This window comes from Rhizobium sp. G187 (genome assembly GCF_051549525.1).
Lineage (GTDB): Bacteria > Pseudomonadota > Alphaproteobacteria > Rhizobiales > Rhizobiaceae > Allorhizobium.
In genome coordinates this window covers 1-228238 of the sequence record NZ_JBPUGM010000001.1, presented here as the reverse complement: position 1 = coordinate 228238, position 228238 = coordinate 1, and the positions used below count along the sequence as shown (strand labels likewise).

Genomic DNA, 228238 nt, shown 5'->3' with positions numbered 1-228238 from the left:
CTGATCCATCTCTTCGCCATCGGGGCGATGGCAGACGATCGACTTGAAGCCAAGCGCCTTGACCGCGTCCACGTCTTCGACCGTGATCTGGCCGCTGACCGAATATTCCTCGTTGATCTGCCTGATGTTCATCGGCGCACCTCGTAAATTCCGTGGGCGAAACATCTACGACGGGCATGGAAAGGCGTCAATGACGCCGCAGTGCTTCCAGCGCCCCTTACACGAAGGAAAATGCCAGACCATAGTGACGGCCGGCGCCGGGCTCGAGCTGATAGAATTCGCCAGCAGCATCCAGGTCTTCGCGGTCGGCCAGCCGATGCGACACCGGCTCGATGCCAAGCACATGGGCGGGGGCCGTCTGGTTGCGCCAGATCTGGAGGTGCGGGAGCGTGTCAGTGCGAAACCGGACCTTCAGCGTCTTGGCCCCAATGGCCGCAATCGGCCCGAGCCGCAGTTCGGCCCAGCCGCCATGCCCCGCTGGCACGCAGAACAGGCCACGCTCACCCTCGCCAAACGCCCAGGGCAAGCCGCCGCCCTCGATCATCGCACCTTCGATCCGCGTTCCCGCGTCGAAATGCCGTGCACCAAGGTTCATGTGGTACATGTGGAAGACCGGGAACGCCGTGTCTCCGGTATTCACGATCTCGTCGGAGAGCTGCACTTCGCCGCTTTCGCCCTTGATCCGCCACTGACGTCGCAATTCGGCCCGTTCACCCCCGGCAAGACGAAGCGGGATCAGCGCACTGGCTGTGATATCCTCGCCCTCTGCCACAAATGTCAGTGCCTCTGCGGCATGCCCCGATGCCGACCCATGCAACGGATAAAGACCACCACCAGTCATGGCGGCCGGGTGACGGATATGGTCGGGTCCGCAGGTGAAGAGAAAGCCTTCCAGCGAATGGTCGATCCGCGGGTCACCATCGTCGGGGATGGCGCGGCCAGGAGCAAGATCCACGCCCTCAACGATGCAGGCGCCGATGTCGAACACGGACGACGGATCGAGCGCCAGTCTGGGACCCTTAGACCCCTGGAAGTAGATCATGCGAAAGCGCTCCGGCGGACACTGATACCTTGTCGAGATGACCGGTTTCGATGAGATCCTCGAATCCCCTCAACCCGCTGTCGAGCGAGGACAGATACGCAATGTTGACGTTGCGCTCAAGCCAACGCTGGAAGAGCTGCGCTTGCCCTTCCAGGCGACCGAACCGGGCAGCCCCCGCTTCCGTCAGAGACAACAATTCAAAACGCCGATCGGTTCGATCCCGCTTACGCGTGAGGTAGCGCTTGTCTTCCAGCACCCGCACAGCCCGACTGATCTTTGTCTTGGATAGACCGCATCTGAGTGCGATCGCCTTCGCCGTGCCCGGAGACGATTGCCCCAGACACCACAGCACCTGCCATTCCGACCAGGACAATTCGTCTTCCGGCCCACATAAACTCAGGAAGGCCCGGTCGAGCACCTCCGCGAGATGCATGACACGATAAGGCCAGAACGCCTCCAACCGCATAGTCTCCTCCATGCGCCCTCCCTCAGCTTTTCCGGGCCCGTACGCCTCCCCAGACGTAGCCCTTCACTTTACGGTTTTAACCACAAGTTCACCATGAATTCATCTTTTCCATATTAGTGTCAAATTTCTAGCGTTTGTCGCGCGCACAGACGAGGAATCCGAATCGTGATCTCTATCAGGAAACTGGGCTTGATCCTGGCGGCAACGCCCGCAGCCCTTACCATTGCCCCGGCCGTAGATGCGCAATCATTCTATGATCGCCGGCAATCGCAGCAGACAGTCCTGGTCTCGCCGGAAGGCGACATTCTCGACTACATCCCGGAATCCGGCGAGGTTGCGATCAGTCGCGACCGTATGGGCCGCACCGTGCTCGTTGATCGTTACGGCAATCTGGTCGCAACAGAAATTCCAGCCGAGAGCTACTATCCGCCCCGTGATCGCGGTCGCAATCGGGACCTGCCCGGCGTTTACGATCCTTATCAGGACGATGCACCAGCGCAGCGGGGCTTTGGCGACGAGGTAACAACCGCCTCGATCCCTGATATCGAGCCCGTTGAACCAGGCAACGACGAGTTGCCTCAGGACATGCCTTATGGCGGGCCAGATTTGCCCCCGCCGGATGACATGGCACCGGCCAAGGTCGTGACGCCGGACATTCCGGTCAAGACGAACCTGTCGCGCCTCGAAATCACCGCTCTTCAGGTCTTTCTCGATCGTGAGGGCGTATCGCCGGGTGTCATTGACGGCAAGATGGGCCAGAACGTCAACAAGGCCATCGTCGCCTGGCAGCAGATCACCGGCGAGACACTCGACCCTAATAATGCCGAGGACATTCTTGAGCGCCTGCGCATGACCGGCGGCATGGCCTTGAAGAGTTACACCATCACGGCGGGCGATGCGGCTGGCCCCTATGTTGCTTCGATCCCGGAAGACTACGCCCACAAGGCGCAACTGCCGGCCATGGCCTACACCTCGACCGCCGAAATGCTCGCCGAGCGTTTCCACATGGATGAAGACTATCTGCGCGAACTCAATCCAGGCGTTGACTTCACCATACCCGGCACCATCATCAAGGTGACTGATCCGGGCGAGGTCAAGACCGGGAGCGTTGCCCGCATCGTGGCAGACAAGGGCCTGAAACAGGTGCTCGCCTATAGCGAAGATGGCAGCCTGCTCGCCGCCTATCCGGCAAGTATCGGCTCTGCCGATACGCCGTCGCCTTCCGGCACGGTGACAATTGAACGTATCGCCCTCAATCCGGGATACACCTACAATCCGAAGGTCAATTTCCAGCAGGGCAACAACACCAAGATCCTGCAGATCCCGCCTGGCCCCAACGGCCCGGTCGGCACGGTATGGCTTGCGCTGTCGAAGCCGACCTACGGCATTCACGGCACACCGGAGCCATCGAAAATCGGTCGAACCCAGAGCCACGGCTGCATCCGCCTGACCAACTGGGACGCAACAGAACTGGCCAAGATGGTGAAGGCAGGTGTCACGGTCGAATTCATCGACTGATTGACCTAGCCTGCATCATCATTCGATGAGAAACAATCAAGCCGCGGCAACCACCGCGGCTTCTTCTGTTTTGAGCGCATGAAAAAGCCGCCAGCAATGCCGGCGGCCTTGTTTATCTCATTGAAGATCCTGGCATTATATCAGGCGGCGCTGCGGACCAGCCGGAACAGCCGGCGCGGCTCGGATGACCGCACGATCCGAACCGGGAGCAGTCGCATGACTTCGGAGGCGAAGACCCTGGCGTTTTCCTGGGCCTTGTCGAGATTGCTGACCTTCGCTGCATCCATCGAATACAGCGTGCCACCACAGTCGAAGATCTCGCGGAAGGCACTGCGCTCGGCAATCGGCGTATCGATAACGTTCACACCGCGTGCGGCCAGAAGACCCTTGATAGCGAGAAGTGCACGGGTCGTGACCATGGAGGTGACGCGTGTGAGCACGACCGAATGCGGAATGACGAGATTGCCCGCGTCTTCCATGAGCTTGATCAGATCCAGGATCTGAGCGCCACCCCGGGCGTCCATGGCACAGCCCTGTACGGGGATCATGACGTGATCGGACAGGCCGATACCTGTTGTGACCATGGCATCGCGGGCACCGGCGAGATCCATGATGATATAGTCGTGATTGCGCGAGAGCTCGCGAATATGGCCCTGCACCGACGCCACCGAAACCTCGGAGACGACTTCGATATTGCGCTGCGGGCCGGAGATATCGTGCCACTGGGTGATCCAGCGCTGCGGATCGGCGTCGAGGATAGCGACGCGATAGCCCTGGTGTGCCAGTTCGGTGGCGAGGAGAAGAGCGGCAGTGGTCTTGCCGGCTCCGCCTTTGGCGTTTGCGAATGAAATGACTGGCATGCTGTGTCCCTGGATGTCGGATCCGAGCGGCTCATCGCTCTCAAGCAGTCACACATATCCGACTGCATATGTTCATCATTGCTAAACATGGTTAACAAATCGAAAACACGAGCCCAGCCATCCCTCCCTAATTTTTGGGAGGCACATCAAAAAAAGCCAGAGATTTCAGAGCGAAGAGGGTCGAACTTCACCAGCAAGAGCAGCAGACAGTCATCGGGGAAAAGTTAATTTCCATGATAAAAGCGGGCAAATGCACCTGCATCTGCCCGCTTTTGTGGTGCGAAAGGGAATCAGAAGCAGTCGGCGAAAAGCTGCTTCGTATTCTCGAGCGTCATGGCCACCGGGTTACCGCCAGCGCTCGGATCCTCGATCGCCATTGCCGACAGCTCATCGATCCGATCATTGGCGATACCCATGGCCGTGAGGTTCTCCGGCACATGCAACTCGGCGCGAAGCGCCAGTACATAATCGTAGAACCCGTCGAACCCACCCGCGATACCCAGATAGGCCGCAGCCCGCTCGATGCGGTCTTCAATGACGTGACGGTTGAACTTCAGTACCGGCGGCATGACGACGGCATTGGTCATGCCGTGATGGGTGTTGTAGACGGCTCCGATCGGGTGCGACAGTGCATGGATCGCGCCAAGCCCCTTCTGGAACGCGACAGCACCCATGGCAGCCGCAGACATCATGTTGGTCCGCGCTTCGAGGTCGGTCCCGTCCTTATAGGCGCGGGGCAGAAATTCCTTGACCAGTCGCATGCCTTCGAGCGCGATGCCCTGGCTCATTGGGTGATAGAAGGGCGAGGAGTAGGCTTCGAGGCAGTGCGCAAACGCGTCCATGCCGGTGCCTGCCGTGATCATCTTCGGCATGCCGACAGTCAGTTCCGGATCGCAGATCACGACGCCGGGCAGGAACTTCGGATGGAAGATGATTTTCTTCACATGGGTTTCGGAATTGGTGATGACCGAGGCGCGACCGACTTCCGAACCGGTACCAGCTGTTGTCGGAACGGCGACGATCGGCGCAATGCCATCGGAATTGGCGCGGGTCCACCAGTCGCCGATATCCTCGAAGTCCCAGACCGGCCGCGTCTGGCCAGCCATGAAGGCTACGCATTTGCCAAGATCGAGGCCCGAGCCGCCGCCAAAGGCGACGACGCCGTCATGGCCGCCATCCTTGTAAGCCTTGATGCCGGCTTCAAGGTTCTTCTCGTTCGGGTTCGGATCGACATCCGCGAAGATCGCGCGGCCAAGGCCCGCCTCTTCCAGAACGTCAAGCGCCGTCTGGGTGATCCCCATCGGCGCAAGGCCCCTGTCTGTGATCAGCAGAGGCTTCTTCATGCCGAGCGACTTGCAGGCCTCCGCCAGTTCCCTGATGCGGCCACGTCCCATCTTGATGGCGGTGGGGTAGCTCCAGTTCGCGACGATGTTCATTTCGTAACTTTCTTCAGATGGTAGGATTTCGGACGGGTGAGGTTCTGGAAGCCGAGCACGGAGAGCGAGCCGCCCTTGCCGGTTTCCTTGACGCCGGTCCAGCAAAGCGCCGGGTCGAGATAGTCAGCGCGGTTCATGAAGACCGTGCCGGTCTCGATGTCGCGGCCAATCCGGGCAGCGCGCTCGGGATCCTGGGTCCAGAGCGACGCGGTTAGACCATAGGGGCTGTCATTCATCAGCTCGAGTGCTTCCGCATCGCTCTTCACCTTCATGATGCCGACGGCCGGACCAAAGGTCTCGTCTTTCATGAAGGCCATGGAATGGTCGACGTTGGTGAGCACCTGCGGCATGATATAGGCGCCACCGTCATCGGCGGGGAAAAGCTTCGGATCGACCAGCGCCTTTGCCCCCTTCGAAACGGCATCGGCGATCTGCTCGCGCACCACCTTGGCGAAACGCTTGTTGGCCATTGGCCCCAGTGTCGTTTCCGGGTCGAGCGGATTGCCGAGCTTGTAATTCGACACCCAGGCGACAGACTTCTCGACGAAGGCGTCGTAGAGGCTCTCATGCACATAGATGCGCTCGATGCCGCAGCAGCACTGGCCAGAATTGTAGGTGGCGCCATCCATCAGCGTATCGACGGCAGCATCGAGGTCGGCGTCTTCCATGACATAACCAGGGTCCTTGCCGCCGAGCTCAAGTCCAAGGCCGGCAAAGGTGCCGGCAGCGGCCCGCTCGATCGAGCGACCACCTTCGACCGAACCGGTGAAGTTGATGAAGTTGAAATTGCCGGCCGCGATGAGCGCGGACGTCGTGGCATGATCGAGGAAGAGGTTGATGAAGACATCATCAGGAACGCCCGCCTCGACGAAGGCGCGCACCATGCGCTCACCGACGAGCAGGGTCTGGGTCGCATGCTTGATAACGACCGTATTGCCAGCCATGAGCGCCGGTGCGATCGTGTTGATCGCGGTCATATAGGGGTAGTTCCACGGCGCGATGACGAAGACGACGCCATGCGGCTCCCGCTCGATTCGACGCTCGAAGCTTGCACTGTTTTCCACGACCAGCGGCGCAAGCGCATCGGCAGCAATGGCTGCAACATAGTTGGAGCGCTCGTTGAAGCCCTTGTACTCGCCGCCATAACGCACCGGCCGCCCCATCATATGCGCCAGTTCCGGCACCACCTCGTCCGACATCTCATTGAGGCGGGCAACGCCCTTCAGCACGAGCTGCACACGGTCTTCAAGCGGCCGACGGGCCCAGGCCTTCTGCGCCTTGCGGGCACGCGCAACGGCCTCGGTCGCGGCCTCCAGCGACATGGCCGGCCGCTCGGCGTAGACCGATCCATCGATCGGCGAAATGCATTGGATCATCGTCATGATCGTCTTCCTGTGTTCTAGAACGAGATGACAGGGGCCGAAGCCGCCGTCCATGTTTCCACCCTTACGCCGAGGACTGTTGCGGCTCAATGCCGTCTTTGGTCACGCCCGTTCAAAGCCGCGCGCCACCTCCCAGTCCGTGATCCGGCGGTCGTATTCCTCCTGCTCCCATTCGGCAGCCCGGACATAATGATCGATGACATCGTCACCAAAGGCCGAGCGCAGCATGGCCGAACCATTGAGGGTTTCGGCTGCGGCACGAAGCGTCCGCGGAATTTCGCGCGCCTCCTTGGCACCATAGGCGTCGCCGGTGAAAGCGGGTTCGAGTTCCATCTTCTTCTCGATCCCATCAATGCCGGCCGCCAGCAGTGCCGCCATGGCGAGATACGGATTGAGGTCCGATCCACCGACGCGGCACTCGACGCGGATCCCCTTTGTTGCATCTCCGCAAAGCCGGTAACCGGCCGTGCGATTGTCCTTGGACCAGATTGCCTTGGTCGGTGCGAAGGTTCCCGCCATGAAGCGCTTATAGGAGTTGATATAGGGCGCCAGGAAATAGGTGATTTCCGAGGCGTGGTTGAGAAGCCCCGCCATGTAATGCTTCATCACCTCCGACATTCCATACTGACCCTTCTCGTCGAAGAACAGCGGCGTTTTGCCATCGGCAGACCAGAGCGACTGGTGGATATGCGACGAGGAGCCTGCGGCATTATAATGCCACTTGGCAAGGAAGGTGATCGCCTTGCCCTTCGACCAGGCAATCTCCTTGCAGCCATTCTTGATGATCACATGTCGATCGGCCATGGTCAGGGCGTCGGCATAACGAACATTGATTTCTTCCTGGCCGGCAGACGCCTCACCCTTGGAATTCTCGACCGGAATACCGGCACCCTGCAGCCCCTTGCGGATCGCCCGCATGACGTCTTCTTCCTTGGTGGTCTGGAAGATGTGGTAGTCCTCGTTGTAGCCCGAGACCAATTTCAGGTCGCGATAGCCGGAAAGACGCGCCTCGTCATAGGTCTGGTCGAAGAGGAAGAATTCGAGTTCGGTCGCCATGAAGGCCTTCATGCCCATGGCTTCAAGTCGGGCGACCTGCTTCTTCAGGATCGCGCGCGGTGAATGCGGCACTTCAGCATGAGTGGCATGGTCGAGCATGTCGCAGAGAACGAGTGCCGTGCCTTCAAGCCAGGGAATGCGGCGAAGCGTCGAAAGATCCGGCTTCATGGTGTAATCGCCGTAGCCCTTTTCCCAGCTCGTCGCCTTGTAGCCGGAGACGGTTTCCATCTCCATGTCGGTCGCCAGCAGATAGTTGCAGCTATGGGTTTCCTTGAAGGCGCTTTCAACGAAGAACTCCGCCTGGAAGCGTTTGCCCATCAAGCGGCCCTGCATGTCCACCTGGCACGCCAGCACCGTGTCGATGCGCCCTTCGGCGACGTCTTTCTTCAGCTCTTCGAATGTATAGGTGGTGGTCATCTGTGTGGTCCCATAGGTAGCCGACAATGCAACATCAGGCGGTAAAGCTGAGGATGTTCGGCAGGCGCGGACCGATAGATGTCCGCGCCTGCCGCAGGATTTTAGATTTCGCCCACAGCTCTTTCAGCAGCGAGGATCTCTGCCTTGCGCTTCTCGATCATGTCGCCGATTGGCGGGCCCTGGAAGCGCTTGGCCTCGAAAGCAAACCAGATAATGACGGCCAGAACGATGAAGCCGACGGTCACGGCGAGAACCTTGTCATTCGGTGGCTGGATGGCGATGTAGATGATGATCAGCATGCCGATGGTCGCGAGGACACCGATGACCTTGAACAGTCCAGCGCCGAGGTCCCACGGTCCTGCTGCCGGCCATTTCGATGTTCCAAAGGCGAAAATACCAAGGGCGATCGGTGACAGGAAGGACAGGAAGAGGAAGATCAAGGTCGCATTGACGACGGTGACATAGAGGCTGGCTTCACCGACCGAGATGAACAAGGCCCCCCAGACAAACAGCACTTCCAGGATGCCGGCGGTCCAGATCGCGGTTACGGGGGTCCGATACTTCGGGCTGACGGAAGACAAAGCCTTCGAGCCAACCGGAAGTCCCTTGTCGCGGGAGAAGGCGAAAATCATCCGCGATGCGGAGGTTACCGTTGCAAGACCGCAGATGAACTGCGCGACGAAGATGGCGACATACAAGATGGTCACCAGCCAGGCCGGCATGATCGTGTTGACCGTGTAGAAGAACACGTTCCAGCCTTGCCTTGCACCCTCGGCCATATCCGGGATGGCAATGACGAAGGAGCTGAGCATGATCCAGCCTGCAAGGGAAGACCACAGGACGGACATGACAATCGAGCGGGGCACCGAATGGGCCGCTTTCTTCGTTTCTTCCGACGTATGAGCCGAGGCATCATAACCGGTGATCGTGTAGATCGGCAGCAGCAGCCCGAGGCCGAAAATGTACCACATGCTGTCGGACTGAGGCCAAACATTGCCGCCGATTTCACCCGAATTGTTGGTGAAGGTCCACAGGCGGCTGATTTCCCAGGTCGGCGCGAAATAGAGGCAGGCCACTGTCAACACGGCAGCCGTCACGAGGATCAGCGAACCGGAAAAGTCCGTGAGCTTTGCTGTCAGGCTGATGCCGAAGTGATTGATCAGAACCTGGATCAAAGTGAAGCCGGCGACGAGCAAGACCTGGGTCGCAGGCGAGACCAGACCGTCCTCGCCCAACAGACCCAGCTGGGCACCGAACGTGCCACCCAGGAAAAGAGCGGTTCCGATGTTGATTGCGCCGAGAACGGTGATGAGGCCAAGCAGGTTGAGCCAGGCCGTCAGCCAGCCCGTGAAGCGGTTTCCGAGGATTGACGACCAGTGATAGAGCCCGCCCGCCGTGGGATAGGCTGATGCGATCTGAGCCATGCCGAGCGCGAAAAACCCAGAGATGATGCAGCCGACGGGCCAGCCGATACCGATCGCGGCGCCGCCGACACCGGAGGTCGCCTGAGCCAGCGAATTGATGCCGCCGGACAGAATGCAAATAATGGAGAAAGAAATCGCAAAATTCGAAAATGAACTCATGCTGCGTTCGAGTTCCTGGGCATAACCCATGGAATGCAGCACGTGCATATCCTGTTTTTTGTCTGAATCAGAGTAATCTGACATGGCATCCCCCAATGTGAAGATCGGCCGCGGGATTGCGGCGATCATGTACCTGGCCCGCCGCTTGTTTTGGCGGTTAGTGGCAGCAAAGCTGCTCCCCGTGAGGTCGTTCTGTTATTTTCCTTCGACGACACGGACCGCAGTTGCGATCAGCCCGGCGAGGTAGTCGGCCATGACCTCTTGGTCGACGGAATTGGCAATCAGGTCGTTGCGCACCTCGATCATCACGTTGGCATGACCGGCGGGCAAGGCATGCAGGCGAAGCGTATGGGTAACCCCGTCCTCCGGCCCATAGGGCGCGTTGCGTTCGACGCGATACGGCCCGGAGATAGCGGCCGACAGCATTGCGTCTGCAAGCCGGCTGTCCGTATCGTGCAGGATACCGATCTCCACATCGCGCTTTTTGCCGAAATAGATCGGCGTGAAACTGTGCACGGTCACGACAACCGGCCGGCGTCCCTCCTGGACATAAGCGGCAAGAAGCGCGCTGACGCGATCGTGAAACGGCACATAGATCGCAGCAGTTCGGGCATAGCGCTCGGCCGGCGCAAGATCGCGATTGCCGGGTATCTCGAAGATTTCGCTGCTTTCCGGCATGGCGGCCGGCGATTCCGGCGGCCGGTTGCAGTCATAGAGCAGGCGCGAGAAACGCTGATGGACCAGTGCTGCTTCAAGCCGCGTCGACAATAGACGGGCAAGTTCAAGCGCACCGGGATCCCAGGCGATGTGGCTGACCAGCACCTCCCCTGACAGCCCCAGCTGTCCCGCCGAGATCGGCAGGCGGTGAGATGCATGTTCGCAGACCAGCACGACCGTGCCGGCCGCGCGTTCGTTCTCGACAGCCACGGCTTCACCGTCGGCTGGCGCCAGAATTCCTGACCTCAGCAGCATGCTGTTCCCCCGGGCCTGATGGCCTCTGTATTTAACGAAGAGAATTCTTCACGGAGCCCGCAGTGTCAATCCGCTTCTGAAAATTTCTCTTCAAAAGCCAGTTGACAGCCAGCAAGGGCGGGGGCTTAATCTTTGTCATAAAGCTGGCAAAGACCGGCTTAGGGGAGACAATCAGTCCTTGCTCAATGCGTCCAAGACAGTGTCGGACGTGATCCATGCTCATTTCGATGGGCTGACGCGTGCTGAACGGCAGCTGGCGGAAAGCCTGCTGGACAACTATCCTGTGTCCGGGCTCGGCAGCATCACGACTGTCGCCGAGAATGCCCGCGTATCGACACCGACCGTCGCCCGCATGGTTCAGAAGCTGGGCTACAAGGGCTATCCAGAATTCCAGGCGCATCTGCACCAGGAACTTGAAGCCACCATATCGAACCCGATCGCGAAACACGACCGCTGGGCGGCGGACGCGCCCAACCGGCACATTCTCAACCGCTTCGCCGAAGCCGTGATGAACAACCTGAGGAGTTCACTGGGCGAACTGAAGACAGCAAGCTTCGATGATGCAGCAAGCCTGCTGGGCGACCGCAACCGAGACATATATTTCGTCGGTGGCCGCATCACCGGGGCGCTTGCCGAGTACTTCTTCACCCATATGCAGGTCATCCGGCCCAAGACCACACTAATGTCCTCGAATGCGAGCGCCTGGCCGCAATACGTGCTGAACATGCACGAAGGCGACGTGCTGGTGATCTTTGACATCCGTCGCTACGAGGCCGACCTGACGACATTGGCGAAGGTAGCGAAGGCGAGCGGCGTTGAGATCATCCTGTTCACCGATCAGTGGACGTCACCGGTCGCACAGCACGCGCGTACGAGTTTCAAGCTGCACATCGAAGCACCGTCTGCATGGGACTCCTCCGTCGTGACACTTTTCGTCGTCGAAGCGCTGATTGAGGCCGTCCAGAGCTCGTCCTGGGACCAGACGCGCGAGCGCATCAACACGCTGGAGGATTTGTTCGAGCAGGCACGCCTGTTTCGAAAACCTCGATGAGCGAAGAGGGCTCGATACAGAAATTTGAGACGGGGGCCAGCCCCGTCTCAGGCAAAGGGCGGAAATTTGGGTGGGAGTTCCGTCACATAACCATAACATATCACCCCTAATTGATCGCCATCGCTGCCAACCTCAGAGGAGAACCACAGTGACCACCAAGTTCCGCAAAATGCTGTCGCTGACGACCGCACTCGTCATGACGACTTCGGCCGTCGCCTATGCTGAACCAAGCGCAGAGCTCATCGAAGCCGCCAAGAAGGAAGGCATGCTGACGACGATCGCCCTGCCCCACGACTGGTGTGGCTATGGCGCGGTAATCGACAGCTTCAAGAAGAAGTACCCGGAAATCACCGTCAACGAACTGAACCCGGACGCCGGTTCGGCTGACGAAGTCGAAGCCATCAAGGCCAACAAGGACAACAAGGGCCCGCAGGCGCCTGACGTTGTCGACGTCGGTCTCGCCTTCGGCCCGCAGATGAAGGCCGAAGGTCTTCTGCAGCCTTACAAGGTCTCGACCTGGGACGAGATCCCTGAAAACGTCAAGGACGCCGAAGGCTACTGGTATGGCGACTACTACGGCGTCATGTCGCTTCTGGTGAACAAGGACCTCGTGGCCAACACTCCGAAGGATTGGTCGGACCTTCTGAAGCCGGAATATGCCGGTCAGGTCGCTCTCGCCGGTGATCCGCGCGCCTCCAACCAGGCTATCCTCGCGGTTCTCGCAGCCGGCATGGCCGGAGGCGCAAAGGCTGGCAAGGAAGCTGGCGAAGCTGGCCTGAAGTACTTCGGCGAAATGAACAAGGCCGGCAACTTCGTGCCTGTCATCGGCAAGTCCGGCACCCTCGCCCAAGGCGCAACCCCAATCGTCGTGATGTGGGACTACAATGCCCTCTCGGCCAAGAACACGCTGGCCGGCAACCCGCCGGTTGAAGTCGTCGTTCCAGCTTCGGGCGTTCTCGCAGGCGTCTACGTTCAGGGCATCTCGGCTTACGCGCCGCATCCGAACGCAGCCAAGCTGTGGATGGAGCACCTGTACTCCGACGAAGGTCAGCTCGGCTGGCTCAAGGGCTATTGCCACCCGGCACGCTTCAACGCCATGGTAAAGGCCGGCAAGGTTCCGCAGGATCTGCTCGACGCTCTGCCGCCGGCAGATTCCTACGAAAAAGCTTACTTCCCGACGTTGGAAGAAGTCGACGCTAACAAGGCCGCGGTCACCGCCGGCTGGGATAGCGTCGTCGGCGCCAACGTTCAGTAAGGACCGAACTTGAGGAGCCGCCCCGAGCCTTGCAGGGTCGGGGCGGCGCCTTTTATTCAAGAAGAACCGTGGAAAACACGGAGGAAGAGGGGCAGACAGAATGGCAATAGACAATGCCGGTACGGGACCGCTTGCCCGTCCTCGAACGCGGCTTCCGCTTCACTGGCTCGGCGTCCTGCCGTTTGCCATCTTCATTCTTCTGTTTCTCATCATGCCGACGATGAAGATCGTCATTGGCGCCTTCCAGCGCCCGGACGGCAGCTTTACCTTTGCCAATGTCCTAGGTCTGTTCACGCCCTCGATCATGGCTGCCTACTGGATCTCCATTAAAATCAGCCTGGCATCCGCACTGCTCGGCTGCCTGATCGGCTTCTCCGTGGCCGCCGCCGTCGTGCTGGGTGGGCTGCCGCAGTGGATCCGCAGCCCGCTTCTCACCTTCTCCGGTGTCGCTTCGAACTTCGCCGGCGTACCGCTTGCCTTCGCCTTCCTCGCCACGCTCGGTCCCGTCGGTCTGCTGACCGTTTTTCTGAAAACGCAGCTTGGCATCGACCTGCGCCTGCTCGGCTTCAATCTCCTGTCCTTCTGGGGTCTGACCGTTACCTACCTCTTCTTCCAGATCCCGCTGATGGTGCTCATCATTACGCCGGCCCTCGACGGCCTGAAGCGCGAATGGCGCGAAGCGGCCTCGATCCTCGGCGCAACGAATTTCCAGTATTGGCGCATGGTCGCCTTCCCGATCCTGCTGCCGTCGATCCTTGGAACGATCGCGCTGCTCTTCGCGAACGCCTTCGGCGCCGTGGCAACCGCAATTGCGCTCACCGGCTCTTCGCTCAACATTGTGCCGATCCTGCTTTTTGCCCAGATCCGCGGCGACGTGCTGGGCGATCCGCATCTCGGTTATGCGCTCGCCTTCGGCATGATTACCGTGACCGGCGTGGCCAACGGGCTCTATATCTGGCTGCGCGCACGCAGCGAAAGGTGGATGAAATGAAGCGCTTGTGGGCCTGGGCCGCGCTGACTGTCGGCCTCCTCTATTTCATCCTACCGCTGATTGGTATGACCAACTTCTCCCTGAAGATGCGCCGTGGCGAGTATTCCTTCGATGCCTATGGCAAGGTCCTCGCCGATCCGCGTTTTCAGGAGACCTTCAGCTATTCGGTAAGCATGGCACTGATGACAATCGTCTTCGGCGTGCTGCTGATCGTACCAACCGCCTATTGGGTTCGGCTGAAGATGCCCGGTCTTCGCCCCTATATCGAATTCGTCACGCTGCTGCCGCTGGTCATTCCGGCAATCGTCATCGTTTTCGGCTACATCAGGCTCTACAACACATCGAGCTGGCTGCCGCTGACGGGCTCGTCCACCGGTACAAATATCCTGCTGATGTTCGGCTATGCCACACTTGGCCTGCCCTACATGTACCGCGCCGTCGACACGGGCCTGCGCACCATCGACGTCACCACCTTGACCGAAGCCGCCCAGAGCCTCGGCGCCGGTTGGGCGACGATCATCGGGCGCATTATTCTTCCCAATGTTTCGGTGGCCGTGATGTCCGGCGCCTTCGTGACCTTCGCCATCGTCATGGGCGAGTTCACCATGGCCGCCCTTTTGAACAAGCCGGCCTTCGGGCCTTACATGCAGCTGCTCGGCGCCAACCGCGCCTATGAGCCGGCGGCCCTTGCCGTGATCGCCTTCGGCATTACCTGGGGTTGCCTCGGCCTGATGCAGCTCGTCTCCCGCCTCCAGAAAACGGCCCCTCGCCAGGCCTGAGGATTTCCTTTCATGACCTTTCTGACACTGAACAGCCTCAAGAAATCCTTCGGCGCCACCCAGGTGGTGCACGACTTCAACATGGCGATCGACAAGGGCGAATTCGTCTCGTTTCTCGGTCCGTCGGGCTGCGGCAAGACCACGGTGCTGCGCATGGTGGCGGGCTTTGAGACACCGTCTGCCGGCACCATCGTCGTCGACGGCAAGGACCAGACGAACCTAAAGCCCAACCAGCGCAATATCGGCATGGTCTTCCAGGCCTATGCGCTGTTTCCCAACATGAACGTCTTCGACAATGTCGGCTTTGGCCTGAAGATCGCGGGCATGCCGAAGGCCGACATCGAGAGCCGCGTCAGGGAAATGCTGGCGCTCATTCATCTGGAACATCTGGCTGAACGCTATCCCTACCAGCTGTCCGGCGGCCAGCAGCAGCGCGTGGCGCTTGCCCGCGCGCTCGCTCCGAAGCCGCAAGTGCTGCTGCTCGACGAGCCGCTCTCGGCACTCGATGCCAAGATCCGCGTCTCGCTGCGTGAGGAAATCCGCCAGATCCAGCAGAAGCTCGGCATCACCACCGTCTTCGTCACCCACGACCAGGAAGAGGCGCTGTCGATCTCCGACCGCATCGTCGTCATGAATGCCGGCAAGGCCGATCAGATCGGCACGCCCTTCGAGATCTACAACCGCCCGACGACCCGCTTCGTCGCCTCCTTCGTCGGCACGCTGAATGTCATCGAGGCCGTGGTTGCCGACCAAAGCGCCGGTCTCGTCAAGATCGGCGAGCAGACGCTCACGATAAAGGACGCCATTGCCGCCGCCAATGGCACGGCGATCCAGCTTGCCATGCGCCCGGAAGCAGGCTCGCTTTCCGATACCGCCAACGCCACCTTTGCCGGCACCGTGACCTCCAGCCAGTTTCTCGGCTCGGTCATCCGCACGCGGGTGGCAGTCGATGGCAAGACCATCTCGTTCGACACCTTCAACGATCCCGGCACGCCGCCACCCGTGGTCGGCACCACGGTCGGCGTGAAGATCGATCCATCGGCTTTGATCGTACTCGCGGAATAATCACCGGCAAAGCCACTTTCGTTCGGGAAACGAGGTTCCGATGCGCGCTGTCTATTACGAAAGATTCGGTGTTCTGCCGGAGATCCGCACCCTGCCCGATCCGACCCCGACGCCATCAGGTGTCGTCGTCGCGGTCAAGGCCACTGGTCTCTGCCGCAGCGACTGGCATGGCTGGATGGGCCATGACCCCGATATCCGCCTGCCGCATGTGCCGGGCCATGAACTCGCCGGTACCATTGCCGCCGTCGGTCGTGACGTCAGGCGCTTCCGTGTCGGCGACCGCGTCACAGTGCCCTTCGTCTCCGGCTGCGGCCACTGCACGGAATGCCGCTCCGGCAACCAGCAGGTCTGCGAAGAACAGTTTCAACCCGGCTTCACCCATTGGGGTTCGTTTGCCGACTATGTCGCAATCGAATATGCCGACCAGAACCTCGTCCTACTGCCAGAAGAGATTTCCTATGACACGGCCGCCAGCCTCGGTTGCCGCTTCGCAACCTCCTTCCGCGCCGTTGTCGATCAGGGCCGTCTGAAAGGCGGCGAGTGGCTGGCCGTGCATGGCTGCGGCGGAGTCGGCCTGTCGGCCATCATGATCGGGGCTGGTCTCGGCGCCAATGTGATCGCCATCGATATTGCCGAGGACAAGCTCGCTCTGGCCAAAGCCCTTGGCGCAACAGCCGCCATCAACAGCCGCAATGTTTCAGATATTGCCGAAGCCGTGCGGGACCTGACCGGCGGTGGAGCGCATGTCTCCGTCGATGCGCTGGGTCATCCGCAGACCTGCTGCAATTCAATCTCCAATCTTCGCCGTCGCGGCCGGCATGTGCAGGTCGGGCTGATGCTCGCAGACCACGCAATGCCGCAGATTCCGATGGCGCGGGTGATCGCCCATGAACTCGAGATCTATGGCAGCCACGGCATGCAGTCCTGGCGCTACGACGCCATGCTGGAGATGATCCGTTCGGGCAGACTTGCACCGGAGAAGCTGATCGGCCGCCACATCGGCCTCAACGACGTCCCTCAGGCGCTCGCCAATATGGATCGGTTCGCCGAGAGCGGTATCACCATCATCGATCCGGCGGCTTGAACACCCGCAACCGCAAAGAAAAGCAGACCATGGCGCCTCGCATCAGCATTATCGAAAGCCTTTCCGACCCGGGAAAGGAAGGCCGCGCCAATGAGGATCGCCTCGGCTACAACGAGACCTCAGCCTTCATCTTCGACGGCGCAACCGGTCTCGGCGATCGTCAGTTTATGGAAGGCTACGGCTCCGACGCCGCCTGGATCGCCGAATTCGCCGCAACACGGCTCGCCGAGCGGCTCGACCGAGACGCCGAGCCGAAGGCCGTTCTGCGACAGATCTCGGAGGAAGCCCGCGACGCCTTCCTCGCGGTCGCCGGCGACCAGCCGCGCTATGCCTGGCCGCTCAGCAGCTTAACGGCGCTGCAGGCCACGCAAACCGGCTTCCGCTACTTCGGCCTTGGCGACAGCTGCATGTATATCCTGCATGACGACGGACGCGCCGACTTCATCATCCCGATCCCCGGCGCCTATGAATGGGAACAGCACCAGGCGGCGCAACACATCGCGCGCGTGGGCGGCATCGGCGCGGCCAACATCGCAACCAGTGATCCCACAACCCTCGAAGATCTGCGCCGTGGCCGCGCCCGTCAGAACACGCCCGACGGCACCACCTGGACCTTCGGCGTGGTGCCCGAAGCTGCCGATCACCTCGCCATGGTCGACGTGCCCCTCCATGGCGGGGGCGCAACCGCCATCCTTTGCTCGGATGGGCTGGCCGATCTTGTGGCTCTTTACAAGCGCTACGATGCAGCCACGCTCGTCCAACGCGCCGCGACGGCTGGGCTGAAGTCGCTGGTGTCAGAACTCCGCCACATGGAGCGCGAAGTCGATCCGGACGGGCTGAAATACCCGCGGTACAAGCAGAGTGACGACACCACTGCCATCCTGCTGAGGCTGGAGGCGTGAAGACAATTAGGAATCTACCTCAATAACTTATCGCCGAATTTGGAATCGATTTGTGAGCGCGTTCGCGCAGTGGATGAGGCCAGCATTCAGCTCTCGGCGCCGGTTGCCACCCTAACGACAGCCCCTCATCCGCCTACAGGCACCTTCTCCCCACGAGCGGGGAGAAGGCCAGTACGGACAGCGTTTTGCCCCCTTCTCCCCGTTCACGGGGAGAAGGTCCCGCCAGGGGGTAAGGGGCGTTTGTCCCGCCAGCGAGCTACTCCGCCGCCACCGCCTTCGGCACATAATTCAACACCGGCCCCAGCCAGCGCTCGACCTCGCGGACATCCATGCCCTTGCGCCCCGCATAGTCCTCGACCTGATCGCGCTCAACCTTGGCCACACCGAAATAGTAGCTGTCGGGATGGCCGATATAGAGACCTGACACAGACGAGCCCGGCCACATGGCATAGCTCTCTGTCAGCGTCACACCGGTCGCCGCCGTTGCATCCAGCAGCGAGAACAGCGTCACCTTTTCCGTATGGTCGGGCTGGGCCGGATAGCCCGGCGCGGGCCGGATGCCTCCATAGGTCTCCGAGATCAACTCCTCGGGCGTGAAGGCCTCGTCCGGCGCATAGCCCCAGAATTCGCGGCGCACCCGCTCATGCATGCACTCGGCAAAGGCTTCAGCGAAACGGTCGGCCAGCGCCTTAACCAGGATCGAGGAATAATCGTCATTCGCCCGCTCGAAACGCTCTGCGATCGCCACTTCCTCGATGCCGGCGGTCACCACGAAGCCGCCGACATAGTCAGGAAGGCCGCTCTCCAGAGGTGCGACGAAATCGCTGAGCGCCACATTGGCCCGCCCCTCGCGTTTGGCGATCTGCTGACGCAGCGTGAAGAAGGTTGCGAGTTCTTCTTGGCGCGCTTCGTCCGTGAACAGCCGGATATCGTCGCCGACAGCATTGGCCGGCCAAAAGCCGATCACGGCACGCGGCCGAAACCAGTTCTCCGCGATGATCTTCTCGAGCATGGCCTGGGCATCGGCATATAGCTGACGGGCCGCCTCGCCCTGCTTCTCGTCTTCCAAAATAGCCGGGAAACGCCCCTTCAGCTCCCAGGTCTGGAAGAAGGGCGTCCAGTCGATATAGCGGGCAAGCTCGGCCAGATCATATTCCTCGAACACCTTCGTGCCGGTGAAAGCGGGCTTGGTCGGCTTGTAAGCACTCCAGTCGAGCTTGACAGCATTCTCCCGGGCCGATGCCAGCGGCTGGCGCTGCTTTTCGGCCTCCGCCCGCGCATGGGCCTCGGCGACCTTGGCATATTCGGCGCGGATACCGTCGACATAGGTCTCGTTGCCATCCTCAGCGAGCAGTGACGAGACGACGCCAACGGCGCGGCTGGCATCGGTGACATAGACTGCCTGCCCCGCTTTGTATTGCGGATGGATTTTGACGGCCGTGTGCACCCGGCTCGTCGTCGCGCCGCCGATCAAAAGCGGAACGGTGAACCCCTGCCGCTGCATCTCGGATGCCACATGCACCATCTCGTCCAGCGACGGCGTGATCAGCCCGGACAGGCCGATGACATCGACATTCTCCGCCTTCGCCACTTCGAGGATCTTGGTGGCCGGCACCATGACGCCGAGATCGATGATTTCATAATTGTTGCAGGCGAGAACCACGCCGACGATGTTTTTGCCGATGTCGTGCACGTCACCCTTGACGGTCGCCATCAGCACCTTGCCAGCCGCCTGGCGCTCGCCGGTCCCTCCGTTCAACCGCTTTTCCTCTTCCATGAAGGGCAGAAGCACGGCCACCGCTTGCTTCATCACACGCGCCGATTTGACCACCTGCGGCAGGAACATTTTTCCCGCGCCGAAGAGGTCACCAACGACATTCATGCCGGCCATCAGCGGTCCTTCGATGACATGCAGTGGACGCTCGGCCTGTTGACGCGCCTCTTCCGTATCAACATCGATGAATTCGGTGATCCCATTGACCAGCGCATGCTCCAGCCGCTTTTCGACGGGCCATTCGCGCCAGCTCATATCCTGTGTCCGTGTCTTGGCCTCACCCGTGCCGCGATAACGCTCGGCAATCTCAAGCAAGCGTTCCGTTCCGTCCTTGCGGCGGTTCAGCACAACGTCCTCGCAGGCCTCGCGCAGATCCGGATCGATGCTCTCATAGACCGCGAGCTGTCCCGCATTGACGATGCCCATATCCATGCCCGCCTGAATGGCATGGTAGAGGAAGACCGCATGCATGGCCTCGCGCACCGGCTCATTGCCGCGGAAGGAGAAGGAGAGGTTCGAGACACCGCCGGAGACATGCACCAGCGGCATTTCCTGCCTGATCGTCCGCGTCGCCTCGATGAAATCGACGCCGTAATTGTCGTGCTCCTCGATCCCGGTCGCGACCGCAAAGATGTTGGGATCGAAGATGATGTCTTCGGGCGCAAAACCCGCCTCTTCCGTCAGGATGCGATAGGCGCGGCGGCAGATCTCGACCTTGCGCTCATAGGTATCCGCCTGCCCCTTCTCATCGAAGGCCATGACGACGACGGCGGCACCGTAATTGCGGATGAGCTTGCCCTGAGCGACGAAATTCTCCTCGCCTTCCTTCAGCGAGATCGAGTTCACCACCGCCTTGCCCTGCACGCATTTGAGGCCAGCCTCGATGATCGGGAACTTCGACGAGTCGATCATGACCGGCACCTTGGCGATGTCAGGCTCGGCGGCAATCAGGTTCAGGAATTCGACCATGGCCTTTTCGGAATCGATCAGGCCCTCGTCCATGTTGATGTCGATGATCTGCGCACCGTTCTCCACCTGGTCGCGGGCAACGGCCAGTGCTGCCGTATAGTCGCCCGCCGTGATCAGCTTGCGGAACTTTGCCGAGCCCGTGACATTGGTTCGCTCTCCGACATTGACGAAGGGAATATCCTTGGTCAGTTCAAAAGGCTCGAGCCCCGACAGCGACATGAATGGCCGATGCTCGACAGGAGCGCGCGGCGCCCTGCCCTTAACCGCCTCGGCAATGGCGGCAATATGCGCAGGCGTCGAGCCACAGCAGCCGCCGACCACATTGACGATGCCTTCCTCAGCAAAGCCAGAAACCAGCGACGCCATCTCTTCCGGGCTCTGGTCATAACGGCCGAATTCGTTCGGCAGGCCGGCATTCGGATAGGCCGAGATGAAGGTATCGGCGACTGCAGACAATTCCTGCAGATGCGGTCGCATGGCGTCTGCCCCGAGCGCGCAGTTCAGGCCCACAGCAAAGGGCTTGGCATGGCGAACGGAGTTCCAGAAGGCCGTCGGCGTCTGGCCCGACAGCGTGCGGCCGGAGAGGTCGGTTATGGTCCCCGAGATCATCACCGGCAGGCGGATACCCTTGGCGAGAAAACGCTCCTCGCAGGCAAAGATCGCCGCCTTGGCGTTCAGCGTATCGAAGATCGTCTCGATCAGGATGAGGTCGGCACCGCCATCGATCAGCCCGTCGATCTGCTCGCCATAGGCGGCGCGCAGATCATCAAAGGACACGGCGCGATAACCGGGATTATTGACGTCAGGCGAGATGGAGGCGGTCCGGTTCGTCGGTCCAATGGCACCGGCGACGAAACGGCGCTTGCCATCCTCGCGCTCGGCCCGCCAGGCTGCCCGGCGCACGAGTTCCGCGCCGTGACGATTCAGGTCATAGACCGCCCCTTCCATCTCGTAATCGGCCTGGGCAATGCGGGTCGAGGAGAAGGTATTGGTTTCGAGGATATCGGCACCCGCCATCGCATAGCGGAAATGGATATCCTCAATAGCGTTGGGTTGGGTCAGGATCAGAAGGTCGTTATTGCCCTGCTGATGGCAGGCACAGCCGAGGAAGCGTTCACCGCGAAAATCCTCTTCGGTGAGGCCGAGCCCCTGGATTTCCGTGCCCATAGCGCCGTCGAGGATCAGGATGCGTTCGCGTGCCGCCTGCTGGAGTGCTTTGAGGATTTCCGCTCCATCCCGGTTTGCGCCTTCACGGCCGAACATTTGATCGAGCATATGCGAACTCCTTTGCTTCATCAGCGACAGGCTCCAGTCACATAAAGATATCTTTATGTCAACATGCGATCCGTGTGTGAATGTCCATAGCCAAGCGGTAGATGCGGGCCTGCGGTTCCGCTATACAACCGGCGAGGATATCATTTGGGAGGAATACATGTCGGAAAGTCAGGTATCTGGCACGCAGGACGCGCCGTGGAGCGCGCGCCCCTATCACCGCCGCTGGCTGCTGGCCCAGGCCGACGGCCTGTTCGATTTCTTCCAAGGTCCCGCCCTCAACCCGAAGGGCGGCTTCTACGACCTGTCGCGCGACGGCAAGCCGCTCAGCCTCGACAATCCCGCCTGCGGCATTCATGCCAGCGCCCGCATGGTGCATTGTTATGCCATCGGCCACCTGCTCGGTCGCCCCGGCTCTGGCGATATCGTCGATCACGGCATGCGCTATCTCTGGGAACGCCACCGCGATGAAAAGAACGGCGGTTATTTCTGGCAGGCAAACGACACCGGCGCTGCCGACGACACGAAACAAGGTTATGGCCACGCCTTCGTCCTGCTGGCAGCCTCCTCGGCCAAATGCGCCGGCCATCCGCTGGCAGACGCCATGCTCGCCGACATCACGCAGGTGATCGAAGAGAAGTTCTGGGAAGAAAGCCACGGCGCGATCGCCGAGGAATTCTCTGCCGACTGGCAGCCGGTCCCAGGCTATCGCGGCCAGAATTCCAACATGCACCTGACCGAAAGCCTGATGGCCGCTTTCGAGGCCACCGGCGAGCGGCATTATCTGACCAAGGCCGAGCGGATCGCCGACCTGATCATCAACCGCCGCGCCCGCGAGGAAGCCTTCCGCGTCGCCGAGCACTTCGATGAAAACTGGGTGGTCGACCGGAATTATTACCATCCGAACGAGATGTTCCGCCCGGCCGGCACCACGCCCGGCCACTGGCTGGAATGGGCCCGCCTCATCCTGCAGCTCTGGGTGCTCGGGGATAAGCAACACGACTGGATGCCGGAAGCCGCGCGTGGCCTCTTCTCTCAGTCCATGGCGCTCGGCTGGGACAAGGACAGAGGCGGCTTCTTCTATACGCTCGATTGGGCAAACGCACCGGACAAGCGCTCGAAACTCTGGTGGCCGCTCTGCGAAGGCGCAGCAGCTGCCCACTTCCTCAACCAGCATCAGGAAAAAAGCCACTTCCACGAGGAAAGCTACCGCAAGATCTGGAACTATATCGCGAACAACACTCTCGACCGGGAACACGGCGGCTGGTTCGAGGAACTGACCGAAGACGGCAAGCCGTCCAACAGCCTCTTCCCCGGCAAGGGCGACATCTACCACGCCCTCCAGGCCTGCCTCATCCCGCTCTTCCCGGCAAATGGCAGCCTGACAAAGATGATCGCGGAGCACCCGCTCGACGTCTGAGATCTGAGCCTTGAAACGAAAGAAGGGTCGGCGTATCAGCGCCGACCCTTCTTTATCTGGCAAACAATAGGAGCCTACTGCTCGATCGAATAGGTCATGTTGACGGTCACCGTATACCGGTTTTCGCCAGACGCGATCGGAACCGCATCGGCGGCGGCCATTTTTGCCATCGGCGCGGCCATCATTTCCGGCATCGGCCGGGCAAAGGCCTCGGAGATCTCGATCACGCGACCAAGCTTCACGCCGGCAGCGTCAGTCAGCGTCTTCGCCTTGGCGGCCGCCTTGGCGACGGCCTGCTTGCGAGCCTCCTCGACCGCGGCATCGCTGTCGTCATTGGTGAAGGTGATATTGCCGCCCTGATTGACGCCGAGTTTCACGGCACGGTCGATGAGACCACCCAGTGCGCCGAGATCCCGCACCCGCACCGTCAGACCGTTCGATACACTGTAGCCGACGATTTCAGGCGCCACATAACCGCCGCTGCCATCGGTCGGCTGCTGGCGATACTGCGGCTGGATCGAGAAATCCGTAGTCTGCATGTCCTTGTCGTCAATGCCCTGCGTCTTGAGATCGGCCAGCACCTCGGCCATGGCCTTGCTGTTGGCGGCCAGCGCCTCGGCAGCGGTCGGCGCATCCCGGACGACGCTCAGTGAAATCAACGCCATATCTGGCGCGATCGACGCCTCGCCCTCGCCGGAAACCATGATCGTTGCCTCGCGGCGCTGCATGTCTTCAGCCTGTGCCGGCAAGGATAGCGGACCGAGCAGCACCACGCTTGAAAACAGGCCGGCAAGGATCAAAGCGCGTGGATAGTGGATCATGATTGGATTTTCCTTTTCCCTCATGTGCCGGATCCTTCAATGGTAACCTCGGCACGATACCCTTCCACACCCTAGATGACCTCAGATTGTGAAGCCAATACGGCAGAGACTTGTCGCCCCCCCGGAATTGCGTTAGACGCTGTGCCACGGTGCGGGGCCAACCATTGCCCGCCCGACGGCGACGAGCCGCGCTGGGCCTGTAGCTCAATGGTTAGAGCCGGCGGCTCATAACCGCTTGGTTGGGGGTTCGAGTCCCTCCGGGCCCACCATTTTGTTTTAAAAACAGACACTTATCCCATTTTTATGTGACACCAGATTCCGAATCCTGGGACAGGATCCGAAAGATCGGGCACAGATCCGGCAGCACTCGAAGGCACCCCCCTGCCATCACCAACAGGGAATCTCCCCGGTAAATCTCTTGGCAGCACAATTGCCGCTCGACTCCGCTGCAAAACTCCTATAGCTCTCTGATTAATCGTTTAATCAAACTCCCCGGCTCCCATGAACCCGCCGCGCACCGGATCGAAGCTCAGCCATATCGCCGCCCTGCTCGGCGTGTCGTCGGCGACCGTTTCGAATGCGCTTTCGGGCAAGGGGCGCGTCTCGGCCGAGCTTGCCGAGAAGATCAGGGCAACGGCAGCCGAGATTGGCTACACGCCGAGCCTTGCTGGGCGCGCGCTGCGGACCGGGCGCACAGGCGTGCTCGGCCTCGTCCTTCCGGACATTGCCAATCCCCTCTTCCCGCAGATCGCACAGGCGATCGAATACTCCGCCAGCAAGGCGGGCTATGGCGTGCTGATCGCCGATTCCCGTGGCGATGTCGCGATGCAGACCGATGCCATCAACCGGCTGATCGAACGAGATGTCGATGGCATTATCATCGTCCCGAGGCGCGGCACGCGCATCGCCGATGTCGGATGCCCCGTCGCCGTCATCGACAGCCCCTCGACACCGGGCAATACGGTCTCTGCCGACCATTGGCAGGGAGGCCAGATCGTTGCGGAGCATCTTGCAGCGCTCGGACACCGCAAGGTTTTGCTGATCGGCAACAATCCCGCCTCGAACGTGCAGAACGATCGCATCGGGGGCATGAAGTCCCGGCTGCCGAAAGGCGCTCACGCAGAGGTTTTGTGGATCGAAACCCATGAGCAGGTGCATGGCAAAGGCAGTCTTCTCGGTCTCCGGCAAAAGCGTGACGAGGGGTTTACCGCCTTTGTCGCCGTCTCCGATCTTCATGCCTTGCGGGCTCTGACGGAACTCCACCGTGCAGGCATTTCGGTGCCGGAAGACGTCAGCGTCACCGGCTTCGACGATCTCGTCTGGTCGTCCGTCGTAACCCCGAGCCTGACGACCGTGCGGATGAATATAGCGGAAATTGCCGAGATCGCCATCTCCGCCCTGGTCAGCGTGATCGACTCGACCGCAACCGGCGAGACACAAGACATCAGGGACCGGGTTGCCGAAAGCGACCGCAAGAGCGTGCCCATGCAATTGGTGGTCCGGCAGACCTCAGGTCCGGCGCCATCGACACCCCCGACAAGAAGAAACCCGCCAGCAGGAGAACACACGTGAACAAGATTTTGCTTTCATCCGTCGCCGCACTGACGCTGACCGCGAGTGCTGCCCAAGCACAGGACCGGACGCTCACCATTTCCGTCTATGCCTTGGCGCAGGACGCCTTCAAGGAAATCGTCTACGATCCGTTTGAAGCCAAATGCGGCTGCAAGCTGGTGGTCGAAACCGGCAACAGCGTCGAGCGTCTGGCCAAGATCGAAGCCAACAAGGCAAGCCCGGTTGTCGATATGGCGGTTGTGTCGATGGCGGACGCCTTGTCGGCCGCGCGCAGCGGCTTGATCGAGAAGGTCGACACCACCAAGCTTACCAATTTCGACAAGCTCTACGACATCGCCAAGGATCCGAATGGCGACGGCATGAGCGTCGGCTACACCTTCTATGCGACCTCCATCGTCTACCGTACCGACAAGATGAAGATCGAATCCTGGGCAGACCTGCTGAAGCCGGAAAATGTCGGCCATGTCGCTTTCCCGAACATCACCACCAATCAGGGCCCGCCGTCGCTCTACATGCTCGGCCAGGCGCTCGGCAAGGACACGCCTGACCTGAAGGCGGCCATCGAGGAGGTCGGCAAGAACAAGAACGAGATCGTCACCTTCTACGTCAAGTCTTCGCAGCTCGTGCAGCTGATGCAGCAGGAAGAAATCTGGGCCGCACCGATCGGCCGCTTCTCCTGGGCCCCCTTCACCAAGCTTGACCTGCCGCTCGGCTGGGCAACCCCGAAGGAAGGCCAGACCGGCGGCATGAATGTCATGGTCCTGACCAAGGGCTCGAAAAACCAGGATCTGGCACTTGAGTTCATGGATTTCTGGCTCTCCACCGAAACGCAGACCAAGCTCGCCGAAAAGCTGGTCGACAGCCCGGCCAACAAGGAGGTCAAGGTCTCCGACGAGATTGCCGGCAACCTGACCTATGGTGAGGATATCGCCGCCAATCTGAAGCTGATCCCCTCTGCCGTTGCCCTCGACCAGCGCGACGGCTGGCTCTCCGAGTGGAATGCCAAGGTCGGCCAGTAACCGATCCACAAACACGTGCATTGCCGGCCGGTCTCCTGGGCCCCTCCCCATCAGGAAACCGGCCGGAACACCTTTTTGACGAATGCCTCCCAAGGCGAAGGAATGCGGCTTGCGGACCACAAGTCCCGGCCGCATTCCGACACTTTCTGTCCAACCGCTGGAGACTGCAGACATGTTCCAGAACCGCGCCGAAGCCTTGGCACTCGCCTTGCCGGCCGCCCTGTTTGCCGGCCTTGTCTTCCTGGTGCCGGTCGTCCTGCTGCTGTCGGAAGGTTTCCGCTCCGCTGACAGCTGGAGCCTCTCGGCCTACACGCAATTCTTCTCGGAACCGCTGAACCGGACCGTCTTCCTGCGCACCCTGAAGCTCGGCGCGATTGTCACCGCTGTGGCAGCCGTGATCGGCTATGCCACGGCCTTTGCAATCATCAGCCTGCCGCCCGGCGCGAAGGGTCGGATGGTCGGGCTTGTCGTTTTGCCGCTGATGATCTCGCCGGTCGCGCGCACCTATGCCTGGATTGTTATTCTTGGTCGCACCGGCATTATCAACCAGGCACTGATGGCGGTCGGTCTGACGGACGAACCCATCCGCATCCTGTTCAGCGAGACGGCCGTCTTCATCGGCCTGCTGCAACTGTTCCTGCCGCTGATGGTGATCTCCCTGATCAGCGCGCTCGAAAACCTGCCGAAGGACGTGATTCCCGCCGCCCGGGTTCTGGGTGCCAACTGGTTCGAAGTCTTCTGGAAAGTGGTGCTTCCCTTGACCCGCGAAGGCCTCGTCGTCGGCGGAACGCTGGTCTTCACCGGCTCGATGACCGCCTATATCACGCCCGCCATTCTCGGCGGCTCCAAGGTGCTGATGCTGGAGACCCTGCTCTACCAGCAAGTGACGGTCGCCAACAACTTCGTCTCGGCCAGCGTCATTGCCTTCATCCTGATCGTCATGAGTTTTGCGGCCAACATCCTCCTGAAGCGACTTGCAACAGCAAGGAACAAGCGATGACCTCCAGACTGTTTGCCCCGCTAACGCTGCTTCTGGTTCTGATCTTCCTGATCGGCCCCTTCCTGATCATCGTCGCCGCCTCCTTTTCCGCCGGCGATACGCTTGCCTTCCCGCCACAAGGCTTTTCGCTGAAGTGGATCTACAAGATCTTCACGGTGGAGAGTTTTCGCGAAAGCTTCGTGATGTCGATGTTCCTCGCGATTGGCGGCACATTTACAGCTCTGCTTCTTGGCATCCCAGCCTCTTATGCCATGTCGCGCTACAAGCTGCCCTTCTCCGAGACCGTCCGTACCGTGGTTTCGGCACCGATCATCGTACCGGGCATCATCGTTGGCCTCGCGCTCTTGCGCTATTTCGTCATGCCGGTTGGCCTCTCGATCACGCTTGCGCTCTTCCTCGCCCACACGGCTCTTGTCCTGCCCTATGCGGTGCGCGTCGTCTCGGCCAGCCTCAACAATTTGCGCGCAGATATCGAGGAAGCGGCAGTTCTTCTCGGATCGTCTCGCCTCGGCGCCTTCTTCCGCGTCGTGCTGCCAAATATTCGCGGCGGCATCCTCTCCGCCTTCATCCTCGGCTTCGTCACCAGCTTCAACCAGGTTCCGGTTTCGCTCTTCCTGTCCGGTCCCGGTGTGCGCACCTTGCCGATCGACATGCTCGGCTACATGGAAATCGTCTTCGATCCATCGATCGCCGCCCTGTCATCGTTGCTGGCATTTTTGTCCATTGGCATTGTTTTCCTTGCCGAACGTTTCCTGGGGTTCTCCCGCTATGTCTGACACCGCATTCCTTAAACTCGACAAGCTCTCCCTCGCCTATGGCAAGACGATCGCCGTCAAGGATCTCGATCTCGACATCCGCAAGGGCGAACTTCTGGCGCTGCTCGGCCCTTCCGGTTGCGGCAAGACCACAACCATGCGCTCGATCGCAGGCCTCATGACGCCGGTTGGCGGCCAGATCAGACTCGATGGCGCCGACATTACCCATGTCGCCGCCAACAAGCGCGCCGTCGGCCTCGTCTTCCAGTCCTATGCGCTTTTCCCGCATCTGACCGTGTTCGAGAACGTCGCCTTCGGCCTGCGGCTCAAGGGCATGTCGGGCACCGAACTTGAAGCCAAGGTCACGGCCGGGCTGAAGTCCGTGGGCCTTTCGGCCTTTGCGGACCGCAAGACACCGGAACTATCCGGTGGCCAGCAGCAGCGCGTCGCCCTTGCCCGCTCCATGGTGATGGAGCCCAAGGTCCTGCTGCTCGACGAACCACTCTCCAATCTCGACGCGCGGCTGCGCCTCGAAATGCGCACGGAACTGCAGCGGGTGCAGAAGGAAAGCGGCGTGACGATGATCTTCGTCACCCATGACCAGGTCGAGGCGCTGGCGCTGGCTGACAGGATCGTCGTCATGAAAAATGGCGCGATCGAGCAAATCGGCACACCGGAAGACATCTACAATCGTCCGGTATCGAGCTTCGTCGCCGATTTCGTTGGCTTCGAGAACGTCTTTGCCGTCCGCGACGGGAAACTCGTGACCAGTGAGGGAGAAGTCGCACTGGCAGGCGCATTGCCTGAAGTGGCAGGTCTCGCCTGGAGGCCACGCACGGTCACCCTCGGAACGGGGCCGCTGCAGGGCAAGGTGCGCGGCGTATCCTTCGCCGGCGGCACCCGCGAATATGTGCTGGATTCGAGCCTCGGCACGATCAAGGCGGAGGTCGACGCAGCAGCGCCGGCTCATCCCCTCGGCACCGAAATCGTCTTCGACCTGCCGATCGCAGCAGCCGCAAAACTCGAACGGTTCGGCTGATCCATGGGCGTGTGGATCGACACCGACATGGGCTTTGATGACATTGCGGCCATTCTGGTCGCCATGCATGCCGGCCTTGAGATCGACGGCATCTCGCTCGTCTTCGGCAACACCAACCTCAAGCAGGTGCGGCGCAATGCTGCCGGCGCCGCGCAAGCATTCGGCTGGACTTGTCCCATGCATGCGGGCCGCAGCCGTCCGGTTCTCGGCACGCTTGAAACGGCAGAGGCTATTCTCGGCGAGACCGGCATCCCGACATCCGGAATGACGCTGCCGGCAGCCGATGACCGCGCATCCGGAGAGGCGTTTTCCGCGCTCTGCCTCTGGCTCGAGCAAACCCCGTCCCCACGCCGGATCCTGGCGCTTGGACCGCTGACCAATATCGCCGCACTTGCGCTCGCAAGACCCGATCTTGCTGCCCGCATTGACGATCTCACCTGGATGGGCGGTGGCCTGTCTCGTGGCAATCACACCGCATCGGCCGAGTTCAATGCACTGGCCGACCCGGAAGCCGTGGCAATCGTTCTTGCCCATGGCCTGCCCCTGCGCATGGTTGACCTCGATTTCTGCCGCAAGATCATGGCCGCGCCGTCGGACATCGCACCGATCCGCCTGGCAGGCGGGCGCAATGCCGCCCTCCTCGCCGACATGCTGGCGGGATATGTCGATATCGCGGTCAGCCGCGGCAGACCGAGCATGGCACTCTATGACCCCTCGGCCGCCGTCGCCTTCGTCCGACCCGACCTCGTCACGTTTCAGCTAGCACGCATCGACATGGAGCTTGCAGGCAGCCTGACGCGCGGCCGCACGGTGGTGGAAACCCGCGAGAGCCACGGCACATTCAATGCAGCTTTCGCCGCCGGTTGCGATGCGCCGGCGGTCCGCGCCGTTATCCTCGATGCCCTGGCATGGGAGGCCGGCAAATGACCATGCAACCGATGCCCGAACCCGAAGACCTGAACGATGATGATCTCCGCCGCCGTGCCGTTGCGGCAGCACGCGGCGATGCCCCCTTCGACCACCTGATCGTCAACGGAACGCTGGTCGATGTCGTGACCGGTGAATTGCGGGAGGCCGATATCGGCCTCGTCGGCCCCTTGATTGCCAGCGTCCACGCAAGCGGCACAAGGCAGGATGCCGAAACCATCATCGATGCAGCAGGTGGCTTTGTCTCCCCCGGCCTGATCGACACCCATATGCATGTCGAAAGCTCGATGGTGACGCCAGCTACCTATGCCAAAGCCGTGCTGCCAAGGGGCGTCACAACGATCGTCTGGGACCCGCATGAGTTCGGCAATGTTCACGGCGTCGATGGCGTCCGATTTGCCGCCGATGCCACGAGCACGCTGCCGCTTCGCGTGATACTGCTCGCGCCCTCCTGCGTGCCCTCCGCACCGGGATTGGAGCTGAATGGCGCAGACTTCGATGCGACTGTCATGGCGGAGCTCCTGTCCTGGCCAGAGATCGGCGGCGTGGCCGAGGTCATGAACATGCGCGGCGTGATCGAGCGCGACCCACGCATGAGCGCTATCGTCCAGGCAGGTTTGGCCTCAGGCAAATTGATCTGCGGCCATGCGCGGGGCCTGAAGGATGGGGATTTGGCCGCTTTCATGGCAGCGGGCATCAGCTCCGACCACGAACTCGTCTCGGGCGAAGACCTTCTCTCCAAACTGCGCGCCGGCCTGACGATCGAATTGCGCGGCTCGCATGATCACCTGCTGCCGGACTTCGTCGTGGAGCTCAACCGCCTCGGCCACCTGCCTCAGACGGTGACGCTCTGCACCGACGATGTCTTCCCGGACGATCTCGTCCATGGCGGCGGCCTGGATGATGTGGTCCGGCGGCTGGTCCGCTACGGGTTGAAGCCCGAATGGGCGCTGAGGGCCGCAACGCTGAATGCCGCCCAGCGGCTGGGCCGGGCCGATCTTGGCCTGATCGCAGCCGGCCGGCGGGCAGACATTGTCGTGTTCGATGACCTTGCGGATCTCCGGGCACGCATTGTCTTCGCCAACGGCGTGGCCGTGGCCGAAGGCGGGCGGATGCGTTGCAATATTGCGGCGGCCGACACATCAGCCCTTACCGGTTCCATGAAGATCGAGCCTCTGACGGCAGAAGACTTCCGCATCCCCTCCAGAGAGGAAACGGTGACGGTCGCAACCATCGACCAGCCTCGCTTTACCCGTTGGGGCGAAGCGGAAGCAGACGTCCGGGATGGCTTCGTCGTCCCGCCTGAGGGTGCGACGCTGATTGCGGTGGTACACAGACATGGACGCGCCGACAGCCGGCCCCGCGTCGGTTTCCTGCGCGGCTGGGGGAACTGGCGCGGCGCCTTCGCCACCACCGTTTCCCATGACAGCCACAACCTGACGGTTTTCGGCAGCGATCCGGCCGACATGGCGGCTGCAGCCAATGCCGTGATTGCAGCCGGTGGCGGCATGGCCGTCGCCTCCGTTGGCAAGGTCAACGCGCTTTTGCCGCTTCCGCTTTCGGGGCTGGTATCCGAAGCACCATTGTCCGAAGTGGCAAACGACTTCTCCCGCATCCGCGCCGTCATGGACGAGATAGTCGACTGGGAACCGCCGTATCTGGTCTTCAAGGCCTGTTTCGGTGCGACCCTCGCCTGCAATATCGGCCCCCATCAGACCGACCGCGGCATTGCCGATGTTGTGACCGGTATGCTGCTTGAGACACCGATCCTGAAAACACGGAGATCGGCATAAGGCGTTCGCCTCGCCGCGTCCGCCCTATCCTGCGGTGGTCGCGGCGGTAAGCTCCTGCTCCACCAGTGTTGTCCAGAAGGCAACGCCAGGGCCGATGGCTGCATCGTTGAAATCATAGGCCGTATTGTGATGCAGCGCGCCATCGACGGCTGGGCCATTACCGAGCCAGACATAACAACCCGGCGCTTCGCCGGCAAAGAAGGCGAAATCGTCTCCGGCTGTCGATGGCGCAAACCCGGTGCGCACCTTCTTGCCCAGAACGGTTTCGGCAGCCTTCAGTGCCCGCGCCGTCGCATCCGCATCATTGACCACGGGCGGAATGCGCCGCTCGAAACCATAATCGGCGGCAATGCCATACATGGCGGCGGCACCCGCCGCGAGCCGGCCGATTTCTGTCTCCAGCTGATCACGGACTTCAGGCGTGTAGGCCCTCGCCGTTCCACCAATCTCGACCGTATCAGGGATGACATTGAGCGCGAGCGGATTGCCCGCCTGCACCGAACAGGCACTGACCACGGCCGGCTGCAGGGGATCGACCACCCGGCCGACGATGGTCTGCAGCGAGGCCAGGAATGTCGCCGCCGCCGTGATCGGATCCTTGCCAAGGTGAGGCTTGGCGCCATGCGTGCCGGTGCCACGGAAGGTAACACGCCAGCTGTCGGAGGATGCCAATTGCGGCCCCATAACGACCGCCATTTCGTCCGGGTCGAGCCCCGGCATGTTGTGAAGACCAAAGACGGCATCGCAAGGAAAGCGCTCAAACAATCCCTCCTCGACCATGCGCCTCGCACCCCCACGCCCCTCCTCCGCCGGTTGGAAGATGAAGTGAACAGTTCCCGAGAACTGGCGGGTCTTTGCCAGATACCGTGCTGCCCCGAGAAGCAATGTTGTATGCCCGTCATGGCCGCAGGCATGCATCTTGCCATCCGTCTTCGACCGATAGGCGCGGCCCGGCTGTTCTGTCATGGGAAGCGCATCCATATCGGCCCGCAGTCCGATGCTCCGCGTTCCATTGCCCACCGTGAGCGTTCCAACGACACCCGTTCCGGCAAGACCGCGCGTCACCAGAATTCCAGCCTCTTCGAGCAAGTCGGCCACGATGCCGCTGGTCCGCTCCTCTTCGAACCCGAGTTCCGGATGGGCATGCAGATCGCGCCGCAAATCGGTGAGGAAGGCAAGGTCGGCGGCAAGAAGATCGGGCAGTCGCATCGGCGGCTAAATCCTTGAATAGGTCTCAGGCGGGGATAACAGGGATACCGATGCCGATCAAAGTGGACATGGTTTTCCTTTTGACGATTGTCGGTATAGGGCAAAATCAACGGCCATCCCATGCCCAAGCTTCACGACAAGCGCAACGACCGAGGAAGGAAGCCCCTTGCAGCCCCATGATTTCTGGCAGGACCTTCACCCTGCGGGCACTTTCGAGAATGCACCGCTCCACAAGGACTTCTATCCGGCCAGATTGTCCGACGGCCGCCAATTGCGACTGCCGATCCGCCCCCTGTCCGATGGTCGTCATGGGCTTGCATCCCTGATCATCAACCAGGCAAGCTTTGCCGTGCAGGAAGCGCTGGCCGGCGAACTGGCGCGAAAGCTCGAACCCTACAAGCCGCAGGTGATCGTCGGCCTGCCAACGCTCGGCCTGACGCTCGCCAGCGCCGTTGCCCGGTCCCTCGGCCATGCTCGCTATGTGCCTCTCGGGACTTCGAAGAAGTTCTGGTATCAGGCCGAACTCTCCGTGCCGATGTCTTCGATCACCACGCCGGATCAGGTGAAACGGCTTTATGTCGATCCCCGCATGCTGCCGGTTTTGGAGAACCGGCGCGTCGCCCTCATCGACGACGTCATATCCAGCGGAACCTCGATCCTTGCCGGACTGTCGCTGATGGCAACGATCGGCATCGAGCCGGTTGCGATCGGCGCCGCCATGCTGCAGTCGCGCCGCTGGGTCGATCCTCTGTCGCAAGCCGGCAGCCACCGGCCGGACCGGACACTGGGCGTTTTCGCCACACCGCTTCTTTCAAAGACAGATGAGGGATGGTCGGCCACGGAACTGTAGCCATGGCATTCTCGCCAGGGCGCCCCAGCCCATGCCGCATCAGTCCTGCGTGCGGACCCAACCTTCTGGCTCTATGCTGCGGACGCCAGAGACATGGGACGCCGCACCGGCAGCGGCCGGACCACCCTCGACGACCAGCGTTCTGATGGCGTCGAGCCGCGAGGCAATTGCGAAGCCTTTCGCCGACAGTTCGGCGCAGACCGCCTCGACACTGGCCGCGGGTTCGACAACGACGAGATAGCGGCGCGCTGCTGATAGGGGTTCGTCTGACATGGAAATCACTCCTTTCACGGCAAAAGCGTCGCCCCGAAGGACGACGCTTCCTGCCCGGGGGAAGAGGCATGCCGGACCGGAGAATCGGCATGCCACGGGGCTTACATCTTGCGGCTACGTCCACCGGCGCTGACCGCGACACCTTGGATCGGAAGGGGCGGCTTCGGCATGACGGGCCGCAGGATCGGCGGGATCTTGACCGGCGGGAATGGCCGCGGCAAGGGAATGGGCATCAGCTGCAATCGGCGATAAGGCGCCTGTGCAAGGCCGGCACCGACATGATTGGATGGCTGGTTCGGCAGCGCCAATGCCGTGGCCACCAGTCTCTGCCAGAGTGCGGCCCCCCGATAGGCGGAGTTGGATTGGGCATGGAGGGCTGCAATGCCCGCCACATGCGGCGTTGCCATGCTGGTGCCCGACTTGCTGCCATACTTGCCGTGAGACACCGGAACGGAGGAGAAGGTTCCGACGCCAGGCCCAACGATATCCACTTTCCCATGGGGCGGGAAGAAGGTGATGTTGGAGAAGCCGGCTTTCAGCAGGTTCTGATCGACGGCCCCGACCGCCATGATCGACGGGCAGTTCGCCGGGTGGCTGACCGGCAGGCTGCTATCGTTGCCGGCAGCCGCAATGATCAATGTGCCAGCCGCAAGGCCCGCCTGGGCAGCCGCCTCATAGGCCTGAGAGTAACCATCCACGGTGGTGCGGGCACCAAGCGACATGCTGACGACCTGGCAGTGATTGGCAATCGCCCAGTTGATGCCGCCAAGGATCCAGCCATCGGCACCGCTGCCGGCATTGCTCAGCACCTTGCCGGCGAAGATCTGCGCCTGATGCGCGACGCCGTAGCGCGGCTGATTGGCATCGCTCGGTTCCTTCGGCCCGCAGGCCGTGCCAATGCAATGCGTACCGTGGCTGTGAAAGTCCTGAACCGCTTCATTCGGCACGAATGACTGGCTGATGATGCCACGCCCGGCAAAATCGGGATGGCCAAGGTCCATGCCGGTATCGAGCACGGCAACCTTGATGCCGGCACCGGTCCAGCTCTGCCCAAGCGGAAAGCCAACGACCACACGGGTCTTCTGCAGACCCCAGGTGCTGCCATTGGCCAGCACGTCGATCTCTTCCTGGTTGGGATCCTCCGCCATGTCGCCATCGCCGAGATAGCTATTGGAGACCTGATTGACGGCATCCCGGAAGCCTCGCAGATAGTCGCCGAAATGCTCGTTCATCGCATAGACATAGCGCTCTGGCTCGATGGTCGGAGCATCTGCGTCATCGGCGGAAAATGCCTCCATCGAAGAGAGCCGTCCGACCTGATCATCATCCTTCGGCGTGACAACTGTAACACCGATCTCGTCGAAATAGATGCCGTCGCCTTCCGCAAGCGCTTCTGCCGTTACCGCCTGATCGGCGAAATCGCGCGAACTGGCGATCGAAAGACCCGCCGTCTTGTTGAGTGATTTGATCGTGTCCTTGCCCTGATGCGGGCGCCCGGTAACGAGAAGGCGTCCGGTGAATTCCGGGAGGCCTTCATTTGTGCCATTGATGCTCATGCTCTTTCTCCCTGTTCTCATCCGGGTTGGGGCGCTCGGAGGAGCCAAGCCCCCCTGTTCCGGACATCCGCGACAGGACCCTCATGGCCTGACGGAGGGAAACCTAGACAGGCAGCAACAGCGCCACATCACCAGATATGGTGAGGGCTTCTCAATTTCTTCCGCGTTGGATAACCTGCTCGCCGGGGCGGCAGGACAGAGGTGGCGCGGTGACGCAGGCGATCGAACTGAACGATCTGATCCTCGCGATCTACGACACGACGGTCGACCCATCCGGCTGGCCAAAAGCTCTCGACCGGATCGCGCGCTATATCGGCGCCAGAGGGGCGTTTGTCTTCGAGCTGCAAGGATTGGGCAAAGAGCGGCGTATCCATGCGCCCTTCTTCAGCAGCGTCTATAATCAGGATCTGGTGGATGGATACCTCGCCGCACACAATGCGCAGGAACTGATTGATCAGGACGTCTTTGCCCGTCTCTCGCGTCCCACCGACCAGATCCAACTGATTCCGGACGACGCCCTTGCCAATACGGAAGAAGAATTGCTTGCGAGGGCCAATGTCAGAACCATGCTCGAATACGGTATCCGCTACCGGGCGGGCGCACTTCTCAACAAGGATCAGGTCAACCAGGACCGGTTCGCCCTGCAGTTTTCGGCCAGCGCTGGGCCGCTGTCGAAGGCACATTTTGAGCGGGCCGCCCTCCTGATGCCGCACATCGCCAAGGCGCTCAACATCAGCCGCCCGACCAAGCAATTGGCAGACCAGTTCCGATCCGTGGCGGATTGCATCGATATGCTGGTGATCGGTGTGTGCATTCTCGATGCGACCGGAAGGATCGTGCATTCCAACCATGAATTCCGCCGCCAGCTCGAGAGCTATCCCGTGTTCCGCAAGGATCCGGCAGGTCGGCTGGTGATGAATGCGCCGGGCTCGAGCGGTGCACTTGCCGAGCTTCGCGGCGACCTCAGCAATCACGGTCGCTTCGGTGCCCGTCCGCGCAAGGAAGCGATCGTCTCCCTTGTCGATGACAAACCCCATACGCTCTGTGTCGAGGTCGCCCCGCTCACCAGCGCCAACGAGTTTGGCGAACCCAGCCTGAATGGTCACATCGTCTACAGCATGGATACCGGCAGTTTCTACGAGATCAACGGAGACCTGCTGGCCTCGATGTTCCAGCTCACCCAGGCCGAAGCCTCGGTGCTGGAAATGATGGCGGAAGGGCTCACCAATCTGCAGATCTCGGAACGGCGGGCGAAATCGGTCGAGACCGTCAATTCGCAGGTCAAGTCGATCCTCGTGAAGACAAGGTCCGCCAACCGCACCCAGCTGATCCGGCTTGCGACCAATATCAGCTCCAGTTTCATTCTGGAACGTCCTCACCAGAACGGGTGATGCGCCGTTTGCAATTTTCGGTCTACGGATCGCTGGAATGCAATCAAGGACATTGCTGCCACCTTGAAGCTTCACTAATGTAGGATCGTTGGCCCGCCGGGGAGGATTGCATGCGCATGATACGGCTGCCCTTTCATATCATCACCGCATCCGCTGCTCTCTGTCTCATGCTGACGACAGGCCTGGTGCCCCGCGCCGTGGCGGAAGATGGACCTCCAGGCCATCTTCCGGAAGGTATCCTTGCGCTCGACCAGGGTTGGAGCGACCAGCAGAAGAGCTGGTGGTACACGACAAGCCAGGGATCACGCCTTCTGCCGCTTGACTGGATGATGGCGCTGGAGACCGTGACCTCGACGGCCGAAGCGCCCGAACCCTTCATGTCCAAAGCCAATATGGAGCGACTGGGCTACCTGCCGAACCCGGTCTCCGTCGACAATCCGCTCGGCCTGCCAGTCGGCTTTGCGGTCGATCACGACAAGAGCCGCGCTGCCGACCTGATGTGCGACACCTTCCCGGCCACCTGCGATGCGATGACCATGCGCAAACCGTGGATCGGCATGAACTGTTCGGCTTGCCACACCAACGAGATCACCCATGAGGGCAAGCGCTTTCGCGTCGAGGGTGCAGCAACGCTGGCCGATTTCCAGGCTCTTGAGGAAACACTGCTCGCCGCCCTCAAGCTCACCATATCCGACCGGTCCCGCTTCGACCGTTTCGCCCGCGCCGTGTTGAAAAACGAGCTGACGGTTGAGAGCCGGGCAGCGCTTGAGATGCAGCTTTTGGAACAGATCGCCTGGCAGGAGAAGCTGGAAGACAAGAACCGCGCCTCTGTGCGCTATGGTCGCGGGCGCCTGGATGCGCAGGGACACATTCTCAACAAGGTCGCCCTTATCACGCGGCAGCCGGATCAACTGAACGCAATCCACGCGGATGCTCCGTCGAGCTATCCGTTCATCTGGAACACGTCGCAACAGGGCAAGATCCAGTGGAATGGGATCGCCAACAACATCCTGAAAATCAATATCTTCGGGCGAGAGACGGATGTCGGCGCGCTCGTGCGCAACACATCCGAAGTGGTTGGCGTCTTCGCCCATATCGAGACGGATCGCGGCAAGGCATGGCGGGGCTACAATTCCAGTGTCCGGCTCGACAAGATGATCGCGCTTGAACGCTTGCTTGCCGAGCTGAAATCGCCGCGCTGGCCGGAAGACATGTTGCCGCCGATCGACTGGGAAAAGGCGGCCCGCGGCCAGAAGCATTTCGACACCTTCAAATGCGCCTCATGCCATGAACCGCTCGCCTGGGACGATCTCGCCTCCCCGGCCAAGGAAAAGATGGATCCGATCGGAAAACAGCAGACGGATATCTTCCTCGCCTGCAACACTTTCCTGCATCAATCGAAGTCCGGCAATCAGGCGGGCCAAAAGACATTCGCCTTCACGGGCGAGCGGATTGGCGAGGTGGAATTCACCCGCAATCTCCTGGTCAACACTGTGGTCGGCGCCGTCGTCGGCAAGCTTGATGAACTGGCCGGCGGCGCCTTCAGCGACGTCTTTCCGACAGCACCCGCCGGCGATGCCGGTGCCGAGGCAAGCGGTGTCGACTATCTGCCGGGCGTAACCGACGAGATGAAGAAGGACCAAGCGCGCCAATGCCTGACCACCGAGCACGAACTTCTCGCCTACAAGGCACGTCCCCTGAACGGCATCTGGGCAACAGCGCCCTATCTGCATAACGGCTCGGTGCCGACCCTCTATGACCTGCTATTGCCAGCCAAGGTGCAGAATGTGTCGAGCGCGACTGTGCCGCCGGCCGATCCCGCAGGCCCGACCCGCCCGGAAGTGTTCTCCGTCGGCTCGCGTGAGTTCGATCCCGTCCGTGTCGGCTTCATTTCCAAGGTAGACGCCGGACAAGACGCCTTCATCTTCCGCGTGCGCGACGAGGCAAGCGGAGAGCCTATTCCTGGTAATTACAATTCCGGCCACGACTACGGGACAGGACGGCTCAGCGACGCAGAGCGGATGGAACTTGTGGAGTATCTGAAGACACTCTGACGGCGAGCCACGGCCTTGCCGGACCGAACGGGAGGACAGCATGATATATCGCATCGACCTCATGTCGGCCGCAGCCATCCTGGCCATCGTCGCGCCTTCCGGAAGCGTCCAGGCGGCGGAGCCGGCAGCCGATGTCTTCGTCGAATTCTCCGGTGGCGCGGTCGACCGCGACATGGCCGCAGTCGTCGAGGCCTTCGCAGGTGACAGCAAGATCCTGCCGACCCGGACCTACATGCCGGACCAGACGACCGGTCTCTGCACAATCTTGAACGGACAGCTCAATCTCACGCCAGAATTGTGCACCGAAGATATGATTGCCGCCATCCGCAACCTGAATGCGAAGAACGGTCTGGCGATCAATCCTGCTGCCATCAACCCGAAGCTCGGCGTCATATTGCCGGATGTGAAAACCAGCGTCACCACGATCGACCGCGTCTACAATCTCGGTCAGCAGCAAGAGGCGGATCGCCTTCAGCAATTGGAGAACAATCCAGGCTGGCGCAACACGATCGAGAAGAAGACGACCGACATACTGTCCAGTCAGAACAAAACTGACCAGAGCCTGCCGCAACTCGACCAGCTGACCTTCAAGCGGATCGCCTGGCAGTTTGAGATCGCCAATCCCGACAACCTTGCGGAAGCGGAGTATCTCTCCAATGAGCTCGGCGGCCGCAATCTGTCGATCGATGTCGAGCGCAGCGGCGGTTTCAAGAAGGCCGCTCATTCGCTGGCGAATATCAGTGCGCCTGCACACTTCAAGCGCTGGTGTATCGATCAGGACGCTTCCGCAGCCGAAGGCGATTTTGCCGACATGGCGGGCTTTCTCTACGAGACCAAGAATGCCGTCACCTGCGAAAGTGAAAACCTCGTCCGTCCCGAGATCGTCATCATGGATCAGGCGATTACCCGCCACCCTGATCTCGCCGGCGCCTTTGCGGCATCCGCATCGCCCTTACCGCCGCAGACGGATCGCCGTTGCGTGGCCAAACCCTTCAACCGCAGTGTCGACCATGGCACGCTTCTTTCCACCATCGTCGCGGCCAATGCCAATGGCTACGGTTTTCGTGGCATCGAACCCAACGCCATGATCACCTCCTTTGTCTGGGATCGAAAAGCCGTCACCAATATCGACCTCAAGCGTTTCATCGGACAGGTCAGGGCACCGACCGAACCCCAGGTCTTTCTGTTCGCCAGCGAGTTTGCCCCGTATTCCCCCCACCCCGGGCCGAATGCGAGCGAGTTCGAAATCAAGAATGCCAAACAGATCTGGCGCATGAACGAGAACAATTGGACGGATAGCCTGGCCAATGACGGCGTGCGGCTGAAAGGCGGGCTGGTGCAGGAAATCCTGCAAAGCCCGATGCTGCTTGTGGCCTCCGCGGGCCAGGCGGGCGACGGGGACGAGGGCCGGGAAATCACCTGGGAGACACCGATGGCGCCGCAAAATCTCGGCGACCATGACAATCTCCTCGTCGTCGGCGCCTGCACCGATTGCGACCGGCCGACCGCGGAACTCTGGGAGCGCTCCAATCGCAGCAATGAAGCGCGCCGTTTCGTCGCCGTCATGGCGCCCGGGGGCGGCGACATGCCGACCTACCTTTCCGACTTGCATGTCGGAGAAACGATCGGCGGCACCTCGGCGGCGGCAGCCTTTACGGCAGGCCTCGCAGCGAGAATGTCGAGTTGCTATCCCGGCAGCTATAGCGCACAGCCGGGACGGCTGAAGCAACGGATCGTGCTGGCCTCCCGCCCTGTCGCCGACCCCATCGCGATCGGCCATGTCGCCGGCGGCGTGGCCGATCCGCAAGTGTCGATGCTTGATCCTCGCCGCACATGGCTGAAGCTGAAGGATGTGCCCGTACGCCCGGTCGAATTCGTCAAATGGTGCAGCGAAAGACTGAAACTCGCCGACGACGAGAACGGCAGCCGCGATTCCCTCAATCTCCTGTCAACGCGCCGCCTGACCAATGCCGACGATATCGGCATTGTCCAGCAGAGCGTGGTACAAAGCACGAGCAGCCAGAACATCATCAGACACGCGGTCAAGCGCGAGCCACCCGGCAAAGCCGAATCCCCAGATGCGGTTCTCGCCAGCGTGCGCTATGACGCGGACGCTTCGGAATGCGCCGTCTCGATCAACCGAATGACTGACATTTTTCTCGCCGAAGATGTCAGGATCGCCGGGGATTGTGCCGATATTCCGCTTTGCGAGTGACCCTCATGAGGAAGACAGCTTTCGCGTCGGTAATCCTCGCGCTCACTCTAACCCCCGTTGCGGCACAGGAAGAGGCGCTGGTGACCGAATTCGGCATCGCCTTCAAGCCGCGCGATGCAACGCTCACCAAGACGCGGCAGCGTGTCGAGATCGACGGCACCGTGCCGGGGGACGCGCCCCGCTACTATCGGCTGCGGATCAGGGTCAACAATCCGGATCATCAGGAATGGGCCATCGCGGTGCGCTCACCCGTCGGTCAGATCCTGACCGCATTCGACCAGAGCCAGACAAATTGCGAAAGCGAGGCCGGCTGTTGGACCCGCAGACTAACCTCGAGACTACCGGTCGTGCAGTTCTCCACCGCCTCCGAGACGGTCCGGGCCGAAGTGATCGACGGGCTCTACATGCCCTCCCAGCCCGCCAAGACTTTCTACTCGCCAATGCAGGGCAGCCGCGATGAACTCGTGACAGCCCTTGGTTTCAATAGCCGGGAAGAAAAAGCGGCGATGCAGTCCTTGTCCGACAATCTTGGCATGTTCATCGGTTCCGGCCCAAGAGCCGATGGCACGCATGCCAACTGGTGTTGCAGCGGTGTCCGGCTGACAGCGGATCTGTTCATGACCAACTGGCATTGTGGTGCCGCCCCGCGCATGGTCGACGAAGCCTACTGGCAAACCGAGAGGTGCCATCAGGCGATTGTCGACTTGTCCTGGGATGGCGACGACGAGGGTCGGGAATATGCCTGCCGTGCTGTCGAGTTCGCTGACAAGGATCTGGACGTCGCCATCCTGAGGCTGTCGCCACTGGCCGATGGACCAACTCTCGTCCGTCCGCTCACGTCCCCGCGTTTGACGACAAGGGCCGTGACAGCCGGTGAGAAGGTACTGGTCCTGCACCATCCCGCCTGCGCTCCGAAATCTGTGACCCGTGAATGCTCTGTGTTGAAGCCCGGCATTGGCACATGGACGGCACCCCGCAACCAGGGAACGCCGTCCCCCAATCAGGCGACGGAATTCACCCACAACTGCACCACGGAAAACGGCAGCTCGGGTGGCCCGGTCTTTTCCGCAGAGGCTGAGCTTGTCGGCCTCCATCATCTTGGCGTCAGCCCGATGCGCCTGGAACCGGGCAACTTTGCCGTCGGTATGGATGCGATCCTCTCGGCCATCAAAACCGAAAAAGCGGATCTGTACCAGGAGATCGGCGCACCTGCTGACCCGTGACGGACCGGATGTGCAAAGACCAGGAAGGGGACGCGCTGAGGTCCATCAGCACCCATAGCCATCCCACCTAATGTTTGAGCGATGCGAAGTGCTGATAGAGGCCCTGGGTCGCCTGGCTTAGTGTTTCAAATGCCCCCACGATACTGTTGAACGTCTCGATCTGCCCCGCCTCCGTCGGCATTTCCGGATCCTCCTGGAGGTCCGCCTCAGACCAGCCTCCCATCGTCAGATGTCTGATCGTGCCGTTGTCGGCGGTATTGTAGGCGAAATCGAATCCTTCAAGCAGAACAGCTTCCACCGCGCGCGCAGCTGCCCAGTCGACATTGAGATAGACAATCCCGATCCCGCCGGCCGGCTTGGCAATCGGATTGCTGTACATCAGATGGATCGCCCCCTTTTGGCAGTGCTCCTGCATTCTCACCCGAAAATTGCGAGAGGTGTATCCAAGATAGACGGGAATGAACTTGTTGAGATCATTGGTCGTAGACATCCAGATGCTATAGACACCGCCCTGATTGTCCGGCAGGGCCTTGAGGCCCTGGACCACCTCATGCATGCTCCCCCCGAAGACCTGATTGACACCTCCTGCCTGCATCAGGCTGAAATAGATCGAAGAGCCATTTTCTTCTGCAATCACGACGAAAAGTCCTTTCTGAAAAACCCGGAGCTGGGAGTGTTGCGGATGTAAACGCGACGGGAACCGGACAATTCCGGCACCACCCCTCGACAGCTAGCAACGCGTCTTCGGCCGGTCTGTATCAGGTGATACGGAGTTCCAAGTTTTGAGAAAGCCGCAGCGTCGGGACAGGTCCTGCCCATAGGAAGCCTCCGCTCCATCACAGAAAAGCGGCCGTCGTTTCCGGCGACCGCTTGGCCTTTGCACACTCTGTTCGACGCCGAGCAACTCCGCGCGCCGTAGTGACAATCAGTAGCGGATGACAGGGCAACCGCGGACATTGGCGAACACCATCCGGTCGCGATCACCATGACGGATGCCGGCGATGACGACGCGGCGGGGCGTTACGTCGGCCACGAAGGCGCGGCGCATGCCGTTCCAGCGCGCCTTTTCCATGGCGTGATGCGGACGGCACTCGCCACGACGGTCAGGACGTCCCCAGCCGTGCCGGCGGTCATCACGACGGTCGTCGTGCCAGCCACCACCGCGGTAGCCGTCCCGGTAACCGTCGCGAATCTCGATACCGTAGCCGGGGCCGCCGATGGTCACACCCCAGCCGATGCTATCGGCCGATGCAGTGGAAGCGACGCCGCCAAAGGCCATCATGGATACCAGTGCTGCGAGGCCGAATTTGCGCAAGATGCCAGTCATTGTTGTCTCTCCTCGGATCGAGGCCGATCGGCCTCCGTTGATGTCCCGCACGTCTCGGCGATTGAGGAGAGATTAGTTCCGAGCGCCTGAACGCAGTCCGAATCCGGTATTCAGCCGGCATTCATGATGATGGCAGCGTCAGAAATGGAGGAGGATTTCGCGCCGATGCGGGTGATCACGGTGCTCGAACAGGTAAAGCCCTTGCCATGTGCCTAGAAGCAGGCGCCCGCCATGATGGGGGATGCTGAGGGACACCGGCAACAGAGCAGCCTTGATATGCGCCGGCATGTCATCAGGCCCCTCGTCCCGATGACGGATATAGTCCATCGTGGGATCGCTGCTCGGCGGCACGAGACGCCGGAAAAAGGCTTGCAGATCCTGCCGCACAGATGGATCGGCATTTTCCTGAATCAGCAGGGAGCAGGATGTATGCCGAACAAAAACCGTCATCACCCCCTCGCCCGAGCCATGCGCGCTCAACAAGGCCTGCGCCTCATCGGTAAACTCATAGAGGCCAGGTCCCCGCGTTTGGATGATGATCCGTTCAATGGTCATGATGCAGACTTTCGAAGATTGGGAGAAACTGTTCTTGACCCTAGGCGGGTCTCGGCTGCGCCTGTAGTCTTGTACTGAGCGAAGAAAGGAATGGCCATGTCACTGATCGAAACCATCGAAAAGCAGGAGGAGCGTCTGGTCTTTGATCGCTTCGACGAGGAGACCGCATTCGAGATCGGATGCGCCTTGGTCGAACGGGCACGCATGGACAAGGCGCCTGTCGTCATCGACATCCGCACCGCCGACCGCACGCTCTTCCATGTGGCTCTTCCCGGTGCTTCGCCCGACAACGATCACTGGGCCCGGCGCAAGAGTAATGTCACGCTCCGCTACCACAAGGCGTCCCTTCGGGTCGGCGAAACCAACCGGGTCAAGGGCCGAAGCCTGTCTGCGGAATTCGGCATTGATCCCCTCGAATTCGCCGATCACGGCGGAAGCTTCCCCGTCCGGGTTGCGGGCACAGGCGTTGTCGCCGCGATCACCGTCTCCGGGCTGAAATCCGAGGAGGACCATGCGATGATCGTGGATGCACTCGAGACCTATCTCGGCAAGGTTTGATCAGGGCAGTGACGCTGTAAACAGGCTGAGGCGGCTGAGCCGCTCCTCACCGCGTTCTAAAACGACGACGGCCGCAAGCGAATAGGTGCGGTCGCTTCCGGCGGGGGCATCGACTGTCCGATGGTCCCGCCCCTTCAGCGTGCATTCAATGCCCACCCGAAAACCGGCCTCGTCTGTCATAACGACAAAATCCTCCAGTGACATGTCGTGCCGCAGCACATAGGCCGACAGCGTATCGCGAAACGAAGCACTCCCGACCACGCGAATGCCATCAGGAAGATCAAGGATAGCTTCGTCGTCGAAGCCGGCCATCAAGCCATCGAAATTGCGCGCGTTCAGCGCATGCAAAACGGCAAGCGCCTGATCTTTCACCGACATCGTGTTCCTCCTCAGCTTTGAAGGTTAGATAGGCTTTCGCCGGCTGGCGACAAGACGATATCAGGACAGCGGGTGAAGCACTGACCTCGCGGCGGCCATGACTGATCGCGTCACGGGTTGCAGCAGGCGTTCAACCGAACGGCTGACATGCCAGTACAGCGGCACATCAAACGGCTTATCCGCCAATAACGGAACAAGGCGTCCGTCAGTGATTGCGGCCTTCGCCAGCACTTCCGGGTTCATCCCCCAGCCAAGCCCCGCAACCGCCGCCTCAACGAAGGCAGTGCTCGACGGCAGCCAATGCGACGGGCCGGACACGGGCGCGCCCGCCGCCATCTCAGCCCACTGACGCTGCAGCCGGTCCTTGGCATTGAAGGTCAACACCGGCGCCATGGCGAGCGTTGTAGCCGAGACCCCATCGTGACCGAACCAGCGCGCCTTGAAGGCCGGACTCGCGGTCGCCAGATAGCGCAGGGCTCCGAGCGGACGGCAGTCACAGCCTTGCACGGGATCTGGCGAACTGCTGATCGCTGCCCGCACCTCGCCCCGCTTCAGCCAGTCCGCGCTGTGGTCCTGGTCATCCACCACCAGGTCGAAGAGCATCTCCGGAATGGCGGCCATGGCCGGTATGAACCAAGTCGCCAGGCTATCGGCATTAACGGCGAGCCGAACCGTTGGCCAGGCGGACGTTCCTGAGGCCGGCGGCTCGATCAGACCAAGATCCCGGCGCACCTCCTGCTCCAGCAGGCGCATTTCCTCCGCATGTCGGAACATCCGTTGGCCAGCTTCCGTCGCCCGGCAGGGCTGCGCCCGAATGACAAGCGGCGCCCCCACCTGCTCTTCCAGCGCCCGCATTCGCTGGGAGACAGCAGACTGTGTCAGCCCGAGCTCCTGTGCTGCCCGTTCAAAACTGCCATTGCGCAGGACGGCCGACAATGCTGAGAGATGAGACGGGTCGAGCATTAGGATCTCTAATTCCGAATGATCAGAATTAATTTTCCTAATCAGTGCAGTGAGACTAGTCAAACTCCGTCAAACAGGAGGTTTCCATGCACGCAGCCCTGACATCGGGTTTTCTTCTCGGCTTGAGCCTGATTGTCGCCATCGGAGCGCAAAATGCATTCATCTTGCGGCAAGGCCTTCGCCGGGAGCACGTCTTTCCCCTCGTCCTGACCTGCGCGCTCTCGGACGCCATACTGATCGCGCTCGGCGTTGCGGGCTTTGCCACCGTCCTAGCGTCGATCACCTGGCTGGAACCCGTGATGCGGTATGGTGGCGCTGCTTTTCTCTTTGCCTATTCGCTGAGAAGCCTCTGGTCGGCCTGGAAAGGCGGCAACGCCTTGTCTCCGGATGGTGCCGCGCGCCCGTCACGCACGGCAGCTCTCACCACTTGCCTCGCACTGACCTGGCTCAATCCGCATGTCTATCTCGACACTGTTGTCTTGCTGGGCTCGATCTCGACACGGCATGCGGGACATGAAACAGCCTTTGCCCTGGGCGCCATGACCGCCTCTTTCCTGTTCTTCTTCAGTCTCGGCTATGGTGCGCGTCTGCTTGCCCCGCTCTTTGCCCGGCCGATCGCCTGGCGCTTGCTGGACCTTGTGATCGGGATCGTCATGGCCACAATCGGCTTCAGCCTGATCCGCTGAACAAGCCTAACGTGCGGGAAAGCCGCGGGCCTGCCATTCGGCACGCGGCACTGGTGCGCCAATCGAGAGTGAAAAATCGATGACCCGTGTGGCGTCGGCATCCACCTCGCATCGGACAGCGATGTTGAACCACTGACCATTGGTGTCTTGAAAACCCGTAAGCGGCGCGTCGGCGACTGTACCCTCGCCGATCCGTAGGCGCGGCAGGAGATAGGGTTCATAAGCGGGGCGGCCATGACGGAGCTGCTGACTGAGTTCGGTGCCACACAGCTGGTCGCCACGTTCCTGGCGAGACATCATGCCCATAGCGGTCATCGCCATCGCATCGTCGGAAATGGCTGTCGAAAACAGCCGTCGGACCTCGCGGGGCTTCAACGAGGCCTGCTTCACCTCTTCCGCAGACACGGAGATCGATTCGCCACTTGGAGAGAGCGTTTCGATCGGTGCATCCTGGGCACCATTGCCTGCGGCCTCTGCCTCCGGCAGCGCAAGTTCGGGCACAGCGTTGCCCGGCTCATCCTCGGCCTCAGCCTCTTCAGCGGACGCGTCCGGCTCGGCCGTCTCGTCGGTCACGGCCACGTCCCCATCCGGATCACCGTCCACTGCACCCTCATGGGATAGATCGCTACCGCGATCCTCCTCACCGAACTGTACGACTGGCCGCAACACGGGAATGGGCGCGGCAGCGCCTGCTGGAAGATCCGGTTCGGCCTCAGCGGGCGCCTGTGGCTCTTCGGCAGCCGGCTCTTCGGCAGGCGGTGCCTCCACGGGCTGCTCCGCAGCTGGCGGCACCGGCTCGGCTTGAGGCTCTTCAACCGGCGGAGGTTCGGGGGCGGCTTGGGGCGCAGGTGGTGGCTCTGCCTGTGCTTGCTCCTGCGGTTCCGCTTCCGGCTCGGGCGGTGACTCAGGCGGCGGTACAAGCTCGACCGATACGCTTTCGACAGGCTCCGATTGCGGCGGCGGCGGCGTTAGAAACACAAGCAATGGCGCCAGAAGCAGCAGATGCAGCAGGATGGACGCAACAAGGATCACGCCCCCTCGCGACTTTCCTGCCAAGGCCGCCAAAGGCGTCTCGCGTCTCGTCTTCAGTTCTGCCGCACCATTCTGCATGCAGCGCATGTAGGCCGGAATACGGGCAGGATCGAGGGCTTCCTCCAATCTTCCAGTAAAAAACGCTCGATTGCAGCCCTCGCGCAACGAATGCAACCGGAAGGGCTACGCAACGTACCCAAAAGGAAAGACCCGGCAGGATCACGCCCGCCGGGTCTTCAAAGCGTCATAGGCTTTCAGCCAGCCTTAGCTATCCAGGAACGAGCGCAGCTTGCGCGAGCGGCTCGGATGCTTCAACTTGCGCAGCGCCTTCGCCTCGATCTGACGGATACGTTCGCGGGTAACCGAGAACTGCTGACCGACTTCTTCGAGCGTGTGGTCGGTGTTCATGCCGATACCGAAGCGCATGCGCAGCACGCGCTCTTCACGCGGCGTCAGCGAGGCGAGAACACGCGTCGTCGTTTCGCGCAGGTTCGCCTGGATGGCGGCGTCGATCGGCAGAAGCGCATTCTTGTCTTCGATGAAGTCGCCGAGGTGGCTATCCTCTTCGTCGCCCACGGGGGTTTCGAGGGAGATCGGCTCCTTGGCAATCTTCAGGACCTTGCGGACCTTTTCGAGCGGCATGGCGAGCTTTTCGGCCAGTTCTTCCGGCGTCGGCTCGCGACCAATTTCGTGCAGCATCTGGCGCGACGTACGAACGATCTTGTTGATCGTTTCGATCATGTGCACCGGAATACGGATCGTGCGGGCCTGGTCGGCGATCGAACGGGTGATCGCCTGACGGATCCACCACGTCGCATAGGTCGAGAACTTGTAACCACGGCGATATTCGAACTTATCGACCGCCTTCATCAGGCCGATATTGCCTTCCTGAATGAGGTCGAGGAACTGCAGACCACGGTTCGTGTACTTCTTGGCGATGGAGATGACGAGACGCAGGTTCGCTTCGACCATTTCCTTCTTGGCGATACGCGCTTCGCGCTCACCCTTTTGCACCATCGAGACGATGCGACGGAATTCGGTGATCGAAATCCCGGTTTCAGTCGCGAGGTTCTGGATCTCGCCGCGGATATCGCGGATCGTCTGGCTTTCTTCGCGGGCGAAATCCTTCCAGCCACGGGCGGAAAGATTGGCGATCGACTTCATCCAGTTCGGATCGAGTTCGGTGCCGGAGTACTGCTCGAGGAAGCTGTCACGCTTGACGCCATAGCTTTCAGCGAGACGCAGCAGGCGGCCTTCGTTCTGCATCAGACGCTTGGAGATGTCGTAGAGCTGCTCGACAAGGCTGTCGATACGGTTCTGGTTCAGAGACAGCGACTTGACCGCCGTGATCAACTGATCCTTCAGCTCCTTGTAGCGACGCTCCTGGCCCGTCGACAGCGTGCCGGCACAGGCAAGACGTGCCTCTACCTGCTGGTCCTGCAGCTTGCGCAGCTTCTTGTAGGTATCGGCGATGACGTCGAGGGTTTCCATGACCTGCGGACGCAGTTCCGCTTCCATGGCCGCGAGCGACAGATTGCTCTCGTCCTCGTCCTCTTCCTCTTCTTCCGGCGGCATGCCGTCGCCGCCCATGGCGGTGATGTCGTCATCGTCGCCGGCAGCAGCCTGAGGACGGCGCTTTGCGCGTTCCTTTTCCTTCTCCTCGGCAGCCTTGCGGTCAGCCTCGATCTTTTCAGGAGACTGGAACTGCGGTGCAGCCTTGGCTTCCGGACCGGAATAGGTGGTTTCGAGATCGATGATCTCGCGCAGAAGCGTCGTGCCTTCGTTCAATTCGTCGCGCCAGATGATCAGCGCCTGGAAGGTCAGCGGGCTCTCACAGAGACCAGAGATCATCGTCTCACGGCCGGCCTCGATGCGCTTCGCAATGGCGATTTCGCCTTCGCGCGACAGAAGCTCGACGGAACCCATTTCGCGCAGATACATGCGCACCGGGTCGTCCGTTCGGTCGGTCGGTTCTTTTTTCTTGGCGGTGGCGACAGCCGTACCTGCGGCAGGCGCCAGTTCGCCGCCTTCGCTCTCGGTGTCGTCGTCGCTGTCGTCTTCCGCTGGCGCGGTCTCCTCGGCATCCTCGTCTTCAATGACGTTGATACCCATGTCGGACAGCATGGACATGGTATCTTCGATCTGCTCGGAGGTGACTTCCTCTGACGGCAGAACCGAATTCAGCTCATCCATAGTGACATAGCCGCGCTTCTTGGCGGCTTTGATCATCTTTTTGACTGCGTCATCGGAAAGATCGAGAAGCGGACCGTCCGTGGCACCGTCGCGTTCGCCTTCGGCTTCTTCGTTTTCTTTGACTTTCGATGCCATGTATCTTGTCGCTTTCCCTGACGTCTGCTCACGATCTATGCCGCCGGGCGAAGGGGAGGCGGACCACGCGCCCGGGCGGATAGCTGTCAGTGACCTAACGGAGTGTTGCTTAATTCCTGATTAACCAAGGACAATGCGGTCTCGTCTCCGAACGTTTGACTGTCCGCATAACCGGTCAACATACCAGAGATTTGCCCGAACCCAATTCGACATTGTGCGCTTGATCTGGTGATTCCCACAATTTTTGTTGGCGTCAAGCTTTTCCGCTTGAAAAGGCATGAAATCAACAAACAATGTTCGATTCGAGCGCCGTCTCTACGGCTCAAGCTCATGTAGGTGCACTGTGAGCACAGACAAGCCCTCTTTTACGATTCGCCGGCTTTTTGCCTCGGCATGCCAGCCGGCGCTCAATGACTTCCGGTCGCCGGGCCCCTCACCCGTCCCGACATGACACCAAATCCGTCGATGATCGCCTCCTGGTTTTCCATCCGAACCACTTCGAGCTGCACCTCGTGCAACGCGCTGATCAGCTGCTCGATCCGCTCTGCATCATCCGCCTCCGTCGCGTCAGCGACCTCGCGCTCCAGTTCCATGCGCTGCCGCTTGAGCGCGCGGGCGCGCTTGTAGAGAGCAAGCGCCTGGCCATATCCCTCGCGCGCATCCTCGGCGGCAGCAATTTCCGTCGCGATCCAAAGTCTTGCATTGCGGATCTGCTGATCGAGCGCCCTCAGGAGCTCCCCATGTCCGGCGGCATCGAGCTTCGCAATCAACTGCTCCCGACCAAGTGTGGCACCAAGTTCGCCAACGGCGGTCAAAAGTGCCGACCAGAGCTTCTGCAGGCCGGGATTGTCATAGTCGATCGCGGCGATCTCGTCATATTCCTGCTCCAGCAATTGCGGATGGTTGACGATGGTCAGCGCCAGCACACTTTCCCTAAGCGACGGATGCTCCTGTCGCCCTCTGACGAGACCAGAACGCGCGAGCCGGTCGGACACGGCACCGCGGCCAGCCGCGATCGGTCCTTGCGGCCGACCGCCGAAGCGGCCCTGCTGGCCGCCCCCGCCTCCCGAGCCCCCGGCCCTCGCCCCGCCCTGGTAACCGCCCCGTTCACCCCGTCCCGGCTGGGCACTCTGGAACAGCGCATAGAGCCTGTCGCGAATATCTTGCTGATAGTGCCTGCGCACATTTTCGTCGGCGATGACCTGCACAACCTGCTTCAGTCGCGCCTCGATCTCGGCCCGCTTTTCCGGCGTATCGATGGAGGCAGACGAAACCTCACGGATCCAGACCATCTCGGCAAGCGGCTTGGCCTCCATCATCACCCGGTCAAAGGGCGCACGCCCGTCATGCTTGACGAGATCGTCGGGATCCTTGCCATCCGGCAACATGGCAAACCGCAGCGATTGGCCAGGCTTGATATGCGGCAGGGCAAGCTCGACGGCCCGGAAGGCGGCCCGCTGCCCGGCACCATCACCATCGAAACACAGAACCGGCACCGGCGTGGTCTTCCACATCAACTGCAGCTGGTTTTCGGTCAACGCCGTGCCAAGCGGTGCAACCGCATTTTCGATGCCGGCCTGATAGAGTGCGATCACGTCCATATAGCCTTCGACCGCAATCAGCGTCTCGGCCCCACCCGCGCCCTGCAACGCCCGGCGCGCACGGGAAAAATTGTAAAGCACATTGCCCTTGTGGAAGAGCTCCGTCTCGTTGGAGTTCAGATACTTCGCCATCGCATCCGCCGCCATTGCGCGACCACCAAAGGCGATCACCTTGTCGCGCGACGACAGAATCGGAAACATGATACGGTCGCGAAAACGATCATAGGACACCGGGATATCAGGCCCATGCACAACGAGACCACAGGCCTCGATCTGCTCCTTCGGTATGCCCTTGCCCGCCAGATACTCCTTCAAAGCATTGCGGCTTTCCGGTGCGTAGCCGAGCCGGAACGTTTCAATCGTCCGCCCGGTCAGCCCGCGCTCGCGAAGATAAGCCCGCGCCCTGGCGCCACTGGCGGTCTGCAGCTGGTCCTGGAAAAACTGGGTCGCCATTTCCATGACGTCCTGCAGGGTGGTGCGCTCGCGCTCGCGTCGCTCCGCCTGAGGATCAGGCTGCGGCATCGAAATGCCCGCCATATCGGCCACCTGCTGCACCGCCTCGACGAAGCTCAGACCTTCAAGATCGGTGAGAAAGCGGAAATGATCGCCGGAGACGCCGCAGCCGAAGCAATGGTAACGCCCCTTGCGGTCCTCGCAGTGAAAACTCGGGCTTTTTTCGCCATGGAAGGGGCAACAGGCCCAATAATCCTGCCGCGACACATTCGTCTTCTTGCGATCCCAGGTGACACGTCGGCCAACCACGGCCGAAATCGGCACGCGGTCTCGAATTTCATCGAGGAAGTCATTGGAAAAGCGCATGGGTATCCTTGGAAATTTCTCATTCCATATAGGCGCGGACAGCGGGAGGCGCCACGGCTTTCGCAAACCATGCCCGCTATACACAGCGCCCATCTATATGCAGCCAAGTCGTCCCGAAACGAAAGACGCCGCCCGGAGGCGGCGTCGACAGTTCGCTCTCGCTGAGGGCCAGGCTTTACTTCAGGAGGTCCTTGACGACTCCAGAGGCCTTGCCGAAATCCATCTGCCCGGGATAGCGCTCCTTCAGGGCATTGATACACTTGCCCATGTCGCGCAGCCCCTGCGCACCGGTTTCGGAGATCACTGCCGCGCAAAGCTCGCGCACCTTCTCTTCCGACAATTGTTCCGGCATGAAGGACTTGATGATCTCGATTTCCTCGAGCTCTTGCGCGGCCAGTTCCGGACGCTCGTTCGCAGCATAAATCCGCGCCGACTCGTCACGCTGCTTGATCATCTTCATCAAGATCTGCATGATCTCGTCATCGCTGACTGCATCCTTGCCGCTGCCGCGATTGGCGATATCACGATCCTTGATCGCAGCCTGGATCAGTCGCACGGTCGATGTGCGGCGTGTGTCCTTAGCCTTCAGGGCCTCTTTCATCGAATTGGCGAGAATATCGCGCATCATCTTTTTCTCCGCAGAACGCCCGGCGCTCGCGCGCAATTTGGCGTTTCCTGGTCATTTTGAAGGGATGTCATAGCCAGACACATATCGCAGTGCAAACAAATTGCACAGAATGGTGAATTGGCAACGGACAAACATCACCGGCCTGTCATTCAAGAATTGACCTTCGAGGTCGATATGTCTATTGCTCGGCACCTGCACGAAAATTGTCATCAGGGCCGAGACGCGCGAACGCGCGCGCCTGGAACTGCAACTTAGATGGTCCTTCGACGCGGCTTTCACAAGAGGCCGGCGCAAGGGCGAACAAGGAACAACCATGACCGCGACAGCCCCCTGGACAACCCGCAAGCCGACCGCCCTCCTCGTCCTTGCCGATGGCACCGTGATCGAAGGCCATGGTATCGGCGCGACCGGCAAGGTCCAGGCGGAAGTCTGCTTCAACACAGCCCTGACCGGCTACGAAGAGATCCTGACGGACCCCTCCTATCTCGGCCAGATCGTCACCTTCACCTTCCCGCATATCGGCAATGTCGGCACCAATGAGGACGACATCGAAGATCTGACACCGGCGGCCCGCCACGGTGCGGTTGGCACGATCTTCAAGGCCGACATCACCGATCCGTCGAATTACCGCGCCACCGCGCATCTCGACGCCTGGCTGAAGGCGCGCGGCATCATCGGCCTTTCCGGCGTCGATACGCGGGCACTAACAGCCTGGATCCGCGAGAATGGCGCCCCAAACGCCGTCATCGCGCATGATCTGAACGGCGTTTTCGACATCGAAGCGCTGAAGGCCGAAGCAAAGGCCTGGAGCGGTCTCGAAGGCCTCGACCTCGCCAAGGTTGCCACGTCCGGCCAGTCTTCTGTCTGGAGCGAAAAGGACTGGAACTGGACCGACGGTCACACCACGCTTGGTGCAGCCGACGCCAAGTACCACGTGGTCTGCGTGGACTTTGGCGTGAAGCGTAACATTCTGCGCCTGTTTGCCGGTCTCGACTGCAAGGTCACGGTCGTTCCGGCTTCGACGTCAGCCGAAGACATCCTTGCCTTGAACCCGGACGGCGTCTTCCTGTCGAACGGCCCTGGCGACCCGGCAGCCACCGGCGAATACGCCGTGCCTGTAATCCAGAACCTCATCGCCAGTGAAAAGCCTGTCTTCGGCATTTGCCTCGGTCACCAGATGCTGGGCCTGGCACTCGGCGGCAAGACCGAGAAGATGCATCAGGGCCATCACGGCGCCAATCACCCGGTCAAGGACTTCACCACCGGCAAGGTTGAAATCGTCTCGATGAATCACGGCTTCGCAGTCGACTCGAAGTCACTGCCGGAAGACGTTGAAGAAACACACGTTTCCCTGTTTGATGGAACCAATTGCGGCCTCCGCCTCAAGGGCAAGCCGGTGTTCTCCGTGCAGCATCATCCGGAAGCATCGCCCGGGCCGCAGGACAGCCACTACCTCTTCCGTCGTTTCCTCAACCTGGTCCGCGAGACCAAGGGTGAACCGGCTCTCGCTGAACGCTGAGACCAGACAAAAGAACGAAATGATAGTACGGACCGGGTTACGCCCGGGCCGTTTTCATTTCATGGCGAATGCGCAGATAGAAGCGAAGACACAGCATGACGGCTGCACTGGCGAGGCCAACGACAAAGCCGACCCAGATGCCGATGCCGCCGACACCGAGCGGAAATGCAAGGACCCAGGCCAGGAGAAACCCGATCGGCCAATAGGACACGAGCGCCAGGATCATCGGCACCCGCGCATCCTTGAGCCCCCGCAGCAGACCGCTCGCGATCGCCTGCAGCCCGTCGACCAGCTGGAAGATACCCGCAATTCCGACCAGCGGCCCGGCAAAGGCCAGCACGGCTGCGGCATCGGGTGTGTTTTCATTGAGAAAGGCACCGGCCAACAGATGCGGGATCGCCATGAACAGCACCCCGCCAGCCGCCGACAGCACCGCCGCAATCGCGGTCACGGTGATCGCTGCGCGCACCAGTTCCGGATAGTTGCCACGTCCATGAGCAAGCCCGACGCGCACGGTCGCCGCCTGCGAAAGCCCGAGCGGGATCATGAAGGCAATCGAGGCGAGCTGCAGGGCGATGCCATGGGCAGCAAGCTCGATCGTGCCGATCCAGCCCATCAACAGCGAGGCGCCGGTAAACAGGCTGACCTCGGCCAACACGGTTATGCTGATCGGCAGACCAAGATGGATGACCTCGCGAAACGCCTGCCAGTCGGGCCGCCAAAAGCGCACGAACAGCTCGTAGCGACGCGTTTCCTCCCGCGTTTGCAGGTAGACAACCATGGCAAGGAAACTTACCCATTGCACGATGAGGGCGACGATCGCCGCACCCGTCATGCCAAGGGCCGGTAAACCGAAATGCCCGAGCACCAGAGCATAGGCGAGAATGGCATTGAGCACGAGAATGCCAAGCGTGACCCACAAGACAATCCGCGCCCGTCCAGTGGCACTGACAAGTGCACGCAAGACGGCAAAGAGAAGCGCCGGCAACAGCCCGAACTGGATGATGTGCACGTAACCAGCCGCGAGGCCCGCCACTTCCGGTTTCTGGCCGAGTGCAAGCAGAATGGTCTCCGCATTATAGAAGAGCGGCGCCATGAAGAGGGTGTAGAGGATCGACACCCACATGCCCATGCGGATCGACCGACGCACCGAAACCACATCGCCTCGACCATAGGCCTGCGCCACCATCGGGATGACGGCCATCGAAAAGCCCGAACCGAAGATGAAGATTGTAAAGAAGAACTGGCCCGCCAGTACCATGGCCGCCAGCGGCACGGCGCCCAGCTGGCCGACGATCACGACGTCTGTCGTGTGGATGCCGAGCTGGGCCAATTGCGCACCGATCAGCGGAATACCGAGCGATAGCGTCGCACGGATATGAAATATCCAGCTTCCGGGAGCAGATTGCGGATGGTCGGTTTTCGCGAGCGTGGTCATGACATGGGATCCGGACGAAAAAAGCCGCTTCCAGCAAAACTGGCAAGCGGCATCATGCGCAACGGATAGGAGAAGCCTGCCTTTTCGGCAAGCAATATTCGGAAACCTGCAATTTAATTTGCCAACACTTCAACAAATGTGATGACGCGTCCTGCATTTTCAAAATCACGCCATGGACGCGCAGTTCCGCTGAGAAAATGCGAGGGCTCCCCTTCCGCAACGGAAACTCTGTCGCCTAAAGTGTTAGAGACGACGCATAATTCACGGAGTGGCATGCATGCTCGACCTCATCCTGCGCGGAACCGTCATCGGTATCGGCGCCACGATTGCGATGGATCTTTGGGCGATCGTCCTTCAAACGTTTTTCGGTCAGGCCAGAGCAAACTGGGCACCGGTCGGCCGCTGGTTCTGGCATCTGGGCAAAGGCAAGGTCTTTCACGACAGCATCGGCAATGCAGAGCCCTATCGGCACGAACTGGCGCTCGGCTGGGCCAGCCACTATGCCGTCGGCATCCTCTACGGAATCATCCTTGCCCTGATTGCCGGGCCGGTTTGGCTGGCACAGCCAACCTTCATTCCAGCTTGGATTCTCGGCATCGTCACCGTCGGTGCCGGCTGGTTCCTGTTGCAGCCGGGGCTCGGGATCGGCTGGGCGGCATCGAAAACGCCAAGCCCCAACAAGGTCCGCGCGCTGAACCTCGTAGCCCATACCGTCTTTGCGCTCGGTCTTTGGGGCACCGCCCTGTTGATACGATGAGGCATCCGGCCACGGCCGGATACCCAATCAAGCCAGACCTGAGGACAGAGGCTCAGATCGCGCCCGAGAATGTGTCGCACGCCCCGACAGTCCCACTGTCGAAGCCGCGCTTGAACCATTTCATGCGTTGCGCCGATGTGCCGTGGTTGAAGGCATCAGGCACGACATAGCCTTGACTGCGCTTCTGCAAGGTATCGTCGCCGATCTGCTGGGCGGCATTCAGCGCCTCCTCGATATCACCGTCGGACAGGAGACCACGCTTATCCGCCGTCTTCGCCCAGATACCCGCATAGCAATCGGCCTGCAGTTCGACGCGCACCGACATCTGGTTGGCCTCACGCTCGCCAAGCGAACGGCGCTGGCGATTGAACTCGGGGAGGACCCCGGTGAGGTTCTGCACATGGTGCCCGACTTCATGCGCAATCACATAAGCCTGGGCGAAATCGCCGGCGGCATCGAACTTTTGTTCGAGTTCGCGAAAGAAAGCGGTATCGAGATAGACCTTGCTGTCGGCCGGGCAGTAGAAGGGGCCAGTGGCCGAAGATGCCTGGCCGCAAGGCGAAGTCGTGCCGCCGTCAAAGAAAACCAGGAACGGCTCGCGATAGGTCTCGCCCGAGGCTGAAAAGACCGCGTTCCACGTCGTTTCGGTTTCTGCAAGCACCGTGCGAACGAAAGCCGTCATCTCGTCATTCGAGGCGCCGGAGGGACGCTCGCCGATCTGCTGCTCGTATCCCGACCCAGAACCGCCGACATTGCCCTCACCCAACACCTGCAGCATGTCGATGCCCATGGCTTTCAGGATGAAGTAGATGACGACGAGAAAGATGATCGTGCCGAAGCTCAAGCCTCCGCCGCGTCGTCCACCCATCGGGATCTGAATGCCGGAACGTCCAAAGGGATTGCGGCCGAGCCCGCCGCCACCCGATTGCCCGCGTCGATCCTCGATATTGTCGGATTGCCGACGGCCCTTCCATTCCATGATAGTCCTCCCGGATTGATGCCGCCTTCAACGCGCGCTCGGATTAAACCGTTCCATCGCGGTACCATCAAGGCTTAGCTTGTGGAATAGCGATACTTGCCACCGCGTGCGAGTGCCCGCTGGTAGGCCGGACGTGCGCGGATACGGTTCATCCAGTCCCGCAACCGGGATGTGTCACGATCAGAACCAATTGCGGTCATGCCCGCCTCGACGGGAAAGCTCATGGCGATATCGGCGGCGGAAAAAGCCTCTCCGGCGAACCAGTCGCCCTTTCCAAGTTCGGCGATCCAAAAATCGAGGTGATCGGCGAGCTGCGGATCGAGCAGCTTTCGCGAAACACCGTCGCTGATCATTCGGGCTATCGGGCGAATGAAGAAAGGCACCTGCTTCGGTATCCGGCTGAAGATCAGCTTCATCACCAGGAGCGGCATGGCCGAACCTTCCGCGTAATGCATCCAGTAGCGATAGCGCAGCCGCTGGTCCGTGCCTGCAGCCGGCACCAGAGCCTCGCCACCATATGTCTCGATCAGATATTCCATGATCGCCCCACTTTCGGCGACCACCTTCCCGCCGTCTTGGATCACCGGCGATTTCCCAAGAGGATGGATAGCCTTCAGCCCCTCCGGCGCACGGTATTCGGAGGTTCGAGGGTAGACGGTGACCTGATACTCCACCCCGAGTTCCTCCAAGAGCCAGAGAATGCGGTGGGCACGGGAATTGTCGAGATAATGGACTGTGATCATCGGATCGCTCTTTTGTTGAGACTTGAACAAACTAGAGCGCCCGGCCCTCCCCGTCGACAGGTGCCGGCAAAAATTCGCCGACGCGGACACCTGCGGGTCAATCGGTGGCGGCGACCATCAGGCGCTTGGCAAGGCCCAGACCAAATGACACAGTCGCCGCTGATCCGGATCGCGCTTTGGCCGGATTGCGCTTTGGGAGGAGTGACGAATGAAGGCGATGCAACTCGATGCCGTCGGGCAATTGTTCACGCGCGAGGTGGAACGACCCGAGCCGGGCCCTGAGGACCTTCTGATCCGGGTCGAGGCCTGCGGCGTCTGCGGCACTGACCGGCACCTGTTCCATGGCGAATTCCCCTGCAAGCCACCGGTGACGCTCGGCCATGAATTCAGCGGCATCGTTGAAGCCATGGGCGGCAAGGTCACAGACTTTACGATCGGCGACCGGATCACTGGTGACCCCAACATTGCCTGCGGTCGCTGCGTGCACTGCGCAAATGGCCGGATCAATCTCTGCCGCAACTTGCAGGCCATCGGCATTCACCGCAATGGCGGCTTCGCCGATTATGTGATCGTGCCGCAAAAGCAGGCGTTTCTCTTGCCCGCAGATCTCGACCCTATGCATGGTGCCTTCTGCGAACCGCTCGCCTGCTGTCTGCACGGTGTCGACCTTGCGGAGATCAAGGCCGGTGGTTCGGTCGTCGTCCTCGGCGGCGGCGTCATCGGGCTGTTGACAGTTCAGCTCGCACGGCTTGCCGGCGCGACAAGCGTCATCCTGTCGACGCGGCAGGCCGTGCGCCGCACGCTCGCAGAGGAGCTCGGCGCGACGGCAACGGTCGATCCGTCAGAGGGAGACGTGATCAACAAAATCGCCGGCCCTCAGGGTCTCGTTCCCGGGGGCGTCGATGTCGTGCTCGAATGTGCAGGGGTCAGCGAAACCGTGGCTCAGTCGTTGAAAATTGTCAGGCCCGGCGGAACGGTTCTCGTGATGGGCGTGATGCCGCAGGGCGAGACCATGGAAATCGAACCTTTCGACCTGCTCTTTCGGGAAGTACGCCTCCTCACCTCTTTCCTCAATCCCTTCACCCACCGCCGTGCTGCAGACCTCATCGCCGCCGGCAAAATAGAGATCGACACGTTGATATCCCGAAGGGTGTCCCTGAACGAAGCCCCGAATTTTGTCGGCAATCCGCCGCAACCCGGTGAGGTCAAGGTGCTGGTCATCCCGGGCCTGTGAGCCTGCCAAATGCATCAGGCTCGATGCCAAAAAGCGACTACGGTCACGAACCCAAATATAAAGATAGACTTAACCATAACCAACTAAAGTTCGCGGCAATCCCGCCGGCGAAAGCGTGGCTGGGAACTGCAGAAACGGTAACTCAAGCCATTGAAATAAAACGCTAGGGAACAGCCATGCTCTTCAAGTCGGCCACCAGCCGGAATATCTTCTCCACGGTCGCGCTCGGTGTCGTCACAACGATCGGTGTCGCTGCAGCCATTATCGGCTCAAGTTACGGTGCCATTCGGAACGCCGGCATCGAGAAGATGCAGACAGCCGCAATCACGGCCGCGGCTGACGCTGAGAAAACCCTGACGCTTGCCCACCAGATGGTGGTCGGCATGGAAGCGTCCCTGAGTGCGCTCCGGGAACGGGGCCTGGTGGATCGGGATGCTGCAACCGCGAGCTTGCGCAAGAGCCTGGAACGTTTTCCCGGAGCCATTGGTGTTTCAACGGGATGGGAGCCGAACGCATTTGACGGACGAGACGCAGACTTCGCCGGCAAGCCCATGCACGATCAGACCGGGCGTTTCCTGCCCTATGTCTATCGATCTGCCGGCACCATCAAGAGCGACGTTCTCGTCGACTATGACAAGCCAGGTGCCGGAGACTATTACATTCTGCCGGTTACCACCGGCAAGGATGTCCTGCTTGAGCCTTATGTCTATCCGGTCGATGGCAAGGACGTGCTTATGACCACCATCTCGGTCCCAATGATCGAGAATGGCAAGACACTGGGCTATGTCGGCGCCGACATCGATCTCCGGGAAACCGCCGCAAAACTCGCAGCGCAGCGCCCTCTCGGCGACGGCTATGTGGCTTTGCTCTCCTCAGCCAATGCCTTTGTCAGCCATCCCGACGCCTCCGTCATGGGCAAGTCGCTCAAAGACAGCGGTTTCGACGTGACAGCCTGGCAAAGCCTAATCAATGCGCCCGGCACGGTCAGGACGTTGTCCGACCGCGACGGACAAGAACACTTGGCCATCGCCATCCCAATCAAACCCTTCGCCGGAGCGGTCTGGAACGTCGTCGTGTCGGTGCCGAGCGCCACCGTTCTGGGCGTGCTTTCGGAAACCGTCCGCACATCGACACTGATCATTGCCGCCGCGACAGTCATCCTGATCCTGGTGGGCTCGCTCCTCGCAAGCCGCTTCACCAGCCGCATCAACAGGGTCATCGGCCAAACCACCGAAATTGCTGCCGGCCGCCTAGACGTCGAACTCACCGACCGTGACCGCGCGGACGAACTGGGAGACCTGTCACGTTCGCTGCAGGTTCTGCTCGAAAACAATCGCCAGAAGGTCGAACTGGAAAAAGCGGCAGAGATCCGCTTCGAACAGGAGGAAATCGAACGCGTCGAACGGTCGAAGGGTCACAAGGCCCGCGAGGAAGAGATCCGCTTCGTCGTCGAGGAATTGCGCGCCGGGCTTGCCCGTCTCTCCGACGGCGATATGACCGTCCGACTTGAAAAGCCCTTCTCGCCATCACTCGACGAAATCCGCGGCAACTTCAACGAGTCGATCGAAAAACTGCGCGCAGCCATGCTGTCCTTCCGCGACAATGCAACGACGATCGAGAACGGCTCACGCGAAATCCGCTCGGCAGCCGACGATCTCGCCAGGCGCACCGAGCAGCAGGCCGCCTCCGTGGAAGAGACATCTGCCGCCCTGTCGCAGATCACGCGATCGGTCCGGGAATCGACCGAGCGTGCGGAGGCCGCAGGCGTTCAGGTGAGCCGCACCAAGGAAAGTGCAGAACGATCGGGCGACGTTGTGCGGTCGGCTATCGACGCCATGAGCGCCATCGAAAAATCCTCAGACTCGATCTCCAACATCATCGGCGTCATCGACGAAATCGCTTTTCAGACCAATCTCCTCGCGCTGAACGCCGGTGTCGAAGCAGCACGTGCAGGGGAAGCCGGCAAGGGTTTTGCCGTCGTCGCCCAGGAAGTGCGTGAACTTGCTCAGCGCTCGGCCAATGCCGCCAAGGAGATTAAAACCCTGATCACGGCCTCCAGCGATCAGGTGAAGCACGGCGTATCGCTGGTCGACCAGACCGGAGAGGCGCTGACAGCCATCGTCACTGAAGTCCAGTCGATCAACACCAACGTTCAGGCCATTGTCGAGGCTGCCCGCGAACAGTCGACTGGGCTTCACGAAATCAATGCCGCGGTCAACGTCATGGATCAGGGTACGCAGAAGAATGCGGCCATGGTCGAGGAAACCAATGCCGCCTCGCACACGCTGGTCACCGAAGTCCAATCGCTCTCGGCACGGCTCGCTCAGTTCAATCTTGGCCGACATATTGAGGCCGCGCGAGCTCCGACGCCGGGCGTGTCACACACTGCAGGCATCGAAGCCGGGCCCGCCACCGCCTACACCCCTGCCCCGAGCCGCCCAACCTCTGTTGCCGGCCCGGCCCGCGCCGTTGCCTCGCCCGCCCGCGCTCTTGCCAGCAAGATCGCCTCTGCCATGGGGGCAAAGCCAGCGCCAAGCGGCACGGAATGGGAAGAATTCTGATCGCGCTATCCAAAACGGGACATATGAGAAATGGCGGCCGCGAGCCGCCATTTTGCGATCATCACGCAAGATCAGACAGCGTCCAGCACCAGCAATTCTTCGAAATGGTTCATGTCATCAAAGGCGCAGAAGGCCGGCGCACGGAGTTCGATCACCGGGGCTGCAGCACGGATCTCTGCCGCCAACTGTTCAAGCACAGGCACCCACGTCGCCATTGCTGCGTCATCCAGCCGCTCGATGAGATAGGCAAAAGTGATATGGAACTTGTAGGTTGCGTGGTCGGGATGACGATACCCGAAGAGGTCGCCGAGACGGTCACGCCAGCGCCGCAACCTTTCTCGGTCCGACGCTGTCACGCCGTCAAGAACAAGGCCAACTGGCGTCGCATGCGTCACCTCCATCGCGAACGCCTCGCCCGGCGCAAAACCGGCCAGTCGATCCATGAAGATCGCCGTCATGTGATCGACTGGCGCATGCACTGAGACATCCTCCGGCCAGAACGGCAGCGCGCGACGACTTTCGATGATGCCCTGGAAAAGGGTCATATGCAGGCTCGACTCGGCAGTGAAGGCAAGCCTGTCCGCGCCCGGCATGCCCTTGTAGCGCTCACGGACCGCGCGGATCACACGCTCGCTCTCCGACCCCTCCACCAGATGGCAGACGATCGTATTGCCGCGCTCGATCAGAAAGCGGCCCTCCGCGTCGTGGCGCTTGCCAAGATGCGAGGGCGACTTAGGATTGTGCCTGCGCGAGGCAAAATGCAGATGGGGCGGCAGATCTTCGTTCATTCTAGTCTATCCTGTTGCGATCGCCCGTTTCGCTAGCCGCCCTCCACGAATTCTATATGACACGGAGCAGAACCACCCGGTCCGGTCATGCTCCCCAACTTTCCTGCCTGCGGTCGCAATTATGGGGTTGGTTTGCGGACGGACTTTCCCTATAAGCCGCTTCTAGCCTGAAAAGACCATCTCTCTGCGCCCGGCCGGTGACCTCCCTCACCCAGGCCGGCTTTTCGCGCAGGTCAAAGAACGGATAGAGCCATGCCAAAGCGCCAAGATATCAAGTCCATCCTCATCATCGGCGCTGGCCCGATCGTCATTGGCCAGGCATGTGAATTCGACTATTCCGGCACCCAGGCCGTCAAGGCGCTGAAGGAAGAGGGTTACCGGGTCATCCTGGTCAACTCAAATCCCGCTACCATCATGACAGACCCGGGCCTCGCCGACGCAACTTACGTCGAGCCGATCACGCCGGAAGTCGTCGCCAAGATCATTGCCAAGGAGCGACCGGACGCTCTGCTCCCCACCATGGGCGGCCAGACCGCACTCAACACCGCACTCTCGCTGAAGCGCATGGGCGTGCTGGATCGCTACAATGTCGAGATGATCGGCGCCAAGCCGGCTGCCATCGACATGGCAGAAGACCGCGCCCTATTCCGCGAAGCCATGACCCGCATCGGCCTTGAAACGCCGAAGTCGATGCTTGCCAATGCCACCGAGATCAAGGATGCCGACCGCAAGACCCATGAGGCGGCTCGCGCCGAACTCAAGGCAAAGCTTTCAGGCGCGGAGCTCGACAAGGCGCTGGACGAGCTGGAAAACCAGTGGAACCTCGGCGAGACCGACCGCAAGCAGCGCTATATGAGCCATGCCATGGCAATCGCCGCTCAGGCGCTTGACGTGGTCGGCCTGCCCGCCATCATCCGCCCGTCCTTCACCATGGGCGGCACCGGCGGCGGCATCGCCTACAACCGTTCGGAATTCTACGAGATCATCAATTCCGGTCTCGATGCCTCGCCGACCACTGAAGTTCTGATCGAAGAATCGGTCCTCGGCTGGAAGGAATATGAAATGGAGGTCGTCCGCGACAAGGCGGACAACTGCATCATCATCTGCTCGATCGAAAACATCGACCCGATGGGCGTCCATACGGGCGATTCGATCACCGTTGCGCCGGCACTGACGCTGACCGACAAGGAATACCAGATCATGCGCAACGCCTCGATCGCGGTTCTGCGCGAGATCGGCGTTGAGACCGGCGGCTCGAACGTGCAGTTCGCCGTCAACCCGGCCGATGGCCGTCTGGTCGTCATCGAAATGAACCCACGCGTATCGCGCTCTTCAGCACTGGCATCGAAGGCCACCGGCTTCCCGATCGCCAAGGTCGCCGCCAAGCTCGCCGTTGGTTATACGCTCGACGAACTCGACAACGACATCACCGGCGGCGCAACACCTGCTTCGTTCGAACCGTCCATCGACTACGTTGTCACCAAGATCCCGCGCTTCGCCTTTGAAAAGTTCCCCGGCGCCGGCACGACGCTCACGACCGCGATGAAGTCGGTTGGCGAAGTCATGGCGATCGGCCGCACCTTCGCGGAATCTCTGCAGAAAGCGCTCCGTGGTCTCGAAACCGGCCTGACCGGCCTCGACGAGATCGAGATCCCGGGCCTCGGTCAGGGCGACGACAAGAATGCCATCCGCGCCGCCATCGGCACACCGACGCCGGATCGCCTGCGCATGGTCGCCCAGGCGCTGCGTCTCGGCATGTCGCCGGAAGAAGTCCACGAAGGCTGCAAGATCGATCCGTGGTTCATCGCCCAGTTCAAGGCGATCACGGACATGGAAGCCCGCATCCGTGAACATGGCCTGCCCGCTGACGCCGAAAACCTGCGCACGCTGAAGGCCATGGGCTTCTCCGACGCCCGCCTCGCCTCGCTGTCCGGCAAGCGCCCGAAGGAAGTCGCCGAGCTCCGCAATGGCCTGAACGTGCGTCCGGTCTTCAAGCGCATCGACACCTGTGCGGCCGAATTCGCATCGCCGACCGCCTACATGTACTCGACCTACGAGACCCCCTTCGTTGGCGAACTCCGCTCAGAAGCCCAGGTCTCCGACCGCAAGAAGGTCGTCATCCTCGGCGGCGGTCCGAACCGGATCGGTCAGGGCATCGAGTTCGACTATTGCTGCTGCCATGCCGCCTTCGCCCTGAAGGATGCCGGCTTTGAAGCGATCATGATCAACTGCAACCCGGAAACCGTGTCGACCGACTACGACACCTCTGATCGCCTCTATTTCGAGCCGCTGACCGCCGAAGACGTGATCGAGATCCTGCGCGCCGAGCAGGAGAAGGGTGAAGTTGTCGGCGTCATCGTCCAGTTCGGCGGCCAGACACCGCTGAAGCTCGCCGAAGCCTTGGAAAAGAACGGCATCCCGATCCTCGGCACGGCACCCGACATGATCGACCTCGCCGAAGACCGGGACCGCTTCCAGAAGCTTCTGATGAAGCTCGACCTCAACCAGCCGAACAATGGCATTGCCTACTCGGTCGAGCAGGCACGCTTGGTCGCCACAGAAATCGGTTTCCCGCTGGTCGTGCGCCCGTCCTACGTGCTGGGCGGCCGTGCCATGCAGATCATCCACAATGAAAGCATGCTGCAGAGCTATTTGCTCGACACCGTGCCCGGCCTCGTTCCGGAAGACATCAAGCAGCGCTACCCGAACGACAAGACCGGCCAGATCAACACCCTGCTCGGCAAGAACCCGCTTCTCTTCGACAGCTACCTGACCAATGCCATTGAAGTCGACGTCGACGCGCTCTGCGACGGCGAAAATGTCTTCGTCTCCGGCATCATGGAGCATATCGAGGAAGCCGGCATCCATTCGGGTGATAGCGCCTGCTCGCTGCCCTCGCGTTCGCTTTCCAAGGAAACCCTTGACGAGTTGGAACGCCAGACGGCCGCCATGGCCAAGGCGCTCAATGTCGGCGGCCTGATGAACGTCCAGTACGCCATCAAGGACGACGTGATCTACGTGCTCGAAGTCAATCCGCGCGCCTCGCGCACCGTGCCCTTCGTCGCCAAAACCATCGGCGCGCCGATTGCCAAGATCGCCGCCCGCATCATGACTGGCGAAAAGCTTGATGGCGCAATTGCCGCCTATGGCGCAAAGCCCGATCCGCGCAACCTCAAGCACATCGCCGTCAAGGAAGCCGTCTTCCCGTTCGCCCGCTTCCCCGGCGTCGACACACTACTCGGACCGGAAATGCGCTCGACCGGCGAAGTCATGGGCCTCGACACGGATTTCGCGCTGGCCTTCGCCAAGAGCCAGCTCGGCGCATCCGTCGAGCTGCCGCGTGACGGAACGGTCTTTGTTTCGGTGCGTGACGAGGACAAGGAGCGCGTCCTTCCCTCGGTGCGCATCCTGACCGAGATCGGCTTCAAGGTTCTCGCCACCGGCGGCACTCAGCGTTTCCTCGCCGAAAACGGCATTGAAGCGGTGAAGATCAACAAGGTGCTCGAAGGCCGTCCGCATATCGAAGACGCCATCCGCAACCGTCAGGTCCAGCTGGTGATCAACACCACGGATGGCAACAAGGCGATCTCGGACTCCAAGTCGCTGCGTCGCGCCGCCCTGATGCAGAAGGTGCCATACTACACGACAATGGCGGGTGCGCTCGCGGCCGCCGAAGCGATCCGCGGTCTAAAGAAGGGCCAGCTCGAAGTTCGCCCACTGCAGAGCTACTTCTGATCCAAACCCCGGGGGCACTCGCCCCGGCATCGCACAGAAAGAAACGGGCATTTGCCCGTTTCCCGATTTCGGATCACAATGCTCGCCATGGCTGGCGATAAACCCGAACAGGTTTCAACGGCACCTGCCGTCGATCCTCGGCCGCAGGACAGGAACGTCTTTGGCTACGAGAGCGGCCCGGACGCGCCCATCCGGGCGACGTCCAGGGCAATAGAAGCGGCAGCCGCTGCACGCAGCGTCATTCTCGTCGAAGGCATCAGCGACCAGATTGCTCTGGAAGCAACAGCCATGCAGCTCGGCCTCGACCTTGCCTCTCAACGCGTGGTCGTCGTGCCCATCGGTGGCATTGGATCCGTCAGCCGTTACCTGTCCCATTTCCGCGCCAGCGAACGAAAGCCTGATATCAGCGGTCTGTTTGACGGCGCGGAAGCGCCAATTTTGCGCAAAGCCTTGCTGCCGCAGCGATCAGAAACTGCTGACCTTGAACAACTCGGATTCTTCCTGTGTGAGCGTGACCTCGAGGACGAACTCCTGCGCGCTGTCAGCAGAGAGACCGTTGAAGCAATTCTGGAAGACCAGGGGGACCAGCGGGCGTTTCAGACGCTCCAGCGTCAGGATGCATGGCGAGACCGTCCGTTTCACCAGCAACTGCGGCGCTTCCTTGGGGCTGGAGCCGGGCGAAAACTGCGCTACGCGCGGCACTTAGCCCTCGCGGTCCCAGCGGGAAAAACGCCGGCCCCGCTTTTGGGCGTTCTGTCGCGCGCTTTGACCGAAAACTAATGATTTCGCGGGTGCTCTTGACGTTCCGCTTGACGACCACTATTAAACCAACAAGTTAATTAACCGATCAGCTAATCATGAGCAACGATTCACTGTCCATCACACTCTCGGCCCTTGCCGATCCGACGCGCCGGGCGATCCTCGCACGTCTGTCCAGGGGTGAAGCCACGGTCAATCAGCTTGCAGAACCTTTCGACATGAGCCTGCCGGCGATCTCGAAGCATTTAAAGGTGCTTGAGCGTGCAAGGCTCATTTCGCGTGGGCGCACGGCCCAGTGGCGACCGTGCCGGCTGGAGCCAGAGCCATTAAAGGAGATAGACGGCTGGCTCGGTGACTATCGCACGCTTTGGGAACACCGCCTGGACAGGCTGGAGACCTATATCGCCTCACTCCAGTCAGACACGATCACAAAGGAGGAAAACGATGACTGACAAGATGGAAATCCTCAACGACCGCCTGTTTCCCGTCGATCCGCAAACCTTGTTCAATGCCTTCGCAGATCCGGCAAAACTCAAGCACTGGTGGGGGCCGCATGACTTCACCAACAGGATCGACGAATTCGATTTCCGTGAAGGCGGAAGCTGGCGCATCACCATGACCGCGTCCAACGGCACGGACTTCGACAACCACTCCACGTTTCAGGAAATCATCCCCCACAGCCGCATCGTCTTCCTGCATCACGAACCGATGCACATCTACACAATGGAAATGACCTTCGCGGAAGAGAGCGATGGGACGCGGCTACACTGGCGCATGCTGTTCGAACCGACGGAAGAAAACCGCGACCTGGCGACCTTCATCCGCGCAGCGAATGAACAGAACTTCGACCGTTTGGAAAGTGTGCTCAAACTGGCAGAAGGTGCGCTCTAAAATGACCCTCGGATACGATCCGGCCAACATCCTGCAAGTGGAACGCCTTGTCGGAGCGCCGATCGAGCTCGTCTTCCGGATGTTCAGTGATGCCCACCATCTCGACCAATGGTGGGGACCAGACGGCTTCCAGAATGAAACCCACGAGATGGAATTTTCCGTCGGCGGCCTCTGGCGCTATACGATGCATGGCCCGGACGGTAAGGACTGGCCAAACTGGATCCGCTACCAGGACATCACGCCCCCGACGCGCATCGCCTATCAGCATGGCGCCGAGATGGGCGAACCGGCGCATTTCGACGGCGTGATCACTCTGCAGGCTGAAGGGACCGGAACCCGCGTCACTCTCACGTTGATCTTCGCAACGCCTGAAGCACGTGATGCGACACTCAAATTTGGCGCTGTGGAAGGCGGGAAACAGACGCTTGCGCGCCTCGATACCTATGCAATGGCGCAGAAAAATGCCTGATGATGTCGCTTTCGGCGGCAAATCGGGCTCGGCCGCCGAGCACTTGACGCTTGCTAATTGGGCAAAAGCGGGGAAGTCTCCCTTTGGCTTTCAAAGGGAGGTGAAATGCCAGACCACAACCGCATGCCGGAGCGCGCCACGCGCCGCGAATGGATTGGTCTGCTGATCCTCTCCATCGCCTGCCTTATCTACTCCATGGATCTCTCTGTGCTGTTCCTCGCCATGCCGGCGATCGTTGCAGACCTCGATCCGACGGCCACCCAGCTTCTCTGGATCAACGACATCTACGGCTTCATGGTCGCCGGCTTTCTGGTCACCATGGGAACGCTGGGAGACCGGATCGGCCGTCGCAAGGTTCTCCTGATCGGCGCCTTCTTCTTTGCCGCCGCTTCAGGCTTTGCCGCCTTTGCCCAGACCGCCGACATGCTGATCCTTGCCCGCGCTTTGCTTGGCATTGCCGGCGCAACCATCGCGCCGTCAACGCTCTCGCTTGTCGTCAATCTTTTCCAGGACGAAACAGAGCGCAATCGCGCCATCAGCATATGGGGCACAGCCTTTGCGCTGGGCGGTCTCGTGGGCCCATTGATCGGCGGCCTCCTGCTGCATTATTTCCACTGGGGCTCGGTCTTCCTGATCAACATTCCGATCATGGCGCTACTGCTTCTGACAGCCCCTTTCCTGTTGCCCGAATATCGCGATGAGAGCGCCTCCCCCATAGATATTCTAAGCGTCGCGCTATCGCTGTTGACGGTTCTGCCGATCATCTACGGTTTTAAGAAAATGGCGGCTGACGGCTTCCAGCCTTTCCAACTCGCGCCCATTGCCTTCGGCCTGTTCCTCGGCACCCTCTTCCTGCGCCGGCAAAAGACGCTGACCCACCCGCTGATCGATCTCGGCCTGTTCCGCATCCCGGCCTTCACCGCATCCCTGCTGGTCAATCTCTCCGGCGTCTTTTTCATCTTCGGCATCTACCTGTTCCAGAACCTGTATCTGCAGCTTGTCATCGGCCTGACGCCACTCAAAGCCGCACTCTGGTCAGTGCCCTCATCGCTCGTCTTCACCGTCATGTCCTTTCAGGCTTACAGGGTCACCAATCATCTAGGACCTGTCCGCACTGTCCTGCTCGGCCTTATCGTCAACGCCTTCGGCGCCGCATGCATGGCGGTTGCGGCTTATCAGATGAGCCTTATCGGCGTGCTCATCTCCAGCGTAATGATTGGCATCGGCTTTGTGCCGGTGATCCTTACCACCACAGGCCTTATCGTCGGAACGGCGCCCCCGGAGCGCGCAGGCTCTGCCTCGGCGATCTCCGAGACCAGCGCCGAATTCGGCGGTGCGCTCGGTGTCGCTATTCTCGGCAGTCTTGGCACCCTCGTCTATCGCGTGGCCATGTCTGGCGCCGATCTCTCTGGCCTCGACAGCAAGTCTGCTCTCGCCGTGTCCACGTCTCTTGCCAGTGCCGTCGAACTGGCCGGCACACTCGACGGCAATCTGCCACCCTGGTTGATTGAAGCCAGGCAAGGCTACGCACTCGGCTTTGCGCTCTCCTGCGCCCTCGCAGCCATCACCTTGCTCGCGCTCGCTGCGATCGCCAGACGCGTTTATTCGCGCGCTCATATCGACGACACGGCCCTCCAGCCACATTGAAGCGGGCGAAGAATCAACTTCTCAGGAAACTTGCCTAAGCCGTTCTACCGAAACCATATCTTCGCGAAAACGCGCGATCTCGCGCTGCCTCTTCGCGTCGTCAGGCAGCCGCAACAGATAAGCCGGATGCACGCTGACGAAGAGCACGCGGCCACCCGCCATCGGCATGGGATATCCGCGCACGTCCTCGACGCTTCTGCGCTCCCCGGTGAGTGCGAAATAGGCACTGGCACCGAGCGCCACAACAATCCGCGGCCGCACCAGATCCAGTTCCTTGCTCAGCCACCAGCGACAATGCTCGATCTCGCCAACATCAGGTTTCTGATGGATGCGCCGCTTGCCACGCATCTCGTATTTGAAATGCTTGACCGCATTGGTGACGTAACTGCTGTCACGTTCGATACCGGCCAAGGCCAGCGCCTCGTCGAAGACAGTGCCCGCCGGCCCGACAAATGGCCGCCCTGCCAGATCCTCGCGATCTCCAGGCTGTTCGCCGACAAACATGACCTCGGCGCCAATCGGCCCCTCGCCGAAGACGGTCTGTGTTGCTTGGCCATGCAGCGGGCACAAGGTGCAGGCAGCGGCATCGCGCTTCAGCTTCAGCCACGGATCACCAGGACCATCGCGCTCCTCCTCGTCTTTCCCGCGCCAGGCAGCCTGTAGCCGTTCGTGGAATGCTTGCGGCTGGCTGGCCTCCCGCGCCGCCATCTCCGCCACCCGACGCTCGGCACCAGCGATGAGATCCGGGATTAGCGAGGCTTCCGGCATATTCTTCCAGTATTTCTTCGGCATCTCGGACTGCATCGCCCGTATCTTCAAACGCGCCGGATTGAAGATGTTGGCGAAATAGGTCCGCCACAGCTCATCTGTGTCGTCGTTCGCCTCCGGCCGGATGGCAGGTTCTACCGAGGTCTTCAATTCCTGGCCATTCCAGGCAGCCTTGCCCTTGGGCGTTGCAATCAGCCAGTCCATGTCGGTGAAACGTCGCTGGAAAAATCCGGCCGTCCGACAAACGATGAAGTGCTCCGGCTCGAACCAGGCGACGAACCGCCGACGACCGACCTGCACGCCTTCCACTTCACGAAATCGAACGAAGGCTTTCATCTTGTGGCTATCGCGCCGGACGTTTTTGATAAGCCGGACAAGATGCACGACATCCGGATCAGACGCATCCTGGAGCAGGTCGCGCTCCCGCTGCAGCCGCCAGAGAATGCGGTAGAGCAAGGAGAAGCGCTCCGGATCGGAATGACAGATCGCCGCACCCGCCGCATCGATAAATGCCTTGGGCACCGAGGAGGCAGTCGCAGCGACGTCCCCGGCCCGGCCGCCGGGCATAGCGCCGAAAAGATCGGCAATGTCGCCATCCGTGTGGAAACGAACATCCTGCGGATCGACATGCTCCGCCAGCAACTGCCGGGCAGCATCGCGCCACTCGCCAAGATCCCCCTTGCCTTCCAGTCCCACCGACCGCATTCAAGCCCTCACGACCGTCATTGCTACAACAACGACAGCTGTTCCGGCGCCGGCGCAAAGGCCGCCCTCAGATCCGACCGATCCAGGCTCTGATTGGGTGACCAGCCCTCCGCCACAATGAAGGATCGCACCTTTTTCAGCGAAACGCCGAGGCGTGTCAGATCCTCCAGCCGCACACGCCTGTGCCGACGCGCAGAGACGAGCCTGTTGACCGTCTTGGTGCCCAGACCCGGCACCCGCAGCAAGGTTTCCCGATCAGCCTTGTTGACATCGACGGGAAAGCGGTCGCGATTGGCGAGCGCCCAGGCGAGCTTTGGATCGAGGTCCAGATCGAGCATCCCGCCCTCCCCGATCGAGGCAATTTCGTCGACGGAGAAGCCATAGAAGCGGTAGAGCCAGTCTGCCTGATAGAGCCGGTGCTCCCGCATCAACGGCGGCTTGATCAGCGGCAGGTTGCGCGAACTGTCGGGGATCGGACTGAAAGCCGAATAGTAGACACGCTTCAGGCCGTAGCTGCTGTAAAGCCGGGCGCTCGATCCGATGATGGTCGCATCACTCGCGCCATCAGCGCCGACGATCATCTGGGTACTCTGGCCACCCGGCACAAACGTCTTGCGCCGCCCGGTCAAGGTCGGTTCGCGCGCCTCTTCGATCTTCAGCCTGAGATCGCCCATAGAGCGCCGAATGTTGACCGGCCGCTTTTCCGGTGCATAGCGCTCCAGTCCATGATCGGTCGGAAGCTCGATATTGATCGACAGGCGATCCGCATAAAGCCCCGCCTCCTCGACCAGATGGGCCGAGGCCTCGGGGATTGTCTTTAGGTGGATATAACCGCGGAAATCATGCTTTGTCCTCAGATCCCTGGCGACCTTGACCATTTCCGCCATGGTATCGTCCGAAGACCGGATGATACCGGAGGAGAGAAAGAGGCCCTCGATGTAATTGCGCCTGTAAAACTCGATCGTCAGCCAGACGACCTCGTCAGGCGTGAAGCGCGCCCGCTCCACATTGCTCGACGAGCGATTGATGCAGTAAGCGCAATCATAGATGCAGAAATTGGTCAGCAGGATCTTCAGGAGCGAAATGCACCGACCATCCGGCGCATAGGCATGGCAGATGCCCGACCCTTCGGTTGACCCCAAGCCTCCGGACGCAGCCGAATCGCGCCGCGTGGTTCCACTCGATGCACACGAAGCATCGTATTTGGCGGCATCCGACAGGATGGCCAAGCGTTCTTTCAGCGATTTCTTCATGACTTCGTTCTCTATATGTTCCGAGCACGGACGTCAAGTCGCGTATCGACCCGTGAAGACGTTGACCGCCCAGGCTGGTGAGCCGAAAAAGTTGTCGAGGCAAACAGCCAACGCGCGCCGCAGCGTGCAGACCCATCCCGCCGCTGAAACATCAGATTGAGAGGAAATGATTGTTAAACAAAGGCTTGAATGCTTTCTTGGCGCGCGTCACCTGGCACCGACTGCTCCACTCGAAAACTCTGGAAATATAAGAACGCATTCTGCTATAGTCTGTCCAACATGATTTGTGACAAGGTTCCGTAGCCATGCTTCGGAACCTGTTTTCTTTTGTGCTCGCGCAGGCGGCCATGAAGACGAAGGAAGAGGAAATGGTAGACAAGGTTCCGATGACGCAGAACGGCTTCGTCAAGCTCAGCGAAGAGCTGCGCTGGCGCCAGCAGGAGGAGCGTCCACGCATCATCGAGGCGATTGCGGAAGCGCGCGCCCATGGCGACCTTTCCGAAAATGCCGAATATCATGCGGCCAAGGAAGCACAGAGCCATAACGAGGGTCGCGTTGGCGAACTCGAAGACCTGATTGCCCGTGCGGAGGTCATCGACCTTGCCAAGATGTCAGGCTCCAAGATCAAGTTCGGCGCCACCGTCAAGCTGATCGACGAAGACACCGAAGAAGAGAAGACCTACCAGATCGTCGGCGACCAGGAAGCTGATGTGAAGGAAGGCAGGATCTCGATTTCCTCCCCGATCGCACGTGCGCTGATTGGCAAGGAAGTTGGCGACAATATCGAAGTCGTGGCGCCGGGCGGCTCCAAGGCCTACGAGATCCTTGCGGTGAAGTGGGGCTGAGAGGCCAATCCAGCTGATGCCCAAGACGAAGACCTACGTGGATCCCGCCGGGATCCACGTTATCGCCCCAAACTTCAAGCAACGTCTGTCCGGCGTCACATCGACGATTATCCAACTCGTTCCGGTGCAAAATCGTCTCGGCCAGAAAGTGGCCGTGCTCGGGCCTGGATTGCCGTCGCACCTGCCCCATCTGCGCTTTCGCGACCTCTGGAAACTCTGGCGGCGCCCCGAGGGAGCAGATCACCGCATATGGCATGCCCGCCGCAACATCGAAATGCTCCCCGGCATTCTGATGCGCGACCTCCTGCGCATGCCTTTGCGGCTCGTTTTCACCTCGGCCTCGCAGCGAAAACACAGTGGCTGGACGAAATTCCTGATCCGCCAGATGGACGCCGTAATCGCAACGAGCGCCAAGACCGCACAATATCTCGAAGTGCCCAACACCGTGGTCATGCACGGGATCGACTGCGACCGCTTTCGCCCCGCCGATGACAAGCCCGCCGCCAAACGCGCCTGCGGCCTGGATCCTGATCTGCGCTATGTCGGATGTTTCGGCCGGATACGCCATCAGAAGGGCACAGACCTCTTCGTCGACGCCATGATCGCCCTCCTCCCGAGCCATCCCGGCTGGTCGGCCATCATCGCCGGGCGCGCAACACCGCAACACATGGCGTTCGAAGAAGAACTCAAGGCCAAAGCCGCAGCAGCCGGCCTCGCCGATCGCATCCTCTTCGTCGGCGAACACACGAACATCGACGACTGGTACCGAACCCTCGACCTCTTCGTCGCCCCCCAACGCTGGGAAGGCTTCGGCCTGACACCTCTGGAAGCCATGGCAACGGGCGTACCCGTGGTGGCGACGGATGTGGGGGCGTTTGCGGAGTTGATCGAGACCGTGGGCGAAGCAACGGGATCAGTAGTCAACCCAAACCTGCAAACCATTTCCGCTGCAATCGATCTCCTCCTGAGCCAAGACGAAGTTCTGCACGCCCTGGGCACGAACGCCCATCGTAAATGCCGGGAAAAGAACTCCATAGAGAAGGAAGCGTCGAGTGTTTTTTCCGTATACGGGCAACTAGCCTAGCACAGCGACGCGACCGAGAGCAGACTGTGATTTGACATAGGCCTCTTCCATGGCCCAAGCATGCCTCTTCCAACCCGCAAAACCAAATCCTATCATGTGAACGGGCACGCGCACTTCGGTTCCCGCGTTCAAAACATCAAATAGAGCAAGAACGCCACTGCTGGGGAATAAATTTTTCGCCGAAACATCGATTCCGAGAGCCTTGCAGATATCTTCGTAATTCTGGGTAGAGACCGCCCTCAGGCTTTTCCCTGACGAAAGACAAATTTTGGCGCAGTCACCGGACCAGTCTGCGCGCCGTCCTTTCAAAAGCGATAGCCAGTTCGGCCGCTTTAGGTAGCGAGCGGCAACTTCCGGGTTATAGGGAAACACGATCTCACGCGCTTCTTGAAAAAAGCGGTTTCCTGCAAGTCGACCTGAGACGATTTCGCGTCCAATCTGCTTGGCGGTCGTCGCCAGGTACAAAACAGAGGTTTTATACCCGAACTCCTCATGCTCTCGCGGAGGAAGATTGAACCGGCAGACAATGTCAGCGGACTCTATCAAGGCTCGGGCATTGCCCGGCAGCTTTCCATTTCCGATCAAGAGAATTGAAGTCATTTTGCACCGCGGATGCAAATCCCCAGAAGGGCTAATTTATACAAGGGACGCATCAATTCGCGGTAAAGCCGTTCGAAGATCTTTTTCTTGCTACCGATGGTCGAGCCGCCCAGATTTGCGGAACGTTCGAAGACGCCGCAAGGATATATCGTCTCAACCTTGATTACAGATCTCGCGCGGAGCTGAATAAGCGTGTCCACGGGTCTATCAAACGTCTCACTCATCGCCAGCAGCCGCTCGGCCGCCGCTTTAGACACGTATTGCGCCTGCATTCCCAACCCTAAAAAATGTTCGGAGAAAAGCATTGGGCTCCCCTCTGGATCTTTTGAGAAAAAATACCCGCCAGGCGACTTGCAGGGCAATCGGACAAAGTCGCTGGAGATCTCACTTTGACGAATGATCGACAGAGCCTCCTCGAAAAGAGCGCTATCCAGGAAGACATCATCTTCGAGAACAATCGCTCCATGCTCATCATCTTCCGCAATTTTCTTCCAGACCATCCTATGGCTTAGGAAGCAAGCAATCTCCGCAGTACTTAACTTGAACGGATAGGGCGGAAAATGGAGAAGGCGCTTGTAGACAAGTGAGCAATCCGTCGAGGAAAGCTCTTTTGCATCGATTGCACTGACGACGACGACCTCGTCAGGAAACAACTTCACCAACGACTCGACGTTTTCACGGCGCGACGTGGCTCTATCCAGATGGATTATGTACGCTCTCACGGCACGCGCCTCAAAATGGAGCCGGCCATTTCCTCAGCCCCACGTCGAGACAAAAGCAAGAACGACTGAATCTTGGAATGCTCGTCAGTTGAAAAGCGATATCGCTCGGCAAATTCATGGCTAAACGTCTGGGGAACTTCCGAAAGTTTACGCCGGCCATCAAGACCCACATCTTCCAAAAGAGCCGATATTTTTGGAGAGTTGGATTCGACATACACAAACGGCGTTTTCGTCACCAGGCAAAGCGTAACTGTATGGTACCGACCGGTCACTATCAGCGATTGAGATGCTATCCATTCCACGAACTGTTCCGCATCCGAAAATCGAATATCCTTCCCGTGCCGGCGTTCCCGAGCATACGCCCGGATTGTTTTCGACAGCCGGACGGGTGAGAGAAGTTTTCGAATGCCCGGCCAATGCGCGCTCGTATCGACCATAGGACGGTAAACCAGCCCACCCCGCTGCGCCAATGATCGTAGTCTGCGGCTCACGCTGTCGTGAACGCTGTCCGTCACCCCCACCTGCAATCGCTCCTGCGTCGAAGCAGCCCCCTGCCTGTTGTAGGAAACGCTTGGATAGGAAATCGTCAGATCAGGAACAACGACGGCACTCAAGCCGTGGCGATGGGCCTCCGATGCACTGGCTTCATCGCGCACATAGATTCCATGGAAGCACTCCAGGCGTTTGTAAAAAGAAGCGCTGTTGCTATAGAGGCTGGCATTCACGAGAAATATGGGAACGTCGCATTTGCGAGCAAACTCGCCGAGTTCCGCGAGAATTGTGGGCTGAGACCGTCGATCAGAGTCATGCATGGTCCCCTCCCCGTTGACGAGAATGAGATCTATCGCATCTCTGTGGGGCATGCGGTCCGGATGCGCTCTCCAATCCTTGTTGAACGGCCAGCGGAAAACAACTACGGCACCCGCGTCTTCGAAAAGATTGATCAGGTTACGCATCACCAATGCGCAACCGTAATGCCCTGCATCGGGCTCAGTATCGTTGAAGATCGCAATTCTCAGCATTCAAGCCGTTCCTTGGCGCCCACGTCGCTCCAATACTCGTTGCGCAAACGAAGCAACTCAGCAACAGCATCTTCCACCTCGCACCATTCGCCAGCGAGGTTCTTGTACATCTGGTATTTTACATAAATTATATAGACCAGCTCATCAATTTGCCGTCTGGTGCGTCGCTGAGGAAACTGGCGATAATCGACTGAAGCACCCCAGCCTGCGTAGATCGGCTCGCCGAAAACATGTGTCTCCTTGCCCATCAAGAGAGCTTCAAAACCAAGCATGGATGAAAAGACATAGACCTTGTCCACAGCCGCCAGCACACTGAACGGATTCACTTTGTCCACGATCAGGCGCACCTGGTCGCGCTCGACGAGCTGTCCATAATATGACTTGTCAAGCCCGCCTCGCTTTCCGTTGAGCGTGTCGGGGTGAGCCTTGACGAGAATTTCCGCGCCCGGATTTTGATCGATCGCGGTTTTAAGCATGTGGTCAAATGAGCTAGCGCCGCCACCACTTTTGAGCACCGCCCAGTCTTGACGGGCTTGTTCAACCACTAGAACGCGAGGTCGCCCCGAAGAAGGGAGGGAGAACTGGGACGATTGATCGTTATATTTCGTCAGCTTGTTAGCAACGAGCAGAGACCTGATAGCAGAAGCACGCTCAAGTTCAGGTAGACTGAGGCTGAAACTCGGATCATTTAAGAGAAACTCGATACGTGATGGCGAGCGCGAATCGTAGTGAAAGCCAACATCGTCAAAAAAGAATGCCAAAGCGGTATCAAAGTCGGATCCTGAGTTGTCCATGAGCACGCTTCGTAGGAAGCCGGCTTCAACAAAAAACACATTTCTTAGTCTAGAATTCAAAATGCGGTGAGAATTCTTGAGAAAATCAGTGTACCCGAAGACTAACACGACATCGTCTTCACTCAGGTCAGAAGGTATATGGAAAGTGACGTTTCGCGACAATGAGTTTACGAAATGTCGCCGGCCGTACAGATTTTTTTGATCTGTCAGAACAATCAGCCGTCTATCACAATTAGGATGTGGAAACAGACGTTTGATATGAAGCCAATCGGCTTTTCGACGTTCTAGATTTTGACTGACAAAGCGGGCCTCAGATCGGCGCCCACGCCATAGACTGATCGCACCGGTGGCCTTACGGAACAAACTTACCATTTTTTTCCTCGGCTTGGCTGAATCGTCGCACGATCTACGGCAACGAACCTTACATAGCGCGCACTGCCCATCAAATCTCCACAAGCCCCATTTTCTTCACCTGGCGGATCGTCAGCATCGTCCGGACGGTGTCCACATGCTCATTCGCCGTCAGCACTTCGATCACGAAATCCTGGAAACGGGTCAGATTTTCGGCAACGCAGTGAAGCAGGAAATCGCTGTCGCCGTTGACCATCCAGGCCTGACGAACGATAGGCCAGCTGTCGGTTGCCGCGGCAAAGGCCTTCAGGTTGGCTTCAGACTGATGCTTCAGGCCGACCATACAGAAGGCGACGAGATCGTAGCCGAGCTTGGTTCCGTTGAGAACGGCGTGATAACTCTCGATCACACCCGCCTCTTCGAGCTTGCGCACGCGCCTGAGGCAGGGCGGCGCGGAAATGCCGACACGTTCCGACAATTCGACATTTGTCATGCGCCCGTCCTGCTGCAGTTCCTTGAGAATGCGCAGATCAATGGCGTCGAGTTCTATCTTGAGCACACGCGCTCCTTCCGAATGAGTGTGCGTTATCTACCTGAAACGCAGCAAGACGCAAGAATCCGTCGCACTCACGCACACTTATTGCGCATACACCCGCCAATGCCCTGTTGCTAATGCATTCGCGGCCTTGAATTGCCCGCATCTTCGATCCTAAATGGGCGGAACAAATACGCAGCAGGCTTGGGCGAGTGAGCTACACTCAGCATGGATAAAGGCCGCTGCAGGTTGAAAGGATTTCAGACATGACTGCCCGCCACACCAAGGTATTGATCATCGGTTCCGGCCCGGCCGGATACACCGCCGCGATCTATGCCGCTCGCGCGATGCTGAAGCCCGTGTTGATTGCCGGTATGGAACAGGGCGGCCAGTTGATGATCACCACCGATGTGGAGAACTATCCAGGCTTCGCCGATCCCATCCAGGGCCCGTGGCTGATGGAACAGATGCTCGGCCAGGCCAAGCATGTCGGCGCCGAGATCGTCAGCGATCTGGTAACCGAAGTCGACACCAGCCGCCGCCCCTTCACCGTCAACACAGATAGTGGCCAGGTCTGGACCGCAGATACCTTGATCATCTGCACGGGTGCCAAGGCCAAATGGCTCGGCATCGAGAGCGAGCAGCATTTCCAGGGCTTCGGCGTCTCAGCCTGCGCCACTTGTGATGGCTTCTTCTACCGCAACAAGGATGTCATCGTGGTTGGCGGCGGCAATTCCGCCGTCGAAGAGGCGCTCTATCTGTCGCATATCTGCAAGTCGGTCACGGTCGTACATCGACGCGACAGCTTCCGCTCGGAAAAGATCCTGCAGGAGCGCCTGTTCGCCAAGGAGAATATCCGCGTCCTGTGGAACACCACTGTTGACGAAATCACCGGCGCCCCGGCCAAGCCGCCCATGCCGCCCTCCGTCTCCGGCGTCAAGCTGAAAGACCAGTTGAGTGGCGCGGTCACAGAGATGCCGATCGACGGCGTGTTCGTGGCGATCGGCCATGCACCGGCTGTCGAGCTGTTCAAGGGCAAGCTGAAGCTCAAGGAGAACGGCTATCTCTGGACGGCACCGGACTCGACAGCCACGGACGTTGAGGGAATCTACGCCGCTGGCGACGTCACCGACGACGTGTTCCGGCAGGCAATCACCGCTGCCGGCATGGGCTGCATGGCAGCGCTTGAAGCCGAACGCTTCCTGACGGCAGCTGCAATTGACAGCACGCGACAGGCGGCGGAGTAAACATGATGAGAGGAGCCGGAATGCCGCTGGACTGGGACAAGCTGCGCATCTTCCACGCCGCAGCCGAAGCCGGCTCCTTCACCCATGCAGCCGACAAGCTGCATCTGTCGCAATCAGCAATCAGCCGTCAGGTCTCGTCACTGGAGCAGGATATCGGGGTCAAGCTGTTCCACCGCCATGCGCGTGGCCTGATCCTCACCGAACAGGGCGAGCTGCTGTATCGCACTGCCCACGACGTTCTTCTCAAGCTGCAGACCGTGAAGATGCAGCTGACCGAAACGACGGAAAAGCCTTCCGGCAAACTGCGTGTGACGACAACCGTCGGCCTCGGCCAGGGCTGGCTGACCGACAAGGTCCAGGAATTCCTCCAGCTCTATCCGGAAATGTCGATCCAGCTGATCCTCGACAACGAGGAACTGGACGTCAACATGCGTCACGCCGACTGCGCCATCCGCTTGCGCCAGCCGCAGCAGTCGGATCTGATCCAGCGCAAGCTGTTCACCGTGCATATGCACGTCTATGCCGCACCGTCCTACATCAACCGCTATGGCGAACCGCAGACGATTGAAGATCTCGACGACCACCGGATCATCACCTTCGGCGAGCCGGCACCGAACTACCTCCTCGATGTCAACTGGCTTGAAGTGGCCGGACGATCATCAGACAATCCGCGCCAGCCGCATCTTCAGATCAACAGCCTCACCTCGATCAAGCGCGCCTGCCTGCTGGGCATTGGCATCGCCATGCTTCCCGATTACATCGTGGGCCGCGACCCGGGCCTGTTGCAGCTGGTGACGAGCGCTGACGTGCCGTCCTTTGACACCTATTTCTGCTATCCAGATGAGATCAAGAACGCGGCAAAGCTCAAGGCATTTCGAGATTTCATCGTCGCCAAGGCGCGAAACTGGAATTTCTGACCCTATAACCCACTGATTTTCGTGGGTTACACACACAGTCCTGCAAGTGATGCATGCCTGACATGCATAAAAATGCATTGCCGACTGCACAAGAAAACACCATATCGCACACAGCTGATGCACATGGTGGCTTTTTCCTCCCAGTTCCACCGCAGCAGCTGTTCCCCTCTGGAGGTTTTTGACCTTCACAATTTAAAAGGGCCCTGGTTTTCCGGTGGCCCTCTTTTTTTTGCCTTATCGATGGAACAATGGCTTACCGCCATGCGTCTTTACGTCAACCGGGACCGCAAGATGCGGTCCTCATTGATGATCGAGCAAAGCCAATTCCTAAACAAGAAGACGGCATGGAGGAAACATGGTCCTGGAGGACGTGATGAAGGCCCTTGCGCATCCTGCGCGCATGGACATTCTGGTCTGGCTGAAGCAGCCGGACGAATATTTCGGTGTGTCTCAGGAAGATGCAACGGATGGCATCAGCGCCGGACAATTCGAACGCTCGGGCCTGTCGCAATCTGCCGTCTCCGCCCATCTGGCCACCTTGCAGCGCGCCGGCCTGATCCACTCGAAGCGCGTCGGCCAGAGGGTGTTGTATCGCCGGGATGAAAATACCATTTCCGCCTTCATCCAGGCCTTGAACCAGGTGCTGTAGAACCCCACATCGCGGCCTCCGATGTCCTCCCTCCCCATATCGGCCAATCCCGCGAGGTTTCATGTCTAAGCTATTCGAACCGACAACCATCGGCAGCATTTCCGTCGCCAATCACATCGCCATGGCGCCACTGACCCGCAATCGGTCGCCGGGTGCCATTCCGAACGATCTTAACGTCGAATACTATCGTCAGCGTGCAACTGCCGGTCTGATCGTGTCCGAAGGCACAGCCATCACCCATCAAGCCCAAGGTTATGCGGACGTACCTGGTCTTTATAAGCCCGAGGCGATCGAAGGCTGGAAGCGCGTCACCGACGCCGTACATGCCGCAGGCGGCAAGATCGTCACCCAACTCTGGCACGTTGGACGGATTTCCCACACGTCGCTGCAGCCTGATGGCGGCAAGCCGGTGGCACCGTCCGCGATTGCGGCTAAGTCGAAAACCTATGTGCTGAACGAAGACGGCACCGGCGCCTTCGTCGAAACTTCAGAACCACGCGCTCTTGATCTGGCCGAAATCCCGGCTTTGATCGAAGACTATCGCAAGGCCGCGCGCTCGGCGATCGAAGCCGGTTTCGACGGCGTCGAGATTCACGCCGCAAACGGCTACCTTCTCGAACAGTTCATGCGCTCGAACAGCAACCATCGTGACGATCAGTATGGCGGCCCCATCGAAAACCGCATTCGCCTGACGCTGGAAGTGGTCGCAGCCGTCACGGCCGAAATCGGAGCCGATAAAACCGGCATTCGCATCTCGCCGACAACACCGGCCAATGACGTATCCGATCCAGATCCGAAGGCGCTCTACACAGCATTGGTCGAAGGCCTCGCTGAATACAGCCTTGCCTTCATTCATGTGATCGAGGGCGCGACTGGCGGCCCGCGCGATGTTCTCCCCTTCGACTGGGCTGCTCTGAAGGCCGCCTATCGGGAAGCTGGCGGCAAGGCTGTCTGGATGGTGAACAATGGCTATGATCGACAGTCTGCAATCGACGCCGTCGAGAGCGGCTATGCCGATGTCGTGGCTTTCGGTCGGCCGTTCATCTCCAATCCGGATCTCGTTCGTCGACTGAAAGAAGATGCCAGCTGGAACGAACTGGACGGCGCAACGCTCTATGGCGGCGGCGCCGAAGGCTACACGACATATCCGACACTCGGCTGACATCGCAGCCATCGGTCAGATCCTGGGGCTCCCGATGCAGGTCGGGAGCCCTTTCTCTCTCTGCGGATTAAAAGGCATCACCCTTCCACACCCGCTCGAAAGGGCTGCCCTGTGGAAAATGCGGCGCTGGTTTGCGCCATGCACCCAAGACTGGCCAAAGTCGTAGAGACTGCGACATCGAGCGGCGTATGCGGCTCGCCGCCCAGAAAGTCTTTCAGCCGGCGACTATCGAGGCGGACGGTCTCGCGCCAAAGATAGCGCATTTCATGCAATTCCCTGAGCAGCGGCACAAAGGGGCGCAGCAAGCCGGCCAGCCGCCAGGGAAACGAAAAGATGGGAATGCTGGGCCGTCCAACCGCGCGCCCAATGGCCTTGGCCATCTGCAGCCCATCCACATCGAAGTGTCCATCCATATGAAAGCGCGCAAACATCGGCAGCTCGTCTGCCCGTTTGAGCAACTGCATGAAGGTCTCCGCCACGTCCGGCAAATAGGCCCAGGCATGGCCTGCATTCGCCCGGCCCGGATTGATGACGTACCGTACCGGTTTGCCTGGCTGTATCATTCCCTGCGCGAACCAGTTGTTGCCAGCACCGGGACCGAAGAAATCCCCTGCCCGAACCAGGAGCACCGGCGTCCCTTGCGATGCGGCCACTTCGAGGCGGCGCTCGAGCTCAACCCTGATCCGGCCTTTGACCGTCAGCGGCGCCTGAACACTATCCTCGGAAAGCTGCGGAAAAGCATCAGGCCCGTAGTTATAGACCGTCCCCGGCATCAAGATGCGAGCCCCGACTGCGGATGCAGCGGCAATCGTGTTGTCGAGCATGGGCAGAACCAATTCGCCCCAATTGCGATAGCCCGGAGGATTCACCGCATGCACGATGACGTACGCCGCGCTTGCTGCGCGCAAGACATCGGCCGCGACCATCGCGTCGCCCTTGACCCACTCAAAGGCTGGAAAACGCTCCGCCTGGGCATCTGGATTCCGGTGCATGGCGCGCACACGGTAGCCATTGTCGAGAAGTGCTTTTGCGAGCGCCCCACCAATACCACCTGTTGCACCGAGAACCAGCGCCAGAGGCCGAGAAACGCCATGGCTCATATCTGTCATCATCGTCATCTCCTGTTTCGATGAGCAGACAATCCCACGGGGACGAGGCAATCTAAATTGCCTTAATGCGGCGATCTGCTATACATTTTTGTATGAGGCAGAACGATATCAGCTGGGATCACTATCGGACCTTTCTCGCCGTACTGGAGACCGGCTCGCTTTCGGCTGCCGCCCGCAGTCTCGGCCTGACGCAACCCACAGCCGGGAGACATATCGAAGCGCTTGAAGACGCCTTTGGCGGCCGGCTCTTCCTGCGCGGGCCGCAAGGCCTGCTGCCGACAGAAAAGGCTGCATCCATGCGCGGGCATGCGCAAACCATGGCGGCGATGTCGGCATCGCTGGCCCGCATCGCGTCGGGCGACATGGAAAGCATTCGGGGAACCGTGCGCATCAGTGTCAGTGAAATCATGGCCGTCGAGGTCCTGCCGCCGATCCTCACCGACTTGCAGGAACTCCACCCCGATCTCCAGATTGAATTATCCGCCTCGGACAGCGTCGAGGATCTGCTGCAGCAGGAGGCGGATATCGCGATCCGAATGGTTCGCCCCAGCCAATCCGCCCTGATCAGCCGCCGTATCGGCCGCATACCGCTCGGCTTCCATGCCCATCGCCGCTACCTGGAAAAGCATGGTACTCCAGCACACATCACCGATCTGTCGGCACATCGGCTGATTGGTTTCGACCGGCAACTCGCCTATATCCGCGACATTCTGAAGTCTCGCCAGGACCTAGCTACCCTGCAATTTGCCTTCAGGACCGATAGCAACCTTGTCCAGCTCGCCGCCATCCGTGCAGGTCTGGGCATCGGCATGTGCCAGAACGCGATTGCCGCCCGTGAGCCCGATCTGTTCGAAGTCCTGCCCGGCAGCCTGGACTTGTCGCTGGAAACTTTCGTGGTGATGCATGAAAGCCTGCGCAGCACACCGCGCCACAAGGCAAGCTTCGACGCGCTGGTGAAGGGGCTGCACGACCATATGAGCGGCACGCCAAGGCATCGGGAGACGAAAAGCCATCGGGACAGGTAGGCCTGACACACACCACATGCCGGCCAGATAACCATATTCGAGACTGGGCTCACGTCAGGCTTGAGCCGGCGACCCGTTCTCATAATCGTCGATCATATCGACTTCGGGGCGATCACCACCATCACTGTACTCTTCGCGCCAGCGACCGTTCTCGTCCTGATAGCTGATCGTGACCGGCTCGTCGCCAACCTGCTGCTCTGCCATGACAATTCGAACGGCCTCAAGAGCCTGATCGTGAGTCGCAAAGGTCTCCGAATAGGCGCCATTAAGCCGATAGGCCCAACCGCCATCATGAGGAACGATCTCGTAAATGATCTTCACCATGCGCTTTCTCCTTGGCTTCGAGGATTATTCCATCAAATCAGCCTGGGCGCAAATGGAGCAGGGAGGCAAAGAGCCGCTCACCCGTATGAATGCCAATGGGCGCTGCATCCGAGATGGCGGCAGATTGTCGCGGACTGGAGCAACACAACCACCCTCCTTCACCGGCTGCACTGCAAGAATTGCGGGCAAGCCCTGCTTCATACCGCTGGAACTTTTGTGGAAACCTGCCGTTGACCGGGCACGGATTTCGCCCACGGCGGGTGGTCCGCCGCATTGTCAACACGATGCGGTTGAAGATCGCCACCACGGGTCACCGGGGGGCTAACTCGGGAGTCGGATGTGAGAAGATTGGACGTTATCGACGGCATGCGGGGCTACTTCCTCGTATTCATGCTGATCAACCATCTGGTTTTCGCCGGCGGTCTGTGGCTGGTGGAGATCAACCACAGAAACCTTGCATTCGTCGAAGATGCTCAGGGCTTTGTCTTCCTGTCCGGCCTGTTGACCGGGATGGTCTATGCCCGCAAGATGATCAAGGACGGCTACATCGTCGGCCGTGATCGCATCTGGTCGCGGGCCTTGGAGCTCTACAAATACGCGATGGGCATCATCCTGGTGGTGCTCATTCTGCAGATCGCCCTGCCCAGTGGCGCAGCCGCATGGCAGAATTGGCTTGGGCCCACCAGCCTGTTCGACGTTGCGACATTGGCGCCGGTTGCGACCTTCCTGGTGCAACCGACCTTCATGGACATCCTGCCGCAATACATCGTCTACATGCTCTTTGCGCCCATGGTGATATGGCTTTGCCTGCGCGGCCAGTGGCTTGGCGTGATGATCGGCTCACTCCTCATCTGGCTCTCAGCACAGCTTGGCCTGCAAAGGCTAATCACCTACCCCCTCAATGAATGGATTGCCGGCAATACGGGCCAGGAGGGGCTGCGCGTCAGCTTCAATCTGCTCGGCTGGCAGATCGTTTTCTTCGCCGGCATTATCGCGGGCACGCTGACATCGATGCAGAAGATCGAATGGCAGAAGGTCTTCGACCCGAACCGTGCAACGCTTGCTTGGACAGCACTCGCCATCACCCTGTTCTTCCTGCCGCTGCGCATTGCCACAGCCCATGGCCTGATGCCGGGCGTTGTCCTGGAGAAGTTCGGCCTGATGGAAGTGCGAGCAGATTTCGGGCCGGTCTATCTCATCAACTTCGCCGCCGTCGCCTATGGCCTCGCCTGGCTGCTGATTGCAGGCCCGCGCCACCAGAACGCAACGATCCAGAAGATCGCGGCCTTCCTGACCAGCCTGTTCACACTGAACTTCCTGCAGCTGTTGGGCCGCCATTCACTGCAGATCTATGTCTGGCACGTGCTGATCGTCTATGTCGTATACTATCTCGACGGCCGCACCCCCGAACTGTCCCAGGTCACAAAGACGGTGATCGCCCTGGCCGCGTTGGCACTGCTCACCCTGCCTGCCCTCTGGAGGGACCGCGAACGACTGTTCGGACAGTCCACCCTGCTTGGTCCCTGGCTGAAAGGCACGGCCTGACAGACTTGCAGACTGACAGCCACGCAAAAGCGACAAAGCGGCGCCTCGGTGCCGCTTTTCTTTGAGCCGTCGCCTCCGCCGATCACGCAGAATAAAGCAATCTTGAACGCGTCTGCCCGTGTTTCGTGGAACGGACGCCATACATCCCCCGTTGAACCTGTCGCCCCCTGGGCACACCGACAGACTCTGCAATTTCACGGGAGATCCTCATGAAGCCGCTACCCCTTATCCTCGCATCCACGATGCTGACAGCGGGGATTATCGCCGCACCGGCCTTTGCCCAGACCTCGGGCACGCCAGTCGAAACAGGGTCGGCCAATGCACCGGACCAGAAACCCGCCTTCGACAACCAGACCCGCGCGCCGCAGCCGGCCCAAATGCCCAAGATCAAGACAGAGGTCGTGGCAGACGCCCTGCCCCATCTCTGGGCCATGGAGTTCCTGCCGGATGGCCGCATGCTGGTGACGGCCAAGCAGGGCGACATGCATATCATTTCCAAGGATGGCAAGCCCGGCCCGGCCATTGAAGGTCTACCGGATGTCTATGCCGAAGGTCAGGGCGGCCTGCTCGACGTCGCGCTTGCACCGGACTATGGCACGTCAGGCAAGATCTTCTTCTCCTTTGCCGAACCGCGAGATGACGGCAACGGCACTTCTGTCGCATCAGCCCGGCTTGTCGTTGACGATGCGGGCGGCGGAAAGCTGGAAGATGTGGCCGTGATCTTCCGCCAGATGCCGACTTATGACGGCAACAAGCATTTCGGTTCACGTCTGGCCTTCGGTCCGGCAGGTGAATTGTATGTCACGGTCGGCGAGCGATCAGATGCCGAGCCCCGCGTCCAGGCACAGGACCTGGCAAGCGGCCTCGGCAAGATCTTCCGCATCAGCCAGACCGGTGAAGCCCTGCCCGACAATCCCTTCGCCGGCAGGGAAGGCGCCCAGCCGGAAATCTGGTCGCTCGGCCATCGCAACCTGCAATCGGCCACGGTCGACGAGAAGGGACGCCTCTGGACGGTGGAGCATGGCCCGCGCGGTGGTGACGAACTGAACCTGCCGCAAGCCGGCAAGAACTACGGCTGGCCCGAAGTCACCTATGGCGTTGAATACAGCGGCGACAAGGTCGGCGACGGCGTGACCCAGATGGCGAATACGGAACAGCCGGTCTACTACTGGGACCCGGTCATCGCACCTTCAGGCATGGCCTTCTATGACGGCGATGCCATCCCCGAGTGGAAGGGCGCATTTCTCGTCGGTGGACTGGTGAGCCAGGGCGTCGTTGTTCTCCACATGGAGAACGACCGGGTCAAGCATGAGGAGCGCGTCGACCTCAATGCCCGCATCCGCGACGTCAAGGTTGGCCCCGATGGCGCCGTCTATGCCGTAACCGAACAGCGCGGTGGCGGCAACTCGACCATTCTCAAACTGACGAAGTCCTGAGAGACGAACCCACCCAAACGAAAGGGCCCGCGATTGCGGGCCCTTTTGCTGTTTCAGACAAAGTGTCCAGACGCTTACTTCAGCGAGGCGCAGAAACGCTGGATACGGCTGCAAGCCTCCTCCAGCTTGGCATTCGAGGTGGCGTAGGAGACGCGGAAGTTCGGGCCGAGGCCAAAGGACGAGCCGTGAACGGTGGCGACCCCTTCGGTGGCCAGCAGCTCCATGACGAAGTCTTCATCATTGGCGATGACCTTGCCCGACGGTGCAGTCTTGCCGATGAGGGCGGCGCAGGACGGGTAAACGTAGAAAGCGCCTTCCGGCTTCGGGCATACGATGCCAGAGGCCTGGTTCAGCATCGAAACGACGAGGTCGCGGCGCTCTTCGAAGGCCTTCTTCGATTCCGTGATGAAGTCCTGCGGACCGTTCAACGCCTCGACGGCCGCCCACTGGGCAACCGAGCAGGCACCCGAGGTCTGCTGGCCCTGGATCATGTCCATGGCCTTGATCAACGGCAGCGGGCCGGCGGCATAACCGATACGCCAGCCGGTCATCGCATAGGCCTTGGACACGCCGTTCATCGTGAGCGTGCGGTCGTAGAGAGCCGGCTCGACCTGTGCCGGCGTGTAATAGACGAAATCGCCGAACACGAGGTGCTCATACATGTCGTCGGTCAGAACCCAAACATGCGGATGCTTCATCAGCACGTCCGTCAGCGCCTTCAGCTCGTCCTTGCTATAGGCGGCACCCGACGGGTTCGACGGCGAGTTGAACATGAACCACTTGGTCTTCGGCGTGATCGCCTTGTCCAGCTGCTCTGCAGTCAGCTTGAAATTGTTCTCGATCGTGGTTTCGACAAAAACCGGCGTGCCACCGCACAGCGCAATCATTTCCGGATAGGATACCCAGTACGGCGCCGGGATCACCACTTCATCGCCCGGATTGATCGTTGCCATGAAGGCGTTAAACAGAATCTGCTTGCCGCCGGTGCCGACGATGACCTGCTCCGGCTTGTAGTCGAGACCGTTCTCGCGCTTAAACTTGTCGGCAATCGCCTTGCGCAACTCCGGAATGCCGGCAACCGGCGTGTACTTCGTTTCGCCACGAGCGATGGCGGCGACAGCCGCATCCTTGATATTCTGCGGCGTGTCGAAGTCTGGCTCGCCAACGGAAAGCGAAATGACGTCTTTGCCCTGCGCTTTGAGTTCCCGGGCCATCTGCGTGACGGCGATGGTCGCGGAAGGCTTGATGCGGGAAAGGGCGTCGGCGAGGAAAGCCATTGTACGGGTCCTGAGCTGATTGAACATCGACCCCGGTCCCCGGGGCCTCAGGTCCAAGCTCTATGGCGAAAGCGGCCCGCCCTTTCAAGGAAAAAGGCGCCACCGCGACAGAAAACACCGTGAGCGCCTTAATCACCATCGTGGCGTCGACACCACAGCGAGTTGCAAAAATCCGTGACTTCGCGGTGCCGCCACAATTCCGACCCGCAATGCAGGCGAGATGACCGGATCGAAACCTCGTATAGAGTCATGCCCGCCATGAAGGATCTTGATCTCGAATTGCCCGCCACCCCCTCACGCCGCCCGTGGCGGCATGTGATCATGGCGACACTTCTGCTTGGCGCTGGCCTTGTCGCCTTCGAAGCAAGTGAAGCCGCTCAGGAGACCGTCATATTGCCGCCATCGCCGGCGGTCGTGGACAGCGAAGTCCTGCCACCCGTCGCCGGTGAGTTTACATCGAGCATTACGCCCAGTTCACCCCGCGTGATCGCCGGCGCCGCCCGCGCAGAAGACGCCTCGGCCATGAGCCTTGGGGAGCGCAAGGTGACAATCGCCCTCCTGCTGATTTGCTTTGGCGTGATGGCCATCGGCTCCGTCAGCCTGTGGCGGCGCGGCTTCAGGGATATGACGGAAACCAAGCGCCGTTAGGAGTATTCGCCCCGCCAGAAACAACAAGACCCTAAAATGGGCGCTTTGCGCTCTCGGCTGACCGGAAACGATGCGAATTCCGCCCTCCGCTCACACGAAAAATTTTTTAACGAAATCTGCCGTGCTTTCGCATTTTAGCAACGGTATTTGCATCGCTGGCGATATAAATTTTTACCAGCACGCCAACTGACAGTATATCGCGCCCCTTTACGCGCTATGGTCGTTGCTTTTCCGGCACCCTGCCCCTGCCGGACCGGTAAAACTTTCGCTTGCCAATTTCCTGCAAAGCAAGCAATCTTCCGCCGTTCGGGCAATTTTGCGAGCATGGGAAGACCTATAAATTGATGCGCGCCGAGGACGCTATAACAACCTCGGGCAGTATTTCGGGATCAACGTGATGTTGCGAACGAAAGGCTGCGGTAACAGGGCCCCTTTCCTCGAATGTCGACAAATGCCTGTCGCTAACCCGCTTGCGGGGAACATTGTAATGCTGCCCTTCCGAATGCGGGCAGAGAGAAAAGGACCTGACGCATGGCCGACACTGGCACTGTAAAATTCTTCAATACCGACAAGGGCTTCGGCTTTATCAAGCCGGACAATGGCGGCGCCGATATTTTCGTGCATATCTCCGCCGTACAGGCCTCGGGCCTTTCTGGCCTCACCGAAAACCAGAAGGTGAGCTACGACACCGAGCCTGACCGCCGTGGCAAGGGCCCCAAGGCCGTAAACCTCCAGGTTTCCGGTTGACCCCAATCGGACGTCTTTGAATTACGGCCCGGCATTCATGCCGGGTTTTTTCTTTTTGAAACAATTTCGCTCATTCAGCTTCCGTTCAGCCGGCCGCTCCTAATGTGGCAGCATAGCTTTTCGCACCGGATCTGGTGCAATCGTCTGAGGAACTGACGCCATGATGAAACTAGCAAAACACGCGCTGCTGGCGACCGTTGTCGCCATGGCTCCGATTGCCGCGGCCAGCCAGGCAGAAGCCGGCGACCGCTATCGCCGTCATCACAACAACGACGATGCGCTGGCGGCCGGCGTGATCGGTCTTGCAACAGGCGTTATCGTCGGCACGGCGCTTGCCAGCCCGCCGCAGCGCCGGGTCTATGTCGAAGAACAGCCGGTCTCCGTCTATGACGACTATTCGGAAGACTACTACGTCGACGACTACCCGCCGCCGCCCCCGCGCCAGCCCGCCTATCGCCCGCGTCCCGTACAGCAGTCCTATGGCATCGAACCCTGGACAGGCGCATGGCACGAATACTGCAGCTCGCGCTACCGCAGCTTCAACCCGCGCACCGGCACCTATGTCGGCTATGACGGCCGCTCGCATTTCTGCACCGCAGGCTGATCGACCACGCTCGGTTGGATCAATGCAAAGAACCCGCCGGCAGGCCACCGGCGGGTTCTTTTTTGTGTCAATGCCAGCCCTACAAGGCTAGGTGTTGCCCCGCTATTCGCGCGACAACACCGGACCTTTTCTCAAAGTCAGGGGCGATTCGCAGCAATCTCACCCTCCTCTGCTTCCCGTGCCAGATAGCGCTGATCAATTTCAGGAAGCGGCCCGCCTTCAATGGCCGCCTCGAAGGCTTGCAAACGCTTGTAAATCGACATCAGCTCGACAACGGTAGGCCATACAGTGATCAGGTACTGGAATGAACCAGACACCTGACCGAACGCGGTTGTGATCTGCTGATAGAGACCAAAAGTAATTTTCACCGCGACGATGGTCGGCACTAGCATAAACGTCAGAAACAGAGCATCCGCCTGCATGTAAAACGAACGAGCCAGATTGAAATAGAGGTAGTGAAAATATAGGCGGAAGTAATTCATCCGTACATTTTTGAACAACTCGGCGACAGTCAGTGGCTGCGCCCTGTCGGTGTAGTCTTCGCCGTATACGAGTTCCTTACGGTAAGCAGCTTCCACACGCTGGTTGCGGAACTCGAGCCCTGGTAGCTTGATGCCAACAACGGCGATGAGAACCGTGCCGAACACTGACCACAGCAACGCCAGCCAAACGAGGCTATGCGGAATTGCGCCAATAATAGGCAGATCCGTTACGTAGGATGAAAGGCCGACAAGGATGGGAAGAAAAGCGATCAGCGTCATTATGGCATCGATGAAACTAACGCCGAGGCCCTCAAAAGTAGACGCAAAGCGCATTGTGTCTTCCTGGACTCGCTGGGATGCCCCCTCGATGTGGCGAACCCGCTCCCATTGCGACATGTAGTATTCGTTCATCGCGGTACGCCAACGGAACACGTAATGGCTAACGAAGAAGCGGACTACCACAAAGATAACGACGTTAACGAAGACGATTGTGCAAAACAGCAGCATCAAATCGTAAAACTGCTGCGAATTGACGCCTGGCTTACCATCTAGCGCACGCTGCAGCAGATCGCCGAACGGGCGGCGCCAGTTGTTGATGGCAACCGAACCTTGCACCCCAAAATAGGTCGTGAAGACAATGAAGAACGTTCCCCAAATTGACCAGCGACGCCAAGGGTGATCTTTGGCATACACTTCCCAAAAGAGGCCGAAAGGCACCATCCAGACCGCGGCGAACAAATAGAACCAAACATAATCGCGGGTTACGAAGAATGCGACGCTGATCGGCGCCTGGAAATCCTCAGGCAGCGGCGGAAGCCCTATGGCCGTACCGAGTGCTTCGCCAACCGAGTACCAGACAGCGATTGCGAGCAACGTCCAGAGGGCCAAGGATAAAAAGAACAGCTTGGGCCGAGGGAAGAAGGAATGAAACACGGGTTAGCTTCCTGGCAATGAAATGACGAGGGGCAGATCTCGCCGGAAACTAGGGCAGAACTGTGAGGGCAGCAATGGCCCTATCGTTGCGTTAAGATAATGTAATGAATGCCGGCGTCGACGAGGCCATCTCGCTTGTTGGGTGTCAAAACTTCAGCGGTCCCCGTCTACGAACCAAGTTTTGGCCAAAGTAGAGACAGAGACGCGCGACGAACGCCAGATAAACCCTTGCTTGCCCTCCCCGCAAAAATCGCTAGTGGAGGGGCAAAGCTTTCGAAGGAGACCATCATGAGCGATCTCAGCCTGCAGCAGGCCATCGACAACATCTATGCCTCGATCAACAATGACAACGAGGAGATCGACACGCATATTGCAGCCCTGAAGGCGGCCATGGCAAAGGAAGGCGCCAAAGAAGCTGTCTTCGAGACCGCCAAGCTTGCCCAGCCGAACCGCCAGGGACGCAAGATGATGCAGTCCTATTTCAAGAAGAAGGGCATCGCCGTCAGCTTCACCGCCTAAGCGAATGCGAGAGGCGGCACGACAAGCCGATGCGACGAAAAGCTGGCGCGAGTGGTCGTCACTCCGCCAGCGTCAACACCACAGGACCATTCTTCGTCACCACGATCGTGTGCTCGAACTGAACGGTCGGCGCCTTAGGCTCGCTGTACAGCGTCCACGGATCATCGCCATCCTCCGCCCACATGCCGCCGAGCGACAGGAAGGGTTCAATGGTGAATACCAGCCCCTCCTCCATGATCCGCGTCTCGTCCGGATCCGGCCAAGTGGAGAGCTCCGTCGGCTCTTCATGCAGTGAACGGCCAACGCCATGGCTCGCCAGATTGGTGATCAGCGTATAGCGGTTCTTCTTGGCGAAGGCGCCGATCGCGTTGCCGATATCGGCCAGCGGCCGACCGGTCCTGACCTGATTGAGCCCCACCCATAAGGCCCGCTTGCCATCGCGCAACAGCCGATCGAGCTTCGGCTTGGCCGGCGGCACGATGAAGGACGAGCCGGTATCGCCGAAATAGCCGAGCTTCTCGCCCGACACGTCGATATTGACCAGATCGCCCGCCCGGATCACACGATCGCCGGGAATGCCATGCGCCACTTCCTCGTTGACCGAGATGCAGGTGGCGCCGGGAAACTGATAGCATAGCTCCGGCGCCGAGCGCGCACCGCTGTCTTCCAGCACCTTGCGGCCGATCTGGTCCAGTTCGCGCGTCGTGATCCCCGGCTCCAGTGCCCCCGCCATGGTTTTCACGGCAATTGCACAGATGCGCCCAATATCCTTCAGGTGCTCCAGGTCCTCTTCAGTCTCGACGATCATGCTGGTCCTTCGGCCTTACGGCTGCGTCTATCCTGAGCGCTGCTTACGCAGCCGCAGCCTTCTCCGTCAACGCCTTGCGCACCAGCGGCGCTACTTTTGTCCCGAAGAGCTCGATCCCGCGCATGATATCCTTGTGCGGCATCGGGCCGATGGCCATCTGCAACAGGAAGCGATCATTCTTGAAGATATCGTGCATTGCGACGATCTTCGCGGCCACCGTTTCCGGGTCTCCGACAAAGAGCGCGCCTTGCGGGCCACGCGACGCATCGAAATGCGCCCGGTTGGTCGGACCCCAGCCGCGTTCGCGACCGATACGGTTCATAACGACCGCCTGCGGTTCATAGAAAATGTCGGCGGCCGACTGGGTCGTGTCATGAATGAAGCCGTGCACGTTGATGCTGGTCTTGAGCGTCGTCGGATCGACACCGGCCTTGGCGGCACTCTGCCGATATAGGTCGAACATCGGCGCAAATCGATGCGGCTCACCGCCGATAATGGCCAGCGCCAACGGTAGGCCGAGATAGCCGGCGCGCGCGGCCGATTGCGGCGTGCCACCGATCGCGATCCACAGCGGCAGCGGATCCTGCAGCGGTCGGGGATAAACGCCCCTGCCCCGGATCGGCGCGCGGGTTTCGCCTTCCCAGCTGACGATCTCGTTGTCGCGAATCTCCATCAGAAGCTGCAGCTTTTCGGCAAACAGGAGATCGTATTGTTCGAGATCATAACCGAACAGCGGGAAACTCTCGATGAACGAGCCCCGTCCCGCCATCATCTCGACGCGCCCGTTGGACAGGAGATCCACCGTGGCAAATTGCTGAAACACCCGGACGGGATCATCGGAGGAGAGGACGGAGACGGCGCTCGTCAGCCGTATGTTTTTCGTCTGCACGGCAGCAGCGGCAAGAATGGTCGCGGGCGCAGACGCCATGTAGTCCGGCCGGTGATGTTCACCGAGGCCGAAGACATCGAGACCAACCTCATCCGCCAGCCGGATTTCGGCTAAAAGTTCATCAACCCGTCGCTTCGCTTCTGCACCCTTGTTGGCTGCATTGGGATCAACGTCCGCAAAGGTGTAAAGTCCAAGTTCCATGGGTCAGCCTCACTAAATCACTCTGCGACACATAGAAGTTCGCCCCTGCCGATGCAAACCCCAGCGGGGTGACGGACTGTTGCACAGAAGCGAACGGGCTTTACCAAAGCGTGCACTCAGCCCGAACCTCGCGAAGCGCAAGCCTTCGAAAAACGCGATTGCCAGTGCTCGTCGTTTGGGCATAACCTCGTCACAGTGTTGCGGCGCGAAAGGCCGCCGACAAGGGAGAAGAGCATGACAAGAACCGTCGTCGTCACCGGATCGACCAGCGGCATCGGGCTTGGGATCGCCAAAGCTTTCGCAGCTGAAGGCGCAAATCTGGTGATCAACGGTTTCGGTCCCGCAGACGAGATCGAAGCCACGCGTGGCGCGCTCGAAGCCCATGGCGGCAGGGCCATCTACCACGGCGCCGACATGACGAGGCCGGAAGAGATCGCCGACCTGATCGCGACCGCGGAACGAACATTTGGTAGCGTCGATGTGCTCGTCAACAATGCCGGCATCCAGCACGTCTCCCCGGTCGAGGACTTCCCGATCGAGAAATGGGACCAGATCATCGCGATCAACCTGACGAGCTCCTTCCACACCATCCGCGCTGCCATGCCTGGCATGAAAGCGAAGAAGACGGGCCGCATCATCAATGTGGCCTCGGCCCACGCGCTCGTCGCCTCGCCGTTCAAATCGGCCTATGTCGCCGCCAAGCATGGCATCCTCGGGCTAACCAAATCGGTCGCCTTGGAAGTGGCGGAATTCGGCGTTACCATCAACGCCATCTGCCCGGGCTATGTGCTGACGCCGCTCGTCGAAAAGCAGATCCCGGACACGGCCAAGGCGCGCGGCATTACCGAGGCCGAAGTAAAGTCCGACGTGATGCTGCGTCTGCAGGCCACCAAGGAATTCGTCGCAATCGAGGAGGTGGCCGCCGTTGCCCTTTTCCTCGCCAGCGATGCCGCCCGGCAGATCACCGGCACCCATATCTCTATCGATGGCGGCTGGACCGCGCAGTAATGCGGCCCTGACGCAGCGAAAGGCAGTTCATGAACCACATCCGCTTCATCCTGAACGGCGAGGACATTACTCTCTCGACGGTCGATCCAACCGAAACGCTGCTGGACTTCCTGCGGCTGAAACGACGCCTGACAGGCTCCAAGGAAGGCTGCGCCGAGGGCGATTGCGGCGCCTGCACCGTCCTGGTCGGTCGCGTGCTGCAGGGGCGGCTGGTCTATGAGACGGTCAATGCCTGCATCCGCTTCCTGGGCTCGCTGAACGCCACCCATGTGGTGACTGTCGAGCATCTGGCCGCAAGGGATGGCACGCTACATCCCGTCCAGCAGGCCATGGTCGACTGTCACGGCTCGCAATGCGGCTTCTGCACGCCAGGCTTCGTCATGTCGCTCTACGGCTTGTGGCTCTCCTCGGAAAACCCCAGCCGGGCTGAGATCGAGCGGGCACTTCAAGGCAATCTCTGTCGCTGCACGGGCTATGAACCGATCGTCAAAGCCGCCGAACAGGTCGGCCGCATCAGGCCCTCCGCCTTGTTCGACCCCTTGGAGCGCGAACGCGCGGAAATCATCGCACGTCTGGGAGAGCTTGCCCCTCGCGAGACCATCGCGATCTCTGGTCCCGATGGCCGCCGCCTCGTTGTGCCCGGCAGTGTCGAGGGTCTCGCCGAAGCTCTGGCCGCCCATCCCAAGGCGACCGTCGTTGCCGGTGCCACCGATGTCGGCCTCTGGGTGACCAAGCAGATGCGGATGCTCGACCCTGTGATTTTCATCAACCATCTGGAAGATCTGCAGAAAATCTCCGTCACGCCTGACGGCATCACAATCGGCGCGGGCGTCAGCTATTCCAGCGCCCTCACCGTGTTGCGCACTGAAATTCCCGCCTTCGGTCGACTTATCGAGCGTATCGGCGGCCAGCAGGTTCGCAACATGGGCACGATCGGCGGCAATATCGCCAACGGCTCGCCGATCGGCGACAGTCCGCCAGCGCTCATCGCGCTCTCGGCCACCGTGACCCTGCGGTCCGCATCGGGAACTCGCACCCTTCCGCTCGAAGATTTCTTCATCGACTATGGCAAGCAGGACCGGCAGCCGGGCGAATTCGTCGAAAGCATGCTTGTGCCCCGCCCGAAGACGTCGAGCCATGTGGCTGTCTACAAGATCTCCAAGCGCCGCGACGAGGACATTTCCGCACTCTGCGGCGCCTTCCATCTGGAAAGAGATGCTGGCGGCGTGGTCACCCACATCCGCATCGCCTTTGGCGGCATGGCAGCCACCCCAAAGCGGGCACGCTCGGTCGAGGCAGCTCTTTACGGCAAGCCCTTTAACCAGGCGACCGTGGAAGCCGCCCGCGACGCCTTCGACCTCGATTACAAGCCGCTCACCGACTGGCGCGCCACGGCGGAATACCGCCAATTGACGGCGAAGAACCTGCTCACCCGGTTCTTCCTTGAGGTTTCCGGCACGCCGCAGGAACTGCAGCGCTTCGCGACGGAGGAGGCGTGATCATGGACAAGGCGACCTACGAGACGACCAAATACATCAAGGGCCCCATGCACCAGTCGCTCAGGCATGACTCGGCGCATAAACATGTCGCCGGGACCGCCAACTACATCGACGACATGCCCGAACCCGCAGGCCTGTTGCACGGCGCACTCGGCATGGCAGATCGGGCCCATGCCGAGATCTTGTCGCTCGACCTCTCTGCCGTCAAAACCTATCCGGGCGTGGTCTACGTGCTCACCGCAGATGACATCACCGGCGTCAACGATGTCTCGTCTGGAGGCCGCCACGACGAGCCGCTGATTGCGACGGACAAAATCGAATTCCACGGCCAGACCATCTTCGCCGTCATTGCCGAAACCCGCGACGCGGCGCGCAAGGCCGCCCGTCTCGCCAAGGTTGAATATCGGGACCTGCCCTTCTGGACCGATATCGACGGCGCGCTGGAAAATGGTGCACCGCTCGTCACCCCTGGCATGACGCTGAAGCGCGGCACGCCGGAAACCGAACTCGACAAGGCGGCCCACCGCATCCAGAGCTCCATGCGCATTGGCGGCCAGGAGCATTTCTATCTCGAAAGCCACATCGCGCTCGCCATTCCCGGCGAGGACGATGATGTCACCGTCTGGTCCTCGACCCAGCATCCGTCGGAAGTGCAGCACATCGTCGGCCATGTGCTCGACATTCCCTCGAACGCCATCACCGTCAACACCCGGCGCATGGGCGGCGGCTTTGGCGGCAAGGAAACGCAGAGCAACCAGTTTGCAGCTTTGGCAGCGCTCGCCGCCAAGAAGCTGAAGCGCGCGGTGAAGTTCCGCCCCGACCGCGACGAGGATATGAGCGTCACCGGCAAACGCCACGATTTCAAGGTCGATTTCGACGTTGCCTATGATGATGACGGACGTATCCAAGCCATCGACGCCAACTTCGCCGCCCGCTGTGGCTATTCGTCCGATCTCTCAGGCCCGGTCACAGACCGCGCCCTCTTCCACGCCGATTCCAGCTATTTCTACCCGCATGTGAAGCTGACCTCGCAGCCGCTCAAGACCCACACCGTCTCCAACACCGCCTATCGCGGCTTCGGCGGACCACAAGGGATGCTGGGTGCTGAACGGGTGATTGAAGAGATCGCCTATACGCTGGGCAAGGATCCGCTCGAGGTCCGTAAGGTCAATTTCTACGGCGAGAAGGGCTCGGGCCGGGATCTCACCCCCTATCATCAGCAGGTCGAGGACAACATCATCGCACGCGTTGTCGAAGAGCTGGAAAGCTCCTGCGACTATCAGGCTAGACGCCAGGCGATCATCGACTTCAACCGGACGAGCCCTGTCATCAAGAAGGGCATTGCGCTGACCCCGGTGAAATTCGGCATCTCCTTCACAATGACCGCCTTCAACCAGGCAGGCGCGCTCGTCCATATCTATCAGGACGGTTCGATCCACCTGAACCATGGCGGCACCGAAATGGGCCAGGGCCTCTACACCAAGGTCGCCCAGGTCGTCGCCGACTGTTTCCAGGTCGATGTCGACACGGTGAAGATCACCGCGACCACGACCGGCAAAGTGCCCAACACCTCGGCCACCGCGGCTTCTTCCGGCTCGGACCTGAATGGCATGGCGGCCTTTGATGCCGCGCGCCAGATCAAGGAACGGCTGATCGCGTTTGCCTGTGAACGATATGCTGTTCCGACCTCCGAGGTCGAGTTCCTACCAAACCGGGTGCGCGTCGGCGAGCATATCTTCACCTTCGGCGACTTTGCCAAACAAGCCTATTTCGCCCGCGTCCAGCTCTCCGCCGCCGGTTTCTACAAGACGCCAAAGATCCATTGGGACCGCGCCGCCGGTCGCGGCACACCATTTTACTACTACGCCTATGGCGCAAGCTGCTCGGAAGTCTCGATCGACACGCTGACCGGCGAATATCTGATGGACCGCACCGACATCCTCCACGATGTCGGCAAATCGCTGAACCCGGCCATCGACATCGGCCAGATCGAGGGTGGTTTTGTTCAGGGCATGGGCTGGCTGACGACAGAAGAACTCTGGTGGGACAGCAAGGGACGCTTACGCACCCACGCCCCCTCCACCTACAAAATCCCGCTTGCCTCCGACCGGCCGAAGATCTTCAACACTCGCCTCGTGCCCTGGGCAGAAAACGCCGAGCCGACGATCGGTCGTTCCAAGGCCGTCGGCGAGCCGCCCTTCATGCTGGCGATCTCGGTGCTTGAAGCCCTGTCCATGGCCGTCGCATCGGTCGCGGACTACCGGATTTGCCCGAGACTCGATGCGCCGGCGACGCCGGAGCGGGTGCTGATGGCGGTGGAGAGGCTGAAGAAGGCTTGAAGGCCGTCAGCGCAAGGCGGTCCTCAGAAGATAGAGGAACGCCGCCAGGAGCATCACCGGCAGCACGAGCAGCTTGACCAGATAGGCAATGGCAATGCCGATGGAGGCATTGAACAGATCCGCCGAAATGGCGATGCCGTCATTGATGACACGGGCATTGGCCGCCACCGAGGCGGCCATGTCGGATGCAGCCTGCAAGGTGCCTGAAAAGGCCTGCCCGAGACGTCCAAAGGCCTGGTCTTCGTCGGGTGATCGCTCCTGCTTAATCGCCTCGACTTGGCTCTGTGCTTCCACCAGCCCCTGATCGCCTTGGACCTTTTCGAACACAGAGGTCGCATTGATCCAGGCCTCGTCGGTAATGGCGTCGCCGGCGTAAAAGGCAATCGTATAGGATGCCGGAAGCAGCACCGCGCCAAGGAGGCCGAGCACGGCAAAGGATCTTGCGAGACGCTCAATGACCAGCGGTACACGACGGGAAATCAGCGTCAGCCCAGCGCAGATGAGCGCGAAACCGGCAAGCCCCGCTGCCGCGACCTTGGCGACCGGCACGAGCACCAGCGACAGGATGCCGGAGACGATCGCAAGATAAAACAGGAGATCGACCATGCGCTCGATCGTGTTGATCACCGGCTGTAGCAACTGGCCGGGGCTCGCCGTGACAGAGGCGACGCCCACTCCACCCGTCACATCCGCATCCCGCGCCACACTCATCACCGAATTGGCGATCCTGAGCGTTCCATAGAGAGCACCGCTCCCAATCATCACATCATGGCTGAAGCGTGCGGCAATATCCGCCAGCGGATTGATGAAGAAGAGGGCCACGGCAAACGCCGCCACAGTCAACCAGATGATCGTGCCCTTGGTCCGGGTCATTGTCACTCCTGAGGTAAGCCGAGGCGGGAGCCGCGTTGCGGCTGGAAGGATCGGTGGCGTCACAAAACCATGGCGGACAAACCCACAGCGGCCCTGTCCTGTTCCATCTCGACAATGCTAGTATGCCTTCATCATGGCCAAGACAGATTTTTCCGCCTTCCTCGTCGCCCACCCCCACAGCATCCTCGTTGAAATCACCGAGGCCCGGGGGTCCACCCCACGCGATGCCGGCACGCTGATGCTGGTCTCCCGAGAGGCCATCTGGGGCACGATCGGCGGCGGGCACTTCGAGTTCATGGCTATCGACAATGCCCGGCAACTGCTCGACGGCCAAGGCGTGGCCGTAATGGACATCCCGCTTGGCCCCGAGATCGGCCAATGCTGTGGAGGCCGCACCACGCTGCGGTTTTCGACTGTCACCGCATCACTGGCAGCGGCACTCGAAGACAAGTTGTTGCGGGAAACGGAAGTCGAGCCTTCGGTCTTCATTTTCGGAGCCGGCCATGTGGGACTGGCCCTCGCCCATGCCCTTTCGCCGCTGCCGCTCTCCGTGACGGTTGTCGAGACCCGGGCCGAAGCCTTGGCAGACTTGCCGCCTGAGGTGTCAAGGCGTCACGTCGCCATGCCGGAAACCGTGATATCCGACATACCGAACGGCGGTGCTGCCGTCATTCTCACCCATGATCATGCATTGGATTTTTTGATCGCAAGAGAAGCGCTTGCCCGCACCGATCTCGCCTATGTCGGCATGATCGGCTCAAAAACCAAACGTGCCACCTTCGCTTCGTATCTTGAGCGCGAGCAGAGCAACCGAGCGGACCTGGAACGATTGATCCTGCCGATTGGCGGCAGCACGGTGAGAGACAAGCGCCCCTCGGTGATTGCCGCTATGGTAGCGGCGGAACTGCTGGGTGTCTTGCTCGGCCAGACAACCTCACTCCTGTGTGTCAACAGCTGAGGTCATCTCGTCAGAAAATCACGTAACCCTCTGACACCAAATCGGTTTCCTCAAAGAGGCCCTGGGCGAAGATAGTCGCCCAAACCACCGCGGCGATGCCGGGCATTGCCGAACCGTTCCGACCCTGACACCCGATGTTCAAGTCCAATATCCTTCAGGAGATCATCGGGCATATCATCGATATGGATCAAGGGTGGCGCTCGATGGGATCGGTAAACGCTGGTCCAAAGGAGCGACCAGAGCTGATACAATGGCACGGTTCTGCGGATCGCGGACATTCTGCCGGCCTCCAAGCGCGTTGATCTTTTTGGGTTTCTGATGCCCTGACCATGCCAGCGGTTGCAGCGGCGATCCAATTCAATTACGCTGCAGCTGCATAAAGAGAACTTATCCATGAAACTGTCGAAACAGTTGCCGCTCAATGCACTCCGTGTCTTCGAGGCCGTCGCGCGACTGCAAAGTTTCACGCTCGCCGGTGCGGAACTCGGCATGAGCCAGACGGCGGTCAGCTATCAGATCAAGCTTCTGGAAGGGCATGTCGGTGAGGCACTCTTCCTGCGCAAACCACGCCGGATTGCTTTGAGCGAGGCCGGTGATCGCCTGCTGCCGAAAGTCGTCGAGGGCTTCGAGCTCCTGCGCGAGGCGCTGGCCGATCTGCGCAATACGACAGAGGCCACCTTGATCATTCACTCCACCGCCACCTTTGCCTCACAATGGCTGGCGCGCCATCTTGGACTGTTTCAGCTGAGCAATCCCGGCATTGCAGTGCGACTGGAAACTTCCCAGCAAATGATCGACTTCAGCCGCATAGAGGCAGATCTCGCCATTCGTAACGGCAAGGGAAACTGGCCAGGCCTGCGCGCCCATTTCGTCATGCGAAACCATTTCACGCCCATGCTGAGCCCACAGCTGGCTGAAAGCGTCGGCGGCATCAACACCCCACTCGATCTCCTCAAGCTTCGCATCATCGACCCCTCCGACAGCTGGTGGCAGATCTGGTTCACGGCAGCGGGTCATCCCGATGTTGCGCTCGACGTCTATCCGCGCAGCAAGCTTGGCGCCCAGGCCTTTGAGGCTACCGCTGCGGTGGCGGGGCACGGCGTTGCCATTCTGCGTCCTGAATTCTACGCGGAAGACGTGGCAGCCGGTCGGCTGTTCCAGCCCTTCGACCTCACCTGCGAGGACGGCTCGCATTACTGGCTCGTCTATCCCGAGGCGAGGCGCAATGCCGGAAAAATTCGCGCCTTCCGCGACTTCCTGCGCGCGAACCTGCCCGACTTTGAATGAGATCCGTCATCTGGCACCAAAGAGAGAAAGCCGCTGGCGCGATCATCTGGAGGGGCAAGCTGTAATCGTGCGTAGCGTGCAAAACTTCCCGTGCAGCGTTTGCTGCACCGCGTCGTTCCCCCTTCCCTTCCTTCGGATTTTTTCGCAATGTCTTCGACAATGGGGAACATGAAAGACTTGGGAAATGTATGAATACGCGATCGCCTGGGAATGGCTGTCCTTCGCCGTCCGCTGGCTGCATGTGATCACGGCCATCGCCTGGATCGGCTCGTCCTTCTATTTCATCGCGCTCGATCTAGGCCTCGTGAAACGGCCCGGCCTGCCTGTCGGCGCCTATGGCGAGGAATGGCAGGTGCATGGGGGTGGCTTCTACCACATCCAGAAATACCTGGTCGCACCCGCCTCGATGCCGGAGCACCTGACCTGGTTCAAATGGGAAAGCTACGCCACCTGGCTCTCCGGCTTTGCCATGCTGGCCGTCGTCTATTATGGCGGCGCCGATCTCTTCCTCATCGACCGCAGTGTGCTGGAACTTGCCCCCTGGCAGGCGATCTGTCTGTCGCTCGCATCGCTTGCCGTCGGCTGGATCCTCTATGATCTGCTGTGCAAATCGCCGTTCGGCAAGAACACCTGGGGGCTGATGGCGCTCCTCTACATCGTGCTGATCGCAATGGCCTGGGGCTATACGCAGATCTTCACCGGCCGCGCCGCCTTCCTGCATCTTGGTGCGTTTACCGCGACCATCATGTCGGCCAACGTCTTCTTCATCATCATCCCGAATCAGAAGATCGTCGTCGCCGACCTGATCGCGGGGCGCACGCCGGATCCGAAATACGGCGTGATTGCCAAGCAGCGCTCGCTGCACAACAACTACCTGACACTCCCCGTCATCTTCTTCATGCTGTCGAACCATTATCCGCTGGCCTTTGCTACGGAGTTCAACTGGATCATCGCAGCCCTCGTCTTCCTGATGGGCGTCACCATCCGCCACTGGTTCAACACCACACATGCCAGGAAGGGCAAGCCGACCTGGACCTGGTTGGTCACCGTGCTGATCTTCATCGTCATCATGTGGCTCTCGACCGTACCCAAGGTGCTGACCGGCGAAGAACAGGCAAGTCTCTCGCCGCGGCAACAGACATTTGTCGAGAACGGCCATTTCGAAGCCGTGCGCGATGTCGTACAGGGCCGCTGTTCAATGTGCCACGCCGCCGAACCCGTCTGGGAAGGCATTGCGCGTGCACCGAAGAACGTGAAGTTTGAGACGGACGGCGAAATCGCCGCCCATGCCCATGAAATCTACATCCAGGCCGGCCGCAGCCATGCCATGCCGCCCGGAAACATCACCGAAATCTCGGACGAAGAGCGCAAACTGCTCGTCGCCTGGTACGAGACGACGGTCGAAGGCAAATAAGAATGACAGAGACCCTGATCCGCGGCCGCCTCCTCTCCTTCCGCCGGGCACCAGACCATGCCGGTGACCGCGAAAGCTATCTCTACGAGGAAGACGGCGCGCTGCTGGTCCGCGACGGCAAGATTGCAGCTGTCGGTACCTACGCGGATGTGAAGCCAAAGGCCGGAGCGGCCATTGCTGAAATCGACCACCGCCCGCACCTGATCCTGCCTGGCCTGATCGACTGCCACGTGCATTTCCCGCAGATGCAGGTGATCGCGTCTTATGCCGCCAATCTCCTGGAGTGGCTCAACACATACACCTTCCCCGAGGAATGCCGCTTCGTCGAAAGCGCGCATGCCGAGCGCATCGCCACGCAGTTCTTCGACGAATTTCTGCGCCAGGGCACGACCACGGCGGTTGCCTATTGTTCGGTGCACAAGGCCTCGGCCGACGCCTTCTTTGCCGAGAGCCTGAACCGCGGCACGCTTATGATCGGCGGCAAGGTGATGATGGACCGCAACGCGCCGCAGGGGCTGCTCGATACGCCGCAACTCGGCTACGACGAGACCCGCGCCGTCATCGAACAATGGCATGGCAAGGGCCGCAACCACGTCGCCATCACCCCCCGCTTTGCCATCACCTCGACGCCAGAACAGATGGCGATGACGCAGAAGCTGGCGGAGGAATTCCCCGATCTGCATATCCAGACGCATCTGTCGGAGAACAAGGACGAGATCGACTTCACCTGCGAACTCTATCCCGACGCCAAGGATTATACGGACATCTATGCCCGCTACGGCCTGCTGCGGAAAAAGGCGCTCTTCGGCCACGCGATCCATCTGTCGGACCGCGAGGCCGATGCCATGGCAGACAGCGGCGCTGTCGCCGTCCACTGCCCGACCTCGAACCTCTTCCTCGGTTCCGGCCTCTTTCCGCTGAAGGCGATCAAGCGCCGGGAAAAGCCTGTGACCGTCGCAGTCGCCACCGATATCGGCGGCGGCTCCAGCTATTCCATGTTCAAGACCATGGACGAGGCCTACAAGATCCAGCAATTGCTCGGCGAGCGCATGAACCCGCTCGAAAGCTTCTACCACATGACCCTCGGCAATGCCGTGGCCCTCGACCTCGCTGACCGCATCGGCACGCTGGACGAAGGCACCGATGCCGATATCGTCGTGCTGAACGCAGCCGCGACTCCGGCCATGCGCCTGAGGATGGAGACGGTAACCTCGCTCTCGGAAGAACTCTTCCTCTTGCAGACGCTCGGCGACGACCGCGCCGTAGTCGAAACCTATGTGGCAGGCAAGGCGTCCAAACCCGGGATCATGATGTGAGGATCAGATGAGCGAAAGCGGCTATTCCGGCACCCCTCTTCCGAAGAAGCTCGGATTGAAGCCGGACCTCGCCGCATTGTTCGTAAATCTGCCTGCAGACCTCGACCAGCTGACTGCCGATCTGCCTGCGGCACCGAAGGTCGCCAGCCTAGAACACGCAAATCGCTCCGGACTGGACTACCTTCATGTCTTCGAGACGCAACGCGCTCGTCTTGAGGACCAGGCCGAGCGCCTGAAGACCATGCTGAAACCATCAGGCATGATGTGGATCTCCTGGCCCAAGAAAGCCTCTAAGGTCCCGACCACGATCACAGAAGATGTGCTGCGAACGATTTTCCTGCCAACCGGTCTCGTTGACGTCAAAGTCTGCGCTGTGACTGACATCTGGTCTGGCCTCAAATTCATGATACGCAAGGATCTTCGTTGAATTGCACTCATCCCAAGGAGGATGAACCATGCTGGCCACCAATCTTGCGCTAGGCACCTTGATGATCTCGCTGACGGTGGTGATCCACACTTTCGGCCTCATGGGTGTGACCCATATGATGAGTTGGGTGACGGATCGCATTCGTCTGCATGGCCACCGCAGCCGCATGCTCGCGATGAACACCGTCGTCATCGGCGTCTTTGCCGTGCTGACAGCCGAAGTCTGGCTTTGGGCCGCCAGCTTCACGCTCATCGGCGTCGTCGACGATTTCGAGACGGCTCTCTATTTCTCCACCATCACCTTCTCCACCGTTGGCTATGGCGACGTCGTGCCCCACCCGGAATGGCGCATGCTGGCAGCCCTGGAAGGGGTCAACGGCTTCCTGCTGATCGGCTGGTCAACCGCCTATCTGATCGCCGCCGGCATGCGCGTCGGCCCCTTCAAATCCGGCGAGCACTTCTGAAACCCATAGACAGGTAAAATTTTCTTACCTCTAAGCCTCACGACCTGTTCACAGCCCACCGACTGGCATGATATGCCGGCTGACAGACATTGGCGGAGAGAGATAAAATGGGGCCGATCCTTGAAATTTCCGATCTGAAGAAGCTCGCACGCAAGCGCGTGCCAAAACTCTTCTTCGATTATGCCGATAGCGGCTCCTATACCGAGGGCACCTACCGCGCCAACGAAAGCGATTTTTCGAAAATCAAGCTGCGCCAGCGCGTGCTCGTGGATATGAGCGACCGCACGCTGGAAACCACGATGATCGGCGAGACGGTGAAGATGCCGGTGGCTCTGTCGCCAACCGGCCTCACCGGCATGCAGCATGCCGATGGCGAGATGCTCGCCGCCAGGGCCGCGGAAGAGTTTGGCGTTCCCTTCACGCTCTCGACGATGAGCATCTGCTCGATCGAGGACGTCGCCTCGGTCACAAAGCGGCCCTTCTGGTTCCAGCTTTACGTCATGCGCGACCGTGACTTCGTCGTGAACCTGATCGAGCGCGCCCGCGCCGCCAACTGCTCGGCGCTCGTCCTGACCGCTGACCTGCAGCTGCTTGGCCAGCGCCACAAGGACATCCGCAACAGCCTTGCCGCCCCGCCGAAGCTGACGCCCAAGCACCTCTACCAGATGGCGATACGCCCACGCTGGTGCTGGAACATGCTGCAGACCAACCGCCGCACCTTCCGCAACATCCACGGCCACGCCAAGAACGTCACCGACCTCTCCTCGCTGCATTCCTGGACGGCCGAGCAGTTCGACCCCAAGCTTTCCTGGGCCGATGTAGAATGGATCAAGAAACAGTGGGGCGGCAAGCTGATCATCAAGGGCATTCTTGATGTCGAGGACGCCAAGATGGCCGCCGAAACGGGCGCTGACGCGATCATCGTCTCCAACCATGGCGGCCGCCAGCTCGACGGTGCGCATTCCTCGATATCAATGCTGCCAAAAATCGTCGATGCCGTCGGCGACAAGATCGAAGTCCATCTCGATGGCGGCATCCGCTCCGGCCAGGATGTCTTGAAGGCGATCGCGCTCGGCGCCAAGGGCACCTATATCGGCCGCCCCTTCCTCTATGGCTTGGGCGCCATGGGCCAGAAGGGCGTTGCCAAGGCCTTGGAGATCATCGCCAAGGAAATGGACATCACCATGGCACTCTGCGGCAAGCGGCAAATGGCTGATGTCGACGGGAGCATCATAGCGGAAAACCCGTTCAAGGTTTGACCTTAAGATCGCCCCCAAGACAGGTCAGCTCCCCGACAGGGGCGCGGCACAAGGCTGCGCCCCCTCGCACACATCACCCAACGACTTCCATGAAGCGGATGCGATTATTGAACGGGTCCGTCACCTGCACCTCTAGCCGGTCGCCGGTCTTTTCCAGCCCAGGCCGCATGTATCGGTATTGCTTACCCGTCAGTTCGGCATGCAGGTCCCGGATCCCGGTCATGTAGACGCACATATTTCCACCCGGGGTCGCGTCGCCCGAATGTTCGGAGAGATGCAGCTTCAGCCCGGACCGCGAGACCTGCATGTAGACCGGAAAGTCCTCTCCGTACCGATGATCCCAGTCGATGGTGAAACCGAGGAAATCCAGGTAGAACTCCCGGGCCTTAGCGACATCGAAGATCCGCACGATCGGCACCGCCTGTTGCAGCACGATGCTCCCGGAAGCGGCGAGATCCTGCGCTTTGGTCTCCCCGCTTGCATCATCTATTCTGGCCGACAAGACATTCCAGTTGGCCAAGCCGAACTGTCGAGCGACGACCTCCAGCGCTTGAGTATGTGTCACCATCAGCCCGGCGCCAGCAAGCGCCTCGCGCATGGCTTTAGCCATGGCCTTTGCATCGCGATAATCGCGCATATCAGCTCCCCCGTCATGGCAAAGCAATCGTCGGCGTCCGCATTACCAACGCCTTCGCCACACGGTGAAACAGTCAGCAAAGGATGAGAGGTGTTCGCCATACCCTTCCAGGCGCGGACTGCAGGCCACCTCAAACCAGGAAACATCATGACAAAGATTGCAATTGCTGCAAGGAGAAATCGATCCGGTATCTAATCAGACATGGTAATCAGCCAACAGCAGTCACGCGACGAAACCCGAGGCCAGCGCGACCGCCCAATCCGGCCGGTTGCGCTCGGCGGCGAGCCGGCTCATCGCCATATGATCATAGGGCACGAGCCGGAAGGTGACGCCCCAAGCGCCCGACGCATCATCGAGGATGGCGTAGCTGGCATGCGGCGTGCCGGTTTCCAGCTTGTGAGGATAAGGCGCATCATCCCTATAACCAGGCCCGCCGACACTGCCGGGATTGACGATCAACCGGCCATCCGCAAGACGAACCATACGGGGGACATGCGTGTGCCCGCACAGGATCAGCGGACATGCAATGCCCGCGGCCCAGGCCTCGATCTCAGCACGGCCACGCATATGCACATGGCCTTGCGCCGATACGTCCTCAAGCCAATAGGTATTGTCGTCCTTCGGCGTTGCATGGCAGAGATAGGCAGTATCACGCCACACGGTTTCGAAGGGCATTGCGCGCAGCCAGTCGACATGGGCCTGCGATAGCTGCGAATAGGCATCGGCCTCCCATTCATGCATGTCGCCCGCCGCATGCTCGATCAGATAGCGATCATGGTTGCCACGCACTGTTGTGAGCCCGAGCGACAGCAGGATATCGGCGGTGCGACCAGCCTCAAGCGGGCCGGAAAGGCAGTCCCCCAGATTGACAATCTCGCTTGTCGCGATCCCGTGGGCAGCGATATCAGCGAGCACCGCGTCAAGCGCCAATGCATTGCCATGAATGTCCGCGATGGCGGCAAATCGCATCGCTCAGCTGCCCCTGTAGGTCGAGTAGCCATAGGGCGAGAGCAGCAGAGGCACATGATAATGTGCCGTGGTGTCGGATATGCCGAAACGGATCGGGATCACATCCAGGAAAGGCGGATCGGTCAGCGCCAGACCGGCCGCCTTCAGATAGTCTCCGGCATGAAACAGCAGCTCATATTGCCCTGGCTGAAACGCCTCGCCGCTCAGGATCGGGCCACCGTCGACACGCCCGTCATCATTGGTAAAGACGGTCGTGATCAGGTCTGCCTCCTCACCGTTCATCCGCAGCAACTGGATTCGCAAGCCTTGAGCAGGCTTGCCGAGTGCCGTGTCGAGCACATGGGTGGTGAGACCGGTCATATCTGGGGCTCCCGAATCAGGAAGGGGGTATCGAAAAAGAACTCTTCAAGATTGTTGCCGGGTCCATCGCGATCCACAACCAGGAAATCGCTGACCGCATCAATCGCCATCAAAGGGTGATGCCAGGTGTTGCGCCGATAATTGACGCCCTGATGCGGGGCTGCCAGAAACACCTGTGGCTGCCCCGGCTTGCCATCCTCATCGAGGGAGACGGCGAGGAGGAAAGGTCGCCCCGACAGCGGCGAAAAGCTCTGGCTGCCGAAGGGATGGCGCTCCATCATGGTGATTTCGTAAGGAAAGGCGCGCGGCTGACCGCGAAAGATATTGACGATCACCCGAGCGCCCTCGCCTGCAATCTCGGGCGAGAACAGCGCATGAAAGCGTTCGGTCGTGCCGCCATTGATCAGCCGCATGGTCGAAGGATCTGCCTCGATCACCTCGCCGAAGGGCGCGAAGGCGGAAGCCGTCAGGGGACGGATGGGGAGCTCGATGGGCAAAGGGGGTTATTCTCCCTCAGGATAGATATGAATTAGGGCGTCGATGATCCGAACCAAATCAAAGCGCTTCATAATTCGCAGTCTGGTATAGATAGTCCAGATTGATGTCGAAATATCCGTGCGCCATTCTGTTCCGCATGCCACGGATCGTCACCCAATTGATTTCCGGATGCTCAGCAACGAAGTCGGGCGAAAACGCTTCGAGTTGGACCACGCTCTCGCTTGCCATCAAAAGACTCATTCCGACGCCGCGTTGAACCAGAAGATTTGTCCGGAAGTCTTTCAGATCTATTGGACCCAACAGGTCGTGAGCATCAAGAGATGCGCTCCGGATCCGATCAAGAAGCGAGCGGATACGATGTTCGCGGTTCATATTGGCAGCGCTTCCGCGAGGATTCGCCCCCGATGCTTCTGCGGTATCTCGCTAGCCGTCACGAGATGCACAGGCACACCCTCTGCAAGATCTTCGAGGGCTGACTGCAGACCGCCGAGCGTCATCAGGGAAGAACCTGGCAGCGCATCCACCAGAATATCGAGATCGCTGTCTGACCGGTCTTCTCCACGGGCGACTGAACCGAAGACACGAGGATTAGCCGCGTTGTGACGAGCCGTCACCTCGCGGATCAAATATCTCTTTCGTTCCAGCACATCCGACGGTCGCATCACCGATCTCCTTGACGACAATATAAGTCAGAGCTCGCGCAAACAAAAGATGCTGAACTTTACTGAGGATACCCCCAAAACGAAAACAGCGCCGGTGTTTCCACCGGCGCTGCAATCGTTAGTCAGTCAGCCTGAAATCAGGCGGCGTTCTTCGCGTAGTCGGCCGTCGGAACTTCCGAGATCGTCTTCAGAACGATCGAAGCGATCTGGTAGGGGCAGCCCTGGCTGTTCGGGCGGCGATCTTCCAGGTAACCCTTATAGCCGTTGTTCACGAAGGAGTGCGGAACGCGGATCGATGCGCCACGGTCAGCAACGCCGTAGGAGAACTTGTTCCACGGAGCCGTCTCGTGCTTGCCGGTCAGGCGCAGATGGTTGTCCGGACCGTAAACGTCGATGTGCTCCTGCCAGTTCTTGGCAAAGGCCGCCATGAGGGCTTCGAAATATTCCTTGCCGCCCACTTCGCGCATGAAGGTGGTCGAGAAGTTGCAGTGCATGCCCGAACCGTTCCAGTCGGTATCGCCGAGCGGCTTGCAATGGAATTCGACGTCGATGCCATAGGTTTCGCAAAGACGCAGGAGCAGGTAGCGAGCGATCCAGATCTGGTCGGCAGCGCTCTTCGAGCCCTTGCCGAACACCTGGAATTCCCACTGGCCCTTGGCCACTTCGGCATTGATGCCTTCGTGGTTGATGCCGGCTTCGAGGCAAAGGTCGAGATGCTCTTCAACGATCTCACGGGCGATCGAGCCGACATTCTTGTAGCCAACGCCGGTGTAGTACGGACCCTGCGGAGCCGGGTAGCCCTGCTCCGGGAAGCCGAGCGGACGGCCATTTTCGTAGAAGAAGTATTCCTGCTCGAAACCGAACCAGGCGCCTTCGTCGTCGAGGATGGTGGCGCGGCTGTTCGACGGATGCGGCGTGACGCCATCGGGCATCATGACTTCGCACATGACGAGCGCACCGTTGGTGCGGGCCGGGTCGGGATAGATGGCGACCGGCTTCAGCACGCAATCCGACGAGTGGCCTTCGGCCTGCATCGTCGAGGAGCCGTCAAAGCCCCAGAGCGGCAGCTGTTCCAGGGTCGGGAAGCTGTCGAATTCCTTGATCTGCGTCTTGCCACGCAGGTTCGCTACCGGCTTGTAGCCATCGAGCCAGATATACTCGAGCTTAAACTTGGTCATGGTGCTCTCTCTTCAGTCTTACGCCAGTCATGGGCGCACAGAGGGTTGATTCTCCGGTCACACCGGGAGTCGCTGAGAGAAATGCAGGAAGCGTGCCAATTAACGCTCCCAAGGATCGGCATGACCATTTTGCCGCAGGCAAAGCAGCAAAAAACGAAAATAAAAGCGATTCCTTAAGTAGATTGGCTTCATATGGCAGGAACTGCATGACATGTCCGGCCGTTCTATCGGCGGAACATGCCGCCGATCAGGAATGATGATTTTAAATTCATCACTTTTTTCGCGGCATTAATGCCCAAAAAATAAGCATTCTGCACTTTCTGTGTGCAATCGCCAATTCTCGTGTTATAGTCGGGATATTGGCACCATCAGGTGTGAACGAGAGGTAGTAGCATGACAACGAACATGGTTCGGGAATCGGCGAAAATCTACGAATTCCCGGTACGCGATGCGGCAAGGATTAAGGCCATGCGCGAGCGCCAGACGGCAAAGCCTGTCATTTATGAGAGCGGCTCAGCGAGCTGGTATCATGAGGCCGCGATCCGCGAAGCCGAACGGACGCCGAAGCAGTAAGGCATCCAGCCGATAAAAAACCGCCCGCTCAGCGGACGGTTCAACATGCGACGAGCGGACTTCTGGTCCGCTCTTTTCGTTTTCAGAGAGATTGTCGCAAAACCGGGAACCAGTTTTGTGCCTTGAATTGCGTCAGTCCAAAGACATCAGGCCTTGGTCCCAAAGAGCCTGAGGCGCATCACGCCGCCATCGGGATGCACACCGATCCTGACATGCGTAACTGGCCCGATTTTCTGGACCTGGTCGCCTGCGTAAAAATGCTCCGCATCCATCTGCATCTTCTGACGCGTCAGGATTGGCTTCCACTGTTCCGATGCTGAAATCTCCGCGTCGCTGAAGGTGTCGCCGGCATCCGGCAGATAGGCGCCGAGCAGCTCGCAGGTATCGGGGTAGTTGCCTTTATAGAAATGGGTGTCGATCAGCACCCGGTTGATCACACCGGCATGGCCGAGCCGGATGATCGCCCAGTCATGCCCGGGCCCACGGCGGCGCTTGGTTTCCCAGCCGTCGCCCATATTGGTGCCGCGACCGGGCGAGAGAATCTTGTCGGGATGGCCGTAATGCGCATCCGACCACGCCAGAGACTTGGCTCCATGGAAGATGTAGGCGAGATCGATCTCTTCCGAGGCACCCACCTTCGACCAGTCGAAATGGGCAGCTCCATAGACGCGCAGACGCGCCACGCCGCCATCCGGATAGATATGCAGGCGCAGATGCGTCCAGACCTTTGACGTGTCGGAATTGGCGAAGAAGTGCTGCGCCGAAGCCCCCAGCGACGACTTGGTCACCAGTTCGGTCCAGACTGTCGCGTCGGTCGGATCACCCGCCTCGACGAAAGCGGCCTCGATCGAGCAGTGGGGTGGATAGTTGCCGGTAAAGAAGCGCGTATCGACATCGAAGCCGAAGATCCGGCCTGGCATGGCGAGCCGTATGATCGCGTAGTCATGGCCGGGCACGCGTTTGCGGCGGCTTTCCCAGCCATCCATGTATTTGCCGTTGTCGTCGTAGAGTTCCGGATCGAAGCTCGCCGGATCATCGTTCAACATGCGCGACACCGGCGCGAAGAACTCATCGGTCGAGAAGACACCTACGGCACCCAGGCGGGCCGAAGCAAGGTTGACGGCACCGGCAGCGAAATCCGGCAAAACGACGGTCGAGGTCTCAAGCATGTCAATGTGTCTCCGGAAGCAGGCTTTCGAGACGAAGCCTGGCGATTTTTTCCACCTGCTGGCAGGCGGTGTCAAATTCCTGGTCGCGGCCATTGGAAATGCGCTTTTCAAAAGCCGCGAGAATGTCGTCCTTGGTCAGCCCCTTGACCGCGATGATGAAGGGAAAACCGAATTTCTCGACATAGGTCGTGTTGAGTTCGGTGAAGCGGGCATGCTCACTGGCACTCAACCGGTCGAGACCGGCGCCAGCCTGTTCGCGCTTGCTGTCTTCGGTCAGCCCTCCAGCGATGGCGAGCTTGCCCGCCAGATCGGGATGCGCCCTCAGCACGCCCAACCGCTCATCTTGGCTCGCCGTGCGAAACATTGCGGCCATGGCATCATGGATATCGAGTGCCGTGAGCGGCTCCTCGATCATGCCGGCGTCGAAGGCACGCTCGGCGATGAAAGGCGAATGCTCAAAGACGCCGCCGAAACGCTGAACGAAATCCGCTCTGTCCATACCGTCTATCCATTGTCATGTGGGGCCGCAGGAGCGGCAAGGTGGGGTCTGTCCGCGAACCTCGCGAAGCAGCTGGAGACAAGAAGTAGCCGAGGCCCCGGCGCTTGTCGAGTTTCCGCATGAGACAGGCACCTTCAACATAAACGGCAAGTCGGCTCGCTTGCGGATGACCGGCGGCGACCTATCTAAGGCACGCAGTTCCCATTTCATTTCGAAAGGATACCCCATGCCGATTGCCAAAGGCTATGCCGCAACGGACGCCTCCAAGCCATTGGTTCCCTTCACCTTTGAGCGTCGCGAACCCAACGCCGATGACGTGGTGATCGACATCAAGTTCTCCGGCATCTGCCATTCGGACATTCACCAGGCCCGCAACGAATGGGGCAACTCCACCTTCCCCATGGTTCCCGGCCACGAGATCGCCGGCATCGTCACCGCTGTCGGCTCGAAGGTCTCAAAATATAAGGTCGGCGACCGGGTCGGCGTTGGCTGCTTCGTCAACTCATGCCTGCATTGCGAGCGTGACCTTTACCGGGAACAGTACATGCCCGATCTGGTCGGCACCTATAACTCTGTCGAAGTCGACGGCGTGACCCCGACCCAGGGCGGATATGCCGATTCAATCGTCGTGCAGGAAGACTACGTGCTGCGCATCCCGGACAACCTGCCGCTCGACAAGGCAGCACCGTTGCTCTGTGCCGGCATAACGCTCTACTCGCCGCTCAGCCACTGGAAGGCCGGCCCCGGCAAGAAGGTCGCCGTCATCGGCATGGGCGGTCTCGGCCACATGGGCGTCAAGATCGGTGCGGCCATGGGCGCCGACGTTACCGTGCTCAGCCAGAGCCTGTCGAAGAAGGAAGACGGCCTCGCCTTCGGCGCAAAGGAATATTACGCCACGTCGGATCCGGAGACGTTCAAGAAGCTTGCCAGCTCCTTCGACTTGATCCTCTGCACCGTCAGCGCCGAGATCGACTGGAACGCCTACCTGAACCTTCTCAAGGTCGACGGCACCATGGTCCTGCTCGGCGTGCCGGAAAACCCGGTTCCCGTGCATGCCTTCGCGCTCATCGCTGGCCGCCGCTCGCTCGCGGGCTCGATGATCGGATCGATCCAGGAAACGCAAGAGATGCTCGACTTCTGCGGCAAGCACGACATCACGCCGGAAATCGAAATCATCGACATCGCGCAAGTCAACGAAGCCTATGAGCGCGTCATCAAGAGTGATGTCCGCTACCGCTTTGTCATCGACATGGAGAGCCTCGACAAGGACTGAGGGCTGCTAGGAAGCCTTAGAAGAAAGGGCTCGGCATCACTGCCGGGCCATTTCTTCGTTGAGAAACCTGTCCTCAAAACGCAACGTCATCCTCGGCCTTGTGCCGAGGATCTACTGAGGTCGCATGCAATTGATCCGTAGCAGATGCTCGGGACAAGCCCGAGCATGACGCCCCCACAGCTTAAGCCCTTCATGCCAGGCCCTTCGCAGCCTCACACCTGCAACTGATACCCATTCCGCTCCGGAAACGGCCAATCTGCAAGCAGGGCCATATCCGGCCGATAAATCTCCACCTTCAACGGATAGCACTTCGCCACGTCGCTCGAATGGCTGGTGCTGCAATCGCCACCCGGGCAGGCCGAAAGCGCGCCCAAGAGATCGATCTCCGCAAACATCTCCAGGAAATCGCCCGGACGCACGGGGCTTGCCTTCATGAAATACTGCTGCGTATCGCGGGTAAAGCCGGTGCACATGAAGACATTCAACACGTCATGTACATGCGGTTCGACCGCCTTGATGTCCGAGCCGGTATGATGCGCCAGCGCCCTGCAGAGGTTGGAATGGCAGCAATGGTGGTAGTCGCCGCCGGAGAGCAGACGGTTGGTATAGGGATCGCAGCGGGTGCCGATCACGTCATGCACGCCCCCGCCAAATTCGTCGAAGCCATACCAGCCGAGCGTGTCATGGCTGATCGTCGCCATCGGGCGCAGCGACGGCAGGTTGCTCCAGAGACGATTGCCGGTCGTCACATGGGTCGCATGCAGCGCCCGCGTCTTGCCGGAAAAGAAGCGCTCGGAAAGGTCATTGGCATTCCAGAGGTTGAGGTCGCCGACCTGCGGCCCCTCGACGCTAACGATGCGGAAGAAATGCCCCTTCGGCACCTCAAACGTATTGCCCTCGCGCGGCGGCACGATCACTTCGCCGACCTTCTCCATGGTCGCCCGCGCCCGCTCCAGGATACTCATATCGGGTGCCTTCAGGGACTCCACCGGATAGCAGACAACGGGTTTCACCGCCCGGCGGTCGGCTGCATCGGCGGGAACGGGGATCGTGGAATTGAAGGGCGACATGGCATGCTCCGGTCTGGAGAGAAAAATGTATAAGTAGGAGGCCGCAAGGTGCCTGAACTGCCAGCACCTGACAACGCGGCTTCTTCTTGCCCGATGAGCAAGTCTTGCTTATGCATGACGATATGAAACTGCCACCCCCCTCCACGCTACGCGCCTTCGAGGCCGCCGCACGCCGCGAAAGTTTTCTGCAGGCCGGAAAGGAACTCGGCATGACTGCAGCGGCCATCAGTCAGCATGTGAAGGCGCTGGAGGACTGGCTGGAACTCACCCTCTTCGAGAGGCGAGCCCGCGGCGTGCGCTTAACGGCAGAGGGGCGCGAACTGGGCGCCGCATGCTCTGAAGGTCTCGGCCATATTTCCCGCGCGGTCGAGCGTTTGACGGCCCGCCGCAACGGACTGCGCGTCAGCCTCGCCTGCAAGCCCTCGGTGGTAAACCACTGGCTTGGCCCCCGGCTGCCCCGCTTTCGCGCCGCGCATCCCGAAATCCAGGTCTCGGTTGTCTATCCGCTCGGCGCATTGACGCCGGAAGAGGCTGGAACAGATCTCCTGATCCGCCATGGCACAAGGCCGCCTGGCCGCGCTGAAGCCATTCTCAGCGCCGCCACCCGGCCGACCTGCGCACCGGCCTATCTGGAGAAACACGGCCCGATCACCAGTGCAGCCGATCTTCAGAATCATCACCTGCTGCATGACGCGACTGAAGCCGCGTGGCAATCCTGGCTGGCCCGACACGACGTCGACGGCCAGACACCCGCAGGCCCGCTCTATGCTGATTTCAATCTGCTGGTCAGCTCGGTCCTCTCAGGCCTCGGCATCGGCCTGTGCCCGACAGCCCTGATTGCCGACCATCTGGCAGCCGGTTCGCTGACAGTCCTGTTCGAAGACGCCGCCGACGCGGACAAGGCCTACTGGCTCCTGTCAGGCGCGGATTTGCATGAGCCCGCAGCGATTTTGCGCAACTGGTTGCTGGTGGAAGCAGCCGAGCAAGGCCCCTGAGATAGCCTCACCATGCCGGCTTATGGTGCTTGTGCCAATGCTCGGCAATCTCGATGCGCTTGGGGATCCAGACCTTCTCGTGACCCGTCACGTAATCGATGAACCGCGCCAAGGCTGCCGCCCGACCTGGACGGCCAACAAGGCGGCAGTGGAGGCCGACGGACATCATCTTCGGGCTGCCGTTTTTGCCCTCCTCATAGAGCACGTCGAAGGCGTCCTTGAGATAGGTGAAGAACTGGTCGCCGGAGTTGAAGCCCTGCGGGGTCGCAAAGCGCATGTCATTGGTCTCGAGCGTATAGGGGATGATCAGGAAGGGCTTGCCGTCGAGATCCGGCACCCAGAACGGTAGGTCGTCGGAATAATTGTCGGACGAATACATGAAACCGCCCTCCTCCATCACGAGGCGCAGCGTGTTCATGGATGGCTTGCCTTGATACATGCCGAGCGGATGCGAGCCGGTCAGTTCCTTGTGCAGCCGGACCGCCTCGCGAATATGCTCGCGCTCGACGTCTTCGGGAAAATCCTTGTATTCGAGCCAGCGATAGCCGTGGCTGGCGATCTCCCAGTTCGCTTCCTTCATCGCGGCAACAGCTTCAGGGTTACGCGCCATGGCGAGCGTTACGCCATAGACGGTGACAGGCACCTGGCGCTCGGTAAACATCCGCCATAGTCGCCAGAAGCCGGCGCGCGAGCCATATTCGTAGATCGATTCCATGTTGAGGTTGCGCTGGCCGGGCCACGGCTGGGCGCCAACGATTTCCGACAGGAGATTTTCCGAGGCCGGATCGCCGTCGAGGATATTGCTCTCGCCGCCTTCTTCATAGTTGACCACGAACTGTACTGCGACGCGCGCATCTCCCGGCCACTTCGGATCAGGACTGTTGCGGCCGTAGCCGACGAGATCGCGGGGATAAGGAGCAGTCGTCATGGGTTCACCTCTCGTGTTTTGTCGAGAAGCTATTGGCGCAAAGGGAGGCTGTCGAGACGTAAAAAGCAGGTATTGCTGCAATGCAGAAAATCACGCGATACGCCGATTGGCGATCCGGCCGAACGGATGCAGCGAATGCACCTGGAAAGGCGCCCCCGGCTCGGCTTCAACGAAGAGCGCCAGATGATCGATCACGACCGGCTCCACCAGTGCCGGGTCAAAATGGATCTTCATTGCCTCCTCGATTCGCGCAAAGTCACGCCCAAGAAGCGGCCCGGTAAGGGTCATGTGAAAGCGGAACTCGTCCATCACATAGGGATGGCCCCAGCGATTGAGGTTGGAAAATTGTGGCGCAGACAGCCTGTCCGGATTGCGTCGCTCGATTTCCGCCTCACTCAGTGGTGCTCTAAAGCCGTCAAAGACCTGGACGATCGAGGCAGCAAGGTGGTCGACGGCCGGACAGGGCCGATCAAGGATCAATCCATAGACATCACCGATCCGACCGACACGCAGGCCCTGCAACAGAACAGGATCCATCCTGTCAGCAAACAGCATCAGGTCGTTCAGGAACGCCGCCTCGGTGGCGCCATGCGAAAGACGGAACGGCGCCTTGAACGTTGCATGGAAGCCGAATCGACGCGGCAGCGCCGTATGAAAGGCGATTTCATGCAGGCCGATGCCACGCAGGCTGGGGTGTTCGACGGGCAGGCCTGAAAAAACATTGCGGCCAAGCCAGCTTGCGGCAGCCAATGCCAGAGGGTTACCGGCAGAGGGCGTAAAACAGATCGCATAGCGCATGTCCAACCCTCCGCCTGGTTCGAGTCGGTCATTTTAGCAATGACCGTTACAACCCAGTGGTTAGGTGATTTACATGACAGCTTCACGAAGGAGACAACACCGTATTGCACGCTGCGTGACATCCGTCCGCATGTGCCCGGGATGCCAAAAGTTCAAGGCGCCGGCGACGTCGCTTTCGCGATGAGAGCGGCGGAAAGATGTCGCGATAACAGGAAGCTCTCTGGCAGGGCCATCACTTTGCCCTCCACCGCATCAAGCGCCGCATCCGCCAGAAGATGCGCAATCCCGAAGCTGACCTTGAAGCCACCGGTCAGCGCAATGATCGCAGGCGCGTCCGGATGCGGCCCCACCATTGGATCACTTTCAAGCGCCCGTGGCCTCAAGCCTGCCCAGCGTTCGACCAGTTCGGCCTGTTCGAGCACCGGAGCCAGCCGTCGGGCGGCAGCAACCAGGAGGTCGAGTTTGTCGTCAGTCCCGAAAGGGTCCTCAAAACTGTTCTCGCTGGTGCTCCCGATCGCGACATGTCCACCCTCGTGCGGAACGACATAGAGCCCATCGAGATAGAGCAACGGCAAATCACCGGGAAAGTCCGCCTTCAACAGCGCCGCCTGCCCCTTCACGGCCCGCCCCAGGGGCTGCTGCAATTCGGGTCCGACCGAGGTCAAAAGCGGAAATGACTGCCAACCCGCAGCAACCAGAAGATGTCCATATCCAACATGGCTGCCATCCGCCAACATGACCTGACCAGCCGTTCGGTCGATCGACTGCACAGGACTTCCCTGGAGGATGCGCACCCGATCGCTCTTTGCCAACCTTGCCGCGATAGCACTGGTCAAGCCACGCGGTGATACGCGACCCGCAAAGCTGTCATGAACCAGACCGGCTTCACTGACATGCAGGTCCGGCCAGCCCGGATGCGGCGTTTCATCCAGCACCTGCCAGTCAAAAGCCCTGCCCTGCTGTTGCCAATTGACCTTGGCTTCGGCCTGATGACGCTCGGCAATCGGCCGCAGATGCGGCTTCGGCAAGGGGATCAGCCGCCCGCAGCGGCGATAGCCCGTCGAAAGGCCGGTCTCGGCTTCAAGGGATGCAATCTCTCCCTCAAGCGACAGCAAGCCGTCGAATTGCAGTTGCTTCTTCTCGTTCCAGCGATCCGGCATGTGCGCCATCAGTGCGCCGAGCAATCCGCCACTCGCACCCTGCGCCAGACCGGCCCCGTCAATCAGGATCGTATCGATGCCCCGGCGCTCGGCCTTGAGTGCCGCCCAGAGCCCCATAATGCCGCCACCAATGATGACAAGGTCGGCGTGCGATTGACCGGAGAGCGCCAGCAATTTATCGGACATGCATGACCCATTCAGACATTACGCCCGAGGCGGGCCAAGACCAGACGCCCCTCACCTGGCAAGAGGGCGATATGCCCTATTCGACTGCCTTTGGCGATCACTTTTATTGCCGCACCGACGGCCGGCTGGAATGCGGCCACGTCTTCCTCGCCGGCAATGGCCTGCCCGAACGTTGGCGTGACAGTGCCGCCTTCAGGATCGGTGAACTCGGCTTCGGCACCGGCCTCAACGCTTGCGAAACATGGCGGCAGTGGAAGCGGGAGCGGTCCGCCGACGTCACCCTTCACTTTGTCTCCTTCGAACTCTATCCCATGCAGGCAGCCGACATCGATCGCGCGCTTTCGCGCTGGCCGGAGATCGACGAAGAACGCAAGTCTCTGGTTGCCCGCTGGCCGTCCGAGCCATCCGGCCAAGTCGACATTGATCTTGACGACCAAACACGGTTGACGGTGTTTTGCGGCGATGCGCTTGAACAGCTGCAGGCGTCGTCCTTGGTCTTTGACGCCTGGTATCTCGATGGTTTTGCCCCGTCGCGCAACAGCGCCATGTGGTCGCCGGAGCTGATGCAAAATGTCCATGACCACACGTGTCCGGGCGGCAGTTTTGCCACCTACGCCGCAGCCGGCTTCGTTCGCCGCAATCTGCAGGCCGCAGGCTTTGCCGTTGACCGTCGACCGGGTTTTGCCGGCAAGCGTGAAATGCTGAGCGGCGTAAGAGCGATCGTCTAAGTGGCCTAGGACTAGGCGCCGAGCCCCCCGGCAATTTGCCCCGGCTCAAGAGCATACCATTCGCCGATCTTGCGCATGAGCGTTTCCGGCGAAATCGGCTTCGACAGATAGTCGTCCATACCGGCCGCGATACAGGCCTCGCGATCACTGTCGAGGGCATGGGCAGTAACCCCAACGATCGGGACATGCTCGCCCAGGCCGTGCAGCATTTCTTCGCTGCGAATGGCGCGGCAGGCCTCATGTCCGTTGAGCACCGGCATCGATACATCCATCAGGATCAGATCCGGCTTGTGGGTTCGCCAAGCATCCACTGCGAGCTGCCCATTGCCGACGATGCGGTAGCGGATGCCGCTGCCGGCGAGGATCTGGTTGAACACGATCTGGTTCACCTCATTGTCCTCGGCAATCAGGATCCGAACATCCTCTGCCGGCATCTGCACCGACATTGCCTCGGCAGCGTTACCGACGGGACACTCAATCTGCGGCTGCAGTTCCAGAGGCGGAGCCACCAGAGGGCGCCCTGCACCCAGCCGTGTTGTGCGAATGACATCGATGATCGCACCCCTCAGAACATTCGCCCGCGCCGGTTTCATCAGATGCGCCTGGACCCTCAGGCTTTCAAACAGTTGCTCGCTGCCTGCCATATCCATGGAGGTCAGGAAAATCAGAGGCATGTCGTCGAAGCGGCGATCGTTGCGGATAATCCGCGCGACATCTGTGCCGTTCATTTCCGGCATGTGATAGTCTATGATGACAGCATCAACGGTGATCCCTGCACGATGGGCCTCATCCAGGATCTGCAGTCCCAGCCGCCCGCTTTCCACGGCATGGCCGTCGAAACCCCACATAGACAGCTGCTCGCCGAGGATCTGGCGGTTGACCGCATTGTCATCAATGACGAGAACCCGCGCATCCTTGACGTTGGCCGGCAGCTCCTTTTGCCGGCGCCGCTCCGCAACAACCTTGAGCGGCATTTCAACCGTGAACACAGAGCCCTTGCCGAGTTGCGAGCGCACATTCAGCTGGCCGCCGAAAAGCTTGATCAGCCCCGCGGTAATCGCCAGACCAAGCCCGGTGCCCTCGTGGCGACGGGTCGATGACGTGTCCACCTGCGAGAACTTTTCAAAGATCTGCGCCTGCATCTCCGGCGCAATGCCCACTCCCGTATCCGATATGCTGACGATCAACCTTGCCTTGCCATCACCCAGCGGTTCGCTCGACAGGTCGATGTGCACATGCCCCTTCTCGGTGAACTTGATCGCATTGCCGAGCAGGTTGGTGACGATCTGGCGGAAGCGACCGGGATCACCGAGGAATGTATGATCGACCGCCTGATCGCCGGAAATCACCAGTTCGATGTCCTTCTCGGCCGCAGCCGCAGATAGGAGCGTTGCGACATCCTCGATCGCCTCGACGGGATCAAAAGGCGAATTCCGCAGCTTCAGCTGACCGGCATCGATCTTGGAGAAGTCCAGGATGTCGTTGATGATTGTCAGAAGCGCATTGCCGGACTTCATGATGATATCGACAAAAGTCTTCTGGCGGCTGTCGAGCGTCGACTTGGACAAAAGCTCCGCCATGCCGAGCACACCATTCATCGGCGTACGGATTTCATGGCTCATATTGGCGAGGAAGTCGGACTTCGCCTTGTCGGCCGCTTCGCTCCGCGCCAGAAGCACTTCGAGTTCCGCCTCGCGCACCTTGAGTTCGGTGATATCCGTGAGCACGACGACACAGCTGCCCGATCCACCGAATGTGGCCTCCAGCTTCACCCATGTCTTGGCCCCGGCCATGAAGGTCGTGGAAACCCCGGTGGTTTCCTTCATGGCTGCCTGCCACTGGCTGAGGATTGCCTGACCCTCGGTGCCGAAATCACCCCTTTCGGCACAATAGCTGAAGATATCGCGCCAGCGCGAACCGATCGCTGCGAGATCCTCCGGGAGGTCGAGAATACGAATGAAGGCAGGATTGATCTCCGCGATCCTGCCTCTCTCGATCGCCACCAATCCCTGGGACGTCAGGCGCATCGTGTCCTGCATCAACTGACCAAGCCGCTCAAGCTGTTCCTGCGCCTCGTCGATCTCCTTCTCGCGCTTGCGCATCTCGGTCAGATCCGAATAGGTCATCAGGATCTTGCGATCGCGCAGCCGCGTTATGGTCGCCAGCACATGCTGTCCGTCATCATAGGACAGCTCGGTCGTCTGTGAGCCTTCAAGTGCATCGAACTGCGCAATCCGACGCCTGTATCCTTCTTCGAACTCAAGTCCCGGCCAGGTCTTGCCTTGGCTATGGTTGCGCTCACAATACGAACGGAAGCTGAGACCTGCCAGCGGCAAGTCCTCCGGCCAGTTCCAGATCTCACGGCATTTTTCGTTGGCGAATTCCACCATGTAGTCAGCGTTGAGGATCACCACGCCGACGGGCATGATGTGCAACATTGCGACGAGATCCTGATAAAGGGCTTCGGCTCTTGCTTGCGCCTCCCGAACTGCCTCCTGCCCGCGTTTTATCACCGAAACATCGGTGACGGAACCGACGAGAAAGTGCTTGTGCTGCGCGGTCGTGATCCGGTTGATCCGGGTAATGACTGAAATTTCCTCACCGTCACGAATGACGACATCACTCGGGCGCTCGATCACTTCGCCATGTTCGAGGCAGCGGATATTTTCTTCGGTCAGTTGCTGGCCACGCTCCGGCCACATCTCGGCTTCCGTCATGCCGTAGATGTCTTCCCGACGCTGTTGGTGCAGTTCTTCATAAGCGCCGTTGACGTATATCAGCCGCCGATCGATGTCGCGGATGAATACAGGAACCTGCATTTGCTCAAGAGCCGCACGATAGAGCAGCGTTTCTTCCTCGCGCTGAACCATATCGCTGACATCGGAATACGTGACGAGAATGCGCCCACCCTCAAGCTTGCGGCTACCCGCAGCCAGCGCTCGACCCGATGGCGTCTTCGCATCAATCAGCGGACCGTCGTCCAGACTGAGCAACTGCTCGACGCGGAAGGCGATGCGGCTACGCACCTCTTCGGCCGCCAAGTGAGGCTCCGATCGCCAGGTCACGCGCTCAAGGAACTCCGAATAGCTCATCCCGAGCAGTTCGACCTCCGGACCGAATTCGGCCATATCGACAAGCGCCGTGTTGACATACTCGATCAGCAGGTCCGGCCCCAGCAGCATGATGCCCACAGGCAACGACAGCAGCAGGGTCTGGAAGTAGTTCCGCATATTGTCGGCTTCACGCCGCGCAGCCGCCAGTTTCTCCTCACCCTGCCTCAGCGGGGAGAGATCGGTCATGGTTCCGATCAGATAGCGTGAGCCGTCACGCGTTTCGATCGCCCCCATCCGGCACAAGGTCGGCACGCGGCTACCATTGGGGCGCACGAAGATGTCCCGGACTTCTTCAGCCAGACCACCATCAAGGATGCGCCTGTTGTCATCGTGGTAGATCTGACCCGCAAGCGGGAACATTTCGAGTTCAGTCTTGCCGAGCAAGTCCTCCAGAGGGCATTCGGCGAGATCGGCATAGGCCTGATTGGCGAAGACGAGGCGATGTTCGTTGTCGCGGACAAAAGCGGCGACCGGCAAGCGATCAAGCACCGTGCGGAAGACTTCCATCTCTGCCGACCACGGCACGGAATACCCCCCAGACAGCTCGGCTGACTGTGGCGCATCCATGAAGCCGAAAAGATAGAGCTGATCGTCCTCGCCATAGAAGCGCTCGATGCGGAGCATGCGCACCGGTTCGTCGGGACGGGCGCGGTAGCCAAGCTGCTCATCTTCACCGAAGACCAGCACACGGCGTTCGGTATCGTCACGAAGACTGTCGAGACGCGTACCGAGCAGCTCCGTATCGCTCCGGCCGACGAAGCTCATCGGATCGAGGTCGAAGAGTGCGGCAAAGGCTTCGTTGACCACGACATAGCGCAGCTCGCTGTCCTTCACATAGGAAGGCAAGTCGAGAACGGCGATCTTCTCGCAGACCAAATTGAGCACGCGCTTCCCCGGTTTCAAAATGAGTAAACCTTGGCGTTGATCAATGACTGCGAATGGTAAACAGCCGGTAAGCGCGACCTGCAGATGTGTCGACAAAGAGCTGCACGGGTGAGCGCTCCTTGCGATGTTCCAGATGAGCCGGTTTTCCGTCGCAAACGGCAATGCCTTTTGCGCCCGGAAACTGCGAGACTTGATGTCGAGATTGACACAATGGATCGACCATGAGCGACATGACCAGCTCTTCATCGCCCGAAAATAACGCCGTGAACGGCATCACCGAGCGGCGACGCCGCACTGGAGGACGAGGCGGGGATCGCGCCCGCGCACCCGGATCGGCGAAGTACCGCAACCTCGTCAACCGGCTGGTCAAGACAGAGCTGCTTGATGCCGAGGCGCTCGACGACATCCATGAAGCGTCGCTCATCGTGCTCGAGGAAATCGGCATGGACATCATGCTGCCCGAGGCACGCGCCTTGATGAAGGCAGCCGGTGCTGACGTGACGGCGGGATCCGAGCGCGTCCGCTTCGATCGCGACCTGATCCTGGATCTGATCGCCTCCGCACCGAAGGAATTCACCCTGCATGCCCGCAATCCGGAACGCCACGTCCGGATCGGAGGCAACAATCTGGTCTTTGCCCAGATTGCGTCCGCTCCCTTCGTCGCGGATCGTGAAGGCGGGCGGCGGGCTGGCAACCAGGAAGATTTCCGCAAGCTGGTCAAGCTTGCCCAGTCCTACGATGTCATCCACACCACGGGTGGATACCCGGTTGAGCCTGTCGACATCCACGCCTCGGTGCGCCATCTCGACTGCCTATCCGACCTCGTAAAGCTGACCGACAAGCCGTTCCATTGCTATTCTCTCGGCAAGCAGCGCAATCTCGACGGCATCGAGATCGCCCGGATCGGTCGCGGCATCTCGATGGAGCAGATGGAGCGCGAGCCCTCGCTCTTCACCGTCATCAACTCCTCCTCGCCCCTGCGCCTTGATGGGCCGATGCTTCAGGGCATCATCGAAATGGCATCCCGCGGCCAGGTTGTCATCATGACACCCTTCACGCTTGCCGGCGCCATGGCCCCTGTGACGATCGCGGGCGCGCTCGTCCAGCAGAATGCCGAGGCGCTCTGCGGGATCGCCTTCACCCAAATGGTCAAGCGCGGCGCGCCGGTGATCTACGGCGGCTTCACCTCGAATGTCGACATGAAGAGCGGCGCACCGGCCTTCGGCACGCCCGAATACATGAAGGCGGTGATTGTCGGGGGACAGCTTGCCCGCCGCTACGGCATTCCCTACCGCACCTCCAACACCAACGCCGCCAACACGCTGGATGCGCAGGCAGCCTACGAATCCGCCTTCTCGCTCTGGGCGCTGACGCAAGGCGGCGGCAATTTCATCATGCACTCGGCCGGCTGGTCGGAAGGCGGCCTGACGGCATCCTTCGAAAAGTTCATCCTCGATGTCGACATGCTGCAGATGGTGGCGGAGTTCCTGACACCCCTTGATGTCAGCCCCGATGCGCTGGCGCTCGACGCTGTGCGCGACGTTGGACCGGGCGGCCATTTCTTCGGCACAGCCCATACGCTCGCCCGCTACGAGACGGCCTTCTATTCGCCGATCCTGTCCGACTGGCGCAACTTCGAAACCTGGACGGAAGCCGGCCGGCCCACAACATACGACCACGCCAACCGCGTCTTCAAGGAAAAGCTGGCAAGTTACGAACGCCCGCCAGTCGACCCAGCCGTCGAGGAAGAACTGGATGCCTTCGTCGCAAAGCGCAAGGAAGAGGGCGGGGTCGCGACGGATTTTTGATCACGCCAGACGTGGAAGGCAGGCCGGGCGCACCCCAAAACCAGTCCGCCCCGTCCGATGAGGGACGAGGCGGAACTCTTTCAGATCGACTGACAACGAGCGACTGTGTCAGGCAGAACGGCGCATAGGCGACGTGTAAGCGCCATGTGCCGGCGCTGCTGCCTTCCCTGCGACAATCTCAAACCGCTGGATCAACTGGCGAAGGCGGGCACTTTCGGTTGCAAGACCCGCACTTGCGGCGTTCGTCTCTTCGACCATCGCAGCATTCTGTTGCGTGAACTGATCCATCTGGTTGACCGCCGTGTTCACTTCAGCAAGCCCGGTCGCCTGCTCCTTGGCGGCGGTTGCGATGGCATTCATCTGAACATTGACGGTGGTGATGAAGTTCTCGATCGTCTTGAGCGCAACACCGGTATCGCTGACCAGTTTCACACCATTCGAGACCTCCTCGGTCGAAACGCGAATCAAATCCTTGATTTCACGGGCGGCCTGCGCCGATCGTTGGGCCAGTTCGCGGACTTCCTGGGCAACGACCGCAAAGCCCTTGCCGGCTTCCCCTGCCCGCGCAGCTTCGACACCGGCATTGAGCGCCAGCAAGTTGGTCTGGAAAGCGATTTCGTCGATCACGCCGATGATGTTGGAGATGGATTGCGACGACTGCTCGATGCGTCCCATTGCAGCCACCGCACTCGCGACCACGCCACCCGAGCTTTCGGCACTATGGGCCGCATCGGCTGCGGCTGCCCGGGCTTCCTCGACTCGATTGGAAGCATGACGCACATTGACCGTAATCTGATCAAGGGCTGCAGCGGTTTCCTCAAGTGAAGCGGCCTGCTGTTCGGTGCGGCGCGAAAGATCATCGGTGCTGCCGCTGATCTCGCGGCTGCCGTTATCGATGGAACCGGCGGCATGCGCGACTGCCGACAGCGTTTCAGACAACTGCACGACGGCATCGTTGAAATCTTCGCGCAGTTTCTCGAATTCCTGGGCAAAGGGAGCATTCAGGCGGACCGAAAGATTACCCTTCGCAAGTTGAGCCAGACCGCCAGCGAGTGTCGCAGTGGCCTGCGTCATCGCTTCTGCCCAGCTTTGGTCAAGCCTCGCACGCTCAGCCCTTTCAGCTTCCGTCAGGGATTGATGTTGCTTGGCCTCGTCCTCGACCTTGCGGGCGGCGATCGCGTTGGCGCGCAGGACCTCGACGGCAGCGGCCATCAAGCCGAGTTCATCACGGCGATCCATGGCCGGAATTTCGATCGCCGTATCACCTTCTGCCAGTCTGCGCATCGCACCGGTCATCCCGATCAGCGGAGATGCGAGACTGCGAGTGAGCAGCATACCCATTACAGCGGCGACGGCGGCAGCGGCCATTCCACCAAAGATCAATGTGTTCGTTCCCGTCTGGAACGCCGCATTCTGCAAGGCTGTTCGCTGGTCGGCCAACGTTTCATTGGCCTCATCGAGAGCGGTCAGCGCCTTGCGGATGTCACTCAGACGCGCGGTCGTGGCAATATTGCTGCGGGTTTCCTCGATCTTGGCCGGATCCTGCGCATTGGCAATGGTCGCGTCCATCTGTGCATAGAACTTGTCCATCGCCTGGCGCAGCGGCGGTAGGAAAGCATCCGCCTGAGGCTTGCCGAGCTGCTGTTCGAGCTCGGCGATCATCGGCGGCACAGCACTGGCATGCTTCGCCATGCGCTCGATAAACTCTTCATTGAGACTGGCAACATAGCCACGCATGGCGTTCTGATGCTCGACGAGCGTCGCAAGAATCTGTGTGGACAATTTGAGAACGGACTGTGTTTGCTCATTCGCAAGCGTTGCCTCCTGAATCCGTTGCATTGAGACGAAGGCAACAGAACAAAAAGCGATGACAACGGCCAGAACGAAGGCAAATGCAAAGGCCAGCTTGCGGGAAACTCTCAGATTCTTCATGGGCGTCTTTCAGAATTGACTGCAGTGCCCCTTCCTCGCTCCGGACCCCTTAAGATTTATGGAATTTAGAATAGAATTATAATAAAATATCTCGCGTTTTGACCATTTATCCTAACTGTTTCAGGTAGGCTTGGTACGTCTGATGGGGGGCCGGTTCAAAACGGTCAGACAGGATCTTCCAGTCTTCCACACGGTCGAGCCGGAAATCCCGAAATCCTTGCCGCATCTCGCACCATCCGGTCATCACCCAGATCGCACCGAAAGCCGAGAGGCTGAGCGGCCAAACGACGCGCTGGCTGCGGTCCCCTGGCAAAGAATGATAGGCGATCCAGACCTTGCGTTTCGCTGACAACGCCATGCGCATGTCACCGAGGCAATCGGGCGTTTCCGGCTGCGACGCGGAACGAAAGGCGTGGATGGGCGCGGATTTCAACCTCTCGGCATGCTCTTTCGGCAGCATTCCCAGCATTTTCTCCTGCGCCTCCCGGGCCGCCTGACCAAGGCGCGGATCGCCCAGCATCTCGACAGCTCGAAGCCCGAAGGCGAGCGCTTCCAACTGCTCGAAGGTGAAGGTCAGCGGCGGTGCATCAAAGGCCTCGCGCAGCATATAGCCGACACCGCGCTCCCCCTCGATCGGCGCACCGGAGCCGATCAGATGCTCCATGTCGCGATAGATGGTCCGTGGCGCGACCTCCATTCTCTCGGCAATCTCGGCGGCGGTCATCGCCCGGCCGGTGGCGCGCATCAACTGGATGATCCGGAAAAGGCGGTCGGCAGGACGCATCTGGCACCTCACTTCAGGCTCTGGCCAGAAGGTTGTCAGTTGCTTTCTGCTAGGTCAAGTCATCATCACTTGAGGAGCCCCATGATGCCATCCACCACGGTTCTCGAACTTGCCGTCTGCACTGTAACTGACCGACAAGCTGCCCAGAATGCCCGCAACGTCGCCATGCAGGCCATCAGCGCCTATCCCGGTTTCGTCAGTTGGCGTGCCCTAGACGCACTGGATCACGGCGACATGATCGCCGATCTCGTCGAATGGGCCGACAGGCAAAGCGCCGATGCGGCCGCAGCCAAGGTAAGGACAGATCCCGCCTTTGCCCCTTACATGGCCGCGATCCAGGGCGTATCCCTGATGCAGCATTTCCAGACGCAAGCCGAGACCGGACGCCCATGGCCGAACCGCTGAAACATCTGATTGGTCAAGAGACCGCCCGCGATACGGCCGATGCCGTGTCGCGGGTTTGGCCTGACTTTGACAAGGGCGCCTTCCTGGCCGATGTGCTGCCCCGGATCGAAGCCCGTGAACTGATGCAGCGCGGCCAACTGATCGCTGATGCGCTCGCGATCCATATGCCTCGAGATTTCCCGAAAGCGGCCGCAGTGTTCGCAGCCTGCCTTCCGCAGGAATCCCGAGACGGCTTGACCGGATGGGCACTGCTCTCCTTCAACCAGTTCATCTCGGCACAAGGGGTGGGGCATCTCGGGACGGCTCTCGACCTGCTGAAGGCGCTGACCCCGCATTTCACCGCAGAGTTTGGCATTCGCCGCCTCATTCATGAATGCCAGGACGAAGCGCTGGCCATCATCGGGCGATGGGTCGTCGACCCCAACCATCACGTTCGCCGACTGGCCAGCGAAGGGACCCGCCCTCGCCTGCCCTGGGCGATGCGCCTGCCTTCGCTGGTGCGCGATCCAACCCCGATACTGCCGATTCTAGAAGCGCTCATCGATGACGAGGAGGACTATGTCCGCCGCTCGGTGGCCAACAGCCTGAACGACATCGCCAAGGATCATCCGGATCTGGTCGCGGATTTCGTTGCGCGCCACGCGCCAGGTGCCTCGAAGAACCGGCTGTGGCTACTGAAACACGCGTCCCGCACCCTGGTGAAGAAGGGCCACGCAAAGGCGCTCGCCAATTTCGGCTATGCACCGCTCGCGGATGTAACGGTAACCCTCGTGCTTGCCAACGACCATATCGTTTTCCCCGGCGAACTGGGCTTCGAGGTCCGTCTGTCGAATGACAGCACAGAACCGCGTACGGTGCTCGTCGATTACGCCATCCACCACCAGAAAAAGGATGGCTCGCTGTCGCCGAAGGTCTTCAAGGGAAGGAGCCTCACGCTCGCCCCGACACAGACCGTCACACTCAGTATGCGCCACGCCTTCCGGCCGATCACCACACGTGTCTATCATGCAGGTGACCATCGCCTGGAAATCCTGCTCAACGGCCGATATGTCGCTCGCAAAGCCTTCGAACTCTACATGCCGGGCTGAGCCTTGCAGACATCAAAGAGGGCCGCGTCGAGCGGCCCTTGTTTCGATATGGAACCGACGCGAAGCTCAGTCGTCGCTCCAGCGCTGCAGCAGTTCGCCGGTTGCCGGATGATATTTTGCTTCGACACGAAGCCCGTCCTTGATGCCCTTAACTTCCCAGCAACCGTCATCTAGTTCGATCTTGCGCGGCTGTATGCCGTCAGCCGTTACCTTCTTTTCGATGTCTGCCAGCGACAGGCGGGTCTCCGTTGCCGTGAGGCGGCAACGGAGATCGTCGTCATCCGCATGCGCCAGACCGGCGCAACCAACAATGGCGAATACGGACGCTGCGATCAGTTTATTCATGGTCGTCTCCTGTGTTTACTTCAACTGGCTGGCGGGTGTTGCCCAAGCCATGTCCAGACGATAGAGGCTCCGACCTGAGCGATAACTGACGGCGAATGTCAGCGAAATTTCAGCTTGGAAAGGCTAGGATTGGACCATGATCCCGCGCGCGCCTCGAAATCGTCACCCCACCTGCCTCTCTGCCATCGTCACACTGACCGTGGCGCTTGCCTTAGCGGCAATGGCGTCCGCACGGGCCGGCGATGACCACCACGGTCACGATAAGCTGCGTTCGGCCGTGGAAAATGGTCAGATTCTTTCCCTCGCCGAAATTGTTAAGATCGCAGTGTCGCATACAGGTGGCCAGGTCATCGACACGGAACTGGACGAGGACGACGACAGGCTTATCTATGAACTGCGCGTCCTCACCCCGAGCGGCCGGGTTCTTGAGGTCGTGATTGACGCGGCAACGGGCCGAATTGTGGAGATTGACGACGACTGATGCGCATTTTGCTGATTGAAGACGATGCCCGTATTGCCCGAGATGTCACGACCCAGCTCGAACGCGCAGGCTATACCGTGCTGCGCGAAAGTGATGGGGAGGCGGGTCTTTTCGCTGGCATGGAAGAGGATTTCACGACAGTGATCCTCGACCTCGGTCTACCCGGCCTCGACGGGTTGTCGATCTTGCGACGCTGGCGATCGGAGGGACGAACCATGCCGGTTCTCATCCTGACGGCCCGCGGCACCTGGCAGGAAAAGGTCGAGGGCATCGATGCTGGTGCCGATGACTATCTGCCCAAGCCTTTCCAGATCCCCGAACTGCTGGCACGGCTCCGCGCCATCATCAGACGCAGCGCAGGGCACGCCAGCCCCATCTTGTCCTTCGGCGACATCACGCTCGACATCAGAACAAAGGCCGTGACTCAATCGGGCCTGTCGATAGACCTCACCCCCATGGAGTACCGCTTTATCAGCCATCTCGCCTTGAATGCCGATCGCCATGTCTCCCAGGCGGAACTGACGGAACAGCTCTATGCCCAGGATTTCGAGAGGGACAGCAATTCCATCGAGGTGCTGGTCGGGCGTATCCGGCGCAAGCTCGGCCGCGATGCCGTTATGACAAAGCGCGGCTATGGCTACCGGATCGGCGGCGCCGACTGATGCACTCGATCCGCGCGCGCTTCGCCCTCGTCTCCTTGATTGGCGTCGGCTTGCTGCTCCTGCTTGCAGGCTTCGTATTTGTCGATCTGTTCAGCCGCAGCCTGGAGCGACGCCTCGACGAGGTGCTCGACCGCTATGCCACCACGATCATCGGCGATCTCCGCATCACGCCCGGCGGAGCCTTCACCCTGAGCGATCGCCAGCCGGATTCCCGGTTCGAAGAGCCGCTAGGCGGGCTCTATTGGCAGATTGTCGATGATCGCGGCACGCAGTTGCGCTCTCAGTCTCTCTGGGACATTGCACTCAACCTGCCGGCGCAAGCCGGCGAACCGGGAGCCATTTTGCAATATCGGCTGGAAGGCCCGGGCGACACCACGCTGCTCGCTCACGAGCGCGTCGTAGTGATCGGGAAAGGAGCCGACACACGCCGTCTGCGTGTAGTGATCGCCATGGATACCGCAAGCCTCGTTGCCGCTAGCCGCGCCTTCATGTTCGATATCATTCCCTATATGGCGATCCTCGCGGCCGTGCTGGTCGGTCTGTCTGCGCTACAATCGACGGTCGGCCTTCACCCACTTGTCCGTCTCAATCAGGGCCTGGATCGCATCCGCAGGCGCGAAGCCGACCGTCTTGAGGGCGTTTACCCAACGGAACTTCAGGCAACGGCGGCCGCAGTCAATCGCCTGCTCGACGAACAGTCCCGCACGATCGAGAAGGCCCGCGCTCGCGCCGGCGACCTTGCCCATGGCCTGAAGACCCCGCTCACCGTCTTGTCCAACGATGCTCAGACACTAATAGACCGGGGCGACAACCAGCTCGGCCAGGAACTGGCCCATATCGCCGAGGTCATGCAGGCCCATGTGCATCGCGAGTTGACGCGCAGTCGCATCGCCATCAACCGCAGCGCCCGCAAGGAAGACGCCCTCCTCGCCTCAACAGTCGCTAATCTAGTCAGAACGCTGAAGCGTACCCCGAATGGCGAAGTTCTCGAATGGACTGTTGAGATCGCCGAGAATCTGACCGTGCCCGTTGACCCCATGGATCTTGGCGAGATGCTCGGCAATATCCTGGAAAATGCCAGCAAATGGGCGCGCAAAAGTGTGGATGTCCGGGCCACCGGGAGTGCTGATGGGGTGCAGTTGACGATTGCCGACGATGGTCCGGGCGTCGAGAAACAGCGACTGAGGGACCTGAGTGAACGCGGGTTGCGTCTTGACATGCGCATGCCGGGCCATGGACTCGGTCTTTCAATCGTTCAGGAAATTGCCGAGGTCTATGGTATCACGCTTCGTTTCCGCAATGGTGACGCAGGCGGCCTTGAAGTCGACATCGGCTTTTGAGGAGGTTATTGTGCAATGCACTTGACTTCTGCGCCAAACAAGCGCATCAGCACGTCAGCTTTCCCTTCCGGCCGCCGCGTGAGCGAGCCCAGCGACATCTGAGACGCGAAGAAGGTGAGGCGCGAAATGTTGAGGGTGGTACGTCTACCCGAGCGCCGGAAAGCTTTTTTCCAACTTACAAGTTCCCAAATCACGCGGGGTTCTTGACGCCAATGCCAGCCAGTTCGCAAATCTGCGATCTGGTCGAAAGGCTTTTGGCGCCCCGAAAGGTATGACTTTGACCACTTTCGATGATCTTGGCCTCTCCAAGAATATCGTCGCGACGCTGACGACGCTCGGCTTCACGACCCCCACTCCTATTCAGGAAAAGGGCATCCCCGTCGTCCTGAGCGGACGTGACCTCATCGGTCTCGCCCAGACCGGCACCGGCAAGACGGCCGCTTTCGGCCTCCCGATGATCGAGATGCTTCTCAAGGACGAGAAGCGCCCCGACAACCGCACCACCCGCGCTCTCATTCTCGCCCCGACCCGCGAGCTGGTGAACCAGATCGGCGAGAACCTGCGCAGCTACCTGCGTCGCCTGCCGCTGAAGATCAATCAGGTCGTCGGTGGCGCCTCCATCGGCAAGCAGCAGCTACAGCTCGAAAAGGGCACCGACATTCTCGTCGCCACGCCTGGCCGCCTGCTCGACCTGATCGCCCGCAATGCGATTTCGCTGCGCGCCGTGCGTTACCTCGTTCTCGACGAAGCCGACCAGATGCTGGACCTCGGCTTCATTCATGACCTGCGCAAGATCTCGAAGATGGTCCCGCCGAAGCGCCAGACCCTGCTCTTCTCGGCAACCATGCCGCCGTCGATCGCCGATCTCGCCGCAAGCTTCCTGACCGACCCGCTCAAGGTCGCCGTCTCCCCTCCGGGCAAGGCGGCCGACAAGGTCGAGCAACATGTGCATTTCGTCGCCGGCCAGAACGCCAAGACGGAAATGCTGAAGAAGATCCTCAACGACAACCCGGATGGCCGCTCCATCGTCTTCCTGCGCACCAAGCATGGCGCGGAAAAGCTGATGAAGCACCTCGACGCCACCGGTTATTCCGTCGCCTCGATCCACGGCAACAAGAGCCAGGGCCAGCGCGAGCGCGCCTTGAAGGGCTTCCGTGATGGCGAGATCAAGACGCTGATCGCCACCGACGTTGCCGCGCGCGGCATCGACATCCCGGCCGTCTCCCACGTCTTCAACTACGACCTGCCGGAAGTGCCGGACGCTTACGTCCACCGCATCGGCCGTACGGCCCGCGCCGGTCGCGAAGGCATTGCCATTGCGTTTTGCGGTCCCGACGAAGGTCGCCTGCTGCGGGACGTCGAAAAGCTGATGGGCATCGAGATCCCGGTCGCCTCTGGCGAACCGCCGGCAAACCTCGCACGCCCGGCGCGTCCGCAGCGTCGCGGTGGTGGCGGTGGTGCTGGCGGCAACAACCGCAACCATCAGGGTCAGGGCCAGGGTCGCGGCAAGTCCGAAGGCGGCGCCAAGGCTGATGGTCGTCCGGCCAAGACCGGTCACCGCAAGGGCGGCAATCGTCCGGCCGGTGGCGGCGGCCAGGGTCAGGGTCGTCCAGCAACCGGCGGCCAGGGTCGTCCCGCTCGCTCGGGCACCGCAGGCGGACGTCGCCGCGAGGCATAAGCCGACGCAGCAGCAAGTTAAAGAAATGGCGCGACCTCGGTCGCGCCATTTTTGCATCAACGGTTCAAATCGGACCTTACAGCCCCTGAATGAACGGATTGCTGCGCCGCTCGTCGCCGATCCGGCTACCGGGGCCGTGTCCGCAGATGAAGCCGACATCATCACCGAGTGGCAGGACCTTGTCGCGGATCGATGCCATCAACACCGCATGATCGCCGCCAGGCAGATCGGTTCGGCCAACAGAGCCGGCAAACAGCACGTCGCCCAGATGGGCAAACTTCTGAGCACGATTGAAGAAGATCACATGACCCGGCGCATGGCCCGGGCAATGATAGACCTCAAATTCGTGGCCGGCGAAGGAAAGCCGGTCGCCATCCTCAAGCCAGCGATCAGGTTCGACGCTGCGCATTCCATCGATCCCGTATGTGGCCGCCTGGGTCTCGATCCGCTGCAGCAGCGGCAGGTCGTCCCGATGCGGCCCGATGATATCGAGGCCGGTCTTTTCCTTCAGTTCAGCTGCTCCGCCGGCGTGATCCAGATGCCCGTGCGTCAGCCAGATTTCCTTGAGCGTGATCTGGTTTTCTTCGATAACCTTGAGGATCACATCCACATCGCCACCCGGATCGACGATCACACCCTCGCGGGTCTCGTCATCAAACAGGATCGTACAGTTCTGCTGAAAGGGGGTGACGGGGATGATTCCGGCTTGAACCTGGCCCATGGCAAGCGCTCTCCTTGTTCGCGACATCAGCGGCCCGCATAGCATGCCGCCGTCGCCACGCGAAGCGATCGTCAGCGCGAAAGACCATAGGCTTGCACAATCGGCGTCTCGGGGGCCACCGCGACCTGGGAAATCAGAAATGCGGCAACGGCGATCTTCGCGGTAAACACGAGGATAGCGACGTTGCGCAGACCCGATCCGCTCTGCGGCGCTTGGGCTTGGTTCAAAACCATCATGGCACGATACTTCCTGGTTTGTTGCGCCACCCGGCGGCGGCGATTGTCGGACGAGCTTGATTGTCTGCTCCGTGAAACGACGAGCGCGCCTGTAGGTTTCACAAGATTGGTCCGGTTTTGCGATACCCGCGATTTTGTTGGAAATTTGCCACAGTTGTGCATAGGTTGCGCCGCAAGGCCGGGTGGGACGACACCTGGCATAGGACAAAGATTCGCGACCTTGGCTGATGCCGGATCGCTGAGAAGAAGGACAAAAGCGTGGTTCGCCAGTCTGCGGCAAAGACTGCCAAGAAGACATTGCCGGAAATGCCGGTCGTTGACGACAAGGCTATCGATTTCGAGACCATCGAGAATCTGTTTTTTGCCTATCGCGACTTCGTCTCCGATCCGGACGCAATCCTGGCCAAGCTCGGTTACGGGCGGGCACACCATCGCGTCGTGCATTTTGTCGGTCGCCGGCCGGGCATGACGGTGGCCGATCTCCTCGCGATCCTGCAGATCACCAAGCAGAGCCTCGCCCGCGTGCTGAAGGAACTGATCGACAGCGGCTATATCCGCCAGATGGCGGGCCCCGCCGATCGACGCCAACGCCGCCTTTATCCGACCCTTGCCGGCCGCGAACTGGCGCTCGCCCTCTGCGAACCACAGTCACGCCGGATCGCAGCCGCCATGGACGGAATGACGGACGAGGAACGCTCCGCCGTTCGCCGTTTCCTCGCCGGCATGCAGGGCCAGACGGTGGAGCCTGCCATCGATACCGACGGAGTGGAATGACGTGAGCAGCAAACCTCTTGCCGACGATGCGGCCCATCTTCTTGTCGTCGACGACGACAAGCGTATCCGCGAACTCCTGCACCGTTTCCTCACTGAAAAGGGGTTTCGGGTCTCCGTCGCCGCTGATGCGGCGGAAGCGCGACGCAAGCTGGAGGGACTCGATTTCGACCTTCTGGTTCTCGACGTCATGATGCCGGGCGAAAACGGACTGCAACTGACCCAGAGCCTCTCCGAGGACAAGCGCGTTCCAGTCATCCTCCTCACGGCCCGCTCGGAGGCCGATTCCCGCATTGCAGGCCTCGAGGCCGGTGCCGACGACTATCTCGCCAAACCCTTCGATCCGCGTGAACTCGTGCTGCGCATCAACAATATCCTGAAGCGCAACAGCAATCCGGACCAGCCGAAGATCGACCAGGTGATGTTCGGCCCTTACACCTTCTCGTTCCTGCGCAAGGAATTGCGCAAGGGTGCAGAAGTGATCCGGCTGACCGATCGCGAACAGGAAATCATGTACTTGTTCGCCACACGCGCCGGTGAGACTATTCCCCGCCATGAACTGGTGGCGGAGGATACCGATGTCGGCGAACGCACAATCGACGTGCAGATCAACCGCCTTCGACGGAAAATCGAGGACGATCCCGCCAATCCGCTATGGCTGCAGACGGTGCGTGGCATCGGCTATCGCCTCAGTATGGACTGAGACGACAGGACGCCCCGGCTTTGAGCGCCGGGGAAACGGAGGCCCATGACGCTCTTCGACCAGATCCGCAGGGACCGGGAAAAAGGTCCAGCCACAGGCTTTGCCGTCGCCACCCGCTGGCTGCGCTACCGGCTTCCGACGGGACTCTTCGCGCGCTCGATCCTGATCATCATTCTGCCCATGCTAATCCTGCAGACGGTCGTTGCCTTCGTCTTCATGGAGCGACACTGGCAACTGGTCACAGAGCGTCTGTCGGCTGCCGTCACACGCGACATTTCCGCAGTCATCGAACTGCTCGATCGCTATCCGGGTGCTGAAGATTTTGACCAGATCGTCGATGTCGCCGCCAGCCGGTTGAACCTGATCGTCTCGCGCGAACCGGGCACAGAGCTTCCGCCCCCGCGGCCCCGGCCGTTCTTCTCGATTCTGGACCAGATCCTGTCAGACGAAATCGAGCGGCAGATCCGTCGCCCCTTCTGGATCGACACCGTCGGCGATTCACGCCTGGTCGAGATCCGCATCGTGCTCGGCGACAATACGCTGCGCATTCTCGCCCGACGCAGCGAGGCCTACGCCTCCAACACGCATATCTTCCTCGTCTGGATGGTCTCGACTGCGCTCGTGCTGATCGTCATCTCCATCCTCTTCCTGCGCGGCCAGATCCGACCGATCCTTGCACTCGCGGATGCGGCGGAAAGCTTCGGCAAGGGACAAAGGCCGCCGGGCGGATTTTCGCCCCGCGGCGCCGACGAGGTCCGTCGCGCCGGCCTTGCCTTCATCCTGATGCGCGAGCGCATCGAACGCCAGATTGAGCAGCGGACCGCGATGCTGGCCGGCGTCAGTCATGATCTGCGCACCATCCTGACCCGCTTTCGCCTGCAACTGGCTCTGACCGGCGATGGACCCGAACTGGACAGCCTGAACCAGGATGTCGACGACATGCAGAGCATGCTCGAGGGCTATCTCGAATTCGCCAAGGGCGAGATCGAAGAGGATGTCGGCTGCCTCGATCTGACCGTCCTGTTTTCAAAGCTCGACGACGATTTCGCCCTGCACGGCAAGACGCTGACATGGCGCATCGAAGGTGAAAGCACCGTTCAAGTGCGCCCGAATGCCTTTGCACGACTGGTGACCAATCTCGCCTCGAATGCACGCCGCTATGCAAACACACTGGAGATCGTCGCCCGGCAAACGCCGAAATGGCTGGTCGTCACATTCGACGATGACGGCCCGGGCATTCCTGCCGACTCGCGTGACGACGTGTTCAAGCCCTTCTTCCGGCTTGATGAGGCACGCAATCTGGATGCATCGGGCACCGGGCTTGGCCTCGCAATCGCGCGCGACATCGCGCGCAGCCATGGCGGCAACGTCGTGCTCGAGGACAGCCACCTTGGCGGCCTGCGAGCCGTCATCCGCGTGCCGTTGTAATCTGCGATTTTGGATGGGCGGTATAAGCCAAGAGGGCGACACGATCGCCCTGCCCGCTCACATCAGCTTTTGACCATTGGCGACAGGCCGTTCAACAGCGGTCAGCACGATTGCGCCGTTTTCGTCTTCGAAGCCGAGCGTGAGAACTTCCGAACGGAAGGGGCCAATCTGGCGCGGCGGAAAATTGACGACGCCAAGCACTTGCCGGCCGAGCAGCGTCTCCGGCGTGTAGTGCACGGTGATCTGCGCGGATGACTTCTTCACGCCGATGTCAGGGCCGAAATCGATCTTCAGCTTGAAGGCTGGCTTGCGCGCTTCCGGAAAGCTCTCGACCTCAATGATCGTGCCGACCCGGATATCGACCTTCTCGAAATCGGCAAAGGTGATGGTGGTTGTCTCCGGCGTATTCGTCACTGCGCCAGTTCCTCAGCCCTTTTGCGTGCCGCCTCGATGGCCACATCGAACAACGGCTGCATTCCGTTGGGCGCCATCAGCACGGAGAGCGCAGCCGCAGTCGTGCCGCCGGGCGATGTCACATTCTTGCGCAGCGTATCGGCAGGGTCGGGGGACTGGTGTAGCAGTTCACCAGCCCCCGCGACCGTTTCCCGCGCGAGACGCATGGCAAGGTCCGCCGGCAGGCCGGATTTCCGCCCTGCCTCTGCCATGCACTCGACGAGATAAAAAACATAGGCCGGACCGCTGCCTGAAAGCGCAGTCACGGCATTGATAGCATCTTCGCTGTCGACCCATTCGACGGGCCCGGAAACCTTGAGCAGACGATGAACCACATCGCGCTGCGCCCCGCTGACTGCGGCATTGGCGAATGCGCCGGTCACGCCGCGACCGATCATCGCTGGTGTATTCGGCATGGCGCGCACCATGGCCGCCTCGCCCAGATGGCTCTCCATCGAAGCTAATGTCTTGCCGGCCGCCACAGATACGACTGTCGTCTGCGGACCAACGAGGCTCTTCAGCCCGGGAAGAACGGCATCCATGACCTGGGGCTTCAGCGCAAGGAAGAGAATGTCAGCTTTGAGATTATCAGGCGCCGAAACCGAGTGGCGCGCGCCCGCATCGCGGATCTTCGCCATCATCGTCTCGGATGGACCGGGATCAACAATCGTTACGGAAGACCCCGGCACGCCACTCTTCAGCCAGCCGGACAGCATGGCGCCGCCCATATTGCCAGCGCCGACGAGAACGATCTGCCCGAAAGCGGATTGCGTCATGCTCAGGCTTCTCCAACCGTCTCGAACAGAACCGCGTCCATGGCGGACTTGGCGTCCATGCCGGACCAGACGACGAACTGAAAAGCCTGGTAATAGGCTTCACAAGCTTCGACGGCAGAGGAAAGAAGCACTTCGACTTGGCGATTGGTCGGCTCTGCGCCGCCGGCAAGCAGCAGCGACTGGCGGAAGATCACCACGTCCTCGTTCCGCCACAGGTCGAAATGCCCCATCAGCACCTGACCATTGACGAAGGACAGAAGGCGGATGACTTCATTGACGCGCGCCTCGGGAATCTTCAGGTCGAAGGCGGAGGCCAGATGCAGCGCTTCGAACTCCTCCATCCAGGAGAACGAGACCTGATAATCCGACCAACGGCCGGAGACGGTCATCGCGAGTTCGTCTTCGCCGGAACGCTCGAACGACCAATCATTGGTCGCAGCGACAAACTCGATCATATCGACCGGGTTCGACTGGCGTTCGACTTCCATTTCCATGAGGCTCATGCATCACCTTCTCGACCGGACGCGCCTACCCCTCCAGCAAAAGCCGGGAAACGCAGACACCAGAACCGGAAACAACATTGAAAATGATTCTTATGGACCCCAGGGTAGAAGACGCACCCTGTCCGAAACTTACGCAGGACCGTTTAGAATCATCATTTAAAATCAGTGTATAATCGCCGGACCGAAGCACCAGCCCCCTTATGCGGTTTTGCGGTTGTACCCTGTGGATGAACCTTCGGGAATCGCGTGTGATTTGCCCGATAAGCGACTCTGGCGATTGGCTTTTTAGGACCTATCCACACCCCCCAATTTTTTCCTGTATCAAACCCGCGACTTTCCTCTGCAAGGCACTGAAAACGCAAAAAGACCCGCAGCGACGAACTGCGGGCCTCCAATTTTGTCTCAAGTGATTTGCCGAGCGAGCGGCGACGCGCCTCTGGCTGTCAGCCGGCCTTACTGGCGAGCTCGGCTTCCAGCGCCTCGATCCTCTTCAGCAACTGGTCGTTTTCCTCGCGCGCCTTCAAGGCCATCTCGCGAACGACATCAAACTCTTCGCGCTTCACCACATCGAGACTGTTCAGCCAACGCTCGGCCTGGGCGTGAAATGCGGTCTCGACTTCACGGCGCACGCCTTGAGCGGCACCGGCGGCGTCCGTCATGAGCTTGGCAAAATCATCAAGGATACGGTTGGACCCTGTGGTCATGGGATGGCTCCTCTCAAAGCAAAAAGACGACGAAACACATTTCTACTGCTTGAGGTAGGACTAACGTCACTCCCATGCAAGGTTCCGCGGGTGATAATGGTCGTTGATGAGGCCGCACGCTCAAGCGATTCCGTCTTGACCGTCCCATATCGCAACGCCATTTTCGCCCAGCATCAACGAAAGTAACCCATTGTTGTCAGTTCTGGACCTTTTCGCCGCAGTGTCCTTTCCCGCGATCGATCCGATCGCATTCTCGATCGGGCCGCTTTCTGTGCACTGGTACGGTCTCGCCTATGTTGCTGGCATCCTTCTCGGTTGGCTCGTGGCCCGTGATCTCCTGAAGCGCCAGACACTCTGGCCGAACGGCACGCCGCCTGCGACCCTCCAGCAGATCGACGACTTCATCTTATGGTCTGCGATTGGCATCGTGGCCGGTGGACGGCTGGGTTATATCCTGTTCTACGATTTCGCCGCCGTTGCCGAAAATCCGATGCGCGCGCTTGAGGTTTGGAATGGCGGCATGTCCTTCCATGGCGGCTTCATCGGTGCGACGCTCGCCATGGTCTTCTTCGCCCGCAAACATGGCCTGCCGCTGTGGAGCCTGTTCGACATTGTTGCAAGCGTAGCTCCGCTTGGCATCTTTTTCGGCCGTATCGCCAATTTCATCAATGGCGAACTCTGGGGACGCCCCGCCGACCTGCCCTGGGCCATGGCCTTTCCGACCGGTGGTCCCTTCCCCCGGCATCCAAGCCAACTTTACGAAGCTGCACTCGAAGGCCTGCTGCTCTTTCTTCTGCTGCAGGCGCTTGGCCGGCTCGGCTCCCTGAAACACCCCGGCCGCATCACCGGCATATTCGTGACGGCCTACGCAGCCGCCCGGATTTTCGTCGAATTCTTCCGCGAACCGGATGCCCAGATCGGCTATCTCGTCGGCGGCTGGCTGACCATGGGCATGGTCTTGTCACTGCCAATGCTGCTGATTGGGATTGCAATCATCGCGCGATCGCTCCGCGTGGCCAATGCGACAGGGACGGAGGCATGACCATGCAGATCGAAACCCCGCTTGCCGAGAAGATCAAGTCGCTCATCGTCGCGAATGGACCGATCAGCATTTCCGATTTCTTCGCGCTCTGCCTCGCAGATCCAGAGCACGGCTACTACAAGACACGCCACCCTTTCGGCCGCGCCGGTGATTTTGTCACGGCACCGGAAATCAGCCAGCTGTTCGGCGAAATGCTGGGCGTCTTCATGATCGACACATGGCAGCGCCATGGTGAACCTCGGGACGTCCGCCTCGTCGAAATCGGCCCCGGCCGTGGCACGATGATGGCCGACATGCTGCGGGTCATAGCGCGCGCGGCACCTGGCCTTTACGAGACTGCAAACGTCCATCTCGTCGAGACGAGCGGCCTGCTGAAACTCACGCAACGGGAAAGCCTTGCCAGTCACGGTGACAAGATCACCTGGCACGACAGTTTCGACGAAGTACCGGAAGGCTTCACCCTGCTCGCCGCCAATGAACTGTTCGACGCAATCCCGATCCGCCAGTTTGTGAAGACACCGGCAGGCTTCGTCGAGCGCATGGTCGGCCTTGGCCAGGCGGGCGAACTCAGCTTCACCCTGGGAACGGCGATCCTCGATGCGTCGATGCTGCCGGAAGGCATAAGCCCGCCAGCGGACGGCGCAATCTTTGAAGTTGCGCCGGCCCGTCAATCGGTGATGCTGACCATTTGCGAACGTTTGCGCGCCTGCCATGGCACCGCGCTGATCATCGACTATGGCCACATGGTCACCAACTATGGCGATACGCTGCAGGCCGTGCGGGCCCATCAGTTCGACCCGCCGCTCGCCCATCCGGGGCTCGCCGATCTCACCAGCCATGTCGACTTCGAAAACCTCGCCCGCACAGCAGTGGCAGCCGGCATACACCTGAATGGCTGCATGCATCAGGGCGATTTTCTCGTTGGCCTGGGCATTGAGGAACGCGCCTCGGCACTTGGCCGCGGCAAGGACGAAGCGACCCAGCAAGGCATTATTGATGCGGTCACCCGGCTTGCGGCGGCCGGCAACGGCAATATGGGCGAGTTGTTCAAGGTCATGGCCGTCTCCTCGCCTGCTCTGCAACTTGCACCATTTCGGGTCAGGCATTGACAGGAGGGCGCGAGGTCGACACCATCGCGCCCGAACCGAATACGCATATTTCGAAATTTATCGAACGATTACAGGTTCTTCGACCGAATACTCACCACGGACGAAGAAGCCCTGATCGGTGGAGAACGGACCATGACGTCCCCCGAAAAACCCGGCCCGATCACCTCAAACAGCCTGTCCAATCTGAAGACCAGCGGCATTCGCCACGGCTTCTTCACCCGGCAGGGCGGCGTCTCGGAGGGCATCTATCGTGGCCTTAATGTCGGCGTCGGGTCGAATGACGAGCGCGAGCACGTCGTCGAAAACCGCCGCCGCGTCGCCGAATGGTTTCAACTTGGCCCGGATCGGCTCGCCACCGCCCACCAGGTGCACTCTCCCGATGCCGTCGTCGTCTCGGCCGATCATGACGGCACGCGACCAAAGGCAGACGCGCTGGTGACGGCGACACCCGGCATCATCCTCGGCGTTCTGACTGCAGACTGCGGCCCCATTCTCTTCGCAGACCCCGAAAACCGCGTCATCGGTGCGGCCCATGCCGGCTGGAAGGGCGCACTCGACGGCGTGCTTGAAAACACCATCGAAGCAATGATCGGGCTCGGCGCAAAGCGTGGCAGCATCCGAGCAACGCTCGGCCCATCCATATCTAGAGGCAACTACGAGGTCGGCCCGGAATTCGTCGAGCGTTTCGTCGCCCGCGACGCTGCCTACGAACAGTTTTTCACGCCATCCACGACGCCCGGTCATTCCATGTTCGATCTCCCCGCGCTGACCGTGATGCGCCTGACGAAGGCCGGCGTCGCGGCCGACTGTCTGGGACTGTGCACCTATGCGGATCCTGAGGCGTTCTATTCCTATCGCCGGACCACCCATGCCGGCGAACCCGATTATGGCCGGCAGATTTCGGCGATCGCGATGACGGAGAACTGATATGGCACTGCATTTCACCGAGGCCGAATTCGCGGAACGCCGGGCCCGCCTGACCGCGCGCATGGCAGAAGACAAGCTCGACGCCATGCTGCTCTTCGCCCAGGAGAGCATGTACTGGCTGACGGGTTACGACACATTCGGCTTCTGCTTCTTCCAGGTGCTGGTCGTGAAGGCCGACGGCAGCATGACGCTCCTCACCCGCTCGCCCGACCTGCGCCAGGCCAAGCAGACCTCGACCATCGACAATATCCTGGTCTGGGTTGACAGGATGAATGCCGATCCCACCGTCGATCTGCGCAATCTCCTCAATGATCTCGATCTTCTTGGCATGCGGGTCGGCATCGAATACGACACCCATGGCATGACCGGCCGCGTCGCGCGGCTTCTCGATAATCAGCTGAATAATTTCTGCGAAACCATCGACGCCTCCTATCTGGTCAGCGATTTGCGGATCATCAAAAGCGCTGCTGAAATTGCCAAAGTCCGGCAGGCGGCCGCACTCGCCGATGGCGCACTCGACGCCGCACGCCCGCTGATCGGTGCCGGCCGCAGCGAAGCGGATATCCTCGCCGCCATGCAGGCCGCCATCCTCGCCGGTGGCGGTGATTATGCGGCCAATAATTTTGTCATTGGTTCGGGCGAAGACGCGCTTCTCTGCCGTTACAAGTCGGGCCGTCGCACGCTCGCGGAAAACGATCAACTGACCCTCGAATGGGCCGGCGCCTCGGCCCACTATCACGCGCCGATGCTGCGAACACTCGTCATCGGCCAGCCGAGCTCGCGCCATCGCGAACTGTTCAACGCCGCCCTTGAGGGCATGAAGGCCATCGAACACGTCCTGCGCCCAGGCCACACATTCGGCGAGGTTTTCGACGTTCACGCCAAGGTAATGGACGACCGCGGCCTTACGCGGCAGCGTTTCAACAAGTGCGGCTATTCAGTCGGCGCCCGCTTTGCGCCATCCTGGATGGAGCATCAGATGTTCCTCGCCGGAAACACCCAGGAAATCCTGCCCGACATGACGCTGTTTGCCCATATGATCATCATGGACAGCGACCGGCAGACAGCCATGACCCTTGGCCAGACTTACCTGACCACCGACACGGCACCGGAGGCGCTTTCGCGACATCCGCTCGAGCTGATCCTTGCCTGACCGACCGGAACCCGCCAGTTCCGGGAGTTGACAGGCAATCTTGGGAGGCCGCATAACTCCCTGCATGAACTCAGGAAAGGATCACCCTCGGTGAGACAATCCGTATCCCCGGCGACGGGTTTGATCTTTCGCCCGACGTGGCGGTTGAACGCGACCCTCGCGCTCGCCATTTTGCTTGCGGGCTGCAATAGCACTGAGGTCATGACGCCACGCGCCGAAGTCGGCGATGGCAGCCAGACCGGCGCCTACACCCAATCGACCGGCCAGTATGCGGCAGCAGCACCGACCCAGCCCGTCCAGTCGGCGCCGCTCTCAAGTGGCGGCTACGAGCCCCCGATGCGCGGTCCCCAGAACACACTCGAAGCGCAGGCAGCGGCATTGGCGCAAGGCGGACAGAACCCTGCAGCCTCGCGTCCGCTCGACAACGCGGCCTATCAAGAATTTCCTGAAGCGCCGCAGTCGGATTCAAACGAGGTCAGCCAGCAGCAACAACAGCCACAACAGCCGGCGCGTGCACAGCAACAGCAGCAAGCCTCCCTGCCACCGTCCGGCGGCGCACAGGCCGCCGGCGGCACCATCCGCTTTCTCCCGATCATCGGCGCTCCGGTCCAGGCGGTCACGCCCTTGTCCCGCCAGCTCGGTGCCGAGGCCCGTGCCCGTGGCCTGACGATCAAAAGCGCCAATGATGCCAACAGCGAACATATTCTGAAGGGGTACTTCTCCGCCTTCTCCGACAGCGGCAAGGTCACCATTACCTATGTCTGGGACGTGCTTGACGCAGCAGGAGGACGCCTCCACCGCATTCAGGGGCAGGAAACCGTGCCTTCCGGGGCGAAGGATCCCTGGGCCGCCGTGCCCGCATCCGTTATGCAACAGATCGCAACCAAGAGCATGAATGAGTATATGCAATGGCGAAATGCCCAATCTGGGTAAGGCAAACAGGCCGGCTTGCGGCACGCTTGCGACACTTCTCGTTGATCCATTAACCGAAAATATGGGCGCGACGGTCCAAACCACTTGCATTCAGGGGGAACGTCGCTAAAAAGCGCCCATCTCAGCATGGTAACAGGCGGGCCAAGATGAAGGTTTTCGCAGGTAATTCGAACCGGCAACTTGCCGAAACGATCTGCTCCTATCTCAAAGTACCACTCGGCAAGGCCAGCGTCCGCCGCTTCGCAGACCAGGAAATCTTCGTCGAAATCCAGGAAAACGTCCGCGGCGAAGACGTCTTCGTGGTCCAGTCGACGTCGTTCCCGACGAACGACCATCTGATGGAATTGTTGATCATGATCGACGCCTTCCGTCGTTCCTCGGCACGCCGCATCACCGCCGTCCTGCCCTATTTCGGTTACGCGCGTCAGGATCGCAAACCTGGTCCACGCACGCCGATTTCGGCCAAGCTCGTCGCCAACCTGATCACCGAAGCTGGCGCCGACCGAGTTCTCACACTCGATCTGCATGCCGGACAAATCCAGGGCTTCTTCGACATACCGACCGACAATCTGTATGCGGTGCCGCTTCTCGCCCGGGACATCAAGGAACACTACGACACCAACAATGTCATGGTTGTGTCTCCGGACGTCGGCGGCGTGGTCCGTGCCCGATCTGTGGCCAAGCGTCTCGACTGTCTTCTGGCGATCGTTGACAAGCGCCGTGATCGGCCGGGTGAATCCGAGGTCATGAACGTGATTGGTGATGTGACGGGCAAGGACTGCATCCTGATCGACGACATTGTCGATTCCGGCGGCACCTTGTGCAACGCCGCAGAAGCGCTTCTGAAGAACGGCGCTACCAGCGTGACGGCCTACATCACCCACGGCGTACTGTCGGGCGGCGCCGTCACCCGCGTTGCCTCTTCGAAACTTCGCGAACTTGTGATCACAGACTCCATCCAGCCCACGACGGCTGTTCAGTCGGCTCACAACATTCGCGTTCTTTCGACAGCGACGCTTCTCGGCGAAGCAATCAACCGCACCAGCCTCGAAGAGTCGGTCTCCAGTCTGTTCGACTGAGCCTCTCCCAACATCAGGCACTTTACCAACGTAAGCCGCTTACCCTTGCGTAAAGCGGCTTTATTTCCTATGGCTTGTACTTCTGACGAGGCAGATGTTCATCTGCTTCACCTCCGGTCCAGATAGACGCCATGGCATTGACTGTCGACGCTCTGCTACAACACCCAAGGTTCCATGAAGTACTCATGGACCAAACGCTTGCGTTTCTCGATATTCATCAGAAAGCGCCCAAACTCGCTTCAATATTCGGGACACATCAACGCTGGATGCTCGCCCATGTCGGGATGGCACAGTATTTTCTCGATGCTGCCAGCGGGGCGACGGAACCGGTCATCGTCATGGCCCGTTTCCTCGAACAGGTCCGACGCCTCGAAATCTCCAGTGTCAACACTGCCGACGCCTTCATCAAGGAAATGCTCGCCTATGGGATCGCCGTCCAGTCGACGGCCGATGATCGCCGTCATCGTCCGGTGATCCCCGCACCCCATGCCGTCGCCGCGCTGCGCCAATGGGTCTGGGTCCACCTGCATAGCCTAGACAATTTTGACGGCGGACGACGGACGGAAGCTCTCGAACAAGACGACGCCCTCGTCCATCGCTTGCACCCCGCCATAACCGAACGCGTGCTGGCCTCGCCGATTGTCAGGTCTCCACCGCCGCGTTACGCGCTCTTCACCTGGCTCAACAGCGGTGGCGTTGTCATGGACTGGTTGATGACCAGCATCCAGTCGACGGACGACACGGCCACACGCTTCCTGACGCAGGTGCGCTCCGTGCCCCAACTGGCCGAACGCTTCCGTGTGTCCCGCACGCATCTGACCCGCAAGCTGCGTGAAGCCGAAGATCTCGGCAGCGTCGGCTGGCTTGGCAAGCGCGGCCGATCCACGATGTGGATCTCGAAGGAATTCAGGGATGAATACGACCTCTATCAGGCGGAAAAGCTCTCCCTGATCGACGCCACCTGCGTCGACTTCGGCCTCTGCTGAAGCACAGGAGGTGGGGCCCGGACTATCGCGGCGGCAGCGGACAGGCCTCGCCACCCGAAAACAGCCGGGAGCGCGTCAGGAACCGGCGTTCCCGGCCATTGTCGAGCGAGAACATGCCCCCGCGCGCCGGCACGACGTCAATGATCAATTGCGTATGCTTCCACACATCATACTGGCTACCGCTGATGTAAAAAGGCACGCCGCCAATCTCGCCTAGCTGCACATCGGTCTCCCCGACGCGGTAATCGCTGGCCGGATAACACATCGGCGAGGACCCGTCGCAGCATCCGCCGGATTGGTGAAAGAGGATGTCGGGATGGTCCTTCCGGATCTCGGCGAGGAAGGCGAGTGCGGCATCGGTCGCGATCACCCGGGGTTCGCCTGGATTTGGGTTGATGGTCACGGCGGCTCCTTCTGAGCGTATAACAAGGAGGCACCCTCCCCTTGCGAGGGAGGGGCGGCACGCAGTGCCGGGGTGGGGTGATCCTTTATTTGGCAGGACCATCACCCCCACCCGCAGCTTCGCTGCGACCTCCCCCTCAAGGGGAGGTATGAAGCCTCAGAAGAACCCCAAAGCTTTCGGGCTATAGCTCACCAGCATGTTCTTGGTCTGCTGATAGTGGTCGAGCATCATCTTGTGGGTCTCGCGACCGATACCCGACTGCTTGTAGCCACCGAAGGCGGCATGGGCAGGATAGGCATGGTAGCAATTGGTCCAGACGCGGCCCGCCTGGATGTTCCGGCCGAAGTTATAGCAACGGTTGGCATCGCGGCTCCACACACCGGACCCGAGGCCATAGAGCGTGTCATTGGCGATTTCCAGCGCCTCGGCATCGTCCTTGAAGGTCGTGACGGAGACAACCGGCCCGAAGATCTCCTCCTGGAAGATCCGCATCTTGTTGTGGCCCTTGAACACCGTTGGCTTGACGTAATAGCCCCCAGCCAGATCGCCCGCCAGGGTGTTGCGCTCACCGCCGATCAGAACCTCGGCGCCTTCCTGCCGGCCGATATCCATATAGGACAGGATCTTTTCCAGCTGCTCCGACGAGGCCTGCGCGCCGATCATCGTCGACATGTCGAGCGGATCGCCCTGCTTGATCGCAGCGACGCGCTTCAGTGCTTTTTCCATAAAGCGATCATAGATCTTCTCATGCACCAGCGCGCGGCTCGGGCAGGTGCAGACCTCCCCCTGGTTGAGGGCAAACATTGCGAAGCCCTCAAGCGCCTTGTCGAGATAGTCATCATCCTCGCGCATGACGTCCTCGAAGAAGATGTTGGGCGACTTGCCGCCCAGTTCCAGCGTCACCGGAATGAGGTTCTGGCTGGCATACTGCATGATTAGACGGCCGGTCGAGGTTTCGCCGGTAAAGGCGATCTTGGCGATCCGCGGGCTGGTCGCGAGCGGCTTGCCGGCTTCCAGGCCAAAGCCGTTGACGATGTTCAGCACGCCCGGCGGCAGGAGATCGGCGATCAGTTCGGCCAGCACCAGGATCGAGGCCGGTGTCTGTTCCGCAGGCTTCAAGACGACGCAGTTTCCGGCCGCCAGTGCCGGGGCCATTTTCCAGGCCGCCATCAGGATCGGGAAGTTCCACGGAATAATCTGGCCGACGACGCCAAGCGGCTCATGGAAGTGATAGGCGATCGTATCATGATCGACTTCGCCGATTGTCCCTTCCTGGGCGCGGATGCAGGAGGCGAAATAGCGGAAGTGATCGATCGCAAGCGGAATATCGGCGGCCATGGTCTCGCGCAATGGCTTGCCATTGTCCCAGGTCTCGGCCTTGGCCAAAAGCTCGAGATTGTCCTCCATCCGCTGGGCAATCTTCATCAGGATGTTGGAGCGGTCGGTCGAGGACGTCCGCCCCCATTTATCCTTGGCCGCATGGGCCGCATCAAGCGCCAGATTGATGTCATGTTCATCGGAGCGGGCCACTTCGCAGAGCTTGCCCCCGGTAACCGGCGTCGTGTTTTCGAAGTACCGACCATTGACCGGCTCGCGGAATTCGCCGCCGATGAAGTTGCCGTATTTCAGCTTGAACGGCGACGCCGCGATAGTCTGCACCTGGATATTCATGCTGTCATCCTCCCGTTGCTGAACCCCTCCTCGGGTTCGATGGGACAATGATTGCCGTGAAAACTCCGCGATAGAAGTGCAGCAAAATCATGCTGCGCCGCACTCTGTGTCAGGCCTGCGACACAGCGACGAGCGTCATTGAAGGTTCAGACGCTTGATCTTCCGATGCAGTGTCGCGCGGCTGATGCCCAGTGTCTGTGCAGCGAGAGAGACATTGCCCTGCGCGCGCGACAAGGCGCGGCGAAGGGCTGCCCGTTCGGCATCCTCCAGATCGCTGATCACGCTACCCCGCGTCTCACGCAGCACATCGGCGGCCGGCACACCTTGGGCGATCGTGCCGTCATCAAGCTTGAGCGCCTGCCGGGCTGCCCGCGTTGCACCCAGTATGAGATCGTCGCTATCCACCGCAATAAGGGCCGACATCGAATTGGCCTGCGGCACAACGACAATACGCGCGCCGTTGAACGCCTGGCGGAAGAGATTGCTTTCGACGCGCATGGCCGCATCCCGCACTGCTTGGGAAAGGATGGCGAGCGTCATCTCCGAAACATCGTTTCGGCAGGTCGAGACGTCGAGTGCGGCGGCGACTTGGCCGAGATGGTCCCGGATCGGCGCCGTTACGCAGGAGAGCCCAATATTGGCACTCATGAAATGTTGGTCGCGATGAATGACGACGGAGCGTTCGTCGGCCAGTGCCGTGCCGATGCCGTTTGTCCCGACACTTGCTTCGCTCCACACATTCTGCTGCCACAGACCCAATGCGCGAAATTCGACGTCATCGCCGGCTGCGCCACGTCGGTCGACAACAATGCCGTCTGTATCGGCCAATACGATGCAGCAGCCCGAGCGACCGATGGTTTGATAGAGCCGGTCGACCTCTTCGGCGGAACTGCCGATCAGCCGCTCCATTCGCTCACGGGCTTCGCGAAAGACGGCCTCATCCACCTGATAAGGTTTCCGCGCTTCCTCCGGCTGCAAATTGTAGAGATTGACGCAACGGCTCCACGATGCAGCAACCGGCGACGTGACCGCGGCGGCCTTGTTTTGCGTCGTGGAGTAGACGCGCTCGGTATGGCTCAGTTCCTGCCGCATCGGCTCCTCCCAAAGCGCAATGGTGAGTATGACCTTTCACTGCGATCTTGCAACAGGCGTCGTTGGAAGCAAGAACTAACAGATTTCACGGGGAGAACCTGTCGCACATATGCGACATATCCAAAGTCTTTCGCGTCCAGTCAGGCAGCAATCGGGTTTCCGTCCGACGATGCGTCAGTCTGGTCGTCAAGTGCACGATCAGACTCCAACCGATCGGCCGGGTTCACGATATCCTGAAGGAGACCAACAGGCAGCGGCTTGCCATAGAAATAGCCCTGAACCTGATCGCAGCCCTCTTCCTGCAGGAAACGCAGATGGTCGAGGTTCTCGACACCCTCGGCGAGTACGGGAATGTCGAGGCTCTGCGCCAGAATGAGCGTCGAACGGACGATCGCGGCCGACTGCCTGTTTTCGGTGACGCCATCGATGAAGCCCCGATCGATCTTGATCTTGTCAAACGGGAAGAGCTGCAGGGTCGACAGCGAGGAATACCCAGTGCCATAATCGTCCATGGCAATCTTCACACCGATCGCCTTCAGCTGGCGGATGATCGACAGGGCATGCTGCTGGTCGTCGATGATCCCCGATTCCGTAATTTCGAGCTCCAGGCGCTCCGGCGCCAGCCCTGTTTCAGCAAGGATATTGCGCACGCGCACCGGAAAACTCGAAGCGGCGAGTTGCTTGGGCGCGACGTTGACGGCGATCCTCAAAGGGTTCTTCCAGGTTGCCGCCTCAATGCAGGCCTGGTGCAACACCCAATCACCCAGCTCCATGATAAGGCCGCTGCGCTCCGCGATCGGGATGAAATCGGATGGCGAAACGAGTCCCCGGACAGGATGTCGCCAGCGCAGCAACACTTCGAGACCGACAACCTCTCCGGTATGCGTGTCATTCTGCTTCTGAAAATAAAGTTCGAACTCGTTGCGCTTGAAGCCGAGCCGCATGTCAAGCGCCAGCGCGCTGCGCTCTCGCGCCGCATGATCCATGGATTCGTCGAAAAAGCAGATATTGTTCGATCCGAGAGCCTTGGCCCGGTACATCGCCGTGTCCGCCTGGGCCAGCAGCTCGTCAATGGTGGACGCATTGTCGGGATAGACTGAAATCCCGATGCTGGTACCAATCGACAGGGTCTGCTCCTCCCACTGGATCGGCACAGAGAGATCCTCGACGATCCGCCGCGCCAAAAGTTCGGCCTGACCGTCTGTAAACATAATGGGAGACACCGCCGTAAACTCGTCTCCGCCGATGCGCGCCACATACTCATTTGGGTGCATACGCTTTCCCAGTCGCTCTGCAACCACGCGCAGAACATGGTCCCCTGCGGCATGACCATGCACGTCATTCACTTCCTTGAAGCGGTCGAGGTCGAAGGCCAGCACATAGATTCGATCGTGCCGTGAATCTGGGGTATCGATCAGGTGCGCCAAGCGTTCAATGAAAGCCGTGCGGTTCGGTAAGCCTGTGAGCGCGTCATGCAATGACAGCTGCCGATAGCGTTCGACCGCCGAACGATGCGACTGCCGGTCGATCACGTAAGTCATCGAGCCGATCGTCAGGATCATCAGGCTGACCACCAAGATCACGACGGTCATGACGCTTTCAGGAAGCGCATTCTGTGGCATCACCGCAGCGGCGTCTGGCACGACGGTCACCCCCGTCATGCCGATAAAATGGGTCGAGGCAATCGCCAGGATCATGGCCAGCGCACCGCCATAGCGGCAGTAGCGCGTGATCGAACGCGCAATCCGGCTCGTTGCCAGTGCTCCGAAGACACCCGCTGCAACCAGCGACGCTGCGACATAAGTCTGATCCCAGACGATATGCCCCTGAACTTCGTAGCCGGACATGCCAACATAATGCATCGCTGCAATGCCAGCGCCCATGACGGCACCACCAGCCTCGACGAGAAAGCTGCGTGGAGCGGCGGCCGCGATCGCAAATCCCGCACCTGTGACGACGATTGCAAGCACCAGCGAGACCAGCGTTGCCGTCGGCTCATAGCCCGCACCCAGCGGCGATCGATATCCCATCATCGCAATAAAATGCGTCGTCCAGATGGATGCGCCGCCGATAAAGCTTGTCAGAAAGATCCAGCTGACGCGCGTCAGGCCACGCGTATTGCGCACACGACTAAACAACCGCATCGTGAGATACGAGCCGAGCACGCAGACCAAGACAGCTGCGAACAGAGAAACGGGCTCATGCTCGAAGGCAATGCAGCTGAGAACAGAAAGCATATTGCGGTAACCCTGGATTTTGACAGAGAGCAAAATAGCATTAGCGGGTTGCGAAATGTTGACCGGACATGGTTACCTGCTCGGTAACCGTTCAATCCTGGCGTCTCGCAACCAGACACGCCCAAACCCCACCAAAGAACGCGGAAAACCTTGCCATTGCAGAGCATCTGGTCTATAGGCGCCCGATCCGCACAGACACCCTTGGAGGCAATGCGGATGAAGCCTTCGGGCTTCCGGTCCGGTTCATGCCAAAAACAGGTGGCCCGGGCTCTCCAGTAACTTGAAAGGAAAAGCCATGAGCCACGATACTTACGAGCTCAAGGCCGTAGCACGCGAACGGGTTGGTAAGGGGTCCTCCCGCGAACTTCGCCGCAACGGTTTGATTCCGGCTGTCATCTATGGTGACAAGCAGGCCCCGATTTCGATCTCAATCAACACGAACGAGATCACCAAGCGCATCCATGCCGGCGGTTTCATGACCACCGTCGCCATCATTGACATCAATGGCGAAAAGATCCGCGTTCTGCCGAAGGACTACCAGCTCGACGTCGTTCGTGATTTCACGATGCACATCGACTTCCTGCGCGTCTCGGCAAACAGCCAGGTTTCGGTTCAGGTTCCGGTTCACTTCATCAACGAAGAGAAGTCCGCGATCAAGACCGGCGCCGTCCTCAACATCGTGCGCCACGAAGTTGAGCTGCACTGCCCGGCTTCCGACATTCCGGAATTCCTGACGGTCGACCTCGCTGGCCTCAAGGTCGGCGACAGCGTCCATATCTCAGCCGTCAAGCTGCCGGCTGGCACCTCGCCGGTTATCGGCGATCGCGACTTCACCATCGCGACGATCGTTGCCCCTGCAGGCGGCGTAGCTGAAGAAACGACCGAAGGCTGAGCCTTTCGTTCATCGGCCTATTCTGCAACCCGCCCCCTTCGGAGGGCGGGTTTTCTATTTTAAGGAGAATTCCATTAGCAACCACCGGATTTAAGGCTGCTTCTTTCAGTGAGCTTTAACGCTTTACTGAGACCGTGCCTCCTCGACATGCGACAAGGGACACCGTCTGACATGAACAACCGACCGCCACGGCACGGAATGGACGCGCAATGACGCGATCGGTGCAGAGCCGGTTCCTTGCCATGGTGGCCTTGGCCTTTTCGGTCATCGTCGTACCGCTCTTCGCCCTCTTCCTCAATCTGGCAACGGATCGCGCGTCTCGCGAACTCCAGCAGAATCTCGAAGTCCTGATCGAGGCGAATGCCCAGGCCTTGGCAAAACCGCTCTGGGACTTCGACACGGAAAGTGTCGAGCAGATCACCGCGACGATTGTGTCGAACAGTAGCGTCAACAGCGTCAGGGTCGAAGATCTGTCCGGCGGCATCAAGGTCTCGCGACCAGCCTTGCCGCGGTGGTCGAAGAATGGTCTTGCCAATCTTTCGCGCGAGATTTTCTACCAGGCCGTGGAAGGCCCCAAGCCCGTCGGCAAGATTACCCTGTATTATAGCCGCATCGACATGTTCTCCTCGCTGAGGCAGGCGGAAGTCATGTTGATCGGCATTTTTGCACTGGCCGTCCTCGGAACCGTCTGTGCCGCCGTCTTTGGTCACCGGTTGATGGTCATGCGCCCCCTGCTGAAGCTGACCGCTGCCATTGAAGCCACGCGCCGCCTCGGTTCGCGTCATCACGTCGACTGGCAGTCGAACGATGAAATCGGCCGCCTCGCCCGCAGCTTCAATGCCATGCAGATCAAGCTGGAGAACGAGGAAGCGGAACTGCGCCTCGCCCACCGGCGCACCACGGACGTCTACAATCTGACACCGGCCATGCTGTTCTCCTTGGACGACGAGGACCGGATCACCGGCGTCAGCGACTACTGGCTGCTGGCGACAGGCTATCATCGCCGGGAAGTCGTCGGCCGCCGCTTCGTCGAACTCGTGCCTGATGATGACCAGGAGGCCTATCAGGAGCTGCGCAACACCCGCAGCGATTCCGGCGTCCTGGAGGCAACGACCCGGTTTGTATGCGCCGACGGCACCATCAAGGACGTGCTGATTTCAGAGACGACCCGAGACGGGGAGACGGCGGACGAGCGCATATCGCTCAGCGTCATGACCGATGTCACGGCACTCAAGCAGTCGGAAGCGCGCAACCGGCTTCAGGCCATTACCGACCACCTGACCGGTCTGAAGAACCGCAAGGGTTTCGAGCTTTCCCTCGACGCCCAGATCCTGCGCACGGACGCTGCCGGAGACGAACTGGCATGCCTCTTCGTCGATCTGGACCGATTCAAATGGATCAACGATAATCTTGGCCATCAGGCCGGCGATGACGTTCTGGCACGCTTCGTCAAGCAGATGCTGCCACTCCTCCCCGCGGGCGCGACGGCGGCCCGTCTTGGTGGCGATGAATTTGCGATCCTCCTCCGCGCCCATGATGCCGAGGCCTCTGCCCTCGACGTGGCCGCCTCTCTCTGCGCGCTCTTTGCCGACCCGATGATCATCGAAGGCTCCACCGTACGCCTGAGCGCCAGCATCGGCATTGCCATCTATCCGCGCCACGCACAAAACGCAGCCGAACTTCTGCAGAAGTCGGACATGGCCATGTACAGCAAGAAGCGCGACGGCAAGAATGGTGCTGTGGTCTATGATCCATCCATGCAGGACCACACCCGCCACCGGGCAGAGCTTGAGCAGGACATCGAGGAAGCACTGGAGCACGACTGGCTCGAAGCCTATCTCCAGCCGATCATCGACATGACCTCAGGGCGGGTGACCGGCTACGAGGCGCTCATGCGGCTCGTGCATCCCGAGCGCGGTATCATGCCGCCCGCAGAGATCATCGCAGTCGCCGAAGAAACCGGCGCCATCGGGCGCCTCGGCGGACGCGTTCTGGAGCGCGCAGTATCCAATCTCGCACGCATCAGCGCAGAAACCGAAGACGACCAGACCTATCTTGCGATCAATTTCTCGCCGCAGCAATTCGACCGCTCGCTTCCGGTTCGCATCGCGGCCCTGATTGGGGAATATGGCATCGCGCCGCATCGCATAGTCATCGAAATCACCGAGGCGACGCTGCTCCACGACAACCCACAGATCCGGCTGATCCTCGACGAATTCAGCCGCTTCGGCTATCGCCTGGCGCTTGACGACTTCGGCACCGGCTATTCGTCCCTGAGCTATCTCAACCGTTTCCCGGTCGACATCGTCAAGATCGACCAATCCTTCATCCGCTCCTTGACCGAAGACGATCCGGAGCAGCGCCACAAGAGCCGCATGCTCGTCGAAGGGATCACGGCGATCTCGCACAAGATGCAATGCAGCGTCGTGGCCGAGGGCATCGAGACCGAGGAACAGCGCAGCATTCTGTCAGGCTTCGGCGTCGACTATGGTCAGGGCTATCTCTTTGCCCGACCACAGCCGCTTTCCGCCTTGCTCGATGCCGCTCGCAAGAACCGAACCCACCCACGCAAGGTGTCGGCGGGTTGATTTAAACAGTGAAAGGGACCCTGCCATGAGAGTTTTGGCCATCATGCTTGCACTCGCGGCGGGCCCAGCCACCGCCGCAGACAAGATCTTCTTCACGACCGAAGACTACCCGCCCTACAATTTTCGCGTCGGAGAGGAAATCAAGGGGGCTGGCTATGCTCAGCTGCTGCTGATGATGAAGGATGTCGGTATCGATTATTCAATCGAGATGATGCCCTGGGCGCGCGCCATAGCCCTCGCCCAGTCGGAACCGATGCATTGCGTCTTCACCGCTGCGCATATTCCCGAACGCGACAAGCTGTTCAAATGGGTCGAACCCATTGATGTCGGCCGGAATTTCATGGTCGCGGCGAAGAATAGTGGTGTGAAGGTGAAATCCATCGACGATTCGAAGTCCTACATCGTCGGCACCCAGCGCAACGATTACACGCAGACCATCCTCGAAAAGGAAGGTTTCGCCAAGATTGACCTCGCAACCGATCTGAAGCTGACGCTGAAGAAGCTCACCAGCGGGCGCATCGACCTGATGCCTATGTCAGAGCAACACTATGTGGAACTGGTCGAACGCGGCGAGCCGGTGGAGGCACAGTTCGTTTTCTCCCAGCAGACCTTCGCCATTGCCTGCAACATCGATTTCCCCGACGAAATCCGAGACAAGATGCAGGCGTCGCTCGATCGCATGATCGCGGATGGCACGCAGGCCCGCATTTTCCAGGAGCACGACCTGCGCTACACCGACTTCGGGCAGGACAAGCCAACGCCATGAGCAATGCCGCATCGCTGAAACCGGCTTGACAACGACACCGTTTCGCGGTCGTGGAAGGACCTGAACGGCGGCGAGCACGGAAAGAACGGTATGATCATCCTCGCGGGTCTCGGAAATCCGGGTCAGCAATACGCAAAGAACCGACACAACATCGGTTTCATGGCCGTGGACGCGATCCAGCGCCGGCATGGATTTTCGCCCTGGGCCAAGAAGTTCAAGGCCGAGATCGCCGAAGGCACGCTTGCCGGTGAGAAGGTCATGCTGGTTAAGCCGCAGACCTTCATGAATCTGTCCGGCGAAAGCGTCGGCGAAGCGATGCGCTTCTACAAGCTCGGCCCCGAGGCGATCGTCGCCATCTATGACGAGCTCGACCTCATGCCCGGCAAGGCCCGCATCAAGACCGGCGGTGGCCATGGCGGGCACAACGGCATCAAGTCGCTCGACGCCCATTGCGGACTGAACTACCGGCGGCTCCGCCTCGGAATCGGCCATCCGGGCGACAAGTCGAAGGTGCACAACCATGTCCTCGGCGACTTCGGCAAGCTCGATGCCGAATGGCTGGATCCACTTCTGGAAGCACTGGCCGACAATGCCGACATGCTGGTCAGGGGGGAAGATTCCCAGCTGATGAACAAGCTGGCCCTGGCAACCGGGGGAAAGACCGAGGACGAGAAACCGGCAAAAGCGCCGAAGGGCGCGCCAGCAGGCCAGTCCCATATTCGCCAGGCCCGCAATTTCGCCCAGCCGAAGAAACTTCCAGAGACCGGCCCCATGGCCGAAATGCTGAAGAAGATGTTCGGCGCCAAGGGCGATTGAGACGAGGCACACGCCGGCCTCTCGCCCGGCACTGCATATGAAACACGCGCATTATCGATCAGGACATGCCATGAGCCACGACATTACCACCGACCTCGTCACCCTGCGCGACTACTGGCGCTACGCGATTTCGCGCTTCAACGCCGCCAATCTCAGCTACGGCCATGGCACGCTGAACGCCGTCGATGACGCTGCCTTCCTGGTGCTCGATAGTCTCGACCTGCCGATCGACACGCTGGATCCCTTCCTCGACGCCAGGCTCTTGGCCACAGAGCGCCATCTGCTGGCCGAGCGGATCGAGGCGCGCGTGTCGACCCGCAAGCCGTCCGCCTATCTCACTGGCCGGTCCTATATCCAGGGCATGCGCTTCTTCGTCGACGAACGCGTCATCGTGCCGCGCTCGCATATCGGCGAGATCCTGTTCAACGAATATGGCGACGATTTCGAATCGAGTTTCCTGCCCGATCCCTTCGCTGTCGAAAGCGTCGTCGACATCTGCACCGGCTCCGGTTGCCTCGCCATTCTCGCCACGCGCTTCTTCCCGCTGGCAACGGTTGATGCCGTCGACTTGTCCGAAGATGCGCTGGTCGTTGCCGCAAAGAACCGCGAAGCCCACGGCGTTGAAGACCAGCTTGCCCTGCATCAGGGCGACCTGTTCACACCTCTTGCCGGGCGCAAGTTCGATCTCATCATCACCAACCCGCCCTATGTCGACCACGAAGCCATGGACGCCTTCCCGGCCGAATACCGCGCCGAACCCGCCATGGCCCATGACGGCGGCGAAGACGGTCTGGACCTCGTCCGCACCCTCATCGTCGAGGCGCCAAAGCACCTCAACCCCGGCGGCGGCATGCTCTGCGAAATCGGCCGCGGCCGCGACATTCTCGAAGCCGAGTTCCCGGACCTCGATTTCCACTGGGTCGAAACATCGGAAGAAGAAGACGCGGTGTTCTGGATCAGCGCCGAAGCGCTTGGTGTGAAGGGCTGAGCCGGAACGCCCGGCTCACCACCACGCGAAGGTCTCGACGCGATACCAGAAGAGATCGACGAGTGCCGCCAGGCTGCTATCGATGCAGTATGCTGCGATCTTTGACGCGCCGGGACTTAAGAGAAGGGTCAGGAATCCGCTGAAGGTACACCAACGGACGGACAGTCCGAGGTTATGCAGGCTGTCGAGCCGGTAATATCCCGCCTCGTTATACTCCGTTCCAAACAGCCGATCCTTCCAGTCGTAACCGTCGCTGATGATCAGATCCATCGTAGGGCGGTCAGACAGGCGGTCCGGCAGGATGTTGAAGACGGCGCGAACAACATGTGCAACGACGCCGAAGGCGGCAGACAGCAGAAGTGCCACGGCATAGTGCCATGTCGCGGCCTCCGGCAGACTGTTGAGATCGGGCGTCATCATGCCAGTGTATGCGCCAGAGGTATGCAATTCGTTGACGGGAGGCCGTCTACGCGGACAACGCAAGGCCAGGACAGTCTCACGCAGGCGATGAACTAAATGGCTTGGCGAGCAGCCCCTCTGCGAGCGCCTGGAATGCCACCTGCGCCCGTGGCAGCACCTCCCCCGGTTTATCGCTGGCTGCAACCCACATGGCCGCGTTCAATGCCGCACCGCTGATGAGCCGCGCCGCAGCTTCGGCATCGACCGGCTTGAGCACAGCTTCCGCCATCAGACCTTCGATCGCGGCGCGGGTGACCTGGAGGCAGGAATTCTGACTTGGCCATTGCGACGGATCACCGAGCACCGCCGGTCCGTCGAGCAGAACAATCCGCTGCACTTCCGGATCAAGCGCCATCTCGATATAGGCGGCGCCTTCGGCCAGAAGCGCATTCCACCCCTCGCCTGCCGCCGCACCCCGCGCCTTGGCGCGTTCGGCCATCTCGGTATCGATCTGGTCGACGACCGCAGCGAACAGCCCCCGCTTGTCGCCGAAGTTGTGGTAGAGAGCCCCCCGCGTCAACCCCGCTTCCGCTGTCAGCACATCCATGGAGGCTGCTGCATACCCCTTGTCTGCAAAGGCCTTTCGCGCAGCCGCAATCAGCTTGGCGCGGTTTTCCTCCATGCTTTCCAAACGACTGCGCTTCAAAACACACTCCGAATTTCACATACACACCGTATGTCAACTTGACATACGAGCCGTATGCAAATAACTCTACATACGCAACGTATATGAAATCCAAAGGACCTAGCCAAGCGGCATTTCACCGACCCGACCCCGGGCGGAACGATCCCGCATGCCCGAAAGGAAACCGATGACCCGCCCGCACCCCATCTTTCCCGCCAAACGCCACGCCCTATACGAAGAGCACGGCTATTCCGCCGCGATCCGATCCGGCGACCTGCTCTTCGTCTCGGGCCAAGTGGGAAGCCGCGATGATGGCACGCCTGAACCGGACTTCGAAGCCCAGGTCCGCCGCGCCTTCGCTAATCTTAAGGCCACACTGGAAGCGGCCGGCTGCACATTCGCAGACCTGGTCGACGTAACGAGTTTCCACACCGACCCGGAAAAGCAATTCGGCACGATCATGAAAGTGAAGGCCGGGATCTTCCCCGCCCCGCCTTACCCCAACTGGACGGCAATCGGCGTGAACTGGCTCGCAGGCTTCGATTTCGAGATCAAGGTAATCGCGCGCATTCCGGGCACTGATTGAGACCATCAGGTCAGCACAGATGGGTCGAAACGGAGGGAAGCCCTCACTCCTCCGGTTCCGCCGTAAACAACAGCGGCATGCCCGCCTCCTTGGCCAGGTCCATCGCCTCCGTGACCTTGGTCTCGGCGATCTCGCGGGTGCAGACGACAACCACAGCCGAGCCGAATTTATGCGCGGTCATCATAACGCGATGGCCTGCCTCCTCGCTCATCCGGAACACGACCTTCAACACGATGGTCACGAAGTCGCGCGGCGTGTAGTCGTCATTGTGCAGGATGACCCTGTAGAGCCGTGGTTTTTCAACCTTTGGCCTGGTTACCGTCTTCGGCGTCAGCACGGTATCTCTTGCCATCGAACCTCCAGCAACTTGAGGGCTCCAATGCCCACAACACTTGACCATGCCCCTCCTATACCTCATAGGCGTGGGCAACGAAAATCCATCCCGAGCAGGTATATAGAGCCATGGGCTTCAAATGCGGTATCGTCGGGCTGCCGAATGTCGGCAAGTCCACACTCTTCAACGCGCTGACCAAGACGGCGGCAGCCCAGGCAGCCAATTATCCCTTCTGCACGATCGAGCCGAACACCGGTGAAGTTGCCGTTCCCGATCCGCGCATGAAGAAGCTCGCGGACATCGCGGGCTCGAAGGAAATCATCCCGACCCGTATCTCCTTCGTCGATATCGCCGGCCTCGTGCGCGGCGCATCGAAGGGCGAAGGTCTCGGCAACAAGTTCCTCGCCAACATCCGCGAAGTCGATGCCGTCGTCCACGTGCTGCGCTGCTTCGAAGATGATGACATCACGCATGTCGAGGGCAAGATCAATCCGGTCGGCGATGCCGACACGATCGAGACCGAGTTGATGCTCGCCGACCTTGAAAGCCTGGAACGTCGCGTCGAGCAGACCCGCAAGCGCGCCGCCTCCAAGGACAAGGAATCGCTGGCCCAGCTTCCCGTCATGGAAGCGGTCATCAAGCTTCTCAACGAAGGCAAGCCGGCTCGCATCCTGTTGAAGACGCTGGCCGCCGACGAGATCGAAGTCTTGAAGGGCCTCAACCTTCTCACCTCGCATCCGGTCCTTTATGTCTGCAACGTCGCCGAGGGCGACGCTGCAACCGGCAACAAGCACACCGAGGCCGTCGCCAAGATGGCAACGGAACAGGGTGCGGAATGCGTGATCATCTCGGCTGCCATCGAAGCCGAAGTCGCCCAGCTGCCGGAAGAGGAAGCCACCGAATTCCTCTCCGCACTTGGCCTCGATGAAGCCGGCCTCGACCGCCTGATCCGCGCGGGTTACCACCTGCTCGACCTCATTACGTACTTCACGGTCGGCCCGAAGGAATGCCGCGCCTGGACCATCGTCCGCGGCACCAAGGCACCCCAGGCCGCTGGCGTCATCCACACGGATTTCGAGCGCGGCTTCATCCGTGCCTTCACTATCGCCTATGACGACTACATCGCCTACAAGGGCGAAGTCGGCGCCAAGGAAGCCGGCAAGGGCCGCGATGAAGGCAAGGAATACGTGGTCAACGATGGCGACGTCATCCACTTCCGCTTCAACACCTGAAGCAAGCGACAAGGCGCCTCCCACGAGGCGCCTTTTTTATGCGCCTCAGATAAAGTTCACACTTGAACATATCGGGAGACTGCGCAGACTGTCGCAAAGCGAGGAAGACATGACAGCACCCGACAAACTTCACCATGAGGACTTCACGGAAGGCCAGCGCTTCGACCTCGGCCCACGAACCGTGACCGCCGAGGAGATCATTGCCTTCGCCCGCGAGTTCGACCCGCAGCCCATGCATCTCTCCGAAGAAGCCGGCAAGGCGAGCATCCTTGGGGGCCTGTCCGCCTCCGGCTGGCACACATCCAGCATCTTCATGCGCATGATGATTGACGCCTATCTGCTGTCCACGGCCTCCGAAGGGGCGCCCGGCATTGATGTCATGCAATGGCGCAAGCCCGTGCTCGCAGGCGATACGCTGTCTGGCCATTCCACCGTCCATGCTGTGCGGCCCATGCGTTCGAGACCGCATCTCGGAATCGCGACCTTCGACCATGAACTGGTGAACCAGCGCGGTGAAACCGTGCTTTCCGCCCGCAACTCGATCATGATCCGCCGACGCGAAACCGGGGAGATACCCGCATGAGGATGCTCGATCTCTATCCCGCAGGCACAAGGCTCGAACTCGGCTCCGTCACCTTCACCGCCGAAGACATCATCCGCTTCGCCGAACAATTCGACCCGCAGCCCTTCCACATTGATGCGGAAGCGGCAAAGCACTATGTTTTCGGGGCGCTCTGCGCCTCGGGCTGGCACACATGCGCCAACTGGATGAAGTGTTTCATCGGTGTCATCGGGCGCGAGATTGCCCGCCTGAAAGCCGAAGGCATCGCCCCGCCGAAGCTCGGCCCCTCCCCTGGCTTTTCCGAACTACAATGGTTGAAGCCGGTCTATGCCGGCGATACGATCACCTTCTTCATGACACCGATCGATAGCCACAGCGTACAGGGTCGAAACCGTTACATCCTCAATTCAGCCGTAAGCGAAGGCATCAACCAGCACGGCGAGCCAGTGCTGCGCTTCAAAAGCAATTTGATCGAATTCTTCCCCGACGAGGAGACCGCCGCATGACCGTCCACGATTTTACCGCCACCACGATCGACGGAAAAGAACGCAGCCTGAAGGACTATGCCGGCAAGGTCCTCCTGATCGTCAATACGGCGAGCGCATGCGGTCTGACACCGCAATATGAGGGTCTGGAGGCACTAAACGACACCTATCCGGATCTCGTCGTGCTTGGCTTCCCCTGCAACCAGTTCGGCGCACAGGAGCCCGGTACCGAGAGGGAGATCGCCCACTTCTGCGAGACACGCTTCGCCGTCACCTTTCCGCTCTTTGCCAAGGTCGAGGTCAATGGCCCAGGTAGCCATCCAATTTACGCCTATCTGAAGGCCGAAACACCGGGCGCAGATCGCGGCGAAGAGATCAGCTGGAATTTCGCAAAATTCCTCATCGGCCGTGACGGCAAACCCATTGCACGTTACGCGCCGCGCACAGCCCCTGCCGAAATCGAAGCCGACATCATCAAAGCGCTCGAAGGCTGAACCGTCAGCGCCACGACCGAGGGGCTTAATGCCCCTCGAATTCCACGAGCGTGCGAACCTCGACGCCGAGCGCCTCGAGCTTCTTGCGGCCACCGAGTTCCGGCAGGTCGATGACAAAGCAGGCCGAGACGACATCGGCCCCGATCTGGCGCAGAAGCTGCACGGCGCCGACCGCCGTACCACCGGTCGCGATCAGATCATCCACCAGGATTACCTTCTCGCCGGGCTTCACGGCATCCATGTGAATTTCCATTTCGTCCACGCCATATTCCAGGCTGTAGGCGATCCGCACCGTCTCATGTGGCAGCTTGCCCTTCTTGCGGATCGGCACGAAGCCAGCCGAAAGCTGGTGCGCGACGGCGCCACCAAGAATGAAGCCGCGCGCTTCCATCCCGGCGATCTTGTCGACCTTCAGCCCGACATAAGGCTGCACCAGCTCGTCCACCGCGCGGCGAAACGACCGCGCATCGCCAAGCAGCGTGGTGATGTCGCGAAAGATGATGCCCGGCTTCGGATAGTCGGGAATGGAGCGGATAGAGTGGGAGAGTTCGTCAGCGATCTTGGCCATGGGACATCCGGATTGGGACGGAAAGGAATGTGGCGGGACCTTACCAAGAATGGCCTTGGCCCCCAATAAAAAAGGCGGCCCGAAGGCCGCCTTCTCGATGAACGTGATCCGATGGATCAGTGTTCCTTGTTTGCGTAGACCGACTTCTTCGTCAGATAGACCAGCGCAGTGAAGATCGCGAGGAAGATCATGACCATGAAGCCCATGCGCTTGCGGTCTTCCAGATGCGGCTCGGCGGCCCACATCAGGAACGCGGCAACGTCGCGCGAATACTGGTCGAGCGTTTCCGGCGAACCGTCATCATAGGTCACCTGACCGTCCGAGAGCGGCGGCGCCATGGCAAGTGCAGCGGCGCTGACGAAGTACGGGTTGAAATGCGTGCCTTCAGCAACGGTCACACCTTCCGGCGGTTCCTTGTAACCCGTGAGCAGAGCGTGGATGTAATCCGGGCCGCCCTGCTGGTACTGGGTGAAGATGTCGAAGACGAACTGCGGGAAGCCACGGGTCACGCCACGGGCCTTCGCGATCAAGGAGAAGTCCGGAGGTGCGGCACCATTGTTGGCGGCCGCTGCGGCTTCCTTGTTCGGGAATGGCGACGGGAAGTAGTCAGACGGAACGGCCTTGCGGGTGAACATTTCACCGTCAGCATTCGGGCCGTCCTGCACTTCGTAATTCGCCGCGAATGCCTTTACCTGCGCTTCCGAATAGCCGAGATCTTCCAGCGTGCGGAAGGCAACGAGATTCATCGAGTGACAGGCCGAGCAAACCTCGGTGTAGACCTTGAGGCCGCGCTGCAGCTGGCCCTTGTCGTATTTGCCGAACGGACCGGCAAAGGACCAATCCATTTCTTCAGGCTTCAGGATCGGATAGTGCCCGACCTTCGCCGCATGTTCTACGGCGTGGGCGAGATCGCCTTCCTCTGCGGCAACCGCTACGCCGGAGAATCCGGCGAGGGCTGCGATCAGCGCGATGCTCGTGACAAGCTTCTTCATTGTTATCTTCCTCTCACGTGCTCAGGCTTGGGCAGAGGCGGACTTGCCGCTCTTTTCGAGAACCGCTTCGGTGATCGAATTCGGGATGCGCCGCGGCGTCTCGAACAGACCGAGCAACGGCATGATCACGAGGAAGAAGCCGAAGTAGTAGGCAGTACCGGCCTGCGACAGGATGACGTAGATGCCTTCCGCCGGCATGGCACCGAGCCAGCCGAGAATGATCGAGTTGACCACGAACAGCCAGAAGAACAGCTTGTACCAGGGGCGATACACAGCGGAGCGCACCTTCGAGGTGTCGAGCCAGGGCAGGAAGAACAGCACGATGATCGCGCCGAACATCACCAGAACGCCACCGAGCTTGGAGTCGATCGGGCCGACATTGAAGGTGATCGCACGCAGCATGGCGTAGAACGGCAGGAAGTACCATTCCGGAACGATGTGGGCTGGCGTCTTCAGCGAGTCAGCCGGGATGTAGTTGTCCGGGTGGCCGAGATAGTTCGGCATGTAGAAGACGAACCAGGCGAAGACCAGAAGGAAGACCGACAGGCCCAGCGCGTCCTTGAGGGTTGCGTAAGGCGTGAACGGAACGGTGTCCGTCTTCGACTTGACTTCAACGCCGGTCGGATTGGTCTGACCGGTGACATGCAGCGCCCAGACGTGCAGGATGACAACGCCGGCGATCATGAACGGCAGCAGGTAGTGCAGCGCGAAGAAGCGGTTCAGCGTCGGATTGTCGACGGCAAAGCCACCGAGCAGGAACTGCTGGATCCATTCACCCACTGCCGGGAAGGCCGTGAAGAAGCCGGTGATAACCGTTGCACCCCAGAAGGACATCTGGCCCCAGGGCAGAACATAGCCCATGAACGCGGTTGCCATCATCAGGAGGAAGATCACAACGCCGAGGATCCAGAGGATTTCGCGGGGCGCCTTGTAGGAGCCGTAGTAGAGACCGCGGGCGATGTGCAGGTAAACGGCGATGAAGAAGAACGACGCGCCGTTGGCATGCATGTAGCGCAGCAGCCAACCATTGTTGACGTCGCGCATGATCTTTTCGACCGAGTTGAACGCAACGGTCGTTTCGGCTGCGTAGTGCATGGCCAGCACGACGCCGGTCAGGATCTGAACGATCAGCATCACCGAAAGCATGCCGCCGAAAGTGTAGGCATAGTTCAGGTTGCGCGGAACGGGATACGCGACAAAGCTGTCATACATCAGGCGCGGCAGAGGCAGGCGCGCATCGATCCACTTCTCGACGCCAGTGGACGGCTGGTAACTGGAATGGCCACTCATCTTGTTTTGTCCCCTCAGCCGATCGTGATCACAGTGTCGGTCGTGAATGCGAAGTTCGGCACCGGCAGGTTGGCAGGCGCCGGGCCCTTACGAATACGGCCAGCCGTATCGTAGTGCGAGCCGTGGCAAGGACAGAACCAGCCACCGAAATCACCCGCCTGACCAAGCGGCACGCAGCCGAGATGGGTGCAGGAACCGATCATGACGATCCAGTTTTCCTTGCCTTCGCCGGCTGAGCGAGCGAGGTCCGTTGCCTCTGCAGTCGCATCGATATTGGCATTGCGCGCAACCGGATCCTTCAGATCGGAAAGAGCGACGGCTTTCGCCTCTTCGACTTCCTTGTCGGTGCGGTTGCGGATGAAGACAGGCTTGCCGCGCCATTTGACGGTCAGCGACATGCCCGGCTCAAGTGCCGAAACGTCGACCTCGATCGAGGCGAGCGCGAGCGTCGAGGCATCCGGACGCATCTGATCGATGAAAGGCCAGGCGACGGAAGCCGCACCGACCACACCGGCCATACCGGTCACCATATAGAGAAAATCGCGGCGCGTAGGCTCGCCCGCGTGTTCGGTAGTCTTCTCGTGTTCGCTCACGGTCACTTTTTCCTCTTCGCAATCCTGCGACAAACCGCATTTGCCCCCGCAGCGGGAATCACAATTGGGCCACTCTGCAGCCATGGATTCCCCGCCAGATTGGCGCGTTCTAAGCCCGATATTCGGTTCTGTCCAGTCTCAGACCGACACGGAGCGCTTATGTCGCGGAATAAATTGGGACAATCGCCATGCGGTCAATTGCCGCGCATTCTGGCAGCATCGTTTCGGCGATAGACGCCTTTCCCGCCACAATCTGCCCGCCTATCGAGCAATGGCCATTTTGACCATGCTTGCCAGGGCTTGAAGGCCTGGCGTCAGGCCATCGTCTCGGCGCTTGCGGTGTCGAGGAATCCACCGGATTGACGTGCCCAAAGCTCGGAATAGAGCCCGCCGAGCTCGACAAGCTCCCGATGCGTTCCCTGCTCGATGATGCGGCCTTTGTCCATGACGACAAGCCGATCGAGGGCAGCGATCGTCGACAGCCGGTGAGCAATGGCAAGCACAGTCTTGCCCTGCATCAGCCGGTCAAGGTTGGACTGAATCGCAGCTTCGACTTCGCTGTCGAGCGCGGACGTCGCCTCGTCCAGCACCAGAATCGGGGCATCCTTCAGCATGACGCGAGCAATCGCGATGCGCTGCCGCTGACCACCGGACAGCTTCACGCCGCGCTCTCCGACATGGGCGTCGAAACCTTTGCGCCCGCGCCGATCTTCCAGCTTCTGAATGAAATCTAGGGCCTCGGCCCGGTCCGCAGCCCTCAAGAGCTGCTCTTCGCTCGCATCCTCGCGACCAAACACGATGTTGTCCCGGATGGAGCGATGCAGCAGCGCCGTGTCCTGCGTCACCATTCCGATCTGCGAGCGCAAGCTTTCCTGGGTAACAGTCGAAATATCCTGTCCGTCGATCAGGATCCGGCCTGCCTCGACGTCGTAGAAACGCAGGAGCAGATTGACCAGCGTCGATTTTCCCGCCCCCGACCGGCCGACGATCCCGACCTTCTCGCCCGGCTGGATCTTGAGCGTCAAATGGTCGATCGCGCCGGACTTGCGGCCGTAGTGGAAACTGACATTGTCGAAGCTGATCTCCGGCGATTTCACCTCCAGGACCGACGCATCCGGCTTGTCGACAAGATCGATCGGCCGCGCGACCAGCTCGGCGGAGTTCTGGATCGTGCCGATATTGCGCATGATGCCGTTCAACTGCGTCATCATTCGACCGAGCAGCATGTTGAGGCGCAGCACCAATCCGAGGGTGAAGGCAACCCCGCCGGCGGTGACCGCGCCCGAGAACCACAGCTCGACCGATAGCAGTGCCACCATCAGAATCATGACGCCAGACAGGATGGCAAGCGAGGATCGAACACCGGTCAAAAGCCGCGCAAACGGCCGCAGCGTGTCTTGAAACCGGTCAAAGCCGCTGCGGATATAGTGATCATTCTGCCGCTCATGGCCGAAGAGCTTCAGCGTCTGAATGTTGGAATAGCTGTCCACCAGCCGGCCATTCAGCATCGAAGCAGCCTCCGCCGTCTCCCGTGCATGCCGGCGGATCTTCGGCACGAAATAGCGCGCCAGGATCAGAAAGATCCCCACCCATACGGCGATGATCGCTGCCAGCCGCCAGTCGAGCTGTGCCACCAGCGCCATGGTCGATACGGTATAGATCACCATGAACCACACGACCTGCAGCAGCGACGTCAGAAGGTCACCGGTCGATTGCCCAGCGGACCAAACCTTGGTCACGATACGCCCGGCAAAATCATTCTGGAAGAAGGAGAGCGATTGGCGCGCCACATGCGCATGCGCCTGCCAGCGCACAAGGTTGAAGAAGTTGAGGACGATCACCTGCTCCTCGACCAGCGCACCAACGGTGACGACGATGAAACGGCCGATCAGCACGATCAGTGCCATCGCCAGCAATTCCCCGCCATGCGCTGCAATCAACCCGTCCCAGCCCGCTGCCTTCGGTACGGTGTCGAGCACGTCGACCAGGCGCCCGACGAACCAGAACAGTCCGGCTTCCAGCATGGCGACGGCACCGCCAAACAGCGCCATCAGCAGGAATGCCATCTTGGCCTGGCGAACATAGAACCAGACAAAGGCCCAGGTCTTTTCCGGCGGACGCAAATTGTCCGAACGAGAGAAAGGGTCGATCCAGTTTTCGAAGAGGCGGGCGACGGATTGAAACATGAAACGCGATATAGGCGTTTTCAACGCGGTGGCAAAGGCAAGAAGCGGTGAACGGTGTGCAAACCGGAAGCCACCCCGTCTCAGCACATGCACGTGGGCGTCCCTGCCCGGCTTATGCCGCGGTCATAGGCCTGCATTGCCGTAGAGCGTCTCGTAGCGCCGCGACGTCCCGCCGCTGACATCGGCAAAGAACGGGCCCGCCTCCTCCCGAAGCTCGGCCCTTTGCAGCATCTTCGCAGCCTCACCATAAAAGCGCGCCGGCGGCACCGGACGATAGGTGCGCGCGCATCCAAAGTGTTTTTGCAGCGCTGGGGCCTGCGGAACGGCACGCCCGACCACGCCCTCGACATTGGCAATGATGCGACCCAGCTTGTCACAAACGGTCTCGATATAGCTCTCGGAGGTCGCCGTAAGCACCAGTCCGAGCTCGTCCTGCGCGGTCCAGAAAGCCTGTTCATCACTGTGCAGCAGGCGCTTGGCAAACCGTCCGACCGTGTTGTGCACATAGCTTTCCGCAGCACCGGCCTGCGGCTGGCGAAGGGCTGCAAGCCCTCGGATATGGCAGAGCAAAAGGCTCACGCCCTGCTCGACAGCGGCGTGGGAAAAGATTTCGGTAAGATGCTGTTCCAAGGCACTGTAATCACTGAGATCGACGGGCAGCTGAGCTTCCAGCATACGGGCCCGCGCAGGGACCGGCATAGGCACGACAGTCGGCTCAATGAATGAAATTGCCGAAAGAACCGCTGCAAGTGCCTGATCTAGCTTGCTTCTATCGACCAGTTCAGGTTTGCCGTCGACCATGCGCAAGAGATCGGCGGTGCCGATTTCAGCGGCAAATCCTGTCAGCGCAGACTTGAGGTTGACCGCGGCCGCTCTGACTTCCGCCGCCTTGGCATGATCTCCACCGAAGCGTTTCGCAAGCCCTGCCACCGCCTCCTCGGTGATCGGCTGGCCGAGCTCGACAAAGGCCTTGCGCAATGCAGGGTCCGTTCCGGTCAGCACACCGAGCACCACCTGGTAGTTTTCGGCTTTCAGGGGAATTTTGTGTTGCGTCAGAAAAGCAAGCGCGCGCCGCCCGAGACGGTCGAAATCGATATCGTGACCGATGCCCTTCTCCATGCCGCAACCTCCGATCGCCAGGGCGCCAGATTAGCAACTACGAAACAAGCATTGGTTTCAGACTTTGTTAAAATTTGCCCGGACGCCCCGAAACGGTTCGCAACGCGCCGTCGCAGAAACACAGACGGAGCCACAAGGGCCCCCTCTGCCAAATCAGAGTGAAGTCATGGCCTTCAGAATTCGGACCAATCCTTCGCCACGGCCGCGTTACCCTGGAGGGCTCGTGCGACCTTGCCGGCCATGCCGCGCGCCGGCGACGGCACCGGCCGACTGCTAGGCGCAACATGAGCCGGATACCCCCGCTCCGACTGTCCGGCCAGACGGAACTGCGCTGTCAGCTCGCGCAGCGCGTTGGCCTGCTGGGCAAGACCATGTGACGAGGCCGTCGACTGCTCGACCATGGCCGCATTCTTCTGCGTACCCTGGTCCATATGGTTCACGGCCGCGCTGATCTCCTGCAGACCGGTGGACTGCTCCCGCGCCGAGGTGACGATCGCTGCGACATTGCGGTTGATTTCCTGCACCTGGGTGACGATCGCCTCAAGAGCCCGGCCGGTTTCGCCAACCAGCGCCACGCCGCTGCGAACCTGATCGCCGGATGCGGTGATCAGCACCTTGATTTCCTTGGCGGCATTGGCCGAACGCTGGGCCAGTTCACGAACTTCCTGGGCAACGACAGCAAAGCCCTTGCCCGCCTCTCCCGCACGCGCCGCTTCAACGCCGGCGTTGAGTGCCAGAAGGTTGGTCTGGAAGGCAATGTCGTCGATCACGCCGATGATATTGGAGATCTGGCTCGACGAGTTCTCGATCTTCTGCATCGCATCGACGGCACGACGTACGACGTCCCCCGAATGTTCCGCACCCTGCTTGGTCCGGCCGACCAGGGCGCCCGCCTGTTCGGCACGCTGAGCCGAATCCTTGACGGCCGTGGTGACCTCGTCGAGCGCGGCTGCGGTCTGCTCGACCGAAGACGCCTGCTGCTCGGTTCGCTTGGAAAGATCCCCTGATGCGGCCAGCATCTCGTTGGCACCGGCGTCGATGGCGCGCGCGTTTTCAACCACATCGCGCATGACATCATGCAGGCGGGTAACAGACTGGTTGAAGTTAAGGCGCAGCGCATCAAGCTGGGCAGAGAAGCCTTGATCGATCTTCACTGTGAGATCGCCATCGGAAAGCCGCTGCAGGCCGGAGGCGAGCTGCTCGACGGCAAACTGCACCTCGGCCGCCTCACGCGCCTTCTGTTCTTCCCGCGCCAACCGCTCCGTCTCGCTCAGCGAACGGTCGGCTTCAGCCTGCAATTCGAGACGCTCGCGCTCCAGCGCGTTTTCGCGGAAGACGCTGACGGCGGCGGCCATCTCACCGATTTCATCATGCCGTCCCTCATGCGGGATCACCGCAGCCGTATCACCCTCGGCAAGCTTCTTCATCGAAGCCGTAATCTCGCCGATCGGGCGGGTCACCCGGCTGATCGAGACGAGTGCGGCGGCAAGAGCCAGCAACGCTGCAAAGACAACGGCCGCAAGGGTCGAATAGCGCGCCACGTCCGAGGCCGCAGCACTGGCTTCGCGCTCGGCACTGCTCAGAGCGACATTGTCGGCAATCATGTCTTTCAGGATCTTCCCGGCCTCGCCTCCGAGCGGCACCATTTTGGCGATGGTATCCTTGGCCTGGTAGAGCTTGGAGGCCATGGCCTGCGCAACGAATTGCTCACCCAGCGCCGAATAATCCCGCATGACGGCTGAATAGGCGTCGAAGCGCTCGCGCGCCTGGGGGGCCTGGATACCAGCGCCATAGGCCGCAGAAGCGGCATCGAGCGCGGTGATCGACACCTGGAGGCTTTCGACCAGCGCCTTCTTGTCGTTGGCATTGCTGGCATTCAGGATCATCAGGTAAAGGCGGCGCACCTCACTGAGCTTGGAGTCCACATCGGCAACGCTCAGCGAACGACCACTGAGGGCGTTCAAACGCGACATCTGGCCATTCACCTGATCAATAGACCGGACGGCCATCACACCCTGCAAAATGGAGACACCGACCAAAAGTGCGAAAAGCATCGGCAGGAGAAGGCTGATCTTGAGCTTCATGACAAATGAAATCCCGACTTGAAAATTGGCATTGCGCAGAAAAAAACACTGCAATTTCTGCCTGACAGGGCGGGTCTAAGAAAACCTTACCGGGCAATGGGGGATTCTTGCCTCTCGGCCTGTCGTCCACCGGGATATCAGTGGGCGACAAACGAAAAATGGGGCATCGCTGCCCCATCTTCACTTCGTATCTCTGGTCGGTCGAGCGAGATTTAAAACTCGCTCCACTCCTGCGCGACGGCAGCATTGCCCTGGAAAGCGCTGGCAATCTTGCGGCCAAGGGCCTTGGCCGGAGACGGCACGGGCTGGCGGGCGGCGGTGGCAACGGCGGGCATGGTCCGCTGTGTACCGGCATCGACCTTGAACTGCGCCATCAGCTGGCGAAGCGCCGTCGCCTGCTGCGCAAGAGCATGACTTGCTGCCGTCGACTGCTCGACCATGGCCGCATTTTTCTGCGTGCCCTGATCCATCTGGTTGACGGCCATGTTGATTTCCTGAAGGCCGGTCGACTGTTCGCGCGCCGAGGTAACGATCGCTTCGACATTGCGATTGATCTCCTGCACCTGGATCACGATCGCGTCGAGCGCTCGGCCAGTCTCGTCGACCAACGCCACGCCGTTGCGCACCTGATCGCCAGATGCCGTGATCAGCGCCTTGATTTCCTTGGCCGCATTGGCCGAACGCTGAGCCAGTTCACGCACTTCCTGAGCAACGACCGCAAAGCCCTTGCCGGCTTCACCAGCGCGTGCCGCTTCAACACCGGCATTCAGCGCCAGCAGGTTGGTCTGGAAGGCAATGTCATCGATCACGCCGATAATGTTGGAAATCTCGGACGACGAATTTTCGATCTTCTGCATTGCATCGACGGCGCGGCGAACGACTTCACCGGAATGCTCGGCACTTTCCTTGGTGCGGCTGACGAGAGAGCCAGCCTGTTCGGCGCGGATCGACGAATCCTTCACTGCAGTCGTCACCTGTTCAAGCGCGGCTGCCGTCTCCTCGACGGAAGAAGCCTGCTGTTCGGTCCGCTTCGACAGGTCGTCAGCAGCAGCCAGCATCTCGTTGGCGCCGGCATCGATCGAGCGGGCATTTTCGCCAACCGAATGCAGCACATCGCGCAAGCGGTTGATCGACTGGTTGAAGTTGACACGCAAGCCATCGAGCTGGGCAGAAAAGGCCTGGTCGAGCTTGACCGTCAGATCACCGTCCGAAAGACGTTGCAGGCCGGAGGCGAGCTGGTCGACGGCAAACTGCACTTCGGCCGCTTCCTTCGCTTTCTGCTCTTCCCGGGCCAGACGTTCGGTTTCGCTGAGGCTGCGATTCTCTTCCGCCTTGCGCTCCAGATTGGCACGCTCAAGCGCATTGTCACGGAACACGGATACGGCCGCTGCCATCTCGCCGATTTCGTCGCGGCGGTGATCGAACGGAATGGCCTTCTGTGTATCACCACGGGCGAGCCCGTTCATCGATGCGGTGATCGCCGAGATCGGCCGGACAATGCGTTGAAAGCTGAAGAAGGCAGCGAGGGCGGCGATCAGCGTGCTGATCACGACCGAAGCGATCGTCGCATTGATGGCGAAGCTTGATATCTCGTCGGCATTGGTCAGAGCCGTCTGCGTGGTCTCGGCATTGGCGCTCAGCATCTCCTGCATGAGCCCACCCAGGGTCTTGGCATTGGCTGCCATCTCGTCGGAGAACAGGGCCTTTGCCCCTTCCCGATCGCCGGCCGCCACCATGGTGACCAACTGCTTGCCCTGACGATCGTAGTCGGCCATTGCGGTGCGCATGGCTTCGAAGCGGGCCTTGGTCGCCGGCAACGTGATCATTTTTTCATAATCGGCAAAGGCGGCATTGCGCTGTTCGATGGCGGTTTGAGCCGCGGCCTCCCTGCTCGCGACCTCCTCGCCAGGATTGGCGCTCAGCAACAGCGCATAGGTGCGCCTGACTTCTGCAAAGGTGTCGTTCATGCGCGAAACCCCGATGGTCCGGGGCAAACGTTCGCGGCCGATCACATCGACCTGCGCCTTCACGTTGCTGATGAAATGGGTCGCGAGAATGCCCTGGCCGATACCAAAGGCCACCACCACGGCAAAAAGCACGGGCAGCAGGGTCCTGATTTTAATGTCTGACATGAGTAGATTCCGGGGAGGAGAGACGCATGCCGCAACATGTCAGGAAGCATCGAGCCTGACCGAAAAAGGGACGTTTCATGTCCGTGGAGTTGCGACGGACCCAGCTCTACCCGGCAATATTTAAAGAATTCATTTATTATAACAAAAAACAGTAGGTATCACGACCAATTGAATCCAGGGGCCGGAAATGGTGGAGGCGGATCACTCCGCCGCCACCTCCTTCGCGCTCCCGGCATCGTGCTGGTCCGCCAGGAAACCACCCGATTGCCGGTTCCAGAGGTCGGCATAAATGCCGCCATTGGCCACCAGATCGAGATGCGTTCCCTCTTCGACGATCCGTCCCCGGTCGAGAACGATCAGGCGATCCATCTGCGTCAAGGTCGACAGGCGATGGGCAATCGCGATCACCGTCTTGTCCTCGATCAGCTTGAACAGGCTCTCCTGGATCGCCGCCTCGACCTCGGAATCAAGCGCCGACGTCGCCTCGTCGAGGATCAGGATCGGCGCGTCCTTGAGAAAGACGCGGGCGATCGCGATCCGCTGGCGCTGACCGCCGGACAGCTTGACCCCCCGCTCGCCGACATGCGCGTCCAGTCCGCGACGTCCCTGCTGGTCGGACAGTGCCTCTATGAAGTCCCAGGCATTGGCACGCTTCGCCGCCTCCATCACCTCGGCATCCGTGGCATCAGGCCGGCCATAGGCAATATTGTCGCGAATGGAGCGATGCAAAAGCGACGTATCCTGCGTAACGACACCGACCAGCGCTCTCAGGCTGTCCTGCGACACGGTTGAGATATCCGTGCCGTCGATCAGGATCTTGCCCTTCTCGAGATCGTAGAACCGCAGCAGCAGGTTCATCAGCGTCGTCTTGCCCGCCCCGGAGCGGCCAACGAGACCAACCTTTTCGCCTGCCCTGATGGTCAGCGAAAAGGCCTCGATGACACCCTTTTCCTTGCCATAGTGGAAGCGCACGCCGTCATAGACAATCTCGCCCTTCGGCGCTTCGAGCGCTTTTGCACCAGGCTGATCGACGATGTCATGCGCCTTCGTCATCATGCTCATGCCGTCATAGACGGTGCCGATGTTTTCAAAGAGCGATGCCACCTCCCACATGATCCACTGCGACATGCCGTTGATACGCATGGAGAGGCCGATCGCCACGGCGATCGCGCCGACGGTGACGGTTCCGTTCAGCCAGAACCAGATGCCAAGGCCAGCCACCAGGAACTGGACGAGCACATTGTTCATGTCGACGCAGATGTTCAGAAGCGAAATCTGCCGCATCTGGCGATGCACGGTGCCAAGGAAGGCATCCATGCCCTCGCGCGCATAGACCTCTTCGCGACCGGCATGCGAGAACAGCTTCACGGTGCCGATATTGGTATAGCTATCGACAATCCGGCCCGTCATCATCGAGCGGGCATCAGCCTGCTCGCTGGACGATTTGCGCAGCTTCGGAATGAAGTGGCGCAAGATCAGCGCATAGATCACCAGCCATGCCACCAGGGGAACGCCAAGCCGCCAGTCCACCGACGCGACCAGCGCCAGCATCGAGACGAAGAAGGTTGTCGCATAGATGAAGACGTCGATCAGTTTCATCACGCTTTCGCGGATGGAGAGTGCCGTCTGCATGACCTTGGTCGAGACCCGGCCCGCGAATTCATTGGCGAAGAAGGTCATCGAGTGACGCAGGAGGAAACGGTGCATTTGCCACCGTGCGATCATCGGAAAACTGCCCGCCAGCACCTGATGCATGGTGATCGTGTGCATGATGCCGAGCAGCGGCATGCCGAGGAGAAGCAGCGCCGCCATCCACATCAGCGTGCCGCCTTCCGTCTGCAGGAACGTGTCACGATTGGCTGTCGAGAGCCAGTCGACGATATTGCCGAGGAATTGGTAGAGCAGGACTTCCACGACCGCGATCAGGCCCGAACAGGCGCCAAGCACGACCAACCACCAGCGCGCCGCCCGCGTATAGTGCCAGCAGAAGGCGATCAGCCCCTTCGGCGGCAGCACAGGATCCTCGGACGGATAGGGATTCAGGCGGTTTTCGAACCACGAGAACATGAGATGTCTCCGAAATGGATAGGCGCAGCCTGACGGATGTGCGGTGTCGCGACGGCGCGAAATGTCAATGAGGAAGGCCTTGTCGGCCTCAGGACGAAATTACCGGTGAAAGAAGGGCGATGAACTCGCCGTCACGCAATCAGGGTAAAAACGCGGAATGGCGTGTGAATACCAGATCGATCCATCAATGGCCCTCCCGCTTGCGTGTTGAACAGGCACTCTTTCTACCGTCCTGTTCAGTTTTTGACCATAAGCCTCTTCGAAGGGCCGGGCATTCCACCGTGACTGTTGCAAGAGAGGCACAGCCAGGCCCCATGGTGGATCGAGGCGAAGGACCATCAGCGCGAAGCAGGCTGCCGTTTGCCACCACGCTTGAGCCGCGCCGTCACCTGTCGTAAGCAAACCGCCATGACCGACTTGCGCATCGCCCTGTTCCAGCCCGACATTCCCGGCAATACCGGCACGATCCTCAGGCTTGCCGCCTGTCTCGGGCTGAAGGTCGATATCATCGAACCTGCCGGTTTTGTCCTGTCCGACAAGAACCTCAGACGCGCCGGCATGGATTATCTGGCAAGCGTCGCCATGACCCGTCACATCAACTGGGAACATTTCGACGCGTGGCGGCGCAGTGAAGGACGCCGTCTGGTGCTCGCCTCGACCAGGGCCGCCCTGCCCTATACCCGCCTCGATTACCGGACCAACGACATCCTCCTCTTCGGTCGCGAAAGCGCGGGGGTCCCGGAGCATGTCCATGACCTTGCGGAAGAGCGCGTGCTTATTCCCATGGTCGAAGGGCAGCGGTCGATCAACATCGCTCTCTCCGCCGCAATGATCGCTGGCGAAGCCATGCGCCAGACAGGTCCTTGACGCCGCTTGAGCTTGCCATTTTCTGCCTGCCCCCATCCCAGACCCCCTCTTTTCAAATCGACGAAACAATCATCGGACCTCAACCACCCTTGAGGTCAAGTGGCGCGTTTGGCTACAGCGAAAGTCTGGGCTTGAATACCCGCATGAAGCGCTTGAAAGATTGCTAATTCACCCGAAAGGCGGTATGCTGCGGCGCAACATTACGGGAGTTGGAGCCATGTTCGAGACAGCATTTGCCCTAGGCCTGACGCAGTTCGCACGATCCTTGAGTTTCCCCGAACGGCTGAGCCGCCGCCCCGTTCGAAACGCCGCCCTCGAGCCCTGGCGGCTTCGCAACACCGGGCTTGACGCACTCTACTACGACGTGAAGGCCCTGACGGCCGAAGAAACCTTCTATGTCAGCGACAGCATCGCCTCCGAGGGGCTGATCATGATCGTGCCGCCGACCGGCCACGGCATGCTGACGCTATGCGACAGCGTCGAGGAATACCGGCTTCGCGGCGGAAAAGACGTCCATGCCATGGCCGTTGCCGGCATTGGCGGCTCGGCGATCGGGGCTGCCGCCTTTGCCCGTAACGTTGCCGATGCACTCGGGCAGCCGGTTGCAGCCGTGGTCTCCGGCTATGGTCTCGGTGACCTTGTCAACGAAGCAATCGGCGGCGCATTCCTCTTCGGATGGATGGGCCATATCCGCGGAAATCTGGAGGCCATCGACGATGCGGTTGGTCGCCCCAAACTTGGGGCCTACGGGCAGCGGGCCGCAGACACGAACCCAGCGCGCCGCACCGGACTGGACAGCGATACGGTCGCAACCCTGCTGGCTGACAAGGATCTATCCTTTACCTTCATCGCGGGGCACTCGCGCGGAAACAAGGTCATTGCCGATGCCCTCTTTACACTCAAGCGCAACGACCCGGAACGTCTCGCAACCCTTGTTGATGCCTGCCGCGTCGTCACCTTCGGCGGTCGCATCAAGATGCCGGAGGCCTTTACCGAAGTCATCGATGTCGTTGGCGAACTGGACTGGTTTGGCGAACTGAATTCTCGCCCGAAAATCCCGGCAGACCTCAAAGTGCCATTCTGCGGTCATTCGACCAATACCGACCTGCCCGGCACACTTCACGTCACAAAGATCCTCAAGGGCATCATGGCCCGGGGCGCTGCGGTCGAAACGCCAATCTTATCGACAGCGCCCGAGGCCGCACCTGAGGAAATCCCGGCAAGCACACTGCCTGCCGCGCCCGTGACGGCGCTCGCGCCTAAAACCGAAATCCCGCCCGAACCCGCCGTGGAAGCCAAGCCAGAGCCAATATCGGCCCTCACGGAGGAACCCGTGGCCGCGGACGAAGTTGCCAGCACCACGGCCATCGACCCGCAGAGCCTACCCGTTGCGACCCCGCTTAACGTCACGGACAGCGCCGAGGAAGCGGTACCGACATCGCTCTCCACAGCCGTGATGGAACCGGCAATTCCTGTCGAGCCCGCCACCACAGAACACGTTTCGGAACCTCTGACCGCACAAGCGGAGGCTCCGGTTACAACAAAAGCCATCGCGCAGCCTGCGCCAAAGCCCGTCGTCCCGCCGCGCAGCAAAGCCAAGCCTGCCGCTGGCAAACGCCGCCGCTGAGACACGAAAGCCGCCAAAAAACCGGCGGCTTTCCAATTTTTTATCAGAGGCTTACAGGAAAAGGCTCAACTTCAGCGACATGGAGTTATTGGCGATGTTGAGCCCACTCGCCTGCAGCTGTCGCTGAGCGCCGAGCGCTGCCTCGCGGGCGGACTGCTCGCCCATATCGGCATCCACAAGCTGACTGACAGCCGCATCGTTCAAGCCCTGCAGATCCTCGACGAAATCGACATTGGCCGAAATTCGGTTGCGTGTCGAACTGACATCGGCGCTCGCCCCAACCATGTCGATCATCACGCGATTGAGCGTCGTGATCATCCCGTCGAGTTCGTCGCTGGTTGTGTTCTGATCGACGCGGATCTCGCGCGATGCGTTGCCATTGCCGACGGCGGATCCCGCATCGAGGAGGTAATAATTATAGTTCACGCCGCTGATCGTTGTGCCGGAATAGGCCCGCGTCAACATGCCATCGGCCGCATCCTGCTTCGAAATCAGCGTAGAGTTGCCGGTGTCGAAGTCGATCATATTGATCGAGAGGTCGCCAGCGCCATTGCTGGTCACGGATGCCAGCAGCGCAGCGACCTTCGGGCGGCTCCCCTCTTCCACCTGCAGCCAGTTCTCCCCTGCAAAACCAGCAGATGCTGCGATTGAGGCGAGTTGCCCCTTCATCTCGTTGATGTCACTGCCAATCGTGGCACGGTTGGCCCCGACAGATTTGGCAATGATCAGTTTTTGCTGGATCTGGGCGACGACATCGGTGGCCTGGTCGAGTCCGCCGGCGGCTGTGTCTGTCATTGCGGCTGCAAGGCTGTTCGCATCCTGCACGGCCGTCATCGACAGGCTCTCGGCCCGCATCGTGGTGGCGATCGACCAGTAAGCGGCATCATCTTGCGGGTCGGCAAGCGTCTTGGCCGATGCGGTCTGGCGCTTTGCCGCATCAAGGGCAACGGGAGATGCCGCAAGCCGCGAGGCAGCGCTGGTCGAAGTCGGATTGAACGAAACTGAGGTCATATAGAACTCGCCACCTGTCATGTCGCTTCATGGGCGGCATCATGCCGTCCGTCGTCATGGGGCATACTGACAGGCAGCATTTGTATTTCGATTGATCGAAACATTAGAATTTTAGCAAGACTTCAGATCGCATCGCCTTTTCACGATCAAAGCCAGTTTGTCTCAACAGCCTGACTTTCAGTCGGCCGATGACAGACGCCGCATCGTGAATTCGATCTGATCGCCCTCGAGCTGGCGCCAGCTCTCGACCTCTGTCCAATAGGCAGCCTTTGGAAAGGCATTGAACCATTCGCGCGCCGTCGCCCGGGCTTCCTCTCGGGATTGGCAGTAGGTTTCCCTGACGAATTGAGAGGTTCCCCCAAGCGCGGCATGGGCGCGCTGTTCGGCAATGCGCTTCTTCAGGCCGTGAAATGACGGCGGACCGGGCATCTTCATCGTGACATCCCTCGCATGCGTGCAACTTTAATGCGCCTTCGCGTTCTTGGCGAGAAGATTTTCCGGGGACGCAAAGCCCGCCTCGGTGGCGGCCCGGTCTCGGACCTGATAAGGGCTGAATGACCGCAAAGGGGGAGAAGACCATGGAGCGACCGGACCTGCCAAAGGGGCTGCCCGACGATATCGAGGCGAAGAAGGCCACGGCCCGCGCCTGGTTCGAAAGCCTCCGCGACAGCATCTGCGCCTCCTTCGAGACCATCGAGGACGAGCTCACCGGGCCCCTATCCGATCGCCCCGCCGGTCGCTTTGTCGCAAAAGACTGGCAGCGCGACGACGGCAAGGGCGGCGGCGGCCGCATGTCGATGATGGAAGGCCGCGTCTTCGAAAAGGTCGGCGTCCACACCTCCACCGTCCATGGCGAATTCTCACCCGAATTCCGCAAGCAGATGCCAGGCGCCGAGGAAGACCCGCGCTTCTGGGCCTCCGGCATTTCGCTGATCGCCCACCCCGTTAACCCCAACGTCCCGACCGTGCACATGAACACGCGCATGGTCGTTACCTCCAGCCAGTGGTTTGGCGGCGGTGCTGACCTCACCCCCGTGCTTGATCGCCGCCGTACCCAGGATGATCCAGACACGCTCGCCTTCCATGCCGCCATGCAAAAGGCCTGCGAGGCCCATCCGAGCGTTGCTGATTATCCTGCCTACAAGGAATGGTGCGACCGCTACTTCTTCCTGCCCCATCGCAACGAGGCCCGCGGTATCGGTGGCATCTTCTACGACTGGCTGCATCACGAGGCCAATGCCGGCGGCTGGGAGGCAAATTTTGCCTTCACCCGCTCTGTCGGCCAGGCTTTTGCGGCAATCTATCCGCAGATCGTCCGGGCCAACTTCAACGCTCCCTGGACCGACGCTGACCGCGAGGAACAGCTTGTCCGTCGTGGCCGCTATGTCGAGTTCAACCTGCTGTACGACCGGGGCACGATCTTCGGCTTGAAGACGGGCGGAAACGTCGAATCGATTCTGTCATCGCTACCACCGATGGTACGCTGGCCCTGAGTTTTAGTGGGCAATCGTTTGCAACAACGTTCACAGGCCCTCACGAAAAAGAATGGCCTGTCTTTCTGAGTGCTTAGCGAATCACGCCCCGGAAATTGACGCATCGCATTGCGTTTCAGCATCTTCTTGAGCATCCTGCCCCTGCACGCACTATCGAGGAGGGATATGCGATGACCTGGCAGACCGCAGTAATCAAGACGCGTGTGAGTAAACCCGCCGAGCGCATGATCGATGGACCCGAGTTGATCGATCGACTGGCGGAACAGTTGCGTGCTTCGAGTGACGTTGAGCTGCCCCATTCTTATTTCGTCGAGCAGGTACGGCTCGGTCTCGCAGGCAATGACCTGACGGATCGCGTGGCTGCAAACGACGTGGAAAGCGGAACACATCGCGGCAAGGGAGGATCAAGCCGCTCTGTCTTCCATTCCTGGGCCATACCAGACTAGTGCCGAAACAGGCCTTTCGAGATCCACCGCGCAACTGACCTCCGGCCCGCCTCTGCGCGGGCCGTTTTTTTTGTCGCATCACCGAGTGAACAAGCCCGGGGCTGAATGGTTATGCCTCGAGCATAAACAGGAGGAGACGAGCATGAAAAAGTTTCAATGCGGAACCCTGGTCCCTGGATGTGACTGGCACACCCGCGCCGACGACGAGGCAGAAGTCGTTCGCCGAACGGTCGAACATCTCCGCATCACGCATGGCGAAGAGGTCATTCGCCCGTCAATGATCGACCACATCAAGACCCGCATCACCGAAGAGACGCAAAACTCGCGAACCAACTGAAAAGGCTGCGCCAGGTCCGAGGTTACTTCGCCGCCAGTTCGGCGCCTCGGGCGAGCAGCCGTTCCCGATCCAGGGTGAAGCTTGATGCAATCCAGCTTTCTTCGAGCGTGCCGAGGATCTCGCCGATCCTCGGGCCGGACGGGACACCGCAGGCCAGGAGATCGCTTCCCTTGATCGGCATGACCGGGCGGACAAAGGCCTCCGCCCGTTTGAGAAGAGCAGAAAGCCGCGCGCTGCGCGTCATTGCCTTGGGATCACTTTCAGCATTCGCGCGCGCTGAGGCCAGGTCCAGCTTCAAGACGGCGATGAAGCCTTCCTTGCCAAACCGATAGAGATCGCGGTCAAAGGCCACGTCCGTCACGGTGTCCTGCGGCTTTGGAGTGCGCGCAAAGCGTTCCAGCGCCAGAGCCTCGGCATTGGATAGTCGGATCCGTGTCGCAAGCCCGGCCATCCGGCCCGCATCCTTCGGCACGATCGCAGAAAGGCGCAGCAAGGGGTCCGGCGTCCAGCCCAGGGCCTGTTCGGCTGCAATCAGCCCCGGGATCGCGTCGATACCCCACTTCTCGCTTTCAGGCAGAATTTCTGTGAGAACACCGGATTGCCGCATCCAGAGCAGGGCACGACCTGGGTCTCGCGCCGACAACAGCTTCTTGAGTTCACTCCAGACACGCTCTGCCGACAGCGATTTCAGCTGGCTCCGCGCACGGGCACAGGCTTTCAACCCCGTCGCATCGGGCCTGCCACTGCCGTAATAGGCAAAGAAGCGGAAGAAGCGCAGCACCCGCAGATAGTCCTCGGCAATCCGCTGTTCCGCATCGCCGATGAAGCGGATCGTCCGGTTCTCGATATCGGCAAGCCCGCCGACGAGATCGACCACTTCGCCATCGGCCCGCGCATAGAGTGCATTGATCGTCAGGTCTCGCCGATCGGCATCTTCCTGCCAGTCCGCGCCGAAGGCGACCTGCGCATGACGCCCGTCGGTCTCCACATCGCGCCGCAGCGTCGTCACCTCGAAAGGCTGCCCGTCGACCACCAGCGTCACCGTGCCATGGGCAATCCCGGTCGGCACCGCCTTGATGCCGCGCGCTGCCGCCCGGCCCATCACCTCTTCCGGCAGAAGGGTCGTGGCCAGGTCGATATCGCCGACGGCAAGATCCATCAGACTGTTCCGAACGGCACCGCCCACCACCCGCGTCTCAGCCCCATCCTTGTTGAGGAGGGTGAGGATCTTCTGCAAGCCGGGCGACTGAAACCAGCTCTGGTTGGCGAGGTTCGTCATGCATAGAGCCTTTCGTAAAGTGTCCGGATGATCCCGGCCGTAATGCCCCAGATATGCCGCTCGCCATAGGGCATGACATAGAAGTGCCGCACCGCCCCCTGCCACATCCGGCTGTCCTGCCGATGGTTGGCAGGATCCATGAGAAAGGCGAGCGGGACCTCGAAAACGCTGTCCACTTCATGCGGATTGGGGGTGATGGTAAAGCCGCCGCGAACGACGGACAGAACCGGCTGGATGCGAAAGCCGGTGCCTGAGAGATATTGCGGCAAGCGGCCAACCGTCTCGACATAAGCCCGATCGAGCCCGATCTCCTCTTCGGCCTCACGCAATGCGGCCTCTTCCGGCGATGTGTCTGTGTCGTCGATACCGCCACCGGGAAAGGCAATCTGGCCGGCATGTTTGCGAAGCTTCGCGGTCCGCTGGGTGAGGATAACCCGCGCCTCCCCGCCATCATCGACCACCCCGATCAGCACGGCTGCATCCTTCAGCTTCAGCTGCTCGATCGCAAGAATGGCGTCCCGGTTCAGCGCATGGTCGCCGTGATCACGCCAGGCATGGTCGAGCGGCACACCCATCTGCTCGAGCGCCCTTGCACGGAAATCAGCGGCCGAAAACGGGACTGCACTCATCGCGACAAACGGTCCAGCTCATCGGCGGGCATGACAGGAAACACCGCCGCGCCCGAGCGCAGACAGAACATCTCGCGCCCGTCCACGGTGATGACCTCGCCGCGATCGACAAGGTCATACATGACTGCCCGCGAAACCAGCGCATCGAGCCGGCCGCGCACCCGGAGATAGGGCTTCAGCTCCTGCGTCTCGCCAGCGATCTCAAAGCGCAGCGGATGGTCCGCATCCGCTTCGACAAGATCCCCGACATTCGTCCGGAAAAACAGGACAGGCTGCCCGTCCCGCTCGGCCACACTCATCTCGACGGCGATGAAATGCGCATCCTCGACCCGGATACCAACCTTTTCCACAGGTGTGACGAGATAGGTTTTCCCGTCTCCGTCCTTGCGCAAGACCGTCGAAAACAGGCGAACCAGGGCTTCCCGGCCAATGGGGGTACCCATGTAGAACCAGGTGCCGTCAGCCCGGATTTCCATGTCCAAATCGCCGCAAAACGGCGGTTCCCAGCGCTCCACGGGGGGAAGGCCCGGCTTGCCGCCAGCGGTCTGGTCCGAGGCGCGCGCGATCATCGCCGCAAGCCCGGCCGCATCCGTCTCAGCTTTCAGCGTCTCGCCTGCCATAGTCGCGTCCCGGTTTCTTCTGTAAGCATGATAGTCACGAGATAGTCATTCGAAACGCGCTTGTCAGCCGTCAAGTCGCCAATAAGTTAGTTTCATAAGCTTCAGCACGCGCGAATGTTCGATTCGCCACGCGACGCAACCGATCGGAGCAGACCATGGGCGTGATGCCAAATCCGGATTCCGCACTCGACGAGAAGGCAATCATCGAACAGGCCGAGAAGGCACTGCACGATATCGCTGCGATCCGCGCCGAAGTCGCCAAAGTGATCTTCGGGCAGGAAAAGGTTGTCGAGAACACGTTGCTCGCCATCCTCTCCGGCGGTCATGCGCTTCTGGTTGGCGTGCCCGGCCTTGCCAAGACCAAGCTGGTCATGACGCTCGGCACAGTGCTCGGCCTTCACGGCAACCGCATCCAGTTTACGCCGGACCTGATGCCCTCCGATATTCTGGGAACGGAAGTCATGGACCAGGACGAAAACGGCCGCCGCTCCTTCCGCTTCGTCAAGGGACCGGTCTTCGCCCAGCTCCTGATGGCCGACGAAATCAACCGCGCAAGCCCGCGCACCCAGTCTGCCCTTCTGCAGTCGATGCAGGAATATCACGTCACCATCGCCGGCCAGGCCTACCAGCTGCCGGCCCCATTCCACGTGCTCGCCACCCAGAACCCGCTGGAGCAGGAAGGCACCTATCCGCTGCCGGAAGCCCAGCTCGACCGCTTCCTGCTGCAGGTCGACGTGCTCTACCCGGAACTGGCCGCCGAACGGCAGATCCTTCTCGACACGACCGGCATCGCCGAGGGCAAGGCCAGCGCTGTGATCGACAGCACGCGTCTCCTGGAAATCCAGCGGCTGATCCGTCAGATGCCGGTCTCCGACGCCGTGGTCGACGCGATCCTCACCCTCGTCCGCTCGGCCCGTCCCGGCCACGGCAGTGCCGAGACTGACAAGCATGTCGCCTGGGGTCCAGGCCCGCGCGCCGGCCAGGCACTGATGCTCTGTGCCCGCGCACGCGCCCTTTATGAAGGCCGCCTTGCGCCATCGATCTACGATGTTGCAGCACTGGCCGAACCCGTTCTCGAACACCGCATGGCGCTGACCTTCGCGGCACGCGCCGAGGGCATGACGGTACGCGACGTGATCGCCGGCCTCGTCAAGTCCCTGCGCGGCTGAGGAAGGACACGAGAGCGTGGCATCCATTGGCCAGATCGTCGAGCAGACACCCGGAAGCGAGGTGCTGTCACGCGCCCGCCAGCGCGCAGCGCTCGTGCCCGACTGCATGGTGGAGGCCAAACGCATCGCCAACACCGTGATTGCCGGCTGGCACGGCAGGCGCAAGCGCGGGATTGGCGAGAATTTCTGGCAGTTTCGCCCCTTTGCCGATGGCGAAAGCTATACCCGCATCGACTGGCGCCGCTCGGCCCGCGATGACCATATGTATATCCGCGACCGCGAGTGGGAAGCCGCACACACCGTCTGGCTCTGGGCCGACATGTCGCCCTCTATGATGTACAAGTCGACGCTGGCGACCGTTTCGAAGGAAAGCCGCGCACTCGTTCTGATGCTGGCTCTGGCCGAAATCCTTGCCCGGTCCGGCGAACGCATCGGCTGCCCGGGCATCATGGAGCCCATCTCAGCTCGCAACGCTGCCGAAAGACTGGCGGCCGCGATCATGCATGCGCCGGCCACGTCAGGTCTGCCGGATACCCGCATGATCCGCGGGGCGAGTGACATTGTTCTCATCGGCGACTTTCTCGACGAAGCCGGCAAGGTCATGGAGCGGATCACGCCCCTCGCCCGCCGGGGCCTGCGCGGCCATGTGGTCGAGATCGCCGATCCGGCCGAGGAAAGCTTCCCCTTCTCCGGCCGCACCGAATTCCAGGATCCGGAAACCGGCGAGAAACTCACCTCCGGCCGCGCCGAAACACTGCGAAGCGATTACCGCCAGGCCTATATCGCCCGCCGCGAAAGCATTGCTGACCAATTGCGCCGCATGGGCTGGAGCTTCACCCACCATTTGACCGACAGCCTCGCCTCGGAAGCACTGGTTGCAGTCCACATGCATCTGTCCGGCATGCCGGCCACGCGTGGCAGGAGCAGCGCCCCATGAGCGGCTTTCCCCTCGCCTTCGGGGCACCTGTCATCCTCGCCGCGCTTGCCGCCCTACCGCTGATCTGGTGGCTCTTGAAGCTCACGCCGCCACGGCCGAAATACGAAGTCTTCCCGCCTCTTCGCATTCTCGCAGGCGTGCTGAAGCGCGAGGAAACGCCGGCCAAGAGCCCGTGGTGGCTGACGCTTCTGCGCATGCTGATGGCAGCGCTGGTGATCGTCGCGCTCGCCGATCCCGTGCTCAATCCGCGCACGGCGACCCTGTCTGGCGAAGGTCCGCTGGTTCTCGTCATCGACAACAGCTGGGCAACCGTCGGCGACTGGGAGCGTCGCGTCGAAACCGCCACAACGCTGATTGGTGACGCAACGGATCGCGACCTGCCGGTCTCGATCCTGTTCACCGCCGATCAGACCCATGACGCGACGCCCGGAACGGCTGCCGCCGCCCTCGACAAACTGGGTGCTGCCGCCCCCCGCCCGCTGCGCCCAGATCGCAGCCGCACCCTTGAGGCGTTGCGAGTGGCCCTCGCCGATGAAAAACCCGGTACGCTCGTCTACGTCTCCGATGGCATCGCGGTCGACGAGACCGACCCTTTCCTCAGCGATCTCGCCGGGCTCTCGCCGGCAGAACTGCGTCTGATCGAGGGCCGCAGTGCGACCAGCGTTGCGATCACTGGTGCCGCCAACGGCACAGATGCGTTGACGGTCTCCCTGTCCCGGCTCGATGCGACAGACGCCCAGGCTCTGATCGTTGACGCACAGGATCGCCAGGGCCGCATCATCGCCTCGGGCCAGGTCGATTTTCCGGCCGGCACCCGTGAGGCAAGCGGCGAGATTGCCGCTCCCTTCGAGCTGCGCAATGATTTTGCCCGCCTGTCGATCTCGGGCATCGGCTCTGCCGGCGCAACCTATCTGCTCGATGACGGTTTCCGCCGCCGCAAGGTGGCGCTCGTGTCGGGCGATAGCGGCGACGGTTTCCAGCCGCTCTTGTCACCGCTCTACTATATCGAGCGCGCGCTTGGTCCCTATGCAGATGTGGTCAAGCCCGGCCAGAGCGACCTTGCCGTCGCCATTCCTGAAATCCTGGCGCAAAACCCGTCCGCTCTGGTGCTCGCCGATGTCGGGCGCCTGCCGGCCGACGTTTATGAACCCCTGCAAAAGTGGATCCAGCGGGGCGGCACCCTGATCCGCTTTGCCGGTCCGCGCCTCGCTGCCGCTCCCTCAGACGATCCGCTCGTCCCGGTCATCCTGCGCCAGGGCGAGCGCGCGCTCGGCGGCGCCCTCTCCTGGGCCGAGCCTCAGCCGCTTGCCGATTTCCCAGGCTTCGGCCCCTTCGCCGGCATGCCGCGCCCCGAAGGCATTCTCGTGAAGCGTCAGGTGCTGGCCGAGCCAACGCCGGATCTCGCCGCCCGCACCTGGGCAAGCCTTGCCGATGGCACCCCCCTCGTCACCGTCGAGGAAAATGCGGCCGGCCGCGTTGTCCTCTTCCATGTCAGCGCCGAGGCGACATGGTCCGATTTGCCGATCTCCGGCACCTTTGTCGAAATGCTTCGCCGTATCGTGCAGCTCACGCGCGTCGGAGCCGCCGATGCCGAGAATGGCCAGTCGACGGCACCGTCCCTGCCGCCCTTCCGCCTTTTGACCGAACGCGGCGCGTTGACGACGGAAGCCGGAACCGCACGCCCCCTGCCGCTCGGACCGGACCAGCCGAGATCCGCAACCTTCGACAATCCGCCCGGCCTTTATGGCACCGAGGATGGCTTCACCGCGCTCAACCTCCTGCCATCGGATACAAAGCTGCGTCCCCTTTCCTCAGCGAATGGACTGACCTTGACCAGAGAGCCCATGGCCGGAACTGCCGCAACGCCGCTGAAACCGGGGCTGCTCAGCCTCGCCTTCCTGCTTCTGGTCGTCGACAGCCTTGTCGTGCTCTTCATCGGCGGCGCCTTTTCCCGACTGCCGAAGCGCGCGGCAACGGCCTCGCTTCTGGCGCTGGCACTTGGCCTTTCGTCGCTGCCGCCTGACCGGACGTTTGCCGCCGATGACAAGCCGGGCGACGAGGTGATCCTCGAGCGCTTGGAAAACACCCATCTGGCTTACGTCAAGACCGGCGAAGAGGATGTCGACCGCCTGTCCGAACAGGGCCTTGTCGGCCTGACCGACTTCCTCACCTACCGCACGACACTTGAACCCTCGGCACCTGTCGGCGTCGATATTGCGACCGACGAGCTCTCCTTCTATCCGATCATCTTCTGGCCGATCTCGGCCTCAGCCCCGATGCCGACACAGGCCGCGATCAGCCGGATCGACGCCTATATGCGCGCCGGTGGCACCGTGCTTTTCGATACGCGCGACCAGATTTCCAGCCTTGGCAATACCGGTGCCCCATCGCCGAACGGCGAGCGGCTGCAGGCGATCCTTGCCAATATCGACATTCCGCCGCTCGAACCCGTGCCCTCCGATCACGTGCTGACCCGCGCCTTCTACCTGCTGCAGGGCTTTCCCGGCCGTTATGAAGGAAGCCCCCTCTGGGTCGAGGCCCGCCAGGAAGCGCAGGCCAGCAATAGCGGCGTTGCCTCCACCGGCGATGGCGTGACGCCGATCATGATCACCGGCAACGATCTTCTCGGAGCCTGGGCCATCGACGAGAACGGCCGCAGCGTCATGCCGGTCGTGCCCGCCGATGAGATGCAGCGGGAAATGTCCTTCCGCTCCGGCGTCAACATCATGATGTATATGCTGACCGGCAACTACAAGGCGGACCAGGTCCATGTCCCCGCCCTCCTCGAACGGCTGGGGCAGTGAGATGACGATCGAATTTTCGCCCTTCATCCCCTGGGCCATCATCGCCGTGCTGGCCGTGCTTGCCATCGCCATCTCCGGCCTCGGTTTCCTGCGCGGCGTGCGCGGCACCGCGATCCGCCTAGGCGCCTCGTTTGCTGTGCTGGCAGCGCTCGCCAATCCGCTGCTGATGCAGGAAGAACGCGAACCGCTGACGACCATCGTCCCTGTCATCGTCGACCGCAGCCAGAGCCAGGAGATCGCCGGCCGCGCGGCCCAGACGGATAAGGCCCTTGAAGGCCTGCGCGAACGCCTCGCCCGCTTCCCCAACCTCGAACCGCGCATTGTCGAAGTCGCCGATCCCGGCGATACCGACACGCCCTCAACCCGTCTCTTCGAAGCCCTGACGACGGCCACGACCGACGTCCCCCCGGCCCGCATCGGGGGTGCGATCTTCGTCACCGACGGCCAGGTGCATGACCTGCCAGGCGAAGGCCAGACACTCGGCTTCGACGCACCGCTCCATGCCCTCGTCACCGGCAAATCCGGTGAATTCGACCGCCGCATCGAAATCATCCGCGCCCCGCGCTTCGGCATTGTCGACGAGGAACAGGAACTGACCTTCCGCGTGTTCGATGATGGCACCGCCTCCGGCCAGCCGGCAGACGTCTCTGTAAAGATGAACGGCGAGGATCTCGGCACCGTGCCGGCCACGCCGGGTGCCGAGACCGCCTTTGCCTTCCGCGTGCCGCGTGGCGGCAACAACGTGCTTGAATTTTCCGTGGCCGGAACGCCGGGCGAAGTGACCGACGTCAACAACCGCGCCATTCACCTGATCGAGGGCATCCGCCAGAATCTGCGCGTGCTGCTCGTCTCCGGCGAGCCGCATGCCGGTGAACGTGCCTGGCGCAACCTCCTGAAGTCAGACGCCTCCGTCGATCTCGTGCATTTCACCATCCTGCGTCCACCGGAAAAGCAGGACGGCACGCCGATCAACGAACTGTCGCTCATCGCCTTCCCCACCCGCGAACTCTTCGTCGAGAAGATCAATGATTTCGACCTGATCATCTTCGACCGCTACCAGCATCGCGGCGTGCTGCCGATCCTCTATTACGACTACATCGCCGAATATGTGAAAAACGGCGGCGCGCTTCTGATCGCAGCCGGTCCGGAACATGCAGGTCAGGACTCGATTGCGCTCACCCCGCTCGCCTCGGTACTCCCGGCAACGCCGACAGGCGAAGTGCATCAGGCCGGCTTCTTCCCGCGCCTCTCTGATCAGGGCAAGCGCCATCCGGTCACCCGTGGACTCGATGGCTCAGCCGTCGAACCACCGCAATGGGGACGCTGGTTCCGCAGTGTCGAGGTGACGGGTGAAGCCGGCGAAACGGTGATGACAGCCGACGGCGACCGTCCGCTTCTGGTGCTGAACCGCGCCGAGCAAGGCCGCGTCGCCATGCTGCTGTCCGACCAGGGCTGGCTCTGGGCCCGCGGGTTTGAAGGCGGCGGACCGCATGTTTCGCTTTATCGTCGCATCGCCCACTGGCTGATGAAGGAGCCGGAACTGGAGGAAGAGGCGCTGAAAGCCCGCGCCGTTGGCCGCGCGCTGGAAGTGACCCGCCAGACAATCGGCGACGCCCCTGGCGAGGCCACCATCACCGCCCCTTCGGGCGAGACCCAGACCTTGGCCCTGACAGAAATCCAGCCCGGCCTTTATCGCGGCGAGCGCCGCATGACCGAGACCGGCCTCTTCACCGTCACCAATGGCGACTTCTCCACTCTCGTCCATGTCGGCGCCGTCGACGCGCCGGAATTCCGCGCCATGGTCTCAACGACGGAGTCTCTCCAACCCATCGCGCGCGAAAGCCGGGGCCTAACAGCCCGCCTCGACGACGGCAATGATGGCATCCGCCTGCCCGACATCCTGCCGGTGCGCGGCGAAGTTCGCGTCGCCGATGACCGCCGCATGCTGATCAGATTGACAGACGAAACGGTTCTGAAAGGCGTCAACACGCTGCCGCTGTTTGCCGGCTTTGGTGGCTTGGGCATCCTGCTCCTGGCGGTTTCGGCCATGTGGTGGCGTGAGGGGCGGTAGGGTGCCTGACCTGACGCCCGCCGGCGGAACATGACACCCCTTACAAGAAAAGGCTGAAATCAGGAATCCCTTGCGCGCCCTTAATCCCCGTTTGAACGACGTATGAGTGATCCCACCATGCGCGGGAACGGGTTCGAAGCACTCGACATCCATCTGCCAAGACTGCAAACTCGCTCATATGACCCCGCCCCTCTGCCTCTTCGACACCGTTCCCGACGCCGCCCGTGACACGATCCTCGCCGGCCTCAAGGCCTATAACGAGACGCTGCTCGGTCCCACGGATCGCCGCGACATCTTCATCCCGCTCGTTGATGACGACGGCACTGTAGATGGCGGGCTCGTGGGCTATACGGGTCGCGGCTGGCTCTATGTCGAGATGCTGTTCGTGCCCGAGCGCGTGCGCGGGCAGCGTCTGGCAGGGCATTTGCTGGCGACAGCGGAAGACGAAGCAAAAGCGCGCGGCTGTATCGGTGCCTATATCGACACCATCAACCCGGATGCCCGACGCGCTTATGAGCGCGCCGGCTACACGACCTTCGGGCGTATCGAAAATTTCACAGCGGGTCTCGAAATCAGTTGGATGATCAAACGCTTCGACTAAATCTCTCAAGCGCTTAATCCGGTTGCGAGCCGGTCATTCGCTCAGAAGATCAGCTTGAAAAACAGGACAACGACGATCAGTCCGATCAGAAAAATCGCGCCGATCGTACCACCGATGAATTTCAACATGTCAGTCTCCTGTCTGTTTCAGCATGATGCTCGCCGATCTGATCGCGAGCCGTAGGAAGTCACGAAACAGCAGAAGGGCTGGCTGAGAGATTGGTTCCATCCTCCCGCCAAAGACCGGCGAGTCGGCAAGCACGTCCTCCCGCAGCCATGGCCTCGTATTCCTCGACCACGGGAGGAACAGCTGTCAGCGACCGGTTTGCGGACCGATCAGCGTCTTGACCTCCGTTACGCGGTCCGCCGGGAAACCTCCCTCTTTAGCGTGCCGATAGACCACATCGGCGCTTTCCGCCTCGTGGACACAGTACATCTTGTCACCCGTGACATAGCTCGTGATCCAATGATACGGCTCGCCAAGGGAGGCGACCACGGCGTTCGATTTGGCCGAAATCGCCTTCAGTGTTGCGGCGTCGAGGTCGCCGAGGCCCGGAATCGTGCGTTCAATGACAAATTGCGGCATTTCAGTCTCCTTGATGGAAAGGGTTGGATTGTCAGTGCGCATTGTTGCAGCTGACACGCGGGTTCATGTCTGCGAACGTTCCCTTGGGATTGTCCCGCCAGGCCCAGACATGCAGTTCGTAAAAGGCCGGCAAGCCGTACCGGTTTGGCGCATTGGTCAGGCTGAACAGCTGACCGCCCAGCGCCGCAGGTCCCTTGGTGGTGATGTATTCGACCGCCACCAGATGCAGCCTGCCGCTATCGTCGGGCTCGTACATGACGGCCTCTGGCTTTGCGATATCGAGCGCCTCATCGGCGATCAGCTTTTCGTTGACGTAATGGATGCCCATGGCTCCGCCATCGATGCCACTGGTACACGGAATAGGCGCATAGCCTTCCTTGACGGCTTGCGCGACACTGACGAAGCGAGCATTGGCCTGCCGAACCTCGCCCAGAAAGTCATTTTTCATGGCCGCCGCAAAAGACGGCACCCCCGCCAGCACCATTGCTGCCGCCAGCGAGATTGATTTCGCTATCATATTGAAATTGCCTCCAAACATTGCCTCATTACAGATCAAACCGGGCGTCGAACGCCGCGGTCCCGACCCGTAGTGGCGACTGTACGGATGGAGCTTCGCCCGCCATCTCCCGCGCGGGGGATGATTTGAAAAATACAACTCTGTGTTATCGTTCCCGTCATGGGCATCGTCACCCATGCCACAAAACCTCGACTGATCCGGGCACCGGAGAACACGGGACAAGGCAGATGGAACGGGATTTATCGGACCTGATCGGCAGCATTTACGATTGCGTGGCGAGCGAGAGCCTCTGGACGCAGGCGCTGTCTCTGATCAACCGTCAGGCCAATGGCTTCCTGACCACGCTTGCCGTCTTCGACACCAACACCCGGGCCGCCCGCCTGGCCCAGGTGGCCTGCGACGATCCCGCGGCTATCAGGGCCCTGATCGACCATGCCAGGGACGTGCCGTTTTTTCACCTCTTGCATCGCATGGCGATCGACGAGCCCGACACGCTGGAACGCATGTTCAACCTCTATGGCCATGACGGTGAGGCCGTGTGGAAGAATGGTGCCCTCTACCGCAACTTCCATGCGCCCTACAAGATTTTGAACTCGATCGACATGGCCGTGCTCAAACGCCCGACCCGTGTTGGAACGATCAATATTTCCGTTCAATACGAACCGACGGACCGGCGCGTCTTCAATCTTGTGGCCCTTCTCGGCCCCCATATTCGCCGCGCCGTGACCATCAACGACATGCTGGAAATGGAGCGCACGGAAAACGCCGTGCTGCGCGATGTCATCGGCGCGCTCGATCAGGCCGTGGTCATCGTCGCCGACGACATGTCGATCCTGTTTGCCAATGCGGCGGCCGAGGACAGGTTGCGCGATCAGGCAGTCATCGAGCAACGCACCGGCAAGCTGATCGCCCGCCATCCCTATGCCCAGGCCGCCCTGGTGAAGACGGTCGGGCTCGGCGTCCGGGATGAAGTGGCGCTCGGGGCTGCCGGCATCGATGTGCCGCTGGGGTCAAGCAGCAATCCGGCCGTCGCTCATGTCCTTCCCTTGCAGAACCGGATCAATCGCGAGCGCTTCGAAAGTCGCGCGGCAGCGGCCGTGTTCATCGCCGCAGCGGGCACCGTCGTGCAATCCGCCATCGATGCGATCGCGGCCCTGTTTGCGCTGACCGGGGCCGAGCGACGTGTGGTGGGTTATGTGGCGGACGGTTTATCGAGGGCAGAGATTTCGGAGGCGCAAGGCGTGTCCGACGGCACGGTCAAATCGCAACTCGCCGCCATTTTCGACAAGACGAACACCCATGATCAGCGCAGCCTCCAACACTTGGTGCGTGAGATCACGCCGCCCGTTCGGCGGCGCTAAGCGCTGCGCGGCAAAGGCTCAAGCCGATGCATAGACCTTGACCGGTGCGTCGGCATCAATCTCAGCCAGGCTCTGAACCTGACAATCCCGCCAGGCAATCACGCCCTTCAACCTCTGATGCACATCCGCACCAAGCGGCACGATCAGCACACGACCGGGATCGACGGGGCCTGGAAACTCCAGCGCCTTCCACGCGACTTTCTCGAAGCCGAGCGGCATGTAATACGGCGGGTCGCCAACCAGGATCACCCCCTCGGAACCCTTGCGGCGGGCCGCCTCGATTGCGATCCGCACCAGTTCGCGGCCGATGCCCATGTTCTTGTGGCTGGGCCGGACCGCAAGCGGCCCGAGCAGATGTGCCTTCACATCACCCGCCATGACAGGCGTCATCCGCACCGAAGCGATTGTCTCGCCGCGATCGGCGCAGATGAACGAGAGCGAGCGATCATGCGGCCCCTGCTCGCGAATGCGGGCTGCGGCACGGGTATGCCGGCCAGGGCCAAAGGCTTCTTCGTTGATGAGTTCGATAACCGCGTCGTGCGACGCATCCTCAGTGAGGTAGACAAGCCCGGAGTTCAACATGGATGACCAAAACCAGCAGACAGACAGCAATAGGGTTCACGAAGACGCGTGTGTCGCGTCCATGAGCATCAGCGTCGTCGCAGGTTCCGTGGGTTGGTCATCAGGGCTTTCTTTCGTTTTCGGTGGGTTTCGATAGCAGCAAATTTTCCACCCGTCCAACGGAAAACGCAGTGTTCATCCGATCGCCCCTCGCATTCTGCGGGCAGCGCCGTATTTTCCACGACAAGCAAAGATCAGGAAGGATATCACCGTGGGCAAGCTCGTAGACGGCGTCTGGCATGACGTTTGGTATGATACGAAATCGACATCAGGGCATTTCCAGCGGGCAAACTCCAGTTTTCGCAATTGGCTGACGGCCGATGGCGCAGCCGGCCCATCCGGCAAGGCCGGCTTCAAGGCCGAGGCCGGGCGCTATCATCTCTATGTGTCCTATGCCTGCCCCTGGGCGCATCGCACCCTGATCTTCCGCGCCCTCAAGGGGCTCGAAGACCTGATCACGGTCTCCGTCGTCGATCCGCTGATGCTGGAAAATGGCTGGGAATTCCATGATCGCGATGGCGCGACCGCCGATCATCTCTTCGGCTCGGATTTCCTCTGGCAGGTTTATACCCGGGCAGATCCCGGCTTCAGCGGCCGTGTCACCGTGCCGGTTCTCTGGGACAAGCAGGAAGGCACCATTGTCTCGAACGAGTCCTCCGAGATCATCCGCATGTTCAACACGGCCTTCAACGGCCAGACCGGCTCGACCCTCGATTTTTATCCCGAAGCACTGCGCGCCGAGATCGACGCCGTCAATGCCCGCATCTACGACACGGTCAACAACGGGGTCTACAAGGCCGGCTTCGCCACGACCCAGGACGCTTACGAAAGTGCCGTCTATCCGCTGTTCGAAACGCTTGATTGGCTGGAAGAGCGACTGACCAATCAGCGTTACCTCTTCGGCAACAGCCAAACGGAAGCCGACTGGCGCCTCTTCACCACGCTGCTGCGCTTCGACCCTGTTTATGTCGGCCACTTCAAGTGCAACATTCGCCGCATCGCCGATTACCCGGCCCTCTCAGCCTATCTGCGCGATCTCTACCAGGTGCCCGGCGTGGCGGAGACGGTGGAGATGCGCCACATCAAGCACCACTACTATCGCAGCCATGGCACGATCAATCCGACTGGCGTCGTGCCCGTTGGCCCGCAGCTTGATCTGAATGCCCCGCATGGCCGCGACGTGCTGAGCGCCTGATCAGGACCAGTACCCGGCGGGCGTGGCGAGCCCCGCAAGCTCCGCCAGCCTTTGCCGGGTTGCCGCCGTCGTGTCCGCCGGCAGATCACTGAGGCTGAAAAACCCAGCCTCGGCGATTTCCCGGTCCGGCGGACGGATAGCCGTCTGCTGCACGGGAACCCGGTAAAGCAGCACATGGTCGCGCCCGCTGATCGCATGGTTGAAATAGACCTGGAAGAGCAAGGGGGCCGCCGTCATCACCAGATTGCCCTCCTCGCGCAGCTCCTTGGTCAGCGCATCCAGCGCCGTTTCGCCGCGTTCGACCCCGCCACCCGGCAGATGCCAGCCCGGAACATAGGTATGCCGCACGAGGAAAACGCGACCCTCCGCATCAAAACAGGCGGCCCGGACGCCGAGTGTCATGCCACGGCTGAAGGCGAAATAGATATGCAGCAAACGGACAAGGAACCGTTTTGGCCATCCAAGCCTTGAACCACTGTCATCCTTGGCTGGTTTCATTTCCCTTGCCCCTCATTTCCTGCCCGTTTAAGACAACGCCATGTTCAAACTCGCCCACATATCCGACGTCCATCTCGGTCCTCTGCCGAACCTGACCATCCGGGAGCTGGCCTCGAAACGGATCACCGGCTATCTGAACTGGCATCGCAATCGCCGCAAGCATCTTTTCCCGCATGCGCTCGATATGGTTTTGGAGGGATTGCGCGCCCAGTCGCCGGATCACCTGGCGATCACCGGCGATCTCGTCAATCTCGCTTCGCGCCTCGAAATCAGCCTTGTTGCCGAATGGTTGAAGGAAGCCGGTGCGCCGCTCGACACCTCCGTCGTGCCAGGCAATCATGACGCCTATGTGCCCGGCGCTCATGACCGGGCCATGCATGCCTGGTACGACTATGTCCGCGGCGACGACGATCCCCTGATCTATCACGAGGGACACAAGCTTTTTCCCTATATCCGCCGCCGTGGCCCGGTCGCGTTGATCGGTTGCTCCACCTCGATTGCCACGCCGCCCTTTTCCGCCTCTGGCTATTTCAGCGGCCGTCAGGCGCGCGAGACGGCCAATCTGCTGAAGGCCGCCGGTGAAGAGGGGCTGTTCCGCGTCGTGATGATCCATCATCCGCCAATCCGCGGTGCCGCCGCCCGCCACAAGCGCATGATCGGCATCCGCCGTTTCGCGGCCGCCATCCGCACCGGTGGCTGTGAGCTTGTGCTGCACGGCCACACCCATCTGAACACGCTCTATTGGTTGAATGACCGCGAGAAGAAAGTGCCCGTCATCGGCATTGCCTCGGCAAGCCAGGGCCCCGGCGCCAAAAAGCCGGCCGCTGGCTTCAATCTGTTTTCGATCGACGGCGAAGCCGGGAACTGGCAGCTCGACTGGCAGCGCTATCGGATCGAAAGCGAAGACGCACCGCTCGTGCTGGACCACAGCGAGAGACTGCACGGCCTCTGATCCCGGCGGATATCACCCGCTAGAAAGCGCCTTGCCGAGAACCGCCGCAACCACGTCTGGTGCCTCTTCGATCAGCATGTGGCCGACACCGGCAATCCGGATGGTCTTTGCCCCGTCCCATGCATGCTTCGCCTGCCGAACCGGCAGGATCGGATCCTCCAGACCCCAGACGATCCGTGTTGGAACATCGAGGTCTGTGAAGGCAGCAAGCGGCAGGGTGCCCTGCCCCACCCCTCCATCACGTTCGACCAGGAAGGAGGCCAGAATCTGCATCAATCGATCCGTCGCGCCGGGCCTATGCCGGGCGTCTGCGAGCCGGCCCACATCGCTCTTGCATGGCTCGAAACCGGGCGCCATCATGCCAACAATGGCACCTCTGAGCTCTGCAACCGTTTCTGCGAGCCCATAGCGCCGCAAAGCGACAGCATTGATCTCAGGCCCAAACCCACCCGGAGACAGCAGTGTCAGCGACGACAAGCGGGTCCCCGCCCTGACTGCGATGAGGCTTGCGACCGCTCCGCCCAGGGAATGACCGCAGAGATGGAAGCGTCCAATATCACGCTTTTCGAGATCAGCCAGAATGGCCTTGGCCATAACGCCCGCGTGGCCGATACCCTCGCTCTCCAGTGAGCGTCCATGCCCGGGAAGGTCGTAAATGAGAAGTGGTTGCTCAGCAAAGAGCCGGTCGGTAACCGGCCGCCAGAGCGCCCCGATCCCGCCGAAACCATGCAGCAGGACCAGGGGTGGCTTCGCCGAGGAAAGGTGTCGTTCCTCGGCGAAGAGTGTCATGGCCATCAGGCCTTCGCCTGCTCGTCGAGCACACGGTTGGCCGCAGACACAATTGCTTCCAGCGAAGCCGTCACGATATTGGTGTTGATGCCAGCCCCGAACAGCTTGCCGCCCTGATGCGCCATCTCGACATAGGCGATCGCCGCCGCATTGGAGCCGTGCTGCAACGAGTGCTCGGAATAGTCCTGCACGGAGAGATCTATGCCGAGATAGGTCGACAGCGCATCGACGAACCCATCGATCGGCCCTGTCCCCTTGCCTTCGATCCGCTTCGTCTCACCCTTGTCGGTGATTTCGGCAGCGACGATCCGGATGCCCTTCTTCTCGGTATCCGGATAGGTGTGGTGATCGACGAACTTGATCCGCGCGCCTGTCTGGTCGACGTAGCGCTCGATGAAGCGCTCGTAGATCTTTTTCGACGGCAGTTCCTTGCCTTCCTCGTCCGTGATCCGCTGAATGTCCTCGCGAAACTCGATCTGCAGGTTCCGGGGCAGGTTAATACCGTAGTCTTCCTGCAGGATATAGGCGATGCCGCCCTTGCCCGACTGCGAGTTGATGCGGATGATCGCCTCATAGGTGCGGCCGACATCCTGCGGATCGATCGGCAGATAAGGCACTTCCCAGATCGGCGAATTCGCTTGCCTGATCGCCTTCATGCCCTTGTTGATCGCATCCTGGTGCGAACCGGAGAAGGCCGTATAGACCAGTTCGCCAACGTAAGGATGGCGCTCGGGAATGACCATTTCGTTCGAATATTCGTAGACGGCCTTGATCCGCTCGATGTCGGAGCAGTCCAATTCCGGATCGACCCCTTGCGTATACATGTTCAGCGCCAGCGTCACGATGTCGACATTGCCGGTGCGCTCGCCATTGCCGAACAGTGTGCCTTCGACACGGTCGGCACCTGCCATCAGACCGAGTTCGGTCGCGGCAATGCCGGTGCCCCGGTCGTTATGCGGATGCAATGAGATGATAACGTTTTCGCGGTTGTCGATGTTGCGGCACATCCATTCGATCTGGTCGGCATAGATGTTCGGCGTCGACATTTCGACGGTGGACGGCAGATTGAGGATCAGCTTGTTCTCCGCTGTCGGCTTTACTTCAGCGATCACGGCGTTGCAGATCTCCAGCGCCACGTCCAGCTCGGTGCCGGTGAAGCTTTCGGGCGAATATTCGAAGCGATAGCCGCCACCGGCCTTCGCTGCCATATCCATGATCATCTTGGCGGCATCGACGGCAATCTGCTTGATGCCAGCGACATCCTTGCCGAAGACCACGCGGCGCTGCAGCTCGGATGTGGAATTGTAGAAATGAATGATCGGGTTCGTCGCACCTTCCAGCGCCTCAAACGTCCGCGTAATCAATTCCGGCCGGCACTGCACCAGCACCTGCAGCGAAACGTCGGCGGGAACGCCACCCTCCTCCACGCACCAGCGGGCAAAGTCGAAATCGGTCTGCGAGGCCGAGGGAAAGCCGATTTCGATTTCCTTGAAGCCCATGTCGAGCAAGAGCTGGAACATGCGGGCCTTGCGGTCATGGCCCATCGGGTTGACCAGCGACTGGTTGCCGTCGCGCAGGTCGACCGAGCACCAGATCGGCGCCTTGTCGATCACCTTGGATGGCCAGGTGCGGTCGGCAATATCGATTTGCGGATACGGGCGGTACTTCTGCGAAGCGTCCTGCATGCCCTGCTTGACGGAATGGGTCTTCAAAATCATCGGTCTCGTCTCTTCTCTTACCCGCAGCGTGCAAGGCTGATAGCAAATCAGCGAAGCTTTGGCACGTCTGCCCGGGCCCTTTTTAAGGGATCAATTGCATTACAAGGGAGATTTCGAGGAGCAATCGCCAAACGGCTGACCCGGCCGCCGGGCGCTCCTCAATGGACCCGGCAACCGCGGATAAGGCCGAGAAGAAGAAGCGAGTTTGGCACCGACGCGACAAAACAGGCCTCAGCGCGGGCCGTCATCTCAGTCGCAGCAATGGTCGTGCCGTTGATCTTCATAGGTTGAGAAATAACGCGAAGGAATGAATCGCGCAAGGGCGTTATTCGGCAGCGGATGGCGGACTCTGTTTGAGGCGTTCTCGGATCCAGAGAGAGACCAGCTTTTGTCGCGACGTATTTAAGCGAGCAGCCTCCGCATCGAGTGCGGAAAGTTCCTCTTTCAGCAATTCGAGCTCGACAAGCTCGTTCTCCCAATTGACACGTCGCGCATTGGCCCAATCGAAGTACTCGCTGACATCATCGCCGTCGTCAAATTTCTGGTCAAGCTCAGCCGCTGTTATGGTTTTCATAATACTGAATCTCCGCTTTCCTGGCCCGGCGAACAGAAATAATCCGGATCTTGTTGTGCCGAAGCGTGAAGTATCCAACCCAGAATTTGCCTTCGATAAGACCGACGATACCATATCGGACCTCATCCTGCGAGCGGGCGTCAACGGTCAATCCGTTTCCCGGGCGCCACAACGCCTGCGCCGCCACGAAATCGATTCCGTGCTTCGCCTTATTCGCCTCGCTCTTGGCCGGATCGAATTCGAACTCCATGCCGCATCAAAGCATGAGGAAGGGCGAAAATCGAGATCATTCAACCCCGGCGTGCAACCCGCACCAGACCCAGCATCGCCACCCCGGCGATGAGCCCCCAGAACGCCCCCGAGATCCCGAGGATCGAGATCCCCGACGCCGTGACCAGGAAAGTCACCGCCGCCGCCTCCCGCGTCTCCGGCACCTGAAACGCCGCAACCGAGGAACCGGAAAAGGCCCCGATAAGGGCCAGCCCCGCAACGGACTGGATGAGGATGGGCGGCGCTAGCGATACGAAACCGGTCACCGCGCCGGCCGCAAGGCCCAGCAGCACATAGCCAATGCCGGCAATGATCGCCGCCCAATAGCGCCTGCCATGATCGGGATGCGCATCCTCGCCTGCACACATCGCCGCCGTGATCGCCGCAAGGTTCACGGCATGTCCGCCGAACGGCGCCGACAGCGCGGAAAACAGCCCCGTCACGGCAAACATCGGCCCCGGCTGCGGGTCATATTTGTTGACCTTCAGGATCGCGATGCCCGGAATATTCTGCGAGGCCATCGTGACGATAAAGAGCGGCAGCGCGATCGAGATCAGCGCTGGCAGCGTAAAGGCTGGCAAGACGAGTTCCACCGGCGGCGCAAGGGAAGCCGCCCAACTTGCCATTGCCCCCTCCGGCAAGTCGACACCGAAAACGATGACAACAACGAAGGTCAGCAGTGCTGCCGGCACCGCATAAAGCCGCTTGAAGGCCGCAACCACCGCCCAGACGACCAGGATCGGAAGCCCCAGAGCCGCGTCAAACGCAACAGCCTTGAACGGCGCAAAACACAGATTGAGGATGACACCAGCCAGCATCGCGTTCGCAATCGGTGCCGGAATGGCCGCCACTGCCCGACCGAAGGGTCTGATCAGACCAGCCAGCACGATCAGCCCAGCACAGACGAGAAAGGCCCCGACCGCCGCCGGAAAGCCGCCGACGGGTATGCCTGCCGTCGCCATCAGCGCCGCCCCCGGCGTCGACCAGGCAACGGAGACCGGCAGCCTCGTACAGACACTCAGCACGATGCCGCAAATGCCCATGGCGACCGACAGCGCCATCAATCCGGACGCTGCCTCATAATCCGTGGCTCCAACGCCTTTCAGCCCCTGCAGAACGACGGCGAACGAACTGGCAAACCCGACAAAGGCAACCAGGACGCCCATGAAGGCAGCTTGTGGGGAAAAGTCTTTCAGCATGGCGGGCCTCGGCAGCATTGGATGTGTGCCACAGGCCAATCAAATTCCGCCCGGCCTGACAAGGCCCTTCCAGCCTTTCGCGGTTCGCTTGGCGCCAGACAACAGCAGCATACAGCCGTCGGCTTTATTCCGCCGCCAGAACTCCGCCAACCTCCGGCAGGGTGTTCATGCCCGCACAATGGAAAAGAACAACACGGTTGCGCCCGCTACGCTTGGCTTCATACAGCGCCTCGTCAGCCTGAGCGATCAACCGGGTAAACGGCATGGCGTCATCGGCGACCGAGACGCCGGCGCTGATGGTTACGGAAATCGGGCGCGCCTCATGGGTAATCGGCAGAGCCTCGACGGTCCGGCGCAGCAGATCGACGCGAGCCAGAACATTGGTTTCGGTGGTCTGGGGCAAAAAGAGTCCGAACTCCTCACCACCCAATCGGGCAAAGAATGCATCTGTGCCGTTGCGCATCGCCATGGCCTGCGCCACAGCCACCAGCACCTCGTCACCGGCGAGATGGCCATTCTGATCGTTGACGCATTTGAAGTGGTCGATGTCGATGACCACAAAAGCGCTGCCAGCGGCAACCTCGCGCGGCAGACGATCCATCAGCCAATGGCGATTACGAACGCCGGTCAGCCGGTCCGTTTCCGTCAAGGCAACCAGCCGCTGCTCGGCGCGTTCCTGCACCATGATCAGCACGAACATCGCGATGGCAAACTGATCCAGGATCAACAACAGGAAACTGATCGCGGGCCAGGCCCCAGCCGCCTTGGGATCCAGCATCGCCCAGGTCGTCACGAGCGCCACCAGGGTCTTGAACATCAGCGCACCGGCCAGGCCATACCGGCTGGTCAGGCGCTCATCCTGTGGATCCGACAAGACCAGCCAGCCGTTGGCCAGAGAGGTCAGCGCCATCGCCACGAGAAAAATGCCGGAACGAACAACGTCTATCAGATAAAATCCAGTGGCCAGCGCTGAACCGATCAGCACGACGGGCAGCATATAGATCCAGTTATTGGCACCGGCATCCTTCTCGGTCACGACATTGACCAGACCGATCCAGAACAGTGCATAGGCAATCGGCCCAGAGGCAAAGCTCAGAAGGGTCCATGTCTCGTAGGCAACAACCCCCTGCACACCCGCGCCCGCCATAAACGAACCGCCGCCCAGCATGAGAAAAGCGACCGCCATCTTGCCCAGTCCCCGGCTGCGGCGCGAACGCCACCGCATATACAGGAAACAGCAGGCACCAATGAACAGAGACAGGGGATGAAGGATAAGAATTGTTGGGATATCAAGATGCATGAGGATTATGAATTTATGGCAGTTGGCGATCCTATAGCAAGACATACATTTCAATTTACTGAAAAAAGCCAAAAATATGCGCATGCCAGCCATTCGCGCCTTGCAAGGCAGAGCAAACGCCGGCACGCAGTGGATCTGTCGAAGGATTGAAATGTGCCCGTCATGCGGATTTCACGCAAATGGCGCACAGCACTGGCATCCGGCTGAAAGACAGAGCTTCCGCTTGCCTTTTGCCCCCCTTTTGCCTATGGACCCCCTCCGACGCATTCGGGGCGTCCCGTTCACTTCCGCCTGCTATGGCTGGGTTCACGAAGGATAAAGCCTTGATCCAGACTCCCTATTACCTGATCGATAAATCCAAGCTCCTCCAGAACATGGAGAAGATCGCCAAGCTGCGCGAACTCTCCGGCGCAAAGGCGCTCCTGGCGCTCAAATGTTTCGCCACCTGGTCGGTCTTCGATTTCATGCGCGATTACATGGACGGCACGACCTCCTCCTCGCTCAATGAAGTCCGCCTCGGCCATGAGCGTTTCGGCAAGGAAACCCACGCCTATTCCGTGGCTTATGCCGATTACGAGATCGACGAGGTCGTTTCCCATGCCGACAAGATCATCTTCAACTCGATCGGCCAGCTGACCCGTTTCGAGCGCCAGTCCGCAGGCATCATCCGCGGCCTGCGTCTGAACCCCGGCGTCTCCTCCTCGACCTTCGACCTCGCCGACCCCGCCCGCCCCTTCTCGCGGCTCGGCGAATGGGATCTCGCAAAGGTCGAGCCGGTCATGGATCTGATCTCCGGCTTCATGATCCACAACAACTGCGAAAACGGCGATTTCGACCTTTTCGACAAGATGCTCGGCGATATCGAACAGAAGTTCGGCCCCCTTCTGAAGAAGGCCGATTGGGTCTCGCTTGGCGGCGGCATCCACTTCACCGGCGAAAACTATCCGCTGGAAAAATTCGCGGAGCGCTTGAAGCGCTTTTCGGGCGAGTTCGGCGTCCAGGTCTTTCTGGAGCCCGGCGAAGCCTCGATCACCAAGTCGACCACGCTCGAAGTGACCGTGCTCGACAAGCTTTACAACGGCAAGGATCTTGTCGTGGTGGATTCGTCCATCGAAGCGCATCTCCTCGATCTCCTGATCTACCGGGAAAGCGCGAAGGTCCACCCCAACCAGGGACCGCACCGGTACCAGGTCTGCGGCAAGTCCTGCCTTGCTGGCGATATCTTCGGCGAATTCAATTTCGAACAGGAATTGAACATCGGCGACCGCATCTCGCTGCAGGACACCGCCGGCTACACGATGGTCAAGAAAAACTGGTTTAACGGCGTGCAAATGCCGGCAATCGCCATCCGCGAACTGGATGGCAGCCTCAGGACGGTCCGTGAGTTTGACTACACGGACTACGAACAAAGCCTGTCTTGAAATCCTTCAAGCCCAGGTTCTGACGATTGGACGCAAGGAGTGGTCCCATTATGAAGAAGAACGTGCTCATCATCGGCGCCGGCGGCGTCGCCCAGGTTGTTGCCCACAAGTGCGCGCAGAACAACGACGTGCTCGGCGACATCCATATCGCCTCGCGCACCAAGTCGAAATGCGACGCCATCATCGCTTCGGTTCACGAAAAGAAGGCGATGAAGCAGGCGGGCGTGCTCGAAGGCCATGCGCTTGACGCGCTGGACATCGAGGCCACCAAGGCTCTGATCACAAAGCTTGGCACTGAGATCGTCATCAATGTCGGCACCGCCTTCCTCAACATGTCGGTGCTGCGCGCCTGCATGGACACCGGCGTCGCCTATATCGACACCGCCATCCATGAAGAGCCGAACAAGATCTGCGAGACCCCGCCGTGGTACGGAAACTACGAGTGGAAGCGTGCTGAAGAATGCGCGACAAAGGGCATCACCGCCATCCTCGGCGCCGGCTTCGATCCGGGCGTGGTCAATGCCTATGCGCGTCTCGCCAAGGACGAATATCTCGACAAGGTGACCGACGTCGACATCGTCGACATCAATGCCGGCAGCCACGGCAAATACTTCGCCACCAATTTCGACCCGGAAATCAACTTCCGCGAGTTCACCGGCGTCGTCTATTCCTGGCAGGGCGGCGAATGGAAGGTCAACAAGATGTTCGAGATCGGCAAGGACTACGACCTGCCGGTCGTCGGCACCCGCCGCGCCTATCTCTGCGGCCATGACGAAGTGCATTCGCTGGCGAAGAACATGGACGGCGCCGACGTGCGCTTCTGGATGGGCTTTGGCGATCACTACATCAACGTCTTCACCGTCCTGAAGTCGATCGGCCTCCTCTCCGAACAGCCGGTCAAGCTGGCAGACGGTTCCGAAGTGGTGCCGCTCAAGGTCGTCAAGGCCTGCCTGCCCGACCCGGCCTCGCTCGCCCCGAACTACGAAGGCAAGACCTGCATCGGCGACTACGTCAAGGGCTTCAAGGACGGCAAGGAAAAGACCGTCTTCCTCTACAACGTTGCCGACCACAAGGAAGCCTATAACGAAGTGGGCAGCCAGGGCATCTCCTACACGGCGGGTGTCCCGCCGGTTGCGGCCGCGATGCTGGTCGCAACAGGCGAATGGGACGTGAAGAAGATGGCCAACGTCGAAGAACTGCCGCCCAAGCCCTTCATCAACCTCCTGAACAAGATCGGCCTGCCGACCCGCATTCAGGACGAGAACGGCGATCGCGCTGTCGAGTTCTAAGAGCGCGGGGAAGCCGCTTGAGGCTTGAGGGAATGCGGACCCCGCCGGAGCGATCTGGCGGGGTTTTCTGTTAGCCAAAAGCCTCGACGGTCGTCATCCCTCTGGCGCAGTCCCGAGGATCTGCTGCCGTCAGCGACAGGCGGCACGGTCGAGAGTGCCGATGACACGGCAGATGCTCGGCACAAGGCCGAGCATGACGTTGAGGAAAGCCCCATCGATCTGATACCAGGTATCGGCTGAGATCCCCCCTCAAAACGCCACCCGCACCCCCGCTTTCACCGACTGCCGAAAATCCCCGCTCGCGATCTGCGCACCGTAATTCAGGTCGAAGGTGGCGCCTTCGGCAATCTCTGTCGCAAGGCCGAGTTTCAGCGCGCCGGAATTGCGCGTGGCCTCCTTGCCTTGCACGGTGAAATCCTGGCTGCCATCGAAGGCGAGGGTCGCACTGGAGCGGTCCTCGCTGATTGCATGGGTAAAACCAAGCGCACCGTAGAGACGGAGCGCCTGTTCGCCGACCGACATGGTGTGGTCAAAGCGGACGCCGAGTGAAGTTTCGGCGAAAAGCTCTTGTTCCGCCCGGCCGCTCAGCGCCGCAGCACCTCCGCTTTCCGAAAAACTCTCTTGCTGGCTATGGATGACAGCCGCCCCTAGGAAGGGCTGGATGGTGACATCGCCGAGGGCTGCATCGGTCGAGAGTTCGGCAAAGGCCTGCACCGTGTCGCCGCGATAATCGGCTGTCAGGCGCTCGTTCAGGGTCGAGACGTCAACAGTGCGGGCAGTGTCGATGGCGTGGCTCGAATAGATGCTGCCAAAGCGCAGCGCCATGGCCTCGCCTTTCCAAGCGCCATAGGCACCGATATGCACGCTCTCGATATCCGCTTCGGCCGACGTTTCCGACAGGTCCATGGCAAGGCTGTCATAACCCGCCATGATGCCGAGCGTGAAAGTGTCCGCCTGGAAGAGATCGCCGCCAAAGGTGATCCCGCCGCCTTGAAGGCTGCCGCCGCTGGCAACCTCGTCGGTCTGCCAGCGATTGACCGTGCCATGCGCCACGCTCCAGAAGCGCCCGCGCCCCGGTGCGGCAAGCTCCGAGAGAACCCCGTCACGCTCCACCCCGGCGGCATCGGACAGGCCCTGGCCGAGAGAGGCATGGATCTCGCCCGCCAGATCGCGCAGTGCCCGGGCCCGCTCCTCGTCGGTCACACCGAGCAGCGCATCCGTGACGGGTCCGTTCGGCAGGCTGTCCACCGCATCGCCTGCCGCTTCCTCATTCGGCGTTCCCGCGGAATCGGTAAACGAGAGGCGGGTCAGGGTCAGATAGATGGCGTTGGGATCATAGGACAGCGACGCGTCGAGAAAGGCGAAACTGTCGACCACCGATCCAAACGTGCCGCTGACGCCGCCCGAAGCGGTCGCAATTGTGTAGGTGATCGGCGAGGCATAATCGATACCGGTATCAGTGCCGTTTTCCGGCCCGACGGTCACGCTGGCGCTGCTCGAGACGGTCAGCACACCGCCGACATCGAGCAGGTCGCTCTGGCCAAGCCCGTTGACCTCAACGTCATAGATCGAACCGGCGGCGAAGTTGGCATTGCCTGCCACCGTCAGCGTGCCGATGGAATTGCCCGGTGCAATTGTCGCTCCGGACAGGGCATCGATGGCACCGACACTGCCCGATCCGCCAAGGGCGGCACCGGAACCGACCGTGACGCTGGAGGCAAGACTGCCGTTGACGGTCAGCAGCCCCTCGTCAACCTCGGTTGCGCCCGTATAAGTCCCAATACCCGTCCAGATCAGCTGCCCGGCACCGGTCTTGCTCAGCGATCCGCTGCCCGACATCGTCGAGGCATAAGTGCCAGTACCGATCTGGTCGAAGGTGACGGCGGCCTGGTTGAAGACGGCTCCCTGAAGTCCGAGCGTATTGCTGACGAGACGACCGTCGAGTACGGAAAAACTGCCGGAATAGGCGTTCGAGCCTGTCAGTGTCAGCGTACCATTGCCAAGCTTGGTAAAATCGCCCGTGCCGGAGAGCGCGCCATTATACGCAATATTGGTGGCGCCAAGATCGAAGATGAGGTCGGCATTGTTCTCGATATCGCCATTCAGAACAGATGTCTGCAGCACCAGCGACCCGTCCTCCACAATGGTATCGACCTGAAGAGAACCACTGCTGCCGATCGTCAAAGCGCCTGCGCCGTCCTTGATCAGGAAACCGTCACCGAGGGTATGGCCGCTGTACAGGCTGTCGACGCCGCCTGTGTCGACGGTCAGATCGGCAGAGGCAAGCAAGATTGCACCACTGCCCGTCAGAGCGCCGATTTCCGTGCTGGCATTGACCCTGTAGACCCCATCGACCGCCAGAGCCACATCACTGTCAAAGACATCGGAATTGAAAGTGGATAGGTCGCCGCTATAGGAAACCCGCACGCTCCCCGTACCAAGGAAGAGACCGCTCCATTGCGTATATCCGTCAAAGGTCAGGGTCCCGTCGACATCCAGATTGCCGTCGAAGGCACCACCATTGACCGTCAGCGAGCCGGTCGTATCGATATCCCCGCCGCCACTGAGGTTGTTGATCGTGCCGGAGAGTGTCGACATGTTCAGCAATGAGCCCGCCAACAGATAGAGTTCCGAGACATCGGCCAGACTGTCCACCGTCTGGGCAGCGCCGAAATAGGTGACACCCGAACCGATCATGATGACGTCCACATTGCTGAACACGCCCTGCATCGACGACTGGCTGTATTCCGACCAGGAGAAGCCGCTGGACAAAACGAGCGTGCCGACATTTTCGATCAAGCCGGAAAAGCTCGCGCCATGGATGACGATGTCATTGCCGCGGCCATCCAGCGTACCAGTCCCCGTGAGGGACGAAAGGGTGGCATAATCGTTCATCAGAAGCTCTGTCCCGGCCGCCATGGTGGTCGAGTGAGCCCGGTAGAAGTATCCGCTATCCAGCACATCAACCGTCCCGCCGGCAATGGTGATGTCTGCCGCCTCCGCCGGGGTCGTCGGCATCATAACAGGCGAACTGGATGACCCGAGCACGAGTGTCCCCTGGTCGACTGCCGAACCGAGCGTCAGGTCATAGTTCAGCCTGAGCGAGATATCGGAAACACGGAGCGTCGAGCCTGTTGTCACGGACAGCGTGCCGTCTTCATTCTCCATGTAGAGAGGGGATGTGAGCGTCGCATCGACGTCCACGGTGCCAAGCCGGAGATGGTCGTTGAGGACGATGATGTCGGATCCATATTCTGACCCAGTATAGATTGGCGTCAGACTGTTGATGTAAACCGTGGCAGCTCCGGCCATGCTGGGCTGCAGGCATGTTGCGCCGGCCAGGGCCGACAGAAATGTTTTGCGGATCATCAACACCGTCGAAATTCTGTGTTCCGGAAAAGGGATTCGTGATTGGCCGGATCGTATCTGCGTCTTCAGGCGATTGCCTGTCTAAAACTTGCCGCTTTCTCTCAAAAACATAGGGCGTGTGATGTTCGGCACCCCTCGATTGAAGCCTGCGCTGTGCGCCAGTCTGGCCATCCCCGTATCCACCCCGCCCCCACCATGCTACGAGGCCGCCACACGCCATCCCACACTCGCCGAGACACCCGCCCATGCCCCCTGCTCTCTACGCCAACCTCACCGCCGCACTCCGCCCGCTCCTCACCGAACTCCACCAGTCCCCCGACCTCTTCCAGACCTGGGACGCCCATCTGGAGCTTGTCGCAGCCGGTGGTCTCGTAGTGGTGAAGTCGAAGCGGGCCAAGGGCGTGGTCGACAGTCTGTTCTGGGGCCGTGCGCCTGGCTCGACCGAGAACAAGCAGCTGCCGGAAGCGACCGCCTTTGCCGCCATCGACCGGTTCCTCGGCCTCGGCGCCCATCTCGCTCTGTCGGATGCGCTGCCCGAGGGGGCCGTGCTGGACGCGGCCTATCCCCACTGCGCGGTCAAGCTCTCCTATCGCAAGAAGGGCCATCCCAAGACCCGCACGCTGTCCATGGTCTTCATCGGTTTCAACGACGCGGCAGAGGCGCTTGGCCATGCACAAAGCGTGGGAGGCAGCCTGCCCCTGGTCAACACCCGCCCACTGAGCGGCGCCAAACTCTACGAATGGGCATGAGCGAGCGCTGAACCGGCCACCCACGCCCGCGACAGCACAAATCAATTAGTCTTGACTATTCAATTAGTCTCGACTACTGATTCAGCATGGAAACCACAGAGACCGTCACCACCATCATGCGCGCCCTGGCCGACCCGACCCGTCGGGCCGTCTTTGAGCGCATCGTCCGCGCCAGGGAAGTCACCGTCATCGAGCTCACGCGCGCCAGCAGCGTCACCCAGGGCGCTGTATCGCAGCACCTGAAAGCTCTGAAACAGGCAGGGCTCGTCAGTGACCGGCCGGAAGGACGACAGGTCTTTTATAGCGCCCGTCCCGAAGGACTGGCCCCACTGATCGACTGGATGCAGCACTACGACCTCTTCTGGCATGAGCGTTTCACCAATCTCAGATCCCTGCTGAAGGACATCGACCCATGACGACCACCACAGGCACCGAGCACGCATCCATCATCCTCGACGAAGTCTTTCCCCATGACCTCCCGATCGTGTGGCAGGCGCTGACAAGTGCAGCGCTGATCGCCCGCTGGCTCATGCCACCTGAGGGGTTTCAGCCGGTCGTCGGCACGCAATTCACCTTCACCACGCGGCCGGCTGGCGCCTGGGATGGCACCATCCGCTGCGAAGTGCTGGAAGTCATCGAGAATGAACGGCTCTCCTATGCATGGCGCGGCGGCGATGCCGGCAATCAGGGCTATGGCTCCAGGCTCGATACGGTGGTGACCTTCAGCCTTGCCCGCGTCGAGGGCGGCACACGAATTCGCCTGATCCATTCGGGCTTTGTCCTGCCGTCCAATGAAAGCGCTCATAAGGTGATGAGCGAGGGCTGGAAGACCGTCGTCGGGCGGCTCGACAGCCTGATCAGCGATGACTTGTTGGCCGACACACAGCACTGATCGACAGACCGTCAGGAGAACCACACCATGGGAAAGACCTATTCTGGCGGCTGCGCCTGCAGCCGTCTCCGCTATGCCGTGCAGGGCGAGCCCGCCATCATGCTTGATTGCCAGTGCCGGCAGTGCCAGCGCGACAGCGGCACTGGCCATCAGTCGCATATGACCTTTGTCAACGCCGAGGTAACCCTCGAGGGTGAGCCAAGCCACTGGCCGTCGGTTGGCGATGGCGGCACGGTCAAGCAGCGCGCCTTCTGCCCCGTTTGCGGCTCTGCGGTCTGGATGACGTTCCCTGCCATGCCGCAGGTCTTCATCGTCACGCCGGCAAGCCTCGATGACCCGGCACTCTACGCGCCGCAGATGACCACCTGGACAAAATCCGGTCAGCCCTTCGACCCCGCACCGCCGCATTTACCCTCTTTCGAATGCATGCCACCCGCCTGAACAGGCCGCAGTTGACAGGGTCATGCCCCTCGCCTATCCCTCGTCCTGCCGAAAAACGTCAGGCCGGTCAGGTTAGCCCGGCCCTCGCAGCCCCTGCGAGACCTAATCGCTTGTGCGCAAGTGAATCCACGGCACCAACCCTTGACCGGGTGGTGCTGTGATGGACAAAAGGCTCCCAACACGCTCCACCCCTTTTTGACGTGGAGACACATGTGACCGACAAGAAAACCCTGATCCTCGCCCAGGCCCTGATCGCCTGCATGATGGCTGGCCTGATGACCGGCATATTCGGCTTTTTGCATCTCGGCCCGACAACCGCCTGGCTGACCGAATGGGCAAAAAGCTTCCTCATCGCCTTCCCAACCGCCTTTGTCCTTTCGCTTGGCGTCGGTCCGCTCGCCTTCCGTCTCGCACGCTTCGTGACGGGTTTCACAGGACGTCGCGGATAACGCGGATAAAGCGCCTCTGAGCCTGACAGTGACGGAACCTTTGTGGCGTGATCACCGTTCTTGGCCGCAGAACCCCCATGAGGAATTTCAGGATGCCGATGCCCATCACCTTCACCCGATCCGCCCTTGCTCTGGCCCTGCTCGCAACCAGTTTCTCCTTCGGAGCGACAGCGTCCGCACAGGATGTCGAATTGCGCATCGGCCCGAATGGTGTCCGTCCTGTCATCCGGGAACGTGACCGCGATCGCGGCTGCAGCCCGCGCGAAGCCCGCGCCGCGGCCGCTGAGGAAGGACTGCGCCGCCCCGAAGTCGTTCGTGTCACGGAACGCAGCGTCACCGTCCAGGGCATGACGCGTCGCGGACCGGAGCGCATCCGCTTTGCCAACCGCCGCGGCTGCCCGATCATCTGAACGGACACTCCATTAATATCGCAATAAAAAAACCGCCGGGAATTCCGGCGGTTTCTTTGTATCCAAATGTCAAAAGCGATCAGCCGATGTCGGCATGGCTTTCGATGATCCGGCCGACCAGACCGTAAGTGACCGCATCTTCCGCCGTCAGCCAATAGTCGCGATCGATGTCCTTGGCGATCTTCTCTTCCGACTGGCCGGTGGCCTTGGAATAGATCTTGATCAGGCGCTGGTTCATCTTGATGATTTCGCGTGCCTGGATCTCGATGTCGGATGCCATGCCGCGCGTGCCGCCAGACGGCTGGTGCATCAGGAAGCGGGTGTTCGGCAGCGCCAGACGGCGCTCCTTCGGCACGGCAACGAAGATCAGCGAGCCCGCAGAAGCGGCCCAGCCGGTCGCGATGATATAAACCTTCGGCTTGATGAACTTGATCATGTCATGGATCGCGTCACCAGCCTCGACATGGCCGCCGGGCGAGCAGACGAACACGCGAATATCTTCGTCGGAAGCGGCCGCGAGCGCCACGAGCTGGGTGCAGACCTTCTGCGCCAGTTCCATGGTGATACCGCCATAGATGAAGATCGAACGCGACTTGAAGAGGTTCGCTTCCGTTTCCTTGCCGATCGGCAGTTCCTTGCTCTTGTCGTCTTCGTCTTCGTTCATCACAGGGGATAGTCCTTTTTGCGTTTGGCTCATCCGCACATAGTGCGTCTGCAGGCTTAAGACAATGCGGGAAAAAGACAAGCATGCAAGCGATGAACAGGAGGTTAGCTCCTCAAGAGAATTCGCAGATGCAAAGCCCCGTCGCAACTTACGGGATTTTAACTCCCCGCTGTCACGATCCCGCCAAACTGCAACAGAAACCTGGACATGGCGACGGAAATCCGACTGGCCGAAATCATCGAGGCGCTAAGCCATGCCCTGGACATGACCGAAGGTCAGCCGGCCGGTCATTGCGTTCGCTGCTGTCATATCGGCACTGCGATCGGCCGCCAGCTCGGCTTGAGCGAAGGCGCTTTGCGCGACCTCTATTACACGCTGCTGCTGAAGGATCTCGGCTGCTCGTCCAATGCCGCCCGCATCTGTGAACTTTATCTGGCTGACGACCTGAAGTTCAAGCGCGACTTCAAGCTGGTCGACGGCACCTTCCCGCAGGTGCTGAAATTCGTCCTCTCCCATACCGGCATGCAGGCAGGCCTCGCAGAGCGTTTCCGCGGCCTCGTCAACATTCTGAAGAACGGCCAGGAAATCGCCACCAGCCTGATTCACACGCGCTGCCAGCGCGGTGCCGACATTGCCCGCCAGATGCGCTTTTCCGAAGCGGTGGCGCAGGGCATCCTCGATCTCGATGAACATTTCGATGGTGGCGGAAAGCCGCTCGGCAAGGCCGGAAACGACATCCATATCTTTGCCCGGATCGCGCTGATGGCGCAGATCATCGATATCTTCTTCAGCGCTTCCGGACCTGAAGCCGCAGTTGCGGAAGTCATCAAGCGGTCCGGCGGCTGGTTCGATCCGGCCATTGTCGAAGCCTTCCTGCGCAGCGCCAGCGAAGCCCGCTTCTGGACCGATCTGGTGCGCCCGGACATCGAGCAGATCGTGCTTGCGGCAGAACCAGGCCAGCAGCAGATCTTTGCAGACGAAGACTATCTGGACGATATCGCGGCCGGTTTTGCCCGCGTCATTGATGCCAAAAGCCCTTTTACCGCCGGTCACAGCGATCGCGTGGCACTGTTCTCCGACATGATCGCCGAACAGCTGGACATGCAGCCCGCGCAGCGCCGGCGTCTGAAGCGCGCAGCCCTTCTCCACGATATCGGCAAGCTCGGCGTATCCAATGCGGTGCTCGACAAGCCCGGTCGCCTGATCGGCGAGGAGTGGGAGCAGATGAAGCGCCACGCCCAGTATTCCGAAGCAATCCTGTCACGCATCTCTGCCTTCGCCGACATTGCCAAGATCGGCGGTAGCCACCACGAGAAGCTCGATGGCACCGGCTATCCCCGTGGTCTTCGCGGCGACGAGATTTCCTTCGACGTGCGCATCGTCGCGACTGCGGACGTCTTCGACGCGCTGACCGCCGACCGCCCTTATCGCGCAGCCCTGCCAGTCCACAAAGCCTTGGAAATCCTCTGGGAAACGGCTGGACGGCATCATGATGCGAGCTGCATCAACGCGCTCGAACGCGCCCTGAACAGTGCACAATTGATCGCTGCCTGATCCCGGCGAATGCAGGCAACGCCCTCATGGCCGACTACTTGTCGGCCGGTGACGGCTGCGCATCGTAAGCCTGATAGGTGAAGACGTTCTGCCCGGTTTCGATTTTCCCGCCGGCCTTGCCGACAAAGGCCAGCGACCACTGCGTCACGATCTGTACGCCGCCGCCAAAGGTCTTGCGCGCATACCCTGCCCAGGATGTCGCGGACCTGCAGTCTGCAATCCCATTCGACCAGACCACGCTGAATGCAATCGTGCTGCCATGCGCGTGGCCACTCAGGTCATAGGGCAGGCCCCGACAACCGGTCCCGGGGGCATTGTTGACAAAATAGCCGGTGACTCCGCCCTTCCGATCAACGTCAATCGTCATCACCGACCCCAGTTCGTTGACCCAGGTGGTGGAGGTCCCGGACAGACTGTCGAAATCGGTGAAGCCTTGCGCATTAAAGGGTGCGTGTGCCGCCAAGGAAGAAGAAAACAGAAGCGCGACTAGAAACACCAGTAGTTTTTTCATGACGTCCCCCAACCCCATTAAGTTGAGTTTACATCAGGTTGCGCTTTTTCCCATCCCTCGCCTTCTGATTTTCTCAGTTGCGTCTGCGGTAGATTGGTCGAGACGATCTAGCGCGCAATGCGGGTCGACAGAATGATCGACGACACTGTGCGTTCAACACCGGAAAGCTCACCGATCCGGTCTATCAGCCGGTCGAGTTCCGAAATTGACGGAGCCGCGACAATCGCGATCAAGTCATAAGGTCCGTTGACCGAATAGAGCGCCGTCACTTCGCCGATCGCCGACAGCTCGGCCGTCACCGCATTGAGCACCTTGGGCGCAATCACAATCATGACATGCGCCCGGATCAAGCCACTCTGATAGGCATCCGTGAGCCGCACCTGATATCCTGCAATGACGCCCTGCCCCTCCAGTCGCTCAAGCCTTGCCTGCACCGTGGTGCGGGACAGATCGAGCCGCCTGGCCAGTTCCGCCACCGGCATGCGGGCATTTTCCGAAAGCAGCGCGAGAAGCGCCCGATCCTTGTCCGATATTTGCATTCCGATCAAATCCAATGTCGTTTCGCCGAAATTCATACGACGAATTGCCCATTCCGTCACTTGGAATCGGCAGGGCTTGGAACCACACTGGCTTGACCAATGACAAGCCTTCCGGCCCGCGCCGTGAGGGCAAGCTTACGAGGGGCCACCATGAAAAATGTCACCATTATCGGCGCCGGCAAGATTGGCGGAGCGATTGCCCGCATGCTGGCCGAAACAGGCGATTACACCGTAACCATCGCCGACCGGAGCGCCGAGCAGTTGGCGAAGCTCGACGCCCATGCGGCGGTCAAGACGCTGGAACTTGACATTTCCGATGCACAAGCGCTCGACACCGCCCTTGCCGGCCAGTTTGCCGTGCTTTCCGCCGCCCCCTTCCATCTGACCGGCGCGATTGCCGAAAGTGCCGCCCGCACGGCGACCCACTATCTCGACCTCACCGAGGATGTTGCAACGACGCGCAAGGTCGAAGAACTCGCTCGCGGCGCCCGCTCCGCCTTCATTCCGCAATGCGGCCTCGCCCCCGGCTTCATCTCGATCGTTGCCAACGACCTGACCAAGCATTTCGACACGCTGGACACGGTTCGCATGCGCGTTGGCGCTTTGCCGCAATACCCGTCGAATGCGCTCAACTACAATCTCACCTGGTCGACCGACGGCCTGATCAACGAGTATATCGAGCCCTGCGAAGCCATCGTCGAGGGCAAGCTGACGATCGTGCCAGCCATGGAAGAGCGTGAGGAATTTTCGCTCGACGGCGTCACCTACGAGGCCTTCAATACCTCGGGCGGCCTCGGTACGCTGGCCAAAACGCTCGACGGTCGTGTGCGCACGATGAACTACCGCACCATCCGCTATCCGGGGCACCAGGCGATCATCAAGGCGCTTCTGAACGACTTTAACCTGAAGAACCGCCGCGATGTCCTGAAGGACCTGTTCGAAAACGCACTGCCCGCCACGATGCAAGACGTGGTCGTGGTCTTCGTCACCGTCTGCGGCTGGAAGGACGGCCGCTATTTGCAGGAAACCTATGCCAACAAGGTCTATGCCGGCGTGGTCGCGGGCAAGAAGATGAGCGCCATCCAGATCACCACGGCGGCCGGCATCTGCACCGTGCTCGACCTGCTCGCCGACGGCACCCTGCCGCAGAAGGGCTTCGTCCGCCAGGAAGAAATCAGCCTTCCCGCCTTCCTCGAAAACCGCTTCGGCCGGGTCTATGACCCCGAGGTCATGCGCATGGCAAAGGCTGGTTGATAAATCTCCGGGGGGAGAAGGGACCAAACGGTCCGCGGGCAAGCGGCTGGCCAGCAATGGTCGGCCGCTTTCTCTCTTCCAGCAAGTGTGTTCCGAAACGGTCGGACTAACCGCGCCTTAAGCATCCCACAACACTGATTCTTTCCGATTTCGATGTTAGGTTGTGCTAAATTGAGCCTTGCGCGCACAAGCATCAGGGCACTTTCGAAGGCACGGCATGTTCTGACAGGCGGAGTATGATCGGCAAGGGCAGCGAAGAACAAAAGACCATCCGAGTGATCCGCGCCTATCAGGCTGCCACGCTTGCGGTCGCGCTGTTCTCTTCCGTCTGGACGCTTATCTTCGCCATGAATGGCCTGCTTGCAGTTGCTGTCGCCGAGAGCGTCCCGGTCATCATCTCTCTCGCCTGTTTCGTTCTCGTCAGCCGGGGCAAGTTCGGCCTGGTCAATCTGATCGTTCAGATCTCCTTTCTGGTCTTCATCATCTGCTTTTCGCTGATGTTCGATGTACCAGAACCTGGCTTTCCGAGGGTCACGCATCTCTTCCTGCCGGTGCTTGGCATGCTCGGCTACCTCAACCACCTGCGCCGGCCATCGCGCCTGCAAATCCTGATTATCGCGGCAAGCGTCATCACCTTTATTGTCCTGCACGCCGCCGACCTGAGGCTCCCCTTCGCCGAACCCCTGCCGGCTGAACTGCGCAGCGTCGGGATCTGGATGAACCCGGCAATTGCAACACTCGTCTTTTGCAGCACGATCTACGTCCTGCAGAAGCACCTTTCGGCTCCAACCGGCCTGGCCCGTGATCTCGTGCGGGGGATGCAACGCGGGGAGCTGACACTCGCCTACCAGCCGCAGGTCGATCGCGAGGGCAAGATTGTCGGCGCCGAGGCGCTGCTACGCTGGAATCATCCGACAAAAGGGGCAATCTCGCCCGCAAGCTTCATTCCCGCCGCCGAAGATGTCGGCCTGATGCCGATCATCGGCAGCTATGTACTCGACCAAGCGCTCTCCACCCTCGCCCTTTGGCAGGCAGATCCAAAGTGTGCGGCCCTCACCCTTTCGGTCAATGTCAGCGCCAGCCAGTTCAACGAGAGCGATTTCTGCGTCACGGTGCGAGACCTCCTGTCGCGCCATGGCGTGGATCCGAAACGGCTCCAGCTGGAGCTCACCGAAAGCGTCCTGATCGCCGGCCTGGAACCCGTCGCCGACAAGATGGCGGAGCTTACCACGCTCGGGGTCACCTTTTCGTTGGACGATTTCGGCACGGGTTTCTCCTCGCTTGCCTATCTGCGCAGCCTGCCGGTGGCGGAGCTCAAGATCGATCGCAGCTTCGTCGCGAGCATTACCGAAAGCGACCGCGCCGCCGCCCTTGTTCGCTCGATCCTCACGCTCGCCCAGGATCTCGGTCTCCGCACGGTCGCTGAAGGGGTAGAAACGCAGGCCCAGTTCGCATTCCTCGACGGGGTCGGTTGCGAGATCTTTCAAGGCTGGCTCTTCGGCCGCCCCATGCCGCTGGCTGAATTCGAGGCCTTACTCTCCGCACCACCGGAGCGGCCGGCAGCAAGCGGAACACTGCGACCAGCTGCCCGTCTCGCCGCCGGCTGAGCCGCCTACGGCACCCTGCCGCCCCTCACCCCATCCGCCCGAGCAACTTCAACATGCCTTTCGCGAGCCCGCCATAGGGTGGGTAGAGCAACTTCACGCCGGACCATTTCGACTGTTTGAGCACCGGCTTTTCCTTGCTGAGCGCCAGGAAACCCGCCTCGCCGTGATAGCTGCCATAGCCCGAGGCACCGACACCGCCGAATGGCAGGTCGTCCTGCGACAGATGCAGGATCGTGTCATTGACCGTCACGCCCCCGGCAATCGTGCCGGAGAGCACCCTGTCGCGGTGTGCCATATCGGTGCCGAACCAGTAGAGCGCCAGCGGCCGGTCGCGGGTGTTGATGTAGTCGAGCGCTTCATCGAGCGTGTCATAGGGCACGACCGGCAGGATCGGCCCAAAGATTTCTTCGCGCATCAGCGCCGTCTCGTCACCCGCCCCGATCACCAGGACCGGCGAAAACAGCCGTCTTTCGACGTCCCTCGCCCCGCCACAATCGATGATCTCGGCACCGCCCGCGCGCGCTTCTTCGACCAGTCCGACAAGTCGCTCGAAATGGCGCGGGCTGATGATCGAGGTATAGTCGGGATTGTCGGGAAGACCAGGATATTGCCGCGCCACCTCGGCCTTCACCGCCGCGACAAAATCCGCAACCTTCTCGCGCGGCACCAGTGCATAATCGGGGGCGACGCAGGTCTGGCCGGAATTGAGGAGCTTGCCCCAGATGAGCCGGGGCACGGCCTGGCCGAAATCGGCTGAACTATCGAGAATGGCGGGCGACTTGCCGCCAAGTTCGAGGGTCACCGGCGTCAGGTTTTTCGCCGCCGCCTCCGCCACCTTGCGGCCAACGGCGGTCGAGCCGGTGAAGATCAGGTGATCGAAGGGCGCCGCCGTAAAGGCGGTGGCAACCTCCGGCCCGCCGGTCACCACCGCCACCTCATCCTCGGCGAAGAATTCCCGCACGGCGGCATCAAGCGCCTCGGCAAAGGCGGGCGTCAGTTCGGACGGCTTGAGAATGGCACGATTGCCGGCGGCAAGCGCTCCGGTGAGCGGGGAAAGCATCAGGTTGAGCGGATAGTTCCACGGAGCAACAATGCCGACCACGCCAAGCGGCTGACGCATCACAATGGCCGAAGCCGGCTTGCCGGTCCAGCCGAGCGCCACGCGTCGGGCACGCATCCATTCCTTCAGATGCCGGCGCGCATGGCGGATTGCGGCCCGGACCGGCACGACATCGGTGAGCTCCGTCACGATGGCCGGGCGATGGCCGAAATCCTGCGAGATCGCCGAGGCAAACCTGTCCTGCCACGTCGTCAGCATGGAATCGAGACGCGCCAGGCGGTCCAGCCGGATCTCAAGCGCCGGATTGATCTGCGCCCGCCAACCAGCCTTCTGCCGATGCAGCAAGTCCAGGATCCGCGCTTCCGCCGTCGCGGTCAAACCGCTGTTGCTTGCCTCTATCGTCATCACGTCACCTCCCGCATCATTGCCTCGCCTGCAACATGGGCAACACCCCCCTCATTGTTCAAGCCCGGACAATGTCGAATACGTGCCTTTTCCCGGATAGGCCGAAGATAAAGGCCTCTTCAGCATTTCCGGCTCGGTCTGCCTGCCAGCCAAAAGCCGCGACGGGTCGATCCGGACCCAACCATAGGCGACCGGGCACGCGATCGCTGCAGCAACAGGCAGTGTCGGATTTGTGAAATCAGTGTTGCCTAGGCAGGCACCAATTTCACTTGCCATCATCTCGGACGCAGCACTATACCGCATGCGTTGGGCCAAAAAATCCAACCACTGTCATGCGTTGGGAGGCGCGGATGGTGCTCGAAGTCCTCGATCGAGGCGCTCCCGACCCGCCGACGCAAGATCGGCCCGCCGCCTGCGCTTCATCGACAGCAGTACGGTAAACGCATTTGATGATTTCTCCCGCTTCTGATGGCACCGCCCTGGACTTCGGCCGTCGACACTGTCGAATCCACAATCGGAGCAAGTGACACCCATGGAAAACTCTCAGGGCACCCTGTCCGCGATCGCCAAGATTTGGCTGTTCGTGCTCGGTGCCGTCCTCATCATCGCAGGCCTGTTCTTCGCCATTGGCGGCGGCAAGCTCGTTTCGCTCGGCGGCAGCTGGTACTTCCTCATCTCTGGTATCGCCATCATTGTCTCCGGCTTGCTCGTCCTCCTGCGCAAGCCGTCCGGCGCCCTCCTGTTCGGCCTCGTCACCATCGCGACGATAGCCTGGGCCCTCTGGGACGCCGGCCTTGATTTCTGGCCGCTGATTTCGCGCCTCCTCGCCTTCGGCGTTGGCGCCGCCGTCATCGCCTTCACCTATCCGCTGCTGCAGAAGGCCGCCGGTCGCACACCGGCCACCGTACCATCCGTCGTCCTCGGCGCGGTCATCGCCCTCGTCTCGGCGGCCGGCTTTGCCGGCATGATGATCCCGCATCCGACGGTCCCCTTCTCGGGTCAGGTCGCGGACCTGAAGCCGGTCGACCCGGCAACCGAGCAGAAGAACTGGGAGCATTACGGCAACACGCCCGGCGGCTCGCGTTTCGCTGCGCTCGACCAGATCAACCGCAACAACGTCAAGGAACTGCAGGTCGCCTGGACCTACCGGACCGGTGACACCCCGATCAGCCCCGGCGGCGGCGGCGCGGAAGATCAGCAGACCCCGTTGCAGGTCGGCGACAAGGTCTTCCTCTGCACGCCCCACAACAATGTCATCGCTCTCGAAGCCGATACCGGCAAGGAAATCTGGAAGAACGAGATCAACGCCCAGTCCAAGGTCTGGATGCGGTGCCGCGGTCTTGCCTATTTCGACGCGACCCGGCCGCTGCAACAGCCGACGGCACCTGGCTCCACCCCGGTCATGGCCGCAACGGTTGCCCCCGGTGCGCTGTGCGAACGCCGCATCCTGATGAACACGATCACGGCGGAACTCATCGCGCTTGACGCCGACACCGGCGCCTTTTGCCCCGATTTCGGCACCAATGGCCGCGTCGACCTCAAGGTCGGCCTCGGTGAAGCGGCCGATCCGAGCTATGTTCTGACCTCGGCACCGACACTTGCCGGCACCACTGTCGTCGTTGGCGGCCGTATTGCCGACAACGTCCAGGTCGACATGCCGGGCGGCGTCATGCGCGGCTTCGACGTCATCACCGGTCAGCTGCGCTGGGCCTTCGACCCCGGCAATCCGGCCATCACCGCGCTGCCGCCGGAAGGCCAGACCTACACGCGTTCGACCCCGAACGTCTGGGCCGCCATGTCCTATGACGCTGCGTCCAACACCGTATACCTGCCGGTCGGCAGCCCCTCGGTCGATCTTTATGGTGCGACCCGCACCGAACTCGACCACAAATACGGTGCCTCGATGCTGGCCCTGGACGCGACCACCGGCCGCGAGAAATGGGTCTACCAGACGGTCCATAATGACCTCTGGGATTTCGACACCCCGATGCAGCCGTCCTTCATCGACTTCAAGAAGGCCGATGGCACCACGGTTCCGGCCCTCACCTTCGGCACCAAGGCTGGCCAGATCTGGGTGCTCGACCGCGCCACCGGCCAGCCGCTGACGGAAGTGGCCGAAGTGCCGGTCAAGCCGGGCAAGATCCCGAACGAGCCCTATGCACCGACGCAGAAACTGTCGGTCGGCATGCCGCAGATCGGCGCCCAGACGCTGACCGAAAGCGACATGTGGGGTGCGACCCCCTTCGACCAGCTTTTGTGCCGCATCGCCTTCAAGGGCATGCGTTATGACGGCGTCTACACGGTGCCCGGCACGGATCTCGCGCTCAACTTCCCGGGCTCGCTCGGCGGCATGAACTGGGGCGGCTTCTCCACCGACCCGACGACGAACACCATTTTCGTCAACGACATGCGTCTCGGCCTGTGGATCCAGATGGCGGAAGCAGCACCGGCCACCACAGTCGCCAGCGGCTCGGAAGCGGTCAACACCGTCATGGGCGTCGTGCCGATGAAGGGCACGCCCTATGCGGTCAACAAGAACCGCTTCCTGTCGGCGCTCGGCATTCCTTGCCAGGAACCGCCCTTCGGCACGCTGACGGCAATCGACATGGACACCCAGAAGATCAAGTGGCAGGTGCCGCTCGGCACTGTCGAGGATACCGGCCCGCTCGGTATCAAGATGGGCGTTCCGATCCCGATCGGCATGCCGACCATCGGCGGCTCGCTCGCCACCCAGGGCGGCCTGGTCTTCTTCGCCGCCACCCAGGACTACTACCTGCGCGCCTTCGATTCCGCGACGGGCCAGGAAATCTGGAAGGCCCGCATGCCGGTTGGCAGCCAGGGCACCCCGATGACCTACAAGTCGCCGAAAACCGGCAAGCAGTATGTCGTCATCTCGGCCGGCGGCGCCCGCCAGTCGCCCGACCGCGGCGACTACGTGATCGCCTATGCCCTGCCGAACTGATCGGCTGACATCGATCTGACCACGAGGCCGCGGCGCGACAAGCGCCGCGGCTTTTGTTTGTGAGGGAGAAGGCCCGGGAGGCCACTTGTCGCAACGCCCTCATGCCGGGGTGCACGCGGATGGCGCTGGCCTCGAAGTGTTCCTGTAATCTGGTGCGCGGGTGGCCTCGTGCTTCTGATGTCGCTCCCGCCTCAGCATGAGGGGGAGGCGGTGGTGCGCGTGTGGGCAGGGAGTGCCTGCAGGACTGTCTGAGGACAGATGCGAGGGAAGCTGCTTGTCGCAACGCCCTCATGCTGAGGCGCACGCGCAGAGCGCGGGCCTCGAAGCATCTCATTTACCTGGCGCTGGGCTGGCCTTGTGCTTCTGATGTCGCATTCGCTCCCACCTCAGGATGAGGGGGAAGCGGTGGTGTTCAATCTGTCAAAAAACCAAGCTTCGCCGCCGGGCGGGATCTCTCCCTCCGGGTGTGCTTGAAACTTGTCTCGGACGAGGCGCCAGAAGCAGCCTGTCTAAGTAGTAGTATGTGGCTCCTTCCGGCGCCCCGTTCGGCGTCTATTCCCGCTTGCATGCGTCTCTCTGGCAAGGCGGCGACGGTCTTTGAGTTGCCCCAAAGATGGACCGGGCGCGGGTCCGGCATCCGCATCACAACGAGTGTGACACGTCCGCCTGGCCGGTGGCCCGGGAGGTTCCCGCCGGATGGTGCACCATTCCGACCGGGACCCTCGCCCGGGGGATGCATTTGGATCATTGGCGATCCCCTCGCATCCCCGCCG

The 228238-nt window shown here is 60.6% G+C and carries 213 protein-coding genes and 1 tRNA gene (1 of these 214 cut by a window edge); 113 read left to right on the top strand and 101 right to left on the bottom strand.

The features are described from left to right. From ACSV9I_RS01070 to ACSV9I_RS01060, 3 genes are all read right to left on the bottom strand, one after another. On the bottom strand, positions 1 to 132 hold the 5' end (the start) of the coding sequence (locus ACSV9I_RS01070) for a TIGR01244 family sulfur transferase (RefSeq protein ID WP_054159535.1). The gene continues 207 nt to the left of window position 1, outside the view; only the first 132 of its 339 coding nucleotides appear in the window; it begins with the start codon at positions 130 to 132; its stop codon lies off the left edge, out of view. An 85-nt stretch (positions 133 to 217) separates the two neighbouring features. After that, positions 218 to 1042: a DUF4432 family protein gene (locus tag ACSV9I_RS01065; protein WP_438326613.1), complete on the bottom strand. Its 825-nt coding sequence runs from the start codon at positions 1040 to 1042 to the stop codon at positions 218 to 220. Beyond that, positions 1020 to 1520 (bottom strand): winged helix DNA-binding protein, encoded by a 501-nt coding sequence (locus tag ACSV9I_RS01060; RefSeq protein WP_438326612.1) that lies wholly within the window; start codon positions 1518 to 1520, stop codon positions 1020 to 1022. Before ACSV9I_RS01060 ends, ACSV9I_RS01065 begins: the two co-directional genes overlap by 23 nt. A gap of 153 nt (positions 1521 to 1673) precedes the next feature. Here ACSV9I_RS01060 and ACSV9I_RS01055 point away from each other — a divergent pair, with 153 nt between their 5' ends. After that, entirely contained in the window at positions 1674 to 3026 is a 1353-nt protein-coding gene (locus tag ACSV9I_RS01055) for a L,D-transpeptidase (protein WP_156318621.1), read from the top strand. 140 nt (positions 3027 to 3166) lie between these two features. Here ACSV9I_RS01055 and ACSV9I_RS01050 read toward each other — a convergent pair whose 3' ends face one another. The 6 genes from ACSV9I_RS01050 to ACSV9I_RS01025 form a co-directional block, all read right to left on the bottom strand. Continuing rightward, entirely contained in the window at positions 3167 to 3886 is a 720-nt protein-coding gene (locus ACSV9I_RS01050; protein ID WP_054159539.1) for a ParA family protein, read from the bottom strand. Positions 3887 to 4176: 290 nt separating this feature from the next. Then, entirely contained in the window at positions 4177 to 5322 is a 1146-nt protein-coding gene (locus tag ACSV9I_RS01045; RefSeq protein WP_438326611.1) for an iron-containing alcohol dehydrogenase, read from the bottom strand. Continuing rightward, positions 5319 to 6704 carry an aldehyde dehydrogenase family protein gene (locus ACSV9I_RS01040; protein WP_438326610.1) on the bottom strand — a complete coding sequence of 462 codons (1386 nt, stop codon included), beginning with the start codon at positions 6702 to 6704 and terminating at the stop codon, positions 5319 to 5321. The genes ACSV9I_RS01045 and ACSV9I_RS01040 overlap by 4 nt, the downstream gene beginning before the upstream one ends. 102 nt (positions 6705 to 6806) lie before the next feature. Further along, positions 6807 to 8177 (bottom strand): glutamine synthetase family protein, encoded by a 1371-nt coding sequence (locus ACSV9I_RS01035; RefSeq protein WP_438326609.1) that lies wholly within the window; start codon positions 8175 to 8177, stop codon positions 6807 to 6809. Between the two features lie 101 nt (positions 8178 to 8278). Next, positions 8279 to 9844 carry an amino acid permease gene (locus ACSV9I_RS01030; protein WP_054159390.1) on the bottom strand — a complete coding sequence of 522 codons (1566 nt, stop codon included), beginning with the start codon at positions 9842 to 9844 and terminating at the stop codon, positions 8279 to 8281. Between the two features lie 111 nt (positions 9845 to 9955). After that, complete coding sequence (locus ACSV9I_RS01025; RefSeq protein ID WP_438326608.1) at positions 9956 to 10732, bottom strand: N-formylglutamate amidohydrolase; 777 nt, start codon at positions 10730 to 10732, stop codon at positions 9956 to 9958. Between the two features lie 178 nt (positions 10733 to 10910). Here ACSV9I_RS01025 and ACSV9I_RS01020 point away from each other — a divergent pair, with 178 nt between their 5' ends. From ACSV9I_RS01020 to ACSV9I_RS00990, 7 genes are all read left to right on the top strand, one after another. Continuing rightward, complete coding sequence (locus tag ACSV9I_RS01020; protein ID WP_054159384.1) at positions 10911 to 11783, top strand: MurR/RpiR family transcriptional regulator; 873 nt, start codon at positions 10911 to 10913, stop codon at positions 11781 to 11783. Positions 11784 to 11952: 169 nt separating this feature from the next. Next, complete coding sequence (locus tag ACSV9I_RS01015) at positions 11953 to 13038, top strand: ABC transporter substrate-binding protein (protein ID WP_438327645.1); 1086 nt, start codon at positions 11953 to 11955, stop codon at positions 13036 to 13038. Positions 13039 to 13138: 100 nt separating this feature from the next. Next, positions 13139 to 14029 (top strand): ABC transporter permease, encoded by an 891-nt coding sequence (locus tag ACSV9I_RS01010; RefSeq protein WP_054159386.1) that lies wholly within the window; start codon positions 13139 to 13141, stop codon positions 14027 to 14029. After that, on the top strand, positions 14026 to 14808 hold the full coding sequence (locus ACSV9I_RS01005; RefSeq protein WP_438326607.1) for an ABC transporter permease: 783 nt from the start codon (positions 14026 to 14028) through the stop codon (positions 14806 to 14808). The genes ACSV9I_RS01010 and ACSV9I_RS01005 overlap by 4 nt, the downstream gene beginning before the upstream one ends. Before the next feature lie 12 nt (positions 14809 to 14820). Beyond that, a complete protein-coding gene (locus ACSV9I_RS01000; protein ID WP_438326606.1) occupies positions 14821 to 15873 on the top strand; it encodes an ABC transporter ATP-binding protein in 1053 nt (350 codons plus the stop codon). Positions 15874 to 15913: 40 nt separating this feature from the next. Then, a complete protein-coding gene (locus ACSV9I_RS00995) occupies positions 15914 to 16957 on the top strand; it encodes a zinc-dependent alcohol dehydrogenase family protein (protein WP_438326605.1) in 1044 nt (347 codons plus the stop codon). A 29-nt stretch (positions 16958 to 16986) separates the two neighbouring features. Then, the gene (locus ACSV9I_RS00990; RefSeq protein WP_438326604.1) at positions 16987 to 17859 is read left to right on the top strand and encodes a hypothetical protein; all 873 of its coding nucleotides are present in this window, start codon (positions 16987 to 16989) and stop codon (positions 17857 to 17859) included. Positions 17860 to 18115: 256 nt separating this feature from the next. Here the strand turns inward: ACSV9I_RS00990 and metH are convergent, their stop codons facing one another. Beyond that, positions 18116 to 21877 (bottom strand): methionine synthase, encoded by a 3762-nt coding sequence (metH, locus tag ACSV9I_RS00985; RefSeq protein WP_438326603.1) that lies wholly within the window; start codon positions 21875 to 21877, stop codon positions 18116 to 18118. 157 nt (positions 21878 to 22034) lie between these two features. On the opposite strand from metH, the gene ACSV9I_RS00980 reads away from it, so the two are divergent. After that, entirely contained in the window at positions 22035 to 23294 is a 1260-nt protein-coding gene (locus ACSV9I_RS00980) for an AGE family epimerase/isomerase (protein ID WP_438326602.1), read from the top strand. A gap of 74 nt (positions 23295 to 23368) precedes the next feature. Here ACSV9I_RS00980 and ACSV9I_RS00975 read toward each other — a convergent pair whose 3' ends face one another. Continuing rightward, positions 23369 to 24115: an SIMPL domain-containing protein gene (locus tag ACSV9I_RS00975; protein ID WP_438326601.1), complete on the bottom strand. Its 747-nt coding sequence runs from the start codon at positions 24113 to 24115 to the stop codon at positions 23369 to 23371. Positions 24116 to 24308: 193 nt separating this feature from the next. Here ACSV9I_RS00975 and ACSV9I_RS00970 point away from each other — a divergent pair. The 8 genes from ACSV9I_RS00970 to ACSV9I_RS00935 all read left to right on the top strand — a co-directional run bounded on the left by ACSV9I_RS00970 (position 24309) and on the right by ACSV9I_RS00935 (position 32220). Further along, positions 24309 to 24384, top strand: a tRNA-Ile gene (locus tag ACSV9I_RS00970). A 232-nt stretch (positions 24385 to 24616) separates the two neighbouring features. After that, positions 24617 to 25687 (top strand): LacI family DNA-binding transcriptional regulator, encoded by a 1071-nt coding sequence (locus tag ACSV9I_RS00965; protein ID WP_438326600.1) that lies wholly within the window; start codon positions 24617 to 24619, stop codon positions 25685 to 25687. Next, the gene (locus tag ACSV9I_RS00960) at positions 25684 to 26706 is read left to right on the top strand and encodes a polyamine ABC transporter substrate-binding protein (RefSeq protein WP_054157619.1); all 1023 of its coding nucleotides are present in this window, start codon (positions 25684 to 25686) and stop codon (positions 26704 to 26706) included. The genes ACSV9I_RS00965 and ACSV9I_RS00960 overlap by 4 nt, the downstream gene beginning before the upstream one ends. 172 nt (positions 26707 to 26878) lie before the next feature. After that, complete coding sequence (locus ACSV9I_RS00955; RefSeq protein WP_054157787.1) at positions 26879 to 27706, top strand: ABC transporter permease; 828 nt, start codon at positions 26879 to 26881, stop codon at positions 27704 to 27706. Beyond that, entirely contained in the window at positions 27703 to 28482 is a 780-nt protein-coding gene (locus ACSV9I_RS00950; protein WP_438326599.1) for an ABC transporter permease, read from the top strand. The genes ACSV9I_RS00955 and ACSV9I_RS00950 overlap by 4 nt, the downstream gene beginning before the upstream one ends. Then, complete coding sequence (locus ACSV9I_RS00945) at positions 28475 to 29500, top strand: ABC transporter ATP-binding protein (protein WP_054157621.1); 1026 nt, start codon at positions 28475 to 28477, stop codon at positions 29498 to 29500. Before ACSV9I_RS00950 ends, ACSV9I_RS00945 begins: the two co-directional genes overlap by 8 nt. A gap of 3 nt (positions 29501 to 29503) precedes the next feature. Further along, complete coding sequence (locus tag ACSV9I_RS00940) at positions 29504 to 30427, top strand: nucleoside hydrolase (RefSeq protein WP_438326598.1); 924 nt, start codon at positions 29504 to 29506, stop codon at positions 30425 to 30427. Next, on the top strand, positions 30424 to 32220 hold the full coding sequence (locus tag ACSV9I_RS00935; protein WP_438326597.1) for an adenine deaminase: 1797 nt from the start codon (positions 30424 to 30426) through the stop codon (positions 32218 to 32220). Before ACSV9I_RS00940 ends, ACSV9I_RS00935 begins: the two co-directional genes overlap by 4 nt. Positions 32221 to 32244: 24 nt before the next feature. Here ACSV9I_RS00935 and ACSV9I_RS00930 read toward each other — a convergent pair whose 3' ends face one another. Then, positions 32245 to 33429, bottom strand: coding sequence for a M20 aminoacylase family protein (locus ACSV9I_RS00930; RefSeq protein WP_438326596.1), 1185 nt, complete (start codon positions 33427 to 33429; stop codon positions 32245 to 32247). A 166-nt stretch (positions 33430 to 33595) separates the two neighbouring features. Here ACSV9I_RS00930 and ACSV9I_RS00925 point away from each other — a divergent pair, with 166 nt between their 5' ends. Beyond that, complete coding sequence (locus tag ACSV9I_RS00925; protein ID WP_438326595.1) at positions 33596 to 34279, top strand: phosphoribosyltransferase; 684 nt, start codon at positions 33596 to 33598, stop codon at positions 34277 to 34279. A gap of 39 nt (positions 34280 to 34318) precedes the next feature. On the opposite strand, the gene ACSV9I_RS00920 is transcribed toward ACSV9I_RS00925, so the two are convergent. Then, the gene (locus tag ACSV9I_RS00920) at positions 34319 to 34552 is read right to left on the bottom strand and encodes a hypothetical protein (protein WP_438326594.1); all 234 of its coding nucleotides are present in this window, start codon (positions 34550 to 34552) and stop codon (positions 34319 to 34321) included. A gap of 101 nt (positions 34553 to 34653) precedes the next feature. Next, positions 34654 to 36108: a S8 family serine peptidase gene (locus tag ACSV9I_RS00915; RefSeq protein ID WP_438326593.1), complete on the bottom strand. Its 1455-nt coding sequence runs from the start codon at positions 36106 to 36108 to the stop codon at positions 34654 to 34656. Between the two features lie 209 nt (positions 36109 to 36317). Here ACSV9I_RS00915 and ACSV9I_RS00910 point away from each other — a divergent pair, with 209 nt between their 5' ends. From ACSV9I_RS00910 to ACSV9I_RS00895, 4 genes are all read left to right on the top strand, one after another. After that, positions 36318 to 37499, top strand: coding sequence for a helix-turn-helix domain-containing protein (locus tag ACSV9I_RS00910; protein WP_438326592.1), 1182 nt, complete (start codon positions 36318 to 36320; stop codon positions 37497 to 37499). Between the two features lie 110 nt (positions 37500 to 37609). After that, positions 37610 to 39553: a di-heme-cytochrome C peroxidase gene (locus ACSV9I_RS00905; protein ID WP_438326591.1), complete on the top strand. Its 1944-nt coding sequence runs from the start codon at positions 37610 to 37612 to the stop codon at positions 39551 to 39553. A gap of 40 nt (positions 39554 to 39593) precedes the next feature. Further along, complete coding sequence (locus ACSV9I_RS00900) at positions 39594 to 41768, top strand: S8/S53 family peptidase (protein WP_438326590.1); 2175 nt, start codon at positions 39594 to 39596, stop codon at positions 41766 to 41768. 5 nt (positions 41769 to 41773) lie between these two features. Further along, positions 41774 to 42991, top strand: coding sequence for a trypsin-like serine peptidase (locus tag ACSV9I_RS00895; protein WP_438326589.1), 1218 nt, complete (start codon positions 41774 to 41776; stop codon positions 42989 to 42991). 67 nt (positions 42992 to 43058) lie between these two features. Here ACSV9I_RS00895 and ACSV9I_RS00890 read toward each other — a convergent pair whose 3' ends face one another. From ACSV9I_RS00890 to ACSV9I_RS00880, 3 genes are all read right to left on the bottom strand, one after another. Next, positions 43059 to 43628, bottom strand: a complete 570-nt coding sequence (locus ACSV9I_RS00890; RefSeq protein WP_438326588.1) for a GIY-YIG domain-containing protein — start codon at positions 43626 to 43628, stop codon at positions 43059 to 43061. A gap of 288 nt (positions 43629 to 43916) precedes the next feature. Next, positions 43917 to 44306: a hypothetical protein gene (locus ACSV9I_RS00885; protein WP_438327644.1), complete on the bottom strand. Its 390-nt coding sequence runs from the start codon at positions 44304 to 44306 to the stop codon at positions 43917 to 43919. A 150-nt stretch (positions 44307 to 44456) separates the two neighbouring features. Continuing rightward, complete coding sequence (locus tag ACSV9I_RS00880) at positions 44457 to 44873, bottom strand: secondary thiamine-phosphate synthase enzyme YjbQ (protein ID WP_438326587.1); 417 nt, start codon at positions 44871 to 44873, stop codon at positions 44457 to 44459. Positions 44874 to 44969: 96 nt separating this feature from the next. On the opposite strand from ACSV9I_RS00880, the gene ACSV9I_RS00875 reads away from it, so the two are divergent. Further along, positions 44970 to 45431, top strand: coding sequence for a heme-degrading domain-containing protein (locus ACSV9I_RS00875; RefSeq protein WP_438326586.1), 462 nt, complete (start codon positions 44970 to 44972; stop codon positions 45429 to 45431). Here ACSV9I_RS00875 and ACSV9I_RS00870 read toward each other — a convergent pair whose 3' ends face one another. Further along, on the bottom strand, positions 45432 to 45809 hold the full coding sequence (locus ACSV9I_RS00870) for a nuclear transport factor 2 family protein (RefSeq protein WP_438326585.1): 378 nt from the start codon (positions 45807 to 45809) through the stop codon (positions 45432 to 45434). 60 nt (positions 45810 to 45869) lie between these two features. Beyond that, entirely contained in the window at positions 45870 to 46772 is a 903-nt protein-coding gene (locus ACSV9I_RS00865; RefSeq protein WP_438326584.1) for a LysR family transcriptional regulator ArgP, read from the bottom strand. A gap of 86 nt (positions 46773 to 46858) precedes the next feature. Here ACSV9I_RS00865 and ACSV9I_RS00860 point away from each other — a divergent pair, with 86 nt between their 5' ends. Then, positions 46859 to 47458 (top strand): LysE/ArgO family amino acid transporter, encoded by a 600-nt coding sequence (locus tag ACSV9I_RS00860; protein ID WP_438326583.1) that lies wholly within the window; start codon positions 46859 to 46861, stop codon positions 47456 to 47458. A 6-nt stretch (positions 47459 to 47464) separates the two neighbouring features. On the opposite strand, the gene ACSV9I_RS00855 is transcribed toward ACSV9I_RS00860, so the two are convergent. The 4 genes from ACSV9I_RS00855 to ACSV9I_RS00840 form a co-directional block, all read right to left on the bottom strand. Continuing rightward, positions 47465 to 48616: a DUF930 domain-containing protein gene (locus tag ACSV9I_RS00855; protein WP_438326582.1), complete on the bottom strand. Its 1152-nt coding sequence runs from the start codon at positions 48614 to 48616 to the stop codon at positions 47465 to 47467. A 138-nt stretch (positions 48617 to 48754) separates the two neighbouring features. After that, on the bottom strand, positions 48755 to 50818 hold the full coding sequence (gene rpoD, locus ACSV9I_RS00850) for an RNA polymerase sigma factor RpoD (RefSeq protein ID WP_054157637.1): 2064 nt from the start codon (positions 50816 to 50818) through the stop codon (positions 48755 to 48757). Positions 50819 to 51225: 407 nt separating this feature from the next. Then, positions 51226 to 53238 (bottom strand): DNA primase, encoded by a 2013-nt coding sequence (gene dnaG, locus ACSV9I_RS00845; protein WP_438326581.1) that lies wholly within the window; start codon positions 53236 to 53238, stop codon positions 51226 to 51228. A 175-nt stretch (positions 53239 to 53413) separates the two neighbouring features. Further along, the gene (locus ACSV9I_RS00840; protein ID WP_156318520.1) at positions 53414 to 53863 is read right to left on the bottom strand and encodes a GatB/YqeY domain-containing protein; all 450 of its coding nucleotides are present in this window, start codon (positions 53861 to 53863) and stop codon (positions 53414 to 53416) included. Positions 53864 to 54179: 316 nt separating this feature from the next. On the opposite strand from ACSV9I_RS00840, the gene carA reads away from it, so the two are divergent. Then, on the top strand, positions 54180 to 55385 hold the full coding sequence (gene carA, locus ACSV9I_RS00835) for a glutamine-hydrolyzing carbamoyl-phosphate synthase small subunit (protein WP_438326580.1): 1206 nt from the start codon (positions 54180 to 54182) through the stop codon (positions 55383 to 55385). 37 nt (positions 55386 to 55422) lie between these two features. Here the strand turns inward: carA and ACSV9I_RS00830 are convergent, their stop codons facing one another. Further along, positions 55423 to 56823, bottom strand: a complete 1401-nt coding sequence (locus ACSV9I_RS00830) for an MATE family efflux transporter (protein WP_438326579.1) — start codon at positions 56821 to 56823, stop codon at positions 55423 to 55425. A gap of 277 nt (positions 56824 to 57100) precedes the next feature. On the opposite strand from ACSV9I_RS00830, the gene ACSV9I_RS00825 reads away from it, so the two are divergent. Then, positions 57101 to 57580: a DUF2938 domain-containing protein gene (locus ACSV9I_RS00825; protein WP_438326578.1), complete on the top strand. Its 480-nt coding sequence runs from the start codon at positions 57101 to 57103 to the stop codon at positions 57578 to 57580. A gap of 52 nt (positions 57581 to 57632) precedes the next feature. On the opposite strand, the gene ypfJ is transcribed toward ACSV9I_RS00825, so the two are convergent. Both ypfJ and ACSV9I_RS00815 read right to left on the bottom strand, forming a co-directional pair. Continuing rightward, entirely contained in the window at positions 57633 to 58559 is a 927-nt protein-coding gene (ypfJ, locus tag ACSV9I_RS00820; RefSeq protein ID WP_438326577.1) for a KPN_02809 family neutral zinc metallopeptidase, read from the bottom strand. Positions 58560 to 58633: 74 nt separating this feature from the next. Continuing rightward, positions 58634 to 59302: a glutathione S-transferase family protein gene (locus ACSV9I_RS00815; RefSeq protein WP_438326576.1), complete on the bottom strand. Its 669-nt coding sequence runs from the start codon at positions 59300 to 59302 to the stop codon at positions 58634 to 58636. A 208-nt stretch (positions 59303 to 59510) separates the two neighbouring features. Between ACSV9I_RS00815 and ACSV9I_RS00810 the strand changes: the two genes are divergently transcribed. Beyond that, a complete protein-coding gene (locus tag ACSV9I_RS00810; protein ID WP_438326575.1) occupies positions 59511 to 60536 on the top strand; it encodes a zinc-dependent alcohol dehydrogenase family protein in 1026 nt (341 codons plus the stop codon). A gap of 176 nt (positions 60537 to 60712) precedes the next feature. Further along, on the top strand, positions 60713 to 63097 hold the full coding sequence (locus ACSV9I_RS00805) for a methyl-accepting chemotaxis protein (protein ID WP_438326574.1): 2385 nt from the start codon (positions 60713 to 60715) through the stop codon (positions 63095 to 63097). Positions 63098 to 63168: 71 nt separating this feature from the next. Here the strand turns inward: ACSV9I_RS00805 and ACSV9I_RS00800 are convergent, their stop codons facing one another. Then, a complete protein-coding gene (locus tag ACSV9I_RS00800) occupies positions 63169 to 63885 on the bottom strand; it encodes a DUF1868 domain-containing protein (RefSeq protein ID WP_438326573.1) in 717 nt (238 codons plus the stop codon). A 252-nt stretch (positions 63886 to 64137) separates the two neighbouring features. On the opposite strand from ACSV9I_RS00800, the gene carB reads away from it, so the two are divergent. From carB to ACSV9I_RS00770, 6 genes are all read left to right on the top strand, one after another. Then, positions 64138 to 67620, top strand: coding sequence for a carbamoyl-phosphate synthase large subunit (carB, locus tag ACSV9I_RS00795; protein ID WP_438326572.1), 3483 nt, complete (start codon positions 64138 to 64140; stop codon positions 67618 to 67620). Between the two features lie 87 nt (positions 67621 to 67707). After that, on the top strand, positions 67708 to 68400 hold the full coding sequence (locus ACSV9I_RS00790; protein ID WP_438326571.1) for a TOPRIM nucleotidyl transferase/hydrolase domain-containing protein: 693 nt from the start codon (positions 67708 to 67710) through the stop codon (positions 68398 to 68400). Between the two features lie 77 nt (positions 68401 to 68477). Continuing rightward, the gene (locus ACSV9I_RS00785) at positions 68478 to 68831 is read left to right on the top strand and encodes an ArsR/SmtB family transcription factor (RefSeq protein WP_438326570.1); all 354 of its coding nucleotides are present in this window, start codon (positions 68478 to 68480) and stop codon (positions 68829 to 68831) included. Beyond that, on the top strand, positions 68824 to 69270 hold the full coding sequence (locus ACSV9I_RS00780; protein WP_438326569.1) for an SRPBCC domain-containing protein: 447 nt from the start codon (positions 68824 to 68826) through the stop codon (positions 69268 to 69270). Before ACSV9I_RS00785 ends, ACSV9I_RS00780 begins: the two co-directional genes overlap by 8 nt. Position 69271: 1 nt before the next feature. After that, positions 69272 to 69739, top strand: coding sequence for an SRPBCC family protein (locus ACSV9I_RS00775; RefSeq protein ID WP_438326568.1), 468 nt, complete (start codon positions 69272 to 69274; stop codon positions 69737 to 69739). 105 nt (positions 69740 to 69844) lie between these two features. After that, positions 69845 to 71386, top strand: coding sequence for an MFS transporter (locus ACSV9I_RS00770; RefSeq protein ID WP_438326567.1), 1542 nt, complete (start codon positions 69845 to 69847; stop codon positions 71384 to 71386). Between the two features lie 21 nt (positions 71387 to 71407). Here the strand turns inward: ACSV9I_RS00770 and ACSV9I_RS00765 are convergent, their stop codons facing one another. Continuing rightward, complete coding sequence (locus tag ACSV9I_RS00765; RefSeq protein ID WP_438326566.1) at positions 71408 to 72859, bottom strand: UdgX family uracil-DNA binding protein; 1452 nt, start codon at positions 72857 to 72859, stop codon at positions 71408 to 71410. A 23-nt stretch (positions 72860 to 72882) separates the two neighbouring features. Beyond that, positions 72883 to 74112, bottom strand: a complete 1230-nt coding sequence (locus ACSV9I_RS00760) for a putative DNA modification/repair radical SAM protein (RefSeq protein WP_438326565.1) — start codon at positions 74110 to 74112, stop codon at positions 72883 to 72885. A gap of 368 nt (positions 74113 to 74480) precedes the next feature. Here ACSV9I_RS00760 and greA point away from each other — a divergent pair, with 368 nt between their 5' ends. Further along, positions 74481 to 74957 carry a transcription elongation factor GreA gene (gene greA, locus ACSV9I_RS00755; RefSeq protein WP_054157793.1) on the top strand — a complete coding sequence of 159 codons (477 nt, stop codon included), beginning with the start codon at positions 74481 to 74483 and terminating at the stop codon, positions 74955 to 74957. A gap of 16 nt (positions 74958 to 74973) precedes the next feature. Beyond that, on the top strand, positions 74974 to 76041 hold the full coding sequence (locus ACSV9I_RS00750; RefSeq protein WP_438326564.1) for a glycosyltransferase family 4 protein: 1068 nt from the start codon (positions 74974 to 74976) through the stop codon (positions 76039 to 76041). Here ACSV9I_RS00750 and ACSV9I_RS00745 read toward each other — a convergent pair. The 5 genes from ACSV9I_RS00745 to ACSV9I_RS00725 all read right to left on the bottom strand — a co-directional run bounded on the left by ACSV9I_RS00745 (position 76033) and on the right by ACSV9I_RS00725 (position 80089). Then, positions 76033 to 76641, bottom strand: coding sequence for a hypothetical protein (locus ACSV9I_RS00745; protein ID WP_438326563.1), 609 nt, complete (start codon positions 76639 to 76641; stop codon positions 76033 to 76035). The two genes, ACSV9I_RS00750 and ACSV9I_RS00745, sit on opposite strands and share 9 nt — an antisense overlap. Next, complete coding sequence (locus tag ACSV9I_RS00740; protein WP_438326562.1) at positions 76638 to 77363, bottom strand: glycosyltransferase family 25 protein; 726 nt, start codon at positions 77361 to 77363, stop codon at positions 76638 to 76640. The genes ACSV9I_RS00745 and ACSV9I_RS00740 overlap by 4 nt, the downstream gene beginning before the upstream one ends. Further along, entirely contained in the window at positions 77360 to 78385 is a 1026-nt protein-coding gene (locus ACSV9I_RS00735) for a polysaccharide pyruvyl transferase family protein (RefSeq protein ID WP_438326561.1), read from the bottom strand. Before ACSV9I_RS00735 ends, ACSV9I_RS00740 begins: the two co-directional genes overlap by 4 nt. Continuing rightward, a complete protein-coding gene (locus ACSV9I_RS00730; RefSeq protein ID WP_438326560.1) occupies positions 78379 to 79551 on the bottom strand; it encodes a capsular polysaccharide export protein, LipB/KpsS family in 1173 nt (390 codons plus the stop codon). The genes ACSV9I_RS00735 and ACSV9I_RS00730 overlap by 7 nt, the downstream gene beginning before the upstream one ends. 70 nt (positions 79552 to 79621) lie before the next feature. Beyond that, on the bottom strand, positions 79622 to 80089 hold the full coding sequence (locus tag ACSV9I_RS00725) for an Lrp/AsnC family transcriptional regulator (protein ID WP_438326559.1): 468 nt from the start codon (positions 80087 to 80089) through the stop codon (positions 79622 to 79624). A 242-nt stretch (positions 80090 to 80331) separates the two neighbouring features. Here ACSV9I_RS00725 and trxB point away from each other — a divergent pair, with 242 nt between their 5' ends. The 4 genes from trxB (at position 80332) to ACSV9I_RS00705 (ending at position 84040) form a co-directional block, all read left to right on the top strand. Next, entirely contained in the window at positions 80332 to 81312 is a 981-nt protein-coding gene (trxB, locus tag ACSV9I_RS00720) for a thioredoxin-disulfide reductase (RefSeq protein WP_438326558.1), read from the top strand. Between the two features lie 20 nt (positions 81313 to 81332). Continuing rightward, positions 81333 to 82229 carry a LysR family transcriptional regulator VtlR gene (locus ACSV9I_RS00715; protein WP_054157661.1) on the top strand — a complete coding sequence of 299 codons (897 nt, stop codon included), beginning with the start codon at positions 81333 to 81335 and terminating at the stop codon, positions 82227 to 82229. 355 nt (positions 82230 to 82584) lie between these two features. Further along, positions 82585 to 82878, top strand: coding sequence for an ArsR/SmtB family transcription factor (locus ACSV9I_RS00710; RefSeq protein WP_054157662.1), 294 nt, complete (start codon positions 82585 to 82587; stop codon positions 82876 to 82878). Between the two features lie 61 nt (positions 82879 to 82939). Continuing rightward, on the top strand, positions 82940 to 84040 hold the full coding sequence (locus ACSV9I_RS00705; RefSeq protein WP_438326557.1) for an alkene reductase: 1101 nt from the start codon (positions 82940 to 82942) through the stop codon (positions 84038 to 84040). Positions 84041 to 84117: 77 nt separating this feature from the next. On the opposite strand, the gene ACSV9I_RS00700 is transcribed toward ACSV9I_RS00705, so the two are convergent. Continuing rightward, positions 84118 to 85152, bottom strand: coding sequence for an NAD-dependent epimerase/dehydratase family protein (locus ACSV9I_RS00700; RefSeq protein ID WP_438326556.1), 1035 nt, complete (start codon positions 85150 to 85152; stop codon positions 84118 to 84120). 89 nt (positions 85153 to 85241) lie between these two features. Here ACSV9I_RS00700 and ACSV9I_RS00695 point away from each other — a divergent pair, with 89 nt between their 5' ends. After that, positions 85242 to 86174 (top strand): LysR family transcriptional regulator, encoded by a 933-nt coding sequence (locus ACSV9I_RS00695; protein WP_438326555.1) that lies wholly within the window; start codon positions 85242 to 85244, stop codon positions 86172 to 86174. Positions 86175 to 86228: 54 nt separating this feature from the next. On the opposite strand, the gene ACSV9I_RS00690 is transcribed toward ACSV9I_RS00695, so the two are convergent. Beyond that, positions 86229 to 86498 carry a DUF2188 domain-containing protein gene (locus tag ACSV9I_RS00690; protein ID WP_438326554.1) on the bottom strand — a complete coding sequence of 90 codons (270 nt, stop codon included), beginning with the start codon at positions 86496 to 86498 and terminating at the stop codon, positions 86229 to 86231. Positions 86499 to 86837: 339 nt separating this feature from the next. On the opposite strand from ACSV9I_RS00690, the gene ACSV9I_RS00685 reads away from it, so the two are divergent. Together ACSV9I_RS00685 and ACSV9I_RS00680 are read left to right on the top strand one after the other, a co-directional pair. Then, positions 86838 to 88043: an OpgC family protein gene (locus ACSV9I_RS00685; RefSeq protein ID WP_438326553.1), complete on the top strand. Its 1206-nt coding sequence runs from the start codon at positions 86838 to 86840 to the stop codon at positions 88041 to 88043. Positions 88044 to 88252: 209 nt separating this feature from the next. Next, positions 88253 to 89479: a PQQ-dependent sugar dehydrogenase gene (locus tag ACSV9I_RS00680; protein ID WP_438326552.1), complete on the top strand. Its 1227-nt coding sequence runs from the start codon at positions 88253 to 88255 to the stop codon at positions 89477 to 89479. 74 nt (positions 89480 to 89553) lie between these two features. Here ACSV9I_RS00680 and ACSV9I_RS00675 read toward each other — a convergent pair whose 3' ends face one another. Further along, positions 89554 to 90756, bottom strand: a complete 1203-nt coding sequence (locus ACSV9I_RS00675) for a pyridoxal phosphate-dependent aminotransferase (RefSeq protein ID WP_438326551.1) — start codon at positions 90754 to 90756, stop codon at positions 89554 to 89556. 258 nt (positions 90757 to 91014) lie between these two features. On the opposite strand from ACSV9I_RS00675, the gene ACSV9I_RS00670 reads away from it, so the two are divergent. From ACSV9I_RS00670 to ACSV9I_RS00660, 3 genes are all read left to right on the top strand, one after another. Next, entirely contained in the window at positions 91015 to 91404 is a 390-nt protein-coding gene (locus ACSV9I_RS00670) for a hypothetical protein (protein WP_438326550.1), read from the top strand. A gap of 531 nt (positions 91405 to 91935) precedes the next feature. Continuing rightward, a complete protein-coding gene (locus ACSV9I_RS00665) occupies positions 91936 to 92151 on the top strand; it encodes a cold-shock protein (protein ID WP_054157670.1) in 216 nt (71 codons plus the stop codon). Between the two features lie 160 nt (positions 92152 to 92311). Next, positions 92312 to 92755, top strand: a complete 444-nt coding sequence (locus ACSV9I_RS00660) for a BA14K family protein (protein ID WP_054157671.1) — start codon at positions 92312 to 92314, stop codon at positions 92753 to 92755. A gap of 137 nt (positions 92756 to 92892) precedes the next feature. Here ACSV9I_RS00660 and sbmA read toward each other — a convergent pair whose 3' ends face one another. Further along, positions 92893 to 94170, bottom strand: a complete 1278-nt coding sequence (sbmA, locus tag ACSV9I_RS00655; protein WP_438326549.1) for a peptide antibiotic transporter SbmA — start codon at positions 94168 to 94170, stop codon at positions 92893 to 92895. Between the two features lie 288 nt (positions 94171 to 94458). Here sbmA and ACSV9I_RS00650 point away from each other — a divergent pair, with 288 nt between their 5' ends. Beyond that, complete coding sequence (locus tag ACSV9I_RS00650; protein ID WP_054157673.1) at positions 94459 to 94689, top strand: hypothetical protein; 231 nt, start codon at positions 94459 to 94461, stop codon at positions 94687 to 94689. Positions 94690 to 94747: 58 nt separating this feature from the next. On the opposite strand, the gene map is transcribed toward ACSV9I_RS00650, so the two are convergent. Then, positions 94748 to 95497 carry a type I methionyl aminopeptidase gene (gene map, locus ACSV9I_RS00645; protein WP_438326548.1) on the bottom strand — a complete coding sequence of 250 codons (750 nt, stop codon included), beginning with the start codon at positions 95495 to 95497 and terminating at the stop codon, positions 94748 to 94750. Between the two features lie 43 nt (positions 95498 to 95540). Next, positions 95541 to 96587: an LLM class flavin-dependent oxidoreductase gene (locus tag ACSV9I_RS00640; protein ID WP_438326547.1), complete on the bottom strand. Its 1047-nt coding sequence runs from the start codon at positions 96585 to 96587 to the stop codon at positions 95541 to 95543. 234 nt (positions 96588 to 96821) lie between these two features. On the opposite strand from ACSV9I_RS00640, the gene ACSV9I_RS00635 reads away from it, so the two are divergent. From ACSV9I_RS00635 to xdhB, 3 genes are read left to right on the top strand one after another with little or no spacing between them, the layout of a single operon-like run. Further along, positions 96822 to 97595 (top strand): 3-hydroxybutyrate dehydrogenase, encoded by a 774-nt coding sequence (locus ACSV9I_RS00635; protein ID WP_438326546.1) that lies wholly within the window; start codon positions 96822 to 96824, stop codon positions 97593 to 97595. Between the two features lie 29 nt (positions 97596 to 97624). Next, positions 97625 to 99094 carry a xanthine dehydrogenase small subunit gene (gene xdhA, locus ACSV9I_RS00630; RefSeq protein ID WP_438326545.1) on the top strand — a complete coding sequence of 490 codons (1470 nt, stop codon included), beginning with the start codon at positions 97625 to 97627 and terminating at the stop codon, positions 99092 to 99094. Positions 99095 to 99096: 2 nt separating this feature from the next. Next, the gene (xdhB, locus tag ACSV9I_RS00625) at positions 99097 to 101433 is read left to right on the top strand and encodes a xanthine dehydrogenase molybdopterin binding subunit (protein WP_438326544.1); all 2337 of its coding nucleotides are present in this window, start codon (positions 99097 to 99099) and stop codon (positions 101431 to 101433) included. A 6-nt stretch (positions 101434 to 101439) separates the two neighbouring features. On the opposite strand, the gene ACSV9I_RS00620 is transcribed toward xdhB, so the two are convergent. Further along, complete coding sequence (locus ACSV9I_RS00620; RefSeq protein ID WP_438326543.1) at positions 101440 to 102306, bottom strand: hypothetical protein; 867 nt, start codon at positions 102304 to 102306, stop codon at positions 101440 to 101442. 133 nt (positions 102307 to 102439) lie between these two features. Between ACSV9I_RS00620 and xdhC the strand changes: the two genes are divergently transcribed. The 7 genes from xdhC to ACSV9I_RS00585 all read left to right on the top strand — a co-directional run bounded on the left by xdhC (position 102440) and on the right by ACSV9I_RS00585 (position 109430). Then, a complete protein-coding gene (gene xdhC, locus ACSV9I_RS00615) occupies positions 102440 to 103264 on the top strand; it encodes a xanthine dehydrogenase accessory protein XdhC (protein WP_438326542.1) in 825 nt (274 codons plus the stop codon). 393 nt (positions 103265 to 103657) lie between these two features. Continuing rightward, positions 103658 to 104551 carry a LysR substrate-binding domain-containing protein gene (locus ACSV9I_RS00610; protein WP_054157681.1) on the top strand — a complete coding sequence of 298 codons (894 nt, stop codon included), beginning with the start codon at positions 103658 to 103660 and terminating at the stop codon, positions 104549 to 104551. A gap of 184 nt (positions 104552 to 104735) precedes the next feature. Continuing rightward, a complete protein-coding gene (puuD, locus tag ACSV9I_RS00605; RefSeq protein WP_438326541.1) occupies positions 104736 to 105965 on the top strand; it encodes a urate hydroxylase PuuD in 1230 nt (409 codons plus the stop codon). Between the two features lie 2 nt (positions 105966 to 105967). Further along, positions 105968 to 107281, top strand: coding sequence for a guanine deaminase (gene guaD / locus ACSV9I_RS00600; protein ID WP_438326540.1), 1314 nt, complete (start codon positions 105968 to 105970; stop codon positions 107279 to 107281). A 7-nt stretch (positions 107282 to 107288) separates the two neighbouring features. Then, positions 107289 to 107708: a hypothetical protein gene (locus ACSV9I_RS00595; protein WP_438326539.1), complete on the top strand. Its 420-nt coding sequence runs from the start codon at positions 107289 to 107291 to the stop codon at positions 107706 to 107708. A gap of 28 nt (positions 107709 to 107736) precedes the next feature. Continuing rightward, complete coding sequence (locus ACSV9I_RS00590; protein WP_054157685.1) at positions 107737 to 108171, top strand: potassium channel family protein; 435 nt, start codon at positions 107737 to 107739, stop codon at positions 108169 to 108171. 107 nt (positions 108172 to 108278) lie between these two features. Beyond that, positions 108279 to 109430, top strand: coding sequence for an alpha-hydroxy acid oxidase (locus tag ACSV9I_RS00585; protein ID WP_438326538.1), 1152 nt, complete (start codon positions 108279 to 108281; stop codon positions 109428 to 109430). A 73-nt stretch (positions 109431 to 109503) separates the two neighbouring features. On the opposite strand, the gene ACSV9I_RS00580 is transcribed toward ACSV9I_RS00585, so the two are convergent. From ACSV9I_RS00580 to ACSV9I_RS00550, 7 genes are all read right to left on the bottom strand, one after another. Further along, positions 109504 to 110067 (bottom strand): glyoxalase superfamily protein, encoded by a 564-nt coding sequence (locus tag ACSV9I_RS00580; RefSeq protein WP_438326537.1) that lies wholly within the window; start codon positions 110065 to 110067, stop codon positions 109504 to 109506. A 222-nt stretch (positions 110068 to 110289) separates the two neighbouring features. Continuing rightward, a complete protein-coding gene (locus tag ACSV9I_RS00575) occupies positions 110290 to 111036 on the bottom strand; it encodes a metallophosphoesterase family protein (protein WP_438326536.1) in 747 nt (248 codons plus the stop codon). A 3-nt stretch (positions 111037 to 111039) separates the two neighbouring features. Continuing rightward, positions 111040 to 111396: a hydroxyisourate hydrolase gene (gene uraH / locus ACSV9I_RS00570; RefSeq protein ID WP_054157688.1), complete on the bottom strand. Its 357-nt coding sequence runs from the start codon at positions 111394 to 111396 to the stop codon at positions 111040 to 111042. Further along, positions 111393 to 111893 (bottom strand): ureidoglycolate lyase, encoded by a 501-nt coding sequence (locus ACSV9I_RS00565; protein ID WP_438326535.1) that lies wholly within the window; start codon positions 111891 to 111893, stop codon positions 111393 to 111395. Before ACSV9I_RS00565 ends, uraH begins: the two co-directional genes overlap by 4 nt. A gap of 58 nt (positions 111894 to 111951) precedes the next feature. Continuing rightward, positions 111952 to 112266: a HepT-like ribonuclease domain-containing protein gene (locus ACSV9I_RS00560; RefSeq protein ID WP_438326534.1), complete on the bottom strand. Its 315-nt coding sequence runs from the start codon at positions 112264 to 112266 to the stop codon at positions 111952 to 111954. Then, positions 112263 to 112556: a nucleotidyltransferase family protein gene (locus tag ACSV9I_RS00555; RefSeq protein ID WP_438326533.1), complete on the bottom strand. Its 294-nt coding sequence runs from the start codon at positions 112554 to 112556 to the stop codon at positions 112263 to 112265. The genes ACSV9I_RS00560 and ACSV9I_RS00555 overlap by 4 nt, the downstream gene beginning before the upstream one ends. 137 nt (positions 112557 to 112693) lie before the next feature. Continuing rightward, entirely contained in the window at positions 112694 to 113734 is a 1041-nt protein-coding gene (locus tag ACSV9I_RS00550; protein ID WP_054157692.1) for a glutamine synthetase beta-grasp domain-containing protein, read from the bottom strand. A gap of 393 nt (positions 113735 to 114127) precedes the next feature. Between ACSV9I_RS00550 and ACSV9I_RS00545 the strand changes: the two genes are divergently transcribed. Next, positions 114128 to 114307 (top strand): DUF2735 domain-containing protein, encoded by a 180-nt coding sequence (locus tag ACSV9I_RS00545; protein ID WP_438326532.1) that lies wholly within the window; start codon positions 114128 to 114130, stop codon positions 114305 to 114307. 146 nt (positions 114308 to 114453) lie between these two features. On the opposite strand, the gene alc is transcribed toward ACSV9I_RS00545, so the two are convergent. Both alc and uraD read right to left on the bottom strand, forming a co-directional pair. Further along, positions 114454 to 115476 (bottom strand): allantoicase, encoded by a 1023-nt coding sequence (alc, locus tag ACSV9I_RS00540; RefSeq protein WP_438326531.1) that lies wholly within the window; start codon positions 115474 to 115476, stop codon positions 114454 to 114456. A 1-nt stretch (position 115477) separates the two neighbouring features. Further along, entirely contained in the window at positions 115478 to 115975 is a 498-nt protein-coding gene (gene uraD, locus ACSV9I_RS00535; RefSeq protein ID WP_054157695.1) for a 2-oxo-4-hydroxy-4-carboxy-5-ureidoimidazoline decarboxylase, read from the bottom strand. A gap of 226 nt (positions 115976 to 116201) precedes the next feature. Between uraD and ACSV9I_RS00530 the strand changes: the two genes are divergently transcribed. Next, positions 116202 to 117248, top strand: a complete 1047-nt coding sequence (locus ACSV9I_RS00530; protein WP_438326530.1) for an NAD(P)-dependent alcohol dehydrogenase — start codon at positions 116202 to 116204, stop codon at positions 117246 to 117248. Between the two features lie 212 nt (positions 117249 to 117460). Here ACSV9I_RS00530 and ACSV9I_RS00525 read toward each other — a convergent pair whose 3' ends face one another. Continuing rightward, entirely contained in the window at positions 117461 to 118318 is an 858-nt protein-coding gene (locus ACSV9I_RS00525; protein WP_054157697.1) for an urea carboxylase-associated family protein, read from the bottom strand. 122 nt (positions 118319 to 118440) lie between these two features. On the opposite strand from ACSV9I_RS00525, the gene ACSV9I_RS00520 reads away from it, so the two are divergent. Beyond that, positions 118441 to 119313: a LysR substrate-binding domain-containing protein gene (locus ACSV9I_RS00520; RefSeq protein WP_438326529.1), complete on the top strand. Its 873-nt coding sequence runs from the start codon at positions 118441 to 118443 to the stop codon at positions 119311 to 119313. A gap of 7 nt (positions 119314 to 119320) precedes the next feature. Here the strand turns inward: ACSV9I_RS00520 and puuE are convergent, their stop codons facing one another. From puuE to ACSV9I_RS00505, 3 genes are all read right to left on the bottom strand, one after another. Further along, positions 119321 to 120241: an allantoinase PuuE gene (gene puuE, locus ACSV9I_RS00515; protein ID WP_438326528.1), complete on the bottom strand. Its 921-nt coding sequence runs from the start codon at positions 120239 to 120241 to the stop codon at positions 119321 to 119323. A 90-nt stretch (positions 120242 to 120331) separates the two neighbouring features. Beyond that, on the bottom strand, positions 120332 to 121039 hold the full coding sequence (locus ACSV9I_RS00510) for a DUF1045 domain-containing protein (RefSeq protein WP_438326527.1): 708 nt from the start codon (positions 121037 to 121039) through the stop codon (positions 120332 to 120334). Positions 121040 to 121191: 152 nt separating this feature from the next. Then, positions 121192 to 122385: an NAD(P)/FAD-dependent oxidoreductase gene (locus ACSV9I_RS00505; RefSeq protein ID WP_438326526.1), complete on the bottom strand. Its 1194-nt coding sequence runs from the start codon at positions 122383 to 122385 to the stop codon at positions 121192 to 121194. 2 nt (positions 122386 to 122387) lie between these two features. Here ACSV9I_RS00505 and mnmD point away from each other — a divergent pair, with 2 nt between their 5' ends. Next, on the top strand, positions 122388 to 123113 hold the full coding sequence (gene mnmD, locus ACSV9I_RS00500; protein ID WP_438326525.1) for a tRNA (5-methylaminomethyl-2-thiouridine)(34)-methyltransferase MnmD: 726 nt from the start codon (positions 122388 to 122390) through the stop codon (positions 123111 to 123113). 11 nt (positions 123114 to 123124) lie between these two features. Here the strand turns inward: mnmD and ACSV9I_RS00495 are convergent, their stop codons facing one another. Then, entirely contained in the window at positions 123125 to 127111 is a 3987-nt protein-coding gene (locus tag ACSV9I_RS00495) for a PAS domain-containing protein (RefSeq protein ID WP_438326524.1), read from the bottom strand. A gap of 40 nt (positions 127112 to 127151) precedes the next feature. After that, positions 127152 to 127343 carry a hypothetical protein gene (locus ACSV9I_RS00490; protein ID WP_438326523.1) on the bottom strand — a complete coding sequence of 64 codons (192 nt, stop codon included), beginning with the start codon at positions 127341 to 127343 and terminating at the stop codon, positions 127152 to 127154. On the opposite strand from ACSV9I_RS00490, the gene ACSV9I_RS00485 reads away from it, so the two are divergent. Next, entirely contained in the window at positions 127342 to 128919 is a 1578-nt protein-coding gene (locus ACSV9I_RS00485) for a trimethylamine methyltransferase family protein (RefSeq protein WP_438327641.1), read from the top strand. The two genes, ACSV9I_RS00490 and ACSV9I_RS00485, sit on opposite strands and share 2 nt — an antisense overlap. A gap of 108 nt (positions 128920 to 129027) precedes the next feature. On the opposite strand, the gene ACSV9I_RS00480 is transcribed toward ACSV9I_RS00485, so the two are convergent. Continuing rightward, positions 129028 to 130851 carry a methyl-accepting chemotaxis protein gene (locus ACSV9I_RS00480; protein ID WP_438326522.1) on the bottom strand — a complete coding sequence of 608 codons (1824 nt, stop codon included), beginning with the start codon at positions 130849 to 130851 and terminating at the stop codon, positions 129028 to 129030. 106 nt (positions 130852 to 130957) lie between these two features. Further along, positions 130958 to 131635, bottom strand: a complete 678-nt coding sequence (locus ACSV9I_RS00475; protein ID WP_438326521.1) for a helix-turn-helix transcriptional regulator — start codon at positions 131633 to 131635, stop codon at positions 130958 to 130960. An 81-nt stretch (positions 131636 to 131716) separates the two neighbouring features. Here ACSV9I_RS00475 and ACSV9I_RS00470 point away from each other — a divergent pair, with 81 nt between their 5' ends. Beyond that, positions 131717 to 132040: a hypothetical protein gene (locus ACSV9I_RS00470; protein WP_054157705.1), complete on the top strand. Its 324-nt coding sequence runs from the start codon at positions 131717 to 131719 to the stop codon at positions 132038 to 132040. After that, positions 132025 to 133128, top strand: a complete 1104-nt coding sequence (locus tag ACSV9I_RS00465; protein WP_438326520.1) for a DNA alkylation repair protein — start codon at positions 132025 to 132027, stop codon at positions 133126 to 133128. Before ACSV9I_RS00470 ends, ACSV9I_RS00465 begins: the two co-directional genes overlap by 16 nt. Before the next feature lie 66 nt (positions 133129 to 133194). Here the strand turns inward: ACSV9I_RS00465 and ACSV9I_RS00460 are convergent, their stop codons facing one another. Then, entirely contained in the window at positions 133195 to 133473 is a 279-nt protein-coding gene (locus ACSV9I_RS00460; RefSeq protein WP_438326519.1) for a PepSY domain-containing protein, read from the bottom strand. Between the two features lie 136 nt (positions 133474 to 133609). Between ACSV9I_RS00460 and ACSV9I_RS00455 the strand changes: the two genes are divergently transcribed. The 4 genes from ACSV9I_RS00455 to ACSV9I_RS00440 all read left to right on the top strand — a co-directional run bounded on the left by ACSV9I_RS00455 (position 133610) and on the right by ACSV9I_RS00440 (position 137634). Beyond that, entirely contained in the window at positions 133610 to 133954 is a 345-nt protein-coding gene (locus tag ACSV9I_RS00455) for a PepSY domain-containing protein (protein WP_438326518.1), read from the top strand. After that, complete coding sequence (locus tag ACSV9I_RS00450) at positions 133954 to 134616, top strand: response regulator transcription factor (RefSeq protein ID WP_438326517.1); 663 nt, start codon at positions 133954 to 133956, stop codon at positions 134614 to 134616. Before ACSV9I_RS00455 ends, ACSV9I_RS00450 begins: the two co-directional genes overlap by 1 nt. Beyond that, a complete protein-coding gene (locus ACSV9I_RS00445) occupies positions 134616 to 135956 on the top strand; it encodes a sensor histidine kinase (protein WP_438326516.1) in 1341 nt (446 codons plus the stop codon). The genes ACSV9I_RS00450 and ACSV9I_RS00445 overlap by 1 nt, the downstream gene beginning before the upstream one ends. 271 nt (positions 135957 to 136227) lie before the next feature. Further along, positions 136228 to 137634 carry a DEAD/DEAH box helicase gene (locus ACSV9I_RS00440; RefSeq protein ID WP_156318516.1) on the top strand — a complete coding sequence of 469 codons (1407 nt, stop codon included), beginning with the start codon at positions 136228 to 136230 and terminating at the stop codon, positions 137632 to 137634. Positions 137635 to 137710: 76 nt separating this feature from the next. Here ACSV9I_RS00440 and ACSV9I_RS00435 read toward each other — a convergent pair whose 3' ends face one another. Beyond that, entirely contained in the window at positions 137711 to 138355 is a 645-nt protein-coding gene (locus tag ACSV9I_RS00435; protein WP_054157711.1) for an MBL fold metallo-hydrolase, read from the bottom strand. Between the two features lie 71 nt (positions 138356 to 138426). Next, positions 138427 to 138591 (bottom strand): hypothetical protein, encoded by a 165-nt coding sequence (locus ACSV9I_RS00430; protein WP_156318517.1) that lies wholly within the window; start codon positions 138589 to 138591, stop codon positions 138427 to 138429. Positions 138592 to 138897: 306 nt separating this feature from the next. Between ACSV9I_RS00430 and ACSV9I_RS00425 the strand changes: the two genes are divergently transcribed. The 3 genes from ACSV9I_RS00425 to ACSV9I_RS00415 are packed head-to-tail and all read left to right on the top strand — an operon-like array spanning position 138898 to position 141493. Further along, positions 138898 to 139365, top strand: coding sequence for a MarR family winged helix-turn-helix transcriptional regulator (locus ACSV9I_RS00425; protein ID WP_156318521.1), 468 nt, complete (start codon positions 138898 to 138900; stop codon positions 139363 to 139365). Between the two features lies 1 nt (position 139366). Continuing rightward, on the top strand, positions 139367 to 140065 hold the full coding sequence (locus ACSV9I_RS00420; RefSeq protein ID WP_054157713.1) for a response regulator: 699 nt from the start codon (positions 139367 to 139369) through the stop codon (positions 140063 to 140065). A 45-nt stretch (positions 140066 to 140110) separates the two neighbouring features. After that, on the top strand, positions 140111 to 141493 hold the full coding sequence (locus tag ACSV9I_RS00415; RefSeq protein WP_438326515.1) for an ATP-binding protein: 1383 nt from the start codon (positions 140111 to 140113) through the stop codon (positions 141491 to 141493). A gap of 57 nt (positions 141494 to 141550) precedes the next feature. Here the strand turns inward: ACSV9I_RS00415 and ACSV9I_RS00410 are convergent, their stop codons facing one another. The 4 genes from ACSV9I_RS00410 to ACSV9I_RS00395 form a co-directional block, all read right to left on the bottom strand. Continuing rightward, on the bottom strand, positions 141551 to 141907 hold the full coding sequence (locus ACSV9I_RS00410; protein ID WP_438326514.1) for a tRNA-binding protein: 357 nt from the start codon (positions 141905 to 141907) through the stop codon (positions 141551 to 141553). After that, the gene (gene proC / locus ACSV9I_RS00405) at positions 141904 to 142722 is read right to left on the bottom strand and encodes a pyrroline-5-carboxylate reductase (protein ID WP_438326513.1); all 819 of its coding nucleotides are present in this window, start codon (positions 142720 to 142722) and stop codon (positions 141904 to 141906) included. The genes ACSV9I_RS00410 and proC overlap by 4 nt, the downstream gene beginning before the upstream one ends. 2 nt (positions 142723 to 142724) lie before the next feature. Beyond that, on the bottom strand, positions 142725 to 143225 hold the full coding sequence (locus ACSV9I_RS00400) for a YbjN domain-containing protein (RefSeq protein ID WP_054157716.1): 501 nt from the start codon (positions 143223 to 143225) through the stop codon (positions 142725 to 142727). Positions 143226 to 143668: 443 nt separating this feature from the next. Next, positions 143669 to 143929, bottom strand: a complete 261-nt coding sequence (locus ACSV9I_RS00395) for an accessory factor UbiK family protein (RefSeq protein ID WP_438326512.1) — start codon at positions 143927 to 143929, stop codon at positions 143669 to 143671. 190 nt (positions 143930 to 144119) lie between these two features. Here ACSV9I_RS00395 and lgt point away from each other — a divergent pair, with 190 nt between their 5' ends. From lgt to ACSV9I_RS00360, 7 genes are all read left to right on the top strand, one after another. After that, complete coding sequence (lgt, locus tag ACSV9I_RS00390; protein WP_438326511.1) at positions 144120 to 144971, top strand: prolipoprotein diacylglyceryl transferase; 852 nt, start codon at positions 144120 to 144122, stop codon at positions 144969 to 144971. A gap of 8 nt (positions 144972 to 144979) precedes the next feature. Next, a complete protein-coding gene (locus tag ACSV9I_RS00385; RefSeq protein ID WP_438327639.1) occupies positions 144980 to 146080 on the top strand; it encodes a class I SAM-dependent methyltransferase in 1101 nt (366 codons plus the stop codon). A gap of 132 nt (positions 146081 to 146212) precedes the next feature. Next, a complete protein-coding gene (pgeF, locus tag ACSV9I_RS00380) occupies positions 146213 to 147007 on the top strand; it encodes a peptidoglycan editing factor PgeF (RefSeq protein WP_438326510.1) in 795 nt (264 codons plus the stop codon). 1 nt (position 147008) lies between these two features. Next, complete coding sequence (locus tag ACSV9I_RS00375; protein WP_438326509.1) at positions 147009 to 148160, top strand: M24 family metallopeptidase; 1152 nt, start codon at positions 147009 to 147011, stop codon at positions 148158 to 148160. Between the two features lie 201 nt (positions 148161 to 148361). After that, positions 148362 to 149093: a hypothetical protein gene (locus tag ACSV9I_RS00370; RefSeq protein WP_438326508.1), complete on the top strand. Its 732-nt coding sequence runs from the start codon at positions 148362 to 148364 to the stop codon at positions 149091 to 149093. A 146-nt stretch (positions 149094 to 149239) separates the two neighbouring features. Then, a complete protein-coding gene (locus ACSV9I_RS00365; protein WP_054157720.1) occupies positions 149240 to 150172 on the top strand; it encodes a ribose-phosphate pyrophosphokinase in 933 nt (310 codons plus the stop codon). 185 nt (positions 150173 to 150357) lie between these two features. Then, positions 150358 to 151158: a hypothetical protein gene (locus ACSV9I_RS00360; protein WP_245281422.1), complete on the top strand. Its 801-nt coding sequence runs from the start codon at positions 150358 to 150360 to the stop codon at positions 151156 to 151158. A gap of 22 nt (positions 151159 to 151180) precedes the next feature. On the opposite strand, the gene ACSV9I_RS00355 is transcribed toward ACSV9I_RS00360, so the two are convergent. The 4 genes from ACSV9I_RS00355 to ACSV9I_RS00340 form a co-directional block, all read right to left on the bottom strand. After that, positions 151181 to 151555 (bottom strand): DUF779 domain-containing protein, encoded by a 375-nt coding sequence (locus ACSV9I_RS00355; protein ID WP_438327637.1) that lies wholly within the window; start codon positions 151553 to 151555, stop codon positions 151181 to 151183. A gap of 162 nt (positions 151556 to 151717) precedes the next feature. Next, positions 151718 to 153232: an aldehyde dehydrogenase gene (gene adh / locus ACSV9I_RS00350; protein WP_438326507.1), complete on the bottom strand. Its 1515-nt coding sequence runs from the start codon at positions 153230 to 153232 to the stop codon at positions 151718 to 151720. 135 nt (positions 153233 to 153367) lie between these two features. Then, positions 153368 to 154324 (bottom strand): GAF domain-containing protein, encoded by a 957-nt coding sequence (locus ACSV9I_RS00345; RefSeq protein WP_438326506.1) that lies wholly within the window; start codon positions 154322 to 154324, stop codon positions 153368 to 153370. A gap of 140 nt (positions 154325 to 154464) precedes the next feature. After that, on the bottom strand, positions 154465 to 156561 hold the full coding sequence (locus tag ACSV9I_RS00340; protein ID WP_438326505.1) for a putative bifunctional diguanylate cyclase/phosphodiesterase: 2097 nt from the start codon (positions 156559 to 156561) through the stop codon (positions 154465 to 154467). Between the two features lie 295 nt (positions 156562 to 156856). On the opposite strand from ACSV9I_RS00340, the gene ACSV9I_RS00335 reads away from it, so the two are divergent. The 5 genes from ACSV9I_RS00335 to prmB all read left to right on the top strand — a co-directional run bounded on the left by ACSV9I_RS00335 (position 156857) and on the right by prmB (position 162611). Further along, positions 156857 to 157453, top strand: a complete 597-nt coding sequence (locus ACSV9I_RS00335; RefSeq protein WP_054157726.1) for a 50S ribosomal protein L25/general stress protein Ctc — start codon at positions 156857 to 156859, stop codon at positions 157451 to 157453. Positions 157454 to 157662: 209 nt separating this feature from the next. Then, positions 157663 to 160041 carry an EAL domain-containing protein gene (locus tag ACSV9I_RS00330; protein ID WP_438326504.1) on the top strand — a complete coding sequence of 793 codons (2379 nt, stop codon included), beginning with the start codon at positions 157663 to 157665 and terminating at the stop codon, positions 160039 to 160041. Between the two features lie 25 nt (positions 160042 to 160066). Beyond that, complete coding sequence (locus tag ACSV9I_RS00325; RefSeq protein WP_054157728.1) at positions 160067 to 160807, top strand: substrate-binding periplasmic protein; 741 nt, start codon at positions 160067 to 160069, stop codon at positions 160805 to 160807. Between the two features lie 90 nt (positions 160808 to 160897). Beyond that, on the top strand, positions 160898 to 161623 hold the full coding sequence (pth, locus tag ACSV9I_RS00320) for an aminoacyl-tRNA hydrolase (RefSeq protein WP_438326503.1): 726 nt from the start codon (positions 160898 to 160900) through the stop codon (positions 161621 to 161623). A 70-nt stretch (positions 161624 to 161693) separates the two neighbouring features. Then, positions 161694 to 162611, top strand: a complete 918-nt coding sequence (gene prmB / locus ACSV9I_RS00315) for a 50S ribosomal protein L3 N(5)-glutamine methyltransferase (protein WP_438326502.1) — start codon at positions 161694 to 161696, stop codon at positions 162609 to 162611. Between the two features lie 15 nt (positions 162612 to 162626). On the opposite strand, the gene ACSV9I_RS00310 is transcribed toward prmB, so the two are convergent. Together ACSV9I_RS00310 and ACSV9I_RS00305 are read right to left on the bottom strand one after the other, a co-directional pair. Continuing rightward, positions 162627 to 163031 (bottom strand): hypothetical protein, encoded by a 405-nt coding sequence (locus ACSV9I_RS00310; RefSeq protein WP_438326501.1) that lies wholly within the window; start codon positions 163029 to 163031, stop codon positions 162627 to 162629. Positions 163032 to 163107: 76 nt separating this feature from the next. Further along, positions 163108 to 163692 carry a TetR/AcrR family transcriptional regulator gene (locus ACSV9I_RS00305; protein WP_438327636.1) on the bottom strand — a complete coding sequence of 195 codons (585 nt, stop codon included), beginning with the start codon at positions 163690 to 163692 and terminating at the stop codon, positions 163108 to 163110. A gap of 190 nt (positions 163693 to 163882) precedes the next feature. On the opposite strand from ACSV9I_RS00305, the gene ACSV9I_RS00300 reads away from it, so the two are divergent. Next, a complete protein-coding gene (locus ACSV9I_RS00300) occupies positions 163883 to 164281 on the top strand; it encodes a RidA family protein (RefSeq protein ID WP_438326500.1) in 399 nt (132 codons plus the stop codon). 43 nt (positions 164282 to 164324) lie between these two features. Here ACSV9I_RS00300 and clpS read toward each other — a convergent pair whose 3' ends face one another. Beyond that, a complete protein-coding gene (gene clpS / locus ACSV9I_RS00295; protein WP_438326499.1) occupies positions 164325 to 164633 on the bottom strand; it encodes an ATP-dependent Clp protease adapter ClpS in 309 nt (102 codons plus the stop codon). 110 nt (positions 164634 to 164743) lie between these two features. Here clpS and ychF point away from each other — a divergent pair, with 110 nt between their 5' ends. From ychF to ACSV9I_RS00275, 4 genes are all read left to right on the top strand, one after another. After that, positions 164744 to 165847 (top strand): redox-regulated ATPase YchF, encoded by a 1104-nt coding sequence (gene ychF / locus ACSV9I_RS00290; RefSeq protein WP_054157736.1) that lies wholly within the window; start codon positions 164744 to 164746, stop codon positions 165845 to 165847. A gap of 109 nt (positions 165848 to 165956) precedes the next feature. Beyond that, the gene (locus ACSV9I_RS00285) at positions 165957 to 166430 is read left to right on the top strand and encodes a MaoC family dehydratase (RefSeq protein ID WP_438326498.1); all 474 of its coding nucleotides are present in this window, start codon (positions 165957 to 165959) and stop codon (positions 166428 to 166430) included. After that, positions 166427 to 166915: a MaoC/PaaZ C-terminal domain-containing protein gene (locus ACSV9I_RS00280; protein WP_438326497.1), complete on the top strand. Its 489-nt coding sequence runs from the start codon at positions 166427 to 166429 to the stop codon at positions 166913 to 166915. The genes ACSV9I_RS00285 and ACSV9I_RS00280 overlap by 4 nt, the downstream gene beginning before the upstream one ends. Next, the gene (locus tag ACSV9I_RS00275) at positions 166912 to 167388 is read left to right on the top strand and encodes a glutathione peroxidase (protein ID WP_438326496.1); all 477 of its coding nucleotides are present in this window, start codon (positions 166912 to 166914) and stop codon (positions 167386 to 167388) included. Before ACSV9I_RS00280 ends, ACSV9I_RS00275 begins: the two co-directional genes overlap by 4 nt. A 25-nt stretch (positions 167389 to 167413) precedes the next feature. Here ACSV9I_RS00275 and ACSV9I_RS00270 read toward each other — a convergent pair whose 3' ends face one another. From ACSV9I_RS00270 to ACSV9I_RS00230, 9 genes are all read right to left on the bottom strand, one after another. Beyond that, entirely contained in the window at positions 167414 to 167956 is a 543-nt protein-coding gene (locus tag ACSV9I_RS00270) for an adenine phosphoribosyltransferase (RefSeq protein WP_054157740.1), read from the bottom strand. Between the two features lie 116 nt (positions 167957 to 168072). Next, positions 168073 to 168948 carry a cytochrome c1 gene (locus ACSV9I_RS00265; RefSeq protein ID WP_438326495.1) on the bottom strand — a complete coding sequence of 292 codons (876 nt, stop codon included), beginning with the start codon at positions 168946 to 168948 and terminating at the stop codon, positions 168073 to 168075. Positions 168949 to 168969: 21 nt separating this feature from the next. Further along, entirely contained in the window at positions 168970 to 170238 is a 1269-nt protein-coding gene (locus ACSV9I_RS00260; RefSeq protein ID WP_054157742.1) for a cytochrome b, read from the bottom strand. A gap of 14 nt (positions 170239 to 170252) precedes the next feature. Further along, complete coding sequence (gene petA, locus ACSV9I_RS00255; protein ID WP_054157802.1) at positions 170253 to 170831, bottom strand: ubiquinol-cytochrome c reductase iron-sulfur subunit; 579 nt, start codon at positions 170829 to 170831, stop codon at positions 170253 to 170255. Positions 170832 to 171145: 314 nt separating this feature from the next. Then, complete coding sequence (locus ACSV9I_RS00250) at positions 171146 to 173017, bottom strand: ABC transporter ATP-binding protein (protein WP_438326494.1); 1872 nt, start codon at positions 173015 to 173017, stop codon at positions 171146 to 171148. 123 nt (positions 173018 to 173140) lie between these two features. After that, positions 173141 to 174136 carry a hypothetical protein gene (locus ACSV9I_RS00245; RefSeq protein ID WP_438326493.1) on the bottom strand — a complete coding sequence of 332 codons (996 nt, stop codon included), beginning with the start codon at positions 174134 to 174136 and terminating at the stop codon, positions 173141 to 173143. A 173-nt stretch (positions 174137 to 174309) separates the two neighbouring features. Continuing rightward, entirely contained in the window at positions 174310 to 176220 is a 1911-nt protein-coding gene (locus ACSV9I_RS00240) for a methyl-accepting chemotaxis protein (protein WP_438326492.1), read from the bottom strand. A gap of 212 nt (positions 176221 to 176432) precedes the next feature. Next, entirely contained in the window at positions 176433 to 178352 is a 1920-nt protein-coding gene (locus ACSV9I_RS00235) for a HAMP domain-containing methyl-accepting chemotaxis protein (protein ID WP_438326491.1), read from the bottom strand. Between the two features lie 201 nt (positions 178353 to 178553). Then, positions 178554 to 180419: an ABC transporter ATP-binding protein gene (locus ACSV9I_RS00230; RefSeq protein ID WP_438326490.1), complete on the bottom strand. Its 1866-nt coding sequence runs from the start codon at positions 180417 to 180419 to the stop codon at positions 178554 to 178556. A gap of 408 nt (positions 180420 to 180827) precedes the next feature. Here ACSV9I_RS00230 and ACSV9I_RS00225 point away from each other — a divergent pair, with 408 nt between their 5' ends. Continuing rightward, positions 180828 to 181286, top strand: a complete 459-nt coding sequence (locus ACSV9I_RS00225; protein ID WP_438326489.1) for a tRNA (cytidine(34)-2'-O)-methyltransferase — start codon at positions 180828 to 180830, stop codon at positions 181284 to 181286. 217 nt (positions 181287 to 181503) lie between these two features. Next, a complete protein-coding gene (locus ACSV9I_RS00220; RefSeq protein WP_438326488.1) occupies positions 181504 to 182913 on the top strand; it encodes a cell envelope biogenesis protein OmpA in 1410 nt (469 codons plus the stop codon). A gap of 51 nt (positions 182914 to 182964) precedes the next feature. On the opposite strand, the gene ACSV9I_RS00215 is transcribed toward ACSV9I_RS00220, so the two are convergent. Both ACSV9I_RS00215 and ACSV9I_RS00210 read right to left on the bottom strand, forming a co-directional pair. Continuing rightward, positions 182965 to 183924 (bottom strand): flagellin, encoded by a 960-nt coding sequence (locus ACSV9I_RS00215; RefSeq protein WP_438326487.1) that lies wholly within the window; start codon positions 183922 to 183924, stop codon positions 182965 to 182967. Positions 183925 to 184101: 177 nt separating this feature from the next. After that, complete coding sequence (locus ACSV9I_RS00210) at positions 184102 to 184359, bottom strand: hypothetical protein (RefSeq protein ID WP_054157749.1); 258 nt, start codon at positions 184357 to 184359, stop codon at positions 184102 to 184104. A gap of 143 nt (positions 184360 to 184502) precedes the next feature. Here ACSV9I_RS00210 and hemF point away from each other — a divergent pair, with 143 nt between their 5' ends. The 3 genes from hemF to ACSV9I_RS00195 all read left to right on the top strand — a co-directional run bounded on the left by hemF (position 184503) and on the right by ACSV9I_RS00195 (position 186200). Next, positions 184503 to 185417: an oxygen-dependent coproporphyrinogen oxidase gene (gene hemF / locus ACSV9I_RS00205; RefSeq protein WP_054157750.1), complete on the top strand. Its 915-nt coding sequence runs from the start codon at positions 184503 to 184505 to the stop codon at positions 185415 to 185417. Positions 185418 to 185587: 170 nt separating this feature from the next. Further along, entirely contained in the window at positions 185588 to 185863 is a 276-nt protein-coding gene (locus tag ACSV9I_RS00200) for a hypothetical protein (protein ID WP_054157751.1), read from the top strand. A 142-nt stretch (positions 185864 to 186005) separates the two neighbouring features. Further along, positions 186006 to 186200, top strand: a complete 195-nt coding sequence (locus tag ACSV9I_RS00195) for a DUF1059 domain-containing protein (RefSeq protein ID WP_438326486.1) — start codon at positions 186006 to 186008, stop codon at positions 186198 to 186200. Positions 186201 to 186222: 22 nt separating this feature from the next. Here the strand turns inward: ACSV9I_RS00195 and ACSV9I_RS00190 are convergent, their stop codons facing one another. Genes ACSV9I_RS00190 through ACSV9I_RS00180 form a run of 3 tightly spaced genes read right to left on the bottom strand, consistent with a single transcriptional unit; the run spans position 186223 to position 188728 of the window. Next, positions 186223 to 187479: a CCA tRNA nucleotidyltransferase gene (locus ACSV9I_RS00190; protein WP_438326485.1), complete on the bottom strand. Its 1257-nt coding sequence runs from the start codon at positions 187477 to 187479 to the stop codon at positions 186223 to 186225. After that, positions 187476 to 188108, bottom strand: coding sequence for a CoA pyrophosphatase (locus ACSV9I_RS00185; protein ID WP_054157754.1), 633 nt, complete (start codon positions 188106 to 188108; stop codon positions 187476 to 187478). The genes ACSV9I_RS00190 and ACSV9I_RS00185 overlap by 4 nt, the downstream gene beginning before the upstream one ends. Continuing rightward, positions 188105 to 188728, bottom strand: coding sequence for a DUF1285 domain-containing protein (locus ACSV9I_RS00180; RefSeq protein WP_438326484.1), 624 nt, complete (start codon positions 188726 to 188728; stop codon positions 188105 to 188107). Before ACSV9I_RS00180 ends, ACSV9I_RS00185 begins: the two co-directional genes overlap by 4 nt. A gap of 155 nt (positions 188729 to 188883) precedes the next feature. On the opposite strand from ACSV9I_RS00180, the gene ACSV9I_RS00175 reads away from it, so the two are divergent. From ACSV9I_RS00175 to ACSV9I_RS00155, 5 genes are all read left to right on the top strand, one after another. Beyond that, positions 188884 to 189897 carry an AAA family ATPase gene (locus ACSV9I_RS00175; protein WP_438326483.1) on the top strand — a complete coding sequence of 338 codons (1014 nt, stop codon included), beginning with the start codon at positions 188884 to 188886 and terminating at the stop codon, positions 189895 to 189897. Between the two features lie 16 nt (positions 189898 to 189913). Next, positions 189914 to 190834 carry a DUF58 domain-containing protein gene (locus tag ACSV9I_RS00170; RefSeq protein ID WP_438326482.1) on the top strand — a complete coding sequence of 307 codons (921 nt, stop codon included), beginning with the start codon at positions 189914 to 189916 and terminating at the stop codon, positions 190832 to 190834. Beyond that, entirely contained in the window at positions 190831 to 193638 is a 2808-nt protein-coding gene (locus ACSV9I_RS00165; protein ID WP_438326481.1) for a DUF4159 domain-containing protein, read from the top strand. Before ACSV9I_RS00170 ends, ACSV9I_RS00165 begins: the two co-directional genes overlap by 4 nt. A gap of 1 nt (position 193639) precedes the next feature. Next, on the top strand, positions 193640 to 195709 hold the full coding sequence (locus tag ACSV9I_RS00160; RefSeq protein WP_438327634.1) for a hypothetical protein: 2070 nt from the start codon (positions 193640 to 193642) through the stop codon (positions 195707 to 195709). Between the two features lie 178 nt (positions 195710 to 195887). Then, the gene (locus ACSV9I_RS00155; RefSeq protein ID WP_438326480.1) at positions 195888 to 196310 is read left to right on the top strand and encodes a GNAT family N-acetyltransferase; all 423 of its coding nucleotides are present in this window, start codon (positions 195888 to 195890) and stop codon (positions 196308 to 196310) included. Between the two features lie 312 nt (positions 196311 to 196622). On the opposite strand, the gene ACSV9I_RS00150 is transcribed toward ACSV9I_RS00155, so the two are convergent. Both ACSV9I_RS00150 and ACSV9I_RS00145 read right to left on the bottom strand, forming a co-directional pair. Then, the gene (locus tag ACSV9I_RS00150; RefSeq protein ID WP_438326479.1) at positions 196623 to 196895 is read right to left on the bottom strand and encodes a DUF4242 domain-containing protein; all 273 of its coding nucleotides are present in this window, start codon (positions 196893 to 196895) and stop codon (positions 196623 to 196625) included. A 31-nt stretch (positions 196896 to 196926) separates the two neighbouring features. Continuing rightward, entirely contained in the window at positions 196927 to 197379 is a 453-nt protein-coding gene (locus ACSV9I_RS00145; RefSeq protein WP_438327632.1) for a hypothetical protein, read from the bottom strand. Between the two features lie 260 nt (positions 197380 to 197639). Here ACSV9I_RS00145 and ACSV9I_RS00140 point away from each other — a divergent pair, with 260 nt between their 5' ends. Further along, a complete protein-coding gene (locus ACSV9I_RS00140) occupies positions 197640 to 198773 on the top strand; it encodes a helix-turn-helix transcriptional regulator (protein ID WP_438326478.1) in 1134 nt (377 codons plus the stop codon). An 18-nt stretch (positions 198774 to 198791) separates the two neighbouring features. Here the strand turns inward: ACSV9I_RS00140 and ACSV9I_RS00135 are convergent, their stop codons facing one another. Beyond that, on the bottom strand, positions 198792 to 199355 hold the full coding sequence (locus ACSV9I_RS00135; RefSeq protein ID WP_438326477.1) for a GNAT family N-acetyltransferase: 564 nt from the start codon (positions 199353 to 199355) through the stop codon (positions 198792 to 198794). A 250-nt stretch (positions 199356 to 199605) separates the two neighbouring features. Between ACSV9I_RS00135 and ACSV9I_RS00130 the strand changes: the two genes are divergently transcribed. Next, entirely contained in the window at positions 199606 to 200589 is a 984-nt protein-coding gene (locus ACSV9I_RS00130) for a glutathione S-transferase family protein (RefSeq protein ID WP_438326476.1), read from the top strand. On the opposite strand, the gene ACSV9I_RS00125 is transcribed toward ACSV9I_RS00130, so the two are convergent. After that, positions 200590 to 201087: an NUDIX domain-containing protein gene (locus ACSV9I_RS00125; protein WP_438326475.1), complete on the bottom strand. Its 498-nt coding sequence runs from the start codon at positions 201085 to 201087 to the stop codon at positions 200590 to 200592. It lies immediately after the preceding gene. A 40-nt stretch (positions 201088 to 201127) separates the two neighbouring features. Between ACSV9I_RS00125 and ACSV9I_RS00120 the strand changes: the two genes are divergently transcribed. Then, positions 201128 to 202039, top strand: a complete 912-nt coding sequence (locus ACSV9I_RS00120; RefSeq protein WP_438326474.1) for a metallophosphoesterase family protein — start codon at positions 201128 to 201130, stop codon at positions 202037 to 202039. A 12-nt stretch (positions 202040 to 202051) separates the two neighbouring features. Here the strand turns inward: ACSV9I_RS00120 and ACSV9I_RS00115 are convergent, their stop codons facing one another. The 6 genes from ACSV9I_RS00115 to ACSV9I_RS00090 all read right to left on the bottom strand — a co-directional run bounded on the left by ACSV9I_RS00115 (position 202052) and on the right by ACSV9I_RS00090 (position 207973). After that, positions 202052 to 202834, bottom strand: a complete 783-nt coding sequence (locus ACSV9I_RS00115; protein ID WP_438326473.1) for an alpha/beta fold hydrolase — start codon at positions 202832 to 202834, stop codon at positions 202052 to 202054. Next, the gene (gene leuA, locus ACSV9I_RS00110; protein WP_054157767.1) at positions 202834 to 204546 is read right to left on the bottom strand and encodes a 2-isopropylmalate synthase; all 1713 of its coding nucleotides are present in this window, start codon (positions 204544 to 204546) and stop codon (positions 202834 to 202836) included. The genes ACSV9I_RS00115 and leuA overlap by 1 nt, the downstream gene beginning before the upstream one ends. A 325-nt stretch (positions 204547 to 204871) precedes the next feature. Continuing rightward, positions 204872 to 205120, bottom strand: coding sequence for a type II toxin-antitoxin system BrnA family antitoxin (gene brnA / locus ACSV9I_RS00105; protein ID WP_438326472.1), 249 nt, complete (start codon positions 205118 to 205120; stop codon positions 204872 to 204874). After that, positions 205098 to 205370, bottom strand: coding sequence for a BrnT family toxin (locus ACSV9I_RS00100; RefSeq protein ID WP_438326471.1), 273 nt, complete (start codon positions 205368 to 205370; stop codon positions 205098 to 205100). Before ACSV9I_RS00100 ends, brnA begins: the two co-directional genes overlap by 23 nt. A gap of 40 nt (positions 205371 to 205410) precedes the next feature. Beyond that, entirely contained in the window at positions 205411 to 206589 is a 1179-nt protein-coding gene (locus tag ACSV9I_RS00095) for a benzoate/H(+) symporter BenE family transporter (RefSeq protein WP_438326470.1), read from the bottom strand. A 124-nt stretch (positions 206590 to 206713) separates the two neighbouring features. Next, a complete protein-coding gene (locus tag ACSV9I_RS00090) occupies positions 206714 to 207973 on the bottom strand; it encodes a GGDEF domain-containing protein (protein WP_438326469.1) in 1260 nt (419 codons plus the stop codon). A 239-nt stretch (positions 207974 to 208212) separates the two neighbouring features. Here ACSV9I_RS00090 and ACSV9I_RS00085 point away from each other — a divergent pair, with 239 nt between their 5' ends. Both ACSV9I_RS00085 and ACSV9I_RS00080 read left to right on the top strand, forming a co-directional pair. Continuing rightward, positions 208213 to 209310, top strand: coding sequence for a carboxynorspermidine decarboxylase (locus tag ACSV9I_RS00085; RefSeq protein WP_438326468.1), 1098 nt, complete (start codon positions 208213 to 208215; stop codon positions 209308 to 209310). Between the two features lie 50 nt (positions 209311 to 209360). Continuing rightward, positions 209361 to 210599 (top strand): saccharopine dehydrogenase family protein, encoded by a 1239-nt coding sequence (locus ACSV9I_RS00080; RefSeq protein WP_438326467.1) that lies wholly within the window; start codon positions 209361 to 209363, stop codon positions 210597 to 210599. 249 nt (positions 210600 to 210848) lie between these two features. On the opposite strand, the gene ACSV9I_RS00075 is transcribed toward ACSV9I_RS00080, so the two are convergent. Continuing rightward, positions 210849 to 213968: an autotransporter outer membrane beta-barrel domain-containing protein gene (locus ACSV9I_RS00075; protein ID WP_438326466.1), complete on the bottom strand. Its 3120-nt coding sequence runs from the start codon at positions 213966 to 213968 to the stop codon at positions 210849 to 210851. Between the two features lie 245 nt (positions 213969 to 214213). Between ACSV9I_RS00075 and ACSV9I_RS00070 the strand changes: the two genes are divergently transcribed. From ACSV9I_RS00070 to ACSV9I_RS00045, 6 genes are all read left to right on the top strand, one after another. Beyond that, on the top strand, positions 214214 to 214717 hold the full coding sequence (locus tag ACSV9I_RS00070; RefSeq protein WP_438326465.1) for a hypothetical protein: 504 nt from the start codon (positions 214214 to 214216) through the stop codon (positions 214715 to 214717). Between the two features lie 86 nt (positions 214718 to 214803). Beyond that, entirely contained in the window at positions 214804 to 215133 is a 330-nt protein-coding gene (locus ACSV9I_RS00065) for an ArsR/SmtB family transcription factor (protein ID WP_054157775.1), read from the top strand. After that, positions 215130 to 215609, top strand: coding sequence for an SRPBCC family protein (locus tag ACSV9I_RS00060; protein WP_438326464.1), 480 nt, complete (start codon positions 215130 to 215132; stop codon positions 215607 to 215609). Before ACSV9I_RS00065 ends, ACSV9I_RS00060 begins: the two co-directional genes overlap by 4 nt. A gap of 27 nt (positions 215610 to 215636) precedes the next feature. Continuing rightward, positions 215637 to 216050, top strand: a complete 414-nt coding sequence (locus ACSV9I_RS00055) for a GFA family protein (protein WP_438326463.1) — start codon at positions 215637 to 215639, stop codon at positions 216048 to 216050. Between the two features lie 212 nt (positions 216051 to 216262). Beyond that, complete coding sequence (locus tag ACSV9I_RS00050; RefSeq protein ID WP_438326462.1) at positions 216263 to 216499, top strand: DUF2798 domain-containing protein; 237 nt, start codon at positions 216263 to 216265, stop codon at positions 216497 to 216499. 98 nt (positions 216500 to 216597) lie between these two features. Beyond that, positions 216598 to 216909, top strand: coding sequence for a hypothetical protein (locus ACSV9I_RS00045; protein WP_438327631.1), 312 nt, complete (start codon positions 216598 to 216600; stop codon positions 216907 to 216909). 79 nt (positions 216910 to 216988) lie between these two features. Here the strand turns inward: ACSV9I_RS00045 and ACSV9I_RS00040 are convergent, their stop codons facing one another. Further along, positions 216989 to 217573: an ATP-dependent Clp protease proteolytic subunit gene (locus ACSV9I_RS00040; protein ID WP_054157779.1), complete on the bottom strand. Its 585-nt coding sequence runs from the start codon at positions 217571 to 217573 to the stop codon at positions 216989 to 216991. Positions 217574 to 217780: 207 nt separating this feature from the next. Between ACSV9I_RS00040 and ACSV9I_RS00035 the strand changes: the two genes are divergently transcribed. Beyond that, complete coding sequence (locus ACSV9I_RS00035; protein ID WP_438326461.1) at positions 217781 to 219127, top strand: HD-GYP domain-containing protein; 1347 nt, start codon at positions 217781 to 217783, stop codon at positions 219125 to 219127. 34 nt (positions 219128 to 219161) lie between these two features. On the opposite strand, the gene ACSV9I_RS00030 is transcribed toward ACSV9I_RS00035, so the two are convergent. Together ACSV9I_RS00030 and ACSV9I_RS00025 are read right to left on the bottom strand one after the other, a co-directional pair. Beyond that, positions 219162 to 219638 (bottom strand): avidin/streptavidin family protein, encoded by a 477-nt coding sequence (locus tag ACSV9I_RS00030; protein ID WP_438326460.1) that lies wholly within the window; start codon positions 219636 to 219638, stop codon positions 219162 to 219164. Positions 219639 to 219745: 107 nt separating this feature from the next. Beyond that, on the bottom strand, positions 219746 to 220177 hold the full coding sequence (locus ACSV9I_RS00025) for an Lrp/AsnC family transcriptional regulator (RefSeq protein ID WP_054157809.1): 432 nt from the start codon (positions 220175 to 220177) through the stop codon (positions 219746 to 219748). Positions 220178 to 220327: 150 nt separating this feature from the next. On the opposite strand from ACSV9I_RS00025, the gene ACSV9I_RS00020 reads away from it, so the two are divergent. After that, a complete protein-coding gene (locus ACSV9I_RS00020; RefSeq protein WP_054157782.1) occupies positions 220328 to 221431 on the top strand; it encodes a saccharopine dehydrogenase family protein in 1104 nt (367 codons plus the stop codon). Positions 221432 to 221667: 236 nt separating this feature from the next. Further along, a complete protein-coding gene (locus tag ACSV9I_RS00015) occupies positions 221668 to 223038 on the top strand; it encodes a putative bifunctional diguanylate cyclase/phosphodiesterase (RefSeq protein ID WP_438326459.1) in 1371 nt (456 codons plus the stop codon). Positions 223039 to 223063: 25 nt separating this feature from the next. Here ACSV9I_RS00015 and ACSV9I_RS00010 read toward each other — a convergent pair whose 3' ends face one another. Continuing rightward, positions 223064 to 224503: a coniferyl aldehyde dehydrogenase gene (locus tag ACSV9I_RS00010; RefSeq protein ID WP_438326458.1), complete on the bottom strand. Its 1440-nt coding sequence runs from the start codon at positions 224501 to 224503 to the stop codon at positions 223064 to 223066. Positions 224504 to 225035: 532 nt separating this feature from the next. Between ACSV9I_RS00010 and ACSV9I_RS00005 the strand changes: the two genes are divergently transcribed. Further along, positions 225036 to 227465: a glucose/quinate/shikimate family membrane-bound PQQ-dependent dehydrogenase gene (locus ACSV9I_RS00005; protein ID WP_438326457.1), complete on the top strand. Its 2430-nt coding sequence runs from the start codon at positions 225036 to 225038 to the stop codon at positions 227463 to 227465. The last annotated feature ends 773 nt before the right edge of the window (positions 227466 to 228238 follow it).

Coding starts and splice junctions, on each gene's coding strand:
- ACSV9I_RS01065 (WP_438326613.1), bottom strand. CDS start 1,042: ATGATCTACTTCCAGGGGTCTAAGGGTCCCAGACTGGCGCTCGATCCG.
- ACSV9I_RS01060 (WP_438326612.1), bottom strand. CDS start 1,520: ATGGAGGAGACTATGCGGTTGGAGGCGTTCTGGCCTTATCGTGTCATG.
- ACSV9I_RS01050 (WP_054159539.1), bottom strand. CDS start 3,886: ATGCCAGTCATTTCATTCGCAAACGCCAAAGGCGGAGCCGGCAAGACC.
- ACSV9I_RS01045 (WP_438326611.1), bottom strand. CDS start 5,322: ATGAACATCGTCGCGAACTGGAGCTACCCCACCGCCATCAAGATGGGA.
- ACSV9I_RS01040 (WP_438326610.1), bottom strand. CDS start 6,704: ATGACGATGATCCAATGCATTTCGCCGATCGATGGATCGGTCTACGCC.
- ACSV9I_RS01035 (WP_438326609.1), bottom strand. CDS start 8,177: ATGACCACCACCTATACATTCGAAGAGCTGAAGAAAGACGTCGCCGAA.
- ACSV9I_RS01030 (WP_054159390.1), bottom strand. CDS start 9,844: ATGTCAGATTACTCTGATTCAGACAAAAAACAGGATATGCACGTGCTG.
- ACSV9I_RS01025 (WP_438326608.1), bottom strand. CDS start 10,732: ATGCTGCTGAGGTCAGGAATTCTGGCGCCAGCCGACGGTGAAGCCGTG.
- ACSV9I_RS01015 (WP_438327645.1), top strand. CDS start 11,953: ATGCTGTCGCTGACGACCGCACTCGTCATGACGACTTCGGCCGTCGCC.
- ACSV9I_RS01010 (WP_054159386.1), top strand. CDS start 13,139: ATGGCAATAGACAATGCCGGTACGGGACCGCTTGCCCGTCCTCGAACG.
- ACSV9I_RS01005 (WP_438326607.1), top strand. CDS start 14,026: ATGAAGCGCTTGTGGGCCTGGGCCGCGCTGACTGTCGGCCTCCTCTAT.
- ACSV9I_RS01000 (WP_438326606.1), top strand. CDS start 14,821: ATGACCTTTCTGACACTGAACAGCCTCAAGAAATCCTTCGGCGCCACC.
- ACSV9I_RS00995 (WP_438326605.1), top strand. CDS start 15,914: ATGCGCGCTGTCTATTACGAAAGATTCGGTGTTCTGCCGGAGATCCGC.
- ACSV9I_RS00990 (WP_438326604.1), top strand. CDS start 16,987: ATGGCGCCTCGCATCAGCATTATCGAAAGCCTTTCCGACCCGGGAAAG.
- metH (WP_438326603.1), bottom strand. CDS start 21,877: ATGCTCGATCAAATGTTCGGCCGTGAAGGCGCAAACCGGGATGGAGCG.
- ACSV9I_RS00980 (WP_438326602.1), top strand. CDS start 22,035: ATGTCGGAAAGTCAGGTATCTGGCACGCAGGACGCGCCGTGGAGCGCG.
- ACSV9I_RS00975 (WP_438326601.1), bottom strand. CDS start 24,115: ATGATCCACTATCCACGCGCTTTGATCCTTGCCGGCCTGTTTTCAAGC.
- ACSV9I_RS00965 (WP_438326600.1), top strand. CDS start 24,617: ATGAACCCGCCGCGCACCGGATCGAAGCTCAGCCATATCGCCGCCCTG.
- ACSV9I_RS00955 (WP_054157787.1), top strand. CDS start 26,879: ATGTTCCAGAACCGCGCCGAAGCCTTGGCACTCGCCTTGCCGGCCGCC.
- ACSV9I_RS00950 (WP_438326599.1), top strand. CDS start 27,703: ATGACCTCCAGACTGTTTGCCCCGCTAACGCTGCTTCTGGTTCTGATC.
- ACSV9I_RS00945 (WP_054157621.1), top strand. CDS start 28,475: ATGTCTGACACCGCATTCCTTAAACTCGACAAGCTCTCCCTCGCCTAT.
- ACSV9I_RS00940 (WP_438326598.1), top strand. CDS start 29,504: ATGGGCGTGTGGATCGACACCGACATGGGCTTTGATGACATTGCGGCC.
- ACSV9I_RS00935 (WP_438326597.1), top strand. CDS start 30,424: ATGACCATGCAACCGATGCCCGAACCCGAAGACCTGAACGATGATGAT.
- ACSV9I_RS00930 (WP_438326596.1), bottom strand. CDS start 33,429: ATGCGACTGCCCGATCTTCTTGCCGCCGACCTTGCCTTCCTCACCGAT.
- ACSV9I_RS00920 (WP_438326594.1), bottom strand. CDS start 34,552: ATGTCAGACGAACCCCTATCAGCAGCGCGCCGCTATCTCGTCGTTGTC.
- ACSV9I_RS00915 (WP_438326593.1), bottom strand. CDS start 36,108: ATGAGCATCAATGGCACAAATGAAGGCCTCCCGGAATTCACCGGACGC.
- ACSV9I_RS00905 (WP_438326591.1), top strand. CDS start 37,610: ATGCGCATGATACGGCTGCCCTTTCATATCATCACCGCATCCGCTGCT.
- ACSV9I_RS00900 (WP_438326590.1), top strand. CDS start 39,594: ATGATATATCGCATCGACCTCATGTCGGCCGCAGCCATCCTGGCCATC.
- ACSV9I_RS00895 (WP_438326589.1), top strand. CDS start 41,774: ATGAGGAAGACAGCTTTCGCGTCGGTAATCCTCGCGCTCACTCTAACC.
- ACSV9I_RS00880 (WP_438326587.1), bottom strand. CDS start 44,873: ATGACCATTGAACGGATCATCATCCAAACGCGGGGACCTGGCCTCTAT.
- ACSV9I_RS00875 (WP_438326586.1), top strand. CDS start 44,970: ATGTCACTGATCGAAACCATCGAAAAGCAGGAGGAGCGTCTGGTCTTT.
- ACSV9I_RS00870 (WP_438326585.1), bottom strand. CDS start 45,809: ATGTCGGTGAAAGATCAGGCGCTTGCCGTTTTGCATGCGCTGAACGCG.
- ACSV9I_RS00865 (WP_438326584.1), bottom strand. CDS start 46,772: ATGCTCGACCCGTCTCATCTCTCAGCATTGTCGGCCGTCCTGCGCAAT.
- ACSV9I_RS00860 (WP_438326583.1), top strand. CDS start 46,859: ATGCACGCAGCCCTGACATCGGGTTTTCTTCTCGGCTTGAGCCTGATT.
- rpoD (WP_054157637.1), bottom strand. CDS start 50,818: ATGGCATCGAAAGTCAAAGAAAACGAAGAAGCCGAAGGCGAACGCGAC.
- dnaG (WP_438326581.1), bottom strand. CDS start 53,238: ATGCGCTTTTCCAATGACTTCCTCGATGAAATTCGAGACCGCGTGCCG.
- ACSV9I_RS00840 (WP_156318520.1), bottom strand. CDS start 53,863: ATGCGCGATATTCTCGCCAATTCGATGAAAGAGGCCCTGAAGGCTAAG.
- carA (WP_438326580.1), top strand. CDS start 54,180: ATGACCGCGACAGCCCCCTGGACAACCCGCAAGCCGACCGCCCTCCTC.
- ACSV9I_RS00830 (WP_438326579.1), bottom strand. CDS start 56,823: ATGACCACGCTCGCGAAAACCGACCATCCGCAATCTGCTCCCGGAAGC.
- ACSV9I_RS00825 (WP_438326578.1), top strand. CDS start 57,101: ATGCTCGACCTCATCCTGCGCGGAACCGTCATCGGTATCGGCGCCACG.
- ypfJ (WP_438326577.1), bottom strand. CDS start 58,559: ATGGAATGGAAGGGCCGTCGGCAATCCGACAATATCGAGGATCGACGC.
- ACSV9I_RS00815 (WP_438326576.1), bottom strand. CDS start 59,302: ATGATCACAGTCCATTATCTCGACAATTCCCGTGCCCACCGCATTCTC.
- ACSV9I_RS00810 (WP_438326575.1), top strand. CDS start 59,511: ATGAAGGCGATGCAACTCGATGCCGTCGGGCAATTGTTCACGCGCGAG.
- ACSV9I_RS00805 (WP_438326574.1), top strand. CDS start 60,713: ATGCTCTTCAAGTCGGCCACCAGCCGGAATATCTTCTCCACGGTCGCG.
- ACSV9I_RS00800 (WP_438326573.1), bottom strand. CDS start 63,885: ATGAACGAAGATCTGCCGCCCCATCTGCATTTTGCCTCGCGCAGGCAC.
- carB (WP_438326572.1), top strand. CDS start 64,138: ATGCCAAAGCGCCAAGATATCAAGTCCATCCTCATCATCGGCGCTGGC.
- ACSV9I_RS00790 (WP_438326571.1), top strand. CDS start 67,708: ATGGCTGGCGATAAACCCGAACAGGTTTCAACGGCACCTGCCGTCGAT.
- ACSV9I_RS00785 (WP_438326570.1), top strand. CDS start 68,478: ATGAGCAACGATTCACTGTCCATCACACTCTCGGCCCTTGCCGATCCG.
- ACSV9I_RS00780 (WP_438326569.1), top strand. CDS start 68,824: ATGACTGACAAGATGGAAATCCTCAACGACCGCCTGTTTCCCGTCGAT.
- ACSV9I_RS00775 (WP_438326568.1), top strand. CDS start 69,272: ATGACCCTCGGATACGATCCGGCCAACATCCTGCAAGTGGAACGCCTT.
- ACSV9I_RS00770 (WP_438326567.1), top strand. CDS start 69,845: ATGCCAGACCACAACCGCATGCCGGAGCGCGCCACGCGCCGCGAATGG.
- ACSV9I_RS00765 (WP_438326566.1), bottom strand. CDS start 72,859: ATGCGGTCGGTGGGACTGGAAGGCAAGGGGGATCTTGGCGAGTGGCGC.
- ACSV9I_RS00760 (WP_438326565.1), bottom strand. CDS start 74,112: ATGAAGAAATCGCTGAAAGAACGCTTGGCCATCCTGTCGGATGCCGCC.
- greA (WP_054157793.1), top strand. CDS start 74,481: ATGGTAGACAAGGTTCCGATGACGCAGAACGGCTTCGTCAAGCTCAGC.
- ACSV9I_RS00750 (WP_438326564.1), top strand. CDS start 74,974: ATGCCCAAGACGAAGACCTACGTGGATCCCGCCGGGATCCACGTTATC.
- ACSV9I_RS00745 (WP_438326563.1), bottom strand. CDS start 76,641: ATGACTTCAATTCTCTTGATCGGAAATGGAAAGCTGCCGGGCAATGCC.
- ACSV9I_RS00735 (WP_438326561.1), bottom strand. CDS start 78,385: ATGCTGAGAATTGCGATCTTCAACGATACTGAGCCCGATGCAGGGCAT.
- ACSV9I_RS00730 (WP_438326560.1), bottom strand. CDS start 79,551: ATGGTAAGTTTGTTCCGTAAGGCCACCGGTGCGATCAGTCTATGGCGT.
- trxB (WP_438326558.1), top strand. CDS start 80,332: ATGACTGCCCGCCACACCAAGGTATTGATCATCGGTTCCGGCCCGGCC.
- ACSV9I_RS00715 (WP_054157661.1), top strand. CDS start 81,333: ATGCCGCTGGACTGGGACAAGCTGCGCATCTTCCACGCCGCAGCCGAA.
- ACSV9I_RS00710 (WP_054157662.1), top strand. CDS start 82,585: ATGGTCCTGGAGGACGTGATGAAGGCCCTTGCGCATCCTGCGCGCATG.
- ACSV9I_RS00705 (WP_438326557.1), top strand. CDS start 82,940: ATGTCTAAGCTATTCGAACCGACAACCATCGGCAGCATTTCCGTCGCC.
- ACSV9I_RS00700 (WP_438326556.1), bottom strand. CDS start 85,152: ATGATGACAGATATGAGCCATGGCGTTTCTCGGCCTCTGGCGCTGGTT.
- ACSV9I_RS00695 (WP_438326555.1), top strand. CDS start 85,242: ATGAGGCAGAACGATATCAGCTGGGATCACTATCGGACCTTTCTCGCC.
- ACSV9I_RS00690 (WP_438326554.1), bottom strand. CDS start 86,498: ATGGTGAAGATCATTTACGAGATCGTTCCTCATGATGGCGGTTGGGCC.
- ACSV9I_RS00680 (WP_438326552.1), top strand. CDS start 88,253: ATGAAGCCGCTACCCCTTATCCTCGCATCCACGATGCTGACAGCGGGG.
- ACSV9I_RS00675 (WP_438326551.1), bottom strand. CDS start 90,756: ATGGCTTTCCTCGCCGACGCCCTTTCCCGCATCAAGCCTTCCGCGACC.
- ACSV9I_RS00670 (WP_438326550.1), top strand. CDS start 91,015: ATGAAGGATCTTGATCTCGAATTGCCCGCCACCCCCTCACGCCGCCCG.
- ACSV9I_RS00665 (WP_054157670.1), top strand. CDS start 91,936: ATGGCCGACACTGGCACTGTAAAATTCTTCAATACCGACAAGGGCTTC.
- ACSV9I_RS00660 (WP_054157671.1), top strand. CDS start 92,312: ATGATGAAACTAGCAAAACACGCGCTGCTGGCGACCGTTGTCGCCATG.
- ACSV9I_RS00650 (WP_054157673.1), top strand. CDS start 94,459: ATGAGCGATCTCAGCCTGCAGCAGGCCATCGACAACATCTATGCCTCG.
- map (WP_438326548.1), bottom strand. CDS start 95,497: ATGATCGTCGAGACTGAAGAGGACCTGGAGCACCTGAAGGATATTGGG.
- ACSV9I_RS00640 (WP_438326547.1), bottom strand. CDS start 96,587: ATGGAACTTGGACTTTACACCTTTGCGGACGTTGATCCCAATGCAGCC.
- ACSV9I_RS00635 (WP_438326546.1), top strand. CDS start 96,822: ATGACAAGAACCGTCGTCGTCACCGGATCGACCAGCGGCATCGGGCTT.
- xdhA (WP_438326545.1), top strand. CDS start 97,625: ATGAACCACATCCGCTTCATCCTGAACGGCGAGGACATTACTCTCTCG.
- xdhB (WP_438326544.1), top strand. CDS start 99,097: ATGGACAAGGCGACCTACGAGACGACCAAATACATCAAGGGCCCCATG.
- ACSV9I_RS00620 (WP_438326543.1), bottom strand. CDS start 102,306: ATGACCCGGACCAAGGGCACGATCATCTGGTTGACTGTGGCGGCGTTT.
- xdhC (WP_438326542.1), top strand. CDS start 102,440: ATGGCCAAGACAGATTTTTCCGCCTTCCTCGTCGCCCACCCCCACAGC.
- ACSV9I_RS00610 (WP_054157681.1), top strand. CDS start 103,658: ATGAAACTGTCGAAACAGTTGCCGCTCAATGCACTCCGTGTCTTCGAG.
- puuD (WP_438326541.1), top strand. CDS start 104,736: ATGTATGAATACGCGATCGCCTGGGAATGGCTGTCCTTCGCCGTCCGC.
- guaD (WP_438326540.1), top strand. CDS start 105,968: ATGACAGAGACCCTGATCCGCGGCCGCCTCCTCTCCTTCCGCCGGGCA.
- ACSV9I_RS00595 (WP_438326539.1), top strand. CDS start 107,289: ATGAGCGAAAGCGGCTATTCCGGCACCCCTCTTCCGAAGAAGCTCGGA.
- ACSV9I_RS00590 (WP_054157685.1), top strand. CDS start 107,737: ATGCTGGCCACCAATCTTGCGCTAGGCACCTTGATGATCTCGCTGACG.
- ACSV9I_RS00585 (WP_438326538.1), top strand. CDS start 108,279: ATGGGGCCGATCCTTGAAATTTCCGATCTGAAGAAGCTCGCACGCAAG.
- ACSV9I_RS00580 (WP_438326537.1), bottom strand. CDS start 110,067: ATGCGCGATTATCGCGATGCAAAGGCCATGGCTAAAGCCATGCGCGAG.
- ACSV9I_RS00575 (WP_438326536.1), bottom strand. CDS start 111,036: ATGCGATTTGCCGCCATCGCGGACATTCATGGCAATGCATTGGCGCTT.
- uraH (WP_054157688.1), bottom strand. CDS start 111,396: ATGACCGGTCTCACCACCCATGTGCTCGACACGGCACTCGGCAAGCCT.
- ACSV9I_RS00560 (WP_438326534.1), bottom strand. CDS start 112,266: ATGAACCGCGAACATCGTATCCGCTCGCTTCTTGATCGGATCCGGAGC.
- ACSV9I_RS00555 (WP_438326533.1), bottom strand. CDS start 112,556: ATGCGACCGTCGGATGTGCTGGAACGAAAGAGATATTTGATCCGCGAG.
- ACSV9I_RS00550 (WP_054157692.1), bottom strand. CDS start 113,734: ATGACCAAGTTTAAGCTCGAGTATATCTGGCTCGATGGCTACAAGCCG.
- ACSV9I_RS00545 (WP_438326532.1), top strand. CDS start 114,128: ATGACAACGAACATGGTTCGGGAATCGGCGAAAATCTACGAATTCCCG.
- alc (WP_438326531.1), bottom strand. CDS start 115,476: ATGCTTGAGACCTCGACCGTCGTTTTGCCGGATTTCGCTGCCGGTGCC.
- uraD (WP_054157695.1), bottom strand. CDS start 115,975: ATGGACAGAGCGGATTTCGTTCAGCGTTTCGGCGGCGTCTTTGAGCAT.
- ACSV9I_RS00530 (WP_438326530.1), top strand. CDS start 116,202: ATGCCGATTGCCAAAGGCTATGCCGCAACGGACGCCTCCAAGCCATTG.
- ACSV9I_RS00525 (WP_054157697.1), bottom strand. CDS start 118,318: ATGTCGCCCTTCAATTCCACGATCCCCGTTCCCGCCGATGCAGCCGAC.
- ACSV9I_RS00520 (WP_438326529.1), top strand. CDS start 118,441: ATGAAACTGCCACCCCCCTCCACGCTACGCGCCTTCGAGGCCGCCGCA.
- puuE (WP_438326528.1), bottom strand. CDS start 120,241: ATGACGACTGCTCCTTATCCCCGCGATCTCGTCGGCTACGGCCGCAAC.
- ACSV9I_RS00510 (WP_438326527.1), bottom strand. CDS start 121,039: ATGCGCTATGCGATCTGTTTTACGCCCTCTGCCGGTAACCCTCTGGCA.
- ACSV9I_RS00505 (WP_438326526.1), bottom strand. CDS start 122,385: ATGTCCGATAAATTGCTGGCGCTCTCCGGTCAATCGCACGCCGACCTT.
- mnmD (WP_438326525.1), top strand. CDS start 122,388: ATGACCCATTCAGACATTACGCCCGAGGCGGGCCAAGACCAGACGCCC.
- ACSV9I_RS00485 (WP_438327641.1), top strand. CDS start 127,342: ATGACCAGCTCTTCATCGCCCGAAAATAACGCCGTGAACGGCATCACC.
- ACSV9I_RS00490 (WP_438326523.1), bottom strand. CDS start 127,343: ATGTCGCTCATGGTCGATCCATTGTGTCAATCTCGACATCAAGTCTCG.
- ACSV9I_RS00480 (WP_438326522.1), bottom strand. CDS start 130,851: ATGAAGAATCTGAGAGTTTCCCGCAAGCTGGCCTTTGCATTTGCCTTC.
- ACSV9I_RS00475 (WP_438326521.1), bottom strand. CDS start 131,635: ATGCGTCCTGCCGACCGCCTTTTCCGGATCATCCAGTTGATGCGCGCC.
- ACSV9I_RS00470 (WP_054157705.1), top strand. CDS start 131,717: ATGATGCCATCCACCACGGTTCTCGAACTTGCCGTCTGCACTGTAACT.
- ACSV9I_RS00465 (WP_438326520.1), top strand. CDS start 132,025: ATGGCCGAACCGCTGAAACATCTGATTGGTCAAGAGACCGCCCGCGAT.
- ACSV9I_RS00460 (WP_438326519.1), bottom strand. CDS start 133,473: ATGAATAAACTGATCGCAGCGTCCGTATTCGCCATTGTTGGTTGCGCC.
- ACSV9I_RS00455 (WP_438326518.1), top strand. CDS start 133,610: ATGATCCCGCGCGCGCCTCGAAATCGTCACCCCACCTGCCTCTCTGCC.
- ACSV9I_RS00450 (WP_438326517.1), top strand. CDS start 133,954: ATGCGCATTTTGCTGATTGAAGACGATGCCCGTATTGCCCGAGATGTC.
- ACSV9I_RS00445 (WP_438326516.1), top strand. CDS start 134,616: ATGCACTCGATCCGCGCGCGCTTCGCCCTCGTCTCCTTGATTGGCGTC.
- ACSV9I_RS00440 (WP_156318516.1), top strand. CDS start 136,228: ATGACTTTGACCACTTTCGATGATCTTGGCCTCTCCAAGAATATCGTC.
- ACSV9I_RS00435 (WP_054157711.1), bottom strand. CDS start 138,355: ATGGGCCAGGTTCAAGCCGGAATCATCCCCGTCACCCCCTTTCAGCAG.
- ACSV9I_RS00430 (WP_156318517.1), bottom strand. CDS start 138,591: ATGATGGTTTTGAACCAAGCCCAAGCGCCGCAGAGCGGATCGGGTCTG.
- ACSV9I_RS00425 (WP_156318521.1), top strand. CDS start 138,898: ATGCCGGTCGTTGACGACAAGGCTATCGATTTCGAGACCATCGAGAAT.
- ACSV9I_RS00415 (WP_438326515.1), top strand. CDS start 140,111: ATGACGCTCTTCGACCAGATCCGCAGGGACCGGGAAAAAGGTCCAGCC.
- proC (WP_438326513.1), bottom strand. CDS start 142,722: ATGACGCAATCCGCTTTCGGGCAGATCGTTCTCGTCGGCGCTGGCAAT.
- ACSV9I_RS00400 (WP_054157716.1), bottom strand. CDS start 143,225: ATGAGCCTCATGGAAATGGAAGTCGAACGCCAGTCGAACCCGGTCGAT.
- ACSV9I_RS00395 (WP_438326512.1), bottom strand. CDS start 143,929: ATGACCACAGGGTCCAACCGTATCCTTGATGATTTTGCCAAGCTCATG.
- pgeF (WP_438326510.1), top strand. CDS start 146,213: ATGACGTCCCCCGAAAAACCCGGCCCGATCACCTCAAACAGCCTGTCC.
- ACSV9I_RS00375 (WP_438326509.1), top strand. CDS start 147,009: ATGGCACTGCATTTCACCGAGGCCGAATTCGCGGAACGCCGGGCCCGC.
- ACSV9I_RS00370 (WP_438326508.1), top strand. CDS start 148,362: ATGACGCCACGCGCCGAAGTCGGCGATGGCAGCCAGACCGGCGCCTAC.
- ACSV9I_RS00365 (WP_054157720.1), top strand. CDS start 149,240: ATGAAGGTTTTCGCAGGTAATTCGAACCGGCAACTTGCCGAAACGATC.
- ACSV9I_RS00360 (WP_245281422.1), top strand. CDS start 150,358: ATGGACCAAACGCTTGCGTTTCTCGATATTCATCAGAAAGCGCCCAAA.
- adh (WP_438326507.1), bottom strand. CDS start 153,232: ATGAATATCCAGGTGCAGACTATCGCGGCGTCGCCGTTCAAGCTGAAA.
- ACSV9I_RS00345 (WP_438326506.1), bottom strand. CDS start 154,324: ATGCGGCAGGAACTGAGCCATACCGAGCGCGTCTACTCCACGACGCAA.
- ACSV9I_RS00340 (WP_438326505.1), bottom strand. CDS start 156,561: ATGCTTTCTGTTCTCAGCTGCATTGCCTTCGAGCATGAGCCCGTTTCT.
- ACSV9I_RS00335 (WP_054157726.1), top strand. CDS start 156,857: ATGAGCCACGATACTTACGAGCTCAAGGCCGTAGCACGCGAACGGGTT.
- ACSV9I_RS00330 (WP_438326504.1), top strand. CDS start 157,663: ATGACGCGATCGGTGCAGAGCCGGTTCCTTGCCATGGTGGCCTTGGCC.
- ACSV9I_RS00325 (WP_054157728.1), top strand. CDS start 160,067: ATGAGAGTTTTGGCCATCATGCTTGCACTCGCGGCGGGCCCAGCCACC.
- pth (WP_438326503.1), top strand. CDS start 160,898: ATGATCATCCTCGCGGGTCTCGGAAATCCGGGTCAGCAATACGCAAAG.
- prmB (WP_438326502.1), top strand. CDS start 161,694: ATGAGCCACGACATTACCACCGACCTCGTCACCCTGCGCGACTACTGG.
- ACSV9I_RS00310 (WP_438326501.1), bottom strand. CDS start 163,031: ATGATGACGCCCGATCTCAACAGTCTGCCGGAGGCCGCGACATGGCAC.
- ACSV9I_RS00305 (WP_438327636.1), bottom strand. CDS start 163,692: ATGGAGGAAAACCGCGCCAAGCTGATTGCGGCTGCGCGAAAGGCCTTT.
- ACSV9I_RS00300 (WP_438326500.1), top strand. CDS start 163,883: ATGACCCGCCCGCACCCCATCTTTCCCGCCAAACGCCACGCCCTATAC.
- clpS (WP_438326499.1), bottom strand. CDS start 164,633: ATGGCAAGAGATACCGTGCTGACGCCGAAGACGGTAACCAGGCCAAAG.
- ychF (WP_054157736.1), top strand. CDS start 164,744: ATGGGCTTCAAATGCGGTATCGTCGGGCTGCCGAATGTCGGCAAGTCC.
- ACSV9I_RS00285 (WP_438326498.1), top strand. CDS start 165,957: ATGACAGCACCCGACAAACTTCACCATGAGGACTTCACGGAAGGCCAG.
- ACSV9I_RS00280 (WP_438326497.1), top strand. CDS start 166,427: ATGAGGATGCTCGATCTCTATCCCGCAGGCACAAGGCTCGAACTCGGC.
- ACSV9I_RS00275 (WP_438326496.1), top strand. CDS start 166,912: ATGACCGTCCACGATTTTACCGCCACCACGATCGACGGAAAAGAACGC.
- ACSV9I_RS00270 (WP_054157740.1), bottom strand. CDS start 167,956: ATGGCCAAGATCGCTGACGAACTCTCCCACTCTATCCGCTCCATTCCC.
- ACSV9I_RS00265 (WP_438326495.1), bottom strand. CDS start 168,948: ATGAAGAAGCTTGTCACGAGCATCGCGCTGATCGCAGCCCTCGCCGGA.
- ACSV9I_RS00260 (WP_054157742.1), bottom strand. CDS start 170,238: ATGAGTGGCCATTCCAGTTACCAGCCGTCCACTGGCGTCGAGAAGTGG.
- ACSV9I_RS00250 (WP_438326494.1), bottom strand. CDS start 173,017: ATGTTTCAATCCGTCGCCCGCCTCTTCGAAAACTGGATCGACCCTTTC.
- ACSV9I_RS00245 (WP_438326493.1), bottom strand. CDS start 174,136: ATGGAGAAGGGCATCGGTCACGATATCGATTTCGACCGTCTCGGGCGG.
- ACSV9I_RS00240 (WP_438326492.1), bottom strand. CDS start 176,220: ATGAAGCTCAAGATCAGCCTTCTCCTGCCGATGCTTTTCGCACTTTTG.
- ACSV9I_RS00235 (WP_438326491.1), bottom strand. CDS start 178,352: ATGTCAGACATTAAAATCAGGACCCTGCTGCCCGTGCTTTTTGCCGTG.
- ACSV9I_RS00230 (WP_438326490.1), bottom strand. CDS start 180,419: ATGTTCTCGTGGTTCGAAAACCGCCTGAATCCCTATCCGTCCGAGGAT.
- ACSV9I_RS00225 (WP_438326489.1), top strand. CDS start 180,828: ATGACCGACTTGCGCATCGCCCTGTTCCAGCCCGACATTCCCGGCAAT.
- ACSV9I_RS00220 (WP_438326488.1), top strand. CDS start 181,504: ATGTTCGAGACAGCATTTGCCCTAGGCCTGACGCAGTTCGCACGATCC.
- ACSV9I_RS00215 (WP_438326487.1), bottom strand. CDS start 183,924: ATGACCTCAGTTTCGTTCAATCCGACTTCGACCAGCGCTGCCTCGCGG.
- ACSV9I_RS00210 (WP_054157749.1), bottom strand. CDS start 184,359: ATGAAGATGCCCGGTCCGCCGTCATTTCACGGCCTGAAGAAGCGCATT.
- hemF (WP_054157750.1), top strand. CDS start 184,503: ATGGAGCGACCGGACCTGCCAAAGGGGCTGCCCGACGATATCGAGGCG.
- ACSV9I_RS00200 (WP_054157751.1), top strand. CDS start 185,588: ATGACCTGGCAGACCGCAGTAATCAAGACGCGTGTGAGTAAACCCGCC.
- ACSV9I_RS00195 (WP_438326486.1), top strand. CDS start 186,006: ATGAAAAAGTTTCAATGCGGAACCCTGGTCCCTGGATGTGACTGGCAC.
- ACSV9I_RS00190 (WP_438326485.1), bottom strand. CDS start 187,479: ATGACGAACCTCGCCAACCAGAGCTGGTTTCAGTCGCCCGGCTTGCAG.
- ACSV9I_RS00185 (WP_054157754.1), bottom strand. CDS start 188,108: ATGAGTGCAGTCCCGTTTTCGGCCGCTGATTTCCGTGCAAGGGCGCTC.
- ACSV9I_RS00180 (WP_438326484.1), bottom strand. CDS start 188,728: ATGGCAGGCGAGACGCTGAAAGCTGAGACGGATGCGGCCGGGCTTGCG.
- ACSV9I_RS00175 (WP_438326483.1), top strand. CDS start 188,884: ATGGGCGTGATGCCAAATCCGGATTCCGCACTCGACGAGAAGGCAATC.
- ACSV9I_RS00165 (WP_438326481.1), top strand. CDS start 190,831: ATGAGCGGCTTTCCCCTCGCCTTCGGGGCACCTGTCATCCTCGCCGCG.
- ACSV9I_RS00160 (WP_438327634.1), top strand. CDS start 193,640: ATGACGATCGAATTTTCGCCCTTCATCCCCTGGGCCATCATCGCCGTG.
- ACSV9I_RS00155 (WP_438326480.1), top strand. CDS start 195,888: ATGACCCCGCCCCTCTGCCTCTTCGACACCGTTCCCGACGCCGCCCGT.
- ACSV9I_RS00150 (WP_438326479.1), bottom strand. CDS start 196,895: ATGCCGCAATTTGTCATTGAACGCACGATTCCGGGCCTCGGCGACCTC.
- ACSV9I_RS00145 (WP_438327632.1), bottom strand. CDS start 197,379: ATGGTGCTGGCGGGGGTGCCGTCTTTTGCGGCGGCCATGAAAAATGAC.
- ACSV9I_RS00140 (WP_438326478.1), top strand. CDS start 197,640: ATGGAACGGGATTTATCGGACCTGATCGGCAGCATTTACGATTGCGTG.
- ACSV9I_RS00135 (WP_438326477.1), bottom strand. CDS start 199,355: ATGTTGAACTCCGGGCTTGTCTACCTCACTGAGGATGCGTCGCACGAC.
- ACSV9I_RS00125 (WP_438326475.1), bottom strand. CDS start 201,087: ATGAAACCAGCCAAGGATGACAGTGGTTCAAGGCTTGGATGGCCAAAA.
- ACSV9I_RS00120 (WP_438326474.1), top strand. CDS start 201,128: ATGTTCAAACTCGCCCACATATCCGACGTCCATCTCGGTCCTCTGCCG.
- ACSV9I_RS00115 (WP_438326473.1), bottom strand. CDS start 202,834: ATGGCCATGACACTCTTCGCCGAGGAACGACACCTTTCCTCGGCGAAG.
- leuA (WP_054157767.1), bottom strand. CDS start 204,546: ATGATTTTGAAGACCCATTCCGTCAAGCAGGGCATGCAGGACGCTTCG.
- brnA (WP_438326472.1), bottom strand. CDS start 205,120: ATGAAAACCATAACAGCGGCTGAGCTTGACCAGAAATTTGACGACGGC.
- ACSV9I_RS00100 (WP_438326471.1), bottom strand. CDS start 205,370: ATGGAGTTCGAATTCGATCCGGCCAAGAGCGAGGCGAATAAGGCGAAG.
- ACSV9I_RS00095 (WP_438326470.1), bottom strand. CDS start 206,589: ATGCTGAAAGACTTTTCCCCACAAGCTGCCTTCATGGGCGTCCTGGTT.
- ACSV9I_RS00090 (WP_438326469.1), bottom strand. CDS start 207,973: ATGCGCATATTTTTGGCTTTTTTCAGTAAATTGAAATGTATGTCTTGC.
- ACSV9I_RS00080 (WP_438326467.1), top strand. CDS start 209,361: ATGAAGAAGAACGTGCTCATCATCGGCGCCGGCGGCGTCGCCCAGGTT.
- ACSV9I_RS00075 (WP_438326466.1), bottom strand. CDS start 213,968: ATGATCCGCAAAACATTTCTGTCGGCCCTGGCCGGCGCAACATGCCTG.
- ACSV9I_RS00070 (WP_438326465.1), top strand. CDS start 214,214: ATGCCCCCTGCTCTCTACGCCAACCTCACCGCCGCACTCCGCCCGCTC.
- ACSV9I_RS00065 (WP_054157775.1), top strand. CDS start 214,804: ATGGAAACCACAGAGACCGTCACCACCATCATGCGCGCCCTGGCCGAC.
- ACSV9I_RS00060 (WP_438326464.1), top strand. CDS start 215,130: ATGACGACCACCACAGGCACCGAGCACGCATCCATCATCCTCGACGAA.
- ACSV9I_RS00055 (WP_438326463.1), top strand. CDS start 215,637: ATGGGAAAGACCTATTCTGGCGGCTGCGCCTGCAGCCGTCTCCGCTAT.
- ACSV9I_RS00045 (WP_438327631.1), top strand. CDS start 216,598: ATGCCCATCACCTTCACCCGATCCGCCCTTGCTCTGGCCCTGCTCGCA.
- ACSV9I_RS00040 (WP_054157779.1), bottom strand. CDS start 217,573: ATGAACGAAGACGAAGACGACAAGAGCAAGGAACTGCCGATCGGCAAG.
- ACSV9I_RS00035 (WP_438326461.1), top strand. CDS start 217,781: ATGGCGACGGAAATCCGACTGGCCGAAATCATCGAGGCGCTAAGCCAT.
- ACSV9I_RS00030 (WP_438326460.1), bottom strand. CDS start 219,638: ATGAAAAAACTACTGGTGTTTCTAGTCGCGCTTCTGTTTTCTTCTTCC.
- ACSV9I_RS00025 (WP_054157809.1), bottom strand. CDS start 220,177: ATGCAAATATCGGACAAGGATCGGGCGCTTCTCGCGCTGCTTTCGGAA.
- ACSV9I_RS00020 (WP_054157782.1), top strand. CDS start 220,328: ATGAAAAATGTCACCATTATCGGCGCCGGCAAGATTGGCGGAGCGATT.
- ACSV9I_RS00015 (WP_438326459.1), top strand. CDS start 221,668: ATGATCGGCAAGGGCAGCGAAGAACAAAAGACCATCCGAGTGATCCGC.
- ACSV9I_RS00010 (WP_438326458.1), bottom strand. CDS start 224,503: ATGACGATAGAGGCAAGCAACAGCGGTTTGACCGCGACGGCGGAAGCG.
- ACSV9I_RS00005 (WP_438326457.1), top strand. CDS start 225,036: ATGGAAAACTCTCAGGGCACCCTGTCCGCGATCGCCAAGATTTGGCTG.